This window comes from Achromobacter pulmonis, assembly GCF_902859765.1.
GTDB lineage: Bacteria > Pseudomonadota > Gammaproteobacteria > Burkholderiales > Burkholderiaceae_B > Achromobacter > Achromobacter pulmonis.
Genome location: NZ_CADIJV010000002.1, coordinates 173,015 through 367,557 on the forward strand (window position 1 = coordinate 173,015; position 194,543 = coordinate 367,557).

At 65.8% G+C, this 194,543-nt stretch carries 176 protein-coding genes, 1 tRNA gene and 2 pseudogenes (1 of these 179 cut by a window edge); 51 read left to right on the top strand and 128 right to left on the bottom strand.

Annotated features, from left to right (window positions below; genetic code table 11):
• Positions 1-413 carry the 3' end of a single-stranded-DNA-specific exonuclease RecJ gene (gene recJ, locus HV701_RS02365; RefSeq protein ID WP_175131530.1) on the top strand. Its footprint begins 1,288 nt before the window's first position, so only the last 413 of its 1,701 coding nucleotides appear in the window; the start codon falls outside the window, past its left edge; the stop codon is at positions 411-413.
• 16 nt (positions 414-429) lie between these two features.
• On the opposite strand, the gene HV701_RS02370 is transcribed toward recJ, so the two are convergent.
• Both HV701_RS02370 and HV701_RS02375 read right to left on the bottom strand, forming a co-directional pair.
• On the bottom strand, positions 430-6,195 hold the full coding sequence (locus HV701_RS02370) for an autotransporter outer membrane beta-barrel domain-containing protein (protein WP_175131531.1): 5,766 nt from the start codon (positions 6,193-6,195) through the stop codon (positions 430-432).
• 136 nt (positions 6,196-6,331) lie between these two features.
• The gene (locus tag HV701_RS02375) at positions 6,332-7,642 is read right to left on the bottom strand and encodes an MFS transporter (RefSeq protein WP_175131532.1); all 1,311 of its coding nucleotides are present in this window, start codon (positions 7,640-7,642) and stop codon (positions 6,332-6,334) included.
• 295 nt (positions 7,643-7,937) lie between these two features.
• Between HV701_RS02375 and prfB the strand changes: the two genes are divergently transcribed.
• The 4 genes from prfB (at position 7,938) to HV701_RS02395 (ending at position 11,708) form a co-directional block, all read left to right on the top strand.
• Positions 7,938-9,042, top strand: a protein-coding gene (gene prfB, locus HV701_RS02380) for a peptide chain release factor 2 (RefSeq protein WP_175131533.1) whose coding sequence is annotated in 2 segments (ribosomal slippage) — positions 7,938-8,018 and positions 8,020-9,042 — 1,104 coding nt in all. Because the reading frame shifts where the segments join, the coding sequence is not laid out codon by codon here.
• A gap of 42 nt (positions 9,043-9,084) precedes the next feature.
• Positions 9,085-9,840, top strand: coding sequence for an SDR family oxidoreductase (locus tag HV701_RS02385; protein ID WP_175131534.1), 756 nt, complete (start codon positions 9,085-9,087; stop codon positions 9,838-9,840).
• A gap of 11 nt (positions 9,841-9,851) precedes the next feature.
• Positions 9,852-11,375: a lysine--tRNA ligase gene (gene lysS, locus HV701_RS02390; RefSeq protein ID WP_175131535.1), complete on the top strand. Its 1,524-nt coding sequence runs from the start codon at positions 9,852-9,854 to the stop codon at positions 11,373-11,375.
• Between the two features lie 15 nt (positions 11,376-11,390).
• Positions 11,391-11,708 (top strand): preprotein translocase subunit TatB, encoded by a 318-nt coding sequence (locus HV701_RS02395; RefSeq protein ID WP_175131536.1) that lies wholly within the window; start codon positions 11,391-11,393, stop codon positions 11,706-11,708.
• Positions 11,709-11,757: 49 nt separating this feature from the next.
• Here the strand turns inward: HV701_RS02395 and pdxR are convergent, their stop codons facing one another.
• On the bottom strand, positions 11,758-13,272 hold the full coding sequence (pdxR, locus tag HV701_RS02400) for a MocR-like pyridoxine biosynthesis transcription factor PdxR (protein ID WP_175131537.1): 1,515 nt from the start codon (positions 13,270-13,272) through the stop codon (positions 11,758-11,760).
• Between the two features lie 181 nt (positions 13,273-13,453).
• Here pdxR and HV701_RS02405 point away from each other — a divergent pair, with 181 nt between their 5' ends.
• Both HV701_RS02405 and HV701_RS02410 read left to right on the top strand, forming a co-directional pair.
• Positions 13,454-14,707 (top strand): benzoate/H(+) symporter BenE family transporter, encoded by a 1,254-nt coding sequence (locus HV701_RS02405; protein WP_175131538.1) that lies wholly within the window; start codon positions 13,454-13,456, stop codon positions 14,705-14,707.
• Complete coding sequence (locus tag HV701_RS02410; RefSeq protein ID WP_420867799.1) at positions 14,707-15,531, top strand: YggS family pyridoxal phosphate-dependent enzyme; 825 nt, start codon at positions 14,707-14,709, stop codon at positions 15,529-15,531. Before HV701_RS02405 ends, HV701_RS02410 begins: the two co-directional genes overlap by 1 nt.
• 12 nt (positions 15,532-15,543) lie before the next feature.
• On the opposite strand, the gene HV701_RS02415 is transcribed toward HV701_RS02410, so the two are convergent.
• The 12 genes from HV701_RS02415 to HV701_RS02470 form a co-directional block, all read right to left on the bottom strand.
• Complete coding sequence (locus HV701_RS02415; protein ID WP_175131540.1) at positions 15,544-16,359, bottom strand: penicillin-binding protein activator LpoB; 816 nt, start codon at positions 16,357-16,359, stop codon at positions 15,544-15,546.
• A 26-nt stretch (positions 16,360-16,385) separates the two neighbouring features.
• Positions 16,386-16,994 (bottom strand): penicillin-binding protein activator LpoB, encoded by a 609-nt coding sequence (lpoB, locus tag HV701_RS02420; RefSeq protein WP_175131541.1) that lies wholly within the window; start codon positions 16,992-16,994, stop codon positions 16,386-16,388.
• 64 nt (positions 16,995-17,058) lie between these two features.
• Positions 17,059-17,463: a YcfL family putative periplasmic lipoprotein gene (locus HV701_RS02425; protein ID WP_175131542.1), complete on the bottom strand. Its 405-nt coding sequence runs from the start codon at positions 17,461-17,463 to the stop codon at positions 17,059-17,061.
• Between the two features lie 29 nt (positions 17,464-17,492).
• Positions 17,493-18,908 carry a COG3014 family protein gene (locus HV701_RS02430; protein WP_175131543.1) on the bottom strand — a complete coding sequence of 472 codons (1,416 nt, stop codon included), beginning with the start codon at positions 18,906-18,908 and terminating at the stop codon, positions 17,493-17,495.
• Between the two features lie 108 nt (positions 18,909-19,016).
• Positions 19,017-19,676 carry a TetR/AcrR family transcriptional regulator gene (locus tag HV701_RS02435; RefSeq protein WP_175131544.1) on the bottom strand — a complete coding sequence of 220 codons (660 nt, stop codon included), beginning with the start codon at positions 19,674-19,676 and terminating at the stop codon, positions 19,017-19,019.
• Positions 19,673-20,827 carry a thiolase family protein gene (locus HV701_RS02440; protein WP_175131545.1) on the bottom strand — a complete coding sequence of 385 codons (1,155 nt, stop codon included), beginning with the start codon at positions 20,825-20,827 and terminating at the stop codon, positions 19,673-19,675. Before HV701_RS02440 ends, HV701_RS02435 begins: the two co-directional genes overlap by 4 nt.
• A complete protein-coding gene (locus HV701_RS02445; RefSeq protein ID WP_175131546.1) occupies positions 20,824-22,680 on the bottom strand; it encodes an AMP-dependent synthetase/ligase in 1,857 nt (618 codons plus the stop codon). The genes HV701_RS02440 and HV701_RS02445 overlap by 4 nt, the downstream gene beginning before the upstream one ends.
• Positions 22,677-23,471, bottom strand: a complete 795-nt coding sequence (locus HV701_RS02450; protein WP_175131650.1) for an ABC transporter ATP-binding protein — start codon at positions 23,469-23,471, stop codon at positions 22,677-22,679. Before HV701_RS02450 ends, HV701_RS02445 begins: the two co-directional genes overlap by 4 nt.
• A gap of 40 nt (positions 23,472-23,511) precedes the next feature.
• Positions 23,512-24,633, bottom strand: coding sequence for an ABC transporter substrate-binding protein (locus tag HV701_RS02455; protein ID WP_420867800.1), 1,122 nt, complete (start codon positions 24,631-24,633; stop codon positions 23,512-23,514).
• A 91-nt stretch (positions 24,634-24,724) separates the two neighbouring features.
• Positions 24,725-25,762: a branched-chain amino acid ABC transporter permease gene (locus tag HV701_RS02460; protein WP_175131548.1), complete on the bottom strand. Its 1,038-nt coding sequence runs from the start codon at positions 25,760-25,762 to the stop codon at positions 24,725-24,727.
• A gap of 2 nt (positions 25,763-25,764) precedes the next feature.
• Complete coding sequence (locus HV701_RS02465; RefSeq protein WP_175131549.1) at positions 25,765-26,643, bottom strand: branched-chain amino acid ABC transporter permease; 879 nt, start codon at positions 26,641-26,643, stop codon at positions 25,765-25,767.
• Positions 26,643-27,467 (bottom strand): ABC transporter ATP-binding protein, encoded by an 825-nt coding sequence (locus HV701_RS02470; RefSeq protein ID WP_175131550.1) that lies wholly within the window; start codon positions 27,465-27,467, stop codon positions 26,643-26,645. Before HV701_RS02470 ends, HV701_RS02465 begins: the two co-directional genes overlap by 1 nt.
• Positions 27,468-27,700: 233 nt before the next feature.
• Here HV701_RS02470 and HV701_RS02475 point away from each other — a divergent pair, with 233 nt between their 5' ends.
• Positions 27,701-28,504 (top strand): enoyl-CoA hydratase/isomerase family protein, encoded by an 804-nt coding sequence (locus HV701_RS02475; protein WP_175131551.1) that lies wholly within the window; start codon positions 27,701-27,703, stop codon positions 28,502-28,504.
• Between the two features lie 18 nt (positions 28,505-28,522).
• Here HV701_RS02475 and HV701_RS02480 read toward each other — a convergent pair.
• The 12 genes and pseudogenes from HV701_RS02480 to uvrB form a co-directional block, all read right to left on the bottom strand.
• Positions 28,523-30,641: pseudogene (locus HV701_RS02480) on the bottom strand (TonB-dependent siderophore receptor).
• Between the two features lie 186 nt (positions 30,642-30,827).
• Complete coding sequence (locus HV701_RS02485; protein WP_175131552.1) at positions 30,828-31,718, bottom strand: methylglyoxal synthase; 891 nt, start codon at positions 31,716-31,718, stop codon at positions 30,828-30,830.
• A 102-nt stretch (positions 31,719-31,820) separates the two neighbouring features.
• Entirely contained in the window at positions 31,821-32,015 is a 195-nt protein-coding gene (iscX, locus tag HV701_RS02490) for a Fe-S cluster assembly protein IscX (protein WP_175131553.1), read from the bottom strand.
• Complete coding sequence (gene fdx, locus HV701_RS02495; RefSeq protein WP_175131554.1) at positions 32,015-32,356, bottom strand: ISC system 2Fe-2S type ferredoxin; 342 nt, start codon at positions 32,354-32,356, stop codon at positions 32,015-32,017. Before fdx ends, iscX begins: the two co-directional genes overlap by 1 nt.
• Positions 32,357-32,365: 9 nt before the next feature.
• Positions 32,366-34,228 (bottom strand): Fe-S protein assembly chaperone HscA, encoded by a 1,863-nt coding sequence (gene hscA, locus HV701_RS02500; protein ID WP_175131555.1) that lies wholly within the window; start codon positions 34,226-34,228, stop codon positions 32,366-32,368.
• A 72-nt stretch (positions 34,229-34,300) separates the two neighbouring features.
• On the bottom strand, positions 34,301-34,807 hold the full coding sequence (gene hscB / locus HV701_RS02505) for a Fe-S protein assembly co-chaperone HscB (protein WP_175131556.1): 507 nt from the start codon (positions 34,805-34,807) through the stop codon (positions 34,301-34,303).
• A gap of 3 nt (positions 34,808-34,810) precedes the next feature.
• On the bottom strand, positions 34,811-35,134 hold the full coding sequence (iscA, locus tag HV701_RS02510; protein WP_006386172.1) for an iron-sulfur cluster assembly protein IscA: 324 nt from the start codon (positions 35,132-35,134) through the stop codon (positions 34,811-34,813).
• Positions 35,135-35,136: 2 nt separating this feature from the next.
• Positions 35,137-35,541, bottom strand: coding sequence for a Fe-S cluster assembly scaffold IscU (iscU, locus tag HV701_RS02515; RefSeq protein ID WP_006386173.1), 405 nt, complete (start codon positions 35,539-35,541; stop codon positions 35,137-35,139).
• 33 nt (positions 35,542-35,574) lie between these two features.
• A complete protein-coding gene (locus HV701_RS02520; RefSeq protein WP_175131557.1) occupies positions 35,575-36,786 on the bottom strand; it encodes an IscS subfamily cysteine desulfurase in 1,212 nt (403 codons plus the stop codon).
• Between the two features lie 18 nt (positions 36,787-36,804).
• Positions 36,805-37,350: a Fe-S cluster assembly transcriptional regulator IscR gene (iscR, locus tag HV701_RS02525; protein WP_175131558.1), complete on the bottom strand. Its 546-nt coding sequence runs from the start codon at positions 37,348-37,350 to the stop codon at positions 36,805-36,807.
• A gap of 191 nt (positions 37,351-37,541) precedes the next feature.
• The gene (locus HV701_RS02530; protein WP_175131559.1) at positions 37,542-38,033 is read right to left on the bottom strand and encodes a low molecular weight protein-tyrosine-phosphatase; all 492 of its coding nucleotides are present in this window, start codon (positions 38,031-38,033) and stop codon (positions 37,542-37,544) included.
• A gap of 249 nt (positions 38,034-38,282) precedes the next feature.
• On the bottom strand, positions 38,283-40,406 hold the full coding sequence (uvrB, locus tag HV701_RS02535) for an excinuclease ABC subunit UvrB (protein ID WP_236756334.1): 2,124 nt from the start codon (positions 40,404-40,406) through the stop codon (positions 38,283-38,285).
• 77 nt (positions 40,407-40,483) lie between these two features.
• Here uvrB and HV701_RS02540 point away from each other — a divergent pair, with 77 nt between their 5' ends.
• The gene (locus HV701_RS02540; protein ID WP_175131561.1) at positions 40,484-41,683 is read left to right on the top strand and encodes an amino acid aminotransferase; all 1,200 of its coding nucleotides are present in this window, start codon (positions 40,484-40,486) and stop codon (positions 41,681-41,683) included.
• Between the two features lie 159 nt (positions 41,684-41,842).
• Positions 41,843-42,493 carry a transcriptional repressor LexA gene (gene lexA / locus HV701_RS02545; protein ID WP_175131562.1) on the top strand — a complete coding sequence of 217 codons (651 nt, stop codon included), beginning with the start codon at positions 41,843-41,845 and terminating at the stop codon, positions 42,491-42,493.
• A 114-nt stretch (positions 42,494-42,607) separates the two neighbouring features.
• On the opposite strand, the gene lon is transcribed toward lexA, so the two are convergent.
• The 5 genes from lon to loiP form a co-directional block, all read right to left on the bottom strand.
• On the bottom strand, positions 42,608-45,058 hold the full coding sequence (lon, locus tag HV701_RS02550; protein ID WP_175131563.1) for an endopeptidase La: 2,451 nt from the start codon (positions 45,056-45,058) through the stop codon (positions 42,608-42,610).
• A gap of 247 nt (positions 45,059-45,305) precedes the next feature.
• On the bottom strand, positions 45,306-46,604 hold the full coding sequence (clpX, locus tag HV701_RS02555; protein ID WP_175131564.1) for an ATP-dependent Clp protease ATP-binding subunit ClpX: 1,299 nt from the start codon (positions 46,602-46,604) through the stop codon (positions 45,306-45,308).
• 101 nt (positions 46,605-46,705) lie between these two features.
• Positions 46,706-47,359, bottom strand: a complete 654-nt coding sequence (gene clpP / locus HV701_RS02560) for an ATP-dependent Clp endopeptidase proteolytic subunit ClpP (protein ID WP_175131565.1) — start codon at positions 47,357-47,359, stop codon at positions 46,706-46,708.
• Positions 47,360-47,363: 4 nt separating this feature from the next.
• Entirely contained in the window at positions 47,364-48,674 is a 1,311-nt protein-coding gene (tig, locus tag HV701_RS02565; RefSeq protein ID WP_175131566.1) for a trigger factor, read from the bottom strand.
• 167 nt (positions 48,675-48,841) lie between these two features.
• On the bottom strand, positions 48,842-49,597 hold the full coding sequence (loiP, locus tag HV701_RS02570; protein WP_175131567.1) for a metalloprotease LoiP: 756 nt from the start codon (positions 49,595-49,597) through the stop codon (positions 48,842-48,844).
• Positions 49,598-49,857: 260 nt separating this feature from the next.
• Here loiP and HV701_RS02575 point away from each other — a divergent pair, with 260 nt between their 5' ends.
• Positions 49,858-50,403 carry a TIGR00645 family protein gene (locus HV701_RS02575; protein ID WP_175131568.1) on the top strand — a complete coding sequence of 182 codons (546 nt, stop codon included), beginning with the start codon at positions 49,858-49,860 and terminating at the stop codon, positions 50,401-50,403.
• A gap of 91 nt (positions 50,404-50,494) precedes the next feature.
• On the opposite strand, the gene HV701_RS02580 is transcribed toward HV701_RS02575, so the two are convergent.
• From HV701_RS02580 to HV701_RS02600, 5 genes are all read right to left on the bottom strand, one after another.
• Entirely contained in the window at positions 50,495-50,701 is a 207-nt protein-coding gene (locus HV701_RS02580; protein WP_046805802.1) for a cold-shock protein, read from the bottom strand.
• Positions 50,702-50,968: 267 nt separating this feature from the next.
• On the bottom strand, positions 50,969-51,532 hold the full coding sequence (locus HV701_RS02585) for a DUF924 family protein (protein ID WP_175131569.1): 564 nt from the start codon (positions 51,530-51,532) through the stop codon (positions 50,969-50,971).
• Between the two features lie 204 nt (positions 51,533-51,736).
• Positions 51,737-51,940: a cold-shock protein gene (locus HV701_RS02590; protein WP_006220190.1), complete on the bottom strand. Its 204-nt coding sequence runs from the start codon at positions 51,938-51,940 to the stop codon at positions 51,737-51,739.
• Between the two features lie 374 nt (positions 51,941-52,314).
• A complete protein-coding gene (locus HV701_RS02595) occupies positions 52,315-52,635 on the bottom strand; it encodes a hypothetical protein (RefSeq protein ID WP_175131570.1) in 321 nt (106 codons plus the stop codon).
• Between the two features lie 90 nt (positions 52,636-52,725).
• Complete coding sequence (locus HV701_RS02600; protein WP_175131571.1) at positions 52,726-53,124, bottom strand: hypothetical protein; 399 nt, start codon at positions 53,122-53,124, stop codon at positions 52,726-52,728.
• A gap of 125 nt (positions 53,125-53,249) precedes the next feature.
• Between HV701_RS02600 and HV701_RS02605 the strand changes: the two genes are divergently transcribed.
• Positions 53,250-53,534, top strand: coding sequence for a DUF2513 domain-containing protein (locus tag HV701_RS02605; protein ID WP_175131572.1), 285 nt, complete (start codon positions 53,250-53,252; stop codon positions 53,532-53,534).
• Between the two features lie 77 nt (positions 53,535-53,611).
• Here HV701_RS02605 and HV701_RS02610 read toward each other — a convergent pair whose 3' ends face one another.
• The 3 genes from HV701_RS02610 to HV701_RS02620 all read right to left on the bottom strand — a co-directional run bounded on the left by HV701_RS02610 (position 53,612) and on the right by HV701_RS02620 (position 55,602).
• Positions 53,612-53,884: a hypothetical protein gene (locus HV701_RS02610; protein WP_175131573.1), complete on the bottom strand. Its 273-nt coding sequence runs from the start codon at positions 53,882-53,884 to the stop codon at positions 53,612-53,614.
• Between the two features lie 145 nt (positions 53,885-54,029).
• Entirely contained in the window at positions 54,030-54,425 is a 396-nt protein-coding gene (locus HV701_RS02615) for a RidA family protein (protein ID WP_175131574.1), read from the bottom strand.
• A gap of 28 nt (positions 54,426-54,453) precedes the next feature.
• Positions 54,454-55,602 (bottom strand): DSD1 family PLP-dependent enzyme, encoded by a 1,149-nt coding sequence (locus HV701_RS02620; protein WP_175131575.1) that lies wholly within the window; start codon positions 55,600-55,602, stop codon positions 54,454-54,456.
• A gap of 145 nt (positions 55,603-55,747) precedes the next feature.
• Between HV701_RS02620 and HV701_RS02625 the strand changes: the two genes are divergently transcribed.
• A complete protein-coding gene (locus HV701_RS02625; RefSeq protein ID WP_175131576.1) occupies positions 55,748-56,665 on the top strand; it encodes a LysR family transcriptional regulator in 918 nt (305 codons plus the stop codon).
• A 21-nt stretch (positions 56,666-56,686) separates the two neighbouring features.
• Here the strand turns inward: HV701_RS02625 and HV701_RS02630 are convergent, their stop codons facing one another.
• The gene (locus HV701_RS02630) at positions 56,687-57,085 is read right to left on the bottom strand and encodes a RidA family protein (RefSeq protein ID WP_175131577.1); all 399 of its coding nucleotides are present in this window, start codon (positions 57,083-57,085) and stop codon (positions 56,687-56,689) included.
• A 64-nt stretch (positions 57,086-57,149) separates the two neighbouring features.
• On the bottom strand, positions 57,150-58,340 hold the full coding sequence (locus HV701_RS02635) for an MFS transporter (protein ID WP_175131578.1): 1,191 nt from the start codon (positions 58,338-58,340) through the stop codon (positions 57,150-57,152).
• 131 nt (positions 58,341-58,471) lie between these two features.
• Between HV701_RS02635 and HV701_RS02640 the strand changes: the two genes are divergently transcribed.
• Positions 58,472-59,053, top strand: a complete 582-nt coding sequence (locus HV701_RS02640; RefSeq protein ID WP_175131579.1) for a TetR/AcrR family transcriptional regulator — start codon at positions 58,472-58,474, stop codon at positions 59,051-59,053.
• 93 nt (positions 59,054-59,146) lie between these two features.
• Positions 59,147-59,452 carry a hypothetical protein gene (locus tag HV701_RS02645; RefSeq protein ID WP_175131580.1) on the top strand — a complete coding sequence of 102 codons (306 nt, stop codon included), beginning with the start codon at positions 59,147-59,149 and terminating at the stop codon, positions 59,450-59,452.
• 23 nt (positions 59,453-59,475) lie between these two features.
• Here the strand turns inward: HV701_RS02645 and HV701_RS02650 are convergent, their stop codons facing one another.
• The 3 genes from HV701_RS02650 to kdsA all read right to left on the bottom strand — a co-directional run bounded on the left by HV701_RS02650 (position 59,476) and on the right by kdsA (position 61,106).
• A complete protein-coding gene (locus HV701_RS02650) occupies positions 59,476-59,736 on the bottom strand; it encodes a hypothetical protein (RefSeq protein ID WP_236756331.1) in 261 nt (86 codons plus the stop codon).
• Positions 59,737-59,873: 137 nt separating this feature from the next.
• Positions 59,874-60,182, bottom strand: coding sequence for a carbohydrate isomerase (locus tag HV701_RS02655; protein ID WP_175131581.1), 309 nt, complete (start codon positions 60,180-60,182; stop codon positions 59,874-59,876).
• 66 nt (positions 60,183-60,248) lie between these two features.
• Positions 60,249-61,106, bottom strand: coding sequence for a 3-deoxy-8-phosphooctulonate synthase (gene kdsA / locus HV701_RS02660; protein ID WP_175131582.1), 858 nt, complete (start codon positions 61,104-61,106; stop codon positions 60,249-60,251).
• A gap of 43 nt (positions 61,107-61,149) precedes the next feature.
• Between kdsA and HV701_RS02665 the strand changes: the two genes are divergently transcribed.
• Together HV701_RS02665 and HV701_RS02670 are read left to right on the top strand one after the other, a co-directional pair.
• Positions 61,150-61,380: an HD domain-containing protein gene (locus HV701_RS02665; RefSeq protein ID WP_175131583.1), complete on the top strand. Its 231-nt coding sequence runs from the start codon at positions 61,150-61,152 to the stop codon at positions 61,378-61,380.
• Between the two features lie 59 nt (positions 61,381-61,439).
• A complete protein-coding gene (locus HV701_RS02670) occupies positions 61,440-62,657 on the top strand; it encodes a DUF1444 domain-containing protein (RefSeq protein ID WP_175131584.1) in 1,218 nt (405 codons plus the stop codon).
• A gap of 37 nt (positions 62,658-62,694) precedes the next feature.
• On the opposite strand, the gene aqpZ is transcribed toward HV701_RS02670, so the two are convergent.
• Complete coding sequence (gene aqpZ, locus HV701_RS02675; protein ID WP_175131585.1) at positions 62,695-63,405, bottom strand: aquaporin Z; 711 nt, start codon at positions 63,403-63,405, stop codon at positions 62,695-62,697.
• 200 nt (positions 63,406-63,605) lie between these two features.
• Here aqpZ and HV701_RS02680 point away from each other — a divergent pair, with 200 nt between their 5' ends.
• Positions 63,606-63,968, top strand: coding sequence for a hypothetical protein (locus HV701_RS02680; RefSeq protein ID WP_175131586.1), 363 nt, complete (start codon positions 63,606-63,608; stop codon positions 63,966-63,968).
• Between the two features lie 15 nt (positions 63,969-63,983).
• Positions 63,984-64,493 carry a hypothetical protein gene (locus tag HV701_RS02685; protein WP_175131587.1) on the top strand — a complete coding sequence of 170 codons (510 nt, stop codon included), beginning with the start codon at positions 63,984-63,986 and terminating at the stop codon, positions 64,491-64,493.
• A gap of 9 nt (positions 64,494-64,502) precedes the next feature.
• On the opposite strand, the gene HV701_RS02690 is transcribed toward HV701_RS02685, so the two are convergent.
• Both HV701_RS02690 and HV701_RS02695 read right to left on the bottom strand, forming a co-directional pair.
• Positions 64,503-64,739, bottom strand: coding sequence for a hypothetical protein (locus HV701_RS02690; protein WP_420867801.1), 237 nt, complete (start codon positions 64,737-64,739; stop codon positions 64,503-64,505).
• A gap of 208 nt (positions 64,740-64,947) precedes the next feature.
• Positions 64,948-65,034: transfer RNA gene (locus tag HV701_RS02695), tRNA-Leu, on the bottom strand.
• Between the two features lie 46 nt (positions 65,035-65,080).
• On the opposite strand from HV701_RS02695, the gene dapC reads away from it, so the two are divergent.
• The 11 genes from dapC to HV701_RS02750 all read left to right on the top strand — a co-directional run bounded on the left by dapC (position 65,081) and on the right by HV701_RS02750 (position 82,517).
• Positions 65,081-66,277: a succinyldiaminopimelate transaminase gene (gene dapC, locus HV701_RS02700; protein ID WP_175131589.1), complete on the top strand. Its 1,197-nt coding sequence runs from the start codon at positions 65,081-65,083 to the stop codon at positions 66,275-66,277.
• 29 nt (positions 66,278-66,306) lie between these two features.
• A complete protein-coding gene (dapD, locus tag HV701_RS02705; protein WP_175131590.1) occupies positions 66,307-67,128 on the top strand; it encodes a 2,3,4,5-tetrahydropyridine-2,6-dicarboxylate N-succinyltransferase in 822 nt (273 codons plus the stop codon).
• The gene (gene dapE / locus HV701_RS02710; protein ID WP_175131591.1) at positions 67,129-68,268 is read left to right on the top strand and encodes a succinyl-diaminopimelate desuccinylase; all 1,140 of its coding nucleotides are present in this window, start codon (positions 67,129-67,131) and stop codon (positions 68,266-68,268) included.
• A gap of 10 nt (positions 68,269-68,278) precedes the next feature.
• The gene (prmB, locus tag HV701_RS02715; protein WP_175131592.1) at positions 68,279-69,175 is read left to right on the top strand and encodes a 50S ribosomal protein L3 N(5)-glutamine methyltransferase; all 897 of its coding nucleotides are present in this window, start codon (positions 68,279-68,281) and stop codon (positions 69,173-69,175) included.
• Positions 69,172-71,106, top strand: coding sequence for an ABC-F family ATP-binding cassette domain-containing protein (locus HV701_RS02720; RefSeq protein WP_175131593.1), 1,935 nt, complete (start codon positions 69,172-69,174; stop codon positions 71,104-71,106). Before prmB ends, HV701_RS02720 begins: the two co-directional genes overlap by 4 nt.
• A gap of 130 nt (positions 71,107-71,236) precedes the next feature.
• Positions 71,237-71,725 carry an RNA polymerase sigma factor gene (locus tag HV701_RS02725; protein WP_175131594.1) on the top strand — a complete coding sequence of 163 codons (489 nt, stop codon included), beginning with the start codon at positions 71,237-71,239 and terminating at the stop codon, positions 71,723-71,725.
• Positions 71,722-72,654: a FecR family protein gene (locus tag HV701_RS02730; protein WP_175131595.1), complete on the top strand. Its 933-nt coding sequence runs from the start codon at positions 71,722-71,724 to the stop codon at positions 72,652-72,654. The genes HV701_RS02725 and HV701_RS02730 overlap by 4 nt, the downstream gene beginning before the upstream one ends.
• A 321-nt stretch (positions 72,655-72,975) precedes the next feature.
• A complete protein-coding gene (locus HV701_RS02735) occupies positions 72,976-75,546 on the top strand; it encodes a TonB-dependent receptor plug domain-containing protein (RefSeq protein WP_420867802.1) in 2,571 nt (856 codons plus the stop codon).
• A gap of 139 nt (positions 75,547-75,685) precedes the next feature.
• Positions 75,686-78,328 (top strand): TonB-dependent receptor plug domain-containing protein, encoded by a 2,643-nt coding sequence (locus HV701_RS02740; RefSeq protein WP_175131597.1) that lies wholly within the window; start codon positions 75,686-75,688, stop codon positions 78,326-78,328.
• A gap of 188 nt (positions 78,329-78,516) precedes the next feature.
• Entirely contained in the window at positions 78,517-81,051 is a 2,535-nt protein-coding gene (locus tag HV701_RS02745) for a TonB-dependent receptor (RefSeq protein WP_338077759.1), read from the top strand.
• 209 nt (positions 81,052-81,260) lie between these two features.
• Positions 81,261-82,517 carry a cytochrome-c peroxidase gene (locus tag HV701_RS02750; protein WP_175131599.1) on the top strand — a complete coding sequence of 419 codons (1,257 nt, stop codon included), beginning with the start codon at positions 81,261-81,263 and terminating at the stop codon, positions 82,515-82,517.
• A 117-nt stretch (positions 82,518-82,634) separates the two neighbouring features.
• On the opposite strand, the gene HV701_RS02755 is transcribed toward HV701_RS02750, so the two are convergent.
• The 3 genes from HV701_RS02755 to HV701_RS02765 are packed head-to-tail and all read right to left on the bottom strand — an operon-like array spanning position 82,635 to position 86,442.
• Positions 82,635-82,940: a chorismate mutase gene (locus HV701_RS02755; protein ID WP_054430021.1), complete on the bottom strand. Its 306-nt coding sequence runs from the start codon at positions 82,938-82,940 to the stop codon at positions 82,635-82,637.
• 5 nt (positions 82,941-82,945) lie between these two features.
• A complete protein-coding gene (locus tag HV701_RS02760) occupies positions 82,946-85,237 on the bottom strand; it encodes a UvrD-helicase domain-containing protein (RefSeq protein ID WP_175131600.1) in 2,292 nt (763 codons plus the stop codon).
• Positions 85,234-86,442, bottom strand: a complete 1,209-nt coding sequence (locus HV701_RS02765; protein ID WP_175131601.1) for a DesA family fatty acid desaturase — start codon at positions 86,440-86,442, stop codon at positions 85,234-85,236. Before HV701_RS02765 ends, HV701_RS02760 begins: the two co-directional genes overlap by 4 nt.
• Positions 86,443-86,779: 337 nt before the next feature.
• Here HV701_RS02765 and HV701_RS02770 point away from each other — a divergent pair, with 337 nt between their 5' ends.
• Positions 86,780-87,175: a hypothetical protein gene (locus HV701_RS02770; protein ID WP_175131602.1), complete on the top strand. Its 396-nt coding sequence runs from the start codon at positions 86,780-86,782 to the stop codon at positions 87,173-87,175.
• Between the two features lie 102 nt (positions 87,176-87,277).
• Here the strand turns inward: HV701_RS02770 and HV701_RS02775 are convergent, their stop codons facing one another.
• Together HV701_RS02775 and purN are read right to left on the bottom strand one after the other, a co-directional pair.
• Positions 87,278-88,657 carry an RsmB/NOP family class I SAM-dependent RNA methyltransferase gene (locus HV701_RS02775; RefSeq protein ID WP_175131652.1) on the bottom strand — a complete coding sequence of 460 codons (1,380 nt, stop codon included), beginning with the start codon at positions 88,655-88,657 and terminating at the stop codon, positions 87,278-87,280.
• A gap of 824 nt (positions 88,658-89,481) precedes the next feature.
• Positions 89,482-90,147 (bottom strand): phosphoribosylglycinamide formyltransferase, encoded by a 666-nt coding sequence (gene purN / locus HV701_RS02780; protein ID WP_175131603.1) that lies wholly within the window; start codon positions 90,145-90,147, stop codon positions 89,482-89,484.
• A 63-nt stretch (positions 90,148-90,210) separates the two neighbouring features.
• Here purN and HV701_RS02785 point away from each other — a divergent pair, with 63 nt between their 5' ends.
• The 4 genes from HV701_RS02785 to coaBC all read left to right on the top strand — a co-directional run bounded on the left by HV701_RS02785 (position 90,211) and on the right by coaBC (position 95,906).
• Positions 90,211-91,176: a bifunctional riboflavin kinase/FAD synthetase gene (locus tag HV701_RS02785; protein WP_175131604.1), complete on the top strand. Its 966-nt coding sequence runs from the start codon at positions 90,211-90,213 to the stop codon at positions 91,174-91,176.
• Positions 91,166-94,027 (top strand): isoleucine--tRNA ligase, encoded by a 2,862-nt coding sequence (ileS, locus tag HV701_RS02790; protein ID WP_175131605.1) that lies wholly within the window; start codon positions 91,166-91,168, stop codon positions 94,025-94,027. Before HV701_RS02785 ends, ileS begins: the two co-directional genes overlap by 11 nt.
• A 2-nt stretch (positions 94,028-94,029) precedes the next feature.
• Positions 94,030-94,554: a signal peptidase II gene (lspA, locus tag HV701_RS02795; RefSeq protein WP_175131606.1), complete on the top strand. Its 525-nt coding sequence runs from the start codon at positions 94,030-94,032 to the stop codon at positions 94,552-94,554.
• A 155-nt stretch (positions 94,555-94,709) separates the two neighbouring features.
• Positions 94,710-95,906, top strand: a complete 1,197-nt coding sequence (coaBC, locus tag HV701_RS02800) for a bifunctional phosphopantothenoylcysteine decarboxylase/phosphopantothenate--cysteine ligase CoaBC (protein WP_175131607.1) — start codon at positions 94,710-94,712, stop codon at positions 95,904-95,906.
• Positions 95,907-95,996: 90 nt separating this feature from the next.
• On the opposite strand, the gene HV701_RS02805 is transcribed toward coaBC, so the two are convergent.
• From HV701_RS02805 to HV701_RS02820, 4 genes are all read right to left on the bottom strand, one after another.
• Positions 95,997-96,926 carry a DUF1177 domain-containing protein gene (locus HV701_RS02805; protein WP_175131608.1) on the bottom strand — a complete coding sequence of 310 codons (930 nt, stop codon included), beginning with the start codon at positions 96,924-96,926 and terminating at the stop codon, positions 95,997-95,999.
• Positions 96,923-97,627: a dipeptidase PepE gene (gene pepE, locus HV701_RS02810; protein ID WP_175131609.1), complete on the bottom strand. Its 705-nt coding sequence runs from the start codon at positions 97,625-97,627 to the stop codon at positions 96,923-96,925. The genes HV701_RS02805 and pepE overlap by 4 nt, the downstream gene beginning before the upstream one ends.
• 90 nt (positions 97,628-97,717) lie before the next feature.
• A complete protein-coding gene (locus tag HV701_RS02815) occupies positions 97,718-98,485 on the bottom strand; it encodes an IclR family transcriptional regulator (protein WP_175131610.1) in 768 nt (255 codons plus the stop codon).
• A gap of 187 nt (positions 98,486-98,672) precedes the next feature.
• Positions 98,673-99,713: a metal-dependent hydrolase gene (locus HV701_RS02820; protein ID WP_175131611.1), complete on the bottom strand. Its 1,041-nt coding sequence runs from the start codon at positions 99,711-99,713 to the stop codon at positions 98,673-98,675.
• Between the two features lie 105 nt (positions 99,714-99,818).
• On the opposite strand from HV701_RS02820, the gene HV701_RS02825 reads away from it, so the two are divergent.
• From HV701_RS02825 to HV701_RS02835, 3 genes are all read left to right on the top strand, one after another.
• Positions 99,819-100,457, top strand: coding sequence for a DedA family protein (locus tag HV701_RS02825; RefSeq protein ID WP_175131612.1), 639 nt, complete (start codon positions 99,819-99,821; stop codon positions 100,455-100,457).
• A gap of 11 nt (positions 100,458-100,468) precedes the next feature.
• Positions 100,469-100,990, top strand: coding sequence for a hypothetical protein (locus HV701_RS02830; RefSeq protein ID WP_175131613.1), 522 nt, complete (start codon positions 100,469-100,471; stop codon positions 100,988-100,990).
• Between the two features lie 120 nt (positions 100,991-101,110).
• On the top strand, positions 101,111-101,737 hold the full coding sequence (locus HV701_RS02835) for a dUTPase (RefSeq protein ID WP_175131653.1): 627 nt from the start codon (positions 101,111-101,113) through the stop codon (positions 101,735-101,737).
• Positions 101,738-102,037: 300 nt separating this feature from the next.
• Here the strand turns inward: HV701_RS02835 and HV701_RS02840 are convergent, their stop codons facing one another.
• From HV701_RS02840 to HV701_RS02950, 23 genes are all read right to left on the bottom strand, one after another.
• Positions 102,038-102,283 (bottom strand): DUF2274 domain-containing protein, encoded by a 246-nt coding sequence (locus HV701_RS02840; protein WP_012202365.1) that lies wholly within the window; start codon positions 102,281-102,283, stop codon positions 102,038-102,040.
• Positions 102,280-103,554, bottom strand: a complete 1,275-nt coding sequence (locus tag HV701_RS02845) for a TraB/TrbI/VirB10 family type IV secretion system protein (RefSeq protein WP_012202366.1) — start codon at positions 103,552-103,554, stop codon at positions 102,280-102,282. The genes HV701_RS02840 and HV701_RS02845 overlap by 4 nt, the downstream gene beginning before the upstream one ends.
• 2 nt (positions 103,555-103,556) lie before the next feature.
• Complete coding sequence (gene trbG / locus HV701_RS02850; RefSeq protein ID WP_012202367.1) at positions 103,557-104,546, bottom strand: P-type conjugative transfer protein TrbG; 990 nt, start codon at positions 104,544-104,546, stop codon at positions 103,557-103,559.
• Positions 104,543-105,247, bottom strand: a complete 705-nt coding sequence (gene trbF, locus HV701_RS02855; RefSeq protein WP_012202368.1) for a conjugal transfer protein TrbF — start codon at positions 105,245-105,247, stop codon at positions 104,543-104,545. The genes trbG and trbF overlap by 4 nt, the downstream gene beginning before the upstream one ends.
• A gap of 18 nt (positions 105,248-105,265) precedes the next feature.
• Entirely contained in the window at positions 105,266-106,639 is a 1,374-nt protein-coding gene (gene trbL / locus HV701_RS02860) for a P-type conjugative transfer protein TrbL (RefSeq protein ID WP_012202369.1), read from the bottom strand.
• Entirely contained in the window at positions 106,636-106,935 is a 300-nt protein-coding gene (locus HV701_RS02865; protein ID WP_012202370.1) for an EexN family lipoprotein, read from the bottom strand. Before HV701_RS02865 ends, trbL begins: the two co-directional genes overlap by 4 nt.
• Positions 106,936-106,947: 12 nt before the next feature.
• Positions 106,948-107,673, bottom strand: a complete 726-nt coding sequence (gene trbJ / locus HV701_RS02870; protein ID WP_012202371.1) for a P-type conjugative transfer protein TrbJ — start codon at positions 107,671-107,673, stop codon at positions 106,948-106,950.
• Complete coding sequence (gene trbE / locus HV701_RS02875) at positions 107,670-110,123, bottom strand: conjugal transfer protein TrbE (RefSeq protein WP_012202372.1); 2,454 nt, start codon at positions 110,121-110,123, stop codon at positions 107,670-107,672. Before trbE ends, trbJ begins: the two co-directional genes overlap by 4 nt.
• Positions 110,124-110,138: 15 nt before the next feature.
• Positions 110,139-110,411 (bottom strand): VirB3 family type IV secretion system protein, encoded by a 273-nt coding sequence (locus HV701_RS02880; protein ID WP_003103993.1) that lies wholly within the window; start codon positions 110,409-110,411, stop codon positions 110,139-110,141.
• Positions 110,408-110,791, bottom strand: a complete 384-nt coding sequence (locus HV701_RS02885; protein ID WP_012202373.1) for a TrbC/VirB2 family type IV secretion system protein — start codon at positions 110,789-110,791, stop codon at positions 110,408-110,410. Before HV701_RS02885 ends, HV701_RS02880 begins: the two co-directional genes overlap by 4 nt.
• Positions 110,788-111,849, bottom strand: coding sequence for a P-type conjugative transfer ATPase TrbB (gene trbB / locus HV701_RS02890; RefSeq protein WP_012202374.1), 1,062 nt, complete (start codon positions 111,847-111,849; stop codon positions 110,788-110,790). Before trbB ends, HV701_RS02885 begins: the two co-directional genes overlap by 4 nt.
• A complete protein-coding gene (locus HV701_RS02895) occupies positions 111,846-112,310 on the bottom strand; it encodes a ribbon-helix-helix protein, CopG family (protein ID WP_012202375.1) in 465 nt (154 codons plus the stop codon). The genes trbB and HV701_RS02895 overlap by 4 nt, the downstream gene beginning before the upstream one ends.
• Complete coding sequence (locus HV701_RS02900; protein WP_012202376.1) at positions 112,307-114,328, bottom strand: conjugal transfer protein TraG; 2,022 nt, start codon at positions 114,326-114,328, stop codon at positions 112,307-112,309. The genes HV701_RS02895 and HV701_RS02900 overlap by 4 nt, the downstream gene beginning before the upstream one ends.
• A gap of 217 nt (positions 114,329-114,545) precedes the next feature.
• Positions 114,546-114,773, bottom strand: a complete 228-nt coding sequence (locus HV701_RS02905) for an EexN family lipoprotein (protein WP_016451559.1) — start codon at positions 114,771-114,773, stop codon at positions 114,546-114,548.
• A 13-nt stretch (positions 114,774-114,786) separates the two neighbouring features.
• On the bottom strand, positions 114,787-115,713 hold the full coding sequence (locus tag HV701_RS02910; protein WP_012202378.1) for a LysR family transcriptional regulator: 927 nt from the start codon (positions 115,711-115,713) through the stop codon (positions 114,787-114,789).
• A 147-nt stretch (positions 115,714-115,860) separates the two neighbouring features.
• On the bottom strand, positions 115,861-116,145 hold the full coding sequence (locus HV701_RS02915) for a CopK family periplasmic copper-binding protein (RefSeq protein ID WP_175131614.1): 285 nt from the start codon (positions 116,143-116,145) through the stop codon (positions 115,861-115,863).
• A gap of 128 nt (positions 116,146-116,273) precedes the next feature.
• Positions 116,274-117,200 carry a copper homeostasis membrane protein CopD gene (copD, locus tag HV701_RS02920; RefSeq protein WP_008063304.1) on the bottom strand — a complete coding sequence of 309 codons (927 nt, stop codon included), beginning with the start codon at positions 117,198-117,200 and terminating at the stop codon, positions 116,274-116,276.
• 4 nt (positions 117,201-117,204) lie between these two features.
• Entirely contained in the window at positions 117,205-117,591 is a 387-nt protein-coding gene (copC, locus tag HV701_RS02925; RefSeq protein WP_008063308.1) for a copper homeostasis periplasmic binding protein CopC, read from the bottom strand.
• Between the two features lie 141 nt (positions 117,592-117,732).
• Positions 117,733-120,171 (bottom strand): heavy metal translocating P-type ATPase, encoded by a 2,439-nt coding sequence (locus HV701_RS02930; RefSeq protein WP_079383069.1) that lies wholly within the window; start codon positions 120,169-120,171, stop codon positions 117,733-117,735.
• A gap of 154 nt (positions 120,172-120,325) precedes the next feature.
• The gene (locus tag HV701_RS02935; protein WP_008063316.1) at positions 120,326-120,598 is read right to left on the bottom strand and encodes a DUF2933 domain-containing protein; all 273 of its coding nucleotides are present in this window, start codon (positions 120,596-120,598) and stop codon (positions 120,326-120,328) included.
• A gap of 33 nt (positions 120,599-120,631) precedes the next feature.
• Positions 120,632-121,117 carry a DUF411 domain-containing protein gene (locus tag HV701_RS02940; protein ID WP_003090303.1) on the bottom strand — a complete coding sequence of 162 codons (486 nt, stop codon included), beginning with the start codon at positions 121,115-121,117 and terminating at the stop codon, positions 120,632-120,634.
• A gap of 37 nt (positions 121,118-121,154) precedes the next feature.
• The gene (locus HV701_RS02945; RefSeq protein ID WP_012202381.1) at positions 121,155-122,135 is read right to left on the bottom strand and encodes a copper resistance protein B; all 981 of its coding nucleotides are present in this window, start codon (positions 122,133-122,135) and stop codon (positions 121,155-121,157) included.
• A 25-nt stretch (positions 122,136-122,160) separates the two neighbouring features.
• A complete protein-coding gene (locus HV701_RS02950; RefSeq protein WP_012202382.1) occupies positions 122,161-124,062 on the bottom strand; it encodes a copper resistance system multicopper oxidase in 1,902 nt (633 codons plus the stop codon).
• 255 nt (positions 124,063-124,317) lie between these two features.
• Between HV701_RS02950 and HV701_RS02955 the strand changes: the two genes are divergently transcribed.
• Both HV701_RS02955 and HV701_RS02960 read left to right on the top strand, forming a co-directional pair.
• Positions 124,318-125,010, top strand: a complete 693-nt coding sequence (locus HV701_RS02955) for a heavy metal response regulator transcription factor (protein ID WP_012202383.1) — start codon at positions 124,318-124,320, stop codon at positions 125,008-125,010.
• A pseudogene (locus HV701_RS02960) lies at positions 124,994-126,414 on the top strand (heavy metal sensor histidine kinase). Before HV701_RS02955 ends, HV701_RS02960 begins: the two are co-directional and overlap by 17 nt.
• A 76-nt stretch (positions 126,415-126,490) precedes the next feature.
• Here the strand turns inward: HV701_RS02960 and HV701_RS02965 are convergent.
• The 9 genes from HV701_RS02965 to HV701_RS03005 all read right to left on the bottom strand — a co-directional run bounded on the left by HV701_RS02965 (position 126,491) and on the right by HV701_RS03005 (position 133,875).
• The gene (locus HV701_RS02965; protein ID WP_033945451.1) at positions 126,491-128,473 is read right to left on the bottom strand and encodes a relaxase/mobilization nuclease domain-containing protein; all 1,983 of its coding nucleotides are present in this window, start codon (positions 128,471-128,473) and stop codon (positions 126,491-126,493) included.
• Between the two features lie 448 nt (positions 128,474-128,921).
• Positions 128,922-129,509: a S26 family signal peptidase gene (locus HV701_RS02970; RefSeq protein WP_011517538.1), complete on the bottom strand. Its 588-nt coding sequence runs from the start codon at positions 129,507-129,509 to the stop codon at positions 128,922-128,924.
• Entirely contained in the window at positions 129,506-130,030 is a 525-nt protein-coding gene (locus HV701_RS02975; RefSeq protein WP_003056183.1) for a DUF2840 domain-containing protein, read from the bottom strand. Before HV701_RS02975 ends, HV701_RS02970 begins: the two co-directional genes overlap by 4 nt.
• Entirely contained in the window at positions 130,027-130,290 is a 264-nt protein-coding gene (locus HV701_RS02980) for a hypothetical protein (RefSeq protein WP_003056186.1), read from the bottom strand. The genes HV701_RS02975 and HV701_RS02980 overlap by 4 nt, the downstream gene beginning before the upstream one ends.
• A complete protein-coding gene (parA, locus tag HV701_RS02985; RefSeq protein WP_003056189.1) occupies positions 130,287-130,925 on the bottom strand; it encodes a ParA family partition ATPase in 639 nt (212 codons plus the stop codon). Before parA ends, HV701_RS02980 begins: the two co-directional genes overlap by 4 nt.
• A 253-nt stretch (positions 130,926-131,178) precedes the next feature.
• Positions 131,179-132,036, bottom strand: a complete 858-nt coding sequence (locus tag HV701_RS02990; protein ID WP_011517539.1) for a replication initiator protein A — start codon at positions 132,034-132,036, stop codon at positions 131,179-131,181.
• A 26-nt stretch (positions 132,037-132,062) separates the two neighbouring features.
• Entirely contained in the window at positions 132,063-132,344 is a 282-nt protein-coding gene (locus tag HV701_RS02995; RefSeq protein ID WP_023123353.1) for a helix-turn-helix transcriptional regulator, read from the bottom strand.
• Positions 132,345-132,427: 83 nt separating this feature from the next.
• On the bottom strand, positions 132,428-133,186 hold the full coding sequence (locus tag HV701_RS03000; protein WP_011517541.1) for a DUF2285 domain-containing protein: 759 nt from the start codon (positions 133,184-133,186) through the stop codon (positions 132,428-132,430).
• Positions 133,187-133,527: 341 nt separating this feature from the next.
• Positions 133,528-133,875, bottom strand: a complete 348-nt coding sequence (locus HV701_RS03005) for a DUF2958 domain-containing protein (RefSeq protein WP_003056199.1) — start codon at positions 133,873-133,875, stop codon at positions 133,528-133,530.
• Between the two features lie 223 nt (positions 133,876-134,098).
• Between HV701_RS03005 and HV701_RS03010 the strand changes: the two genes are divergently transcribed.
• Positions 134,099-134,392 (top strand): helix-turn-helix domain-containing protein, encoded by a 294-nt coding sequence (locus tag HV701_RS03010; RefSeq protein ID WP_003056202.1) that lies wholly within the window; start codon positions 134,099-134,101, stop codon positions 134,390-134,392.
• 353 nt (positions 134,393-134,745) lie between these two features.
• Here HV701_RS03010 and HV701_RS03015 read toward each other — a convergent pair whose 3' ends face one another.
• The gene (locus HV701_RS03015) at positions 134,746-135,060 is read right to left on the bottom strand and encodes a DUF736 domain-containing protein (protein WP_012204587.1); all 315 of its coding nucleotides are present in this window, start codon (positions 135,058-135,060) and stop codon (positions 134,746-134,748) included.
• Between the two features lie 821 nt (positions 135,061-135,881).
• Between HV701_RS03015 and HV701_RS03020 the strand changes: the two genes are divergently transcribed.
• Complete coding sequence (locus HV701_RS03020; RefSeq protein WP_011517543.1) at positions 135,882-136,400, top strand: GNAT family N-acetyltransferase; 519 nt, start codon at positions 135,882-135,884, stop codon at positions 136,398-136,400.
• A gap of 130 nt (positions 136,401-136,530) precedes the next feature.
• Here the strand turns inward: HV701_RS03020 and HV701_RS03025 are convergent, their stop codons facing one another.
• From HV701_RS03025 to HV701_RS03035, 3 genes are all read right to left on the bottom strand, one after another.
• The gene (locus tag HV701_RS03025) at positions 136,531-136,740 is read right to left on the bottom strand and encodes a hypothetical protein (RefSeq protein WP_003056207.1); all 210 of its coding nucleotides are present in this window, start codon (positions 136,738-136,740) and stop codon (positions 136,531-136,533) included.
• A 62-nt stretch (positions 136,741-136,802) separates the two neighbouring features.
• Complete coding sequence (locus tag HV701_RS03030) at positions 136,803-138,869, bottom strand: ParB/RepB/Spo0J family partition protein (protein WP_003056209.1); 2,067 nt, start codon at positions 138,867-138,869, stop codon at positions 136,803-136,805.
• 75 nt (positions 138,870-138,944) lie between these two features.
• Positions 138,945-139,772, bottom strand: a complete 828-nt coding sequence (locus HV701_RS03035) for a DUF932 domain-containing protein (protein ID WP_003056211.1) — start codon at positions 139,770-139,772, stop codon at positions 138,945-138,947.
• A 524-nt stretch (positions 139,773-140,296) separates the two neighbouring features.
• On the opposite strand from HV701_RS03035, the gene HV701_RS03040 reads away from it, so the two are divergent.
• Both HV701_RS03040 and HV701_RS03045 read left to right on the top strand, forming a co-directional pair.
• Positions 140,297-140,560, top strand: coding sequence for a hypothetical protein (locus HV701_RS03040; protein WP_012204589.1), 264 nt, complete (start codon positions 140,297-140,299; stop codon positions 140,558-140,560).
• A gap of 147 nt (positions 140,561-140,707) precedes the next feature.
• A complete protein-coding gene (locus tag HV701_RS03045; protein ID WP_012204590.1) occupies positions 140,708-141,007 on the top strand; it encodes a hypothetical protein in 300 nt (99 codons plus the stop codon).
• A 142-nt stretch (positions 141,008-141,149) separates the two neighbouring features.
• Here HV701_RS03045 and HV701_RS03050 read toward each other — a convergent pair whose 3' ends face one another.
• The 5 genes from HV701_RS03050 to HV701_RS03070 all read right to left on the bottom strand — a co-directional run bounded on the left by HV701_RS03050 (position 141,150) and on the right by HV701_RS03070 (position 146,780).
• Complete coding sequence (locus tag HV701_RS03050; RefSeq protein WP_003056215.1) at positions 141,150-141,428, bottom strand: hypothetical protein; 279 nt, start codon at positions 141,426-141,428, stop codon at positions 141,150-141,152.
• Positions 141,429-141,491: 63 nt separating this feature from the next.
• Positions 141,492-141,842 (bottom strand): DUF2958 domain-containing protein, encoded by a 351-nt coding sequence (locus HV701_RS03055; protein WP_012204591.1) that lies wholly within the window; start codon positions 141,840-141,842, stop codon positions 141,492-141,494.
• A 376-nt stretch (positions 141,843-142,218) separates the two neighbouring features.
• On the bottom strand, positions 142,219-143,289 hold the full coding sequence (locus HV701_RS03060) for a ComEC/Rec2 family competence protein (RefSeq protein ID WP_003056219.1): 1,071 nt from the start codon (positions 143,287-143,289) through the stop codon (positions 142,219-142,221).
• Positions 143,290-143,334: 45 nt separating this feature from the next.
• Entirely contained in the window at positions 143,335-145,590 is a 2,256-nt protein-coding gene (locus HV701_RS03065; protein WP_003056220.1) for a Mov34/MPN/PAD-1 family protein, read from the bottom strand.
• Positions 145,587-146,780, bottom strand: coding sequence for a ComEC/Rec2 family competence protein (locus tag HV701_RS03070; RefSeq protein ID WP_003056221.1), 1,194 nt, complete (start codon positions 146,778-146,780; stop codon positions 145,587-145,589). Before HV701_RS03070 ends, HV701_RS03065 begins: the two co-directional genes overlap by 4 nt.
• A gap of 89 nt (positions 146,781-146,869) precedes the next feature.
• Between HV701_RS03070 and HV701_RS03075 the strand changes: the two genes are divergently transcribed.
• Complete coding sequence (locus tag HV701_RS03075; protein ID WP_012204593.1) at positions 146,870-147,772, top strand: WYL domain-containing transcriptional regulator; 903 nt, start codon at positions 146,870-146,872, stop codon at positions 147,770-147,772.
• 6 nt (positions 147,773-147,778) lie between these two features.
• Entirely contained in the window at positions 147,779-148,567 is a 789-nt protein-coding gene (locus HV701_RS03080; RefSeq protein ID WP_003056223.1) for a hypothetical protein, read from the top strand.
• Between the two features lie 45 nt (positions 148,568-148,612).
• Here HV701_RS03080 and HV701_RS03085 read toward each other — a convergent pair whose 3' ends face one another.
• From HV701_RS03085 to lhpI, 9 genes are all read right to left on the bottom strand, one after another.
• Positions 148,613-149,749 carry a PDDEXK nuclease domain-containing protein gene (locus HV701_RS03085; RefSeq protein ID WP_003056224.1) on the bottom strand — a complete coding sequence of 379 codons (1,137 nt, stop codon included), beginning with the start codon at positions 149,747-149,749 and terminating at the stop codon, positions 148,613-148,615.
• Positions 149,746-150,945, bottom strand: coding sequence for a tyrosine-type recombinase/integrase (locus tag HV701_RS03090; protein ID WP_003056225.1), 1,200 nt, complete (start codon positions 150,943-150,945; stop codon positions 149,746-149,748). The genes HV701_RS03085 and HV701_RS03090 overlap by 4 nt, the downstream gene beginning before the upstream one ends.
• A gap of 227 nt (positions 150,946-151,172) precedes the next feature.
• Positions 151,173-152,285 (bottom strand): NADH:flavin oxidoreductase/NADH oxidase, encoded by a 1,113-nt coding sequence (locus tag HV701_RS03095; RefSeq protein WP_175131615.1) that lies wholly within the window; start codon positions 152,283-152,285, stop codon positions 151,173-151,175.
• A gap of 124 nt (positions 152,286-152,409) precedes the next feature.
• On the bottom strand, positions 152,410-153,180 hold the full coding sequence (ehuA, locus tag HV701_RS03100; protein WP_175131616.1) for an ectoine/hydroxyectoine ABC transporter ATP-binding protein EhuA: 771 nt from the start codon (positions 153,178-153,180) through the stop codon (positions 152,410-152,412).
• Positions 153,177-153,848, bottom strand: a complete 672-nt coding sequence (gene ehuD, locus HV701_RS03105; RefSeq protein ID WP_175131617.1) for an ectoine/hydroxyectoine ABC transporter permease subunit EhuD — start codon at positions 153,846-153,848, stop codon at positions 153,177-153,179. The genes ehuA and ehuD overlap by 4 nt, the downstream gene beginning before the upstream one ends.
• On the bottom strand, positions 153,845-154,498 hold the full coding sequence (ehuC, locus tag HV701_RS03110; protein ID WP_175131618.1) for an ectoine/hydroxyectoine ABC transporter permease subunit EhuC: 654 nt from the start codon (positions 154,496-154,498) through the stop codon (positions 153,845-153,847). The genes ehuD and ehuC overlap by 4 nt, the downstream gene beginning before the upstream one ends.
• 9 nt (positions 154,499-154,507) lie before the next feature.
• Positions 154,508-155,422, bottom strand: a complete 915-nt coding sequence (gene ehuB / locus HV701_RS03115) for an ectoine/hydroxyectoine ABC transporter substrate-binding protein EhuB (protein WP_175131619.1) — start codon at positions 155,420-155,422, stop codon at positions 154,508-154,510.
• 175 nt (positions 155,423-155,597) lie between these two features.
• Positions 155,598-156,767 (bottom strand): ABC transporter substrate-binding protein, encoded by a 1,170-nt coding sequence (locus HV701_RS03120; RefSeq protein ID WP_175131620.1) that lies wholly within the window; start codon positions 156,765-156,767, stop codon positions 155,598-155,600.
• Between the two features lie 37 nt (positions 156,768-156,804).
• Entirely contained in the window at positions 156,805-157,749 is a 945-nt protein-coding gene (lhpI, locus tag HV701_RS03125; RefSeq protein WP_175131621.1) for a bifunctional Delta(1)-pyrroline-2-carboxylate/Delta(1)-piperideine-2-carboxylate reductase, read from the bottom strand.
• A gap of 227 nt (positions 157,750-157,976) precedes the next feature.
• Between lhpI and HV701_RS03130 the strand changes: the two genes are divergently transcribed.
• Together HV701_RS03130 and HV701_RS03135 are read left to right on the top strand one after the other, a co-directional pair.
• The gene (locus HV701_RS03130) at positions 157,977-158,402 is read left to right on the top strand and encodes an OsmC family protein (RefSeq protein ID WP_175131622.1); all 426 of its coding nucleotides are present in this window, start codon (positions 157,977-157,979) and stop codon (positions 158,400-158,402) included.
• A 122-nt stretch (positions 158,403-158,524) separates the two neighbouring features.
• On the top strand, positions 158,525-159,814 hold the full coding sequence (locus HV701_RS03135) for an Nramp family divalent metal transporter (RefSeq protein WP_175131623.1): 1,290 nt from the start codon (positions 158,525-158,527) through the stop codon (positions 159,812-159,814).
• A 48-nt stretch (positions 159,815-159,862) separates the two neighbouring features.
• Here the strand turns inward: HV701_RS03135 and HV701_RS03140 are convergent, their stop codons facing one another.
• The 3 genes from HV701_RS03140 to HV701_RS03150 form a co-directional block, all read right to left on the bottom strand.
• Positions 159,863-161,545, bottom strand: coding sequence for an ABC transporter ATP-binding protein/permease (locus HV701_RS03140; protein WP_175131624.1), 1,683 nt, complete (start codon positions 161,543-161,545; stop codon positions 159,863-159,865).
• A gap of 288 nt (positions 161,546-161,833) precedes the next feature.
• Positions 161,834-162,055, bottom strand: a complete 222-nt coding sequence (locus tag HV701_RS03145) for an XRE family transcriptional regulator (RefSeq protein ID WP_175131625.1) — start codon at positions 162,053-162,055, stop codon at positions 161,834-161,836.
• 195 nt (positions 162,056-162,250) lie between these two features.
• Positions 162,251-162,871, bottom strand: a complete 621-nt coding sequence (locus HV701_RS03150) for a TetR/AcrR family transcriptional regulator (protein ID WP_244957829.1) — start codon at positions 162,869-162,871, stop codon at positions 162,251-162,253.
• A gap of 131 nt (positions 162,872-163,002) precedes the next feature.
• Between HV701_RS03150 and HV701_RS03155 the strand changes: the two genes are divergently transcribed.
• The gene (locus tag HV701_RS03155) at positions 163,003-164,286 is read left to right on the top strand and encodes an MFS transporter (protein ID WP_175131626.1); all 1,284 of its coding nucleotides are present in this window, start codon (positions 163,003-163,005) and stop codon (positions 164,284-164,286) included.
• Positions 164,287-164,352: 66 nt separating this feature from the next.
• Here the strand turns inward: HV701_RS03155 and HV701_RS03160 are convergent, their stop codons facing one another.
• The 13 genes from HV701_RS03160 to clpS form a co-directional block, all read right to left on the bottom strand.
• Positions 164,353-165,090, bottom strand: coding sequence for an ABC transporter ATP-binding protein (locus HV701_RS03160; RefSeq protein WP_175131627.1), 738 nt, complete (start codon positions 165,088-165,090; stop codon positions 164,353-164,355).
• On the bottom strand, positions 165,087-165,887 hold the full coding sequence (locus tag HV701_RS03165; RefSeq protein WP_175131628.1) for an ABC transporter ATP-binding protein: 801 nt from the start codon (positions 165,885-165,887) through the stop codon (positions 165,087-165,089). The genes HV701_RS03160 and HV701_RS03165 overlap by 4 nt, the downstream gene beginning before the upstream one ends.
• A complete protein-coding gene (locus HV701_RS03170; RefSeq protein WP_175131629.1) occupies positions 165,884-166,972 on the bottom strand; it encodes an ABC transporter permease subunit in 1,089 nt (362 codons plus the stop codon). Before HV701_RS03170 ends, HV701_RS03165 begins: the two co-directional genes overlap by 4 nt.
• A complete protein-coding gene (locus HV701_RS03175; RefSeq protein ID WP_175131630.1) occupies positions 166,969-167,898 on the bottom strand; it encodes a branched-chain amino acid ABC transporter permease in 930 nt (309 codons plus the stop codon). Before HV701_RS03175 ends, HV701_RS03170 begins: the two co-directional genes overlap by 4 nt.
• A 156-nt stretch (positions 167,899-168,054) precedes the next feature.
• Positions 168,055-169,200 carry a branched-chain amino acid ABC transporter substrate-binding protein gene (locus HV701_RS03180; protein ID WP_175131631.1) on the bottom strand — a complete coding sequence of 382 codons (1,146 nt, stop codon included), beginning with the start codon at positions 169,198-169,200 and terminating at the stop codon, positions 168,055-168,057.
• Positions 169,201-169,393: 193 nt separating this feature from the next.
• Positions 169,394-173,215, bottom strand: coding sequence for a trifunctional transcriptional regulator/proline dehydrogenase/L-glutamate gamma-semialdehyde dehydrogenase (putA, locus tag HV701_RS03185; protein WP_175131632.1), 3,822 nt, complete (start codon positions 173,213-173,215; stop codon positions 169,394-169,396).
• Between the two features lie 170 nt (positions 173,216-173,385).
• Positions 173,386-174,063: a PqiC family protein gene (locus tag HV701_RS03190; RefSeq protein WP_244957828.1), complete on the bottom strand. Its 678-nt coding sequence runs from the start codon at positions 174,061-174,063 to the stop codon at positions 173,386-173,388.
• 4 nt (positions 174,064-174,067) lie between these two features.
• A complete protein-coding gene (locus HV701_RS03195) occupies positions 174,068-175,732 on the bottom strand; it encodes a PqiB family protein (RefSeq protein ID WP_175131633.1) in 1,665 nt (554 codons plus the stop codon).
• A gap of 66 nt (positions 175,733-175,798) precedes the next feature.
• The gene (locus HV701_RS03200) at positions 175,799-177,124 is read right to left on the bottom strand and encodes a paraquat-inducible protein A (RefSeq protein WP_175131634.1); all 1,326 of its coding nucleotides are present in this window, start codon (positions 177,122-177,124) and stop codon (positions 175,799-175,801) included.
• Between the two features lie 10 nt (positions 177,125-177,134).
• Positions 177,135-179,444, bottom strand: a complete 2,310-nt coding sequence (gene clpA, locus HV701_RS03205; protein ID WP_175131635.1) for an ATP-dependent Clp protease ATP-binding subunit ClpA — start codon at positions 179,442-179,444, stop codon at positions 177,135-177,137.
• 55 nt (positions 179,445-179,499) lie between these two features.
• A complete protein-coding gene (pbpC, locus tag HV701_RS03210) occupies positions 179,500-181,722 on the bottom strand; it encodes a penicillin-binding protein 1C (RefSeq protein WP_175131636.1) in 2,223 nt (740 codons plus the stop codon).
• The gene (locus tag HV701_RS03215) at positions 181,719-186,941 is read right to left on the bottom strand and encodes an alpha-2-macroglobulin family protein (RefSeq protein WP_175131637.1); all 5,223 of its coding nucleotides are present in this window, start codon (positions 186,939-186,941) and stop codon (positions 181,719-181,721) included. The genes pbpC and HV701_RS03215 overlap by 4 nt, the downstream gene beginning before the upstream one ends.
• A 149-nt stretch (positions 186,942-187,090) precedes the next feature.
• Positions 187,091-187,405, bottom strand: coding sequence for an ATP-dependent Clp protease adapter ClpS (gene clpS / locus HV701_RS03220; RefSeq protein WP_049073105.1), 315 nt, complete (start codon positions 187,403-187,405; stop codon positions 187,091-187,093).
• A gap of 226 nt (positions 187,406-187,631) precedes the next feature.
• On the opposite strand from clpS, the gene HV701_RS03225 reads away from it, so the two are divergent.
• Together HV701_RS03225 and HV701_RS03230 are read left to right on the top strand one after the other, a co-directional pair.
• Positions 187,632-187,877, top strand: a complete 246-nt coding sequence (locus tag HV701_RS03225) for a cold-shock protein (RefSeq protein WP_006220277.1) — start codon at positions 187,632-187,634, stop codon at positions 187,875-187,877.
• A 101-nt stretch (positions 187,878-187,978) separates the two neighbouring features.
• On the top strand, positions 187,979-188,491 hold the full coding sequence (locus HV701_RS03230; protein WP_175131638.1) for a DUF192 domain-containing protein: 513 nt from the start codon (positions 187,979-187,981) through the stop codon (positions 188,489-188,491).
• Between the two features lie 120 nt (positions 188,492-188,611).
• Here HV701_RS03230 and pcaF read toward each other — a convergent pair whose 3' ends face one another.
• The 5 genes from pcaF to HV701_RS03255 all read right to left on the bottom strand — a co-directional run.
• Positions 188,612-189,817, bottom strand: a complete 1,206-nt coding sequence (gene pcaF / locus HV701_RS03235) for a 3-oxoadipyl-CoA thiolase (RefSeq protein ID WP_175131639.1) — start codon at positions 189,815-189,817, stop codon at positions 188,612-188,614.
• Between the two features lie 141 nt (positions 189,818-189,958).
• A complete protein-coding gene (locus HV701_RS03240; protein ID WP_175131640.1) occupies positions 189,959-191,365 on the bottom strand; it encodes a chloride channel protein in 1,407 nt (468 codons plus the stop codon).
• Positions 191,366-191,454: 89 nt separating this feature from the next.
• Positions 191,455-193,164 carry a methyl-accepting chemotaxis protein gene (locus HV701_RS03245; RefSeq protein WP_175131641.1) on the bottom strand — a complete coding sequence of 570 codons (1,710 nt, stop codon included), beginning with the start codon at positions 193,162-193,164 and terminating at the stop codon, positions 191,455-191,457.
• A gap of 287 nt (positions 193,165-193,451) precedes the next feature.
• Complete coding sequence (gene sodB, locus HV701_RS03250) at positions 193,452-194,030, bottom strand: superoxide dismutase [Fe] (RefSeq protein WP_175131642.1); 579 nt, start codon at positions 194,028-194,030, stop codon at positions 193,452-193,454.
• Positions 194,031-194,266: 236 nt separating this feature from the next.
• The coding region (locus HV701_RS03255) for an exodeoxyribonuclease VII large subunit (RefSeq protein ID WP_276529796.1) at positions 194,267-194,543 on the bottom strand (277 nt) is incomplete at its 5' end.

The window sequence follows — 194,543 nt, forward strand, 5'->3', positions numbered from 1 at the left end:
TGGCGGCCGGGCTGACGCTGGGCCGCGACGATTTCCCGGCCTTCGCCCCCGCCTTCGATGCCGCCGTGCGCGAACTGACGGGCCGCGACAGCTTCGAACCCGTCATCGAAACCGACGGTTCGCTCGAATCCGGCTACGCCAACGCCGAGGTCGCCGGCCTGCTGCAGCAACAGGTATGGGGCGCGGGCTTTGCCGCGCCGCTGTTCCTGGACGAATTCGTGGTGCGCAACCAGCGCCTGGTCGGCGAAAAGCACCTGAAGCTGTCCCTGGAACGCGGCCACCAGCGGTTCGACGCCATCTGGTTCGGCCATGACCAGTCGCTACCCGAACACATCCAGGCAGCCTACCGGCTGGAGCAGAATGTGTGGAACGGCATGGTGTCGGTCCAGTTGGTCATCGAACACGCCGGGTGATGCGGCCCACGCCGGCTTAAAACCGATACTTCAAGCTCAAGCCGCCTTGGGTGTCGTGGTAGCCGTGGTCGCCCTGTTGATGGGTGACATTGGCTGACAGCGCGAGGTTGTCGCTCAGGTTGCCCGAGACGGCGACCTTGGCTTCACCGACGTTATCCGCGCCGAGAATCCAGTTGCGGTTAGCGCCCATCGTGACCCCGTACTTGTTGGTGTTGTGCAGCCAGTTCAGCTCGAGCGCGGTCTCGATCTGTCCGGCAAGGCTGGCGCCGGCGGCGGCCGGTTTACTGACCATGGCCAGGCGCGCCCCAAGGCGGGTTTGGATGTTGCCATCGCCTTCGCCTTTGACCCTGGTCGGGCCCGCATCCTGTTGCACGAAGGTCTTGGCTTTGACGCCGCCATACACGATTTGCGCTTGCGGCCGCACGCTCAAGCGGTGTTCGCGGCCGCCGCCATTGGTGAAGGACGCCACGTCAATGGCATAACCGGCTTCGATCGAGGCGGTCACGCCGGTGGCCTTGTACTTCTCCTTGAGGCCGGTGCCCTGAGCGCTGTTGTCGAAGTCGTTGTAAAGCAGCCAACCATCGACGTAGGCGCCTCGATGGCTTTGGCCGTCTTGGTACCAGGTGCCATACACGCCGGCGCTATAGCCGTCGACTTGACCACGGGCGTCGCCGGTTGCGGCGTTGCGGGTTTTGCTGCGCTGTTGACCATGGCCCGCCATGACACCGAAGCGCCACGCATCGTGGCCGTTCACACTGCCTGCGATGATCGAGCTGCCCAATTGCAGCAGGCTGCGGTCGGCACTGAAGCGGTTTTCGCCGTCGAACATCATGCCGCGCGTGGTTCCCCCCGCGACCCGGGCCCAGACCCGGCCGCGCGCGCCGGTGACCGGGTCCACGGACTCGCCGCTTTCGCGGTCGCTCAAGCTGGTGTTGAACAGCGTGTTCGCCGCAAGCAGGTTGCTGGCATAGGCGCCGAACAAGGGACTGACGTTGTGATTCCGGATGTCGTCGGAGCCCGGTGAGGCTTGCTTGGCGCTGGTCAGATACCAAATACCGTTGGCCTTTTTCTCGCTGTTTTCCTTGCTGTTGAGCGAATAGACATACCCCCCTGCGGTGACGTCGTTGGCAAGCACGAAGGTATCGGTGCCGCTGGCGCCACCGGCGACGGTGATAAGGGTGATGCCGTCCACGGTTTGACCGCCCGCGCCGCCTTCGTTTTCGACGGTCACCAAGGTCTTGCCGCTGGCCATGCCTTGGATGATGAGCTGGTCGGCAGGACTGCTGTCGTCGCCCAGCACCGCGCCCAGAGTCAACGCGCTGCCATCCTTGCCTTCCCAATCGCCGTCGATGGTAAAGGTCTGGATGGCGCAAGTGTCGCAGTTCTTGAGGCTGAGCGTGCCGCTGTTGAGGAACTTGCCCCTGGTGCCGTCGGCGCCGAGTTTGAGGGTGACCGGGGCGGACACCGGCGTCCCGTTGGCTTGAACATCGTTGAATATCAGGGTGCCCTGGTTCTCGATCCCGGCGAAGTTCTGGTTCGTCGCCCCCAGATTGAGCCTGGCGCCCGGCCGGATGGTCACATTGCTGGTATTGGCGATTGCGTTGCCGATCGCGGTTTTGAGCGTGCCCGCCTCGACGGTGGTGGCGCCGGTATAGGTGCTGGCGGCCGCCAACTCCAGCGTGCCCGCGCCTTTCTTGGTCAGAGTTTTGCCGTCCCACTTGAATGCATTGGTAGCGGCATCAACCCCCGTCACATCGGCCAGCGCTGTCGCCAGTTTGAAGGTGCCGTTTTCAGCGATGGTGAAGTTGCCACCCGACTGGGTTTTATCGTCCTCATTCCAACGGAGCTGGTAGCTGAGCTCCAGTTTCTTGGCGTCGCTCGCCGCAACCCTGAGGCGGGGCGTCAGGTAATCGATCTCGCTCGCGCCCGCATCGAAGACCGTGACTCTGGGCCTGCCGTTGATATGGATGCTGTTGGTGTCGTTACCGGCTGGCCCGGTGGCTGGCAAGGTCAGGATGACCTTGGGCGTGCCCAGCGCTTCGCTGGTGGCTGGCGGATGGGCGTCGGTCAGCGTGATGGGGTCGTCGGCGGCGATATTCAGGTTGCCATCTTGATTGATGTAGTCCTTCAAGGTATCGGCGCCAAACGGCTCGCCTGTCGTGATGGAAAGCGGTTTTTGGGGCGGAATCGTCGAGACGAGGGTGTCCGCCAGGCTGCTCAGAACCCAAATCCCCTCGTTGATCTTGCCGGTTGCGTCTTTTCTGCCTTGCCTGAGCTTGTAGACGTAACCGCCCGCGGTGACGGGGCTGTCCAGCACGAAGGCATTGGCCAGGCTGCTACCCGTGGTGATGAGGGTAATGCCGCCATCGGCGGTGGTTTCTCCCCCCGCGCCGCCGACATTGCGGACCTTGACTCGGGTGGTGCCGGTGGCCGCGCCCGTGATCTCGACCTTGTCGGTGTTGCTGTCGTCGCCCGCCAGTGCGGCGGTCAGCGAAATCAAACTGCCGACATCGCCGAACCAGTCGCCTTGGACTTGGAAGGTTTTGCCAACGGTGGCGTCGCCGGTGTCGAGTTCGAGCGTGCCGGCGTTGCTGACGTTGCCGGTCAAGCTCATCGGGCTGGCGCCTTTCTTGCCTTCGCCCACGTCGTTGAACACGATGGTGCCGCGGTTGGTGATGGCGCCGTGAGTGTTGCCGCCCACGGCTTGGGCATAACCGCCCATGTTGAGCATGGCGCCCTGGGCAATCGACAGATTGGCGCTGGCGGCGAACGTATTTTCGGCCCCCGCTTTCAGCACCCCCTGCTTGATGATCGTGTCGCCGGTGTAGGTGTTGCTGGCTGTCAGTACCAGCGTGCCCGCGCCGTCCTTGGTCAGGGTCTTGCCATCCCACGGCATGGTGGCGCTGGTGTTCGCGCCCATGTCGGCCAGCGCCGCGCCAAGCGCGAAGCCGCCGCTGGCAATGGTGAAGGTGCCATGCGATTTATCGGCCGTTTCATTCCAGCTGAGTTTGTACCCGGCTTGCAGTGTCTTGCCATCCTGCGATCTGGAAACGTTGGCCGTCAGATAATCGGGCGGCGCCGCGCCGTTGACGGTGACGTTGGGCAGATCGCCCTCGATGGCGCCGGTGACGCTTGTGATCTCGACGCCGCTTTTCTCCGCCTCGGTGATGCCGGCCATCGTCATGTCAAGCGTGACGTCCGGCGCAAAGATCAGGTCGCCCTCGGCGTTGACGACGTATTTCGCCTTCTCGTCGGCGGTCAGCGCCCTTGAAAAATCGAAAGGCAGCGTGGTGCCTGCCGCGATTGTGGGAGGGGTGACCTTGTCACTGTCCTGCTGCCCACCGGCAGGAGGAATGATCGCCGTCGCGCCCTCATCATTATTCTTCGCGCTGCTCAAGTACCAGATTTTATGGTGGGCCGAATCGGCCTTGTTCAGGAGCGAATAGACCAGGCCATTGGCGGTGAGGGTGTCGGCGCTCAGGGCGAAGGCGCCATTTACGCTAGCGTCGCCAGCGGTGATCAGGGTGATACCGCTTGTGGTGCCGGTCGCCCCCCCGCCGTTGATATTGCGCACCTGGATTTTGGTGGCACCGGTGGCAGCGCCCGTGATTTCGACTTTGTCGGCGACACTGTCGTCGCCATTGCCTAGGACGGCGGCCAATTTAATCAGGCTGCCGGTGCTGCCGGCCCAATCGCCAATGATCTTCAGTGTTTTGCCCACGGCATTGTCGCCGTTGTCGAGATCGAGCGTGCCGGCGTTGGTCAGGTTGCCGGTCAAGCTCGCCGAGTTCGTGCCCGTCTTGCCGGCGTTCATGCTGTTGAACAAGATGGCGCCGTTGTTGGTGATGGCCCCGCCTTCGCGCACGGCCTGGGAGAATCCGCCAAGGTTCAATGCGGCATCCGCGGCAATCGTCAGCGCGCTGCTTTGTGCAAACGCGTCCGCCACCCCGGCCTTCAGCACCCCCGCGTTGATCGTGGTGGGGCCGGTATACAGGTTTGCCGCCGTCAATTGCAACACGCCGGAACCCGCCTTGGTCAGGCTCTTGCCATCCCAAGGCCTGGTGGTGTTGGTGTTCGCGCTCACGTCGGCCAGCACCGCGCCCAAGGTAAAGTCGCCGCCATCCGCAATGGTGAAGGTGCCGTGCGCCTTGGCGGGGTCTTCGAGCCAACTGAGTTTGTAGGTCGCCTGGTAACCGATGGGGTGGGCCGGTATCACAGACAAGTTGAGGCCGAATTTATCAGCATCGACCTCCGCTTGGGTCCGTTCCCCGCCCATTGCAATGCCGGATGCGAACGTCAAGTAGTCCACCGGCGCCTGCTCGGTGACGACAATGCCGCCGACGGCAGTCTTGGCGAAATCGCCATCGATGAAGACTTCCGGGTTGAGTTGATTCTGGGTAACAAAGAGGAACTGATCGGTCGCGCTGCCATCGGTGATCCCGGCCAAGTTGAACGTGGTGCCGGTTTTACTGATAGTGGCTTTGCTGTTATTGAGGGTAAGCCGGAAGCTTTCCGGAGTGCTGGATATCGTGCCGTCGCCTCTAAGCGCACTGCGGGCAATGACGGAGAGGGTGCTGCCATCCTTCAGGACCAAGTCGCCGATCCGGGTTGAGCCCTTTCCCGAAACCATCAGCGTAGCGCCTTCGCCAACGATGAGTTGTGACATGCGCATGCGATTGATCACTTCAGCCGAATCATCGGCGGGAAGCGAGCTGGCCGGTAGCTTCCTGATCAGCGGCCCTTGGTTGATGCTGGCGTAACCTGTTTGGTACGTTCCATTCAAATCAACCCAATCTGCTGCATTATTCAAGATATGCAGCATGCTGCCGGCCGAGCCGGCAGGCGCATCCAGCAGCACGCTGCCGTTGATGACCGATCCCCGCTCAAGCGTGATCAGGTTGTTGCCACCGGTGAAGTGAAGAGCCTCCCCATAACGGCCATGGACCCCGCTTTCTTGGGCCTCGCCTCCTGCCGCGCCAAGGCCTTGCCGTCCAAAACCGGGGGTTCCAGCGCTAATCGATCCTGCGGGCTTATCGGTAAACACAATGTCCAGGTCGCTGCCCACAATAGCGGCACCGCCATTGCCGCCATTGCCGCCCTTCATCGGCGAATCTCCTCCTTCGACAGCGCCGCGCCCATTCATGCCATGGCTGCCGGCGCCGCCCCTGATCGAACCGCCGTCGATAACAATTCGGAGATTGCCGCCATGAATGGCATCCGCGCCGCGGGCGCCATTTTCGCCAATCTTGACGGCCGTGGTCCCCGCCGCGCCACCGATCAGGGGAGTATTCACCTGCACCACGTTGCTGTCGCGCAATGAGCCTGCTTGCGTGGTGAAGACATACGCCGTCTCGCCATCGGTCGCGGACGCATAGGGCAGCCCGGCGCCGCTGCCGTTTTTGCCATTCAGCCCAGGGGGCTGCGTCGCCACAAACGGCGTGTTGTCCTTGGTCAGTGTGATATTTTGGGTGCCGGCGGGGTTCACGGGCGTTTCCCCTCCCCCCTCTGCGGCATACACACCCGCCGCCTGGCCGGAGAGCGCCAGGGCGACGTAGAAGGCCGTGGTGGTTTTGCTGGGAATGAAACGCTTGGAGTGCGTGTGGCGGGCCGACATCCGGGTTGGCCGGTTCGGTCGGCGGAAAGCAGCGCGCGAGGAAGCAAGGGTCATGATGGTTTTGAACTCCGCGGCCGCTGCGGTCAGAATGACCAAGCCCGAGCCGCAAAACTGCCAGGGAAATATGCGATAACGAGAATGATTCGCTATCGCAATACGCCCCAGCATTTTCGGCACAAAACAGGCGGAAAGTTTCGTTGTCGCCGCGAAGCAAGACCAAATGACGCTCGGCGCAAAAAAATGGGCGCATCCGCGAGGATGCGCCCGTGTCGCGTGAGGCCCCCGCCGGGCGGGGCCGTCGCGCCTACTTGTTGACCAGCCTGGCCGGTTGCGCCAGCGCCACCAGCGCGCCGACCACCAGGCACGCCGACAGCAGGTACAGGCCGGCGTTGGTGGTGCCGGTCATGTCCTTGAGCCAGCCCACCAGATAAGGACTGACGAAGCCCGCCAGGTTGCCCACCGAGTTGATCAGCGCGATGCCGGCGGCGGCGGCCGTGCCGCCCAGCAGCGCGGTCGGCAGGCTCCAGAACAGCGGCAGCACCGTGCAGATGCCGATGTTGGCCACCGTCAGCGCCAGGATCGCCAGGACCGTGTTGCCGCTCCAGATGGCCGAGAACATTAGCCCCACCGCCCCGCACAGCGCCGGAATCGCGACGTGCCAGCGGCGCTCGCGGTTGCGGTCGGAGTTGCGCGCGATCAGGATCATGCCGATCACCGCAAACAGGTTGGGCACCGCCGTCAGCAGGCCGATCGCCAGCGGACTCTGCACGCCGGTGCTCTTGATCAGCGTCGGCATCCAGAACCCCACGCCGTACAGTCCCATCACGAACGAGAAATAGATCAGCGCCATCGCCCACACCCGCGGACGCGTCAGGGCGGCACGGATCGGCGGGTCTTCCTTGTGCTGTTCCTCGGCGGCGATGTTGCGGATCAGCAGCGCCTTCTCGCTGGGGCTCAGCCACTTGGCCTTGTTGATGCGGTCATCCAGATACAGCAGCACCAGCACGCCGATGATCACCGACGGAATGCCCTCCAGCAGGAACAGCCATTGCCAGCCCGACAGGCCGTGGTCGCCATGGAACGTGCCCATGATCCAGCCGGAGATCGGACCCCCGATCAGGCCCGACATCGGCACCGCGGTCATGAAGAACGTGGTGATGCGGCCACGGCGGGCGGCCGGGTACCAGTAGGTCAGGTACAGGATGATGCCGGGGAAGAATCCGGCCTCGGCCGCGCCCAGCAGGAAGCGCAGGAAATAGAACATGTGCACGCTGGACACGAACAGCATGCATGACGAGATGATGCCCCAGGTGATCATGATGCGCGCGATCCAGATGCGCGCGCCGACTTTGTGCAGGATGATGTTGCTGGGGATCTCGAACAGGAAATAGCCGATGAAGAAGATGCCCGCGCCCAGCCCGTACACCGTCTCGCTGAACTGGAGTTCCTGCAGCATCTGCAGCTTGGCGAAGCCGACGTTGACGCGGTCCAGATAGGCCACGACATAGCAGACCACCAATAGCGGCAGCAACCGCCATCCGACTTTGCGGTAGATCCGGTCCTCCTCAGCCGCCGGGATCGCCGGCGAGACCCCGGGGGCCATAGTATGTTCCATCAACGTCTCCTCCTCTAACGGGACAGGCCGGCTGTTTGCCGGCAACTGGTCCGGTCCCGCGCCCCCTGGGGGCATATGGGCCGGCTGACCAAGGCTAGAACCCCCGAGATGACAAAAAACTGAACAACTATGCGCTGTGCGCGCAAACCCTTAGCGCCGCGCGGCGGAATCGGGCAAAGGCACGCCCGGACGGCTTTTCTTCCTCATCCGTCCCCCTGTATACGGGCGCGGCCCACGGGCTGGCGTCTTACACGGTAAAATGCCCGGTTTCGCACAAAAGTCACCAGGAATCATCATGGAAGCCGAACGTCAGAACCAGCTCGCAGCCCGCCTCGCCGACTACGCGGAGCGCGAACAGGCTCTACGGAGGTATCTTTGACTACGATGCCAAAGCCGAACGCCTGCAAGTCGTAAACGCCGAGCTCGAAGACCCGGCGGTCTGGAACGACCCCAAGCACGCCCAGGACCTGGGCCGTGAAAAGAAATCCCTCGAAGACGTGGTCGAGACGCTCACCGCCCTCGGCACGGGCCTGGCCGACTCGAACGAATTGTTCGAACTGGCCGCCGCCGACGACGATGACGCCACGCTCGAATCCATCGAACAGGATGCCGACGGCTTCCAGGAAAAACTCGAAGGCCTGGAATTCCGCCGCATGTTCTCCAACCCGGCCGATCCGCTGAACTGCTTCCTGGACATCCAGGCGGGCGCGGGCGGCACGGAAGCGCAGGACTGGGCCTCGATGCTGCTGCGCCAGTACCTCAAGTACGCCGAGCGCAAGGGCTTCAAGGCCGAAGTGCTGGAAGAATCCGAGGGCGAAGTGGCCGGCATCAAGTCCGCCACCATCAAACTCGAGGGCGAATACGCCTTCGGCTACCTGCGCACCGAAACCGGCGTGCACCGCCTGGTGCGCAAGAGCCCGTTCGACTCGTCCGGCGGCCGCCACACCTCGTTCGCCAGCGTGTTCGTCTACCCCGAGGTCGACGACTCCTTCGAAGTCGAAGTGAACCCGGCCGATCTGCGCGTGGACACCTACCGCGCTTCCGGCGCGGGCGGCCAGCACATCAACAAGACCGATTCGGCCGTGCGCCTGACGCACATCCCGACCGGCATCGTGGTGCAGTGCCAGAACGACCGCTCACAGCACCGCAACCGCGCCGAAGCGATGCAGATGCTCAAGTCCAAGCTGTACGAACTGGAAATGCGCAACCGCATGGCCCAGCAGCAGAAGCTGGAAGACTCCAAGACCGACGTGGGCTGGGGCCACCAGATCCGCTCGTACGTGCTGGACCAGAGCCGCATCAAGGACCTGCGCACCAACGTCGAAATCTCCAACACGCAGAAGGTGCTGGACGGCGACCTGGATCCCTTCATCCAGGCCAGCCTCAAGCAAGGCGTCTAAGTTCCGCGATACTTCCGTCCACCGTCCCCAGAGGATTCACGCATGTCCGACACCATCGCAATTCTCACCGGCGCTTCGCGCGGCATCGGCGCCGCCATGGCGCGCGGCCTGGCCAAGCCGGGCACCCGCCTGATCACCCTGGCGCGCCGCGAAGACCCCGAACTGGCGGCCTACGCCCGCTCGCGGGACGTGCAGTTGGAACAGCTGTCCGTGGACCTCTCTGACCTGGCCGCGGCCGAAGCGGCCGCGCGCCGCATCTGCGACACCTTGCCGCGCGATGCCGGCCGCTACCTGCTGATCAACAACGCCGGCACCGTGCACCCCGTGGCCGGCACCGACGCGCTGATCGACGGCCCGGCCATCGCCGCCGCCTTCAACCTGAACGTCTCGGCCGTGATGCTGCTGACCGCGCGCTTCCTGGCCGCCGTCGAAGACCTCAAGGCCGATCGCCGCGTGCTCAACATCTCGTCCGGCGCCGGCCGCAATCCCAACGCGGGCTGGGGCGTGTACTGCGCCACCAAGGCCGCGCTCGACATGTATACGCGCGTGGTCAAGCAGGAACAGGGCGAAGGCGGCGCGCGCGTCGTCTCGCTGGCCCCCGGCATCGTCGACACCGACATGCAGGTGGCCATCCGCGCCAGCGACCCCAAGAGCTTCCCCGCGCTGGCCAAGTTCCAGGACTTCCACGCCAGTGGCAAGCTGTCCGCCCCCGCCGATGTGGCCGCCCGCATCCTCGCCTACCTGGATCGCGACGATTTCGGCACCACCGAAATCGACGACATCCGCAATTACGACTGATCCTCCCGACCATGACCGACCACACGACCGCTCCGGCACCCGCCCAGGATGAAAACCGCTTGATCGCCGAACGGCGCGCCAAGCTGGCCAAACTGCGCGAAACCGGGGTCGCGTATCCCAACGATTTCGTCCCCGACGCCCGCGCCGCGGCCCTGCACGACAAGTACGACGACCAGACGCAGGAAGCCCTGGCCGCCGCGCCCATCACCGTCAAGGTCGCCGGCCGCATGATGCTCAAGCGCGTCATGGGCAAGGCCAGCTTCGCCACCCTGCAGGACAGCACCGGCCGCATCCAGATCTACCTGGACCGCGGCACGCTGGGCGAAGACAGCTACGCCGCGTTCAAGCAATGGGACATCGGCGACATCATCGCGGTCGAAGGGTCGGTTTTCAAGACCAACAAGGGCGAGCTGTCGGTGCACGCCGCCACCGCGCGCCTGCTGTCCAAGTCGCTGCGTCCGCTGCCCGACAAGTTCCACGGCGTAGCCGACCAGGAACTGCGCTACCGCCAGCGCTACGTCGATCTCATCATGACCGACGCCACGCGCCGCACTTTCGAGGCGCGCAGCAAGGCCGTCGGCAGCATCCGCCAATTCATGCTGAACGCCGGCTTCCTTGAAGTCGAGACCCCCATGCTGCACCCGATCCCGGGCGGCGCGGCGGCCAAGCCCTTCGTCACGCACCACAACGCGCTGGACATGGAGATGTTCCTGCGCATCGCGCCCGAGCTCTACCTCAAGCGCCTCATCGTCGGCGGCTTCGAACGCGTATTCGAAGTCAACCGCAACTTCCGCAATGAAGGCGTGAGCCCGCGCCACAATCCGGAATTCACCATGATGGAGTTCTACGCGGCCTATGCGGACTACCGCTGGCTGATGGACTTCACCGAGGAACTGATCCGCCAGGCCGCCATCTCGGCCACCGGCAGCGCCGTGCTGACCTACCAGGAACGCGAGCTGGACCTGGGGAAGCCGTTCGACCGCCTGACCATCTGCGAAGCCATCCTCAAGTACGCCCCCGGCTACACCCAGGCGCAACTGGACGATGCCGCCTTCGTGCGCGCCGAGCTCAAGAAGCTGGGCGCCGACGCCGACGGCCCGGTGCTGGCGCGCGCCGGCCTGGGCGCGCTGCAACTGGCGCTGTTCGAGGAAACGGCCGAAGCCAAGCTGTGGAACCCCACCTACATCATCGACTACCCGGTCGAAGTGTCGCCGCTGGCGCGCGCCTCCGATACCCGCGCGGGCATCACCGAGCGCTTCGAGCTGTTCATGACCGGCCGCGAGATCGCCAACGGCTTCTCCGAGCTTAACGACCCCGAAGACCAGGCCGAGCGTTTCCGCTCGCAGGTCGAGGCCAAGGACGCCGGCGACGAGGAAGCCATGTATTACGACGCCGACTACATCCGCGCGCTGGAATACGGCATGCCCCCGACGGGCGGCTGCGGCATCGGCATCGACCGCCTGGTCATGCTGCTGACCGACAGCCCCAGCATCCGCGACGTCATCCTCTTCCCGCATCTGCGCCGTGAAGACTAAGCCGCAGGCGGCATCATGATCGTCAAGATCCTGATGCTGGCCGCAGTGGTGGCCGCGCTGTTCTACATGGTGATGCAACCGCGCCGCGGCCGCGGCGGCTACGGCGCGCCCCCCGCGCGCCGCACGCCGCTGTTCATCGCCCTGTGCCTGGCCGCCGCCCTGTCCGTGACCGGCGCGCTGGTCACGGCGGTGCTGTGGATGGGCAGCGTTGCCGGCGGCGTGACCGGCGGCGGCTATCGCGGCGAAGCCGATTTCCTGCTGACCATCGCCGGCGCCCTGCTGGCGTTCGCCGTCGCCTGCGGCGTCGGCGCCTTCCTCAAGCGCAAGGGCTAGGGACCTTCGCCCTCTCCATGGCTGCGCGCGGCCACGCGCGCCCTGCCGCCTACTTTCTGCGCAAGACCGCCGCCAGGCGCCGCACGGCCAGGTCGATTTCGTGTGCGCTGAGCGAAGCGTAGCCCAGCAGCCAGCCCTGCAATGCGGGTGTGCCGGCATACAGGCGCTGCAGCCCCGGCAGCACCAGTCCGGCCGCCGCCGCCCGCCGGATGGTGTCCGCTTCTGTCCAGCCCGGCTCCAGCAGGCAAGGCACCTGCAACCCGCCTTGCGGCCGCAGCGCGCGCGCCACGCCGGCCAGGTGCCGGCCCACCGCCTCCAGCATCGCCTCGCGCCGCGCGCCATACAATTTGCGCATGGCGCGCACATGAGCGTTGTAGTGGCCATCATCCATGAACCGCGCCAGGGTCAATTGCAGGATCTGCGGCGTATGCCCGTCGATGATGCTGCGCGCGCGGCTGAAGGCGGCCACCAGCGCGTCCGGCAACGCCATGTAGCCCACGCGCAGACCGGGATAGAGCGTCTTGCTGAAAGTGCCCAGATAGAGGGTCCGGCCGTGCTTGTCCAGCCCCTGCACGCAGGCGGTCGGCAGGCCGTCATAATGGAACTCGCTGTCGTAGTCGTCCTCGATGATCCACTTGCCCGCCTCGCCCGCCCAGCGCGTCAGTTCGAGCCGGCGCTCCAGCGACAACGTGGCGCCGGTCGGATACTGGTGCGACGGCGTCACATAGACGCACGCGGCGCCGCTGCGATCGGCCCGCAGCAGATCGGTGCGGATGCCCTGCGCATCGACATCGATCGGCACCACGCGGGCTTCGGCGAACTCGAATGCCTTGCGCGCGCCGAAATAGCCCGGGTTCTCCAGCAGGATCGGCCTGCCGGCATCCCCCAGCAGTTGCGCGCACAGGAACAGGGCCTGCCGCGTGCTGCTCAGCACCACGATCTGGTCGGCCCGCACCTTGGCGCCGCGCTCCAGGTTCAGGTAGGTGGCGATGGCCTTGCGCAAAGGCTCGGCGCCTTGCGGATCGCCGTGCAGCAAGACATGGCCGCGATGATCCTTGAGCACCTGGCGCTGCAGCCGCTCCCACACCGCGACCGGAAAGGTACGGGTCTCGGGCAGGCCGGTGGCAAAGGCCTGGATCGACTGCTGGTCGGCCACGCCGCCGCTATCATGGATCGCCTGTCCGCGCCGGCTCAGGCCGGGGCCGCCTGCCACCGCGGCGGGCCGCACGCCGGCCGCGTGCCGCGCCGGCGTGCGGCCCCGGCGCCGAGCCGCGCCACGCAGCTCGGCGCCAATGCTCTCGGACACATAGCTACCCGAGCCTTTGCGCCGCGCGATGAAACCGTCGCGCTGCAATTGCACGTAGGCGTTCTCGACCGTGTCGCGCGCCACACCCAGCGATTGCGCCAGCGCGCGGGTCGCCGGCAGCTTCACCCCCGCCGCCAGGCCGCCATCCAGGATCAGCGCGCCCAGCGCGCGCTGGATGCGCAGATGCAGGTCGAGCGCGCGCAAGTCGGCGTCGGCCATGCGGATCTTCAAGGTCTCCAGCGCGAATGTCTTGCTCATGCGGTCGGCCCCGATGGCGCAGGCTATATAGGTTAGAACTCCGCCATTCTAGCCGCGCCCTGGCGGACAGCTCGAAAAAAGTGGTCTGGTCCATGAAGGGAAAGCATACGGTCTAGCCAGTCCAATATGGCGCTACAAAGACCGCTTCCCCCAACCTTCGCCGACTCCATCCGTTCCGCCCATGGCTTCTCCGCACTCCCCCAACACACTGCAAGCGCGCGATCTCCTGCACCCCGTCGTCGCCGGCCTGATCTCGGTCATCGTCAACTATGGCGGCACCTTCGTCCTGGTATTCCAGGCCGCCAAGATCGCCGGCCTGAGCCCGGCGCTGACCGCCTCATGGGTCTGGTCCGTGTCCATCGGCGTGGGCGTGACCGGCATCCTGCTCAGTTGGGCCGCCCGCGAGCCCATCATCACCGCCTGGTCCACCCCCGCCGCGGCCTTTCTGGTCACGGCGCTCGCCACCACGCCCTACCCTGAAGCTGTTGGCGCCTACCTGCTGTCGGCGGCGGCCTTCGTCCTGCTCGGCCTGTCCGGCTGCTTCGACAAGGCGATCCGCCTGATTCCACCTGGCGTGGCCGCCGGCCTGCTGGCCGGCATCCTGCTGCCGTTCGGCATCGGCGCCTTCGGCGGCATGACGCTGGACCCGCTGCTGACGGGCTGGCTGATCCTGGCGTACGTAACGCTCAAGCGTTTTACCGCGCGCTACGCCGTGGTTGGCATCCTGGTGTCGGGGCTGGCCTTGCTGCTGTTGCAGGACCGGATCGATCTGTCCGGCCTGACGCTGGCCTTTGCCGCCCCCGTCTATACCGCCCCGGCCTTCTCGCTCAACAGCTTGCTCAGCGTGGCCCTGCCCCTGTTCCTGATCACACTCACCGGCCAGTACATGCCCGGCATGCTGGTGCTGCGCAACGACGGCTTCAGGACCAGCGCCAATCCGATCGTGACGGTCACCGGCCTGGGTTCGCTGCTGATGGCGCCGTTCGGCTCGCACGCGTTCAACGTGGCGGCGATCACGGCCGCTATCTGCACCGGCAAGGAGGCGCACGACGATCCGGCCAAGCGCTGGGTCGCGGGCATCGCCGCCGGCATTTTCTACATCCTGGTGGGCGTGTTCGGCGTAACCCTGGCCGCCGTGTTCATGGCCCTGCCCGCCAGCTTCATCACCACCCTGGCGGGCCTGGCCCTGCTGGGCACCATCGGCGGCAGTCTGGCCAGCGCCCTGGCCGAGCCCAAAACGCGCGAAGCCGCGCTCATCACCTTCCTGGCGGCGGCCGCCAACATCAAGCTGTTCGGCATCGGCGGCGCCTTCTGGGGCCTGGTGATCGGCCTGGCCGCGCACGCCCTGCTCAATGGCCGCCTGCCGCAACGCCCGCGCCCGTCGCGCTATGCCGGCCTGCCGCGCCCCGCCGCCGGCAAGGAAATGGTGAAATGATGGCATCCCAGCCCGATCCCGGCCCCTTGGTGGCCTGCGCGCCCGATACACCGACCCGTCACGACCGGCACGGCCGCTACCCCCAGGCCCTGAGCGTCGCGGACTTTCGCCGCAACCTGGCCGCCATCCACGCGCGCATGGATGCCGCCTGCCGGCGCGTCGGCCGCGATCCGGCCGGCGTGCGGCTGCTGCCGGTCAGCAAGACCATGGACGAATCGCGTATCCGGCTGGCCCATGCCGCCGGTTGCCGCCTGCTGGGCGAGAACAAGATCCAGGAGGCGCACCGCAAGTGGGCGAGCACCCCCGACCTGGCCGATCTGCGCTGGTCGGTCATCGGCCACCTGCAGACCAACAAGGCCAAGCTGATGGTGCAATTCGCCAGCGAGTTCCAGGCGCTCGACAGCCTGCGCCTGGCCGAAGCGCTGGACCGCCGCCTGCAGGCCGAAGGCCGGGCGCTGGACGTGTATGTGCAAGTCAACACCTCCGGCGAACCCAGCAAATATGGCCTGGCCCCGGACGACGTAGCCGCTTTCCTCCAGGCGCTGCCGGCGTTTTCCTCATTGCGGGTGCGCGGCTTGATGACGCTGGCGCTGTTCTCCAGCGAGGCCGAGCGGGTGCGCCAGTGCTTCGTGCTGCTGCGCGGCCTGCGCGACCGCCTGCGCCAGCGGGCGCCGGTGGGCATCGTCCTGGACGAACTGTCGATGGGTATGTCCGGCGACTTCGAGATCGCCATCGAGGAAGGCGCCACCGTCGTGCGCGTGGGCCAGGCCATCTTCGGCGCGCGGGCGCTGCCGGACAGTCATTACTGGCCCGGCTCCGCGTAGCCCGCCCGGCGTTCAGTAGGTCACGACAGGCTCGTTGCGCGAGACCGGCGGCGCGGCGGATTCACCCGCCGCGCCCGAACCCTGCAAATGCCGGCCGGGCAGCCCGAACTGGCTCATCAGCTCGCCATAGGCCGCTTCCGCCAGGCTCTTGGACGCCTCGGCGATCACCTTGGGCCGGCTGAACGTGGCCCGGTCACCGGGCCGCGACACCACCTTCACGTCCTGCCCCGATCCCAGCGCCGTAAAGGCCGCCTTGATTTCGTGGGTCCGGGTGTTGATAAGACTGAAATCGACGGTGATATCCAGCCCCAGCGTGGCCGACGTGGCCGAGCCGCCGAACGACATTGCGTTCTGGTTGAACTGGATGTCGCTGACGGTTCCGAACAGCACATAGTCGGCGCCGGCGAACTGCCCCTGCCTGATCCGCGCCAGGATGTCGAACACCTTTTCGGTCGGCTTGCCCTGATAGGCCTTGCCCTGCACCAGCCGCACGCCTCCCCCCTTGAGCATGGCACCCTTGAGATCGGCGGTGTACTTGCGCAACTCGCCGTACTCGATATACGAATAGGTGCCCTCCTCCTCGTAGTAGTGGCTCTCCGAGCGGGCGCTCAGGCGCCCGCGCTCGGAGTACGAACGCGGGCCGTCATGCACGCTGCCGCTGGCGTTGACGCTGCGTTTGCTCGACGCGGACACGACGCGAAAGTACTCGCTGACGCGCTCTTCATAGGCAAGGTCGGTGACCGCGATCTTGGGCTCGGCAGCGCGCGCCACGGGAAGCGCCGCGGCGCACAGGGACAGCGCGGCAATCAAACGGTAGGTTTTCAACATTGAAATGCCTCGGCTGGACGATGGGGTCAACGGCGCGTGGTCTTGCGGATTTCCTTTTCTTCCTGCCATTCGATGGTGCCTTCCTGCACGTCGTACAGCTTGAGCGTCATCTTGTAATAAACGTCCTTGACGCCGCCGGCGCGCTTGACGATGGAACCGATCTCACCTTCCAGCGCGTACTTGGCGCCGACCATGTTGCCCATCTTGGCCCTGCCCTGGTTCTTGTACAGGCCGCTCTGATTCTGGCGCTGCAATTCCTCCACGCCGGGCTGCATTTCATCCATGCTGCGAGTGAACCGCACCTTGCCGCTCTTGACCAACCGGGTCTGGATGGTATTCATGATCGACTTGGTATCGATGTATTCGCTGGTCTTGTTGCGCACCGGCGCCAGGGTCAGCGTCGGCCGGCCAGTCAGCACCGGACTTTCCAGCAACGAGCCGGTCATTTTCTCGGCGATCATTTGCAGGTCGGTCGAACCGAACTCATTGCTCACCGTCTCGACCGCCTTGGCATCGCCATAGCTCACGCCGGAAGACGAATCGACCGTCGGTTGCATCGTCTGGCAACCCGCCAGCAACAGCGCCGAGGACACGGACGCGCCGGTCAGCAGCCGGCGGAACAGAATGGAATGCATACAAACTCCGTGAGTACTTTTCTGGAATGTCGAAAACAGGAACCGGGGCCCGCGGCCCATGCCATCAAGGCGCGCCGGCGCTCATCTCGAGGCGGAAATCGGTCGCCTGCGGACCATAGGCCACGCCCTTGATGACGTGGTTCTGCCGATTCAGGAACGTCAACGGCTGCCAGGCCGCGTCGTCGCCGACCTGCATGCCGTCCGCGTCGAGCCAACGGAAGCGGTAATACAGGCGAGTGCTCAGGCCGCTGGTGTTGACGATCTCGGCCTGCACCACCATCACGTCATTGCGGCGCTGCGAACGCAGGCTTTCGACGCGCAGGTCGCGCACCGAATCGCGCACCATCAGCTTGGCGGCAATGCCGGTCGAGGCCGCATACGAAGGCGCGGGATTGGCCTGGGCCGCGGCCTGGCCCGCCAGGGCCAGCCCCAGCACCAACGCCATCGAGCATTGGATGAATTGCTTCATGGGAGTCTTCCGATACGCGCAGGGCGCGCTCAGTTCAGGGAAACGGACTTGGGAGCGGGACGGCGTTTGCCCGGCGCCTTCGGCACGGCCAGTTCGCCAAAACGCCCCGGCACGCCGAAATAGGTCACCGATGCATACGTGCGAAGCGGCACCACCATGTGGCGCCCGCTCACCGAAATGGCGTGTGGCGTGCCCGTCAGGCCCGGCAGCGAGACGTTGTAGTCACCCGGCCGCAGGAACGCACGCGCCACGTAGACGCGCCCCGGCAACGTGCGCCACATGCGATCGTCGGCCGGCGGCTCGATCACCGCGGCCGCGATGTTGCCGAGCAGGCCGGCCAACACGCCGCCCTCCTTGTTCAGCACCACCTGCGCGCCCGCCTTGGCCAGCATGCGCACCGCCGCGCGGGCCTGCATGCCAGGCAGATCATCTTTCAACGCACGGCGCGCCATGACATTGAAATCGGCGACCAATCCGGTCTCCAGCATCGTGTCCCCCACCGCGATCCGTGCCACATCAGGGGCGTCCGACAGCGCATTGATCACGGGATAGGACATGCCCACGGTCACCAGGCCCTGCGGCGTCGGCACCGGCAACATGAACTTCTTCGATTCGCGCGCCGGCGCATTGCCCGACTCGATCACGAACAGCACATCGGTCAACCCGTTCTTGCGCTGCTGACCACGGCGCTCGTCCAGTCCCTTGAGACCGGCTTCGAGCACCGCGCTGCCCGGCCGCAACTGGATCGCCTGGCGGTAGCCCGGCGCCGCTAGGCTGGGTTCGTTCAACGCTTCATAGACGAAACCCGACAGGTAGTGGCTCAGGGCATTCTGATAGCCGTTCTTCAACCCCAGCACTTCGGGGTCATTCAAGGTCTCGATGGGATAGCCCTGGAGCTCCGCGCTCTGGACCTCGGCGCCGTTTTCCTTGGCCTTGGCTTCAGCCGCTTCGGTTTGCTTGGCGCGCACCTGCGCGATAAGGGCTTCGCGCTCGTGGGTACGCTTGATATCGACGCGGGCCGTGTCCAGATCGCCCTGAGACAGGCGATTCATCGCCATGAGCGTGGTCAGCATGACCTTTTCGTAGTCCTGCACTTCGTAATCGCGGATGCCGTCGCCGAGCAACGTCGCCCCCACCTGGGTGGCGACTTCGGTGGTCAGACCGCGCGCCTGCGCTTCCCATTCCTTGACCGCGCCATCGGCGATCTCGAAGGCCGACATGCTTTCGCCGTAGTTCGAGGCGATGCGCAGCAATTCGCCTTTCTCCAGGTTGAGCAGCACATCGTTGGCCTTGTCACCCTGCAACTGTCCATCCACATTGACAATTGCTTCCTGCAACCGTCCCTGGCTGGCGTCAGCCGTGCTCTGTCCCACTTTGCTCTGGTGTGTCGCAGCGCAGCCGGCCAATAGCAACGCCAGGCCCGAAGCCGTAAAGACTCGCAGCATGTTCCTCTATCCCTCCCGGAGTGATCCCGGATTATGTTTCTAAGAGAAACAAGCTTTTAACATTATTTCTACATACTTAACAAATGAACAACAATATTTGCATTTGTTTCAGCAATTTCCCGTACCCAGACCGGCCGCCAGCGGCCAAGGGCCCGCCCCCTGCGGCAAGGCCGGCAGGCTGGCGCGCAGCATTTCATCAATGAAGGCGGCCGGCCGCAGCCGCCCATCCGGCTTGTACCATTGCACCGTCAGATTCATGGCCCCCAGCACGCAGCGCTTGATGACCCGCGCATCGCCGCTCAAGACCCCGGCCTCGACCGCGGCCGCCACGGCGTCCTGCCACATCGCCTCGTAGCGGTCGCTCAATACCTTGACCCTGGCCTGGCTCGGCGCCGACAGGCTGCGCCACTCGTAGACCAGCGCGTTCATCGCGTCGCCGCCGGCGCCGTGCAACATGCTCCACATATGCACACGGAACAGCGCCGCCAGCCGGTCGGCCGGCGTGCGATACCGCGCCAGCGCCTGGCGGCCGGCGTCCAGGACTTCCTGGATGCCATTGTTCATCACCGCCACCAGGATTTCCTCCTTGCTGCGGAAATGATGAAACAGGCTGCCCGATTGCAGGCCCACGGCGCGCGCCAGCTCGCGCACCGTGGTGCGCTCATAGCCATGCTGGCGAAACAGCCGGGCCGCGGTCAGGACAACCTCGGCCCGGCGCAACGATTCGGCGCCGTCCTCGTGGCCATCCGGCGCAGCCGGGCCGCTCATAGCCGTTCGACGATCGTCGCGGTCGCCATGCCGTGCCCGATGCACATGACCAGCAAGCCGAACTGACCGCCGCCGGCGCGCAGGCCCGCCAGCATTTTCGCCATCAACGCCGCGCCGGTGGCCCCCAGTGGATGTCCGTGCGCGATCGCGCCGCCCCACGGATTGACGCGCGCCGGGTCCGCGTCCAGCGTCTTCAGCCAGGCCAGCACCACGCTGGCAAATGCCTCGTTGATCTCGATCCAGTCCAGATCCTGCAACCGCAGCCCGGCACGCTCTAGCGCGCGCTCGGTGGCCGCGATCACGCCGGTCAATTGCAATACCGGGTCCGAGCCGATCGCCACCCGGGCGCGAAAGCGCGCTTGCGGCCGGAGCCCGTCCGCAAGCGCGGCCGCGCGGTCCGCCAGCAACACCGCCGCCGCGCCATCGGCCAGCTGGCTCGACTGCGCCGCCGTCACGTTGCCCTGCCCCGGCGGCCGCAGCGCCGGCAGCAACGCCGCCATCTTGGCCGGATCGGCCCGTTCACGGATCCCCTCGTCGCGCGCGGGCGTGCCAACCGGCCCAGGCAGCAATTCGCTGTGACGGCCGGCGCTGGCCGCGGCCCAGGCGCGCGCATGGCTCTGCATCGACCACGCATCCAGCTCGGCGCGTCCCAGTTGCCACTGCTCGGCAATGCGTTCAGCGCTCTCGATCTGATGGATCAGCGGATAGCGCTGCAACAGGCCTGGGTTGAGCGATTCGAAGCCGCGGAATTCGCGCTGGCCCAAGGTCACGTCCAGGAACATCGGCACGCGGCTCATGCTCTCGACCCCGCCGGCGACCACGTAGCGCATGTCGCCGGCCGCGATGGCCTGCGCCCCCGCATGCACCGCCTGCTGGCTCGAACCGCACATGCGGTTCAGGGCCACGCCCGGCACCGTCTCCGGCAGGCCGGCCAGCAGCGCCGCCAGGCGGCCGATGTTGGCGCCCTGCTCTCCGGCCTGGCTGACGCAGCCGGCGATCACATCGTCTACCTGGCCGCCCGGCAGGCCGGCACGCGCCAGCAGGCCCTGGATTACCTCGGCCAACAGGTCATCGGGGCGCTTGTCAGCCCACCAGCCGCCGCGCCTTCCGAACGGCGTGCGCACCGCTTCCACGATCACCGCTTCATTCATGCTGGCGTCTCCTCGGCGTAGAGCCGTTCGATCTGGTCCGCGTAGCTGCGGTAAATGCTGGCGCGGCGCACCTTCATAGTCGCGGTGACCTCGCCGTCGTCATGGTCCAGCTCTTTGGTCAACAGGTGGAAGCGCTTGATCTGCGCCACCGGCGCCAGCCCCGCGTTGGCGCGCGCCACTTCGGCCGCCACCAGCTCGCGCACCTCGGCGCATTCGGCCAGCGAACGGAAATGGGTAAAGGCGATGCGGCGCGATTCGGCCCACTTGGCCACCGTCTCGAACTCCAGCTGGATCAAGGCCGCGACATAGCGCCGGCCGTCGGCCACGATCACGCACTCCTTCACGTACGGGCTGCTCTTGACCGCGTTCTCGATTTCCGACGGCGTCAGGTTCTTGCCTCCAGCAGTGATCATGATGTCCTTCAGGCGGTCGACGATGCGCAGTTGGCCGTCGCGCACCTCGGCCACGTCGCCCGTATGCAACCAGCCATCGCGCACCGTGTCGGCGGTGGCGGCCGGGTTCTTGTAGTAACCGGCAAACACCATCTCGCCGCGCACCTGCAGTTCGCCCGACGCCCCCAGGCGCCAATCCACGCCCAGGATCGGTTCGCCCACCGTGCCCGCCATCACCCGGTCCGGATGCTGGCCGAAGATCATGCCGGTCGATTCGGTCAGGCCATAGACCTCCACCAGCGGCACGCCCAGGTTGCGGAAGTAGCGCACCACCTCCGGCGCGATCGGCGCCGCCCCCGTCATCGCCACCCGCGCGCGCCGCAGGCCGATGAAGTTCTGCAAGGCGCGCAGCACCAGCCAGTACCACAGCGCATAGGTCAGGCGTTCGCGCGGCCCGCGTTGCCGTGGCGACTTGTGCGCGAACGGCGCGCACGCCGCCAGGGCGCGCCGGTACAACCATTGCTGTAGGCGGCCGGCTTCCTGCATCTTGATCGAGATCGACGCATGCAGCTTTTCCCAGATGCGCGGCACGCCCAGGAAAATCGTCGGCGCCACCTCGCGCAGATCCTCCTGCACCGTGCGGATCGACTCGCCGAAATTGACCTGCGCCCCGAGGTAGATCGGCACGAAGGTCGACAGCATCTGTTCGGCCACGTGGCACAGCGGCAGATACGACAGGTGCACGCTGGCCGCATCCATCCCCAGGCGCTCGGCGATGCCTGGCGCCACACCCCGCATGTTGCGGTAGCTGAGCATCGCGCCCTTGGGCTTGCCGGTAGAGCCTGACGTGTAGATCATCAGTCCCAGGTCGTCCAACTGTTGCGCGTCGAGCCATGTGTTCAGCGCCGCCAGGCCATCAGGCTCGAGCCGCTGGCCATCGGCCTCCAGCTCGGCAAACGCCATGATGCGCGCGCGCTCGGCCGGTGCGTGGGAGCGCAACCCCTTGGTCTCCATCACCACGATCCGCCGCAGCAGCGGCAGCCGGTGTGCCACCTGCAGCACCTTGTCGGTCTGCTCCTGGTCCTCGCACACCACCAGTTCGACATCGGCATGCTCCAGCACATAGCCCATTTCCTCGGCCGGACTGGTCGCGTACACGCCGACCGCCACGCCGCCGACAGCGCCCGCGCCCAACTGGGTCAGCAGCCACTCCAGCCGGTTCTCGGCAACCACCGCCACGCGCCCGCCGCGCGACAGGCCGGCCGCCTGCAGGCCTAGCCCGACGTGGCAGGCGCGGCGCCAATACTCCGCCCATGACACGGGCCGCCAGATGCCGAAGTCCTTCTGCCGGAGCGCAATGGCGGCCGGCTGCCGCCGCGCCTGTTCGCGCAGCATCTGCGGCAACGTCAGTGCCGGCCACTTGTCCGGCGCGGCGCCGGAGGATGCGCGGGCCGGGCTCATGACAGCCAGCGCTTGCGGCGCTTGTAGTGCTTGATATCGCGAAAGCCGCGCGCCTCGCCCGCGCCCCCCACCCCCAGGTAGAACTCGCGCACGTCGGGATCGGCCGCCAACTTCTCTGCCGTGCCGTCGATCGCCACCTTGCCCGTTTCCATGATGTAGCCGTAGTGGGCCACCGCCAGCGCCACCGACGCGTTCTGCTCGACCAGCAGCATCGACACCCCCTGCTCGCGATTGATGCGCGCGATGATGGTGAAGATCGCCTCCACCAGCAGCGGCGACAGTCCCAGCGATGGCTCATCCAGCAACATCAGCTTAGGCTGCGCGATCAGCGCCCGCCCGATCGCCAGCATCTGCTGTTCGCCGCCCGACAGATAGCCCGCCAGGCCGCGGCGCCGCTCGTACAACCGCGGGAAATAGCCATACACCAGATCGAAGTCGGCCTTGGCGCCGGCGCGGCCGCTCAAGGCATAGGTCGCGGCCACCAGGTTTTCCTCCACCGACAGGTCCTCGAATACGCGGCGCCCTTCCATCACATGCGCCAGGCCCGCCCGCACCAGGTTCTGTGGCCGCGCCCCGGCGGTATCAGCGCCGTCGAACAGAATGCGCCCGCGCGCCAGCTCGCCGTCCTCAAGGTCGAGCAGGCGCGACACCGCCTTCAGCGTGGTCGATTTGCCGGCGCCATTGCTGCCCAGCAGCGCCACGATGGCGCCGGCCGGCACCGACAGGGACAGTCCGCGCAGTACCTGCACCGCCTTGTTGTAGACCACCTCGATGTTGTTGATGTCCAGCACCGTCGGCGGCGACGCATCGTGTTCCGGGCTCACGGGCGCCTCACTGCAGCACGATCCAATCGGATGCCGGCACCATCTGCTTCTTCTTGGTGTCGGCCCGGTAGATACGGCCCACCGGGATAGAGTTGCCCTTGATGCTGATGGGCACGCCGATCAGTCCACCGGTGTCGAAGTCCTTGATTCCTTCCAGCGCCGCCTTCATGTTGGCGCTGGTCAATTCCTTGCCTGCCTCCAGCGTGCGCTTGGCCACTTCCGAGAACAGCATCGCCGCCAGGAAGCCCTGCATGTAGCCGGTGCTCTGGTATTGCGGACGCATCTCGCGGATCTTCCTGAGCATCGGCGCATCGGCCGCCTGGTCATAGTAGTAACGATAGGGCATCACGCCCATGAAGCCCTCGGCATCCTCGCCCATCTGCATCACGGTGGAATTGTCCATGGTCCAGAACGTACCCATGTAGCGCGTCTTCAGGCCCATGCGCTTGCCCTGCCCGACGAACTCGGGAATTGGCGCCAGCACGTAGCCGTGGAAGATCGTGAAGTCCGGATCGGCGCGGCGCAGTTTGATGACCTCCGTCGATACGTCCACGCTGCCTGGCGGCGTCATGATCTCGGTGGCCACCGTCAACCCCAGCTTCTGCGCCACCGCGCGCGAACTGGCGATCGGATCGCGGCCGAACTCCGTGTCCGAGTACACGAACGCCACCTTGGCGCCCGGCTTTTCCTTGGCGATGTAGCGCAGCAGGATGCCGAACATTTCCGTGTAGTCCGGCCCCAGCATGAACTGCGCCGGATACTTGGCCGGATCGTTCAATTCGGTGGCGAACGAGGCGCCCGTCATCAGGATCTTGCCCGAGCGATCCAGCTCGGCATTGATGGTCTTGGAAAATCCGGTCGAATCGCCATAGTAGAAGTTCACCTTGTTCTGGCTGGTGATCTTCTTGAAAGCCGCCACCGACGCGTCCACCTTGTAGCCCGTATCCTCCGGCACATAACGCAGCTTGCGGCCCTTGATGCCGCCCTGCTCGTTGATGATCTTGACGTAGTCGGTAATGCCGGCGTGAATGCCCTGCCCGGCAAACGCGAACACGCCGCTCAACGGGATCGAGCCGCCCAGCACCAGGTCCTCCTCTGCCTGGGCCGGCGGCGCCACCGCCAGCGTCATTGCCACGCCCAAGGGCGCCAGCAACTTCGATAAACCGCTGCCTATCCGGATGCGCTTCATGGTTTCGTCTCCTGGTTATCCTGGGGCTGGCCTACGTGCGGAAAGGCCAGAGGTGAAAATAGCGGCGCACGCGGCGCCAGATTTCCGCGAGCCCGTGCGGCTCGAAGATCAGAAAGCCCACGATCAGCAGGCCGAACACGATGGTTCGCACCGGCGAAATCAAACGCAGCGCGTCGCCGCCCACCGGCAGCCAGCCCACCACCAGCTTGAGCAGCTCGGGCACCATGGTCATGAACACGGCGCCCAGGATGGCGCCCAGGATCGACCCCATGCCGCCGACGATAATGGCGGCCAGAAAGAAGATCGACATGATCAGCGGAAAACTCTCCGGCGTGACCACGCGGAAAAAATAGGCCCACAGCCCGCCGGCCACGCCCGCGTAGAACGACGACAGGCCGAACGACAGCAACTTGTAGCGCAGCAGGTGGATGCCCAACACCTCGGCCGAGATGTCGCGGTCGCGGATCGCGATGAAGGCGCGGCCGATGCGGGTACGAAACAGGTTGGCCGCGCCCAGCACCATCAACACCGTCAAGGGCACGATCAGCCAATAGAGCTTGAACGAGGTGTCCAGGTCGATCCCCAGCAGCCGTGCCGGCGGCACCTGCAACCCGCCCGTGCCCCCCGTGAAGGCCCAGTTGGCGAACACGAAGTGCGCAATGAACGACGCCGCGATCGTCGAGATCGCCAGGTACAGGCCCTTGACCCGCAGCGACGGAATCCCCACCAGCAGCCCGCCCAGCATCGCCACCACGCCGCCACCGGCCAGATTCAGCAGCACCGGCGTGCCCAGCCGCAACTCCATCACCGCCACCGTATACGCGCCCAGCCCCATGAAAGCCGCTTGCCCCAGGCTCACCAATCCGGTATAGCCCGTCAGGATGTTGAGTCCGGTCGCGCTGGCCACGTTGATCGCCACCAGGCACGCCAGGTACAGCCAGTAGGCGTCGGCCACGAACGGGAACAGCGCCAGCGACGCCGCCAGCAGCGCCAGCCACAGCCGTTGAGTGTGGGTATCGAACAGCGCCTCGTCGGCGCGGTAGGTCTCTTTCGCGGTCGCGATGCGCATGGCTACAGCCTCTCGATCTCACGCGTGCCGAACAAGCCGTAGGGCCGCATCATCAGCACCGCCACCAGCACCACAAAGGTCGCCAGCAATTTGTATTCGCCGCCCAGGTAGGCGCCGGCCCAGGCCTCCAGCAGGCCGATGAAAATGCCCCCGACAAGCGCCCCCGCCACGCTGTCCAGTCCGCCCACGATCACCACCACCAGCACCGACAGGCCAAACACGCCCATCGACGACGAGATGCCGCCGATCGCGCCCACGATCACGCCCGAGACCGCCGCGATCGCCCCTGCCGCCGCCCATGACAGCGAGAACACCCGCGGCACATTGATGCCCATCGCGTAGGCTGCCCCCTGGTCCGACGCGGTGGCCCGCAAGGCCACGCCGCCGCGCCAATAGCGGAACACCGCCAATACGAACAAGGCCATTGCCAGCGCCACCCAGAACCCGTAGAACACCTTGGGCGCGACGAATGCCTCGCCCAGCATCACCGGCGCGCGCGGCATGAACTCCGGCAGCCGGCGCTGGTCCGCCGTCCAGATCAGTTCCACCACGCCCACCAGGATCGAGGCCAGCCCCACTGTGATCATGAACACCGAAATCGGCGACTCGCCCAGCATCGGCCGGATCGTCACGCGCTCGACCAGCGCGCCCAGCGCGGCCGACAGCGCCACCGCGCCGGCAATCGCCGCCCATATCGGCCAGGCCATGCCGGCGGCAAAGGCATAGAACACATAAGCGCCCATCATCAGGAATTCGCCGATGGCGATGTTCACCACCCGTGTCGCCTTGTAGACAATCACGAACGCCAGCGCCGCCAGCGCATACAGGCCGCCGCTGCCCAGCCCGGCCAGCGTCACCTCCACGAAGAACAGGCCGTCCATCAAGCCGCCTCGCGCAGCCGCCGACGCAGATCGCCGACGTCGCCCGCGCCCAGATAGGCCTTGATGACCTCCGGATCGGCCTGCACCGCCGCGGGCGTGCCGTCGGCGATGACCTGGCCGAAGTTCAGCACCACCACGTGGTCCGACAGATCCATCACCATGCCCATGTCGTGCTCCACCATCAGCACCGTCACGCCCCACTCGGCGCGCGCGTCGAGGATGAAGCGCGCCATGTCGTCGGTCTCCTCGCGGTTCATGCCCGCCACCGGCTCGTCCAGCATCAGCACCTTGGGCTGCATCGCCAGCGCCCGCGCCAGCTCCACCCGCTTGCGCAACCCGTACGACAGCGCCGCCACCGGCGCGTGGCGGATGTGGTCGATCTCCAGGAAGTCGATGATGCGTTCCTCGATATCGGCGCGCAGCGCCATTTCCTCGCGCCGCGCCCGTCCCAGGTACAGCAGCGCGTCCAGCACATTGGTGCGCAGGTGGGCATGGCGCCCCAGCTTGATGTTGTCCAGCACCGTCATGCCGCGAAACAGGGCGATGTTCTGGAAACTGCGCGCCAACCCCAGCCGCGCGCGCTCGGGCGCCGCCACGCGCGTGATGTCGCGGCCCGCGAAGCGGATGGCCCCCGCGGCCGGACGGTAGAAACCCGATATGGTGTTGAACAGCGAGGTCTTGCCCGCGCCATTGGGGCCGATGACCGTGGTGATGGACCCGGGCGCGACACGAAAGCCCACGCCGGTAAGCGCCTTGATCCCGCCGAACGCCAACGTGACCCCATCCACCTCCAGCAAGGGAGGGCTATCGGATTGATCCACCATTTGTCTCCTCGCTGTGATCGCGAAGCTGTTTTTTTTAATGGCGGTGAATCAGCGTAGCCCCGAGGCAGGCGATGCGGCGAACCTGTCTTTTACCTACGCTGTACAGCGCCGGAAAATCGTTCTATGCGTTACGCTTGCGGCTCGGACGGCAACCGAGCAAGCGCTTGGTTGCGACCTTAGCATCGTGGTTTTTGGATCGAAAGTTGGTATTTACCCGATAACGGAGACAAGCCATGACCCCTGCTCTGCCGGTATTTCCCACCCTGCTGCTGGAGGCCGGCGACGGCATCGCCACGCTGACGCTGAACCAGCCCGCCACCTTCAACGCCATCGACATCGCCATGGCCCAGGACCTGCAGCGGGCGGCCCAATGGCTCGATACGCGCGCCGACATCCGGCTGGTGCTGTTGCGCGGCGCGGGCAAGGCCTTCTGCGCGGGTGGCGACATCACGCTGTTCGAAGGCGACGTCAATGCGGTGCGCGCCAGGCTGCTCGAGCTGTTCACGCCGCTCAACGACTTCGTGGCGCACGTCGCGCGCATGGACAAGCTCTGGCTGGCGCAGGTCCACGGCGTCGCGGCCGGCGCCGGCCTGTCTCTCGTCCTGGCCTGCGACCTGGCCATCGCCGATGCCGACACGCGCTTCATGACCGCCTACCTGAAACTCGGCGCCACGCCCGACGCCGGCATGACCCACGGCCTGAACCGCCTGCTCGGCCCGCGCCGCGCGCTCGACCTGCTGCTGCGCCCCGATGCCTTCACCGCCGCGCAGGCACATGCCTGGGGGCTCATCAACCGCGTCGCCGACGCCGGCCAACTGGCGCCGCAAGCACAAGCCTATGCGCAACAGCTGGCCAGCCACGCACCGCACGGCATCGCCGGCGCCAAGCAGCTGCTGCGCAGCGCCGCGCAGGCATCGCTGGAGACACAACTGGCCGAAGAAACCGCCTGCTTCCTGCAGACGGCCCGGCGCGAGGATTTCGCCGAAGGCGTGCGCGCCTTCCGCGAAAAGCGCGCGCCGCGCTTCCAGGGCCGCTGACACGCGCGCAGCCCCGCGTCAGAACTTGTAGGTGACGCTGGCGATTGCGCTGCGGCGCGCGCCATACCAGCAATCGCCGCGCGACAGACACGTGGCCAGATAGGTCTTGTCCGTCAGGTTGTTGACGTTCAAAGCATAACGCCAGTGGCTGGTTTCGTACGCCATCATGGCGTCCACCAGCCACACCGGCGACAGCTTGGGCGCGTCGCCATCGCGGAACGATGACATCCAACGCGTGCCCGCGCCCACCGTGAAACGCCCGTCCAGGTTGTCCAGCGCGAAACGGTACCGGCCCCATGCCGCCGCCTGGTGGCGTGGAATGCCTTCGAGCTGTGGATCCAGGTCGATGTAGTTGTAGTGCGCGATCACGTCGAACGACGACGTCACCTGGCCGCGCCATTCCAGTTCCAGGCCGCGCGTGCGCGTCTTGCCGGTCTGCACGTTGTTCAGCGCCGACGTCGGATCCGGCACCAGGCGGTTCTTCTCCCGCAAGTCGTACACCGAGGCCGTCGCCAGCTGACCGCCATCGGCGGACTGGTACTTCACGCCCGCCTCCCACTGCTTGCCGCGCAGTGGCTGGTACAGTTCGGGCACGTCACCATCCGGTGTGCGGCGCGTGGTGCTGGCCACCGGCGTGAATGATTCGCTGTAACTGATGTAGGGCGACCAGCCATTGCTGGCCGCGTACATCAGGCCGAAGCGCTTGGTGGTGGCCTGGGCCTTGTCCGTATTCCCGCCCTCGAGCTGGCTGCGCGCGCGGTCGTGCCGCAGGCCAGCCGTCACGATCCAGTGCTGGCCGATTTTCATCTGGTCCTGCAGGTAGATGCCCGTCTGGCGCTGCGTGAAACGCGGCTCGCCGGTCAGCTCGGGGATGTAGCCTTTGCCGTACACCGGGTCGTACGCATCGATCGTATCCTTGCCGCTGCCGCTCTCGCGGTCGCGTCGATAGCGCACCCAATCCAGCCCCAGCAGCAACTTGTGCGTCACCCCGCCGGTGCGCACCTCGCCGCTCAGGTGCTGGTCCAGCGTATCCATGCGCACCTTGGTGATGGTGTCATCGGCATAGCGGCCGATGATTCGCTGGTTGACCGGGTCAGCGGCCCAGCCGCCGGGCAGGCTGAACGAATCCGCATAATGCGTGAAGTACGTCACCTTGTTGTTGGCGTGCCGGAACCCCTGGCTGAACGCCCACTTGTCGTTGAACTTGTGCTCGAACAACCAGCCGAACGTACGGCGTTCGGAATCGTAGCGATCATGATCCGGTTCACCGATGAAACGATAGGTCGGAATAGTGCCGTTGGGATTGGGCGTGCGCATGCCGGACCACGGCATGAACTGCGCGGTCGAACCCGACTTGTCCTTCTGATACAGCGCCTGCAAGGTCAACGTCGTCGCCGCACTCGGCCGCCACGTCAGCGATGGCGCCACCAGCGTGCGGTCATCCGGCACATGATGCACCTGGGTATCGGCATCGCGCTGCAACGCCACCAGGCGATACAGCCACTGGCCATCCTCGGTGATGGGCCCCGTCAGGTCGATCTGCGCCTGCTTGCGCCCGTGATTGCCCAGTTGCACCCCAACTTCGCGCTGTGTCTCGGCGAGCGGGCGCTTGCTGACCAGGTTGATGAGGCCGCCCGTGCTGCCCTGGCCGTACATCATGGCCGCCGGCCCGCGCAGCACCTCGATGCGCTCCAGCATGTACGGATCCGGGCGGGTCGTGCTGGTGTAGTAATCGAACGCCTGGCGCATCCCGTCCAGGTAGACATCGACATCGGTCCCCCGCACCCGCACGCTGTCGCTACGCGCATCCAGGCCGTAGGCATCGGAGCGCACCCCAGCCGCATAACCGAGCGCATCCTGCAGGCTGGTGGCGCCCTGGTCCACGATCTGGTCGCGCGGCACTACGGTAATTGACTGCGCGGTCTCGTTCAGCGGCGTGTCGGTCTTCGTGGCGGTGGCCGAGCGGGTGGCGGCGTAGCCCAGGACCGGGCTGGTGGCCGTCTCCGCGCCCCCCCTCCACCCTGACCGACGGCAGTGTGGTCGGTTCCACAGGCGCCGGCTGTGCTGTCAGCGCTGCCGGCAAGACACTCAGCGCCGCCACCAGGCCGGCACGGCGGGACATGGCAGGATGAAACATCGACGTAGCTCCCTTTGACGAATTTTAGAGAGCCAGATGTTAATGTTTCTCGTTATTGAAATGGTTCCTTTTCCCTACAAAGGAAAAGGCTTCTCCTGCCCGAAACGGGGCTCCGCCTTCCGGCGCATCAGGGAAAACGACAAGAAAAAGGCGCCCCGAAGGGCGCCCTGCCGGCAGGCTGGCGGCTCAACCGCGTCCTGCCCGCAACTCCACCGCCTGGGCCCAGCGCCGCGCCACCGACGGCGAGGTCGCGCAGGTCGCCGACTCGGTCACCACGCGCACCGCGCGCTCCAGCAGTTGGATGTCGGCCTCGTGCTGGCGCGCCACATGCGGATCCTCGAAGAAGATGACGCGCTGGCACTGGTGCTCCAGCACCAGTTCCGCAATTTGCGCATCGCCGCCCAGCGGCCCGCTCAGGTAACGATGCACCCACGGCGTGTCCTTGGGCCAGCCGCGCGACCATGCCAGTTCGTTCAGGCGGCCGCCGGTGGTGCCGGTGGCCACGCGCCGCGCGAACTGCGACAACACGTCGAAGTGCTCGGCCGCGAACGCCACCATCTCGTCCTTGAGCGCATCGTGCGCGATCAGCGCCAGTGTCTGGCCGGTGTAGTTGAACAGGCGCGATGCCGACACGTCCGGCGCCAGGCCCGCATGCACGCGCTCGACCTCCATCCATTCGATGGCGCCGGCCAGCGTCGAGATGAACGGCCGGCCGTGCGTGATGCACTGGCGCTTGAGCGCCAGCGCCTCGGGGAAGATCGACGACGGATCGACCGGATCGATCAGGTAGATCGCGCCATCGAACGGCGCCTGGCCATCGCGGCCCTCGGTCACGCGCGCCACCAGCTTCATCAGCCCACCCTCACGGCCATACGGGTAGCGGATCAGGCCGGAATAGCCCTGCAGCATGCCCTCGCGCACAATGGCATCGTGCGTGCGGCCCACGGTATGCAGCTGCACCCCCAACTCGCGGATGGTGGACGAACAGGCCCGCAACCACGTGAACAGGGCAGCGTCGGGCGTTTCATGGTGCAGTCGATTGGCGGCCAGGCCAAAGCGCAATGGGGCAGCGGGCATCGGTAGACTCGAATGACAAGGACAACGAAAAGAGCCTTGATGATACCCCGCGCGCCCCGCCCCAATGAAAAAAACGCCCTTCGGGAGCGTTTCGCAGGCGGATCAGTCGGCCTCGTCGATCCAGGCCATCTGAATGGCCTCCAGGATCTTCTCGCCGCTGCGTTCCGGATCATCATTGAAGCCGGGCAAGGCCAGCACCCATTCGCGCAACTGCGTGAAACGCAGCGTCTTGGGGTCGACGTCCGGATGGGCGTCCACCAGCGCCTCGGCGATCTGGTAAGTATCAGTCCACTTCATCAATGCCCCTCTTTCGCGTGGTTGATGGTGTACTTGGGAATCTCCACCGTCAGGTCGGTATCCGCCACCAACGCTTGGCACGACAGGCGCGAGGTCGGCGTCAAGCCCCAGGCCTTATCCAGCAGATCCTCTTCGTCGTCGGTCGCGTCTTCCAGCGACGAATAGCCCTGCTTGACCACCACGTGACAGGTCGTACACGCGCACGACAGTTCGCAAGCGTGCTCGATGTCGATGTGGTTGTCCAGCAGCACGCGACAGATCGACACGCCCTTGGGCGCGTCCTCTATCACGGCGCCTTCAGGGCAATAGTCGGGATGAGGCAGTACGGTCAGTTTCGGCATAGCTTCCTATCAGGCAATCTCGTCAAGTTTGCGGCCGGCCAGCGCGGCGCGGATGCTGCGGTCCATGCGGCGGGCGGCGAATTCATCGGTCGCGGCCGACAGGGCCTCGACCGCGGCCTTCACCGCGTCCACGTCCTGCGCCTCCTGGGCGCGGGTGGCCGCCTGCAGGCAGTCATCGACCCGTTGGCGTTCCTCGGCATTGAGCAGGTCACCATCGACCGCCAGCGCGGCCTGCACCGATTCGACCAACTGGCGCGCTTGCACCTGCTGCTCGCGCAGCATGCGGGCGCGGGCATCGCTGTCAGCCTGCGCCACGCTGTCGGCCAGCATGCGCGCGACTTCGTCGTCGCTCAGGCCGTACGACGGCTTGACCGACACCGCCGCCTCCACGCCCGTGCTCTGTTCACGTGCGGTCACACTCAACAGGCCATCGGCGTCCACCTGGAACGTCACGCGGATGCGCGCGGCGCCCGCCACCATCGGCGGAATGCCGCGCAGTTCGAAGCGCGCCAGCGAACGGCAATCCGTCACCAGGTCGCGCTCGCCTTGCAGCACATGGATGCTCATGGCCGTCTGGCCATCCTTGAACGTCGTGAATTCCTGCGCGCGCGCCACCGGAATGGTGCTATTGCGCGGAATTACGCGCTCGACCAATCCGCCCATGGTTTCCAGGCCGAGCGACAGCGGCGTCACGTCCAGCAGCAGCCAGTCCTCGCCCGGCGCGCGATTGCCAGCCAGCAGATTGGCCTGCAGCGCGGCGCCCAGCGCCACCACCTGGTCCGGATCCAGATCGGTCAGGGGCTCGGTGCCGAACATCTCGCCGACCGCGGCGCGCACCACCGGCATGCGCGTGGCGCCGCCCACCATCACCACGCCGCGCACATCGACCGGCTTCAGCGCGGCATCGCGCAGCGCCCGGCGCGCGCTGTCCAGCGTGCGCTGCACCAGCGGCTGCGCCAGCGCCTCGAACTGGTCGCGGGTCAACGTGTGGTCGATCACCTGGCCACTGGCCAGCGCCAGTTTCAGATTGGCGTCCTGCGCGTCGGACAGCGCCTCGCGCGCCGCGCGCGCCGCCATCAGCAAGCCGCGCCGGTCGGCGTGCGTCAGGCCGGCCGCGCCCGCGGCCGCCACCACGTGATCGACGATGAGCGAATCGAAGTCGTCGCCGCCCAGCGCCGTATCGCCGCCAGTCGAGATCACCTCGAACACGCCCTGCGTCAATCGCAGGATGGAAATATCGAAGGTGCCGCCGCCCAGGTCATAGACCGCGTACACGCCCTCGGCGGCATTATCCAGACCGTAAGCGATCGCCGCGGCGGTCGGCTCGTTCAGCAGGCGCAGCACGTTCAGGCCGGCCAGGCGCGCCGCGTCACGGGTCGCCTGGCGCTGGGCGTCGTCGAAATACGCCGGCACCGTGATGACGGCGCCCACCAGATCGTCGCCCAGCACGTCCTCGGCGCGCTGGCGCAACACCGCCAGGATCTGCGCCGACACCTCCACCGGGCTCAGGTCGCCCTGCGCGGTGCGGATGCGCACCATGCCGGGCGCCTCCACGAATTCATACGGCGCGCGGGTAGCGCGCGCCTCTTCCAGCGAGCGCCCCATGAAACGCTTGACCGACACCACCGTGTTCAGCGGATCCTCGGCCTGCTGCGCCAGGGGTTCGCCGCCCGTGGTGACCTTGCCGTCGGGGTAATAGCGCACCGCCGACGGCAGCAGCACATGACCCTGCGCATCGGGCAGGACTTCGGCGACGCTGCTGCGCACCGCGGCCACCAGGGAATTGGTCGTGCCCAGGTCGATCCCCACCGCCAGCTTGCGCTGGTGCGGCGCGGGCGATTCACCGGGCTCGGATATCTGCAATAAGGCCATGATTGTTTTTTCTGTTCAGTAGGCGGCGCGGTCCAGGCGCCCGGTGGCCGGGCCCTCCCCTGCCGCCCGGGGCTAGGGATGAGCGTGGGCCAGCTCTTGCGCCAGCTTTTCCACGAACATCCATTCCCGCACCTTGAGGCCCGCGGCGGCGTAGTCGCGCCGTTCATCGAGCAGGCGCGTCAACTCGCCGCGCATCTGCAGGCGGGCTTGCTCCAGCTCGGTCCGCAGTTCGGCCAGGACATTGGCATCGTCACGCGCGTCGTCCATCATTTCGCGCCAGGTCATCTGCTGCATCAGGAAAGCCGTGTCCATCGACGTATTGCTCTCGGTCTGCAGATCCACGCCGGCCTGCTCGCACAGGTAGCGCGCCCGCAACAGCGGATCGCGCAACTGGCGATAGGCCTCGTTGGCGCGCGCCGCCCACTGCATCGCCACGCGGCGTTCCGCGGGGCTGGCGGTGGCAAAGCGGTCGGGATGCACCTGCGCGGCGACGGTGCGCCACGCTGATTCCAGTGCCTGGGCGTCCAGGTCGAAGCGTGCCGGCAAGCCGAACAGGCTGAAGTGATCGTCTCCAGCCAAGACTTACACCGTGAACGACTCGCCGCAGCCGCAGGTCGCCTTCTCGTTGGGGTTGCGGAACTTGAAACCTTCGTTCAGGCCTTCGCGGGCGTAGTCCAGCTCGGTGCCGTCCAGGTAGGCCAGGCTCTTGGGATCGACGAATACCTTCACGCCGAAGCTCTCGAACACCTGGTCCTCGGGCGCCGCGTCGTCCACGTACTCCAACTTGTAGGCCATGCCGGAACAACCCGTCGTCCTAACGCCGAGGCGCAAGCCGATCCCCTTGCCGCGCTTTTGCAAGTAGCGGCCGATGTGGGTGGCAGCCTGTTGGGTCAGGGTAACGGACATGTTCAGCTCGCAACAGCTTCGGCCGGAACCGAATGCTTTTCCTTGTAGTTCTGCACGGCGGCCTTGATCGCGTCTTCGGCCAGGATCGAGCAGTGCACCTTCACGGGCGGCAGGGCCAGTTCCTCGGCGATCTGCGTGTTACGGATGTTCATCGCCTCGTCCAGCGTCTTGCCCTTGACCCATTCGGTCACGAGCGAGCTCGATGCAATGGCCGAGCCACAGCCGTAGGTCTTGAAACGCGCGTCCTCGATGACGCCCGCTTCGTTCACCTTGATCTGCAGCTTCATGACGTCGCCACAGGCCGGCGCGCCGACCATGCCGGTGCCCACCGAGTCGTCCGACTTGTCGAACGAGCCGACGTTGCGGGGGTTTTCGTAGTGATCCAGGACTTTGGTGCTGTAAGACATGTTAGTTCTCCACGTATTCTTTGGCGCGGGCGCTCAGTGCGCGGCCCACTGCACGGTATTCAGATCGATGCCTTCCTTGGCCATTTCCCACAACGGCGACATGTCGCGCAGCTTGCCGACACGGCTCTTGAGCAGTTCGATGGTGTAGTCCACTTCCTGCTCGGTGGTGAACCGGCCCAGCGTGAAGCGGATCGAGCTGTGCGCCAGCTCGTCGTTGCGGCCCAGGGCGCGCAGCACATAGGAAGGCTCCAGGCTGGCCGAGGTGCAGGCCGAGCCGCTGGACACGGCCAGTTCCTTGATCGCCATGATCAGCGACTCGCCTTCGACGTAGTTGAAGCTGACGTTCAGGTTGTGCGGCACGCGGTGGTCCATGTCGCCGTTGAGGTAGACCTCTTCGATCTGCGACAGACCGGCCCAGAGGCGATCGCGCAGCATGCGGACGCGCTCGTTCTCGGTTCCCATTTCCTCGCGGGCCAGGCGGAAGGCCTCGCCCATGCCGACGATCTGGTGCGTGGCCAGCGTGCCCGAGCGGAAACCGCGCTCGTGGCCACCGCCATGCATCTGCGCCTCGATGCGCACACGCGGCTTGCGGCGCACGTACAGCGCGCCGATGCCCTTGGGGCCGTAGGTCTTGTGGGCCGAGAACGACATCAGGTCGACCTTCAGCTTCTGCAGGTCGATCTCGACCTTGCCGGTGGCCTGCGCGGCGTCGACGTGGAAGATGATGCCCTTCTCGCGGCAGATCTCGCCCAGGGTTTCGATGTCCTGGATGACGCCGATTTCGTTGTTCACCATCATCACCGAGACCAGCACGGTGTCGGGGCGCAGCGCCGCCTTGAACACGTCCAGGTCGATCAGGCCGTTGTCCTTGACGTCCAGGTAGGTCACTTCGAAGCCCTGGCGCTCCAGTTCACGACAGGTGTCGAGCACGGCCTTGTGCTCGGTCTTGATGGTGATGATGTGCTTGCCGCGTTCAGCGTAGAAGTTGGCGGCGCCCTTGATGGCCAGGTTGTCCGACTCGGTGGCGCCGGAGGTCCACACGATTTCACGCGGATCGGCGTTCACCAGCTTGGCGACTTCCTCGCGGGCGCGCTCAACGGCATCCTCGGCTTCCCAGCCGAACGAGTGGCTGCGCGAGGCGGGGTTGCCAAAGCTCTCGTACAGCCAGGGAATCATTTTTTCGACGACGCGCGGGTCGACGGGGGTCGTGGCCGAGTAGTCCAGATAGATCGGGCGGTTGGTCATTTCTACAACTCCTACTGCTTATACGGTGGCATTGGCCGCGACGGCGGTGGTCGGGGCGTTGGCGGCGGTATTGTTGGCGCCTCCCACCCGGTTCACGCGCACCGCGCAGGCCTGCGCTTGATTGTTGGCTTCCTGCAATTGGCGCACACGCTGTTGATCGACCAGATCCTGCAGCGACACCGAATCCAGGTAATCGACCATCTTGCGATTCAGCGTGGCCCAGAGTTCATGCGTCATGCACTTGCCGGGCTTGCCGTCGTTGCCGCTCGTACAGTCCCGCTTGCCGCCGCAGCTGGTGGCGTCCAGCGGTTCGTCGACGGCAAAGATGATGTCGGCCACGGTCACATTGCGCGCCAGGCGCGCGAGCGAGTAACCGCCGCCGGGGCCGCGCACGCTGTCCACGAGTTCGTGGCGGCGCAGCTTCCCGAACAGCTGTTCCAGATAGGAAAGCGAAATATTCTGACGCTGGCTGATGGCCGCAAGAGTGACCGGGCCGCTATGTTGCCGCATAGCCAGATCGATCATGGCAGTCACGGCGAAACGCCCTTTGGTAGTTAGCCGCATGGTGAATTCCCTGTGATTCGGCAATGGCCGCCGGCGAATCCGACGACCAATACCCGAGTAATTGGCTCAAGTATAGCAAATTCCCGAGTAATTTGGTATGACTCCCGGCTAGAAAAAACCGCGCAATTGCGCGGTTTTTTCACTGCCTGTTCGCTAGGCGCCCCACAGGGCGTCCCGGCACACCAGGGGCCTCAGGCCGCCTGATATTGGGTAGCGCGCTTGGAGACCAGTTCGAGCACACCTTGACAGGCATCTTCGAGGTAGTCCAGCACCTTGCCAAAGCCGTCGGCGCCGCCGTAGTAGGGATCGGGCACGGTGGCCTCTTCGAACTCATTGGCAAAGCGCATCAGCAGCATCAGTTTGTGCTGGTAGGCCTTGGGGCACTGTTGCTGCATGGCGGACAGGTTGTCCCAGTCCATGGCAAGGATCAGATCGAAATCGCGGAAGTCCTCCGCGGTGACCTGACGGGCCTCACAGTGCGTGATCTCGTAGCCGCGCTTGCGCGCCGCGGCCTGCGCCCGGGCATCAGGCGCCTCGCCGATGTGAAACGCGTGCGTGCCCGCGGAGTCGATGCGAACCACATCGCCCAAACCCGCGTCGTTCACCAAATGGCGAAACACGCCCTCTGCGCTCGGCGAGCGACAGATATTGCCCATGCAAACGAAAAGTACCTTGGTCATCATGGAAGTAAGTGTGCGGGAAAACCCGAGATAAGGCAAGCTTTTTTTGTGTCCCGGGCGCCCGTTTCGGCTCAATACGTCCCCTTGAATATTTCCTAAAAATCAACTAGTTGAAGGCTCTATTTAAGGTTAATCCGAAGATAAGGACGGGATCAGTTACGCAAATTCCGAGCCCACTTCTGCAACACTCCGATTCCGTTCGCTATTCAGCGGCCTGTCAGCGAATGGATACATCCAGATACCGGACTCCCGTCACACGGCGCCATCCAGCAGCACCCGCTGCTTCAGTGCCGTCAGGGCATCGCGGGCAGCGGCGGCCTGCTCGAATTCGAGGTTGCGGGCATGGTCCATCATCAGCTTTTCGAGACGCTTGAGCTCGCGCGCCAGGGCCTTCTCGTCCTTCAGCAATTCGGCCGGCACCGCGGCTTCCAGCGCATCATGCTGCACCGGCGCGACAATGCCGTCGATCAGCTCGCGCACCGCCTTCTGCACACCACGCGCCGTAATGCCATGGTCGATATTGAATTGCAGCTGCCTGGCGCGGCGGCGGCTGGTCTCCTCCATGGCGCGCTGCATCGAATCGGTAATGCGGTCGGCGTACAGGATGGCGTGGCCATTGAGATTGCGCGCCGCCCGGCCGATGGTCTGAATCAGGCTGCGCTCGGAACGCAGGAAGCCTTCCTTGTCGGCATCCAGGATGGCCACCAGAGACACCTCCGGAATATCCAGGCCTTCGCGCAGCAGGTTGATGCCCACCAGCACGTCGAACGTGCCCAGGCGCAGGTCGCGGATGATTTCCACCCGCTCGACCGTATCGATGTCCGAGTGCAGGTAGCGCACCCGCACGCCGTGCTCGGACAGGAAGTCGGTGAGGTCTTCGGCCATGCGTTTGGTCAGGGTCGTGACCAGCACCCGCTCGCCCTGCCCCGTGCGCAGCTTGATCTGGCCCAGCAGGTCGTCAACCTGCGTGCGCGCCGGCAACACCTCGACAATCGGATCGACCAGGCCGGTCGGACGCACCACCTGTTCGACCACATTGTCGGCGTGCTCCTTCTCGTAGGCCGCGGGCGTGGCCGACACGAAAACGCACTGGCGCATGCGGGCCTCGAATTCCTCGAGCTTGAGCGGCCGGTTGTCCAGCGCCGACGGCAGGCGGAAGCCATACTGCACCAGGGTCTCCTTGCGCGAGCGGTCGCCCCGGTACATGGCGCTGAGCTGGCCAATGGTGACGTGACTTTCGTCGATGAACATCAGCGCATCGGCCGGCAGGTAGTCGATCAGGGTTGGCGGCGGTTCGCCCGGCGCGGCGCCCGACAGGTGGCGCGAGTAGTTCTCGATGCCTTTGCAGAAGCCCAGTTCCTGCAGCATTTCCAGGTCGAAACGGGTGCGCTGCTCGAGCCGCTGGGCCTCGACCAGATGGCCGTCGTCGACGAAGCGCTTGGTGCGTTCGCGCAGCTCTTCCTTGATCGTCTCGATGGCACGCAGTACGGTATCGCGCGGCGTCACATAGTGCGAGCCAGGGTAGACCGTGAAGCGCGGCAGCTTCTGGCGAATGCGGCCGGTCAGCGGATCGAACAGCTCGAGGCTTTCGATTTCATCGTCGAACAGCGTCAGGCGCAGCGCCAGCTCGGCGCTTTCGGCCGGAAAGATGTCGATGGTTTCGCCACGCACGCGGAACACGCCTCGCGTGAATTCCGCGTCGTTGCGGGTGTATTGCATGGCCACCAGCCGCGCCAGGATCTCGCGCCGCGAGATCTGGTCGCCGGCGCGCAGGATCAGCACCATGGCGTGGTAGTCACCCGGGTTGCCGATACCGTAGATGCACGACACGGTGCCGACGATGATGGTGTCGCGCCGCTCCAGCAGGCTTTTTGTGGCCGACAGGCGCATCTGCTCGATGTGCTCGTTGATCGACGAGTCCTTCTCGATGAACAGGTCGCGCGTGGGCACGTAGGCTTCCGGCTGGTAGTAATCGTAGTACGAGACGAAGTACTCCACCGCGTTCTTGGGAAAGAACTCGCGCATCTCCGCGTACAACTGCGCCGCCAGGGTCTTGTTGGGCGCCAACACCAGCGCCGGCCGCCCGAGCTGGGCGATGACGTTGGCCATGGTGTAGGTCTTGCCCGAACCGGTCACACCCAGCAGGGTCTGGTACATGAGGCCGTCCTGCACACCCTGGACCAGCCCCGTTATCGCGTTGGGCTGGTCGCCAGCGGGCGGATAGGGCTGGTACAAGTGAAACGGGCTGCCGGGAAAATCGACATAGCCGCCTGTCGCCCCGGCGTTCGCTCCTGCGGTTGCCCCGGCGACGGCAACGGCCGTCGCTTCAGCGGCCGCGGCACCCGCCGCGCTCGGGTCTATCGGGCTCTTAGGCATGCTAGACTGTTCCCAGGGTAAACCCCCCATTATCCACAGCACTTCCGACTGCGTCCACTCACCCTCAGCAGAGTCCCATGAGCACCCTTTTCGATTCCGTCGAACTCGCGCCGCGCGACCCCATCCTTGGCCTGAACGAACAATACAACGCGGACACCCGCCCCGGTAAAGTCAATCTGGGCGTGGGCGTGTATTACGACGACCAGGGCCGCATTCCGCTGCTGGGTGCGGTGCGCAAGGCCGAAATCGCCCGCGTCGAGGCCGCCGCCGCCCGCGGCTACCTGCCGATCGAAGGCATCGCCGGTTACAACCAGGGCGCGCAAGCCTTGCTGCTCGGCAAGGACTCGCCGCTGGCGGCCGCCGGCCGTGTCCTGACCACCCAGGCCCTGGGCGGCACCGGCGCCCTCAAGATCGGCGCCGACTTCCTGCGCCAGCTGCTGCCGACCTCCAAGGTCCTGATCAGCGATCCCAGCTGGGAAAACCACCGCGCGCTGTTCGAACGCGCCGGCTTCGAAGTGGGCACCTACGCCTACTATGACGCTGCCACCCGCGGCCTGAACTTCGACGGCATGCTGGCCGCCCTGAAGGCCGCCCCGGCCCAGACCATCGTCGTGCTGCACGCCTGCTGCCACAACCCCACCGGCGTTGACCCCACCTTCGACCAATGGAAGCAGATCGCCGCGGTCGTCAAGGAAAACAAGCTGGTGCCGTTCCTGGACATCGCCTACCAGGGCTTCGGCGACGGCCTCTATGAAGACGCGGCAGTCGTGCGCCTGTTCGCCGATCTCGACCTGACCATGTTCATCAGCTCGTCGTTCTCGAAGTCGTTCTCGCTGTACGGCGAGCGGGTCGGCGCCCTGACCGTCGTGGCCGGCAGCAAGGACGAAGCCACCCGCGTGCTGAGCCAGCTCAAGCGCGTCATCCGCACCAACTACTCCAACCCGCCCACCCACGGCGGCACCATCGTCTCCACGGTGCTGAACTCGCCCGAGCTGTTCGCCATGTGGGAAGAAGAACTCGGCGCGATGCGCGATCGCATCCGCCTGATGCGCAAGCAGCTGGTCGAGAAGATCAAGGAACACGGCGGCAAGCAGGACTTCAGCTTCGTGCTGCAGCAGCGCGGCATGTTCTCCTATTCGGGCCTGACCTCGGCCCAGGTCGACCGCCTGCGTGAAGAGCACGGCGTCTACGCCGTCTCCAGCGGCCGCATCTGCGTGGCCGCGCTCAACAGCGGCAACATCGATCAGGTGGCCAAGGGCATCGCTGCGGTGCTGTAGGGCATCCAGAAGGCTGGCAGTATCCAAAAACGGGACCCACGGGTCCCGTTTTTCATTGGCGGCCGCCGCCGCGATCTGATCAGCGCTTGCATTTTTGCGTTATGTCCCCCAGAATGCCGCTGTATATATGTACAGTCCGCTTCCAATCGGATCACCGCCATGGCCAGCAAACTCACTGATCGTCAACAGCAAATCCTGGACCTCATCCGGCAAACCGTCGCGCGCACCGGCTTTCCGCCCACCCGCGCCGAGATCGCCCAGGCCCTGGGGTTCCGCTCGCCCAACGCGGCCGAAGACCATCTCAAGGCCCTCGCGCGCAAGGGCGCCATCGAGCTCACCGCCGGCGCCTCGCGCGGCATCCGCCTGAAAGACGCCTCCTCCGCGCCGGCCCAGGCGCCGCTGCCTTTGCCCGGCCTGGCACAACTGCTGCTGCCGCTGGTGGGCCGTGTGGCGGCCGGCAGCCCGATCCTGGCCGCCGAACATGTCGAGCGCGAGATCGGCGTCGATCCCAGCCTGTTCGCCCAGGCTCCCGATTACCTGCTCAAGGTGCGCGGCATGAGCATGCGCGATGCGGGCATCCTCGAAGGCGACCTGCTGGCTGTCAAGAAGGCCTCTGAAGCACGCAACGGCCAGATCGTGGTGGCCCGGTTGGGCGACGACGTCACCGTCAAGCGGCTGCAGCGCCAGAACGGCCGCGTGGAATTGCTGCCCGAGAACCCCGACTTCAACGTCATCGTGGTCGAAGCCGACCAGGAATTCGCCCTGGAAGGCATTGCCGTCGGCCTGATCCGCCCGCACGCCCTGCACTGAGTCCCGCCCCTTCCGGAAACGGACGCCGGCCCAACGGCCGCGCTAAAAAAAGAAACCCCGCACGAGCGGGGTTTCCTTTTTGGGCAGACCCTTGCGGGCCGCCTTGGGACGGGATCAGTGCTTGAGCACCGGGTCCGTCGAGCCAGGTTCGGCCGGCTTGGCGACCAGCGGTTCCTTGACCGCTTCGTCTTCCGCCAGCGGCTCGGGCAGGCGTTCCAGGGCCAGCTCCAGCACCTTGTCGATCCAGCGCACCGGCACGATCTCAAGATGGTTCTTGACGTTGTCCGGAATCTCCGCCAAATCCTTGACGTTTTCTTCCGGAATCAAGACCGTCTTGATGCCGCCACGATGCGCGGCCAGCAGCTTTTCCTTCAAGCCGCCGATCGGCAGGACTTCGCCACGCAGCGTGATCTCGCCGGTCATGGCGACGTCGGCGCGCACCGGGATGCGCGACAACGCCGACACCATGGCGGTGGTGATCGCGATACCAGCGGACGGGCCGTCCTTGGGCGTCGCGCCTTCCGGCACGTGCACGTGCATGTCGTGCTTCTCGAACACACTGTCGGCAAAGCCCAGGCGCCGTGCCCGCGAGCGCACCACCGTACGGGCCGCCTCGACCGATTCCTTCATCACGTCGCCCAGCGAACCGGTGCGTTGGATCACGCCCTTGCCAGGCATGTCCGCCACTTCGATCGTGAGCAGGTCGCCACCGACTTCGGTCCAGGCCAGGCCGGTCACCTGACCGATCTGGTTTTCCTTTTCGGCCATGCCGAAGGTGTAGCGGCGCACGCCGAGGTAATCGCTGAGGTTGTCGCCCGTCACGTTGACCGGCTTGACCTCGAAGGGCTTGCCTTCGGCCTTGGCGCGGTCGCTCTGGGTCAGCAGTTGCTTGATCACCTTGCGGCAGATCTTGCCCACTTCGCGTTCGAGCGCACGCACACCGGCTTCGCGGGTGTAGTAGCGCACGATATCGCGCAGCGCGCTGTCGTCGACCGTCAGCTCGGACTCCTTGACGCCGTTGTTCTTCATCAGCTTGGGCAGCAGATGGTCGCGGGCGATGTGGATCTTTTCTTCCTCGGTGTAGCCGGACAGGCGGATCACTTCCATCCGGTCCAACAGGGCCGGCGGAATGTTCAGCGTGTTGCTGGTGGCCACGAACATGACGTCCGACAGATCGAAGTCGACTTCGATGTAGTGGTCCTGGAACGTATGGTTCTGTTCCGGGTCCAGCACTTCGAGCAGCGCCGACGAAGGATCGCCGCGGAAATCCATGCCCAGCTTGTCGATTTCATCGAGCAGGAACAGGGGATTGCGCACGCCGACCTTAGACATGTTCTGGACGATCTTGCCGGGCATCGAGCCGATGTACGTACGACGATGGCCGCGGATCTCGGCTTCGTCGCGCACGCCGCCCAGCGCCATGCGCACGAACTTGCGGTTCGTGGCCTTGGCGATGGATTGGCCCAACGAGGTCTTGCCGACCCCCGGAGGACCGACCAGGCACAGGATCGGCGCCTTGACCTTGTCCACGCGCTGTTGCACGGCGAGGTATTCGAGGATGCGTTCCTTCACCTTCTCCAGGCCGTAGTGATCGTTGTCGAGCACGGTCTCGGCGTTGGAGATGGAATTGTTGATCTTGCTCTTCTTCCTCCAGGGGAGATTGATGAGCGTATCGATGTAGTTGCGCACCACGGTGGCTTCGGCTGACATGGGCGACATGAGCTTGAGCTTCTTGAGCTCGGCATCGGCCTTCTTGCGCGCCTCCTTGGGCATGTGCGCGGCGATGATCTTCTTTTCGAGCTCCTCGATATCGGCGCCCTCTTCGCCTTCGCCCAACTCCTTTTGAATGGCCTTGACCTGCTCATTCAGATAGTAGTCGCGCTGGCTCTTTTCCATCTGCTTCTTCACGCGGCCGCGGATTCGCTTCTCGACCTGGAGGATGTCGATTTCGGTTTCCAGCTGCGTGAGCAAGCCTTCGAGGCGCTCGGAGGTGCCGACGATCTCGAGCATCTTCTGCTTCTGCTCGAGCTTCAGCGGCAGATGCGCGGCGATCGTGTCGGCCAGGCGACCGGCGTCATCGATCCCGGCGAGCGAGGTCAGGATCTCCGGTGGGATCTTCTTGTTGAGTTTTACGTACTGTTCGAACTGGGCCACGATCGCACGGCGCAGGGCCTCGGTCTCGGAGCCCTGGACGGCGTCCGGCTCGATCGGGGTGACCTGGCAGGTGAAGTGCGAATCGGCGTCTTCGATGCTGTTGATGCGGGCACGCTGGGTACCTTCGACCAGCACCTTGACGGTGCCATCGGGCAGCTTGAGCATCTGCAGGATGCCGGCGACGCAGCCGATCTCGTAGACGTCTTCGGGAGTGGGATCATCCTTGCCGGCGGATTTCTGGGCCACCAGCATGATGCTCTTGCCCGCTTCCATCGCAACCTCGAGCGCGCGGATAGAGCGCGGACGGCCGACGAACAGCGGGATGACCATGTGCGGGAACACTACGACATCGCGCAGTGGCAGCAGGGGGAGGTCGATCGGGTCGGAAGGCAGGGTCTGGCTGGCAGACATAGGAGGTTCCTCGGTATGACTCGGCGTATCGGGGACAGGATGACCGGGAATACCCGGACAGCCCCATCAGTTACGTCTGTTATGGGAACAATAGCCGAAAATTCAAGATCCCGGCGGCCGGATAAACAAAACGGCAAAAAAAACGGCGCCGGTATCTTTTTATTGGACACGCCCCGCCAGTGTGCGTTCAATCGGGGGCCGGAGACAAAAAAACCCGTTTCGGAAACGGGTTTTTCTGAAATATCCGTCAGGCCGCGGCGTCGCGGACTTCCCCGCGCTCGGGCTTTTCGGCGGTGCCTTCTTCGTCGGCGTAGATCAGCAGCGGCTTGCCTTCGCCCTCGATCGCGTTTTCATCGAGCACCACGCGCTTGACGTTGCCTTGCGACGGCAGGTCATACATGGTGTCGAGCAGGGCCTGCTCGATGATGGAACGCAGCCCGCGGGCGCCGGTCTTGCGGCGCAGCGCCTTGCGGGCGATGGCCTTGAGCGCGGCGGGGCGCACGTCCAGCTCGGCGCCTTCCATCGCGAACAGCTTCTGGAATTGCTTGAGCAGGGCGTTCTTGGGCTCGGTGAGGATCTGCACCAAGGCGGCCTCGTCAAGCTCGTCGAGCGTGGCGACCACCGGCAGGCGGCCGACCAGTTCGGGAATCAGGCCGAACTTGATCAAGTCTTCGGGCTCGACCTCGGAGAACAGCTCGCCCACGCCACGTTCGGACTTGGCGCGCACGGAGGCGGAGAAACCGATGCCGGACTTTTCGGTGCGGTCGCGGATGACCTTCTCCAGCCCGTCGAAGGCGCCGCCCACGATGAACAGGATATTGGTCGTGTCGACCTGGACGAAGTCCTGGTTGGGGTGCTTGCGCCCGCCCTGCGGCGGCACCGAGGCCACCGTGCCTTCGATCAGCTTGAGCAAGGCCTGCTGCACCCCCTCGCCCGACACGTCGCGAGTGATCGACGGGTTGTCGGACTTGCGGGAAATCTTGTCGATCTCGTCGATGTAGATGATGGCGCGCTGCGCCTTCTCGACTTCATAGTTGCAGTTCTGCAGCAACTTCTGAATGATGTTCTCGACGTCTTCACCGACGTAACCGGCTTCGGTCAGCGTGGTCGCGTCGGCCATGACGAACGGCACGTTCAGCATGCGCGCCAGGGTCTGCGCCAGCAGCGTCTTGCCCGACCCGGTGGGGCCGATCAGCATGATGTTGCTCTTGGACAGCTCGACTTCGTCGCCCTTGATCTCGCCGTGGCGGATGCGCTTGTAGTGGTTGTAGACCGCCACCGCCAGCATGCGCTTGGGCGAGGTCTGCCCAATCACGTACTGGTCCAGGAACGTCTTGATTTCAGCCGGAGTGGGCAGTTCGGAACGAATCGCCGCGCGCGCGGTGGCCTGCGCTTCCTCGCGGATGATGTCGTTGCACAGGTCGATGCACTCATCGCAGATGAATACCGACGGACCCGCGATCAGCTTGCGGACTTCGTGCTGGCTTTTATTGCAAAACGAGCAATGCAGCACTTTTGCGTCTGCCGATCCCTTTTTATCAGGCATATGTAGTCGTATCTCAGGTAAAGAAGCGCCGGACCGGGTAAAGGACCCGGCGCCTGCGCTTACTCAAACAAGGTGGCAGCCGGTGGGACGCAAGCCGGAAGTCAGCCTTCCGAGCGGGACGTCATCACCTTGTCCACCAGTCCATACGATACCGCATCTTCGGCCGACATGAAGTTGTCACGTTCCGTGTCCACGGCGATGCGCTCGATCGACTGGCCGGTGTTTTCGGCCAGGATGCGATTGAGGCGCTCGCGCAGGTCCAGGATCTCGCGAGCCTGGATCTGGATGTCGGAGGCCTGGCCCTGGGCGCCGCCCGAGGGCTGGTGGATCATGATGCGCGAGTTGGGCAAGGTAAAGCGCTTGCCCTTCTTGCCTGCCGCCAGCAGGAAGGCGCCCATGCTGGCCGCCAGGCCGGTGCACAGGGTCGACACGTCCGGCTTGATGAACTGCATGGTGTCGTAGATGGCCATGCCCGCGTACACCGACCCGCCGGGCGAGTTGATGTACAGGGAAATGTCCTTGTCAGGATTCTCCGATTCCAGGAACAGCAACTGCGCCACGACCAGATTGGCCGTCGCGTCGTTGACCGGGCCCACCAGGAAGATGAGCCGCTCGCGGAGCAGACGCGAATAGATGTCGTAGGCGCGTTCGCCACGCCCCGACTGCTCGATCACCATGGGAATGTAGCCCAGGCCGGTGGGCGTCACCGACGACCCGCCATTCATTGCCGCATAGAAATCGGTGAATCTCTGCATAGTGTTACGCCATCCCCATCAACTGATCGAAAGGCACCTTTTCGTCGGTGACCTTGGCTTTTTCCAGAACGTGCGCGACGACGTTGTCTTCGAGCACGATCGCCTCGATTTCAGCACGACGCTGGCGGTCGGCCAGGTAATAGCTGACAACCTGGGCGGGTTGTTCGTAGTTTTCCGCGAATTCCTCGATGCGGGCGCGGACCTGTTCCGGCTTGGCCTGCAGTTGGGCTTGCTTGACCAGTTCGGACACCAGCAGACCCAGGCGCACGCGGCGCTCGGATTCGGTCGCGAAGGCCTCGGCCGGGATCGGCACCGACTCGGCGTTCGGCACGCCACGCTGCTTGAGCTCTTCGCGGGCGGCGGCGATGCGGCTTTGCACGTCGTTGTCGACCAGCGCCTTCGGCACGTCGAACTTGCCGGCTTCGACCAGGGCGTCCATCACGCTGGACTTGGTGCGGCCTTGCGCGCGCACCTTGACTTCGCGTTCGATGTTGCTGCGGATGTCGGCCTTGAGCTTTTCGACGTCGCCTTCGGCCTGGCCGAGCGACTTGGCGAATTCGGCATTCAGTTCGGGCAGGACGCCTTCAGCCACTTCCTTGACGGTGATGGTGAATTCGGCGGTCTTGCCGGCGACTTCCTTGCCCTGGTAGTCATCGGGGAACTTGAGCGGGAAGACCTTGCTTTCGCCAGCCTTCAGGCCGCGGGCGGCTTCTTCGAATTCCGGCAGCATGCGGCCTTGGCCGAGCACGAACGGGAAGTCTTCAGCCTTGCCGCCGTCGAACGGCACGCCGTCGATGGTGCCGGCGAAGTCCAGCGTGACGCGGTCGCCGTCTTGCGAGGCGCGGCCTTCACGGGCTTCGAACGTGGCGCGCTGCTTGCGCAGGACGTCCAGGGTCTGCTGCACTTCGGCGTCGGTGACGGCGGTTTCATAGCGGGTGACGGCCAGGGCCGACAGATCCGGCACGGTGACTTCGGGGTAGACCTCGAAGGTGGCCGTGAAGGCCAGCGTGTCATCGCTGATGCCTTCGGTCTTGGGTTCCAGGTTCGGGGCGCCAGCGACGCGCAGCTTGGCGCCGTCGACGGCTTGCTCGAATGCACGGCCGACCTGGCTGTTGATCACGTCGTAGCGGATGCCGGGGCCATGGCTGCGCTCGAGCATGGCCAGCGGCGCCTTGCCAGGACGGAAGCCGGGAACCTTGGCGGTGCGGGCCACGCGCTTCAGCTGCGCCTGGACTTCCTTTTCGACGTCGGCCACCGAGACGGCCAGATCAACACGGCGCTCGAGGCCGGAGAGGGTTTCAACCACAGGCTGCATTAAAAGACCTATTTTCCGAGAGATATGAGATGACGGGCGGATAAACGAAGCATTTTACCGGAAACTTCCGGACCCCTGACGCAAAGGGGCGCGAGCACCCGGATAAGCCCGGATGCCCGCACCCCGTTTTCCACCCGGAAAGGGCGGCGAAGCCTCGCCAGGACGCTTTATTTGGCCTTGGCGATGCGATCTTCGATGTGCTGCGCGCGCTTGGCCGAGGACGGGTGCGAGCTCATCATATCGCTCTTGCCGCCGTCCAGCTTGGCGAGCTTCTGGAACGCCGTCACCAGGCCGCGGGTGTTCAGCTTCTTGGCTTGCAACTGGTCGAAGGAGTAGTCGTCGGCGGCGCTTTCCTGCGATTGCGAGAATTGCGCGTTGATGAACTTCTCGGTCAGGTCGCCCAGTTGCGACGCGTTCAGGGCGGCAACCGTGGAGCCACCGGCGGCGCCAGCGGCGTCGCGCGCGGCCGAAACCGTATAGGCGGTCTGCATGGCCTTCTTGCTGTGGCCCAGCGCGACGTGGCCGATTTCGTGGCCCACCACGCCCAGCACTTCGTCGTCGGTCATCATGTCCATCAGGCCGCTATAGACGCGGATGCAGCCGTTGGCCATGGCCCAGGCGTTGACGTCCTTGGTGAGGTAGACCTTGTAGTTGGCCTTCTGGCCATTGACGGTGCCGCCCAGTTGCTTGGCGATCTTCTGCAGGCGAACGTCGTACTTGCTACCCGGAGCGGCGATCTTTTCCTGGGAATCGCTTTGCGCGCAGGCCTTGTCGGACAAGGCCTTGATTTCCGCATCGCTCAGGGTAGCGGCCTGCACCACCTTGCTGCCAGCGCCCACAAGCCCCCCGATGTCGAGAGCATGCGACGCGGAATAAGGGGCGAGCGCGACGGCCAGCGCGGCAACGGTGTAGCGAATCTTCATGAAAAAACTCCTCTTGACTGACTCTGTACGAGTGAGGCGGCAATTCTATATACGCCAAAAGCATTCAAACCGTTTCGCCACAGAGTTTCGCAAATGCGAATTTCGCTTACACAAAAGGCATGCGAATGACTTCTTACCGTGGTAAGTACCTGCGCCACGCCTGGTCCCGACATCAAAGACACAACGCGGCGCAGCCCTGGATTGATAGAATTGCCGCCGCAGTTTTTTCGGCATATTTCCTATAACGGCTCGCACCCATCATGACCTCCCATACCTCTACCCGCCTCGGCCTGCTGCCCAGCCTGATCTTCAGTTCGCGCTGGCTGCAATTGCCGCTCTATCTGGGGCTGATCGTCGCCCAGGGCGTCTACGTGATGCTGTTCCTGAAGGAACTCTGGCATCTGCTGACCCACGCCACCAGTTTCGGAGAAATGGAAATCATGCTGCTGGTGTTGGGCCTGATCGATGTGGTGATGATCTCGAACCTGCTGGTCATGGTGATCGTGGGGGGCTATGAAACCTTCGTGTCGCGCCTGCGACTGCAGGGCCATCCCGATCAGCCCGAATGGCTCAGCCACGTCAACGCCAGCGTCCTGAAGGTCAAGCTGGCCATGGCCATCATCGGCATTTCGTCGATTCACCTGCTGCGCACCTTCATCGAGGCAGGCACGCTGGGCACGCCCGCCGCGCGCTTCTCGGAGGCCGGCGTCATGTGGCAGACCATCATCCATGGCCTGTTCATCCTCTCGGCGCTGGGGATCGCCCTGGTCGACAAGCTGGCGACTCCGCCGCATCCGCGGCACTGACAGCGCGCCGCGCACAAAAGAAAAGCCCCGCACCAGCAGCGGGGCTTTGTCCTTGTGGCGCGCCGTCAGGCGGCACGCCACGGATCCGCGATCAGGAAGCGACCTTGATGTTCTTGGCGCTGGGCCCCTTGGGACCGGTGCCGACCTCGAACGTGACGCGCTGGTTTTCCTGCAGCGACTTATAGCCTTCGCTGCGGATTTCCGAATAATGGGCGAACAGATCCTTGCTGCCGTCGTCGGGCATGATGAATCCATACCCTTTTTCGGCGTTGAACCACTTGACGATGCCGGTTGCCATGGAATTTCCTCGAACCTAAAAAAAGCGATTGCTCGCGGGGCGCCAGATCATCAAGGGATGGGAGAGGAAGCCACTGCAGTACCACTGACCGCGACAAGTTAAACGCAGACCGCGTCGCTTGAGAATCTCGCTGTACCCAGTGTATTGGCGAACCGCGAAAAACGTCAAATACATGGCCGCCCCGGGTGCCGCGATGCGCCGGCGCCGGCGCGGTTTGCAACTGGCCACATGCCGATACAGGCGGATACGGTCGCGCGGCGGCCTGCCTCAGCCGGCGAAGCCGCCTGCGTCGAGGAACTCCTGCTCGGGCTGCGAGGTCTGCCGGCCGAGCGCGGCGTTGCGGTGCGGGAAGCGGCCGAAACGCTTGATGATGTCACGATGCAGGACCGCCCAGCGCACCGCCTCGGCGCCCAGGGGCTCCATCAAGGCCACCGCGCGGTTCTGCGCGGCCAGGGTCTCGGCATGCTCGAAGGGCAGGTAGAAAAACTGGCGCAGGGCCGGATCGACCGCCAGGTCGTGGCCGGCGGCAATGGCGCGCTCGGCGAATACCAGCGCCAGCGGATCCGTGGCGAACATGTGGGCGGTACCGCGGAACGCGTTGCGGGGATACTGGTCCAGCAGGATCAGCAGGGCCAGGGCGCCCTCCGGCACGTCCAGCCAGGCATCGAGCTGGCGCGCGGCGGCGGCCATGTGGGCCTGCCCGCAATACTGGCGAAAGCGCTCGTCGAAGTCGGCGTTCTTGGTGAACCATTGTTGCGGCCCGGCATCGCGCCAGAACGCCACGATATCCCGCGGCTGCGGAGAAACAGGGATGGAACCGGATTGGGTCATGGGAAACGTCCTTGGTCTGTGGCGAGTGCCGCGGCGGTCGGATGGGGCGGCGGGGAACCCGCGGCAAGGATACCGCGTGGGTCCGGGACGTGGCATCCGGCGCGCGCCGGGCCGCCAATCGGACGGCCGGAAACGACAAGGCTCCCCGTAGGGAGCCTTGCATGCAAAAAGCCCCCGAAGGGGCTTTTCAGAAAACGCAGGACCTTACAGGACCTGAATCTTCGTGGCTTGCGGGCCCTTGGGGCCATTGGCCGTCACAAAGCTGACGCGCTGGTTCTCTTCCAGAGACTTGAAGCCCGAGCCCTGAATTTCGGAGAAGTGAGCGAACAGGTCCTTACCACCCGCTTCCGGGGTGATGAAGCCATAGCCTTTTTCCGAGTTGAACCACTTAACGACGCCGGTTTCCATACTGTATTTCCTAGAGATAATGGGCAAATGCCCGGAGGTCACGAATCAATCAAGGAGGGGACAGTAGAACAATAACGCTGAGCCGGAAAAGGCACGGCACTGAACGAAAATCGCAACGCTTGTGATCGTGTGCCGACACTATGGTTATGTTCCCCTCACAAGTCAACATAATCCTAAAAAATGCGTGCCAATAATGCAACAAAGAGAAACTGCGGACAAAATTTACACGTTTTCATAGGCAAAAAGAGGCCCTGCATAGGTGTAAACACCCACGCACAATAAAAAAACAATCAAGGCTTATTTAAATGCCCCGCCGCCAAACGCGTATTGAACCCATACGCCGTTTGGGGGAGCACTTTGGTTTGCCGCCAGGCTTACTCTTCGATAGGTAAACCCAACAGGTCGAGCGCCGCGCCAAAAGCATCGGGGCCCGAGCAAAGAAAAACCGCCACGTCGCCGGGATTGATATTTTCCAGGACCTGGTCGATTTGGTCTTGCGCATTATCAACATTGTCGACACTGGCGGCGTGTATGTCCGCTCCGCCTGCGACTTTTTCGGGGGGCACGATATCGGCGATCGCGTTGAGATCGGTTACGCCCGTCACGACATAGGCGCTGATGCTCTCGCCATCCAGCGTTGTGTGCAGCTCAACGCCGCCCGCCACGTCGGCAACATGCCGACTCAGTATTTCCATGATCACTCTTCCTAGACTTGCGGGCCAGGCCCGCCGGGCAGGCACCACTCGGGTGCGCGTACGCCCAGGCGCGACTATAACAGCCTTATGCTAAGACTTCTTGGCAGTCGGTCCGCGCGACGGCCGGGCCGCGCCGGAAGTGGCGCTGACGCTACGGCTGCGCACGCCGGCCGCGGCCAGGGCCGCCAGCAGCGGCTTCTGGGCGTCCAGGAACGCGGCTTTCTCTTCGCCAGTCAACTTGCACACGAATATCTGCGCCAGCAACTGGGTACGGCGGGCCTTGCGATTGTCGGCTTCCTGGGCGAGCCAGGCGGCGACCCAGTCCGCGGCCGCCTGCGCGTCGCCTTGCTGCTTGACGTGACCCTGCAGGTCGAACACGGTGACGCCGGCGATGGCGCCGTCCTCCGCGCGGGTCAGAAAGAGCTTGGCGGCCTGCCCGGTATAGCCAGGGACCAGGGCGAGGCAATCGCGCTCGGCGGGTTTCTTCATGGGTACTGCCTGTATCGGTTGTCGGTAATCCCGCACTGTAACCCGGGGCAGCGGGCTGTCGCTTGGCCGCCATCGAACTCTGCTATCGTCGGCCTGTTTCTTTCCAACTTCATACGGCGGACATCATGCAACGCGATTTCGATCTGGTCGTCACCATCCTGGGAGCCCTGCGCGACGCGCCCGGCCCCAATCTGAGCACCCACGACATCAAGGAAGCGGCCCTGGCCCACGAACAAGGCCTGCAACTGGTTGCGCACCACCTCGACCTGCTGGCCGACGCCGGCCTGGTCAAGCAGGTCAGCGAAACGACGGCAACCGCCGGCGACACGCGCTGGCGCATCACCTGGAAGGGCTACGACGCCCTGGAGCAGGATGAAGAAGACGACGAGGACTTCGACGCCGAGGAGTAAGGCGCCCTGCCCTCTCCGGCGCAGGTGGCGCGCGTCGCCTACCTGCCAGCACCGCCTTCCGGTCGGACCGGCGGCGCTCAGCGGCGCCGCAGGATGCGGCGCGTCAGCAAGGCGGCGGCCGCGCCGATCACCAGGCTGAACATGAACGCGGCGATGGCCAGCATCGCCGACTGGTCGCCAAATCCGGCCGAGCGCGAGAGCACCACCGCCGCGGCGCAGATTGCCGCCGCCAGCACGGCCACGCCCGCCAGCACGCGGCCAGGCGAACGCAACCGACCGCAGAGCGAGCCGCCCACCAATGCCGCCGCCACCATCGCGGCCATGGACCAGAACAAGTATTCGTAATGCATGCGGACCGACTCCCCGGGGATGATGAGGCGACCGCATTATAGGCCGGCGCGTGCGCTATCCGTCCCCGAGAGCCGCAGCCGAAGCGGCTGCCGGACGCCAATCCGGGTGGGCGACACCCTCCCCGCCCCGGGGCGCATGATCCCTTCAGGCCGGCGGCGCGACCGCAATGGCGCTGATTTCCACCAGCGCGCCGTAATGCAGATCGCGGGTGGGCACCATGGCGCGGGCCGGACGGTGCTCGCCAAAACTGCGCTCGTAGACGCTGTTGACCTCATTCCACAGGCCGACATCGGGGATGTAGACGGTGACATTGACCACCGAGGCCAGGGAGGCGCCCGCCGCCTCCAGGATGGCCGCCAGGCTGCGCAAGGCGGCTTCGGTCTGCGCGGCCGCGCCTTGCGCCAACGGCGGGCGCTCGCCAGGTCGGACGGGCGGCAGGAAACCGAGCTGGCCGGACACGAAAATGAAGCCGTTGGCGCGCACCGCCTGGGAATAATGGCCGGCGGGCGGCGTGGCATGGGGAGTGTATAGGATGTCCATCTCGACTCCTGTTGCGCAAGGCGCCGGGTTACCAGCCACGGAAGCGTTCCCACCGCGCCACGACCGCGCGTTCCCCGCCGCGCACGACCGCGTAGGCATCGTGCTGGGCGCAGGTGGCGCAGGCATGATTGGGCATGATCCGCAGCCGGGTGCCCAGCGGCAGGTCCGGCAAGGCGGCGGTGCTGCCGGCGCGCAGCTTGATAATGCCCTGCTCCTGGTTGGTCTCGGCCAGCAGCAGGTCGGGGTAGACCTTGCCGTCGGCATCGCACACCAGCCCATACAACTGGTCCACCGGCTGCTTGGCGGTACCACGGTCGCGCGACATGGCCATCCAGCCCGCATCCACCAGGATCCAGCCTTTTTCGCGCTGGTGGCCGATCACCGTGGTCAACACAGTGGCGGCGACATCATCCACGGCGCACACGCTGAGGCCGGCCATGACCAGGTCAAAGAATACGTACACCCCGGCGCGCACTTCGGTCACGCCCGCCAGGTTGCGGGCGAAGTGGGCGGTCGGCGTCGAGCCGACGCTCACGACCGGACACGGCAGGCCGGCGGCACGGATCGACTCGGCACAACCGACCGCGGCGGCGCGCTCTTGCTCGGCCATATCGGCAATCGCCGCCACACTGCGGCAGCCATAGGACTCCCCGGCATGGGTCATGACACCGCGCAGGCTTGCCGCCGCCTCCAGCACGCGGGCGATCGCCAGCAGTTGATCGGTGTGGCCGGGCTGCACGCCCGCGCGATGGCCGTCGCAATCGATTTCGATCAGCGCGGGAATGGCAACACCCTCCTGCGTGGCACGCGCGGCCAGGGCGCGGGCGGCGTCGACACTATCGACCACCACCGTCAGGTCGACGCCCTGGCGCCGCAGGGCCAGCACACGGTCGAGCTTGGCCGGGGCCACGCCCACCGCATATAGCAGATCGGTGACACCGGCGGCCGCAAACTGCTCGGCCTCCTGCAGCGTCGAGACCGCCGCGGGCCCCTCCGGACGCGTCATCACGCGGCGCGCGACCTCGATCGACTTGGGCGTCTTCAGATGCGGGCGCAACTGCACTCCGTGGCCGGCCATGAGGCCGTTCAGGCGTTCGATGTTGCGCAGCATGCGGGTTTCGTCCAGCACCAGGCAGGGCGTGTCGAGCAGATCCAGGGTGGCGGGAGCAGAGGTCATGGCGATAACGGCGGGACGATGACGGACGGTGCGGACAGGAATCGATGCGGGCGCCGCCCGGGACGCATCCGCATGCCCGGAGTATGGCGCCGAGCGAGCCTTGCGTGTTTAATAGATTCTTAATCAATCATTAAGGTGATTCTGAATGATCACGACCGACGACCTGCGTTTCTTCCTGAGCCTGGCCGCCACCAGTTCGCTGGCCCAGGCAGCGCGCGCCCTGGACGTGACGCCGCCGGCCGTGACGCAGCGCCTGCATGCGCTGGAAAAGCGCCTGGGCGTGCGGCTGGTCAACCGCTCGGGGCGCGGCACTGCCTTGACCGACGAAGGCCGGCTGCTGGCGCTGCGCGCCGGCCAGATCTGCGGCGAACTGAACGACTTGGCCGATGAGCTGGCCGGCCGCCGCGGCGTGGTGGCCGGCCATCTGCGCGTGGTGGCGCCCCTGGGGTTCGGCCAGCGCCATATCGCGGCACTGGTGGCCGGGTTCCGTCAGCGACAGGCTGACGTGACTGCCAGCCTGACCCTGTCGGACGGGCCGCCGCGCCTGGCCAGCGATGACTGGGACGTGATGATCCATATCGGCGAGCTGCGCGATTCCACCCTGGTGGCCTACCCGCTGGCGCCGAACCGGCGCATCCTGTGCGCCTCGCCCGCCTATCTGGCGCGCCGTGGCGCTCCGGCCAAGCCCGAGGACCTGCGCGAGCATGACTGTATCGCCCTGCGCGAAAATGAAGAGGACGTCACCCTGTGGCGCTTCAAGCGCGGCCGCGGGCCGGCGGTGGGCGTGCGCATCGCGCCGGTGCTATCGAGCAACGCGGGCGCGGCGGCGGTGACCTGGGCCCTGGCCGGCCACGGCATCGTGGCGCGCTCGGAATGGGATGTGGCCGAACACGTGCAAGCACGCACGCTGGTGCCCCTGCTGGCGGGCTGGAACCTGCCCGAGGCCAATGTGGTGGCGCTGGTGAAATCGCGCCAGGAACTGCCAGCGCGCACGGCGGGCTTCCTGGCGCATCTGCGCGAGGCCTTCGCGGTCACGCCGTGGCGTGAAAAGGCCTCCGGCTAGCCTTTGCGCAGCCCAGGCGGGTCAGTCCAGCATCGCCTCGGCCTCGATCTCGACCAGCCATTCGGGCAATGACAGGCCGCTGACGATGATCCATGACGACGGCGGCGGATCCTGCGGGAAACGGTCGCGCAGCGCCTGGGCGATTACTTCCTGGTCCTCGCGCGCCGTTTCGCAGATGTAGATGCGCAGCATGATGACCTGCGCCAGTGTCGCGCCGGCAGCCGCCAGGACGCGCTCGATGTTGTCCAGCGCGGCCTCGGTCTGCACTTGCAGGCCGGGTCCGACGGTGCGCTCGTGGACATCGACGCCGACCTGGCCAGACAGCAGCATGCGGCGCTGCCCGGTCACGATGACAGCCTGGCTGAAGCCGTATTGCACCGTGTTGAAGACAGTGTCGGGGTTGACGACGGTTCGGGTCATGACGATTCTCCTGGTGGGCGCCGAGGCCAGCGCCGGGGCATCATTCTAGAATCTCGCGGCGGGCTCAGGCCGCCGCGGACGCGGGCCGGCGGCCCCGCGCGGCATACAGGGCGGCCAGCCATACCCCCGCGCCGGCCCCGACGGCGGTCCAGAAGCCCGTGCCGACGCCATACCGGTCGACGATCCAGCCGGCCAGCGCCGCGCCCCCCGCCACCCCCGCGCCCAGCCCCGTCACCAGCCAGGTCAGGCCTTCGGTCAGGCGCCTTCCGGGCACGGTGTTCTCCACCAGCGCCATGGCAATGATCATGGTCGGCGCGAACGACAGGCCGGCCAGCAACACCCCCAACGACAGGCTCAGCAGATCGCTCACCAGCAGCAGCGGCAAGGTCGTCAAGGCGGTGATGCTGGCGGCGATGGCCAGCATGCGCGCCAGCGGCATCCGGAACGTCAGCACGCCGAATGCCAGCCCGGCAACGCAGGAACCGAAGGCATAGGCCGACAGCACCACGCCGGCCCCCGCCGGCAGCCCCTGCTGGCGCGCGAACGCCAAGCTCATCACGTCGATGGTGCCCACGATGACGCCCATCGCCGCCATCATCGCGGTCAGTTGGCGCATCAGCGGCATCCCCAGCACCGAGGTCTCGCGTCCGGCCGCCGGCGGCTGCACCCTCGGCGCCGTGGCCCGCTGCAGCACGAAGGCAGTGACGCCCAGGCCCAGCAAAATCGCCGCGCCCAGCGGGCCGGCCTCGGGGAACAGGACGACGCACAGCCCCACCGCCAATGGCGGCCCGATGATGAAGCTGACCTCATCCAGTACCGACTCCAGCGCGTAGGCGGTGCGCAATTGCGGGCGGTCGCGATAGATCTCGGTCCAGCGCGCGCGCGCCATGGCGGGCATGCTCGGCAGGCTGCCCGCGAGCGCCGCAAACACGAACAAGGTCCAGTCCGGCGCCTGCCATCGCACGCACAAGGCCAAGCCTGCCAGCCCGGCAACGCTGGCACCAGCGGCCAGCAGCAGGATGCGGCCCTGGCCATGGCGATCCACCAGGCGGGAAATGTGCGGCGCCAGCAGCGCCGTCGCCAGCGCGAAGGTGGCCGCCACCGCGCCCGCCAGGGAGTAGGAGCCGCGCACCTGGGACAGCATGGTGATGATGCCGATGCCGATCATCGGCAGCGCCAGCCGCGCCACCGCGCAGGCGGCAACGAAGGCGGTGGCGCCGGGCGCCTGGAACAGTTCACGATAGGGGTTGGACACCGGGACCTCAGGCGATGTTGCGGCCCGGCGGGAGCGCCGGACAAATTTACATACGTAACGTATGTGAAATCGTATTCGCTCATGCGGCGACTGTCAATTAACATACGCTCCGTATGCCACTGGAGTCCGCCATGCCGCGCACCCGCGCCGAAATGATCGAAGAAACCCGCGCCAAGCTGCTGGCGACGGCGCGCGAGTCGTTCCGCCGCGCTGGCTATGCCGGTACATCAATGGATGACCTCACCGCCGCCGCCGGGCTGACCCGGGGAGCTTTGTATCACCATTTCGGTGACAAACAAGGCCTGCTGGCGGCGGTCGCGTCGCAGATCGACGACGAAATGGAACAGCGCCTGCAAGCGATTTCGCGCGCCGCGCCCAATGCCTGGACCGCTTTGCGCGAACGCTGCCGCGCCTACCTGGCGATGGCGGCCGAGCCCGAAATCCGGCGGATCGTGCTGCAGGACGCGCGCGCGGTGCTGGGCCCCGCCGATACCCTCGCGCAGGCACAATGCACCGCGTCGCTCGCCGCCCTGTTGCGGACCCTGATGGATCAGGGCGACCTCAAACCGGTCGAGCCCCGCGCGCTGGCGCGGCTGCTGCACGGCGGCCTGGCTGAAAGCGCCTTCTGGATCGCCGGCGACGAGGGTGAGGACCGGCTGGCGCACGCCCTGCAGGCGCTCGACCTGCTGCTGCAAGGCATGCGCCACCCCTGAAACGGCGCCAGGCATGGAATCGCCCAAACGCGGTATGGAATGCCGCGGCCTTCTTTGCTACGCTGGGTCACCCCTTGTGGAGGTCGTCCGACCATGAAGCCCAAGATCCGCGTGCTTTGCGTCCAGCCGTCGTCAGTGTCCGCGCGCTTCGCCTTCCTGGCGATCGCGCTGCGATGGTCCCTGGGCGCGACGCCCCGGCCAGCGCGGTTGCGGATCGGCCCGCACGATCTGGCGCCGATCGGCTCGGAAACCGCCTTCTGGCTATTCGCGCTGCGCCATGCGTTTGCATCGCAATCCATGCTGGTCACGCGCGGCGATCACTGGGACGTCGCCGCCTCGGTCGACGGCGATGAAATCCGCGCCTTCGGCCGCAAGTTCGCGCTGCGGCAGTGCCTCTGAGGCGGCCGCGCAGCGCCCTCTTTTCACAGCTTTGCGGGCGGTTTGCGGTGATAGGCCGCCAGTTGCTCGGCGGTCCAGCGCTGCCGCGCCTCTTCCTGGCAGCAGGTCCTGAATATCCGCGCGCCCACATCCAGGAAGCGATGCAGATCGTCCCCGGTCAGCTTGCCCTGCACCGCCAGCAGACAATCCGCATACGCGGACAGGATGCCGTCCCATTGCTCGGGCCTGCCGGGCGCGACGGTCTTGCTGATCATGCGGGCCATCATCTCGCTGTGGTCCATCATGCTGTTTCCCCCGAAGCCTCGCCGCGACCACGAGGAACGCGGCGACATCACGGGCTTGAAGGCAGCAAGCGCCATGCCCGCCGTGGCGGGCGGGAGACGCACTGGCGGCACGGTGGAGAAATTACCACCGAAGCCGGTCAGAACTCCGGCAGGTCGAACACCGTATGCAGGGTGGAACTGGGCGCCGGCGCCGAGGCCAGGTGTTCGCGTCCGTCGTCGTCGGTCAGCACCCGCACCGGACGCGAGGCCACGGATACGCCATCGACGCTGACCACGGTTTCAACATCGGCGCCGGCCTTGATGGCCTCGATCACTTCGGACGCGGCCGCCGTCACGGGTTCGTTGACCCAGCCGGGCACGCCACGCTCGGCCAAGCCCCACCGCACATAGGCGACGTGGCCGCTGACGGCTTCCTTACGAACGGCGACGATCGCGTAAAACGACATCCGGGCCTCCCTCAAATCTGGTGGCCGGGATCGTATAACAACTTCACGGATCCGCGATGACAGCCGTCAGGGGTCGATATCGATGGGTTCAAAGGATTTCACCAGATCATCCAGTTGCTTCAACTGGGTCAGGAACGGTTCGAGCTTGTCCAGCGGCAAGGCGCTGGGACCGTCGCACTTGGCATGACGGGGGTCGGGATGGGCTTCCAGGAACAGGCCGGCAAGGCCCACGCCCATGCCCGCCCGCGCCAGTTCGGCGACCTGTTCGCGGCGTCCGCCAGAGGCCGCGTCCAGGGCCGAGCGCTGCTGCAGCGCGTGCGTGACGTCGAAGATCACCGGCCGGTTGCCGCTTACCTTCTTCATGACGCCAAAGCCGAGCATGTCCACCACCAGGTTGTCGTAGCCGAAGCTGGTGCCGCGGTCGCACAGGATGATCTGCTGATTGCCGGCCTCGGTGAACTTCTCGACGATGTTGAGCACCTGGGTGGGGCTGAGGAATTGCGGCTTCTTGATGTTGACGATACGGCCGGTCTTGGCCAGCGCCACCACCAGATCGGTCTGGCGGGCCAGGAACGCCGGCAATTGCAGGATGTCGGCCACTTCGGCCACGGGCGCGGCCTGCCATGGCTCATGCACGTCGGTGATCACCGGCACGCCGAAGTTCTGCTTGACCGCCTCGAAGATCTTCATGCCCTCTTCCAGGCCCGGACCGCGAAAGGAGTGGATCGATGACCGGTTGGCCTTGTCGAACGAGGCCTTGAACACATAGGGAATGCCGAGCCGGGTGGTCACGCGCTGGTATTCCTCGCAGGCGCGCAGGGCCAGATCCTTGGATTCCAGCACGTTGATCCCGCCGAACAGCACGAAAGGCTGGTCGTTGGCGCAGGTGATCGAGGGCGAGATGGCGACTTCCGGGGCGGTCATGATGGGGCGATCCTGTAATGGTGAAGCAGGTGACAAGTGCGTAATGTACAACCTGACGGCGTTGTGGGCCGACTACGAAACCGCCCCGTTGCCCGCAACCCGGGCAGTCAAACCGATGGATCGGCAGGAAACCCTGCTACAACATAACCAGGGCGCCAATGCCCCGGATTTCGACGATGAGCTCAACCAGGACTACGGCCGCGAGCAAGCCGGCGGGTGCCCCTGCTCCGGGACATCCGCCAGCCGGCCAAACTTGCACGCCGGGCTGGCGTAGCAGCGCCGGGCCCTGCGGCGGCGGACCATCCGGCGCCGGCTCCACCACGTGAGACAAGCATGGGATTCCTCGACGCGCTGTTCCGGCGCAAACCCACGCAAGACCAGTTCGCCGCGCTGTTCATCGCCGCCGTGCGGCAGCGGGGCTTCACCGGCAACCTGGACTACAAGGCGGATGAATTCCGGTTGCTGCACGGCGAAAGCGCGTACTTCAATCTGCACAACGCATACCGCGCCTATTGCGATGCGCCTGGCGGGCAACGCCAGGGGGCGCTGCAGGGCTATGTCTCGACCCTGCTGACCAGCAGCCAGACGCACCCGGCATCGCTGGCCGAGGCCCGCCCGCTGCTGCGGCCCGTGATCCGCGGCCGCGCCATGCTCGAAGCGGTACGCATGCACCACCTGCGCAACGACGGCAACGACGACGCCCCCCCTCCGGCACTACGCCCTTTCGGCGATGATTGTGTGGTGTTGCTCGCGCTGGACCATCCCGAGTCCATCGCCATGCTCACCACCGGACCCGATGAAGCATGGGGCCTGTCGTTCGACGACGCCCTGGAAATCGCCATCGACAATCTGCGCGAATCCGTCGACCACTTCGTGGAGGTGGCGCCGGGCGTGTACGGCGGCGGCTGGGAAGACGGCTACGACATCAGCCGCGCGCTGCTACCCGACATGCTGGAACGCATCCCGGCGCGCGGCCGCCCGATATTCATGATGCCGACCCGCGACCTGCTGCTGGTCAGCGGCGACAACGACGATGCCGGGCTGTTGAAGATGACCGAACTCTGCCTGCAGGTGGTGGAGCATGGGCGCCCCGTCTCCGCCTGCATGTACCGCTACGGCGATGCCGGGGTCGAACGCTACCTGCCGCGGCAGCAACCTCTCATCGGCCTGCAGGCGCACCTGGCGCGGGTGCTGGCCCAGGGCGACTACGACGCGCAGAAAGAAGCCCTGGACCGCCTGCACGAAGCACGCGGGATCGACGTGTTCGTGGCGTCCTACAACCTGTTCACGCAGAACGATGCCGCAGCCGCCTCGTTCTCACTGGCCACCTGGACGCGTGGCGTGGACACCTTGCTGCCCAAGGTCGATCGCCTGGCATTAGTGCGCCCCGAGGCCAGCGATGAGCTTGGCGAGGTCCGGGTGGTGAGTTGGGAGCAGGCGGCCGCCGAATTGGCGCCGCTGCTCGAACCCGAAGACTGCTATCCGGTGCGCTATCGCACCCGGGGCTTTCCGGACGATACGCAATTGGCGCGGCTGCGCGCCGTGGATTGATCGATATCCCGGCCCGCGACCGCCGCGCCCGGCGCTGCTACGCCTGCGACGCCCGTTCGCTCACCAGGCGGTACGCCAGCGCGCCGATGATCGCGCCGGCGATCGGCGCCACCCAGAACAGCCACAGTTGCTCCAGCGCCCAGCCGCCGACAAACAGCGCGGGGCCGGTGGAACGCGCCGGATTCACCGAGGTATTGGTGACCGGGATGCTGACCAGGTGGATCAGCGTCAGCGCCAGGCCGATCGGGATGGCCGCGAAACCCGCCGGCGCGCGCTTGGACGTCGCGCCCAGGATCACGAACAGGAAACCCGCCGTCATCACGATTTCGGTGACCAGGGCGGCGGCCATCGAATATTTGCCCGGCGAATGGGCGCCAAAGCCGTTGGCGGCAAAGCCGCTGGCCTGCAGGTCGAAGCCCTGCTGGCCATTGGCGATCACCGCCAGCACCGCCGCCGCCGCAACCGCACCCAACACCTGCGCCACCACGTACGGCAGGATCTCACGGGCCGGGAAACGGCCGCCGGCAACCAGCCCGACCGTGACCGCGGGATTGAAATGCCCGCCCGAGATGTGGCCCACGGCGAATGCCATGGTCAGCACCGTCAGGCCGAACGCCAGCGCGACACCGGCAAAGCCGATGCCCAGTTGCGGGAATCCCGCCGCCAGCACCGCCGCGCCGCAACCGCCCAGCACCAGCCAGAACGTGCCGAAGAATTCCGCGCCGCAGCGCTTCGAAAGTGGGTACATGTTTCGCCCTCCGCGATTGAAAACGCGACGGTAGCGCGAGGCGGGCGTTACGACTTCAAAGCAATGTAAATTCCAGGCGATTCTTGACGATGCTTGACGATGTCGATGACCGCATCGACGATCATGCGCTGTCGCTTGCCGTAACGCGACGACGTTGCTACCTTTGGCACGTCTCGATTACCGACAGGAGCGCGACCGCCATGACCATTGTCGTTTACGCCACCAATGCCCGCGCGCTCTGGGAGACCATCCAGGCCGACATCGCCCCCATCGGCGCCAAGGCCACCTCCGGCGGCGGCAATACCTGGCGCAAGGACGACAGCGGCCGCGCCGCCAAGATCTATCGCGCCACGCCCACCGGCCAGCATGACGAGCGCGCCTATTTCGTGGGCACGGTGCGCACCGGCCAGTTGATGCTGTTGGACCTGCTGCCCGGCAGCGAGCCGCTGACCTGGCCGCTGTTCGGCGCCTTGCACGGCCATCTGTCGGGTATGCTGCTGGCCACCTACCCCGATGCCATCCTGTCGCTGAACCTGTTCCCCAACCGCCCTACCGACGCCTGAGCACGCCGCACCGAGATGTTGCTATCGACAAGTACCCTGGCACTGCTGTCACTAGCCGTGCTGGCGTGGCGCATACGCCGCCGCCCGCCCGGCCTGGCCCCCCGCGACATCGGACGCGCGGCCGCTGGCGGCGCCGCGCTCTATCTGTTCATGGGCCCGCCGATCGGCGTCCTGGTGTTATCGCTGATGCTGGCCGTGGCGGCGCGCAGCGCCGAGCACCTGCTGACGTCGATCCTGCTGATCCCCTGGGCATACCTGTTTGGCGGCGTGCCCGCGCTGCTGAGCGGCCTGGTGGCCGGCGCCTGCAAACCCGCGCTCGCGTCGGGGCGCGCGTATTGCCTGGCCGGCCTGGTGGGCGGGTTGTACGGCACGGTGTTCCTGCTGGGTTTATCGAGCCGCGACGGCGCCTGGCACGAACTGCCGGTGCCACTGATCGCCGGCGGCGTGCCCGGACTGGTGGCCGGGGCGCTGTGCGCGCGGGCGCTGTATGGCAGGCGCGGGACTGCGGCCAGCGCGAACGGCTGATGCGCGGGATCAACCGCCGGTGGCTCGGCGCAAGCGTTCCATTTCGGCCCGGTTCAGCCGTTTCGCCTCGTCTTCGGCGTAGTCGCGCTCGCCAGCCTCGTATTTGCCTTCATAGATGCAACTGCTGCGGCTCAAGCGGCACTCCAGGCTGACGCGCGACGAATCGGGGCCAGATGAGGCGGGCGAAGACCAGGGATTGGGCGTGGAAGACGAAGAACAGCCGGCGAGCGCGGCAAGCAGCAGCACCAAGCCACCGCGGCCAAGTAATTGAATCGACACTATTCACCCTCGCTCGACTAGGAATACGACAGGCTTCTTTATAGCAAGCGCGGCAAATGCCGGACAAGCGGCGGCCGGCACGCCCGGCCCGCCAAAGAAAAACCCCGCGACGCGCATGCGCCGCGGGGTGGCTGGACATCGTTGGCGCTGCGCCAGATCGGTGTCCGAATAGGGTTGGTGCGAAGGAGGGGACTCGAACCCCTACACCTGTTACGGCGTCAGGACCTAAACCTGGTGCGTCTACCAATTTCGCCACCTTCGCAAAGGCCAAGCCCGCTATTGTAGCTTGCTTGTTAAAATCTTGCGTTATGAATCCGCGCCTCGATGCCCTGCACCCCTACCCGTTCGAAAAACTGCGCGCCCTGCTGGCCTCGGCCGGCGCGCTGCCGGACGGCCTGACGCCCATCAATCTGTCGATCGGCGAGCCCAAACACGCGGCGCCGGAACGCATCGGGCAGGCCATCCGCGACCATCTTGGCGGCTTGTCGGTGTATCCGTCAACCAAGGGCGATCCCGCACTGCGCCAGGCCATCGCCCAGTGGTTGGCGCGGCGCTACAGCATTCCGGCGCCCGATGCCGATACCCAGGTGCTGCCGGCGCTGGGCTCGCGCGAGGCGCTGTTCGCCTTCACCCAGACGGTGATCGACCCGTCGGCCGGGTCGGTGGTGATCTGTCCCAACCCGTTCTACCAGATCTACGAGGGCGCCGCCGTTCTGGCCGGCGCCACCCCCTACTACGTCAACGCCGACGCGCTGCGCAATTTCGCCTGCGACTGGAACCAGGTGCCGGACGAGGTCTGGAAAAAGACCCGCATGGTGTTCGTGTGCTCGCCCGGCAACCCGGCCGGCAATGTCATGTCGCTGGACGAATGGGAAGACCTGTTCGCCCTGTCCGATCGCCACGGCTTCGTCATCGCCTCCGACGAATGCTATTCCGAGATCTATCTGGACGAAGGCAACCCGCCGTTGGGCGGCCTGCAGGCGGCGCGCCGGCTGGGCCGTGACGGCTACCACAACCTGATGGTGTTCTCCAGCCTGTCCAAGCGCTCCAACGTGCCGGGCCTGCGCTCGGGCTTCGTAGCGGGCGACGCCGCGCTGATCGGCCGTTTCCTGCTGTACCGCACGTATCATGGCAGCGCCATGAGCCCGCTGGTGTCGGCCGCCAGCATCGCCGCCTGGACCGACGAGACCCACGTCAAGGAAAACCGCCGCCTGTACCGCGAGAAGTTCGAGGCCGTGCTGCCGATCCTGCAGAACGTGCTGGACGTGCAACGTCCGCAGGCTTCGTTCTACCTGTGGGCGGCCACCCCGGGCTCGGATACCGCGTTCGTGCGCGACCTTTATGGCCGTACCGGTGTTACCGTGCTGCCGGGCAGTTTCCTGGCGCGCGAAGCCCACGGCGTGAATCCGGGCGAGGGGCGCATCCGCCTGGCCCTGGTGGCGCCCCTGGCCGACTGCGTGCAGGCGGCCGAACGCATCGCCCATTTCGTCCATACTTCTGTTTGATCAACCTTTTTGAAAAAAGCTGAGCCGCTATGACTCTCGACCTGCAGACCACCATCGAAAAAGCCTGGGACGACCGGGCCAACCTGTCGCCCGTCGACGCCAGCGCCGAAGTGCGCGAAGCCGTCGAACACACCATCGACGGGCTGGACCTGGGCCGCCTGCGCGTGGCCGAGAAAATCAACGATGACTGGGTCGTGCACCAGTGGATCAAGAAGGCCGTGCTGCTGTCGTTCCGCCTGTACGACAACGCCATCATGGGCCAGGCCCCGCTGCAGTTCTACGACAAGGTGCCGCTCAAGTTCTCGGAATACGGCGACAACGCCTTCAAGCAAGGCGGCTATCGCGTGGTGCCGCCCGCCGTCGCCCGCCGCGGCGCCTTCATCGGCCGCAACGTGGTGCTGATGCCCTCGTACGTCAATATCGGCGCCTACGTCGATGAGGGCACCATGGTCGACACCTGGGCCACCGTCGGCTCGTGCGCGCAGATCGGCAAGAACGTCCACCTGTCCGGCGGCGTCGGCATCGGCGGCGTGCTCGAGCCGCTGCAGGCCAATCCCACCATCATCGAAGACAACTGCTTCATCGGCGCCCGCTCGGAAGTGGTCGAAGGCGTGATCGTCGAAGAGAACTCGGTGCTGGCCATGGGCGTGTTCCTGTCGCAAAGCACCAAGATCTATGACCGCGCCACGGGCAAGATCACCTACGGCCGCGTGCCGTCCGGTTCGGTGGTGGTGCCGGGCTCGCTGCCCTCGGCCGACGGCTCGCACAGCCTGGCCTGCGCCGTCATCGTCAAGCGTGTCGACGCGCAGACCCGCGCCAAGACCAGCATCAACGATCTGCTGAGGGCGTAAATGTCGGCCCACGTTGTTCTGGATCTGGTCAAGGACCTGATCGCCCGTCCGTCGGTCACCCCGGCGGACGCCGATTGCCAGGCGACGCTGGCCGCGCGCCTGGCGCCGCTTGGCTTCACTTGCGAAACCATCGCCCAGGGCGGTGTCACCAACCTGTGGGCGCGCCGTGGCGACACGGCGCCGCTGGTGGTCTTCGCCGGCCACACTGACGTGGTGCCGCCGGGCCCGCGCGAAAAGTGGGAAAGCGATCCGTTCGTGCCCACCGAGCGCGACGGCTACCTGTATGGCCGCGGCGCCGCCGACATGAAAAGCTCGATCGCCGCCTTCGTGGTGGCGGCCGAGGAATTCGTGGCGGCCAACCCGCGGCACGGCGGCTCGATCGCCCTCTTGATCACGTCCGACGAGGAAGGCCCGTCGATCGACGGCACCGCCATCGTCTGTGACGCGCTCAAGGCGCGTGGCGAGCAGATGGACTATTGCATCGTCGGCGAACCCACTTCCGGTGACGTGCTCGGCGACACCTGCAAGAACGGCCGCCGCGGCTCGCTGTCGGGCAAGCTCACAGTCAAGGGCATCCAGGGCCACGTGGCCTACCCGCACCTGGCGCGCAACCCGGTGCACCAGTTGGCGCCGGCGCTGGCCGAGATCGTCGCGATCGAATGGGACCAGGGCAACGAGTACTTCCCGCCCACCACGTTCCAGGTCTCGAACCTGAACTCGGGCACGGGCGCCACCAACGTGGTGCCGGGCGAGGCGGTGGCGCTGTTCAACTTCCGTTTCTCCACCGCCAGCACGCCGGAAAGCTTGAAGGCACGGGTGCACGACGTGCTGGACCGCCATGGCCTGGAATACACGCTGGACTGGGAACTGGGCGGCGAGCCCTTCCTGACCCCGCGCGGTTCGCTGACCGATGCGCTGGTCAAGGCCATCCACGAGGAAACCGGCGTGACGGCCGAGCTGTCGACCACCGGCGGCACCTCCGATGGCCGCTTCATCGCCAAGATCTGCCCGCAGGTCATCGAGTTCGGCCCGTGCAACGCCACGATCCACAAGGTCAACGAGCGTATCGAGCTGGCCTCGCTGGACCCGCTGAAAAACATCTATCGGCGCACGCTGGAAAACCTCCTGCCCGCCAAGTAACAAAGCCCACATGTATCAATCCGCCCGCCAAGAACTGCTGACCCTGCGTGACCTGATCCGCTACGGTGTATCGCGCCTGAACGCCGCCCAGGTGGCGCTGGGACACGGCAGCGACAACGCCTGGGACGAGACGGTCTACCTGGTCCTGCACGCGCTGCACCTGCCGCTGGACACGCTGGAGCCCTTCCTGGACGCCCGCGTGCTCAGCGAAGAGCGCAACCGCGTGCTGGAGCTGATCGACCGCCGCGTCACCGAGCGCGTGCCGGCCGCCTATCTCACCAATGAGGCCTGGCTGCGCGGGCATCGCTTCTACGTGGACGCGCGCGTCATCGTGCCGCGCTCGCCCATCGCGGAGCTGCTGGACGAAGGCCTGTCGCCCTGGGTGCAGGACCCGCAGGCCGTCGACAGCGTGCTCGACATGTGCACTGGCTCGGGCTGCCTGGCGATCCTGGCGGCCCTGGCGTTCCCCCATGCCCAGGTGGATGCCGTCGACGTGTCGTCCGACGCGCTCGAAGTCGCCCGCCGCAACGTCGACGACTACGGCCTGGGCGACCGGCTGGCGCTGCACCAGAGCAATCTGTTCGACGCCCTGCCCGAACGCCAGTACGACGTGATCGTCTGCAACCCGCCCTACGTCAACAGCGGTTCGATGGACGTGCTGCCGCAGGAATACCGCCACGAGCCGCACCTGGCCCTGGCCGGCGGCGCCGACGGCATGGACCTGGTGCGCCGTATTCTTCAGGCGGCGCCGCGCTACCTGTCGGAGAACGGCGTGCTGGTGCTGGAGATCGGCCACGAGCGCGAGTTCTTCGAAGCCGCCTTCCCTGAACTGTCGCCGGTATGGCTCGACACGGCGGAAGCGTCGGATCAGTTGCTGTTGCTGACCCGCGAGCAGTTGACGACGTGATCCGCGCCTCTGGATTGACCTTGCGGCGCGGCACCAAGGTGCTGCTGGACGACGCCGAATTCGTGGTGCACCCGGGCGAGCGTGTCGGCATCGTCGGCAAGAACGGCGCCGGCAAATCGTCGCTGTTCGCCCTGCTGACGGGCGCGCTGGACCTGGACGCCGGCAATCTGGCGCTGCCGGCCGGCTGGCGCATCGCCAGCGTCGAACAGGAGCTGCGCGCCGACGACCGCCCTGCGCGCGAATTCGTCATCGACGGCGACACGCCGCTGCGCGCGCTGCAGGCGCGCCGCGCCGAACTCACCGACGACCAGGGCACGCAGATCGCCGAAGTCGAGGCGGCGCTGGTCGAGGCCGGCGCCTGGAGCGCGGCCTCGCGCGCCGAGCAGTTGCTGGCCGGCCTGGGCTTCAAGCCGGCCGAATGGACGCAGCCGGTGGCGAGCTTCTCCGGCGGCTGGCGCATGCGCCTGGCGCTGGCGCGCGCGCTGATGGCGCCGTCCGACCTGCTGCTGCTGGACGAGCCCACCAACCACTTGGACCTGGATGCCATGCTGTGGCTGGAGAAATGGCTGGCCGCCTATCCCGGCACCGTCATGCTGATCTCCCACGACACCGAGTTCCTGGACGCGGTGGCCAAGTCCATTCTGCATTTCGACCACGCCAAGCTGGTGCGCTACCGCGGCGGCTACGGCGACTTCCTGACGCAGCGCGCCGAGCGCCTGCGCCAGACCAACATCGCCTACGAGCGCCAGACGCGCGAAGCCGCGCGCCTGCAAGGCTTCATCGACCGCTTCAAGGCCAAAGCCTCCAAGGCCAAGCAGGCCCAGAGCCGGGTCAAGGCCCTGGCGCGCATGCAGGTGCTGGCGCCGCTGCACGCCGAGGCCGGCATCGACATCCGCATCCCCTCGCCCGATCAGGTGCCGGACCCGCTGCTGACGCTGGAGCACCTGTCGGCCGGCTACACCGACGCCGCCGGCCAAGCCGTGCCGATCCTGCGCGACGTGACGCTGATGGTGCGCGCCGGCAGCCGCGTCGGCGTGCTGGGCGCCAACGGCGCCGGCAAGAGCACGCTGATCAAGACCCTGGCGGAAGAACTGCCGGTGCAGGCCGGCGAGCGCCGCGCCTCGCGCGGCCTGGCGATCGGTTACTTCCACCAGCACCAGCTCGACATGCTGGATGTGGACAGCACGCCGCTGGCCCATCTGGCGCGGCTGTCGCCGGACACGCGCGAGCAGGAACTGCGCAACTACCTGGGCGGTTTCGGCTTCTCGGGCGACACGGTCAACAGCAAGGTCGGCCCGATGTCGGGCGGCGAGAAAGCCCGCCTGGCGCTGTCGCTGATCGTGTGGCAGAAGCCCAACCTGCTGCTGCTGGACGAACCCAGCAACCACCTGGACGTCGAAACGCGCGAGGCCTTGGCCGCCGCGCTGGCCGAATTCGGCGGCAGCATGCTGTTGGTGTCGCACGATCGCCACCTGTTGCGCACGACCGTGGACAGCTTCTGGATCGTTGCCGACGGCGCCGTGCGCGAGTTCGACGGCGACCTGGAGGACTACCGCGACTGGTTGGCCGCCCGCAATGCCGGCGAGCGCGCCGAAGCGGCCCGTGAAAACGCCGAGAACGGCGAGGCCGTGGTCGACCGCAAGGCGCAACGGCGCGCCGAGGCCGAACAACGCCAACGCCTGTCGGCGCTACGCAAGCCGCTGGAAGCCAAGCTGGCCAAGGTCGAGGCCGACATGGAAAAGCTGCGGACCAAGCTGCAGGCGCTGGATGCGGTCATCGCCGACCCGGATCTGTATTCCGACGCGCGCCGCGCGGAGCGCCAGAAGGTCATGGCCGAACACGGCGAGTACGGCAAGCGCATGGAGACGCTGGAAGAACAGTGGCTCGAATTGCAGGGTTCGCTGGAAGAAATCGGGCAGACGGAAGTCTGACCCCCTGGGGCGGGCGGCGCCTGCAGCCCGCCCCAGGCATGCCATGCGCTGAAACCGCAGCTAACAACAATAATTATCATTTATAATTCGTCGCAAATCTGACTCTCACCTGGCGCCAGGCGATCGCGACATGTCTTCGCTTACCAACGTATTCCTCCGGCACTACCGCGAAGTGCTGGGCTTTCTTTCCCTGCGCACCGGCTCGCGTGACGTGGCCCAGGATTGCGCCCAGGACACGTGGATCAAGCTGGCCGAATTCCGGGACAAGACGCTGCCGGACAACGAACGCGCCTATGTCTTTCGGGTGGCGGCCAACATCGCCACCGACTGGCATCGGCGCCGGGGCCGCGAAATCACCGCCCTGGCCGATTACGCCGCCGCCCAGCCGCCGGCGTTCGAGGCCGACACGCTGGACGTCGCCTCGGCCAACCAACTGCTGCACCGGCTCGAAGCCGCCCTGCTGCGCCAGCCGCGCCGCAGTCTCGACGTCTTCGTCCTGCATCGCCACGAAGGGCTGACCTACCGCGCCATCGCCGAGCGCCTCGCGATCTCGGTCAGCGCGGTCGAGAAACACATGATGCGCATCCTGCTGGCCTGCGACCAGGCCTTGACCGCGTGAACAAGGCCGCCGCCCAAGGCAACGCCACGGCCGCCGACGAACAGGCCTCGCGCTGGGTCATCCGGCGCAGCGGCCAGCCTCTGGACGCGCAGGCGCAGGCGGAATTCGACGCCTGGTACCACGCCGATCCCCGCCATGCCGCCGCCTTTGACCGGCTGGCGCGGGTATGGCGCCGCATGGGCGAGATCGACCGCGGCAAGCTGACCATCCGCCCTCCTCGCAAACGCCGCGCGGTACTGGCCCTGGCGCTCGCCACGACCGCGGGCGTGGCCGCCTATTCCCTGCGCGACTTCCGGCCGGACGCCGACTACGCCAGCGGCACACAGCCGCTGCGCGTGGCCCTGCCCGACGGCTCCCGCGCCATCCTGGACGCGCATTCGGCCATCGCCGTGGACTTCGGGCCGGGCAAGCGCGAGGTGCGCCTGCTGTCCGGTCGGGCGCTGTTCGAGGCCACGCCCCGCGGCGCCGACGGCCCCGCCTTCACGGTCGTCACCGCGGACGCCAGCGCCACGGCCCTGGGCACGCGCTACACCGTCGCACGTGACACCGACGCGACCCGCATCACCGTCTACCAGCACCAGGTGGCGGTGCAATGCCTGGCCTGCGCCGCCGGGCAGCCGCAGACCCTCGAACCTGGGCAACGCATCACGGTCTCGGCCCGCGGCATGATCCGCGACCCGGCCCCGCGCGAAACCGCGCCCGCCTGGAGTCAGGGCCTGCTGGCCTTCAACGACACCGCGCTGCCCGACGCCGCCGCGCAGTTGGCGCGCTACACCGGCAAGCACATCCTGGTGGTGGGCGAACTGGCGCGCGGCACCCGCGTGTCCGGCACGGCGAGCATCGCCGATCCCAAGCGCGCGCTCGACCTGCTGCTGGCGCAGACCAAGGTCGGCATCACCGACCTGCCCGGCCTGCTGATCCTGCGCTGAGGGCTTGCCCTCGCAGGACTGGCGGGTCCGGCGCGCTCCGCATGGCAGGGGATCTCTGCATCGCGGGCGCATCGACGCTCCGCGACGCCGCGCTTTCACGCCCCCGCCACTCGCGATATCCCGAACTGCGCTCGCCGTCTTTCGCTGGTCTTCTCAATCGGTAAATAAGAATCAATATAAATTATTCATCAATTCTGCAATGAGGGATTGCGCCCTACGCGGCGTCCTACGGCTGACATCAACACAGCGTAGGACGTTTTCATGCCTCTCCCTCTTGACCGCAAACGCCGGCCCAGCGCCTCGGCCGCCCTCCTTTGCGTCATGCTGGCCATTACCGCGCCCGTCGCCGCCCAGCCGCCCGCGCGCACCATCGCGTATGACATTCCGTCGCAGGCATTGGGCGACGCCCTGCTCGCGCTCGGGCGCCAATCGGGCCTGGAGATCTCCTTCCCGCCGGCCGCCGTGGCGGGCAAGGTCTCGCCCGCGCTGCAAGGCGAGTACTCCGCCCTGCTGGCGCTGGACCGCCTGCTGGCCGGTTCCGGCCTGGCGCTGCGCGCCGACGGCCCGGGCCGCTACATTGTCTTCGTCGACAAGACCCATCCGTTCTCGACGTCGCGGCTGGAGCCCGTGCGGGTCTATGGCGAACAGGCCGGCGAGCGCATCTTTGGCCAGCAGGAAATCGCCGAAACGCCGTCGTCCAACCGCGACCTGAGCACACTGGTCGCCAGCCACCCGGCGGTGCGCACCAACCCGGGCGCCAGCGGCTCGCAAAACCGCGGCTCGCTCAACGTCGAGGACATCTCCTTCCACGGCTCGAGCCCCTACCAGAACCTGTTCCAGATCGACGGCATCGACGCCACCAACCGCGTCGATCCGGCCAGCAAGAATCTCAATCTGCAGGTCGGCAACGTCCCCAGCAACCCGCAGTCGTACTTCGTCGATACCAGTCTGCTGGAGGCGGTACGGGTCTACGACAGCTTCGTGCCGGTCGAATACGGCCGCTTCACCGGCGGCGTGGTGGACGCGCGGCTGCGCCGCTTCTCGGGCGAGAATCACCTGAAGTTTGACTACCGCTGGAACACTTCGAAGATGACGCGGCAGCAGGTGTCGGAAGGCGAGGAGAACAGCTGGGCGCAGGGCCAGCCGGGCTATTCCCCCGAATGGAAAAAGCGCTTCTACTCCGTGGTGGGTGACTTCGCCTTCGACGACAAATCCGGCGTGGTGCTGGCCATGTCGCGCCGTGAATCCGACATCACGCGCTGGAACATGGGGGTGGACGACAAGGGCCAGCCGCAGCAGGGTCAGGACACCTACCGCGACCGCGTCGACAACTTCCTGGGCAAGTTCAGCGTGCGCGCCAGCGCCGACACCACCGCCGACCTCACGCTGAAATACAGCGACCGCAGCGAGACGCTATCCAGCTACCTGTTCCGCGATACGCATTGGGACAACAACCACGGCGCCTACGGCCTGAGCGGCAACCTCGACCACCTGTTCCAGGGCGGGCGCTTCACGCTGCAGGCCGGCTGGGACCACGCCACCAGCGACCGCCAATCCGTCGGCGACGAACTGGTGACCTACCAACCCTACAAGCTGCCGCAATACACCGCGGGCGGCTTCGGCAAGGAACAGACGCGGCAGGACACCTGGACCCTCAAGGGCCGCGTCGACCTCGACCCGGTGCGCACCGGCATCTTCACCCACAGCCTGTACGCGGGCGCCGACCTGCAGCAGGTCGACGCGGGCTTCAAGCGCTTCCAGGATTCGTATTCGTTCCGCCGCGCCTACAACAACAAGGGCACCTACCAGGACTTCAGCAAGGTCCACTACCTGCCTGGCACGGTCAACGTGAAATACAACATGGCCAGCGTGTACCTGTCCGACCGCATCGAATGGCAACGGCTGGCACTGGACGCCGGGCTGCGCTACGACCGCGAGACCTTCCTGGGCAACACCAACGTGTCGCCGCGCACCCGCCTGGAATGGGACGTGCTGGGCTCGGGCGATACGCTGCTGAGCGCGGGCTGGTCGCGCTACTACGGCAGCGAAGTGCTGCAGACGGCGCTGGAAGCCGAACGCAGCCGCCTGCGCCGCCAGGTGCTCGACAGCAAGGGCAGGCCCGTGGCCGATGGCGGCAAGGAATACTTTGTCGATTACCGCGGCCTGCGCATGCCCTATGACGATGAATGGGCGGTGTCGCTGCGCCAACGCATGGCGGGCATCGAAGGCCTGCTGAGCTACGTGCATCGTAATGGCCGCGACCAATGGACCAAGCGCGGCACGCAGGCCGCGGGCTACACCTATGGCAACGACGGCTTTTCCACCACCGACGGCGTCAGCCTGACGCTGCGCACGCTGGAGCCCTGGCGCCTGGGGCCGACGCGCTGGAACATGCAGGCATCGTGGAGCTGGCAGAAGCGCAAGACCAACGGCGATCTGGTCACGGGCTACACCGCCGATGCGCGCGATCCGGATGACCGGGTGATCTACAACGGCTCGGAAATCCGCGCCATCGACCTGCCGCCCAGCACCTTCTACCAACCGCAGGTCGCCTCGCTCACGCTGATCGGCGCCTACCCGCGCGCGGGCCTGACCTGGAGCAACAAGCTGAACTGGCGCAGCAAGCGCGACGCCACCATCTACGTCGGCGTCGGCCCGCGGCCGCAATACCTCGACCGCTACGAATCGGGCGAATTGCCGTCGTACTGGACCTGGGACACCAAGCTGGCCTGGCAGCCAACGTTCGCGCGCAACCTGGAATTCACGGTGGAAGTGCTCAACTTGCTGAACCGCATGCCGGCGGTCACGGCCAGCAATCCGAACCTGAAGACCAACCGCAGCACGTTCCAGTCGGGGCGTGAGCTGTGGCTGCAGGTGGGGTATCGGTTCTGAAGCGGCGATGAAGCGGTGCGCAGGCATTCATCCGGTCTGACTTCGAAGCATCCCATCGCCCATTCGCCGGTTTGGCGCTGAGGTTCGCCGCCGTCCGCCGCGTCCTATGGCTGGTTTTCAATCAGCCAAGGACGCTCGCATGCCTCTCTCTTTCAACGGCCGTTTCCGCCCCAACGCGTCGATCGCTATCTTCTGCGCCGCACTGGCCATGGCCGCGCCCGCCCATGCCCAGTCGCCCGGCCGCACTTTCGCCTACGACATGCCAGCGCAACCGCTGGGCGACGCCTTGCTGGCGCTGGGCCGCCAATCGGGCCTGCAGATCTCGTTTCCGCCGGCCGCAGTGGCCGGCAAGGTCGCGCCCGCCCTGCGGGGCGAAAACTCGGCGCTGGCGGCGCTAAACCAGTTGCTGGCCGGTTCCGGCCTGGCGCTGCGCGCCGATGGCCCGGGCCGCTACATCGTCTTCGTGGACAGGACCACGCCGTTCTCGGCATCGCGCCTGGAACCGGTCCGGATCTACGGCGAACAGATCGGCGGGCGTGTCTACAGCCGCGAGGAGATCGAGGAGACGCCATCGTCCAACCGGGATATGAGCACATTGGTGGCCACGCATCCGGCGGTGCGCACCAACCCGGGCGCGGCGGGGTCGCAGAATCGTGGCTCGCTGGATGTCGAGGAAATCTCATTCTACGGCGCCAGCCCCTATCAGAACCTTTACCGCATCGACGGCATGGACGCGACCAACCGGGTGAATCCGGCCAGCAAGAACCTCAACCTGCAGATTGGCAACGTACCGAGCAATTCGCAGTCCTATTTCATCGATACCCGCCTGCTCGAAGAAGTCCACGTCCACGACAGCTTCGTGCCGGCGGCATACGGCCGTTTCACCGGCGGCGTGGTCGACGCGCGGCTACGCAGGTTCTCCGGCAAAAACGGGCTGAAGCTGGATTACCGCTGGAACACGTCCAATATGACCCAGCAGCGGATCGCCCCTGGCGAAGAGAACGCTTGGGCGCAGGGCAAACCCGGCTTTGCGCCCAAATGGAAAAAGCAGTTTTACTCCGCCATCGGTGACATCGCGGTCAACGACAAGGCCGGTATGGTCCTTGCCATGTCGCAGCGGCAATCCCAGATAACCCGCGCGCTCCTGGGCGTGGATGAGACCGGCAAACAAATCGTCTATAACCACAACCACTATCGCGACCACATCGATAACTTCCTGGGCAAGTTCAGCGTGCAGGCCAACGCCGATACGACCGCCGACCTCGTCCTGAAATACAGCGACCGGCGCGAAACACTGGCCAGCGATATTTTTCGCTACACCCATTGGGACCACAATCATCGCGCCTATGGGCTGAGCGGCAACCTGGAGCGCTTCTTCCCGGGCGGACGTGTGACGCTGCAGGCCGGCTGGGATCATGCCCTGAGCAACCGCAAATCGCCCGACAACGAATTGATAACCCACGTTGTCTTGCCGCTACCCCAATACACCAGTGGTGGCTTTGGCCGGGAACAGACCCAACAGGACACCTGGTCGATCAAGAGCCGCGTCGACCTCGACCCGCTCCACACCGGCGCGCTCACTCACAACGCCTATGCGGGCGTCGAACTCCAACAGATCAATGCCGGATTCAAGCGCTTCCAGGATTCGTATTCTCTGAACCGCGTCCACCACGCCGACGGCACCTATACGGATCGCAGCAAGACCCACAATCTCCCCGGCAGCGTCGATGTGAAATACCACACGGAAAGCCTGTATCTGTCCGATCGCATTGCATGGCGCAGACTGGCCCTGGACGCGGGACTGCGCTACGACCACGAGAGCTTCCTGCACACCGGCAACCTTGCGCCGCGCACCCGCCTGGATTGGGATATGTTCGGTTCGGGCGATACGCTCTTGAGCGCGGGCTGGTCCCGCTATTACGGCGCCGAAGTACTGCAGACAGCACTATGGGCCGAACGCCAACGACTGTCGCGCCTGGAGATCGACGGCAAAGGTAACCCTGTCGACCGTGGCCCCAAGCCCTACGTGACGGAGTATGCAGGGCTGCGCATGCCCCATGACGACGAGTGGGCCGTCTCGTTGCGCCAGCGCATCGCCAACGTGGAAGGCAGGATCAATTACGTGCGCCGAAACGGACGGGATCAATGGACCCGGCAGCGCATCGCCAACGACGATCCATACCGCTATCGCTACACCAACGACGGCGGGTCCACCACCGACAGCATCCACATCATGCTCAAGACCCTGGAGCCGTGGCGCGTCGGCAAGACCCGCTGGAACCTGGTGGCCACCTGGGGCTGGCAGAAACGCAAGACCAACAACGATCTGATTGAGGGCTACGACGGCGACGCGCGCGACCCTGACGAACGCGTTCTCTACAACAACGCCGAAATTCGCGCCATCGACCTGCCCCCCACCTCCTTCTACCAGCCCCAGGTCGCCACCTTGACCCTGATCGGCGCCTATCCCAGCGTCGGCGTCACATGGAGCAACATGCTGAACTGGCGCGGCCGGCGCGCGGCAACCGTTTATGACGGACGCGGCCCGGCGCCGGCGCTCCTGGACCGCTACAAATCGGCGGATATGGCGTCGTACTGGACGTGGGACACCAAGCTGACCTGGCAGCCGCCTGTCATCCAGAGGCTGACGTTGACGATTGAGGTCCTGAATCTGTTGAACCGGATGCCGGCGGTCGCACCGAGCAATCCCAGAAGAAGAACCAGCCCCGACACCTATCAATCCGGACGCGAACTCTGGCTGCAGGTCGGCTACCGCTTCTGACCGAATCGGACGATATGACCGATCACACGTCGCTTCGGCACTGAGGTATCCCTCGGCTCGCGGCGTCCCACTGCCGACATCCACGGAGCCAGGACGCCCTCATGCCACGCCATGCCCACCCCGCGCGCACATCGACGCTTCTTTTCTGCGCCTTGCTCGCCCTCGCCGTTCCCGCGGTCGCCCAACCATTGACCGACGCCCTGCGCCTGTGCATCCCCTCCCTGCCGCTGGGCGATGCGCTGGTCGAACTGGGCCGCCAATCCGGCCTGGAGATATCCTTCCCGCCGGAGGCGGTGGCGGGCAAGATGTCCCCGGTGGTGCGCGGCAAGTTTGCCGCCCGATTGGCCCTTGACCGGATGCTGGAAGGCTCGGGGCTGGCGCCGCGTGCGGACGGCGCGAACCGCTACATCATCCAGGTCGACAAGCCCGACGCGGCCAGCACTTCGCAGCTCGATCCCGTGCGAGTCTATGGCGCGCAGGTCGGCGAACGTCTCTACGGCGAGCGGGAAATCGCCTCAACCCCGTCCGCCAACCACGACCTGAGCACGCTGGTGGCGAACCATCCCGCGGTGCGCACCAACCCCGGCGCCGCCAGCTCCCAGAACCGCGGCTCGCTCGCTGTCGAAGACGTTTCCTTCTACGGCGCCAGCCCCTACCAGAACCTGTTCCAGATCGATGGCGTCGATGCCACCAACCGTGTCGACCCGGCCAACAAGAACCTGGCCCAGATCGGCGGCAACGTGCCCAGCAACCCGCAGTCGTACTTCATCGACACCAGCCTTCTGGAAGCCGTGCACGTGCGAGACAGTTTCGTGCCGGTGGAGTATGGACGCTTCAATGGCGGCGTCGTCGATGCGCAGTTGCGCCGTTTTTCCGGCAAGAACCACCTGAAATTCGACTACCGCTGGAACACGTCGAACATGACCCGGCAACGCGTCTCGCCGGGGCAGCAGAAAAAATGGGCGCAGGGGGAACCCGGCTTCACGCCGCGCTGGGAAAAACGCTTCTATTCGGCCGTGGCGGACCTCGCCGTCAATGACAAGGCCGGCATGGTGCTGTCCATGTCGCACCGGCAATCCCGGATCGAGCGCTGGGGCCTGACGGCCGATGACGCCGGCAAGCCGCTGCGCACGCCGAATTCCTATCGCGACCGCATCGACAACTTCCTGGGCAAATTCAGCGTGCGCGCCAGCGCCGACACCCTGGTCGACCTGACGCTGAAATACAGCGATCGCAACGAAAGGCTGGTCAGCAATACCGCCCGCGACACGCAATACGACAACAACCATGGCGCATACGGCCTGACCGGGCGCCTGGAGCACCGGTTGCCGGCAGGACGCCTGATGTTGCAGACGGGCTGGGACCACGCCATGAGCAACCGCCGCTCCGCCAGCCGCGAGTGGGTTACGACACGGCCCTACAACCGGCCCTTGTATTTCAAAGGCGGGTTCGGCCGGGAACAGAAGCAACAGGACACCGCACACCTCAAAGCGCGTATCGACCTGGACCCGCAGCGCGGCCGGGCATTCACACACAATGTGTACGCGGGGATCGACGTGCAACAGATCGACGCGGCGTTCAAGCGGCCGAGGCTGTCGACCGCCTACACGCGCATCTACGACAGTCTGGGCGATTACATTGATACCAATATGTACCTGTGGCGGCCGGGCACCGTGCGGGCGCGCAGCCGCACGGCCGCGCTGTATCTGTCCGATCGCGTCGAGTGGCGGCGGCTGGCGCTGGATGCCGGGCTGCGCTATGACCACGAAAGCCTGTTCGGCAGCAACAACCTCGCGCCGCGCACGCGCCTGGACTGGGACGTGTTCGGATCGGGCGACACCTTGCTGAGCGGCGGCTGGTCGCGTTACTTCGGTGGGACGGTGCTGGAAACCGCGCTGGAAGCCCGGCGCTTGCGGCTGTTGAAACAGTTGACCGACTTCCAGGGCAAGCCCGTGCCCGCCGGCAAACAGGATTTTTCCGTGGACTACAGCGGGCTGCGCATGCCGTATGACGACGAATGGGCGCTGTCGCTGCGCCAGCGCATGGCGGGACTGGAAGGCCTGCTGGGCTACGTGCGTCGCAACGGCCGGCAACAATGGACCAAGAGCGGTAGGATCGACAAGGGGTTCAAGTACCGCAATGGCGGCAGCTCCATCACCGACGCCGTCAGCCTGACGCTGCGCACGCTGGAACCGTGGCACGCCGGCCCTACCCGCTGGACCATGCTGGCGTCGTGGAGTTGGCAGAAGCGCAAGGCCAACGCCGACCTGGCCAAAGGGTATGGCGATGACGCTCACGGTCCCGACGAGCGGGTGATCTACAACGGCACGGAGATCCGCGCCATGGATCTGCCGCCCAGGAGCTACCACCAGCCCCAGACCGCCACGCTTGCCCTCACCGGCGCCTACCCTGCCACGGGGCTGACGTGGAGCAACATGATCAACTGGCGAGGCAGGCACGACGGCATCATGTTCGTGGGCAGGGGTCCCGAGCCGTACCGGCTGGACAGCTACCAGTCGGCTCGCCTGCCCTCATACTGGACCTGGGACACCCGGCTCACCTGGCAACCCACCTTCATGCCTCGGCTGGAGCTGACCGTGGATATCCTCAATCTGCTCAACCGCATGCCCGCGATCGTTGCCAGCAATCCCAACCTGACGACCGACTACAGCACCTATCAATCAGGGCGTGAACTCTGGGTGCAGGTCGGCTACCGCTTCTGAACAACATATCAGACCACGCGCCATGGAGCGCCAGGGCCGCAGTCCCTAACATGCGCCGCGGCCATCCCGGCCACGGCGCGCGGACGATCGGATCTCACGCATCAATCAACAAATCGAAATCCATATAGATTATTCATCGATTGCGCGCTGAGGTATTGCAACTGTCGCTGCGTCCTACGCCTGACACCAACGCGACACGGAACGTATCGATGCCCCTGCGTGGCAAATCCCGGCTCCGGCCGAACGCCCTGGCCGCCGTCCTGCATGCCATTCCGCTGGCCCTCCTGCTGGCGGCCCCGTCCACCGTGTCTGGCCGGCAGCCCGCCTCCATGCCATCCGGCATCGCGTCCAACGCCGCCGCTTGCCACGCCCCGGCGGGTTGGAACATCGCCTGCCTGCGCGCGCGCTATTCCGGACCCGTAGCCGGTTGGCCCGCGCCCACCATCGACGCCGGCGTGCAATGGAATGAATGGGCGCCGGTCCCCGCCGTCGCCAGCCCCCCGCTGCAATGGACCGCCGCCAATCTGGGTCAGGCCGAACTGGCCGCCGACGTGGCGCGGCCGGCAGTCGTGGCGCTGGGCCAGATGCTGTTCTTCGATACCCGCCTGTCGCGCAAGGGGCAGGTGTCCTGTGCTTCCTGCCACCAGCCGCAGCGCGCGTTCACCGACGGCCTGCCGCTGGCGGTGGGCGAGGACAAGCTGATGGGGCGGCGCCGCTCGACGCCGCTGTATGCCGCGCCGTTCGCGCCGAGCCTGTTCTGGGACGGCCGCGCGGCCAGCCTCAAGAAACAGGTGATGGGGCCGCTGCACGACCCGCGGGAGATGAACCACGACGCCGCCGGGGCAGTGGCGCGGCTGCGGGAGACCGACATGTATCCCGCGCGCTTCCTGGAGGCGTTCGGCGGCGCGCCGGCGGCCCAGGCGTCAGTGGCATCGACACCGACATCTGTGATCGACGCCGACCGCCTGGCGCGCGCACTGGCCGCCTACGTGGCCTCGCTGCGCCCCGAGAAGACCCGCTTCGACGATTTCCTGGCCGGCCGCGCCGAGGCGCTGGACGACACCGAATTGCTGGGCCTGCACCTGTTCCGCACCCAGGCGCGCTGCATGAACTGTCACAACGGCCCGCTGCTCACCGACCATCAGTTCCACAACATCGGCCTGTCCTTCTACGGCCGCCGCAACCAGGACCTGGGGCGCTACGAGGCCACGCGCGATCCCGCCGACCTGGGCAAGTTCCGCACGCCGAGCCTGCGCAACGTGGCGCAGGCCGGCCCATGGATGCACAACGGCCTGTTCCCGGACCTGCGGGGGCTGCTGCGGATGTACAACGCCGGCATGGGCCGTGAAGCGCCGCCGGCGGATCCCCCGGACCCGTATGCGCCGCGCAAGTCGGAACACATCAAGCCGCTCGACCTGAGCCCGGCCGAGATCGACGCCCTGCTGGCGTTCCTGAAGACCTTGTAATCCGATCCGACGACAACGCGGCGCGAGAAAAAAGAATGGCCGCGGCAGAGCCGCGGCCATGGACCTTTCTGTGTGCGGACGGCCGCGCCCTGGCGGGCAGCGGCCATCAGGCGCGCATCACGAGTAGGGACGCTCGCGCAGACGCGTGTGATGATCGACGACGGTGTCGATCACTTCGCGCAGGATGGTTTCGGCCAGGGCCGGCGGCACGCCGGCCTCTTCGGCCAGGCGGCGGATGCGCTGGACCTGCTGGTCTTCGCGCACCGGGTCCACCAGGTCCATATCGTTGGCCTGCTTGAGTTCACCGATCATGTCCGTGCAGCGGAAGCGCACGCCGAGCAGCAGGATGATCTGCTGGTCGATTTCATCGATCTCGGCGCGCAGCGATGCCAGTTCGGCTTTCGGGGAATCTTGATTGGCCATGTCTTTCAACCTTGAACGATATCCAGCTTGGCGATGCCCAGCGCCAGCGTCTTGGCGCCGACATCGCGGAAATGGATTTCCGCCTGGGCGTCCTGTCCCGCGCCGCTCAGGCTGACGATGGTGCCGTCGCCGAAGCGCGCGTGGTGCACGCCCTGTCCCACACGATACTGCTTGTCGCCCACCGTGACGCCGGCGGCCGTGCCGCGCGGTTGACGCGGCGCAATGGTGTTGGTCGGCTTGCGACCGAAGGCGTCGCCACGATTGCCGTTCCAGCCGCCGCCCGCGTTCAGGGCAGGCGCCAGGCCGGCCTTGGGCGACAACCATTTCAGGTGCTGCTCGGGGATTTCGTCGAGGAAGCGCGAGCGCATGGCGTAGCGCGTCTGGCCATGCAGCATGCGGCTTTGCGCCAGGCTGATGTACAGGCGCTGGCGCGCGCGGGTGATCGCCACGTACATGAGGCGGCGCTCTTCTTCCAGGCCGGATTGTTCCAGGATGCTGTTCTCGTGCGGGAACAGGCCTTCCTCCAGACCGGTGATGAAAACGGCGTCGAACTCCAGGCCCTTGGCCGCGTGCACGGTCATGAGTTGCACCGCGTCCTGGCCCTGCTGCGCCTGGTTGTCGCCGGCTTCGAGCGCGGCGTGCGACAGGAAGGCGGCCAGCGGCGTCAGGCCGTCGGCCACCACCGGCGCCGCATCGACCACGCCGGGCATCAGCGTGCTGGACGTGTCCTGCGCCGGCACCACGCCCGCCGGCAGGCCGTCGTAGTTTTCCTCGGAGGCGAACACCGCCGCGGCGGTGATCAGTTCGTTCAGGTTTTCAAGGCGTTCGGCGCCTTCGCGCTCGGCCTTGTAGTGCGCGTTCAGGCCGCTGGCTTCGAGCATGTGCTCGACCATTTCGGGCAGCGGCAGGTCGCGCGTTTCCTCGGTCATGCGATGGATCAGCTGGGCGAACTGGGCCAGGTTGGAGCCACCCTTGCCCCCCACCAGCGCCACCGCCGCGTACAGGCTGGAGTCATGGGCGCGGGCCGCGTCGGCCAGTTGTTCCAGCGTGCGCGCGCCGATGCCGCGCGTCGGGAAGTTGACCACCCGCATCCACGAGGTATCGTCGTGCGGATTGGCCATCAGGCGCAGGTAGGCCAGCGCGTGCTTGATTTCCTGGCGCTCGAAGAAGCGCAGGCCGCCATACACCTTGTAGGGAATGCCGGCCGAGAAGATGGCGTGTTCGATCACGCGCGATTGCGCATTGCTGCGGTAGAGCACCGCGATCTCGCGGCGCAGGCTGCCCTCGTGGATCAGCGAGCGGATCTCGTCCACGATCCATTGCGCTTCCATGCCGTCCGAGGGCTGCTCGATGACGCGCACCGGCTCGCCTTCGCCCTGGTCGGTCCAGAGGTTCTTGCCCAGGCGGCCGCTGTTGTGGCCGATGAGCGCGTTGGCGGAGTCCAGGATGTGGCCGTAAGAGCGGTAGTTCTGCTCCAGGCGGATGACCGTGCCGTGCGCGTAGTCGCGCTCGAAGTCGGACATGTTGCCGACGTTGGCGCCGCGGAACGCGTAGATGGACTGGTCGTCGTCGCCCACGGCGAAGATCGCCGCGCCGCCGCCGGCCAGCAGCCGCAGCCACTTGTACTGCAGCGTGTTGGTGTCCTGGAACTCGTCGACCAGAATATGGCGGAAGCGGCGCTGGTAGTGCTCGCGCACCGGCGCGTTGCGCGACAGCAGTTCGTAGGCGCGCAGCAGCAGCTCGGCGAAGTCGACCACGCCTTCGCGCTGGCACTGGGCTTCGTAGAGCTGGTAGATCTCGATCAGGCGGCGGCGGTGCGCGTCATAGGCTTCGACGTCGGCGGGGCGCAGGCCCTCTTCCTTGGCGCCGTTGATGAAGCGCTGCACGTCGCGCGGCGGGTATTTTTCGTCGTCGACGCCGTTGGCCTTCATCAGCCGCTTGATGGCGGCGAGCTGGTCGGTGACGTCGAGGATCTGGAAGGTCTGCGGCAGGCCGGCGTCGCGATGATGCGCGCGCAGCATGCGGTTGCACAGGCCGTGGAAGGTGCCGATCCAGAGGCCGCGCGTATCGATCGGCAGGATGGCCGACATACGCGCCAGCATCTCGCGGGCGGCCTTGTTGGTGAACGTGACGGCCAGCAGCCCAAAAGGCGAGGCCTGGCCGGTTTGAATCAGCCAGGCCATGCGGGTGGTGAGCACCCGGGTCTTGCCGCTGCCCGCCCCGGCCAGGACCAGGGCGTGCTGCGGTTCTAACGTTACTGCGGCGCGTTGTTCAGGATTGAGCTTCTCTAGCATCATGCCGCGTAGCGGCGCAGACGTTGAGCGAATTGCTCGAGCCCGGCGATGCCGCTTTGCTGGGCGCGCTGGCACCAGGCCTGCAGGTCATGGAGGAGCTGTTCGCTGCTGGCGCTGGAGCTTTCCCAGATACGGCCGAGTTCGCGGCGCATCTGCACCAGCGTGGAGAGCGATTTGCTCTGGGCGATGGCGCTATCCACGGCGGCCAGCGTTTCCGGCTGCAGGATGTCCTCGTTGCGGTGGATGGCGCGGCGCACTTGGTGCAGCTTGGTCCAGTCGCATTCCGCGCTGCCCTTGTTGCGCGAACCCTTCAGCTTGGCGAGTTCTTCGCGGGCCGCGCTCTTGATCACGTCCGCATAGCGGGCCATGACTTCGTAGCGGTGCGTGATCACGCCTTGCAGCGTGCGCAGGTCGATGCCGGTCTTGGAATCATCCAGCTTGAGCTTGGGCGCGACCTTCTTGATCTTGGCCAGGCCCAGGAACTTCAGGATGTTGATGTAGCACCAGCCGATGTCGAACTCATACCACTTGGCCGAGAACTTGGCCGACGTGCCGTGGGCGTGGTGGTTGTTGTGCAGCTCTTCGCCGCCGATCACGATGCCCCACGGGAACACGTTGGTGCTGGTGTCCGGGCTGTTGTAGTTGCGGTAGCCCCAGTAGTGGCCGATGCCGTTGACGACGCCGGCCGCCCAGAAGGGGATCCAGGCCATCTGCACCGCCCACACCGTGACGCCGATCGCGCCGAACAGGGCGATGTCGATGGCGAGCATGGTCAGCACGCCCCACAGGCTGTGCTTGCTGTAGACGTTGCGTTCGAGCCAGTCGTCAGGCGTGCCGTGGCCGAACTTGGCCATGGTTTCCTTGTTGTTGGATTCTTCGCGGTAGAGTTCGGCGCCGCGGAACAGCACCTTCCAGATGCCGAACAGGATGGGCGAATGGGGATCGCCTTCCTTTTCGCACTTGGCGTGGTGCTTGCGGTGGATGGCCACCCATTCCTTGGTGACCATGCCGGTCGTCATCCAGAGCCAGAAGCGGAAGAAATGCATGACGGCCGGATGCAGATCCAGGCCCCGGTGCGCCTGGCTGCGGTGCAGGAAGACGGTGACGGACACAATGGTGATGTGCGTCATGACCAGGGTGAAAACGACGACCTGCCACCAAGTGGCTTGGGTCAGACCGCCGGCAATGAAGGAGAGGATGTAATCCATAAAGCTGTAGTGAGCCTCGCTTGAAGAGTGCCTGAAGTTTAGCTTACCTTTGCCGCGTTATGACAATGGAGTTTCAAAATAGTTTTTGAGGGAAATCAAGGACTAAGCCCCACTTTTGACCTGCTTTTGAACTTTTGACGGCAAGCTTGCGGCCGGGTCGGCGCCCTGGCTGCGACGCCGCCGGCGCCTTCCAGGCAGGGAAACGTCGCCGCATGGCCACTGTGATTTGGACAGTCTGGCTGATTAAAGTTCCTGTAAGGCGGACGCGCTGTCTTGCGACCGCCACGCACCTGGCGCACACTTTGGCCCGCAGTCACCCCGCCCACACCGCTACACGATGCTTCCCATAACCATCCGACCCCTTTTTACCGCCGCTTTGGCCGCCGCGATGCTCGCTCTGGCCTCGCCCGCCGGCGCCCAGTCACTCAAAACGGGGGACGTGGCTGTGCTGGCGTCCTATTATGAAATCCGCGGCGCGGATTGCCTGGCGTTGCGCGCGCCACGCGTGACCATCACGCTCCAGCCTCGGCTGGGCAGCGCCAGCGTGGTGCATACGCGAGGCCAGTCCAGCAATTCGGGACGTTGCGCATATAAGACAGTGCCGATCGCGCAAGTGGTGTATCAGGCAAATCAGCCCGGGTCCGATTCGTTGGCCTGGGAAGTGAAATATCAGAACAAGACCGTCGGCATCCGCCGCTACAGCGCCACGCTCGGCATCGCGCCGGCGCCTTGAGCCGGCCCCGGCGAACTCACGTACCGCAGCCTGACCAGGCCCATACCACCGATGGCGGGCCAGCGCATAGACTGACCCGCCATCGGCGCACTCGGCCCGGGCTCAGGCCACGGGCTTGTCCTGGTCCGCGCCGGCCGTGACGGGCGCGATGGCGTCTTCGGCGTCGGCAACCGCCACGTCGGCGGACTGCGCGCCCTCTTCCGGCCGCGCCTCGGCGGCGGCGTCGAGACCGGCCTCAGCCTGCGCCGCGGTTGCGGCGCCCTTCTTGCGGCGCTCGAACACGGCGGCGAAGAAGCCGTCGGTGCCGTGGACGTCCGGACGCAGTTGGACGTAGGGTCCTTGCAGCGTCAGGTTCTCGCAACGGCCGGCCAGGATCTCGGCGGCATCCAGGCGTTCGAAGTCCGGATGGCTGGCCAGGAAGCGCTCGGCCTGCGTCTCGTTTTCCTCGGCCAGCAGGCTGCAGGTGGCATACACCAGCCGTCCGCCGGGCGCGACGCAGCGCGCAGCGCTGTTGAGGATGCGCTCCTGCAACTGCCCCAGTTCGGCCAGCGCCTCGGGATGCTGGCGCCATTTCAGGTCGGGATTGCGGCGCAGCGTGCCGATGCCGCTGCACGGCGCGTCGACCAGCACGCGCTGGGCCTTGCCGGCCAGGCGCTTGACGCGGGCGTCGTTCTCGCTGTCGATGACAACCGGCACTACGTTCGACAGGCCGCTGCGGGCAAAGCGCGGCTTGGCGCGCGCCAGGCGGGCAGCCGAGACGTCGAAGGCGTAGAGGCGGCCGGTCGAGCGCATCAACGCGCCCAGCAACAGCGTCTTGCCCCCCGCGCCGGCGCAGAAGTCGATGATCATTTCACCGCGGCGCGGCGCCACCAGCAAAGCCAGCAGTTGGCTGCCCTCGTCCTGCACTTCGATGCTGCCGTTCTCGAACTGCGGCCAGCGGTTGATGGCGGGGCGGCCTTCCATGCGGATGCCCCAGGGCGAATAAGGCATGGCCACGGGTTCGTAGCGGCCGGCCGTTTGCTGCAGCTCGGCCAGCATGGCATCGCGCTCGACCTTGAGCGGATTGACGCGCAGGTCCAGGCTGGCCTGGCGGTTGAGCGCCTCGATCAACGATTCCGGGCTGTCCATCGCGCCCAGGCGCTCGTCGAGCCAGTCGGGGATGCTGCCGCGCACGGCGCGCGGCAGGGTCGCCAGGTCGATCTGCAGCACGCGTTGCAGCCATTCGGCCTCGGCCGCGTCCAGGCCTTCCTGCAGCGCTTCCTTGCCCAGCGTGGCGGCCAGGCCCAGGATCGCCAGGCGGCGCGAGGCCGGCCCGACGCCGCTTTCGCCGAACTGGCGGTAGCGGCGCAGGTGGCGCAATACGTCATAGACGGCCTCGGCCACCTCGGAACGGTCGCGCGCCCCCAGGCCGGGGTGGCCGCGCAGCCAGTGCGACAGTGCGGCGTCGGCCGGATACGTCCATTGCAGGACCTCGCCCAGCACCCGCTGCACCTGGTCGATGCGGCTGGCGGCGTAGGACAGGCGCGGACGGTTGAACTGCGGCTTGTGCGTGGCGGCATCGCGCTGGCCTTGGCCTTCGCGACGATCCGAGCCGGCGGAACCGCGCTCGCCGCCCCGGCCTTCGCCACGCGGGGCGCCATAGGACGGGCGCGAATCCGGGCGGCCAGCGCCTTCGCGGCGGTCCGCGGCGAAGGAACCCCGGTCACCGCCACGGCCTTCGCCACGCGGCGAACCGTAGGACGGGCGCGAATCCGGACGGCCGGCGCCGTCGCGGCGGTCCGAGGCAAAAGCGCCGCGCTCATTGCCACGGCCCTCGCCACGCGGGGCGCCGTAGGACGGGCGCGAATCCGGGCGGCCCTGGCCTTCGCGGCGATCCGGACTGTACGAGCCGCGTTCGCCGCGCGGCGCGTCATAGGAAGGGCGTGGCGTCGGGCGGCCGGCGCCTTCGCGCCGGTCGCCACCGACGGAACCGCGTTCGCCACGGCCTTCGCCACGCGCCGCATCGTAGGATGGACGCGGCGCCGGACGGCTGTCGCGGCGCTCGTCCGGACGGCCTTCGCCGTCACGGCCGCCGGCGGCGCGCTCGGCGCGCGGCGCGCGTTCCTGGGCGGTGCGGGCCTCGCCCTTGGGGCGCGAGAAAAAGGACCGGCCGTCACGCCCTTCGGCGGAGCGTCCGCCGGTGGCTGCCGGGCGGGAACGCGGAGTTTGAGGTTTGCTCATGGTGTATTCCAGTGGGACGGGCACATGCCGCCCGATAAATGCGATTTCCGGGCCATTGACGGCCCGGCTGCGCGGCTGGCGTCGGCTCAGGCCGCGGCGGTCCAGGTGAACAGGCGGTCGGGATCGCCCTGCACGTCCACCCGATGGTCATTCGTCAGCGTAACCCGGCCTTCGGCCAGCCAGCGCACGGCGGCCGGAAATGCCTGGTGTTCGACTTCCAGCACCCGCTCGGCCAGCAGTTCGGGAGTATCGCCGGCCAGGACCGGCACGCAGCCCTGGGCGATGATGGGCCCATGGTCCAGCACCGGCGTCACGAAATGCACGGTGCAGCCGTGCACGCGCACGCCGGTGGCCAGCGCCTGGGCGTGGGTGTGCAACCCCGGGAACGCCGGCAGCAACGACGGATGGATGTTGACCAGGCGGCCGCTGTAGCGGTTGACGAAGCCGGGGGTCAGCACCCGCATGAAGCCTGCCAGGATGACGTAATCCGGCGCGTGCAGGTCGATTTCGGAGGCCAGCGCGGTGTCGAAGGCTTCGCGGCTGGCGTAGTCCTTGTGGTACAGCGCGGCGGTGGCAATGCCCTGGGCGGCGGCCCATTCGAGGCCGGCGGCGTCGGGCCGGCTGGCGATCACGGCAGCGATGGTGGCCGGCCAGCCTTGTTGGCGACAGGCCTGAACCAGGGCCTGCATGTTGCTGCCTCGTCCCGAGATCAGGATGACGATGCGGCGTGGCGATGAAGAGGTTTCCGGCAAGATGAGCAATCCAAATTGGGGGTGACGAACAATCCCGTAACCCAAAATTGTAAACTCTCGCTCGTGAAACCACCGCTGCGTATCTACCGATCCCTTCCGCCGCCCGCCCAGCGCGCTCCCAGCGCACTGACCATCGGCAATTTCGATGGCGTCCACCGCGGACACCAGGCCATGCTGGCGCGGGTCTGCCAGGTCGCGCGTGACCGGGACCTGACCCCGGCCGTGATGACCTTCGAGCCCCACCCGCGCGAGTACTTCGCCACGCTCAACCAGCGCCCCGAGCTGGCGCCGACGCGCATCTCCGGGCTGCGCGACAAGCTGGCGGCGCTGGCGCGCTACGGCATTTCCCAGGTCGTGGTCGAGCGCTTCAACGCGCGCCTGGCCGAAATGTCGGCCAACGCCTTCATCGAGAACCTGCTGGTGCGCGGCCTGGACACCAAATGGCTGCTGGTGGGCGAGGACTTCCGCTTCGGCCACAAGCGCAGCGGCGACATCGATCTGCTGCGCGAAGCCGGCCTGCGCCATGGTTTCGAGGTGCAGACCCTGGCCGACGTCACCGACCGCCACGGCCACCGCATCTCCAGTTCGGAAGTGCGCACCGCGTTGGCGGTGGGCGACCTGGACCGCGCCCGCCACCTGCTGGGCCACCCGTTCCACATCAGCGGCCACGTGATCCACGGCCAGAAGCTGGGCCGCACCCTGGGCTATCCGACCATGAACCTGCGGGTGGCCGAGCGCTGCGCGGCCCGTTCCGGTATCTATGTGGTGCAGGTCTACGGCCTGGCCGAACGCGCCCTGCCGGCGGTGGCCAGCCTGGGCGTGCGCCCGACCGTCGAGGACCGCGGCCGTGTCCTGCTCGAGGCGCATCTGCTCGGCGAGACCGTCAACGCATACGGTAAACTCGTGCGTGTCGAATTCCTGCAAAAGCTGCGGGACGAAGAAAAATTCCCTGATCTCCCTTCCCTGACTGCCGCCATCGCCGAAGACGCGCGAAACGCGCGCGCCTATTTTGCCGTTCATGGACTATAAAAAAACCCTCAACCTGCCCGATACCCCCTTCCCCATGCGGGGCGACCTCGCCAAGCGCGAGCCCGCCTGGATTGCGCAGTGGGAGGAAAACCACGTCTACCAGGCCATCCGCGCCGCCAGCCGCGGCCGTCCGCGCTTCGTGCTGCATGATGGCCCGCCCTATGCCAACGGTGACATCCACATCGGCCACGCGGTCAACAAGATCCTGAAGGACATCATCGTCAAGAGCCGCAACATGGCCGGCTATGACGCGCATTACGTGCCGGGCTGGGATTGCCACGGCATGCCGATCGAGATCCAGATCGAAAAGAAGTACGGCAAGCACCTGCCGGTGGCCGAAGTGCAGTCCAAGGCGCGCGCCTACGCGCTCGAACAGATCGATCGCCAGCGCAAGGACTTCAAGCGCCTGGGCGTGCTGGGCGAGTGGGATCGTCCCTACATGACGATGAACTTCAGCAATGAAGCCGACGAGATCCGCGCCCTGGGCCGCATCCTGGACAAGGGTTATGTGTTCCGTGGCCTCAAGCCCGTGAACTGGTGTTTCGACTGCGGCTCGGCGCTGGCCGAGGCCGAGGTCGAATACGCCGACCGCGTCGACCCGGCGGTGGACGTGGCCTTCCCGTTCGCCGAGCATGCCAAGCTGGCCCAGGCCTTCGGCCTGGACCAGGTCGATGACGGCGCCATCGTCATCTGGACCACCACGCCCTGGACCATCCCGTCCAACCAGGCGCTGAACCTGCATCCCGAAATCGAATACGCGCTGGTGCGCGTGTCGCCCGCGCCCAAGTTCGGCCCGCTGCTGCTGCTCGCGCGCGAGCGCGTCGAGGCCTGCCTGAAGGCCTGGGACCTGGAAGGCGAAGTCATCGCCACCGCCCCGGGCGCGGCGCTGGCGGGCATCGCGTTCCGCCATCCGCTGGCGCGGTTCGAAGCCGCCTACGACCGCAAGGCGCCGGTGTTCCTGGGCGACTACGTCACGGCCGATTCCGGCACCGGCGTGGTGCACTCGGCTCCGGCCTACGGTATCGAGGACTTCATCTCGTGCAAGGAGCACGGCATGAAGGACACCGACTTCATCAGCCCGGTCATGGGCGACGGCAAGTACGTCGACAGCCTGGCGCTGTTCGGCGGCCTGTCGATCTGGGACGCCAACCCCAAGATCGTCGAGGCCCTGAAAGAAGCCGGCGCGCTGATGCACGTGGAAAAGCACAAGCACAGCTACATGCATTGCTGGCGCCACAAGACGCCGATCATCTACCGCGCCACCAGCCAATGGTTCGCGGGCATGGACGTCAAACCCAAGGACGGCGGCCCGACCCTGCGCGAATCGGCGCTGGCCGGCATCGACGCCACCGCCTTCTATCCGGCCTGGGGCCGCGCCCGCCTGCACGCCATGATCGCCAACCGTCCGGACTGGACCCTGTCGCGCCAGCGCCAGTGGGGCACGCCGATGGCCTTCTTCGTGCACAAGGAAACCGGCGCGCTGCATCCGCGCACCGCCGAACTGCTGGAACAGGTCGCGCAGCGCGTCGAACAAGGCGGCATCGAGGCCTGGCAGACGCTGGACCCGCGCGAGCTGCTGGGCGACGAGGCCGATCAATACGAAAAGAACCGCGACACGCTGGACGTGTGGTTCGACTCGGGCAGCACCCACGCTACCGTGCTGGGCGGCAAGGACCGTGATTTCGCCGGCTCGCACGGCGCCGAACTGGGCTGGCCCGCCGACCTGTACCTGGAAGGTTCCGACCAGCACCGCGGCTGGTTCCACTCGTCGCTGCTGACCGGCTGCATGCTGTACGGCCAGCCGCCCTACAAGGCCCTGCTGACGCACGGCTTCGTGGTGGACGGCCAGGGCCGCAAGATGAGCAAATCGGTCGGCAACGTGATCGCGCCGCAGAAGGTGTCCGATTCGCTGGGCGCGGAAATCCTGCGCCTGTGGGTCGCCTCCACCGACTACTCGGGCGAGCTGTCGATCTCCGATGAAATCCTCAAGCGCGTGGTCGAGGGCTACCGCCGCATCCGCAACACGCTGCGCTTCCTGCTGGCCAACCTGGCCGACTTCGACGCCGTGTCGCAATCGGTGCCCTACGGTGAACTGTTCGAAATCGACCGCTACGCGCTGGCCATGACGGCGCAGATGCAGGCCGAGGTGCAGGGCCACTACGAGCGCTACGACTTCCACCCGGCGGTGTCGCGCCTGCAGACGTTCTGCTCGGAAGACCTGGGCGCGTTCTACCTGGATATCCTGAAGGACCGCCTCTACACCTCCAAGGTGGACAGCGTGGCCCGCCGCTCGGCCCAGACCGCACTGCTGGACATCACCCAGACGCTGCTCAAGCTGATGGCGCCGATCCTGTCGTTCACGGCCGAAGAGGCCTGGAAGGAACTGGTCGGCTCGGCCCTGAAGCACCAGGCCGACGCCGCCCGCGTCACCATCTTCACCGAGGTCTACCACGCGCTGCCGCCGTTCGCGGACGCCGAGGCCCTGTCGGCCAAATGGACGCGCCTGCGCGCCATCCGCGCCGAGGTCCAGCGCAAGCTGGAAGAAGTGCGCACGGCGGGCGACATCGGTTCGTCGCTGCAGGCCGAGGTCGACCTGTACGCCAGCGGCGAAGACCAGCAACTGCTGGCGAGCCTGGGTGACGACCTGCGCTTCGTGCTGATCGTGTCGCGCGCCAGCGTGCACGCCGGCGAGGGCGAGACCCGCATCGAGGTCACGCCGTCCAGGCACAAGAAGTGCGAGCGCTGCTGGCACTGGCGCCTGGACGTGGGCCAGGATCCGGATCACCCCGAGATCTGCGGCCGCTGCGTGTCCAACCTGTTCGGCTCGGGCGAAGCCCGCGACAAGGCCTGAGCATGGCCGGCCCACAAGGCTCCGCCGCCGCTGCGTCCGCCAGCGCGCCCCGCGCGCGGGTGGGGCGCTGGCTGGCCATCGCCCTGGCGATCGTCGTGGTGGACCAACTGACCAAGGTGTACTTCAACACCTCGTACCAGTATGGAGAACGCCTGAACCTGCTGCCGTTCTTCGACTTCACGCTGCTGTACAACCGCGGCGCGGCGTTCAGCTTCCTGGCGTCCGAAGAAGGCTGGCAGCGCTGGTTGTTCACCGGCTTGGGCGTGGTCGCCGCGGGGGTCATCCTGGTGATCCTGCGCCGCACCCGCGGCCAGCCGCGCTTCTGCCTGGCCCTGGCCATGATCCTGGGCGGGGCCATCGGCAACGTGATCGACCGGGTAGTGTATGGCCACGTGGTGGACTTCCTGCTGTTTTATTGGCGCGACTGGTACTACCCGGCCTTCAACGTGGCCGACGTCGGCATCACCTGCGGCGCCGTGCTGCTGGTGCTGGACGAACTGCTGCGGGCCCGCAAGCCACGCGTCTGACCCTGTCACCCGCCCTTTCGAAACCCGGCCCCTGGCCGGGTTTTTGCCTTGTTTGAGCCCCCCTGCACGCATGGCGAACGGCGCGATGCGGCAATGCAGAATAAAATCACTGTCCGTTCCCTGATTTGACGGCGTCCCAACGCCGTCCGAGACCCATGCTCGACCTCGCCCGCAAACGCATCGTCCTCGGCCTGACCGGTGGCATCGCCTGCTACAAAATCGCCGAGCTGGTGCGGCGCATGACCGAACAAGGCGCCATCGTCGACGTGGTGATGACCGAGGCGGCCACGCACTTCATCACGCCCGTGACCATGCAGGCGCTGTCCGGCCGCCCCGTGTTCGTCGATGCCTGGGATCCGCGGGTGCCCAACAACATGGCGCACATCGACCTGACGCGCGGCGCCGACGCGGTGCTGATCGCGCCGGCCAGCACCGATTTCATGGCCAAACTGGCGCACGGCATGGCCGACGACCTGCTGTCGACGCTGTGCGTGGCGCGCGCCTGCCCGCTGCTGGTGGCGCCTGCGATGAACCGCGAAATGTGGGCCAACCCGGCCACCCAGCGCAACGTGGCGCAACTGCGCGCCGACGGCATCAGCATCCTGGGCCCGTCGGCCGGCGAACAGGCCTGTGGCGAAACCGGCGACGGCCGCATGCTGGAAGCCCATGAAATCCTCGCCGATCTGATTGCCTTCTTCCAGCCCAAGCTGCTGGCTGGCCGCCACGTACTGCTGACCGCCGGTCCGACCTCCGAACCGGTCGATCCGGTGCGCGTGCTGAGCAACCGCTCGTCGGGCAAGACCGGCTACGCCCTGGCCCGCGCCGCGCGCGAGGCCGGCGCCCGCGTCACGCTGATCACCGGCGCCACCGCCCTGCCCGTGCCGCGCGGCGTGACCGCCCTGTCGGTCATGACGGCGCGCCAGATGCACGACGCCGTGATGGCCAGCGCCACCGACGCCGACGTGTTCATCGCCGTGGCGGCCGTGGCCGACTGGCGCGTCAAGAATGTCAGCGACCAGAAGCTGAAGAAGACCAGCGAGGGCGGCGGCGCGCCGCAGATGGAATTCGAACCCAACCCCGACATCCTGGCCGAAGTCGCCAAGCTGCCGGACGGCCCGTGGTGCGTGGGCTTTGCCGCCGAGACCGAGAAACTGGCCGAGCACGCCGAAGCCAAGCGCCAGCGCAAGGGCATCCCGCTGCTGGTGGGCAACCTGGCGCACAAGGTCATGGACGCCGACACCACCGAACTGGTGCTGTTCGACGCGCAAGGCGCACACCCGCTGCCGGCCGCCGACAAGCTGGATGCCGCGCGCCGCCTGATCGCCGAGATCGCGGCGCGGCTGCCGGCCTGACGCAATCGCCTATCGGGCCAGGAAAAACGCCAGACACCAGTCTGGCGTTTTTGTTTGTGGCGCCCGCCGCATGCGAGGGCGGGCGTGCACTCATGGCGCCGGCTCCGGTTCGCGGCCGGTGGTCTGCAGATGCGCCATCGAGCCATAGCGGCCTTGCAGCGCATCCCATTCGGCCGCATCGAAGAAGGTCATGGCGCCTTGCCCGAAGCGCTTGGCGATCTCGATGCAGAAGCGCATCGCCACGTCGGCATCGACCGCGTTGGTCACGCCGGTGGCGCAACCGGGCACCGTGGTCTGCGCGGTCAGCGCCACGCCGATCACCGGCGCGCCGGTGGCGATGGCCGGCTGCATCAGAGAATTGAGGTGCCACAGACCGTTTTCGTAGGGCGTGATGTCCTGCGTGGTCAGCGGCAGCGTCACGGGCAGTTCGCCGCTGACCCAACCCATCACGTCCAGCATGGCGTCGGGGATGGGGAGCAGATAGCCCTGCCTGGCCACCGGCGTCAGCGCCACGCCGCGGCGGTTCACCAGACGGTTGCCGCGGGTGGTGTCGACCGACAGGATCGCATCCATGCGCGGATCGACCTCGTGCGACATCATTTCGCGCATCGGGAACGGCGAGCGCATCATCGGCACCGGATGGTGCGGGCGGGTGCCAGCGCGCGGGCAGATGTGGGTGTGGATGCGCACGGTGCCGGGCAATACATCGCCCTGGCGCGCCATGGCCATGATCTTGAGGGCGGCGGCGATGGCGACCACGGCGCCGTCGCTGTCGGACACCAGGCCGGTCACGGCCGGGCGCGCGCCAATGCCACCCAGACGGCCGACGATGCCCAACTGCGGCGCGTTGTCATCGGCGCCCCGGATGACGATGGACAGAAAGTCGGTGGCGGCGCCGTCACGCGCCAGCCGCGTGACCTCGACCTCGCAATCGCCCGCCTCGCGCAGATGCTGCGCCACCGCCTCACCCGTGATGTGGGCACAGGACAGCAGTTCGATGGTATCGATGACCTGCTTCATGCCGGGATCTCAACCGGACCGGGCCTGAACAGGCGCGGTTCGGCGGCGCCGATGAACAGCGGCGCATCGTGCGGGCCGACCAGCGTGATGGCCGCATCGCGCACGCGCAGCGCGGCGCCTTCGGGCAGGCCCAGCACGGGCATGGCCGGGTTCAAGACGCAGAACTCGGCCAGCCGCTGCGCGCGCGTTTCGCCGCGATGGCCGGGCGGATGGGCGTTGGTGTAGTGCGGATTGATCTGGAAGGACAGCAGGCCCAGCGCGTCCAGGCCCTCGGGATCGGTGATCGGCATGTCGTTGGTGGTGCGGATGCTGGGGCACGCCAGGTTGGAGCCGGCGCTCCAGCCCAGGTAGGCGGCGCCTTCGCGCACGCGGCGCGCCACCACGCTCAGCAGCCCCTGGCGGCGCAGCTGGCCGAGCAGGTTGAAGGTGTTGCCGCCGCCGACGATGATGACGGCGGCCTGTTCCAGCGCGGCCACCGGATCGGCGGCGCGGTGCAGCGGCTGGATGTCCAGGCCGGTGTCGGCCAGCGCCGTGGTGACCTGCGTGGCGTAGTCGTCCCAGTTGCGGGTGACCCCCGCGTACGGCACGAACACCGCCGGCGCGCCGGCCGGCAGGCCCGCGATCAGTTCGCGGATGTCGGGCAGCGCGTGCGCCAGGTAACCGGCATCGCTGCTGGAATTGCTGAGAAGCAGAAGATTCATGAAAGGCGTTCCGTGAAATCGGTGGAGTCGGGGTGCCGCGAGCATGCGGCCGGATAGGGCAATACGGTCAATCGGGTGCGCGCCGGCGCGTCAGGCCAGCCAATAGGGATCGTTCAATTCGCGGCCCAGCGCCGCCACCTGGCGCGTCAGCGACTCGCGCAACGCGGCCACGCGGGCTGCGTCGGCCTGGAACGACACGAACGACAGGCACAGGCCGCGCAGTTCGGCGCTGTCGGGGTCGCGCACCGCCGCCGCCACCGCGCCGATACCGGGCATGGCCTGGTCGATGGCGACACCGCAATGGTCGGCGCGGATCTGCGCCACGCGCTGCGCCAGTTCGCCGACGGTGGCCGGGCAATCCTTGCCCTCCACCGGCAGGGGCCGGGCCGGATCACTGCCGTACAGCGCGTCGAACTCTTCCTGGGTCAAGCGCGACAGCAGCGCGCGTCCCATTGCCGTGCCCGAGGCGGCACGGCGCGAGCCTGGCGGCGACAGCACCTGCACCGGCTGCGAGCCGTTCAGGCGTTGCAGCACCACGGTTTCGCGCTGGTTCAGGGTGGACAAGTACGCGGTCAGGCCGCTGTCGTCGGACAGGCGCGCCAGCACCTTGCGGCAGGCCTCGTCCAGCGGCGTCGCGGCCTGCCCGGCCCGCACCGCCTGCGACAACAGGGCGCCGGCGCGATAGCGGCGCGTGGCCGCGTCCTGATCCAGCAGGCCGTAGTGCTGCATCTGGTTCAGCAGGCGCGAGGCGGTACTCTTGGGCATTGCCAGCCGCTGCGCCACATCGGTGAAGCTCAGTTCGACCGCGCCTTCCGCGTAAAGCGCCAGCACGCGCTGGACGCCGTCGAGAATACTCATTGATGTTCCAAAAAACGGAACCCTGGTTCCTTAATATCGAACAAGAATAATGCAACGGCGGTTTTCCGGTCAATCCGGGTGGCCCGGATCGCGGGCACACCAACACAAGCCGCGTTTCATGCCCCCCGTCGGACGAAAAAAAGCCCACCGCAAGGCAGGCCTGCCTGACAGCGCCGGGCAGCCGCGGCTAGCGCGTCGCTGTCTGCGCCCATTGCGCCAGTGGCAGTGGCGGTTGCGCGTGCAGGATACGCGCCAGCATCAGTTTGAATTCGGCCCAGCCGCCGCGTTCGCCCGGCCAGCGCGCTGGCGTTACCGGCCGCCAGCCGCCCTCGGCATCGCGTTCGGCCATCTTGAAGCGAAAGCTGTAGTGCCCCGCCACGCCCATGCGCAGGTCGGTCACCACCAGCGCGTCGCCCAGCGCGTCATAACGCAGCCAATCGTCGGTGAACCAGCGCAGGCGTTGCAGCAGCGGCATGTCCGCCAGCGCCTGTCCGAGCCCAGGGTTGAGCGGCAGGCGCAGCCATTCCGGCGGCTCGCGGTCGAACCAGCCACTGACGGCCTCGTAGTAATGGCCGTCGGGGGTTTTGGCCACGACGCGCCACAACAGCGTATTGAGTGGCATGGGGATACCCCGCAGCTCGGTGATGGCGATGCCCTGCGTCTGCATCGCCTCGCGTACCCGATGTTCGGCGGCGAGGCGGCCGGCCAGCCCGAACCCCAGGTAGGCAGTGCTGAAGATCAGCGCCCCGGCCAGGAAGCGGCGGGCGTTGCGCGTCATGCCCGCGATCACCGCGTACACCGCCGCCAGCAGCAACGGCACGGTGTAGAGCGGATCGATGATGAATATGGCGGACCAGCTTTCCGGGATCGACGGTAGCGGCCAGAACAGCTGCGTGCCGTAAACCGTGAAAGCGTCCAGCAATGGATGCGTCACCAATACCAGCCACAGGGTCAGAAACAGCCGCCCGGCGCTGTACTGCGCTTGCGGCCAGTACTTGCGGATCAGCCAGGTCAGCAGCGCGGCCAGGCCGGTCAGCACGAAAATCGAATGCGAGAAACCCCGGTGGTAGGTCATCAGCGATACCGGGTCCGGGTAGCGCATCAGCACGTCCAGGTCCGGCACCGTCGCCAGCGCCGCGCCGTAGATCAGCGCCCGCCGGCCCTGCATGCGCCCCAACAGCGCCCCCTGTATGCCCGCGCCCAGCACGGCTTGTGTAACCGAATCCATAGCACTCCGACGATCGCCTTCCGTGGAACGCCTGTTTCACACAGGCGCCTCCATGCAGGCGTTAAGATACCCGATTACGTTCAGCTGATTTTCAAGTTCCGCCTCATGGACCAATATATCGACAAGATCGGCATGCTGATCGAGACCAACCAGGCCTGGGCCGGCCCCATCACCTTCCTGCTCACGCTGGGGGAATCGATGGTGCTGCTGGGGCTGTTCATCCCCGCGACGGCGCTGATGCTGCTGACCGGCGGTCTGATCGGCGCCGGCACGCTGGACCCCTGGGGCATCCTGGCCTGGGGCATAGCCGGCGCGATCGTCGGCGACGCGCTGTCCTACGGCCTGGGCCGCTGGGCCGGCCCCGGCGTGCTGCGGCGCTGGCCGCTCAAGCAGCAGCGTACCGCCGTGGCGCGCGCCCGGCTGTTCTTCTACCGCTATGGCTTCGCCTCGGTGCTGATCGGCCGCTTCCTGGGCCCGATCCGCTCCACCATCCCCACTGTCGCGGGCGTGATGGGCATGGCCCATGGCCGTTTCCAGATGGCCAACGTGCTGTCGGCGATCCTGTGGTTGCCGCTGATGCTGGCGCCCGGCTACGTCACCGCGCGCAGCCTGGGCGCGGCCGAAAACGCGCAGCAGATCGCCATGATGATCGGCGCCGGACTCTCGGTACTGCTAGGATGCGGACTCCTGATCGCGATGATGCGCAAACGCCGGCAACCGGCGCGCGTCCGTCGTGGCAACTAGCGGAGAATGGCATGGCCATCGACATGGAGCCCAAGGACGGCGACTTCGCGCGCTACATCGAGAATCTGTCGCGCGCGGGCGGCGTCACGCCCGGAAGGGTACCGAGCAAGGCCGAGGCCAAGCGCCAGGCGACGGCGCCAGCCCCGGTCCCGGTGGCCGTGCCGAGCCAGGATTCCCTGAACGACCTGACCTGGGGCAAGACCGCGCCGCCGCCGCTGCAATCGCGGTCCGCCGACACCATCCCCGACCAGAGCGAGGCCGAGGCGGTTTCGCTGGCCAAGCGCGCGCGCCAGCGCAAGCAGGGCATCTTCCTGACCATCGCCGGCGCCGTGGCCGGGTGGGCGGCGGTCAACATCGCCTTCACGGCGCTGCGCGCGCCGCGCTTCGACCTGGACGACTTCATGCCGGCGGTGTTTCTGGGCTTTTTCGCCCTGATGCTGTTCAAGGCGGCTGGCGGCGCGCGCAACCCGCGCAAGCGCCCGCTGGAAAAGCTGCCGCCGCTCAAGACCTCGTCATACCGCAAGGACGGCTGAAGCGGCCCCGGCCGCGGCGGCAATGGTGCTAACATTTCCGCCGCCGTCGCATAGACCCCATGAATACCCGGAGTAAAAGTGAATAACGTTGTCGGATTGAACCAGGCCCAGGCGGCCACGATGCTGAAGCTGCAAGGCGACCTGAACAGCATGATCAATCCGGACTGGATCAACGGCGGCGCCCGCTTCCTGCGCGCCGCCTTCGTCGAATCGGCCGAGGCCCTGGAGCACTACGGCTGGAAATGGTGGAAGAAGCAGACCATCGACCTGCCGCAGGTGCAGATGGAACTGGTCGACATCCTGCACTTCTACCTGTCGCACACCATCGTGCAGGCCAAGGGCGACGTCAACGCGGCCGCCGCCGCGCTGGTGGCCGACCTGGCCGGCCCCGCCTCGATCACGCTAGACGGCAAGAGCTACGCGCTGGCCAGCCTGAACGTGCCCGAGCTGCTGGAACTGATCGGCGGCCTGGCGGTGTGCGGCCGCGCCAGTTTCAAGCTGCTGGAACAGAGCATGACCGCCTGCGAAATGCGCTGGAACGATGCCTACACCCAGTACGTTTCCAAGAACGTGCTGAACATCTTCCGCCAGCGGCATGGCTACAAGGAAGGCACCTACATCAAGATCTGGAACGGCGAGGAAGACAATGTGGTGCTGGCGCGCCTGCTGTCGCAGCATGACGCCGGCCGCGCCGATTTCGCGGACATCCTGCACCGCGAACTGGAAGCGGCATATTCGCGCCTGTAGGCGCGCGCCGCCCAGCCATGAAAAATGTCCGCTGTCAAGTCTTTTGTGAGGTCATGCAGCGGCGCAAAAGGTCTTATGGGGCAATAGGTTAGCCTAGATTCGGGCTGCGGCGCGCGCTTGCTGCATTTCTGGCTAGGTGCCACATGGGCGCTTTGCGGTGGCAAACGCAGGGGCGCCGCAGCGGGCAAGATCGCATAGCCATCTTATGCCCCGGCCTGTCGCAATCCATCCCCAGAAAGCGAAAGCGCAACCCGAGGGCTGCGCTTTCATCGTGAGTGGGTGGTGGATGCGTCCACATCGTCAACCCGACTTCGGCGGTGCGGCCTTGCCCCTGCTTCCCTTTCTGAATCCCCGATCCCCCGCCATGAACGTCTCCAGCATGTGCGGGATCAACGTCGTTGCATCGACGGCCTCGCCATACGTCTGCGCGTGCAGTGCGGCGTAGGCGTCCAGGTCGGCTTTCAGGCTGGCCGGGCAGGTGAACGTCAGCTTCGTGCTACCGCTGGACGGCAACGGGCCGAGGCGGAGTTTTCGGGCGGTACTCATCGCGCACCTCCAAGCTGATAGAACATGGGTTGGTAAGGACGCAACACGAGGTCGCGCGCCACGATCACCCGAACCGGCAAGCCCGGTCGTGCTGTCAGCGTCGGCTGGATGTTCATGTTGCGCCGAGTGATCTCCTGGCCGACCTGATTGATGCTGTCCTGTGCGCTGTCGCGCCCGGCGATGACGATGCGGTTGCCGTCCTGGCGGTTCTCCGGCGCGGCCAGCTCGGCGCCCACGCCCAGCAGCGTCGTCAACACGGCGCCGGCGAAGACGCGGTTCCAGTGCCAGTCCACGTCGTCTTCCAGGCCGGCGTAGCCGGCCGGGTCGGTGCCCACGAGGTTGTCGAGCGTCAGCGATGACGTGTCGGGCAGGATGACCCGGTTCCATACCACCTGTACGCGGCTCTGCCCGTAGCTGACCTGGCTGTTGTAGCGCCCGAGGATGCGCGATCCCTGCGGGATCAGCAGGAACTTGCCCGTGGCCGTGTCATAGACGGGCTCCGTGACGGTGGCGATCACATCGCCCGGAAGATCGGACTTGATGCCTGTGACCAGCGCCCCGGCGATCACCGTACCGGCCATCACCTGATACGGCGACGCCGGCAGCGCCAGGTTGCCGGAATTGCGGGTTTCCGTAGAGCCGCCTTTCAGGAACGCCTCCTTCTGGTCTTGCCGGTTCTGCGTGGCGGTCGGGTCGGCGGGCTGGGCCGCCGTCGAGGCCGGCCCGGCGGCGAGCGGGTCGAAGGCTGCGAGCGCGCTTGCAGCACCCGGCGCACCCGGCGCCGCCTGCGCCACCGTTGCGGCCTGGCCTTGGCCCTGGCCGCCGGAGCGGAAGAACACCGACGAAGCCGCAGCGGCTTCCGCCTCTTTGCGCAAAGCGTCATTCGGATCGTGGCCGGGGGCCGCGTAAGCGGCTACGGCCGGCTGCTGCGAAGCGACGATGGCGGGGCCAAGATCGCCCGGCAGCGGCGGCCCCAACTCGGGCACCTTCCGCAGCTTCGAGTAGTCGGAAGGCAGGCCATCCAGCCCCTCGGACTTCGATACGCGATCCACGTTGTAAAGCTCGGTCTGTTCGCCAGTGCCGCGCCGATGCGGCTGCAATGACCAGATCGTGGCCCCGAGCACGGCGACCGACAGGCCGCCGACGAGGACGGCCAGCGTGCGCCGGTTCAGGCGCGTGACCGGACACGGCTGGGCGCGTAGCGCCACCGCCTCGGGCGCGACCTTGCCCGCCTGCGGCGTGGTGAGGTCGGGGGTGTCGTCCTGGCTCATGGTCAGTTCCCCCGCGTGCCGTCGGTGCGCTCGATCCGCACCACGTCGCCCTTGTCCCCGCCCAAGCGCAACTCGGCAGCGCCGAACAAGCGATCAACGATGAAATACGGCGAGCGGAAGCGGTAGTTCACCAATTGCCCGTCGCCCTGCGCACCGATCACGAACAGCGGCGGCAACTCGCCCTGGGCGATGCCGGCGGGAAACTGGATATATACCTTCTCGCCGTCATCGAAGGCGCGCAGCGGCTTCCACGGCGGATTGCTGCCACTGATGGCATAGCGGAAACGGATCTTCTCCAGCGACAGCCCGGTCTCGACCGGCGCGGCGGCGCTGGCCGCCTGCGCCTGGCGCTGCAAGGCGAGCATCTTGTCCTTGGGGTACTCCCAGGATATCGACGCCATCCATGTCTTCTCTGTCGAGGTCAGTTCCAGCAGATAGGTGCGTCGGCTGGTGGTTACAACGAGATTCGTCTTGAGGCCCGAGCGGATGGGCTTGACCATCACGTTCACGCGCAGCGCATCCCCGCTGCCGCTCGATGTGTCGCCCACGATCCAGCGCACCGTGTCGCCAGCGGCCACCGTCACCAGTTCCTCACCGGGCTGGAGCGCGATCACGGTCACGCGGCCCACGGCCGCATAGACCTGATACAGCGCGCCGTCCGTGAAAGGCCACACCTGAATCGCGTTGACGTAGCCCTCGCGCGTGGGCGCGACGCGCGCCTCGGTATTGGCCCGTGAGACGCGCACCTTCTCGTCGACCGGCTCCGGCGCCGGCTTGGCTTCTTCGCCCTCGGGCGCTGGCTTCAACTGTGCCGGCATCGGCAGCACCTCGGGCACAGCGACCGCCTCCACAGGTGCAGGCGGCTCCGGCAGCGGCTGCGCCTGCACCGGCTCATCGAGCGAGATGGTCGGCGGCGGCTTGCCCTGGGTGGCGCAGCCCGCCAGGGCCGCGAGCGCCAGCACGGAAACGTAAGTACGGAAAGACGGGTTCATGGCTTGGCTCCTTCGGAAGAATCCAGTTCGCGGCTCCACGACAGGCCGTTGACGTAGATGCCCAACGGGTTCTTGCGCAGGCGCTGTTCGGTGCGCGGGGTCTGCTGCACGATGGAAATCACCGCGTTCCAGCGTTCGGTGCCAGCAGGAGCGCCGTTGACGAAGCGTTGTTCCGTCCAGCGCACGTTGAAAGAGGCGTCGCTGGCGCGGGTCACGCTGGTGATCTGCACCGTCACCGACTCCTTGCCGATGCGCGCGAACGGATCGTTCACGCGGGCGTACTCGTTGAGCACCACGGCGCCCTTGTCGGTGGTGTAGTCGTAGGCGTCCAGCCAGTTCTGCCGCACCACGATCGGGTCGATGGACAGCGAGCGCACCAGGCCGATGAAGCGGCCCAGGTGGTAGGCGATCTGCGCATCGCTGGGCCGGTACGGCGTAGCGGCCTCGCCCACGGCGCGCACTTGGCCCGCGTTGTCCACCTCGATGACATAGGGTGTCACGATGGATTGCGCCGAGCGCCAGACCAGGCCCCCGGCCATCAGCACGGCCAGCGTGAGACAGCCGAAGGCCATGAAACGCCAGTTCTTCGCCTGCACGCGGGCCGAGCCGATGCGCTCGTCCCACACCTGTGCGGCGGATTGGTACGGAGTAGCAGGCTGCGGCGTGTCGGCATAGCGCACCTGCGGTCGTTTGAATCGCATGGGTGTTCTCCTTGAAGATCAGGAATCGGAATCGCGCAGACTCGGCCCCTGGCTGGAACTGCCGCCGTCGCCCCCGCGCAGCGTGTGGGCGGCGGTGGTTGCGGCATGGGTGAGTTGCTGGCGGCGATGCAGGCGTTTGGCCCAGGCGGGTTGCTCCTGCGGCGCGGTGGAGGGCGTATCACCACCAGACGCTGGGCCGCCCGATGCGGCGGCTGTACCGCCTCCCGCCGAAGTCGTGCCTTCCTGGCGGAAAGCTGCGGCGGCACGTTCCTTCATCGAACGCGCGCCATCGGCCACCTTCTGCCCGGCTGCCTGAGCGCCTGTCTTGGCGACATTGCCGAAGCCCGCAGCGGCACCCTTGAGGCCGCCGCCGGCCGAAGCGGAACCGGCCTGGAACGCCGACCGTGCACTGCTGGCAGCCCCAGCGGCAGCCCGCGCGCCGCTGCCGGCCAGCTTGGCGGCAGCGGGCGCCATGCGCGCTCCAGCAGCTACCGCGCCGCCGACGCCCGTGGCTGCGGCGCCGACGGCAACGGCAGCGCCCGCAGCGCCCAGCGCAGCACCGGCCATCGCACCCGCGCCAAGCTGCGGCCCGCCAGACACCAGCCCGGTTGCAATGCCTGGCCCGAAGATGCCCAAGGCCAGCAGGGTCAGCGAGGCCAGCATCACGACCACGGAGTGGTCGATGGATGGCTCGGCGGGATGTACCTGAAACTCGGCGAACAGCCCCGAGCCGATGCCCACAATGACGGCGAGCACCAGCACCTTGATGCCGGACGACACCACGTTGCCCAGCACCTTTTCGGCGAGGAACGCGGTCTTGTTCCACAGCGCGAACGGCACCAGCACGAAGCCGGCGAGCGTGGTCAGCTTGAACTCGATCAGCGTGATGAAAAGCTGGATCGCCAGCACGAAGAAGCACAGGATGACGATCAACCACGCGAGGAACATCACGACGATGGGCGTGATGTTCACGAACACCTCGGGGAAGCCCGCCATGTTGCCGATCTGCTCAAGGATCGGCGCACCGGCGTCGATGCCGACCTTGGCCAGCCGCCCAGGGTGTAGGAAGTTCTCCATGCTCAAGGTCGAGCCGCTGGCCGTTAGGCCCAGCCCGGCGAAGGAGCGGAACAGGATGCCGGCCAGCGTGTTGAAGTTGCCGATGATGTAGGCGAAGGCACCGACGTACAGCACCTTGCGGATCAGCTTGGCGATCACGTCCTCGCCCTGGCCGACGGCATGGCCCATCGCCCAGAACAGCCCGGCGATCGTCATGTCGATGACGATCAGCGTGGCGGTCAGAAACGCCACCTCGCCATGCAGCAGTCCAAAGCCCGAGTCGATGTAGCGCGAGAAGGTATCGAGGAAGCGGTCGATGATCGTTACGTCGTTCATGGTGAGTCCTCCTGCCCAGGCGCATCGGCATCGGCGGGTTCATCGAAGCTGGGCGGAATCGGCGGCAGGTCGGCTAGCGTCTGATACTCGCTCGGCCCGGTCTGGCCGGAGAGAAAGCGCCGCAGGTCGGCCTGGGCCACCTGCGCGCAAAACGCGCCGTCGTGCGCGCCCGTGCGGCACTGCGCGCGCAGCGTGTGCAACCGGGATGGATCGGCGGCCAGTGAAGCCACCGACAGCGGCTGATCGCAGCCGGACAGCAGGAACGCGAGAGCGAACACGACAGGCGCGTACTTCATGGCCGCACCTCGTCAGTGGTTGTAGAAATCGACGGCTTGCGGCGTGTACGGCGTGCCACTGCCCAGGAAGCGGCGCGTCATCTCACGTCCGCGCTCCGTGGCCGCCGCCTGCCGCGCCAGTTCCAGCGCGGCAGCGCGATCCTGCGTGATCTGGAGCCGCTGCGACTGGATCGACTGCTTGGCCTGCAAGGCCAGCAACTGGTTCATGGCCTGCATCGCCTGCAACGCACCTTCGGCTGACTGGCTCTTGCCCACGAGGTCGGCGAGCACGCTTTCGTCTTCGCCCAGGTTCTGCGAAACCTGGGCCTGCATCCGCATCGTGGTCTGCAAGCCGTTGAGCGTGTTCTTCCATCGCTCCTGCGTGTCGCGGTACATCTGGTCGCCGCTCACCGTGGCGGCGTACTGCTCGGGATACAGGCGCTGAAACTCCCGATCCAGATTCGTCACGTCGTAGGCCAGGCCGCGCGCCTGGTCGATCAGCCGCTGCGTGGTCGCCAGATTGGCGCGCAACTGGCCGACCACGCTGGATGGCAGGCTGGCGAGATTGCGCGCCTGGTTCATCAGCATCTGCGCTTCGTTCTGAAGCTGCTGGATCTGGTTGTTGATCTGCTCCAGCGTGCGGATCGCGGTCAGCGTGTTCTGCACGAGGTTGGTGGGATCGACCACGACCCATTGCGCATGGGCGGTGGCGGTGCAAAGCATGGCCGCGATTGCGGCGGCGACAAGACGCTTTTTCATGACAGGTTCTCCAGGGGTTGATCAGCGAGGGAACCCGGCGCAAGGCCGGGGAACGAGGGCAGCAGGTCGGCCGCCCAATCGAGGCCGCGATGGCGCAGCCAGGCGCCCGCGAAGCCGGGTACGCCGGCGTCCAGCAGCACGCGGTCTATGTCGCGCTGGTCTTGCGGCGTGGAAGCGCCCGCAAACGCCAGCGCGGCCGGCCCCAGGTCGAGGTCGAACAGGCGGTTGCCGAGGCGGGATTGGTAGTAGTAGTCGCGCTTGGGCTGCGCGGTGGCGACGATCTCGATCTGCCGGCTGTTGAGGCCGAAGCCTTCGTAGATCGTGCGAATCTGCGGCTCAGTCGCCTGCGGGTTCGGCAGGAAGATGCGGCTGGCGCAGCTTTCGATAATCGCGGGGGCGATGCTCGAATCCTTGATGTCCGCGAGCGACTGCGTGGCGAAGATCACCGACACGTTTTTCTTGCGTAGCGTCTTGAGCCACTGGCGGATACGCGCGGCAAACACCGGGTCATCGAGGAACAACCACGCTTCATCGAGGATCAGCAGCGTGGGCGATCCGTCGAAGCGTTCATCGAAGCGCGCAAAGAGGTAATGCAGCACGGCCATGACGGCGGCCTTGCTGTGCATCAGCTCCTCCATCTCGAAGCACTGCACGTCGGCCATGCCGAGCCGGTCGTGGTCAGCGTCCAGCAGCTTGCCGTGCGCACCACCGAGCACGTAGGGCGCGAGCGCCTGGCGCAGCGCGTTCGATTGCAGCAGCACCGACAGGCCGGTCATCGTGCGCTGCTCCACCGGCGCACCGGCGAGGCTTCCAAGCGCCGACCAGATAGCCGCCTTCTCGTCGGGGCCGACCGCCACGCCTTCGTGCAGCAAGCGGCCTTCGACCCATTCTGCGGCCCAGGTGCGGTAGCCCTCGCGGTCGATGCGTGCCAAGGGCTGGAAGGCGATTTCGCCATCCGTGCCCAGGTCGTAGTGTTCGCCGCCCAAGCCCAGGATCGTGGCCCGCATCGAGCGGCCCATGTCGAAGGCGAAGATGCGCGAACCGCGATAGCGACGGAACTGCATCGCCAGCGTGGCGAGCAAGACCGACTTGCCCATGCCGGTCGGGCCTGCGACCAGCGTGTGGCCCACGTCGCCGATGTGCGTCACCAGCCGGAACGGCGTCGCGCCATCGGTGCGCGTGACGATCAGCGGCGGGCCGTCGAGGTGGTCGTTCTTTTCCGGCCCCGCCCATACTGCGGACACCGGCATCATGTGTGCTAGGTTCAGCGTCGAGACGATGGGCTGGCGCACGTTGGCGTAAGCGTTGCCCGGAATGGATGACAGCCACGCATCCACGGCGTTGAGCGTTTCCGGGATGGTGACGAAGCCGCGCCCCTGGATGACCCGCTCCACCATGCGCAGCTTCTCGTCGGCTACGGCCGGGTCGGCATCGAGCACCGTCACCGTGGCGGTGAGATAGCCGAAGGCGACCTGATCGCTGCCCAGCTCCTGTAAGGCGGCATCGGCGTCGGTCGCCTTGTTGCTGGCGTCAGTATCGACCAACGGGCTTTCCTGCTGGAAGATCGTTTCGCGCAGCAGCGCGATGACGTTCTTCCTTTTTGCAAACCACTGGCGGCGCAGGCGGGTGAGTTCCTTTTCCGCCTCGGATTTGTCGAGACAGAGAAAGCGCGTACTCCAACGATATGCAAAGCCCAAGCGGTTGAGGTCGTCCAGAATCCCCGGCCAGGTCGAGGTCGGAAAACCGCGCACCGACACCACGCGCAGGTGCTGGTCGCCCAGCATGGGCGCCAGGCCACCGACCAGCGGCGAGTCGGTCAGCAGGGCGTCGATGTGGAACGGCACTTCGGGCACACCGACGCGGTAGCGCCGCGTCGAGATGGTCGTGTGCAGGTAGGTCAGCGTCTGGCTGTCATCCAGCCAGACGATTTCCGGCATCACGCCGTCGAGCAGGTCAAAGACGCGATCCGTTTCCGCGACGAAGGCTTGCAGCCGCTCGCGCCAGTCCACGCCATTCGTCGGTGTGTTCTCGTAGAGCATCTTGGCTGCACGGGCGCGGGATTCTTCCGGCGGCAGGTAAAGCAACGTCAGGTGATAGCCGCTCTCGAAGTGATGGCCCGATTCCTCGAAGGCGGCCCGGCGTTCTTCCTCCACCACCCACGAAAGCGGCTCGGGAAACTCCGAGTGCGGATAGTCGGCCGCAGGCCGGCGCTCGGCTTCGATGAACAGCGCCCAGCCCGATCCCATGCGGCGCAGCGCGTTGTTCAACCGCGCCGACGTGGCGATCAGCTCGCCTTGCGTCGCGCTGTCGAGGTCAGGCCCGCGAAACCGGGCCGTGCGCTGGAAACTGCCGTCCTTGTTCAAGACGACGCCCGGTGCGACCAGCCCGGCCCAGGGCAGCCAGTCGGCAAGCAAGGCCGGGCGCTGGCGGTATTCGGCGAGGTTCAGCATCGCGGCGTCCTCCCCTCACACGTCCAGCAGCGGGCGGTGCTTGATGTGCCGGGCGAAGACCTGCATGAACTGCGGATCGACGCGCGCACCCCACACCGCCAGCGAATGGCCGACGATCCAGAGCACGACGCCCGGAATCCACAGTTGCAGGCCCAGGCCGACAGCGGCGGCCAGCGTGCCGTTAGCGATCGCTACGGTGCGCGGCGCACCGCCCAGCAGAATCGGCTCGGTCAGCGAGCGATGCAGCGGCACCTCGAAGCCGTCCGCGAAGGTGTCAGGGGCACTCATACGACCGCCCCGCCGGAGAAGCTGAAGAACGACAGGAAGAAGCTCGAAGCGGCGAACGCGATGGACAGACCGAATACGATCTGGATCAGCTTGCGGAACCCGCCGGACGTGTCGCCGAACGCGAGCGCGAGGCCCGTGGCGATGATGATGATGACCGCGACGATGCGCGCCACCGGCCCCTGGATGGATTCGAGGATGGATTGCAGCGGGCCTTCCCACGGCATCGAGGAACCGGCGGCCTGCGCGGCTCCGGCCAGGAACAACAGCAACGCGGCCAGCAGCAGCCCTTGCCCCGCAGGACGGGCCAGGCAGCGCAGCCGCGCAAGACGCAAAGCCGGATTTGCAGAAAAACGGAAAGCAGGAATGGTCATCTGCGTCATGGCAGTTCTCCAAGTGAGTCAAGGGATGAGGAAGTCGCCGCAGCGGGTACGGCATCGGGGTTTGGCGACAACTCGGGAAACGGCGTGTCCAGCGCGTCCGCCTCCCAATCCGCCAATCGGTAGCCCACGCCGTCAAAGCCGACGACGCGGGCGATGCTCTCGATGCGGCGCTTGCGCCCGCGCCCGGCGATATGGATCACCACGTTGACCGCCTCGGCGATCAGCGCACGCGGCGGGTTCACCGCCACTTCGAGAATCAGTTGCTCCAGGCGCAGCAGCGCGCCGAGCGCGGAGCCGGCGTGGATCGTGGCGATACCGCCCGGATGGCCGGTGCCCCACACCTTGATGAGATCCAGCGCCTCGGCGCCGCGCACCTCGCCGACGACGACGCGATCAGGCCGCAGGCGCATGGACGACCGCACCAGTTCGGTCATGGACACGACGCCGGCGCGCGTGCGCAGCGGCACATGGTCGCGGGCCGCGCATTGCAACTCGATGGTGTCTTCGAGCACCAGTACGCGGTCGCCCGTGGCGGCGATCTCGGCCAGCAGCGCATTGGCGAGCGTGGTCTTGCCGCTGCTCGTGGCTCCTGCGATCAGGACGTTCTGGCGCTCGCGCACGGCGCGAACGAGAAAGCCCGCCTGCTCGGCGGTCATCATTCCGTCCTCGATGTAGCGCGACAGAGGGATGACGCCGATGGCGCGCTTGCGCAGCGCGAAGGCCGGCCCCGGCGCAGCGGGCGGCAAGATGCCCTCGAAGCGTTCGCCGGTTTCGGGCAACTCGGCGGACAGCAGCGGTTGCCCGCGATGGACTTCTGCGCCAACGTGGGCCGCGACCAAGCGGATGATTCGCTCGCCGTCCGTCTCCGGCAACTCCGCGCCCATCGGCGCGCGCCCACTGGAAAGCCGATCCACCCAAAGGGTGCGATCGGGGTTCAGCATCACCTCCACCACGTCCGGGTCTTCGAGCGCGGCGGCGATCAGCGGCCCCATCGCCGTGCGCAGCATCTGGATGCGGCGGTCGAGCGAGGTGGTGAGGGATGAAGGCGCGGCGCTCATGAGGCACGCTCCTGCGCTTGCGCGGCTGCCGCCGCGTCTTCCATCCGCATTGGGTCGGGATGCAGTTCCTCCACCACGTCGCGCACCAGGCTGCGGCCCCGCAGCAGGTGGCGGCCAAGCTGCTCGGTGAACTGCTCGAAGCGCGCCTTGCCTTGCGCGCGTGCCGCGTCTTGGTGCGCCTCGGGAACCGGAGTGCTCACGGTCAGGTAGTAGCGGATGAACAGCGCCAGCGTTTCGATGGCGATGTTCTGGTCGCGCTCCATGCGATCGGCCTGGCGCGAGAGGCGATCCAGCCGCTTGGCAATGGCCGCCTCGCGCTGGTCGGCGGCATCGGGCGACAGCCATGATGCGAGCGCCGCCGCGACGATGGACGACTTGGACACGCCTTTCTTGGCGGCCAGCTCATCGAGCCGCTTGGCGTGCTCCGGCTGGATGAACAGGTTGAGGCGATAGTGGCTCATAGCTCGATTCCGTCGTTGGGGTCGAGGGAAGCCAGCCGGGCGCTGCGCTGCATGGCCGGATCAAGCTGGCGAGGAAGGGGAAGCGGCAGGTCGTCGTCGTCATCGAGCAGCGCGAGGTCGGCCGTGGGAGCGGCCAGCTCGGAGTCGTAGGCGACGGTTTCGGAGAGTTCGGGCTGACGGCGCGGGCCGCCGTCGTCGGCCGAACCCAAGTTCTCCAGGCCATCAGCGGACGCGGCGGCCAGTGCAGCGGGCACGGACGGAATCGCCAACCCGCTCCAGTCGTCGGGCCGCAATGGCGGCGCGTCGGCGTACTGCCCATCCGCCAGCGCGGGCGGTGGCAGCACGCGACGCTTGAAATTGGCGTCCGCGTAGTAGCGCAGCTTCTTCGCCTTGATCGGCGCCACGCTGGACACCATCACCACGGCCTCGTCAGGCGGAAGCTGCATGACTTCGCCCGGCGTCAGCAGCGGGCGCGCGGTTTCCTGGCGCGACACCATCAGGTGGCCCAGCCACGGCGCGAGCCGATGGCCCGCGTAGTTGCGCTGCGCGCGCAGCTCGGTAGCGGTGCCGAGCGTTTCGGAAATGCGCTTGGCCGTGCGCTCGTCGTTCGTGGCGAACGTCACGCGCACATGGCAGTTGTCCAGAATCGAATGGTTCTGGCCATAGGCTTTGTCGATCTGGTTGAGCGACTGCGCGATGAGGAAGCTGCGGATGCCGTAGCCCGCCATGAAGGCCAGGGCCGTCTCGAAGAAGTCGAGCCGCCCCAGCGCCGGGAACTCATCGAGCATCAGCAGCAGCTTGTGGCGGCGCTGAATGCCGTCGGAGCCGTCGAGCGATTCGGTGAGGCGCCGGCCGATCTGGTTGAGGATCAGGCGAATGAGCGGCTTCGTCCGCGAAATGTCCGAAGGCGGCACCACGAGGTACAGCGATACCGGATGCTCGGCAGCGATCAGGTCAGCGATGCGCCAATCGCAACGCGAGGTGACTTCGGCCACCGTGGGATCGCGGTACAGGCCGAGGAACGACATGGCCGTGGACAGCACGCCCGAGCGTTCGTTATCGCTCTTGTTGAGGACTTCGCGCGCAGCGGATGCCACCACGGGATGTGGGCCACCACCTTCCTCGTTCACGAGGTGCGGCGTAGTCATCATCCGATGCAAGGTCAGCTCGAACGGACTGGCCGGGTCGGAGAGGAAGTTGGCGACGCCGCGCAGAGTCTTGTCTTCGCCTGCGTAGAGCACATGCAGGATGGCCCCAACCAGTAGCGCGTGCGAGGTCTTTTCCCAATGGTTGCGCTTCTCCAGCGCACCTTCGGGATCAACCAGAATGTCCGCGATGTTCTGCACGTCGCGCACCTCATGCGCGCCGCGCCGTACCTCCAGCAGCGGGTTGTAGGCCGCTGACTTCGCATCGGTCGGGTTGAACAGCAGGCAATGCGAGAAGCGCGAGCGCCAACCGGCGGTGATCTGCCAGTTCTCGCCCTTGATGTCGTGGATGACGGCCGAGGCTGGCCAGGAAAGCAGCGTCGGCACCACCAGGCCCACACCTTTGCCCGAGCGCGTGGGCGCGAAGGTCAGGACGTGTTCCGGGCCTTCATGCCGCAGGTACTGGCGGTCGTGCTGGCCGAGGAACACGCCGGCCGGCTGCGTGAGGCCAGCCTTGCGAATGTCATCCGCGTTCGCCCAGCGTGCCGAGCCGTAGGTCGTAACCAGCCGCGATTGGCGCGAGCGCCAGATCGACATACCGATGGCGACCACCACCGCCAGCAGGCCACTGCCGCCCGCGATGGCGCCGCCGGTATCGAACACGCGCGGCGCGTAGGCATCGAAGAAGAACCACCACTCGAACAGTTTCCACGGGTGGTAGATCGGTGTGCCGAGAAGATCGAACCAGGGCGAGCCAAGGCGTAGCTGGTAGCCAAGGGCTGCTGCTGTCCATTGCGTGGCGCTCCATACGCCAGCGATCACGATGCCGAATACCACGGCGATCTGACCGAACAGCACGTTCGTCCCTTGCATAACCTCGCCTCCGATCACGGCACACAGAGGTGCCGCAGCACTGAGGATCAAGGCGTTCGCGCAGGTCGGTCAAAGGCCGATGTGGCGGCAATTTAGGCCCAAAAAGTCAGATTTCCTTTAGTGGCGAAAGCAATAAAAACGCCGCAAGCGCGAGCGCATTGCGGCGTAGTGAGGTAACAGCGAGAACTTCGTCGCAGCGAAGCGACCGAGAGATAACCTACTTGGATTTTTGCTCGGGCCGATCACCGAAAAATCGCCGTTTGGCGGCTTCGGCAGCACGCAGACATAGTTCGTCGCCAACCTTCGCGCGGTCTTCCTTGCATTGACGTTGAATCTCTTTGATGCGTTCGGGATTGGCTACGAGCGCATCCACGGTTTCCGAAGGTTGAGAAGGACCGCATGCAGGCAGTGCAGTGACCAATATCAGCAATATCACTTTGTTCATAGCCTTATTCCTACTATCGGTCGCGTGGAAGGTCTTCGGGGATGCCGAGTTCATCAGCCGAATCAATAAAATCTACTCGTTCGATAAATCGAGCCAGCATTTCGGACGGCTCCGTATCGCGGCGCAGCAGATAGGTCATGAGCATAGTCGGCTTGCCCGCCAAGCGCCGGGCCACGACTCCCGGCTCGCGGCTGGAAGCAATGTGCGCCTCGCCCGCCAAGCCCAATGCTAAGCCGGCGGAGACTAAAGTCATCATCACGTCGAAGGTCGCCACGCGCTGCGCGATCAGCGGCTCTTGTCCGCATGTGCGTAGGAACCGATCGACCTGGCGCGCGTGGCCTTCGCACACTGCTGGGTCGCCCAGCGCCAGCGGATGGCGCAACACCTCCTTCAGCGGGATCTGTTTGAAGGCAAGCACCGGATGGCGGGCTGGTACCGCCACCATCAATTCGTCTTCCCATGCAGGAGTGACGATGATGCCATCACCTGCATCCTCTGCCATCGAGAAGCCCGCGTCATACAGGTCGCTATGAAGCCCCTTGATCTGCTGATCCAAAGGCACCTCGAACAATCGGATTTCCACCTCGGGGTCCTCTTCGCGGCTGCGCGCCAGCAATGCCGGCAGGCGCGAAGGCGTGACGCCATCGGACAAGGCAATACGCAACTGGCCGCAAAAGCCGTTGGCGGCGGACTTGACACTATCGCGGGCCTGCTCCAGCACTGTAAAGACTCGCTGAACGTGCTCCAGAAACAGCCGTCCAGCGCGGGTCAGTTGTGTGCTGCGAGTGGTGCGGACAAACAGGCGTGCGCCGAGTTCTTCCTCCAACTCCTTGATGGTGCGAGATAACGGAGATTGGTCGATGTGCAACCGCTCGGCAGCGCGGGCAAAGTGAAGCTCCTCTGCTACAGCGAGGAAACACCGTAGATGACGAAGCTCCACAAATCAATCTCCTATTAAGTGTTATTTGAACCTACACATTGAATCTTCTGTCCGGGGTAGTCACCGAAGGCCATGCGCCTATCCGAATCGGACAGGCGCTGGGACTTCTTTCTGACGCCATTGGGAGGCATCAGCAGATCGCGCGAATTACCCGCCGTACTCCTGTTCAAGCAGCGAGCTGAGGCGAGCAACTTCATTGCTGGTAATGGCAATGTTCCGCCCGTCCTTCGTCGCCACTGAGGCGCCGATGGATTGATACACGGCGCGTCCGAAGCGACTTTCCTGTGCCATCTTTCCATCCTTGAAGACGTACAGCGTTCCCCCGTCAGCCAGCGGAACCATCTCCTTGGCTGCCTGGGCTGCTGCATGACCGGCGAAGGCAGGCACGGAGAGGGCGCTCAACAGGGCGGCAATGACAATTTGCGATTTCATGATCGACTCCTTTGTGAAAACGACGACAACTTGCGCCGCGCCGTTAAATGTAGAAGCGCGCGATCTACAGATCGCTTACCCGTGCATTACATTCAATTCATGTGCTGTCATTTGGTGCCAGTCAAGGATTAGGTGCCGTTGGGAGAAAGGATGCCAAGCCACGCAACGCTCGCCAAAACCAGAACGGCTAATGTCGCCTCCGTGAACAGACTCTGCCGTAGCTTGACGACCGCGTGTGCGTGGTTGCCTGTTCTCAATGCCGCCTCCAGACTTGGGCTCAGTCGAAACCGATTGGCTGCCGCCAGCGCGAGCATTCCTCCGAACAACAGGAGTTTTCCTACGAGCAGGCGGCCATAGAGCGTTGAGAAGAGCGGATCAAGCGATGGCCCAGCGATCAACAGGTAATTCAGGGCTCCGGTCACGACGAGTGCCGCCACGATCACAGTACCTATCCGAGCGAAACCATTGGATGTTCGGCTCAGGATCTCTACTGAGCCTTGCCCGGTATTTGGTTTGTTCGCCGCAAGCACCAAGAACGCGATCAATGCGCCTACCCAGGCACCGGCCGCCCAGAGGTGCGTGATGTCCGAAGCGAGATGAATGTATCCGCGCACGCCGTCATCCATGGCGCCATGTCCCGCCCATGCAAGGGTCGCCAACGCCACACCACTGGAAGCGGCCATCGCTGCAAAACGCAGTGTTGAATTCATGCGCAACACTGCGATGAGCACACACGTCACTAACGCCAGGATGCGAATGCACCAGGCGATGCCCATGTGCGTGCCCGTAATGAGCATGTCGAAAACGTGCGTTGACAGCTCCGCGTAGCTTTGGGCGCCGGACATGGCCTTGGCCATGACCGTCATGCCCCACATCGACAGGACAATGCCGATGGCGGCGGATGCGCCAATGAGTACGCGATAGCGGCGCGAGATCGTCGAGGATCGCTCGTCGTTGCCCAAAGCATAGAGTCCGAACATGGCGACGCCAAACGCCGCCGCCAGGTCCAGATAAAGCGCCAGGCGCAGGACGATGGTCAACCAATCCCCGGCCATGGGCTTACTTCACCTTGAAGGTGACGTTACCCGTGATCGGATGCGTGTCCGAGGAGACGGCACGCCATTCGACGCGATAGTCGCCCGGCTGGAGCGCCTGTGCCGGCGTGATGACCATGGTCTTGCCGTCGCCGGCACCCGCGACGCTGGCGTTGATCTTCATCGGGCCATGGCTCGCCATTCCCGGCATGCCCGTCATGACAAGGCTTGCGGCGGAGAACTGCGGCACCAGCGTTTCGGAGAACTTCAGCTCGATGGTGGCTGGCGCGGAAACCTGCGACTTGTCGGCCGGCGTTGAAGACACCAGCGAAGGATGCGCGAATGCGGCGGTGGCGAACAGGCCAGCAGCGATCGGCGCGACGAGCTTGGCGATGAAATGTGAACGGGTCATAGAAGTTTCTACCTGGATGTGTGAGGTGTGGTTTAAGAACGAAATGCCGAGATAAGGCTTGCACCTTCGCAACGGCGTGGAACGAAAGAAACGGTTCGCTGGGCGATAGCAGACTCCTGTTGGTTCTGAAAGATGTTTCGGTCACAGTCGGCTCGCTCTCAGCCGCAAGGCGTTGCCCACGACCGATGCCGAACTCAGGCTCATCGCCAATGCTGCGATCAGGGGCGACAGCAACCAGCCCGTGAGGGGATAGAGAACCCCGGCGGCGATGGGGATGCCCAGCGCGTTGTAGAGGAAGGCGAACATGAGGTTCTGCTTCATGTTGCCCACGGTACTCACCGAGAGCGTGCGAGCGACAGCAATGCCACGCAGGTCGCCCTTGACCAGCGTGACCTGAGCGCTGTTCATCGCCACGTCGGTTCCCGTTCCCATGGCGATGCCCACGTCTGCCTTCGCCAAGGCCGGCGCGTCGTTGATGCCGTCTCCGGCCATGGCGACGATGCGGCCTTCTTTCTGCAGCCGCTCGATCAACATGAGCTTGTCCGCCGGCTTGACCTCACCATGCACCTCGTCGATGCCTAGGCGTGCACCGACGGCTTTGGCGGTGGTCTGCCCGTCCCCGGTGGCCATGATGACCCGCAGGCCCGCAGCCTTCAACGCGGCCAGGGCCTCGGGGGTGCTGCCCTTGACCGGGTCGGATACGGCGAGCAAACCCGCGAGTTGCCCGTCCACAGCCAAGTACATGACGCTGGCCCCTTCGCCGCGCAGAGTTTCGGCCTGGGGTACGAGCGGTTCCACCGATACGCCAGACTGTTCCATCAGCACTGTGTTGCCCAACGCCAGTTGCCGGTGCTCAACCTTTCCGCGCACGCCGATGCCGGTTCCCGATTCAAAGCTCTGAGGCTTCACGAGTTGGAGGCCCTGGGCACGCGCGGCCTGCACGATGGCGTCGGCCAGGGGGTGTTCACTGCCCTGGTCCAGGCTGGCCGCAAGACGCAGCACCTCATCGTTCGTAAAGCCGCGTGCTGCGACGACCTGATCGAAAGCAGGTCGGCCTTCGGTCAGGGTTCCTGTCTTGTCGATGACGAGGGTATCGACCTTGCGAAGATTCTCGATCGCCGCGGCATCGCGGAACAACACGCCCTGCGTGGCGCCACGGCCCGTTGCGACCATGATCGACATCGGCGTGGCCAGACCCAGCGCGCACGGGCAGGCGATGATCAGGACGGCCACCGCATTGATCAGTCCATAGACCCAGGTGGGCTGTGGCCCGAAGAATCCCCATACAAAGAGCGTCGTGACCGCAATGGCGACGACGGCCATCACGAAGTAGCCGGCAACGACATCGGCCATGCGTTGCATCGGTGCCTTGGAACGCTGCGCCTGGGCGACCATCTGGACGATCTGCGATAGAACGGTGTCCGAGCCGATCCGCTCCGAACGCATGACCAGCGCGCCGTTGGTGTTGAGTGTGGCCCCGATGACCTTGTCGCCCGCGCGCTTGCTGACGGGCAGCGGTTCGCCGGTCAGCATGGATTCGTCAATCGAGCTGCTGCCCTCGTGCACGATGCCATCCACCGGCACCTTCTCGCCGGGTCGGATGCGCAGCAGGTCGCCGACGTGCACATGGCTGAGCGGCACGTCTTCCTCGCTGCCGTCCGCATTGATGCGCCGCGCGGTCTTGGGCGCCAGCCCCAGCAGCGACTTGATAGCCGCCGAAGTCTGGGAGCGGGCCTTGAGTTCCAGCACCTGGCCGAGCAGTGTCAGCGAGATGATGACGGCGGCGGCCTCGAAATACACGCCGACCCGTCCCATGGACATGAAGGAGGCTGGAAACACTTCCGGCGCAACGGTTGCCACGACGCTGTAGATGAATGCCGCACCCGTTCCCAGGCCGATCAGTGTCCACATGTTCGGGCTGCGGTTGACCACGGACAGCCAGCCGCGGGAGAAGAAGGGCCAGCCGGCCCACAGCACGATCGGCAACGACAGCACCAACTCGACCCAGCTCTGCGTAGCCATGTCCATCAGGTGCAGCCGCTCGCCCAGCATCGCCAGCGCCAGGACCACGAGCGTCAACGGCAAGGTCCACCAGAAGCGACGCGAGAAGTCACGCAACTCCGGGTTGTCGTCGTCGAGGTCGGGCAGCAGGGGCTCCAGCGTCATCCCGCACTTGGGGCAGGTTCCCGGATGATCCTGGCGGATCTCCGGGTGCATCGGGCAGGTGTAGATCGTTCCGGGTGCGGTTGGCGATGCCGCCGGGGCCGGTGAAACTGCGGTGCTGGCATGGTGATGCGGCGCATGGCCGCTGCCTGTGCCTATGCCCGCGCCACCGCTGGCATATCGCGCCGGATCGGTGTCGAATTTGGCCTTGCATCCGGTGCTGCAAAACAAGTACGTGTTCCCCAAGTGCGTGGAGCGGTGCTCCGACGCCGCCGTGACCGCCATGCCACACACCGGATCGCGCGTCGCGGCATCGGGCTGCGAGTGGCTTGAGGACCCGCCCGCGTCGTCACTGCCGGCATGGCTGGCGTGATGGTGGTGCGTATGCGGGCCGGACGTTGTGGCACCCGCCGCCATGCCTGCGTGCTCATGTCCTGAAGACTTGCTGGGTGAATTCATAGTGACAAGTGCCCTCCGCCGTTAACCGTTGGTGTCTGGTGATCGCAGCAGGCCGCAGGCGCGCAAGGAGACAAGCGCGGCGTCGCGTGCTCGCACGGTGCGAGCACGCGACTCATTGCTTCTGCTCCTTGGCGGGTGCGGCACCTTCCTCACCCTGACGCGCGGCATGATCGTGTCCGCCGTGGCCGTGACCACGGTGCATGAACAGGTGCATCAGCGGACAAGCCGCCAGCAGCAGGAAGGGGAGATAGCCGGCAACATGTGCCGTGTGCTCCTTGAGCAGGAAATACGCGGCGACAGCGGCGATGATGAGGAACGCCACGCCGTAGCGCGATCGCCAGAACCGGGGACGATCGCTGGGGGTCTGTGTGTGCTGATGCTGCATGGCATATCTCCACGGAAAAGGGTTGATGGATGGTCAGCGATGCGACTGATAGACCGTGCTACTACCGTTTTTCCCGATCAGCAGCACGTCGTAGGCGTCCTTGCGTCCACCATAGGCCGGACCATCCATGCCGGGCGAACCGACCGGCATGCCCGGCGCCGCGAGGCCGATGGCCTGCGGGGCTTCGCGCAGCAAGCGTTGAATGTCCGAGGCAGGCACATGACCCTCGATGGCATAGCCGCCGATCTGCGCCGTGTGGCACGAACCGTACTTCTGCGGGATGCCCAGCCGCGTGCGCGCTGCCGTGTTCCCGGTGTCAAGAACCTGCACATCGAAGCCTGCGCCTTGCAGGTGTGAGACCCAGTCCTTGCAGCAACCGCAGCTCGGGTCCTTCCACACCTTGGCGATCGGTCGGCTCTGCGCCAGGCTCGGTCCTGCGAGTGCCATCACCAACAAGCCAGCGATCAATGCTTGGCGTCTCGGCACTTTGCCCTGGCTTCTGTCGTAGTGCATGTTCATAGATTGCCTCTCATCAGATGATCAAACCCACAAGGTTCTAGAACCAGAATCGCACGCCAGCCACCCAGCGCGTCTGCTGCGCGCGGCCACCTTCGGCGCGCACATAGTCCGCGGTGCGTCCGAAGCTGCCCGCCCGTTCCACGCCGATGTAGGGGGCGAACTGGCGACTGAATTCATAGCGCAGGCGCAAGCCAGCAGACGCTTCGGCCAAGCCCTTGCCGATACCGCGTTCCGGGTCGTCCTTGCCATAGAACTGCAATTCGGCACGAGGCTCCAGAATCAGTCGCTGGGTCAGCAGCAGCTCGTAGCTGCCTTCGACACGCAGCGCCGTACGTCCGCCACTTCCCACGTAGCCCGTCGCCTTCAGCTCGAACCAGTAGGGGGCGAGGCCCTGGATGCCGAAAGCCAACCATTGACGGCTCGGGCCTTTTCCGTTATCCACCCGAACGCCGAGCTGGGTGTCCCAGTACGGTGCGACGGCGTGCCCCCAGAGAAGCTCGGTACGCGATTTTTCGAGCTTTCCTTTGGCGATATCGCCTTCGGCCTTCACGACGGCCTTGTTGTAGGTCGTCCCATACCAAGCCTGGAGGTTGTAGGCCGTGGAATCGTCCCCTTTGCGCGTGAAGCGGCGTTCCAGGGTTTCGCCGCGCAACGAGAAGAACCTGTGTTCGTCGGCCAGCATCAGCCGCGGCACACCGGGTACGGCGTAGTCGCCCGATCCCAATGTCAGGCCATTGGAGTAGCCATGCGGATCGCGGGCGTCAGGAGGCGCCGACCCGCCCTGCATCTGCATGTTGCCGTGATCCATGGCCGGGGCCGCGGTCGAGCCGCTCGCCGACGTCGCGTGACCCGCGTGCGGGTCGGCGGCAGGAGCCACGGTCTGAGTGGATGGCGCGGCCGTTTGAGCGTCGGCCTGGCCGTGCGCTGCATGGTCGTTCTGTGCTTGTGCCTGGGCGGCGACGCTTACCAGGGCCAGAAGCGTCGTGGCCAGTGCGCGAGTGGGGAGTGCTTTGGACATTCTTGGTCTTCCTTGTGCGCTGGGTTCAAGACACCACGACTTCGCGGAACATGCCGGCATCCATGTGGAACATCAGGTGGCAGTGCCACGCCCAGCGGCCGAGCGCGTCGGCTGTCACCAGGAAGCTGATGCGTTGTGCCGGCTGCACCGGCAGGGTGTGGCGGCGCGCAAGGAAGCGACCGTCGGGGCTTTCCAGCTCGCTCCACATGCCGTGCAGGTGCATGGGATGGGTCATCATGGTGTCGTTGTGCAGAATGACCCGCAGCCGCTCGCCGTGTTTGAAGTGCACCGGCGTGGACTTTCCGAACTCCAGCCCGTCCAGGGACCATGCGTAGCGTTCCATGTTGCCCGTGAGGTGCAGTTCGACCTCCCGGCCAGGGCCTCTCTTGTCCAGCGGCCCCGACGGGGTATGCAGATCCGCGAGGGTCAACACTCGCCGACCGTTGTTGCGCAGTCCGATGCCGGGGTCATCGAGGTTGGTGCGCGCCATGTCAACGCGCATGTCCGTGCTGGCACCATACTCGGTGCGAGCGTGGCGAGCAGTAGTGCTGGGCACGGCCAGTCCCCCCGCCGCCGCGGCGTGTTGGCTGTGATCCATCGCCATGCCACCGTGGTTCATGGCGCCGTGATTCATGCCAGCCATCGCCCCATGATCCATCCCGGACATCGAACCCGAGCCCATCCCGGTCATCCCGGTCATGCCCGTCATGCCCGTCATGCCCGTCATCTCCATGGCTTGGCCGGACCCGCCGTGGTCCATGCCCCCCATCATGCTGCCCATCATGTCGTTCATGGTCAGCCATTCGACCGGATCGAGGGCAGGCACGGGAGCTTGAAGACCTTCACGCACGGCCAGCGTGGCCCGCGCGTAGCCTGTCCGGTCCATCGCCTGGGCGAAGATCGTGTAAGCGTCATCCCGTGGCTGGACGATCACATCGACGGTTTCGCCCGGACCGAATCGGAACTCATCGACCGTCACCGGCTCCATGTCAACACCATCGACGTGCACCACCGTGAGTTTCAGTCCGGGAATGCGTACGTCGTAGAAGGTGTTGCCCGCACCGTTGACCATGCGCAGCCGCACGCGCTCACCCGGTCGGAACAGCGCCGTCCAATTGCCGGCGGGGGTGACGCCGTTGGCCAGATAGGTCAGCGTGGCGGCAGACAGATCGGCGAGATCCGTCGGATTCATCCGCATCTCGTTCCACATCTTGCGCTTGTCGATCGCAGCGGCCATGCCGTCGCGCGAGGCGTCCCGGAAGAAGTCGAAGACGGTAGGTTGGTTGTAGTTGTAGTAGCCGCTTTGGGACTTGAGCTTGGTGAACACCCGCATCGGGTCTTCGTCGGTCCAATCCGAGAACAGCAGCACGTGGTCACGGTCGGCGCGGATGGTCTCGGCACCAGCGGGGTCGATGATGATCGCCCCGTACATGCCCGTGAGTTCCTGGAAGCCGGAGTGCGAGTGGTACCAGTAGGAGCCGCTTTGCTGAACCTTGAAGCGGTACGTGAAGGTCTCGCCGGGAGCGATGCCATTGAAGCTGATGCCCGGCACGCCATCCATCTGATACGGCAGGATGATCCCGTGCCAGTGGATGGATGTGGCTTCACGCAGCTTGTTGGTCACACGGATTGTGACGGTGTCACCCTCACGCCAACGCAATGTCGGTGCCGGCAGCGAGCCGTTGATGGTCGTAGCCACGCCTGGCTTGCCCGTGAAGTTCACGGGCGATTCGGCGATCACCAAGTCGAACTCGGTGCCCTTCAGCACAGGGGCGGCACCGCGCGTCGCGGAGCCTTGTTGGGCAAATGCCCTGAGCGCCGGGGTGGACAGCCCGGCCAGGACGCCGCCAGCGGCCAGCCCCTGAACAAAACGCCGACGAGACAGGCCCAGTGGGGGCGCGATTACAAAGGGCGAACGAGGCGGCATGGCCTGAAATCCTCCATAGATAACTTGAAAGTCGTCTTTAGAGCCGCCTTTGGTCTTGGGCGGCACGGTTCGACGCATGGAGGTCATGCTATGGAGTGACCACTTTCGGATGAATGACCCTTGGATTACATTCATGTAATGGTCGCGTCATCTTCGTGGCAGGAAGCGACTATTACATTGCCCCTAAGAAGCAGATGAATGGGGCATCGTGGGCGGCAAAATTCCTTACGCCGCAGCGATTTCATGGGGCATGCGATGAAGCTGTTGGTCGTTGAAGACGAGAACAAGACGGCGGATTACGTCCGCCAAGGTCTCATGGAGGCAGGGTTCGTCGTGGATCTGGCGCGTAACGGATTGGACGGACACCACTTGGCCATGAGCGAGACCTACGATTTGGTGGTCTTGGATGTCATGCTGCCGGATGTCGATGGCTGGCGCATCGTGCGTTCGCTGCGAGATGCTGGCAAACAAGTCCCTGTGCTATTTCTAACCGCACGTGGCAGCGTAGATGACCGCGTCAAGGGGTTGGAACTGGGGGCAGACGACTATCTCGTCAAGCCGTTCGCGTTCTCGGAATTGCTGGCGCGGGTGCGGACGCTGCTGCGACGCGGAAGCGCTCCGAGCCAGCCTGATCGCATCCAAGTTGCCGATTTGGTGCTGGACTTGCCGCGCCGACGTGCAACGCGCGCTGGTCAGCGCATCAATCTCACCAGCAAGGAGTTCGCGTTGCTCGAACTGCTGGCACGCCGACAGGGTGAAGTTCTGCCGCGTTCGTTGATTGCGTCTCAGGTATGGGACATGAATTTCGACAGCGACAGCAACGTCATTGATGTGGCCATCCGTCGTCTGCGCGCAAAGATCGACGATGCGTTCAATCCAAAGCTCATCCACACTGTACGTGGCATGGGATACACGCTCGATGCGCCTGATGATGACCTCGCGCCATAAGCCACGGCGAAGCCGTCCCGCGTCGCTTGCATTGAGGGTCACGGCCCTGGTTGGCATTGCCACTACCTTGGTATTTCTAGCGTTCAACTGGGTTGTCGTTAGATCCCTGGAGCACCACTTTGCCCAACAGGACGCCCATGAACTGGACGCAGTGGTCACGGCCTTGGCAGAGCCGTTGCGACAGATCGCTAATGACATGGACAAAGATGAGTTGCGGCAGCATTTAGCCAATGCAGTGGCAGGACATCATGGGATGACCTATGGTGTCTATGATCGGCCGGGCAATACCATCTATGCCACGCCGGGTCCTGACCTGTCGAAACTTGCCAGCAGCAAAAAGTTGGTCAACCGCATCACCGCCGACGATTTGACGGTGTGGCAAGAGAATCAGAGGTCTTATCGAGGTGTGGCGCTACAACTGCCTGCCGACGATTCGGCGGCACCTGGCTACCGCATCGTCGCTGCCATGGACATCGGCTTTCATCTCGATTTCTTGGCAGAGTTCAAGCGCATGCTCTGGTGGGCGACCTGCCTTGTTCTCTGCATTGCGCTCGGGGTGGCTTGGCTGGCCGTGCAATGGGGCCACCTTCCAATCCGCAAGGTCAACGAGGAGATTCGCACGATCCGCTCTTCAAAGCTAGATGTGAGACTTGATCCTCTGGACGTACCTATAGAACTGGCTGAACTTGTGGTCGCCTTCAACGACATGCTGGCCAGAATCGAGGAAGGGTTTGTCCGCCTGTCGCACTTTTCCGCCGACATTGCGCACGAGTTGCGTACACCCGTTACCAACCTGATTACGCAGTCCCATGTGGCGCTCGGGCAACCCCGCAGTGCAGAGGAATATCGGGAGATCCTCTACTCCAACTTGGAGGAGTTTGATCGCATGAGTCGCATGATCGGCGACATGTTGTTTCTAGCTCAAACGGAAAATGACCCTCGAAATCTCCGCCTCGGCGAAATCGACTTGGCTGAGTTGATCCGAGGTTTGTTTGACTACTTCGAGGCATTAGCTGAAGACCGCAACATCACACTTTACGCAAAGGGTGCTGCCGAACCAATACGAGCGGATCGTGAGATGTTGCTGCGGGCGCTCAACAATCTTCTTTCCAACGCAATCCGTCATACTCCCTATGGGTCGCGTATTACAGTCGCTTTGGCGCAAGATGAGCGATGGACAACGATAAGTGTCGAAAATCCGGGCGAGCGAATTTCGGAGGCTGATCTGCCGAAGTTATTCGATCGCTTTTCCGAGTAGATCCTGCCCGCCAACGAAAGAACGCAGGTGCAGGGCTAGGGCTGGCCATCGTCAAATCAATTGCCGAAGCTCATGGTGGACATGTGCAGGCAACGTCCAGCGATACAGCGACTAAATTTGATCTAACGCTGCCTCGCATCGCTTAAGTTGGCCTCTCGCCATTGCGGGAGAATGCAGATCGTGGATGGGCGCAGTTTCGACTCGTCGGAAGCAGGTTGCTCGTCAGATGATGGACATGCCTTTCTGCCGTCCAATCTCCCATGACACGCCACCGCCGCGTACAGTGGCAGCAAGTTGCTGACCTAGCCGTTGCTCGATCACTGGTTTCCACGGCACTAGGCTGAATCCCATGCCGTCATCGAGCATCGCGTAGCGCCCGCTGGCGAGCATGACGCTGCGCCGGTAGATGCCGGCCACGCGCTGCCCATCGGCCACCGGGCGATGCTCCAGGCCGGTTTCGCCGGCAATGTCCTTCGCGGCCTGTGCCAGTTCCCGGTTGCGCAGCGTGCCCAGCAGGTTGCGCGCCAGGATCACGCGCTGCCCGCGCCGCTCGGCCAGTCCCTGTTCGGCCAGGAAGTCGGCGCGCTGCTGCATCGCCTGCTTGGCCTCGCCGCCAAAGCCCAGGTCGCCCAGACCCGAGCCGCCGCCGATCAACTGCTGGTCGAGCCAGGTGGCCCCGATCACTCGGGCCTGCCGCTCGATGGGCAGGTGCGATTTCAGCTCCACGGCCACGCCGCCCAGGCGCTGCGCGTCGTAGCGGCGGCCCTGCTCGGGCAGATCGTCCGGCACCTTCCATAGACCTTCGGCCACGCGCTCCACAATGCCGGCGCGGCGCAAGGCTTCCAGCCGACGGACATGGGCTGCGACGACTTCCTGTGGATCGCGGCCGGGCATGGCCTGACCCTGCGCGATGGCGAGGTGGTGGTCGGTGCGGTACAGGCCATCGCTCGCCAGCGCGGCGATGTTCTTGTCGGCCGCGCGCACATCGGCCGATCCCTTCACCTCCACCACCGCGCCGGCCGGATAGTTCGCCAGTTCGTCGCGGGTGTTGAGCGCGACGTAGTGGGCCTTGCCGTCCACGCCGTCGATGACCAGATAGCCCCGGTCGCGCAGCTCGTCGGCCAGCCCCTTCGCGGCCACGCGGCCGAGGATGGTTCGGCCATCGTCGCCCGCCTCGAACACCGCCAGCTCGCGCGGCTCGCCGCGCATGGCCCGCTGCATGGTGCGGATGATGTCGCCACGCTCGCCCAGGGCGCGCAGCGTCTTTTCGGCATCGGCGTGGACGGCCCAGGTGCCCGGCTGCATCTCGTCGGCCAGGCCCAGGCGCTGCAAGCGTTGCAGGCGGCCGATCAGCAGCAGGCGCTGGCGTTGCAGCCGCGGTTCGTTGAACCGTTCGACATGCACCAAGCCATCGTCGCCCAGTTCGCGTTTGAGCGTGCGATCCAGGCTCGTCCATCGCTCCTGATCCACTTCACGCTGCAAGGTCTGCTGGATCTCCAGCTCGGTGCGTGGCCCCAGCCATTCGGTCGCCAGCTCGGACGCGCGATGCCGGAAGCCATCGGCGATGTAGTCGCCCGCGATGATGAGGTCTTTGCCGGTGTCGTCGCGTCCGCGCACGATCAAGTGGGTGTGCGGGTTGTCGGTGTTCCAGTGATCGACCGCCACCCATTCCAGCCGTGTGCCCAGGTCGGCTTCCATGCGGCCCATGAGATGCCGCGTGTAGGTGCGCAGGTCGTCCAGTTCCGCGCCATCCTCCGGCAAGAGGATGAAGCGGAAATGGTGCCGGTCGTCGGCGCAGCGTTCCTTGAAGGCGTCGAGGCCGGCAGCATCGGTCTGCGGCCCATAGGCTTGGCCTGGCTCGCCGTCGCGGCCGGCGCCGTCGCGCTCGATGTAGCGCAGGTGCTTGGCGAGCGACTGCGGACTGGCCCGCTGCTGATTGACCAGCAGCGTCTTGATGGTCACGCGCCGCGACATGGGCGTGAGCTTCGCGCCCGCGAAGCGCGCCGCCGTGTGGCCGCGTCCCAGCCGCGAGCCGGGCCGCTGGCCGATGCCGGCGCCCTTGCCACTGCCGCCAGGACGGCGCACCGCCGACTTGCCGCTGCTGGCCTTTCCTGCCTGCTTGAGCACCTTGGAAACGAAGCCCTGGCCCCGGTTCTTCGGGGCGCTGGGGCGGATGCGGAAATCGTCATCGCGGCGGTTGGTCATGGCTGGGCTCCCTGCAAGCTCTGGCGTGTCCGGGCGTGCGAAGCACGTGGACATGACTGCATCGGCGCGGGCTTCGCGCCCCAAGCGGCACGGCGGCAAAGCCGCTCCGTGCCGCGCCACCCCCACGTGCAGACAGGCTTTCGACGCGGCCCGGTGCCGCGTCCTTTTGTCTTGCCTTCCGCATTTGCCTCCCCCTGTCCCCCAGGTTCTCGATCCCGGCAACTGCGGCCCGGTGGCAAGGCTGCACCAGCAGCCAGCGCACCGGCGAACACGGCAATGGCCGCAGGCCAGCCGTGTTCGAGGCAAGACGCCTGCACGTGGGACGGCTGCGCCGGAGGCAGCGCGAAGTGCAGCGCGGATGCGCTCGCACTGCACGCGCGACGACATGACAACGGCCAGCAGAACGACACGCCCGATAGCACGATGATGCGCAGCGAATCGGTGGCCATCATGGGCGCGACTCCAGCCAGACGGGGCGCGCAACGCCGATCACGGAAGCTGCGCTGACCGGCCCGAAATACCGGCTATCGAACGACGCCGGATTGGTCACACTGAGGAGGAACAGCTCGCCATGCCGCAAGCGGTGGCATTGCTGCCGGGATGGCAGCGGCCGGCCCCAGCGATCGGCAGACAGCACGGCGGCTGAAGGCACGCCGTCGATGCGGACTTTGCCGTCAGCGATGCACACCTCTTGCGGCGCCACCGCGCCCACGCGCTTGAGCAGAGGAATGCGCGTCGGCAGGTAGCCGCGCTGCGCAGCGAGCGCGGCAGCCTCGGCAGGCAGCGGCACCAGCACGATGCTGCCTACCGACAACGGACGTGGTGGCGAGCTGGTGCGATGGTCGAGCGGATCGATGCGATACCAGCCGACCTCCACGCTGTCGGACGGGTTGTAGGTCAGGCGTGGCAGCGGATGCACGAAGGACGCCCAGGCCAGCGCAGCGAGGCCGCAGGCGGACAGGCCCGCCAGCACGAGGCGAGCGCGCACGCGCAAGCGAGGGTGCGGCGCGGTGCCGGAAGTGGAAACTGCGGTCATGGCAGCGCCCTCCCGGCCAGCCAGGCGGCGTGCCGCTCGGCGGTGTATTCGGGCAGCGGCAAGTGCGCTGCGAGCCGGTTGGCGAGCGTGCGCCAGTACGCGGGCGAGACGCCGACAGGCGTGATGCCCAGCGCCTCGATGGCGTCGATGCGCGCCAGCACGGCACGCACCGATTGCTCACCCTCGGCGTGCAGCAAGAGGCGCGCGCCAGGTTGCACGCCGGAGATGCGCTGCGCGCCATCCATCGGCATGCACGCCTGCATCACCATGAGCTGCCAGCGGATCGTGCCGTAGTCGTTGGCCTGCCAGCGGATGCGGCAGAGAACCGCATTCGGCGTGAACACCGCGCAGCGGCGCCAGCGGTCGAACCGGATGATGCGGGCAGGATCACCGAAGCGCAGGTAGAGGTCGAAGCGTTGGTCGATGTATGCGAGCGCAACGCGCGTCAGCGGTACGCCGTCGGCCACGCCGACAGGCGGGATGGACGGCGGTGCCGAAGCCGTCGAGGCGGGTGTGTTCATGAGGACTTCTCCGGGAATTCCCGCTCCAGCAGCGCGCGCAACAGATCGGCCACCGTCACGCCTTGCGTGAAGGCCGATACCTTGATGCGCGCCCGCATGGCGGGCGTGATGTCGAGGGTCAGGCGGGCCGTGTAGAGGTCGCCTTTCTGGAGGTCATCGGCACTGCCCTGGCGAATCCACGCCTCGGCGTGCGGATTCGCGGGCGGGCGAGCGCCGATGCCGATGCGCTTGCCCGTGCGCTTGCTGGCAGGAGTGCTCATGACGGCCACCGCAGCAGTTCATCGACCAGCGCGGTGATTTCGCGCGCGGCGGCGCTGTCTGGCGCCGTCTCGCGTGCAAGCCGGCCGGCGGCCACGCTGTCGGCAAACACGATGCGCTGATGCACTTCCGCGCGCAGCGCAGGAAGCGGCTGCTCGGCCAGCGCGCCGCGGGCCTCGCGTCCGATCACGGTGGTGCTCACGCGCCGGTTGATGACGAAGGCCGCGCGCAGCGCAGGCCGGAACACCTGCGCCTCACGGATCAGCGCCACCATCTCGGCGCTGGCCCACAGGTCGTAGGGGCTGGGCTGCACCGGGATCAGCACCCGCTCGGCCGCCAGCAGCGCGGAGCGCGCCAAGGCAGCGATCCTGGGTGGCCCGTCGATGACGACGTGATCGGCCCGCCTGGCGAGTTCTGGCGCTTCCTGGTGCAGCGTTTCGCGTGCGAGGCCCACGGCGCTAAATAGCCTTGGCAAACCTTGCTGGCTGCGGCGCTGTGTCCAGTCCAGGGCGGAGCCCTGTGGATCGGCATCCAGCAGGATGACCGACTGCCCGCGCATCGCCAGCTCGCCGGCGATGTGGGTGGCGAGCGTGGTCTTGCCCACGCCGCCTTTCTGGTTGAGCAGCGCGACGATCATGACCGGACCCTCCGTGTCGGAAAGCCCGCCTGTTGCCGCTGCGCTTCGCGTCCTGTGGCGGTTGTCCACCGAGGCGCGGCGCTGCTACTACCAGTTAGAGTATTTAAGTTAGGGAAGTTAGGAGAGGCCGAAACCCGCGCCAGTATTAGCTTTGCGGCCGGTTTTGTTGCCTGATAGCACGAGGATTCGTTGCCTGATAGCACGATACCTCTGTTGCCTGATAGCACGAGTCCGTCCACAGGCTGCGCAGCAGTTATCCCCGTGCCGTGGACGGCACGGGCCGGAACGTCAGCAGCGGCGAGGCAATGCCCGAGACGTACTCGATGCCCAACTGGTAGCCAGGCAAGGCTTGCCGCACCACCAGTGCGCGCAGGTCGGCGGCGAAGTCGTAGTACCGCGCCACGCTGCCCGACTTGCGGTACAGGTGCTGGAAGTCGAACTGCCAGCCGCCAGGCTGTCGCCCGCCGTGCTTGCGCACCAGGCGGTACAGCCATCGCTCGATCCCGCCCGTCAGCCGGAAATACGCCGGGTCGATGGTCAACACGAGGGCAGCATCGAGCACGCCCGCATAGAACCAGTCCGGCAGGATCAGTTCCAGCCCCAAGGGGGTGCCCTTGGCATCGGCCAGTTCCTTCCACTCGTTGATCCATGAGAAGCGATGCAGGCGCCGCCCGGTCGTCTCGCGGATCGACGTGGCCACGGTCGTGGACTGCAGCCGATCCAAGGCCGCCTTGAGGCGCTGGTAGTCGCGCAGCGACGTACCGCGCCCGATGAAGCGCAGGATCTCGTAGGGCGTGGCCTGCATCAGCCGCGACGGGCGCAAGCCCGCATCGCGGGCTTCCACAATCTGGCTTGCAGCCCAGATCAGGATGTCCGCATCCCAAATCGTGGCGATGCCATGCTCCTGCGTGCCCTCCACGCGGATCGTGATGCCGCTGGCGCGGAAGTCGATCGGCGCCGTGCGCCGCGACTTCGCCAGCGAGAAGAACGGAAAGGCCATCAAGTCCTGGCTGTCGCGCGGCGCCATGTCGCCCGGCAAGGCGCGGAACAGATCGAGCTGTTCGCGCTCTTGCATCGGTCGCTGCCGCATGGGCAGCGCGGGGCTGGACATGGCGAAGGCCACCCGCGCGCCAGCGATCAGCGCGCACGGCTGTCCGCCGAATGCTGCTCGGCGTACTCGGGCTCGGACGTGCTCTCGAAGCTGCGCTCGGCGGCCCAGGCATCGAGGTCGACCACGGCGTACATCACGCGGCGGCCGAACTTGCGGAACTTGGGACCGCCTCCCAGCACGCGCTGCTTTTCCAGCGTGCGCGGCGACAGGCGCAGGTACTCGGCGGCTTCGTCGTTGGTGAGATAGCGTTGGGGCTGCGCGGCAGCGGTCGAGACAGTAGCGGCAGGCCGCAAGGGAGCAGGACGCATGGTGAGAACCTCCATCGGTTGCAGGGCTCCGGCCACACAGCGCAACCGGATGAAGGCAGTCTCAGAAAACGAAGCCCTCCTGCTCAGGGTCGTTTTGCGCTCTCTTCAAAACGACCCTTCTCAAGCGGCGGCAGTTGTGCTAGGCGGCGATAGCCGCCGCGCATCAACGCATCGCCGCGCCGCACCAGGCGGCGCACCTTGGAGCGCAGGCCGCCGTCGCTGTACCAGCCGGCTGCGGCGTCCGCACCGAACAAGCCCTCGGCGACGTCGCGCAAGGACGCGCCCGCCAGGGTGGCGTCGAGCGCCTGCAGGGTGTGTAGCTCCAGCAGCGCCGCAGGCGGTGGCCTGGGCCGAGCCATTGACGCAGGCGTACCAGGCATAGGGGCCGCAGGGGCGGCGTGACGGCCACGATAGGCATGGGCCACGGCCATGCCGTCCTCCAGGCCAGGCGCCAGCGCATAGCGCTGGCAAAGGCTGGGGCTGCGCGCGATCAGCGCCAGACCCTTGCCGTCGTGCAGCAACTGCTTGTGGCCGGGGATGCGCCAGAACGCGAAGGCGGTGGCATCCGGAGGCGGATCGGCATCGGGGTGAAGCTGCACCACGGCCCCATGGCCGGGAAGCCAGGCCGGATGCGCGTCACGCGCATCCACGTCCGGGTCTTCCAGCAGACGCAAGCCCCAGCGATGCGCGGCATCGGGGCAGCGCGCACGGCGCAGCCAGTCGATCCGGTAGTCGGGATGGCGGCGCAGGTACTCCCAGGCCAGTGCGAGCGTGTCCAGACACAGGACGTAGAGGTAGGCGGCGGTCGGATACCAGTGCGCGAGGTGGTGCGGTTCGGCCATGACGCAAGCTCCCGTAGAGCAGGACGGCCGTCACTGGTTTCACACGCCAACGTCACCGCATCGAACTAGCATCCAATCGTGAATAAGCTGGTAGATTAGTAACTTGCGTGTCAAGACGAAAAGCATCCGATGGATTGCGCGGATCGTCTGAATGCGACGGTGGCGCGCGAGGAAATGCGGCCTCCTGCGCTATCCACCGTGCCCGATGGCACGGCTGGCGTCATGACCGTTTGCGTCAGGGTGGCACTGGTTTGGTGCAACAGTGCGGATTAAGACCTGACGGGTCTGGAGCAAGACCGAAATAGCCTCAATGCGCCCGGCTTGGCCGTGGCGCGAACGGCTCAATCGAGGACGGAACCGTTCTCCTGGGCCAGCCGCAGGTACTCCGACAACGGGCGCACCGCCCGGAAATACCGATCTCGCATCACGGGCTGTTTGCTCGGCCCGACGATGGATGCGAGGTCGGACAGCTTGATCTCGCCCAGCTCAGGCATGCTGATCCCCAAGTCGATCAGGCCATGGGCCGTATCGCCGTCAGCGGGGTCAAGCGACACCAGCAGCCAAGTGGCGTGTGCGTCCGGCGTGAACAACCGCACCACGGGCAGCGGGTCGATGGCCCGGCCAGCGGCCCGGACCCGGCCGTGTTCCAGCAGTTGCTTGCGCTCGTCCTCGGTCATGAGTTGGTTCATGGGCGTTACCTCATTCGCACAAAACCGCCGAAGCGTGAAAGCGCAAAACCGCATCGGCGGGTTTGTGGAAAGGCACGGATGCGGTTTTGTGCTTCTGTGAGAAGCTGCAGATACGGATTTCCGTAAAAGCACGAAAGCGGCAGGCGGGCATAGTTGAACACTATAGATTGTAGCCCTATAGGGCTCAATCGGATGTCATCTTGGATTTTGCGGAGATCCAGGGTTGGCAGCGAAACATACATTGTCGGAGGCACTAAAGACCATCAGGAAAGCACGTGGTTTGAGCCAGGAAGCGTTCTCGGACGTGTCCAGCCGCACCTACATGAGCACGCTGGAACGCGACCTCAAAAGCCCCACCTTGAACAAGCTGGCCGAGCTGTGCGAGGTCATGGAGGTGCACCCGCTCACGCTGCTGACGCTGGCCTATGCCGGCGACGACCTGCAGCAGGTCGATCAGCTGCTGGCGCAGGTGCGCCAGGAGTTGGAGACTGTGGCGAAGAAGAGTGACACGCCATAGCGTGCGACCGCGCTGGCGTGGCCGATCCGGTGCAGCCGGTTCGGGGACTTCAGGGGCGCCAAGCATCGCGCGGCGGGGAGAGGCCGCAGGGTTTTCCCCCGGAGGCAAGCGAAGCGCGCAGCTGCGATAGGGATTGAAGCCGAATGGCCATGACGGCGAAGTCGGCATGGGGCGCAGCCCGCAAAGCCCGGTCGGCGCAGTGCGCCGAATCGCCCTGCATTCGCCCTGGCAACACGAAGTCATGGTGATGCTGCCCGACCACCACCATCACGAAGCTGGGAGAGCCAAGCCTTCCAGTCTGCTGATCCAAGCAGTACAGCGCCCCGCCGCAGTGGGCGGGGCGCTGGCGGCCGTCAGGCCGCCTGGGGCTTGCTGCGCGACCAGATCAGGTCGTGCGTGCCGTTCTCTCCTTCGATCAGGCGGGCATAGACCGTGGCCGGGAACGAAGGATCGTCGAGGGTCACGGAGATGTACTCCCGCCCGGCCTCGCTGGTCTTCTTCCACGCCGCGCCGATGTCGTGGCTGGCGGCCTGCAGGCGGAAGTCCGGGGCCTTCTCGTTGTCCCCCTTGTCGTTGGGCACCAGCTTGACCTTGACTTTGAGCGTCAGGGTGCGAAGCGTGCCGGTGAAGCCGTCTTTGTCTGCGGTGAAGGTGCCGATGTTGGCCATGATGAAACTCCTTTTGGTGGAACAAGGTTCGCGCCCATCGCGTCCTTGTTGTGATCCGGCCGGCGGGGGACGGGCGGGCTGCACCGCTTGCGGTCGCAACGCAGTGGAGAGCCGGGAGGCGAAAAGAATTTGTCCCGCGAGGAATGCGCCGAACGCAGTGACAAAGCAGGGGAAATTGTTTTCGCCGGACGGTTGCAGCCATGAAGCCCGAGGCGCAGCCGCGCCACCGCTAGGATTCACAACAACACAAGGACGCCTTGGGCCGAACCGCATCGAAAGGAGGCAGGGCCGGCTCGGCATCCCCGCACGAAGGCAGCACCGGCTCGCCCACTGACGCGGGCCAGGTCAACCATCCGACGACAAGCGAGAACGCCCCGGCCGCACCTTGCGGCGCCGGTCTTGAGGCGTGGCGTGGAAGCTCCATAGCGATGCCGGGCGGGATGTCCGTGAACCGTCCTTCGTGACGTGATGGGCGAGAACCGCCAGCGTTGAGGACGGCACGCATTCGCACAACCTGCCGCAGCAAGCACCAGCGTGTTCGCCAGCTCCGTCCATTGCGGCGGGGCGCTGGCCGGGCCGATCCGGCATCGACGGTTCGGCGGCATCGAGGGGCGCCAAGCTCGCGCGGCGGGGATGGGCCTTGCGCCGATCCCCCGGAGGCAAGCGCAGCGCGCAGCGCCGCAGGCGCGAAGGCGTGAGTGGATTGAAGCCGAATGGCCGTGACAGCGAAGTCGGCACGGGGCGCAGCCCGAAAGCCCGGCGGCGCTACGCGCCGACACGCCCAGGCCGTTCTATATTTTGAGCAGGGAACGCAGAACACCATGACCATCCAGCTACGACACGAAACCACGAACGACATTGCCGCTATCGAGGCCGTGACCATTGCCGCCTTCGCCGATGCGCCGCACACCAGCCACACGGAGCAATTCATCGTGCGTGCATTGCGCGACGCTAGCGAACTGACGCTTTCCATCGTGGCCGAAGAACACGGCCAGGTCGTCGGCCATGTGGCTCTGTCGCCGGTGACTATCACCAACGACCACGGCCACAAGGCCAAAGGCTGGTGCGGCCTGGGGCCGATCTCCGTCCTGCCGCAGAGGCAGGGGCACGGCATCGGCTCGCGCCTGATGGAACAGGCGCTGTCTGAACTGCGGGCCATGCAGGCCGAAGGCTGTGTGCTGCTCGGAGAGCCCGCGTACTACGGGCGCTTTGGCTTCCAGGCCCATGCGGGCCTGCAACTGCCGGGCGTGCCGCCCGGCTATTTTCTCGCACTGGCCTTCCATGGGCCAGTGCCCGAAGGCATCGCGCAGTACAGCGATGCCTTCAACGCCGCCGCCTGAGTGCCAGTGAAGGCGGCGGCGTAATGCCCCGGCTATTCGGCTTCAACACCGGGCGCGGCCACCGCCGCGCCCGGATTATGCGTTTCACCGCGCCCAGGGCGGAACGGCCTGGGCGCGGTGCTGACGATGATCATTCCTTCGTTTCGATGATCCACCACACGGCACGCGGCAAGGCGCGGCCCGTGATGGGATGTATGTCGGTGAGGTCAGCGCGGGCCGACCAGCCCGAGGGCGGTCGGTAGCCGCGCACGTCGCCATCGCCGTGCCAGCGGCGGGCGCGCACCGTGCCGGGTGCATAGACCGCCGCCATGCGCGGGCGGTTGGTGGTGGTGCGGGTCATGGGGGCTTCTCCTTGCAGCGAAGCGCCCCGGTCGAAGCCGGGGCGCTTGCCTTCGGCGTGGGTCAAGCGGCCAGCGCCTCGGCGGGTTCATCCGCCATTGCCTCGGCATCCTCCGGGGCGTCCTGCTCCGGGCCTGCCTCCTGCGCGCTTTCCTTCACTGCCTGCTGCGGGCCTTCGACCTTAAAGATGGCAGGCATCCAACCCGCGCCATCGGCCAGCCGCTCGGCTTCGCTGGCAATGTCGGCCTTCTTCAGCTTCGCCAGCCGGGAAACCTGATCGGGCGCGTACTCGCCCACGGCTTGCAGAACTGCCGCCTTCGGAACGTGCTTGAAATACCCCTCGGCGGTCGGCTGCCACCATGCGGCCATGTCGAGGCCCACGGCCTGCGCCAGTTCCTCGCCGGGCTGGTGCGGTGTGGCGCGAGGCGTCACCACGTCCACCGTGGAAGCCACGCACACGGCCAGCAGCTTGACCAGTTCGCCTTGCTCCATCGCCAGCAGCGCGGCAAACAGTTCGGCGCTGTCCTCGGGCAGCTTGCCGCTCCACGCCTGCTGCAATTCACGCAGCGCCACAGCGGCGGGTGACTCGGGCCAGTCCGGGGCCATGCCGTCCAGCCGGTCTTGGACTTTCAGGCTCACGCCCAGCGGCAGGTCGCGCCCGTAGTAGCGGCCCTGCAAGACGGTCTGCACCATGCCATGCACCAGCGCGGCCACCGCCACCTGCGGATGCCGGGCCACCTCGATTTGCAGCGCGGCGGTGCGATGGGCGCTCAGGCGCTGGGCCAGTCGGTCGGAAATCGCTGCTGCCTTGGGCGGCTCGTCGTCCTCGCCTTCGTCATCGTTCGCGGCATCTGGGTCGCTGAACCCTTGGCGCAGCTTCTCCAGTGTGCGCAGTGCCTTGGCCTCGGCCTCGCGCAGCAGTCCGCGATGAATCACCACCTCGCCGTTGCGGCCGATGGTGACGATGGCCCCGGCTGCGGCCTTCACGTTCGCGCCGTACCCCTGCAAGCCGTCTTCCAGCGCCTGCAACTGCTCGCCCAGCCGCTCGCCTTCCTCTTGCAGCGCATCGGCCTTGTCCTCGTCGTCGGCGTCCGTCGCGGCATCAATGGCTTCGGCCACCTCCTGCATCTTGGCTTGCAGCCTCTCGATGCGCTGTGCTTCGCGCTTGTTCGGCTCGCGGCGCTCCCTCGGCGCACGCTGGAAGGCGTGCAGATCGGCATGGGTCACGCCCGGCGTGGCATCAGCCCAAGCCCAGCCCTCGGCCTTCACCTCTGCGGCGATGCCCGCCAGCTTGTCTTGCGCCAGTCGTTCCAGCAGCGCGGCGTCGGTCAGGTACACGCCTGCATCGCCCTCCGCGAACAGGTCGCGGCGGATGCCGCCGCCCGCCTGCTCGTAGGTGTCCAGCCCGACGAAGCGCACCAGCGGATGCCGGTAGGCGTCAATCTCGCGCTCCGTCAGACGTTCGCGCAAGTGCGAGGGTTGGCGCTGCCATTGCGGCGCATCGTAGAACGCGCATTCCTGCGCGGCGTGGTCGTCGGTGATGGAGAGCGCCATCAGCTGATCGAGGCTCACGGCATCGGCCCGGTAGTCCTCCATCAAACGCGGCGAGACATTGGCGAGCTTCAAGCGGCGCTGCACCACCAGCGGCGTAACGGAGAAATCCGCCGCAATGTCCTCAATCGGTCGGCCTTCGGCCACCAGCGCGGCGAAGGCTTCAAACTGGTCTGCTGGGTGCATGGCTTCGCGCTGCACGTTCTCGGTCAGGCTGGCGGTGCGGGCCGTGCCATCGGCCACCTGCAGGCAAGGCACGTCCCAATCCTTGGCGATACGGTGCTTCTTTGCCAGCAGCTTGAGGGCCGCAAAGCGTCGGCCACCTGCCACCACCTCGTAATGCAGGTCATCGGCGGCGGGAATCACGATCAGGTTTTGCAGCAGGCCCACGCGCTGAATGCTCGCGGCCAGCTCGGGGATGGACATGCGCGGGACGGTCTTGCGCACGTTGCGGCCCGTGGGGCGCAGCACCAGCCGCGACAGCGGAACCAGAATCATGTGCTTGCTCGGGTCGGCGGCTTGCAGCACGTTTGCGCGGCTGTCGAGGGCTTGAGCTTCGGTGTAAGTAACGGCGTTCATGGTGAATCTCCAATCAAGTGAAACAAGGGAATGGAGGGGAAACCGCCCCTCCGGCGGGGAACACGTCAGAGGGGGTCAGGCCTTGAGGGCGCGCATGCCATCGGCCAGCAGCCACAGGGCGCGGTTCAGGCGAATGTCCGAATCAATGCCCTGCACGGGGCGGGTCTGCTGTCTGCGGCCATTGGCGGCGCGGCCATGCAATCCGCCCTTGGTCAGGTTCTCCTGCGTGCGGTTGAACACGCTCCACAGGTCGGGGCGGCGGTCGTCGAAGCGGCGCGGCATCAGGATTTGCGATTCCGTGACGGGCGCGGGCTTGGTTGGGTCGTCGTACTTGAGGGCCAGCGCGGCGCGGGCGAACACTTCCGATTCCCCGGCATCCAGCGTGATGGCCTGCATGGATTCGCGCGATTCCTGCGCATGCTCGAAGCCGCTCAGCACCTGATAGGCGCCCTCGATGACATGGCCCGCCACGTCGCCCTTGTGGGGCACGCGCACATCGCCCACGGTGTCGCCGCAGACAAGGCCATTGCTGCAAACGAAGCGGAACATGCCACCCAGTAATTGATAGCTGCTCGTGCCGTCGTGCGAGTTCAGCAGGATGATTTCATTGGCTTCGCGGGCGTTGATCTGGTTGGCGTGGCGCAGGCGCAGCATGTGTTTCGTGTGCTCGCGCCGGCCCTCGTTGCGAACGCGGGTCTGGCACACCATGAAGGGCTGAAACCCCTCTTTGCGAAGCTCGGTCAGCACGGCGGCGGTGGGGATGTAGCTGTACCGCTCGGAACGGCTTTCATGGGGGGCATCCGCGAAGATGGACGGGGCCACGCGGCGGATCTGGTCATCGGACAGCGGGGAGTCGCTGCGCAATGCGGGGGAATGGGAAGCGAAGCGGGATGCGAGTTGCATGGTCTTTCTCCTGAACAAAAAGGCTGTTGAAGAAAACCGCACACCGGATTCCAAGATTCGAAGCCCAGCCTTTCGGCTGTTCGGTGCGGTCGGCGCGAGGAACCCGGTTGGCCCTGTTGCCACCGTCTTTCCTGAGTTCATCGCCCGCGACGAAAGGGAGCGCGCGGACGGGGGCCGTCAAGGAAACAAGCGCAGGGTGGGGCGGCCCGCAGGCGCAGCCGAGGACACGGCCCTGCGCGCCTTGACGGCACACGGCCGCGGGCTACAGTCGCGGACAAGGTGATGAAGTCAGGGAAGAGGACTGGACATGGCAACGGCCATCCCACAAGCCGACCGCACGGCAAGCGAAGCGCGCAGGCTCGAAGCTGGAAGCCGGGCCGGAGGCGTCAGCCGAACGGAGTGAGGGAACGATCGAAGCCCGAAGGGGGCGAGACGCCGCAGGCGGCTCGATGCGCTAGCACGAGAGCGCGACCGGCCATCTCCCAGGTGGCCGGGGACGCCCACATGACTTCAATGAAATCCCCGTGGACAGCTACCCACCCAGCCATCGGCAAAATGGCAATGGCATGGACATACGAGCCCTACAAGACGATGAACTGATGGCCCAGGCCCGAGACTGGCGGCAACGGGCACTGCGCGGCGAGAAGGACGCACGCGGCCTCGCGCACGAACTGGAATGCGAAGTGCGCCGGCGCTTCCCCAGGAACAATGCGCCCCATGCACTGCCGCCGATCCAATTGCTCGGCGCCGTGCCGCAAACACCCCAGCGGCGCTGGAAGCCCTGGTAAGCACCGGCTCAAAGGCAGCCCGCCCGCATGACTGCGCCACGGCCGATCGGCGCTGATCCCGAAATCCCCCCGAAATAGCGCGAATTTCGAGTGGCCCGGTCACGGGCCAATGCCTACCGTGGAATCTCCACCTTCTGGAGAACCACCATGAGCGATCCCATGCAACCCGGAACGCCTGCGCCTGGAGCAGAAGGGCCTGGCATCTTTCTGCCGGCCCTCATCTGGACCACCGACCGCAAGACGGTAGGCAACGAGATGCAGCGCCTGCTGGGACGGCGCGCACAGCTCAACGTCCTGCTGTCCGCCTCCGAAGAAACGGACGACGGCACCACCTGGTACGCAATGGCCCAGGCCACGCTGAACCAGCTGGACTGCGATATCGAACGTCTCTTCGAGTGGCTGGGCGACTACGAACCCGACACACCCACGCCCGAAGTGCCATCGTAATGTCCGGCATGAAGGGAGCGATCCGGCACCAGCCGGTTCGCTGCGCGAGAGGGGCGCCAAGCCTGCGCGGCGGGGATAGCCCGCAGGGCTTTCCCCTGGAGGCAAGCGCAGCGCGTAGCGCCCCGCCAGGGGCGCGAAGGCATCAGGCCGGGTCGTCGGGGCGCAGGCTGGCTTCCGACACCGGCATCCACGGCGATGACGAGTCCAGCAGGTAGCGCGCACCGCGCGCGTACAGGCCCGAAAGTCCGCTGGGACGATAAAACCCGGTGACGCGGCACCGGAACTGTGCGCCAAACTCGTTGGTATAGATCACCGCGTCGCCGAGCGCAAAGCGCAAGGGCTGGCCGTTCTCCGGTGGGAACGGCTTGAACGCATCATGCTCTGCCGTGATTTCGAGGATGTAGTCGTGGTGGCTGCTCATGGCCTTGACCTCCTGAAATGATTGAGAACGCTCAGGAGCGCCTTGCGGCGCCCCAGAACCAGGTCAGACAACGACACGCCCCGCCAGCCGCGCATCGCGCGCATAGGCGCTCAGCCGCTTCTCGGCACGAAAGTGCAGATCCCGCTCTACCGGCAAGCCCAGCCGCCCGCGCACGGTCGCCAGTTCGGAAAAACTGACCCAGCCGATTTCCGGCATCCCTAGGCCCAGGTCGCAAAGACCGAAGGCGTGATCGTGGTCATCGGGATCAATCTCGGTCAGCAGCCAGGTCGCGCCGGCATCCGGCGTGAACAGCTTGACCACTGGGGCCGGATCGAAGTCCGGGTTCTCCAAGGATTCGCGGCCGTTGGCCAGCAGCACGATGCGCTGCTCGTCCGTGATGAATGCGTGGTTCATGGTGAACTCCTGTAAGGTTACCGGGCGGAATTGCCCAGCCCTTGCAGGGCACGGCGCAGCGCAAGCAGTCAAAGATCGAAGACGGCCGCCAGGCCGCAAGCGCCGAAGGTGCGCAGTCATTGACGGCGGGCACGCCGTGGCACGATGAAGGGAACAGCAAGCCGCCACACCTCACCACGCAGCCACCCCGGTATTGACAAGCGTAGCGCGCAGGTCCGAAGCGTCAGTCCAGATCAGAGCGTCCGGGCTTGAAGCCGGATGACTGCGATTCGGCACGAAGCTCGGGGCGCAGCCCATGAGCCCGACGAAGGAACGTCGGGATGCAGGCCAAGTTGCCAGCAGGCAGTTGAAAAGTGGTGCTGGCCTTCAGGCGCTGTCAATTTTCTTGATCTTCCGGATACGCCGCCTGGGGAATCGGCACCCAGCCATCGCGGGTGATGCCTGCCCCGATGCGTATGTTCTGGCTTTCAGTTGCCGCCCAGTGCCCACCCCGGTGCAATACGGCGCGAATCACCGACTTCCGCGGATGATCCTCATCCGCCTTGGCAGAACTGCATATGGCATTCCAATGGTGCTTGTCCGGCATACTGTTCAACCGTGGGCCGAGCAGTTGATCCAAGACTTCGGTCGAAACGTTGTGTCGCCCGCCGTGATGGGGCACTTGGAAATACCGAATACCTGGCAGCGCGAGTCCCACGAAAGGTGCGTAGTCGATCACCTCCTGCAGTGCTTCACGCCCGGCATCGCCAGTAAGCATGACGCGATGACCGTTCAAGACAGCCGACTGCACCACACTCATTTCATTCTCACGACTGGTCGGCTCAGGCGGGAAATATTCCTCGCCCCACAGGGACTTGATGTAGGCGGTCGCGGCCTTCACTGCCCGGAATATGCTGCTCAGCGCGCTATCAAAAGCACTTTCTTCGACAGCTTCCGGTGTCTTCGCGGAGTCCACGATCAGGTCCAAGTAGCGCCCCAGGGTAGGTGCCATGACCGCGAACGGACCGATGCTCTGCCCCTGAAGGGGGGCATGGATTGGAATTCCCTTCTCCACCGCAATATCCTCAAGAATTGCCGTGGCATCGTAGATTGAGCGCAACTTCCGTCGCAGGGCTTCAACCGATTCATAGGTCTCAAAGCGATCGATCAACTGGTCCGCGTATATCCACGGCCGGTTGATCCAAAGATTCCTGACCGTGCATTGCTCCAGGACTTTTCGTAGTCCGTTGGCGTGATCGCGATCTGGGTGCGTGAGGATCACATGGTCGATGACTGTTGTTCCATAGTACGTCTTCAGATGCTCGACTATCTGATCACCCGTATCCAGATACCCACCGTCAACAACGTGCACGCCCTCGGTGCCATTCACCGAGTAGCGCAGCGTGATCGCGTCCCCGCTTTTCGCTGTTTCGACGCCAAGAAAGTCGATCTCGAAGTAGTCAGCCATACATCCCTCTTGTTTTATGCCAACAAAGTGCCGGTGGCTTTGCACCTACCAGCGATCCACCGCACACGTGAGTCCTGTCGGAGTCCATACCAACGACACGGCCGGAAGGCCGCCAGCATCCTCGGCGATGCCGCGCAATGTATTTCGGTCGATACCCGAATGTGCGCCGCCTTTCGGGTGGCTGTGCCACGTTCCTATAAAGGCGAGATACCCCAAAGAGGCCGCGTTTGCGGCGCGCAAATTTTGAACAAGCCCGTTGGTTCCGAGGACGAAGCGGGCGGCCTCTCGAACACTGTCAGGCGGTGCCTCAACAAGGCCTGCAATGGTGATGGTTCGATTTTCAAACGAGATGCGGCCGATCAAGGCGCCGCCTGTTTCCAGAGCACCCCAGCGCAGCGCATCAGCATGGATTGCTTGCGCAACTGGGGACAGGACCCGAATGTTCCAGCCACCATCGTCTGCGACTTCAAGCGCAGTGGTCGGGCCAAGGCTGGCGCGGGTCCATGCCATTCCAAGGCCTTCGGCATCTGAGATTCCGGCGCAAAGCGTCGCTTCCTTCGGAAGCCCATCAACGAGCCATCGTTCCAGTTGCAGGCCGGCCAGTGACGTCGACCGCGAAACAACGGCGTCAGACATAGGCATCGTCAGCGAACGACAGTTGTCACCCACGAAAATCCGAGTCGGCTCAGACGTCTCGCCGGCAATCGACGCACGCAGTTCCGGTGCAAACCGGCAGCACTCGAACAAGAACGCCGTGAGGTCGTCAACTCGGCCGGCACGGCCAGCTCCTTCGAGCAATACCGCCACACAGCGCCCCTGACCATACATCGCGATCCGTGCCAATCGGGCTGGGGATTGATCCAACGCTGCCGATTGTGTTTCTGCAGCCAGCACCTGAAGTGACGCCGTCGCATCCACGATGAGGGCCGCATCCTGCGGAACGGTTGCCGCAAACTGTTCCGGATCGACCAAAAGAGTCACTGCGTCGGTGTCGAACGCTCGCGATTGAAGATGCGACAGCGATTCAAAGGCTGTCTTCATCAGCGCCGACTTCCGAGGCGGAACCAGAACTGATGCCCGCTCAATGAGTGCATGCCGCGCGGCGTTGTGAGGCGACATGGGTTCGTTGTCGACGAAAGTCATCGAACCAAAGCCCGCTCGCCCCAGTTGCATCGCGACTTTCGATCCCACGCTTCCGCAGCCGAGCACGACCAGCGGCTGTGATGTGGCTGCGTATGGAATGCCGGACGTCCTTGCCAGCAGTTCAGGAGACAACGCATGCGCGTGAAAGGCCGGGTGAACCGTGGCGTTACGCTCCAGGAGCGATTGAGCGTTGAGTTCATAGCGCACCACATAGGGCAATACCTCGACACTCCTCCCTGGCGAGCCCACAAGCGACGCTGGCCTTTGCACAGCCAGAATCACAATCGCGTACAAACCATGCACCCAGCCATGCGAGTCCTGTCGCATATCCAGGATTGAGCGTCCGAAATAACCGTCCACTTCCTGGGCCAAAGCGTCGCGATCAATACCAAGCTCCGCTGCTCGATCGAGCAGCGTCGCGAGATCGACAACTGTCTCTGGTTGATAGCGTCCGATCACATGCGGGAGGCCGTCGGTCATCGGAGCGCGCGCGATGAAGGCCGCGGCATGGCCGTTCCCCCATTTGCCCAGCTTGTCGTTGTGAACATCCTGATAAAACACAGGATCGACTTGTGCGGTCAGTTCGGCGTTGATGATGGCGTACAGACCGCCATCGATCGTCACGTAGCCTGCGGGAACCACCAGAATCGTGCCGTCAGCGGGAGCGGCGGCCGCGACCTTCTCGGCACTGAATACAACGGTCGAAGGACAGCTGTCTCGGCGCGTTGGTTCCCACCCCTGCTCCAGGTCCAGGAGTGTTCCGGCCGCGGCCTTGTGCAGCCAGTCGATCAACTGATCGACAACGGCGTCCAGGCCAAACCGATGCAGCAGCTCGTTCAACGACCCTTCGAATAGGCACGGCGAGACTAACTCGCCTTGGCGATGGGGGTTGATGTGCGGCAAGTTGAGCGGGAAGTCCGCACGTAAGAAGGGCTCGGGTGCAGACAGGGGCCAGTCACTACCGAATACCAGCACGCACGTCTCGACGGTGCGCACTCCGGTCTCAGAGATACCATTGCGCCGAGACCTGTTCGGCAGTTGGACCGCAACATCGACTTCAATCTCCGTCGATGCACCAGTTGTCCTTGGCTCGCCAACGCGGATAAGGCCTCGATGCCGCTGAAGTTGATGCAGTGCGTCTGCGATGGTGCCCGTCATGATGCTCCGTGCGGCATGGGGGTGCGCGCAGAGGTCACCACGGCAGCGGCCTTCGATCCGGACTCCTTCTTCGAGGGAGGTTGCACACCCTGAGCGGTTACGGTGAAAACGAGCGGTTCCACGGACTTTTCGCTGGGGTACTCGCCTGTGCAGTAGAACTCGCCTTTTGCTTCGTCCACGATCGTCACGTACTCACGCTTCGCACGGATGCAGGGCGGATCGCTGTCATCATCTGCAATCGGCTTGCAGCTGGCGACGATGACGGCGCCGTCACGGGTCTGCGAAAGCGCCTTGCGAGCATCAGCATCGAGCTTGGCTTTTTCACGGTAGTCGGACCAGCTGTCATAGGACAGCGAATGCCAGGAACAATGATGAGGCGCCTGCATGATGTCGTACTCAAGCACATCTGCTTCAGCCTTGTGGCGTTGCCACTGGCGGTTCCAGATGAACACCTCAGCATCGCCACCAGTAAGGAATTTCGCACCATCCGGCGTCTGCGCGTCAGCCGCCAACGTGATGTTCAGAATAACGCTGGACTGGTTCTTGACCAGGCACTCTTCCTCTTCCTCGTCATCCTGGGCGTCCAGTGGAGCCAAAAGAAACGCAGAAAAGAATGCGGAACTCTTGCCATTGATCGTTGAAAAGCGCGTGTCCACCTTCCGCACAATCGAAGTGAGATCATCGGTTTTTCCGTCGATGTCCTCGCCCATGATCTGAATGCGGTCACCGTTCCCGACGGCGAAATTCTTGTCACGGTTCAGTTGCACGCGCCGACGCGCCTCCGTGTTGAATGCCTTGGCGTCGTCGCTCAAGGTGTGCGTCTTGCTGGCGCGTCGAAACACGATCGGGGACGACCACATCTCGCGGATCACGATTTTCTTGTCCTTGTCGTCCTTCTTGTCGTCCGGGTACTTGTCGAGTGGCCCTAGGTAGAAGTGTCGCTTCAACCCTCGGCAATGGTCTTGATCCGGGTGGCTCAGCAGGAACGCATCGACATACGGCCTGCCGTTCTCATCCTTCTTCAGTCGTTCGCGCAAATCCTTGGCGACATCGCGCGCCTCCCCGTCAGGGTCGTCGGCGTCTTGCCTGATGTTTACGTCGATCAGCAGAGTCGTCGCGTCGAGATCGCCGAACTTGATGAGGGTCATGTCCCCGTTGTCGACGGGAAAAAACGTGATGGTTGTAGGCACTGGGGTCTCCGGGTAGACGACCGAAGGATGATCGCGTATAGTTAATGTACGACGATTTTTTATATCCGTCTACTTTTTAGGCGTGACTGATGCAAAAACCTTCCTTTCCTGCCGCCGAACCTGCTGAGCCTAAGGGGCTAAGTTGGGGGCTGGAGAGCAGACTTCAATTCATCGATTTCCGTCTGCGCTGGGAGCGGCGCATCAACCGGATGGATCTCACCGAGCACTTTGGTATTTCGGTCCCGCAGGCATCGCTGGACATTTCCAAGTACATGGAGTTGGCGCCGAGCAACCTGACTTACGACCGCAGCTCCAAGACCTACACGGCAGCGCAGAGTTTTCACCCGCTTTACCAACGAAGCTCGGCGCAACGCTATCTAGCAGAACTGCTAGCGACAAAGATGGGAATTGTCGAGCCGACGGCCAGCTTCATCGGCTCCGCGCCGGAGACAGATTGGGCCCCGTCCCCTTGGCGCACGATCAATGAGCAGACCGTCGAAGCAGTGGTGCGCGCAATCCGCCAGCAGGAATCCATTCTGGTGAGCTACCAGTCCATGACGTCGTTGGATGAATCGGTTCGCTTGCTGTCTCCCCACGCCCTTGGCAATGACGGTTTTCGCTGGCACATGCGCGCGTTTTGCCACAAGCGCCAGCGCTTCAGCGATTTCGTCCTTGCTCGAATCCTGCGCATCGATGGCTTCGAGGCGACCCAAGTGGACTCCAACCAAGATTCGCATTGGCAAACTGTATTGACGCTGGTACTTGCACCGCATCCCGATTTGCCTGCAGCCAAGAAACGAGTCTTAGAGTTGGACTACGGCATGGAAGATGGAGAGGTCAAACTTCCATGCCGCCAAGCGTTTCTGTACTACACGCTGAGACGTTTGGGTTTGCATACCAAGGAAGCACCAGACCCCCTCGCACAGCAGATCACGCTGAAAAACCGCGATGAAATCCAACCCTATATCGACGCCTTGGCGGCACAGGCCTGACTTCACATGACAACAATTTTTGAACTGGTCAAAGACCCCTACGAGCGCAAGGCACGTGTTATCCCTGGCCTTCTTGTGGCCTTACCCGTGCTGGTGCCGCTGTTGTGCGTCTACGGGGCTCGGCACCCTGTGCTTACAGGTGTGATCGGCCTGCTGGGCGGCTGCGGCGCTATCTATGCACTCGCGAGCGTAGCGCGCGGACGTGGTAAAAAACTTGAAGAGATGCTGGTCTCAAAATGGGGTGGCATGCCCACGACCATCGCACTACGCCACCGCGACAAGTTCCTTGATGGTGTCAGCAAGCAGCGTTATCACACGGCGATCACTGCCAAGTTGGGTATCGCCATGCCAACGGCAGAAGAAGAATCAGCAAACCCAGACAAGGCAGACGACATCTACATCGGTGCCACTAAGCGGCTTCGCGAACTCACGCGTTCCAACAAGCAGCTCTTGCTGAAAGAGAACATCGCCTATGGATTTCATCGCAACATGCTGGCGATGAAGCCTGTCGGTATCCTGTCGTGCCTCATGGGCGTCGTCTACGGATTGTTGATTGCAAAGATTTTGCAGGTAGCACCTCTCCAATTTGACTTGGTGCACCTTGCCGATCCAGGGCTTGCCGCAGGCTTGACATTGCTCATTTCGCTGGCGCTACTTGCCGCATGGCTACTGTATTTCGATCAGGACGCAGTAAGGCGGATGGGATTCGTCTATGCGGAACGTTTGTTTGAATGTTTGCCGTCGTTGCCTTCTTCCTCCTCACGGAAGAAAGCCGTAAAACCGACTACAGACTGAGGTTCTGCCCAATCTCCAAACAGGCGTATAGCTCCGCAGGTGTGTCTACCGCTTCCACGTCTTGGGACGAATCGTTCCGCGAGACTCTAGCAAGAGCCGCGTGCTTTCCAGTTCCTTTTGCAGCACATCGGTATCCGGCAGAACCATCCGGTAGTTCGCCGCCATGACCTTGGTGGGTAAGCCCTCCAGCGCATACCGCGCCAGGGCGAGCCCCTTGTCGGCACAAAGAATCAGCCCCACCGGCGGGTTCTCCTCGGGATAGGCCCAGTGTTCCTTGGCATAGTTGCAGTACATGTGCATCTGGCCTACGTCCGCATGCGTCAGACTCCCCAGCTTCAGGTCGATGATGACCAGGCAGCGTAACTTGCGATGGAACAGCAGCAAGTCCACCCGATACCAGGTCTGGTCGATGCGCAAGCGCCGCTGCCGTCCAATGAAGGTGAACCCTTCACCCAATTCGAGCAGGAAGTCTTCCAGCCGCCGGATCAAGGCGGCCTCCAGATCGGACTCCGAATACTCGTCCTTGAGGTCGAGGAACTCCAGCACATAGGGGTCTTTGATGGCATCGCCGGGCGCGACGGCATCTTCGGGCTTGGCCACCGCGCCCTTGGCCAGCATCGCCGCCTTGTTTTTCGACAGCGCCGTGCGCTCGTAGAACTGGCTGCCGATCTGCCGATCCAACTGGCGCACGCTCCAGCCGCCGCGCAAGGCCTCGGCTTCATAGAACTGGCGCGCATGCTCGTCCTTGACCGACAACAGCCGCACATAGGCCGACCACGGCAGCGTGAAGACCTGCGCCAGCTCGTCCAGCCGCCAAGGCCGCACTGGCTCCGGGGAAGATTCGCCAGACACTGTCTGGCGAATTGGCCGGGTCAGAAAAAACGACCGCATCTGCTGCAGGTTCTGACGGCTGAAGCCACGGCCGAACTGCTGGGTGAGGTCGCTTGCCAGCCGCTCGATCAACTGCTCGCCATAACCCGCGCGCCGCTTGCCCTGTTGCTCGGCCTCCACGATGCGGCGGCCAATCTCCCAGTAGCTGGCCGTCATCAGCGCATTGACGCTGCGCGCTGCCGTCTGGCGCGCGGCATCGAGCAGATCCACGATGCCGCCGTGGATGCCGGCGTAGCCGGCAGGCACGGCGGCGGGTGCGACTCCCGCCATCGCAGGCGCCTTCTTGGTCATGCAGCCACCTCCGCAGGCCGCTGCGCCTCGGTGATCGTCTTGCGCCGGTTCGCCACCAGCTCGGCCGCCTTGCGCACCGGATCGTCCTCGGTGTGGACGTAGCGCATGAACATCGCCACGGTCTTGTGCGCCGTCAGCGCCATGCCGACCTTGACCGGGATGCCCGAGTTGGCAATGTCGGTCGCGGAGCGGTGGCGGATGCCATGCGTGCCGACGTGCGTGGCGCCCGCCGCCTTGAGGGCGCGGCTCCAGCCGCCGTAATACTCGCCCGTGGTCAGGTGCTTGCCGGGATGGCTTGGAGACGGCAGCACATAGGGAGTGCCTTCCTGCCGTGGCGCCGTCGAGAGCAGTCGATAGGCTTCCTCGCTCATGGGCTTGGACATGCCGCCCGTCTTGCTGTCCGGCCAGACCACGCGGCGGTTGTCCAGGTCCACCCAATCCCATCGGAGCGTCACGATTTCGGAGCGGCGGCCGGCGAACTCGAATTGAAGGCGGATCGCCAGCGGGATGACGTAGTTCTCCAGACCCTCGGCTTCGATGTGCTCCAGTCGCCGAAACAGCTTGCCCATGTCCTCGTCGCTGATGAGGTGGGTGGCCTTGCCGTTGGGGTACATCGGGACGTGGCGGCAGGGGTTGGTGCCGTCAGGCCGGTGGCCCCACACCTCGGCCAGGTTGAACATCTTGCGCATCACGCTGAAAGCACGGTTGGCCTCGGCCGGCTTGTGCGCCATCTTCTTCATCGCCGTGGCCACGTCCGGGCGCTTCACGTCCTGGACCTTCAAACGGCCCAGCATCGGAACGATGCAGCGGTCGATGACGGCCTGATACCCGCGCTGGGTGCTGGGCTTGTTGCGCTGCTTGGAGTAATCCTCCATGAACTTGGTACACAGCTCCTTGACCGTGGGGGCTGAACGGGCGGCGGCCTTGGCCGCGCTGGGGTCGCCGCCCCGGCGCACCTCGGCCAGCCATTCCTGGGCCAGCGAGCGGGCCTGCTCGACGGTCAGTTCCCCGTACAGGCCCAGGGCGGGCTTGCGCCGCTCGCCAGCGTTCGTGCGGTACTGGAGCATGAACACCTTGCGGCCCGCTGGTGTAACCTTGCACAGGAAGCCGGGCACCAGCGTGTCCCGGAGTTCGACGGCCTGCGCCTGGGGTTGTGCCGCATCGACTGCGGACTTGGTGAGCTTGAGTTTTGCCACGATGACTCCTCGGAAAGACCCGATTCCCAAGAGCCATGTAGGGGCCATCAGAGGGGAAGCCGGGTCAGGTTTCGGAAAGCACCGGCATATGTTGGACTCGCCTAAGTTATTGATAAACCTGCTGTATCGGGCTTCGGCGTAGTCCAGCAAAGTTCGGTGCTGGAGTCATGGTGAAATGAAAAACGCCGCGTCATGCGGCGTTTTTCATTGGACGACGGCTGCGGCCGCTAGCGCTGGCCGAAGCGGGTCTCCCCGAACAGTTCTTTCAGGTCGCGCGGCTGCGAGCGCCAGTACTGGCGCGGCGCATTGACCTGGCCGCCCAACTGCGCGGCGGCATGCCAGGGCCAACGCGGGTCATACAGCATGCCGCGCGCCAGCGCCACCATATCGGCCTGGCCCTGCGCCAGAATGTCCTCGGCCTGCTGCGCCTCGGTGATCAGGCCGACGGTGATGGTGGGCAGACCCACCGAGCGCTTGATCGCCTCGGCGAACGGCACCTGATAGTTCGGCCCCACCGGGATTTTCTGCAACGGCGACACCCCGCCGCTGGAGACATCGATGAACTCACAGCCGGCTTCCTTCAAGCACGCCGCGAACGCCTCGGTCTGCGCCAGATCCCAGCCGCCCTCGACCCAATCGGTGGCCGACACCCGCACGCCCAGCGCCACCGACGCCGGCGTCACCTCGCGCACCGCGCGGAATACTTCCAGCGGGAAGCGCATGCGGTTCTCCAGCGAGCCGCCATACGCATCGTCGCGCTGGTTGGCCAGCGGCGACAGGAACTGGTGCAGCAGGTAGCCATGGGCCGCATGCAGTTCGATGGCATCGAAACCCAGGCCGATGGCGCGGCGGGCGCTGCCGACGAAAGCATCGCGCACCCGCGCCAGACCGACCGCGTCGAGCGCGCGCGGCGCCGGTTCGGCGGCATTGTGCGGCAGCGCCGAAGGCGCCCAGCCCTGCCAGCCGCCCTGCTCCGGCGGCACCAGTTGGCCCCCTTCCCAGGGCGCATGGCTCGACGCCTTGCGGCCGGCGTGGCCCAACTGGATACCGAGCTTGATCGGCGAATAACGCCGTATCGCCTGGACCACGCGGCCCAGCGCGGCCTCGGTCTGATCGGACCACAGGCCCAGGTCGCCCGGCGAAATGCGGCCATCGGCCTCGACCGCGGTCGCTTCGGTGAACAGCAGGGCCGCCCCCGACAGGGCCAGATGCCCCAGGTGGATCATGTGCCAGTCGGTGGCGCAGCCTTCCTCCGCCGAATACTCGCACATGGGCGCGATGACGATACGGTTGGCCAGCGCGACGTTGCCGACTGACGTGGGACTGAAAAGATGACTCATGCGTAAGGCTCCAGGCGATGGACGCGGATGCACAGCATAGCGCCGACCTTCGCGCACGCGCCGCCAATCCCGACGCCCGCGTGGGGGCTTAGGGCGCGGCGGCGCCGGCCTTGTCACGCCTGGCTCATTGCCCTTCGATCACGCAGTCCAGGAACTGCTGGGTGCGCGCCTCCCGCGGATTGCTGAACAGTGTCTGCGACGCCGCGTCCTCAACGATGTTGCCCTGGTCGAAGAACAGCGTGCGGTCCGAACTGCGCTCGGCAAACTTCATCTGGTGAGTGACGATGATCATGGTCATGCTCTTGCGCGACGACAGGTCGCGCAGAATCTGCAGGATGCCGCCCACCAGCTCCGGATCGAGCGCCGAAGTGACCTCGTCGAACAGCATGATCTCCGGGCGCATCGCCAACGCGCGGGCGATGCCGACGCGCTGCTTCTGGCCGCCCGAGAGCTGCGCCGGATAGACGTCGAGCTTGTCGCCCAGCCCCACCATCTCCAGGTATTCCGCTGCGCGCTCGCGGGCCTGATTGCGCGAAAGCCCCAGCACGTGCACCGGCGCTTCCATCGTATTGCCGAGCGCCGTCATGTGCGGGAACAGGTTGAAGTGCTGGAACACCATGCCGATCTTGCCGCGCACCTTGCGCAGGTGCTCGGAGTTGGGGCCGGCCGGACGGCCCTGGGCGTCGGTCCACATCGACTCGCCGTCGATCTCGATGTCCCCGCTGGTCGGCTGGTCCAGCGTCATCAAGACGCGCAGCAAGGTCGACTTGCCCGAGCCCGACGGCCCGATCACGGCCACAGTCTGGCCGGCGGGGATATCCAGATTGATGCCCTTGAGCACCTCCAGCTCGCCATAGCGCTTGTGCAGGTCCTTGATGGTGATGCTGGAACTCATCGTTTTCCTCCATATCGTTGCAGGCGGGCCTCCAGGCCGCGCACGCCCCAGGCCGCGACCAGGCTGAGCGCCAGGAACAGCGCGCCGACCAGGGTCAGGGGTTCGGTGTAGCGGAAGGTGGTGGAGCCGATTATCTTGCTCTGCTGCAACAACTCGACCACCGTGATCGCCGACAGCAGCGGCGTGTCCTTGAACATGGCCACCAGGTAATTGCCGAGAGCCGGCACCACCGGCGGAATTGCCTGCGGCAGCACCACGCCGACGGCGGTGCGCCAGGGCGACATGTTCAGGGCCCGCGCCGCTTCCAGCTGGCCGCGCGGCACCGCCTCGATGCCGGCGCGGTAGACCTCGGCGCAATAGGTGGCGTAGTGCAGGCCGAGCGCCACGATGCCGGTCGCCAACGGCGACATCCGCAGCCCGGTCAAGGGCAGCACGTAGAACAGGAAGTACATCTGCACCAGCAGCGGCGTGCTGCGCACGAACTCGATGACGAAGGCCGTAGGCAGCGACAGCAGCGCCACGCGCGAACGCCGCAGCAGCGCCAGCGCCAGGCCCAGCGTCACGGCCACCAGCATGCCCAGCACCGTGGCCTGGATGGTGATGACCAGCGCCGAGCCCAGCGTGGGCAGGATTTCCAGCGCGAAGGACCAGTCGAATATCGGTTTCATCGGATCCGGACCCTCCGTTCAAGCAGGCGCACGCCAGCGGTGATCAGCAGCGCCACCGCGAAGTACAGCAGCAGCATGAGCGTGAAGATCTCGGTGGTGCGCAGCGTTTCGCTGCGCAGCAGCTGGCCACGGAAGGTCAGGTCGGTGATGGTGATGAGCGACACCAGCGCGGTGTTCTTGAGCAGTTCGATCAGCAGGTTGCCGGCCGGCGGCAACATCGCCGGGATGGCCTGCGGCAGCACGACGCGGCGCATGATCTGGCCGCGCGTCAGGTTCAGAGCGATGCCGGCCTCGCGCTGGCCGGGCGGCACCGCGCGGATCGCGCCGCGCACCACCTCCGCGCCGTAGGCGCCGGCGTTGAGCGCCAGCACCACGATGCCCACCAGCATGGCAGGCAGTTGCACGCCGAACAGCGGCAGCACGAAATAGAACCAGAACAACTGCACCAGCGCCGACGTGCCGCGGAACACTTCGATGTAGATCGACGCCAGCCAGCGCGCCGGCCGCAGCGTCGACAAGCGCCCGATGCCGGCCACCAGCGCCAGCGGCACCGCCAGGACCACGGCGCCCGCCATGATCTCCAGCGTCACCACCAAGCCTTCCAGCAGCGGCGGCGCCAGCTCGGCGATATGTTCGGAAAGGAGCTGCATCCGCGCCCCCTACTGACCGGCGCAGAGCTGGGCCGCCGTGACCCCCTTGGGCAATTCATCCGGCGTGAAGCCGAACGGCGCGACCAATTTCTTGTGCTCGTCGGTGCCGATGAACTTGGCCAGTTCGGCGTTGAAGGCGTCGGCGAAGGCCTTGTCCTCGGTGCGGAAGGCATAGGCGCCATACCCGCGTACGCCCTTGCCGTCGATCACCGGGTCGGTGAACGGTTCGGCCTTCTGCAGGCCGCTGCCGGCATCGGTCTTGCCCATCAGGTCGTTGACCGTCAAGGCGGTGGCGGCATAGGCATCGGCGCGGCCGGCCTGGACCCCGGAGAGCGCGCTGACCGCGTCCGGAAACACCACGATCTGGCCCTGCGGCACCTTGACCTTGGCGGCGTATTCGGCCTCGATGGCCCCCACCACCACGCCCAGCTTGGCGTCGGGGTTCTTGACCACGTCTTCGTAGCTGTGCAGGTTCTTCGGATTGCCCTGCTTGACCAGGAATGCCTGACCCACGCCATAGGTCGGATTCGAGAACGCCACCTGGCCGCAGCGTTCAGGCGTGACATACATGCCGGCCGCGATGATGTCGAAGCGCTTGGCCTGCAGGCCCGGAATCAGCGAACCGAACTCGGTCAACACGCCTTCGACCTCGTTGATCCCCATGCGCTTGAGCACCACCCGGGCGATCTCCACCGACTCGCCCGTGACCTTGGCCTCTTTGCTGTCCATGTAAGCGAACGGCGCCTCGTTGGCGTAGCCGATGCGGATCTTGCCGGCGGCCTTGGCGGCCTCCAACGTGCTGGCGCCGGCGGCGGGCGCGCTATCGCCGCTGGCGGCGGTCTTGTCCGAACCGGAGTCGGAGCAGGCGGCCAACAGGCCCAGGCTCAGGGCCAGCACGACGCGGCGGGTGCGTTGGACGATCATGGTCTTTTCTCCCAAATTTATTTCTAGGTACATGGCTTCGCTAAAAATGATACGACATTAAATCATTTCACCTCTAACGATATGAACAAAAAAAGCAGGCCGAAGCCTGCTTTTCCTCGACCCGGCCCTATGGCGGGTGAGTACTCGTTACGAACCGTAGGGGACTATTTCGTCCCTATTTTTGTGCCGCCCCCGCATAGGAGAACTTGCCGTTGCGGACCACGCCCATCACACGGGCGCGCTCGTCGAAGCCTTGGTGATCGTCCTTGGAAATATTGAGCACCCCATTGGGCACGACCAGGTCGCGCGTGTTCTCCAGGGCGTCGCGCAGCGCCGCGCGGAATTCCGGGGTGCCGGGCTTGGCGCCGCCCTTGAGCGCGCGCGCCACCGCCGAATCCAGCAGCATCCAGGCGCCATAGGCATCGCCGGCGAACTGCGTCAGGGTGTGGGCGCCGTACTGGCGCTCGTACTTGTCGGCAAACGCCACCGCCACCTGCTTCACCGGATTCGAATCGGGCAATTCGCGCGCCACCACGCCCGGGCCGGTCGGGAACAGCGTGCCTTCGACATCCTTGCCGCCAACCTGCAGGAATTCCAGCGTCCCGATACCGTGGGTCTGGTAGATCGTGCCGGTGTAGCCGCGCTCGAGCAGCGTCTTCTGCGGCAGCGCCGACGGCGTGCCGGCACCGGCGATCAGCACCGCATCAGGCTTGGCCGCGATCACCTTCAGCACCTGCCCCACCACCGACGCATCGGTGCGCTGGAAGCGTTCCTGGGCAACGACCTTCAGGTCCTTGCCGGCGGCCGCGGAGAATTCCTTCCACCAGCTGTCGCCGTAGGAATCGGCAAAACCGATGAAGGCCACGTTCTTGAAGCCCTTCTTCTTCATGTCCTCGACCAGCACGGTCGCCATCAGCGAATCGTTCTGCGGCATCTTGAAGGCCCAGGCACGCTTGGGATCGGACAGCGGCTCGACGATCACGCTGGAGGCCGCCAGCGCGATCATCGGCGTGCGCGTCTCGGCCAGCACGTCGAGCGCGGCCAGCGCGGCGGCGGTGGTGTTGGGGCCGACGATGGCATCGACCTTGTCTTCCGAGGTCAGCTTGCGCAGGTTCTTGACCGCGCGGCTGACATCCGTACCGTCATCCAGCACGACATAGCGCGCCGGTTCGCCGCCCAGGGTGCTGGGCCACAGGCGGATGGCATTGTTGGTCTGGATGCCAATCGCCGCGGCCGGACCGGTGGTGGAGACATCCACGCCGATCACGATCTCGGCGTGGGCGGCGGACAGGGCGGGAAGTGCCAGTGCAACGGCGCAGGCATAGCGAAGAAAGAAGCGGGACATGACGACGGCTCGAAGAAGGGAAAAACAGCGGATGGCGCTATTTTGCCTGACCGCCGCAGGTCTCGTAGACCAGCGCCGCCAGCGTCAGGTCTTCCAGGGCGCTGCCGACCGCCTTGAACACCGTGATTTCCGCCGCGCCAACGCGGCCCGGCGCGCGTCCCAGCACCAGGTCCGTCAAATTGCCGCGAATATCCTCGCGCGCCAGCACGCCGGCCTCGAACGCGGCCAGCAGGTCGCCCGCCTTGGTCGGTGCCTCGTCGGTGTCCACATAGACCGTGGCGCCGTCGAAGCAGGCCGTGTCGGTCTCGATCATGTCGGGCTTGAAGCTGCCGATCAGGTCCAGGTGGGTGCCTGGCCGCAACCAATCGCCACGCACCAGCGGCACGGTCGACAGCGTCGCGCAACTGACGATGTCGGCCTGGCGCACGGCCTGCTCCAGGTCGACGGTAGCGCTGGCGTCGAAGCCCTGTTCGCGCAGCGTGGCCGCCAGCGCCTCGGCGCCGGCCGGACGCACGTTCCAGACCCATATCTTGTCGATCGGCCGCACCGTGCGCATGGCCTGCGCCACCAGCCCGGCGATGCGACCCGAGCCCACGATGGCCAGCACCCGCGCATCCTCGCGCGCCAGGTAGGACGCGCCCAGGGCCGCCGCGCCGGCGGTGCGGAACACGGTCACAAGGTCGCCGTCCACCTGAGCCAGCGGCACGCCGGTGCGGGCGCTGTACAGGTTGTAGGTGGCATGCAGGCCGGGCAGCGACTGGCGCGTGTTCTCGGGAAAGATGTTGATGACCTTGACGCCGAAATAGCCCTGCTCGTTCCAGGCCGGCATGATCAGCGAGGTGCCGTGCGCGCCGCCCGACTCGATGGCATGGACGTGGCGCGCGGGCACGTGGGCGCCCTGGCGGAAGGCCTCGCGCAGCGCCGGGATCGCCGTGTCGAACGACAATGCGCGGCGGGTTTGTTCAGTGTCGATCACTACCATCTGTATCCAGTGCCTGTTCGGGTTGAGCCAGGGAGGAAGTGTGACGGCGCCGCGTGACGCTGGCAAGGCGCCCCCGCCGCGGTTACATCGGCTTGCCGGATGCCGGCCGCCGCCACCGTATCATGGTCCATGCCCCTTCCGGCAACGCGCACCGCCCTCGGGCGGGCCGCGCGCTCCCCCAACCGGACGCGCCCGTCGCGGGCGCGTTCCCTCAACAGGAGTCACGCATGAAGAAAACCGCAACCGCCGCCTGGTCGGGCGATCTGAAGACGGGCAAGGGTACGATTTCGACGCAGAGCGGCGCGCTCAAGGACCAGCCATATGGCTTCAATACGCGCTTTGGCGACACCCCCGGCACCAATCCCGAAGAACTGCTGGGCGCCGCGCACGCCGGCTGCTTCACCATGGCGCTGTCCAACATCCTGGGCGAAGCCGGCCTGACGGCGCAAAGCCTGGACACCAAGGCCGAGGTCACGCTCGACAAGGCCGACGACGGTTTCGCCATCACCGCGGTGCATTTGACGGTGGAGGCGGTGATCCCCGGCGCCAGCGCCCAGGCCTTCGAGGAAGCCGCGCGCAAGGCCGAAAAGGGCTGCCCGGTCTCCAAGGTGCTCAACGCCAGGATCACCATGGACGCCAAGCTCAAGTCCTGAGCGGTCGCGGCGGGCCCGTCCGCGGGCGGCGCCATTGGCCCGCCCTATCCGGGCCTTGCCGAAAATCAATTTGACGGTCATGCCAGAGACATGGAAAATGAGAACCATTCTCAGGAAATGACATGACCCGATTCATCTACGCGATTTCAGGCGGCAAGGCGGCGTACTCCCAGGACGCCCAGGTCACGGCCAATCTGCGCCGGGTGGTCGGTTCCGGCATCCTGGTGGCGGTAGGCTACATCGACCCGGGCAACTGGGCCACCGACATCGCTGGCGGCAGCGGCTTCGGCTACGGCCTGCTAGTGGTCGTGATCGCCTCGGCGCTGCTGGCGCTGGGCTTCCAGGTGCTGGTATCGCGCCTGGCGCTGGCCACCGGCGAAGACCTCGCCACCCTCACCGCCCGCCATCTGTCACCGCACACCGCCAAGGCCGCCTGGCTGGCCGGTGAGGCCGCCATCCTGGCCACCGCGCTGGCCGAGCTCATCGGCGGCGCCATCGCGCTGCGCCTGCTGTTCAACCTGCCGCTGCTGGGCGGCGTGGCCGTCACCGGCGTCGGCACCTTCGCGGTGCTGGCCCTGACGCGCGGCAATGCCGATCGCCACGAGCGCGTCATCGCCGTGCTGCTGTCGGTGGTGGCGGCATCTTTCGTGTTCCTGCTGTTCAAGGCCAATCCAGCCTGGACCGACGTGGCTCATGGCATGACGCAGACCGGCCACGCGCTGCGCAACCCGCAGGGCTTCCTGATCGCGCTGGGCATCCTGGGCGCGACCCTGATGCCGCACAACCTCTACCTGCACTCTGGTTCGCTGGCGCAGCGTGCCCGGGCTCTGCCGGCCGACGCCCGCGATCTGGCCATGCGCGTGGCGCGCAACGACACCGTGGTGTCGTTGGGCCTGGCCATGCTGATCAACTCGGCCATCATGATCGTCGCCGCGGCCTCGCTGTCCGGCTCCGGCCTCATCGTCTCCAGCCTGGACGACGCCCACGCCGTGATCGGCCATACCCTCGGCATCGGCGCCGCCATCGTGTTCGCGGTGGCCCTGTATGCGGCCGGGCAAAGCTCCACCATCACCGGCGTGCTGGCCGGCCGCATCCTGTCGCAAGGCTTCCAGATCAACAGCGGCTGGTCCGACCGCCGCCGCGCGCTGGCCACGCGGCTGATCGCCGGCACCGTGGCCGCCGCCCTGCTGGCCTTCACCGGCGGCCAGGACCCCGACCAGTTGCTGGTGCTGAGCCAGGTCATCCTGAGTCTGGCCCTGCCCTTCGCGCTGGGTCCGCTGGTGGTGCTGGCCCGCCGCAAGCAGGTGATGGGCCGCCACGCATTGCGCGGCGCCTGGGCCTGGGCCGCGGCGGTCGCCACCATCGGCATCATCCTGCTGGATGGCTATCTGCTGGTGGACATGGTGGCGTGATCCCCGCAGCGCCCGTGGCGGCTTGCAAAGGCGGCGCCGAGCATCGGGCTATCGGAAATCGATCGTCCTGTGAATGGGAATACCCGTGGGCATGTGATGCGCGACGATGACAAACGTCGTTCCCGGCAACTTCCGATGAAGCAATCGCAGCATCTGCCGGGCGGTGGATTCGTCCAGCGCGCTGCAGGGTTCATCGAGGAAAGCCCAGGCAGGGTTATTGGCGATGACACTGAGGAGGCCAAGCCGCTGCATCTCGCCACCGGACAACCCGGCCGCCGCCGCATGTCCGTATGACTCGGCGGGGTGCCCGGGTTTCCGTGCCATTGCCGTGCGGCGCGCCAGCGCTGCCCATTCTTGTGCGGAGATTGCCGTCAACGGTATCGGATAAGCGCCGGCCGCAGGCAAGTCCGCCAGCGGAAAATGCGGTTGCTGCGGTAAGAAAAACAGCTTCCCGCCGGGCAGGCGTATGCTGCCCTCGCCATAAGGCCAAAGCTCGGCCAGTGCTTTGAAAAATGTACTTTTGCCGACGCCCGATGCGCCTTTTATCCATACATTCTCGCCACAGCGCAAGGTCAAGTCGGGAATCGTAAGGATGTGTTCGCCTTCCGGAGCGTTGAGCACGACGCCGCGCAGCGACAAGGCTCGATTGCCCGCCCCCCGCCTGACGGTGATGCCGGACGCCATCTTGCAGGCCTGATCGCACCCAGCGAGAAACTTCGCCAGCCGCCCGGTCGTGGCGGCCAGTTCGGCCAGATCTTTGTAGGAGAAGATGAACCAGGACAACGTGGTAACAACGTTGGAAAATGCCGATGCGGTCTGCATCAAGCCACCCAGCGTGACTTTCCCCGCAATAAAGGCGGGCAACGCGAGAAACATCGGAATGCGCAATACCGTTTGCATGTACGGGCGTGTGAAGCATCCCAATATCAACTCGCGCTTGATCAGCAACCTCCAGTTCTGCACGACTTGGGCGTAGAAGCGGTCAAGAATGTGCCGTTCGGTGCGCTCGCCCCGCTGCAAGGCAATGGATTCAGACGATCTGCGGACGTGTCCGAGACAAAAGCGGAAGTCGGCCTCGCGTTTCTGCTGCGCAAAGTTCAGCTGTTGCAATGGCCTTCCCAGCACGTGGGTCAATAAGCTCGCCAACAGGACGTAAAGCGGCGCGGTCCAGACCATGTACTTGGGGATCTGGATGCTTGCTCCGAATAGCGGGATGGAGAGCACGAAGGTCGACAGGTTCCACAACACGGAAAAATACGAAACCGCCGCGACCAGCTCGTTGATGAAGCCCAATCCTTGCGCGATGAAACGCTCGGAAAATATGCGGCAGTCGTCGGCAATGCGCTGGTCGGGATTGTCGACCTCATTGCCCGCCATCCTCAACTTCCAGTGGGTCTGGTGCCGCAGCCAGCGGGACATCAATTCATTGGTCAACGCGGTGCGCCACCTGATCTGCAGCACTTGCTGCAAGTACCTGCCGAGCAGATGGAGCGCGGCACTGCTCGCCGTGAGCACGGCGAACACACCGGCCTGCTTCAGGATTTGTCTGCCGTCGAACTGCTGCAGGGCATCGTAAAACCTCGCGCTCCAGCTGATCATGCGTAGCGAGACCGCGATGCCGCAAAAGCCAAGAATGAGAATGGCGATGAGGTACAGGATGCCAATGCGTCCTGCACGGCCGCGGATGCATATTCGTATCAGGCCAGCCATCTGGCTGGACAGGGATTTCATCTGGGAAAGCACGTTATGCGGCGAAAAGGTACGCCGCGGATCCGGTCAGGGATATTTCCAAAAGATTGAATCTACCCAGACCGCATTCAGCAGGCGACGGAAATCCGTCTGAAAACCCAAAGGCGTCCGACACGCTCACCCAGATGCACGATCGAATAACGCCGGTTTCTTATGGACAGCCCCACGTGCTCACACCGCCGGCCGGCCGGCAGGCAGGCCGGCGGCATACCGTGCCGGAATGAAAAACGCCAGCGATTGCTGGCGTTTTCTCTGGTGCGGACCCGCGGCTCAATGGCGGGCGGAGATCACCGGGTGCTGGCGACGGCCAGCGTCCATGTCGTGCAGCACTTCGCCGACGGCCCCGCCCAAGCGGCGCAGGCGCAGCTTGAGCCGGCGCCAGCCCATGCGCGAGAACGGGCCGGACAGGGTTTCCGCTTTGATGGCCTCGCGGATCAGGGACCGCTCCAGCGCATCCGACATGCGGGCATTTTTCAACGCGGTATCGCTCATGATTCTCTCCTTGAGAAAGCGCGATGGGGAACAACACGAATTCATGTTAGATCCGTGTTTGCTGCGTTGCAATAAAAATGCCTAGCATTATTTTTGCCGTTGCGAAATGGGTACAAACACCACCATAACGGTGCATGAGGCACCAAGTCTGGCACCATTATTGTGCAGTGCAAAATGGCACGCCGGCGCCCACGCTCAGCGTGCCAGATGAACCGCGATCAACTTGTCGGCCATCTCGGCCACCCGGCCCGCCGGCCCGCCCTCGCGGAACAGCTGGCTCGACACGAACGCGCCCTCGATCAGCAGCAGCAGGCCATCGCCCAGCGCCTCGGGATCGGGCGCCCCCATTTCGGCCGCCATGGCCGCCAGGCGCCGCCGCAGCTCGACCTTGTGCTCGACCGCGACCACGCGCGCCGGATGGCTATCCTCGGGATATTCCACCGCCGCGTTGGTCAGGCCGCAACCGCGATAGCCGTTCTGCACCGCCCGCACACCCAGGCCCGACAGATAGGCATGCAACTGCGCCCGCGGATCGCCCGGATGCGCATCGCAGGCGGCGTTGAAGCGCCCCCAGAACTCGGCGTCGTAGTCGCGCAGATAGGTCGCGGCCAGTTCGTCCTTGGACGAAAAGCTGCGATACAGGCTGGGCTTGGTGACGCCAGCCTGGTTGACGATGGCGTCCACCCCCACCGCCCGGATGCCGTCGCGGTAGAACATCTCGCGCGCGGTCTTGCGGATGCGATCGGCCGCCAGGAGCGGTTTCGCGGAGGTTTGGTCGGTGGCGGCCTTGCCACCGGCCGCGGATTTGCTGGCCATAACGGAGACTCCTCACTGAGACCGGCCGGCGAGGCCGGCCGCCCTGAAAACAGGGTCGCCAAAATGTCACTTGACGATGTTACTGACCGGTACGTACTATTCGCAAACCAAATTACGTACCGGTCAGTAACATGAGTATAGCCCACCCCCCTGCCCCCTTCCGCCGCGCCGGCCAGAAGTATGCGTTCGTCGTGGTCGCGGTCGTGTTCCTGGCCCTGCTGGTCTCGGCCGGCCTGCGCTCCTCGCCCAGTGTGCTGCTGGTGCCGCTGGAGCAGAACTTCGGCTGGAACCGCGGCACCACCTCGTTCGCCGCCGCCGTCGGCATCTTCCTGTACGGTCTGGTCGGACCGTTCGCCGCGGCCGCCATGGAACGCTTCGGCCTGCGCCGCGTGCTGATCGCTGCCCTGTCGCTGATGGCCGCCTCCAGCGCCCTCAGCGCCTACATGACCCAGCCATGGCACCTGTTGATGACCTGGGGGGTGTTCTCGGGCATCGGTTCGGGCGCGGTCGCCGTGGTCATGGGCGCTACCGTGGTCAACCGCTGGTTCGCCAGGCATCGCGGCCTGATGATGGGCCTGCTGACCGCCAGCACGGCCACCGGCACGCTGATCTTCCTGCCGCTGCTGGCCGCGCTGGCCTCGTCGGGCGACTGGACCCGGGTGGTGTGGACCGTAGCCGGCGCGGCCGCCGCGCTGGTGCCGCTGGCCTGGTGGCTGGTGCCGGACCGCCCGGCCAGCGTCGGCCTGGTGCCGTTCGGCAGCGATCCGCACGCGCCGTCCGCGCCCGCGGCGCCACGCACCGGCATGATCGCCGCCACCTTCGGCGCCCTGGGCCGCGCCGCCAGGACCCGCACCTTCTGGTTCCTGTTCGCCACCTTCTTCATCTGCGGTTTCACCACCAACGGCCTGGTCGGCACGCACCTGATCGCGCTCTGCGGCGATCACGGCATGCCCGAAGTGCAGGCGGCCGGCCTGCTGGCGATCATGGGCATCTTCGACCTGTTCGGCACCACCGCCTCGGGCTGGCTGACCGACCGCTACGATCCGCGCAAGCTGCTGTTCGTCTATTACGGGCTGCGCGGCCTGGCGCTGATCTACCTGCCCTATTCCGACTTTTCGTTCTACAGCCTGGCCATCTTCGCCGTGTTCTTCGGCCTGGACTGGATCGCCACCGTGCCGCCCACGCTGCGTCTGGCCACCGAGGCCTTCGGCGACCGCGAGGCGCCCATCGTGTTCGGCTGGATCGTGGCCGGCCACCAGCTGGGCGCGGCCAGCGCCGCCTGGATGGCAGGCGTGGTGCGCCAGTCGCAAGGCAGCTACCTGATGGCCTTTGTCGCGGCTGGCGCCACCGGCCTGATCGCCGCGATCATCGCATTGCTGATCGGGCGTGAACGGGCCGTGGCGCAAGCTGCGTAATGTTCGACGCCATGCAAAAGAAAAGCCCGGCATGCCGGGCTTTTCCGTGTCGCCCGCGGAGCGGGCCTAGGCTTCTTCCACTTCCCCCAGGTACGCCGCGCGCACCTTGGGATCGTGCAGCATGTCGCGGGCCGGGCCCGACAAGGTGATCTCGCCGGACTCCATCACGTAGCCGCGGTGGCTGTTTTCCAGCGCCAGGCGCGCGTTCTGCTCGATCAGCAGGATCGTGACGCCCTCGCTGGCGATGGTGCGCACCACCTCGAAGACCTTCTCGACCATCAGCGGCGCCAGACCCATCGAGGGCTCATCCAGCAGCAGCAGCTTCGGACGCGCGATCATCGCGCGGCCCATGGCCACCATCTGCTGCTCGCCGCCCGACAGCGTGCCTGCCGCCTGCTTGCGGCGTTCGGCCAGGCGCGGGAACAGCGTGAACACGCGGTCGGTGTCCTGCCGCACCTGCGCGGCGTCACGCCGGATATACGCGCCCATCGCCAGGTTTTCCTCGATGGTTAGCTGACCGAAGATGCCGCGCCCCTCGGGCACCATCACCAGCCCCTGGCGCACCAGCTCGTGCGACTTCTGGCCGCCGATGGACTGGCCGCCGTAGACCACTTCGCCGCCGGCCATCGGCACCAGGCCGCAGATGGCACGCAGGGTGGTGCTCTTGCCAGCGCCGTTGGCGCCGATCAGGCACACCAGTTCGCCTTCATCCACGCGCAGGTCGATGCCGCGCACCGCGCGGATGCCGCCGTACGCGACCTGCAGGCCGCGCAGTTCCAGTAGGGGTTTGCTTGCCGTCGTCATGCCGGGCGCTCCTGATGAATCAGCGGATCCTGGGCGGCGCCCGCGCCCAGATACGCTTCGATGACCTTGGGGTCGCGCTGCACCTGGGCCGGTTTGCCCATGGCCAGCACCTTGCCGTATTCCAGCACCAGCACGCGATCGCACAGGCCCATGACCAGCTTCATGTCATGCTCGATCAGCAGCACGGTGACGCCATCGCCGCGGATCTTCTCGATCAGCTTGCGCAGCACCACGGTTTCCGACGCGTTCATGCCGGCGGCCGGCTCGTCCAGCGCCAGCAGCTTGGGATCGGTGGCCAGCGCGCGCGCGATCTCCAGGCGGCGCTGGTCGCCATAAGGCAGCGAGCGCGCCACATCGTTGGCGCGGTGACCTATGCCGACGTAGTCCAGCAGCTCCTGGGCGCGGGCCTCGATGGCGGCTTCCTCGGCGCGCGTGGCGCGGGTACGGAACACGGCGCCCAGCACGCCGGCGCGGGTGCGCAGGTGGCGGCCGATCATGACATTCTCGATCGCGCTGAGGTTGGCGAACAGGCGGATGTTCTGGAACGTGCGCGCCAGTCCGGCATGCGCCACCTCGTGCGGCTTCTTGCCCGACATGGACGCGCCATTGAAGGTGCAGCTGCCGTCTTCCGGGATGTACAGGCCGGTGAGCACATTGAACAGCGTGGTCTTGCCGGCGCCGTTGGGACCGATCAGGCCGTAGATCTCGCCCTGCTCGATGTCGAAACTGACGTCCGACAGGGCCTGCAGGCCGCCGAAGCGTTTGCCCAGTCCCTGGGCTTGCAGCAGTTTGTTCATGCCGCACCTCCCTGGGCCTTGGTCGCCAGCTCACGCCGGCGCACGGCCGATGGCCACAGGCCGGCAGGGCGGAACAGCATCACGCACACCATCGCCAGGCCGAACAGCAACATGCGGATGCCCTCGGGGTCCAGCACCACGGCGCCGAAGAGCATCTGCTGCACCGGCTCGACCACCGCGCGCAGGAACTCCGGCAGCGCGGCCAGGATCAATGCCCCCAGGATCACGCCCGGGATGTGGCCCATGCCGCCCAGCACCACCATGCACAGAATGGAGATGGATTCCATCAGCGAGAAGCTCTCGGGGCTGACGAAGCCCTGCATCGACGCGAACAGCGCGCCCGCCACGCCGCCGAACGAGGCGCCCATGGCGAAGGCCAGCAGCTTGATGTTGCGGGTGTTGATGCCCATCGCCTTGGCGGCGATCTCGTCTTCGCGGATGGCTTCCCAGGCGCGGCCGATGCGCGAGTTCTGCAGCCGCACGCACACCAGAATGATGATCAGCGTCAGCGCCAGCAGCAGGTAGTAGTACTTCTCCGGCCCGGTCACGCGGATGCCCAGCAGGCTCTCGGTGCGGCCGAAGGCGAACTCGCCCACCTTGAAGGTGTCGATGCGGTTGATGCCCTGCGGGCCGTTGGTGATGTTGACCGGCGCGTTCAGGTTGTTCAGGAAGATGCGGATGATCTCGCCGAAACCGAGCGTCACGATGGCCAGGTAGTCGCCGCGCAACTTGAGCGTCGGCGCCCCCAGCAGCACGCCGAACAGGCACGCCACCGCCAGCGCGATCGGCAGGATCGCCCAGAACGGCAGATGCAGGCCGAAGTGCGGCGAGGCCAGCAGCGCCCAGGTGTAGGCGCCCACCGCGTAGAACGCGATATAGCCCAGGTCGAGCAGCCCGGCAAAGCCCACCACGATGTTCAGGCCCAGCGACAGCATCACATACAGCAACGCGAAGTTGAGGATGCGGACCCAGCTCTGGCCGGCCATGCCCAGCACGAACGGCAGTACCGCCAGCACGATGCCGATCAGCGCGATGCCGATCAGGTTGCGGGCCGAGAACCCGCTGTTTTTCAATGTGGTACTCATGCGCGGTCTCCCACACGTTCGCCCAGCAGGCCGGAGGGACGGAAAATCAGCACCAGCACCAGCACGAAGAACGCGAACACGTCCTGGTAGTGGCTGCCCAGGAAGCCGCCGGTCAGGTCGCCGATGTAACCCGCGCCCAGCGATTCGATGATGCCCAGCAGCAGGCCGCCGGCCATGGCGCCGACCAGGTTGCCGATGCCGCCCAGCACCGCGGCCGTGAAGGCTTTCAGGCCCAGCATGAAGCCCATGGTGTATTGCGACACGCCGTAATAGGTGGCGACCATCATGCCGGCCACGGCGGCCAGCGCCGAACCGATCAGGAACGCCGCCGAGATCACCGTGTTGATGTTCACGCCCATCAGGCCCGCCACTTCGCGGTTCTGCGCGGTGGCGCGCATGGCGGTACCCAGGCGCGTCTTGTGCACCACCGCCAGCAACCCGCCCATGATGAGCGCGGCGATCGCGACAATGGCGATCTGCAGCGTGCTCATGCGGGCGCCGAAGATCTCGAACACGCGCGGCGACAGCACCTGCGGGAAGTTCAGGTAGTTGCGGCCCCAGCCCATCATCGCCAGGTTCTGCAGGATGATCGATACGCCGATGGCGGTGATCAGGGCAGCCAGGCGCGGCGCGCGGCGCAGCGGCCGGTAGGCCACGCGCTCGGCGGTCCAGCCGACCGCCATGCACAGCGGCACCGACACCAGCAGGCCCAGGCCCAGCACCATGAAGGCGGAGGCGGACGGGTCGCCGCCGACCAGCGAAATGGCGATCGTGGTCGCCGCCATCGCGCCGATCATGACGACGTCGCCATGCGCGAAGTTGATCAGCCCGATGATGCCGTACACCATGGTGTAGCCGAGGGCGACCAGGGCATAGACGCTGCCGAGCGTGATGCCGTTAATCAGTTGTTGAATGAAGATATCCATAGGGGCCGCAAAAAAGCCTGGAAAAAATCGCGCGAAGTTCGGATGCGGCGCGGCCCGGGGGCCGCCTTCGCGCCAATCGCCGCCGCGCCGGGCGGCGCGCGCGGGGTCAAGGTGGCCAGGCGCGGCGACGCCGCGTCCTGGCCGGGTCAGGCAGCCTTAATTGGCCTGGCTGACCATCGTTTCGACCATCTCCCACTTGCCGTTCTTGACTTCGTAGATGGTGACCGAGATTTCCTTCAGATCGCCGTTCTTGTCGTAGGCGATGTGCTCGCTGGTCGCGCCCTTGCGGTTCAGCTTGGCCAGTTCCGGCAGGTACTTCTCGGGCTTGGCCGAGCCGGCCGCTTCGATGGCGCTGATCATGTTCCAGGCGCCGTCATAGGCATACGGCGCATACACGCCCGGGGCCTTCTTGAAGCGGGCCTGGTAGCGTTGCTCGAAGTCCTTGCCTGCGGCCATCTTGTCCAGCGGCACGCCGGCCAGCGAAGCGTAGGTGCCGTCGGCGGCATCGCCGGCCAGCTTGATGAAGGTGTCGCTGCGGGTCATTTCACCCGAGACCAGCGGCGCCTTCAGACCGAGCGTGGCCAGCTGGCGCTTCATCGGGCCGGATTGGGCATCCAGGCCGCCGTAGAAGATGGCATCGGGCGCCGCACCCTTGATGTTGGTCAGGATGGCCGTGAAGTCGTTGGCCTTGTCGGTCGTGTACTCGCGGCGCACCACCTGGCCGCCGGCGGCCTTGACCGCCTTCTCGACCTCGTCGGCCAGGCCCTGGCCGTAGGCGGTGCGGTCGTCGATGATGGCGACCTTCTTGGCCTTCAGGCTCTGCACCATGAACTTGCCGACCGCGGCGCCCTGCTGGGTGTCGCTGGTCATCATGCGGAAGGTGGTGTCGTAGCCCTGCTTGGTGTACTCGGGCGAAGTGGCCATGGCGATCTGCGGCAGGCCGGCTTCGTGATAGACGCGCGAAGCGGGGATCGTGGTGCCCGAGTTGAAGTGGCCCAGGATGCCGACAACGTTCTCGTCGACCAACTGCTGCGCGACCTGCACACCCACGCGCGGATCGGCCTGGTCGTCGCGCGACACCAGCACGAACTTGGCGGGCTGGCCGTCGACCTTGATGCCCTTCTTGTTGGCTTCTTCCAGGGCCAGGTTCAAGCCGTTCTGCATGTCCTCGCCGTAGTGCGACTGCGGACCGGTCAGCGGCGCGGCAAAGCCGAATTTGACGTCGGCCGCGTGCGCGGCGGTGGCCATGCCGACGGCGGCAATGCTGGCGGCGACAAGCTTCAAAGTGGTGCGAAACTTCATGGGAATCCTCCGGTATGTCGGATGTGGCTTTGTTTTATATATACCTGGGCTTTTGGGCCAGATGGTCTATTTGAGTGCGATTGCCGGGTTGCCACAATCGAACTTCAGGTGCGACCGGATTTTGCTTTGAGTGCAACCCGGCTCGATATTGGAGATAACCCTTGGTTGCCCTAGGGTTACCCCTCGGTCACGCTCAGCCGATGGTCATGAGACTGGCGTTGCCGCCGGCCGCGGCCGTATTCACGCTGATGGAACGCTCGGTCAGCAGGCGTTCCGGCACATAAGCGGCGCCGGCCGCCAGGGCATCCGAAGTCAGCCCGTGCACCGCCAGGATAGCGCCAGGACGCTGCGCAATGCGCTGGTTCAGCGCGCGCAGCGCATCGCCATCGCCCTCGAACAGCACCGCCTGGTAATCGGCCTGGTCAACCTCGGCATCGGCCAGGATGCCGGCCTGCCCCTGCTGCTCGGCGTCCAGCCCGGCCAGCAGCGCCTGCGCCGCGGGCGTATCCGCGAACCAGGCATGGTTGCCGGTCAGCCGCGCCGCCGCCCATTGCGCCCGCGCGCCGGCGTCGGTAGCCGCCACGCAATAGACCGCGCCGCGCGGCTCGACCATGTAGGTATTGGTCTCGCCCGTGGGCCCCGGCAGCGCAATGCGCTGCGGCAATGGCGCCGCCGCGTCCAGCGCCGGCGGCAGGCCCTCGGGACGCGTGCCCAGCAAGCGGTACATGTACAACGGCCCGCCCGCCTTGGGTCCGGTCCCCGACAGGCATTCGCCGCCGAACGGTTGCACGCCGACCACGGCGCCGACGATGTTGCGGTTGACGTAGACGTTGCCGGCATGGACCTGGCCGGTCACATGCGCGATGGTTTCGTCGATGCGGGTGTGGACGCCGAAGGTCAGGCCGTAGCCGGTGCCATTGATGGCGTCCAGCAGGGCGTCCAGCTCGTCGCGGGCATAGCGCACCACGTGCAGCACCGGACCGAAGACTTCGCGCGTCAGCTCGCTGATGTGATCGATCTCGATGATGGTCGGCGCCACGAAAGTGCCATGGCGGCATTCACCATTCAGTTCCACCTGGTCCACGCGGTGCCCCGCCGTGCGCATCGCGTCGATATGGCGCTGGATGTTGTTGCGCGCCTCGGTGTCGATGACCGGGCCGACGTCGACCGACAGGCGGTCGGGGTTGCCCACGCTCAACTCGCGCATGGCGCCACGCAGCATGGTCAGCACATGATCGGCATTGTCCTGCTGCACGCACAGCACGCGCAGCGCGGAACAGCGCTGCCCGGCCGAATCGAAAGCCGAGCTGAGCACGTCGAACACCACTTGCTCGGCCAGCGCCGAGGAATCCACCACCATGGCGTTCTGGCCGCCGGTTTCGGCGATCAGCGGAATGGTGTGGCCGTCGTCGTCCAGGCGATCGGACAGCGTGCGCGCGATGATGCGCGCCACGTCGGTCGAGCCGGTGAACATGACGCCGCGCACGCCGGCGCTGGCCACCAGTTGGGCGCCCACGGTCTCGCCGCGGCCCGGCAGCAACTGGACGGCGCCGGCCGGCACGCCGGCGGCGCGCAGGATGGTCACCGCCTGCGCCGCGATCAGCGGCGTCTGCTCGGCCGGCTTGGCCAGCACGGTATTGCCCGCGGCCAACGCCGCCGCGACCTGGCCGGTGAAGATGGCCAGCGGGAAGTTCCACGGGCTGATGCACAGCACCGTGCCCAGCGGGCGGTGCGTGTCGTTGCCGAATTCGCGGTCGGCCTGGTCGGCGTAATAGCGCAGGAAGTCCACCGCTTCGCGCACTTCGGCAATCGCGTTGGGCAGCGATTTGCCGGCTTCGCGCACGATCAGGCCCAGCAGGGTCTGCATCTGCTCTTCCAGGAGCTGCGCCGCGCGCCGCAGGCACTGCGCGCGCTCGGCCACCGGCGTCGATTGCCAGATGGGCGCGGCATTGGCGGCGGCGCGCAGGGCGGCCTCGGCTTCCTCGGCATTGGCCTCGATCACCTGGCCAACCACGTCACGCAGGTTGGCGGGATTGCGCACGTCGACGGCACGGGCCGGATCCCAGGCGCCCTCGCCGTCACCCAGCATGGGCCCGGCGCGCCAGGGCGTAGCGGCACTGGCCAGCAGCGCGGCCGCCAGCGAACCCAGGCGGTGTTCATTGCTCAGGTCCAGGCCGGCCGAATTGGCCCGCGCGCCCTGCCGGACGCTGCCATAGAGTTCGCGCGGCAGCGGGATCTTCTCGTGCGGCGCGCCCAACGGCACGATGCGCGTCGCGGCTTCGACCGGATCGGCCACCAGCGTCTCGACCGGGATGGTCTCGTCACCGATCAGATTGACGAACGACGTATTGGCGCCGTTCTCCAACAGCCGCCGCACCAGATACGCCAGCAGCGTTTCGTGCGTGCCGACCGGCGCGTAGATGCGGCAGGGACGGTTCAGCTTGCCCTGCGCCAGCGGCCCGACCACTTCGTCGTAGAGCGGCTCGCCCATGCCGTGCAGGCACTGGAATTCATACTGGCCCGGATAATAGTTCTGCCCGGCCAGATGGTAGATCGCCGACAGGGTGTAAGCGTTGTGGGTGGCAAATTGCGGATACACGGCTTCCGGCGCGCCCAGCAGCTTGCGGGCGCAGGCCAGGTAAGCCACGTCGGTGTAGACCTTGCGCGTGTACACCGGGTACCCCTCCAGGCCGTCGACCTGGGCGCGCTTGATCTCGCTGTCCCAATATGCGCCCTTGACCAGCCGCACCATCACGCGATGGCGGCTGCGGCGGGCCAGGTCGATGACGTAGTCGATCACGAACGGCGCGCGCTTCTGATAGGCCTGGATGACGAAGCCGATGCCGTTCCAGCCCTCCAGCTCGGGGGTGAAACACAGCGCCTCCAGCAGGTCCAGCGAGATCTCCAGGCGGTCGGCTTCTTCGGCGTCGATGTTCAGGCCGATGTCGTAGCTGCGCGCCAGGATCGTCAAGGCTTTCATGCGCGGCAGCAGTTCGGCCATGACCCGTTCGCGCTGGGCGCGCGAATAGCGCGGGTGCAGCGCCGACAGCTTGATGGAGATGCCGGGACCTTCATAGATGCCGCGGCCGGCGGCGGCCTTGCCGATGGCGTGGATGGCCTGTTCGTACGATGCGTAATAGCGCTCGGCGTCCTCGGCCGTGGTGGCCGCCTCGCCCAGCATGTCGTAGGAATAGCGGAAGCCGCGGCTTTCCATCTTGCGGTTGTTGGCCAGCGCTTCGGAGATGGTCTGGCCCGACACGAACTGCTCGCCCATCATGCGCATGGCCATGTTCACGCCCTTGCGCACCAGCGGCTCGCCGCCCTTGCCGATCAGGCGCGTCAGCGCCTTGGACAAGGACTGCTCGCTGCTCACGGCCACCAGTTTGCCCGTGATCATCAGGCCCCAGGTCGCGGCGTTGACGAACAGCGATTGCGAACCGCCCATGTGCGATTTCCAGTCGCCGCGCGCGACCTTGTCGCGGATCAGCGCATCGCGCGTGGCGCGGTCGGGAATGCGCAGCAGCGCCTCGGCCAGGCACATGAGCGCCACGCCTTCCTGGCTCGACAGCGAGAATTCCTGGATCAGGCCTTCCACCCCGCCGCCACTGCGCTTGCCGCGCAGCTTCTTGACCAGGTCGGCGGCCATTGCGTGCACTTTTTCCAGATTGGGCATGCGGGCCTGCCCCAGCAGCAAAGGCACGCATTCCGGCTCGGGACGGCGGTAGGCGGCGGTGATGGCCGCGCGCAGCACCGATTGCGGTTGCACGTCCTGGCCGAACTCGTAGAACGGCGGCGTGGCGGCAACCTGTTGCTCGCCGCCCTCGTCATCGCCCCCCTCGTCGCCGCCCAGATGCGACATCTCGGCCGGCAGGTGGCCGCGTTCGATCCTGTCCAGGTAGGCGACGATCGCCTGCTTGTGCAGCCAGTGCGGCGTGCAATTGAGTTTTTGCGCGGCGGCCTTCAGGCGGTCGCGTAGCGCGTCATCGACCTTGACGCCTAGGGTGGTGCTGGCCATAAGAGATTGCTTCCTGTCGCATGGCAAAGGTCACACCGGACCCGCGAAGGGGCCCGGCATCGGTAGGACCGTATGCTAGTCAGGTTGCAACCGGCTTTGTATTAAGGTTAACCCTATGGTTAACCGCCTGAGATCACGGCAGCTTTCCCCGCGTCTGCCGCTCCCTGGAATCAGGCGCCGGCGGCCTCGGCCAAGGGCGAGCAGCCCAGCATCCGCACCGCGCCGCCGCTATCCGGCGTCTGGCCGCGGATGGCCGATGCCATCGCCCCCGCCAGGGCCGCCACCGCGCGCTGCTGCGCCGCGACCAGCGGTGGCACACCGGTCTCGCTCACGGCTTCGGTGACGACACTGCGGCACAGCAACCCGCTGCCCTGGAGATTGACCGGCCGCACCCGCCAGGTGACATCCAGTTGCGCCATGCGGCCCGACACCAGGTCAAACCGTTGCACATCCGTCTGCACCCGCCACACAGGCGCGTCCGCGCCGGGCTTGACGACCTGCACGTCCAGCGCCCCAAGATCATGCTTGAGCGCGTCGGACAGGGCGCCACGGATCTCGTCGCCCAGCGGCGAACTCCAGCGTTCGGAATACAGCGCCGCCACACTGCCATCGCCGGTTCGCACCATCAATTGCGGCTGGTCGGCCTGCGCGGCGACATTGACGCCCTGCACTTCCAGCAGGAATGGCGCGGACGCGCGCGGCACGGCCGGCGCCTGGGCCGCGGGCCCCTGCAGCGTGTAGTACCGCACCGGCGGCGACGATGCGCAGGCGGCCAGCAGCAAGGGCAAGGCCAGCGCCGCCAAGCCACGGCGGCAGGCGGCAAAAGGAGAGGAAGGGAGTCGATTCATGGGTTCAGTTCCTGACCGGGCCGGCGCCGGGGATCGGGTCATCGCCGCGCCCGCGCAGCAGCGACTCGGGGTTCGCCTGCAGGAAGTCGGCCAGCGCGCGCAACGAACGGGCGGCACGGCTCAATTCCTGCATGGCCTTCTCGGTGTTGACGGGCAATGACGCATCCGACGCCAGCAGCGCATTCAAGTTGGCCAGGGAGTCGCGCGCCTGCTTGAGCACGCCTTGGGCCTGTGGCGCCACCTGCTTGTCCAGGCGAGTCATCAACTTGGAGGTGCTCGAGAGCGTCGCGCGCAAATCCTCGCCGATTTTGTCGAACGGAATCTTGTCGATCTTGGCCACGATATTGCTGACCTGCTGCTGCAACTGGTCAAGTTGCCCGGGCACGGTCGGAATGATGGCCGGATTGGACATCTTGAATTCCGCCGGCTTGGCATTGGGGAAATCGTCCAGCACCACATACAACTGGCCGGTCAGCAGGTTGGCGGTGCGCAACTGGGCGCGCAGGCCATGCTTGATCATGATGCCCAGCAGGCGCCCGCCAGCCTCGTCGCCATCCTTGATGGCATGCTCGCGCATTTCGTCGTAGACCCGGCCCAGGCGTTCGGGATACAGCGTGGCGTCCACCAACGCGAAGAAACGCTTGCTGACGGGATCGAAATCCATGGTGATCTGCGTGACGTTGCCAAGCGTGATGCCGGAGAAATCGATGGCGGCGCCCACCGCCAGCCCCCGGATCGACTGGTCGAAACGCATGCGGATCGGGAACGCTTCGCCGTCGGGGTTGGCCTTGGCCGCCGTCTCGGTCGGATACAGCTCGAAGTGCGTGTCGGCCGGCGCCGGCGTGTTGGCATCGCGCGCGCTGTAAACCGGTTCGAACGCCACGCCCCCCACCGCCATCGAGACCAGCGACTGGGTGCGCACTTTCAGGCCTTCGGCGTTGACGCTGAAATCCACGCCGCTGGCGTTCCAGAAACGGGTGCCGTGGGTGACGAACTTGTCGTTGGGCGCATCCACGAAAACCTCGACGTTGACCGCGTTGCCGGTCTTGTCGAGCGCATAACCGATCACCCGGCCCACATTGATGCGGCGAAAATACACCGGCGACCCGATATCCAGCGACCCCAGGTCCGAGGCCTTGAGCATGAAACGCTTGCCGGCGCGGTCATGCGTGACGGCCGGCGGCGTCTCCAGGCCGACGAAATGGAGCTTGGTGGCCTTCTTGGCGTGATCCTTGCCCTCGACCGCGTCCACGCCGATATAGGCCCCCGACAACAGGGTGCCCAGCCCCGAGACGCCGCTGACGTCCAGGCGCGGACGCACCACCCAGAAATTGGTGCCCTCGCGCGCCAGGTCGGCCACGTCCTTGGAGAGTTCGGCCTGCACCACCACCTTGCTGCGGTCGGCGTTGAAACCGATCGACTTGACCGTGCCGACGTTCACGTCTTTGTAGCGCAGCTGGGTCTTGCCGACCTCCAGCCCTTCGGCGGTATTGAATTCGATCGACAGGTCGGGGCCGGCCTGCATCCAGGTCCGCACCACCAGCGACAGGCCCATCAGCGCCGCGACGACGGGCACCAGCCAGATCCATGAAATCCGGCTCTTGCGCTTGCGCGAGATCGTCGGTGACGCGAACTTCTCTTCACCAGATCCAGGGGCTTGGTCGGACATCGGTTTTTCCTCTTCTTCTTGAAACGGCACGCGACAGGTCGCCCGCGCCCCGCAATCGTGCCGGCGTCAACCCGCCCGCGCGCCAGCGGCGGACGCGCTTGGCCGGCCATCGGCCGCGGCCAAGGTGGCATCGTCCAGCTCGCTGGTATTTTCCAGATCCCAGCTGCGACGCAGGTCGAAGCTCATGGCCGCCAGCATGGTCAGGATGACGACCACGCCGAACGCCGCGGCGCCGGCTCCGGCGCTGATTTCCATCAGCCCCTGGAAATCGGCCAGTGCCGCCAGCAGGATCACCACGAACACGTCCAGCATCGACCATTGGCCGATGAACTCGACCATCTGGTACAGCCGGGTGCGCGGGCGCAGGTTGGTGGTACTGCGCCACTGCTCGGTCAACAATAACAGGATCAGCGCCAGCAACTTGGTCAGCGGCACCGCCACGCTGGCAATGAAAACGATCAGCGCGATGTCCCAGGACCCCATGTCCCACAATTCCACCACGCCGCCCAGGATGGTGTGGGCGCTGTCGCCCAGCACCGAACTGACCTTCATCACCGGCAGCACATTGGCGGGAATATAGAACACCACGGCCGCCAGCAACAGCGCCCAGGTACGGCTGAGGTGATCCGGCTTGCGGTAATGCACCACCGCGTGGCAGCGCACGCAATGGTGTTCTTCCTCGGGGTCGCCGCCACGCGGCACCGCCTGCACCTGGCCGCAGACATGGCAACCGGTCAGCACCTGATCGGGACCGGCCTCGGGCACATGCACCGGCACCACGCCCTCGCTTTCGGCATAGCGCCACAGCACGTGCGGCGTCAGGCGGCCCAGCATGGTCAGGAAGATAGTCAGCACGCCGAAGGCGAACAAGCCGACGCCCGGCGATACCGCCGCCATGCCGGCCAGCTTGACCACCGCCACCAGCACGCCCAGCAGGAACACCGGCACCATGCACCAGGGACGCAGCAAGCCCAGCAGGCGCATCGCGCCGCGAAAGCCCGCCGGCTCGGCCCCACGCGACAAGGGCCCCAACACCCACAGCAGCACCCCCAGCTGGAACAACGGCAGCACGAAGCCCGCCAGGCCGGTCATGATCGCCACGGTGTAATGCCCCTGGCGCCAGGTGATGCCGACCGCGTCCAGCAGCGAGGCCTGCTGCACCATGCCCTGCACCGACATCGAGGCGACCGGATAGGCGTTGGCCACGCCGAAGACGATCAGCGCGGCGATGGCGAGCGCCAGCCAATTGGACAAAGTAAGCCCGCTGTAGCGCCACAGGATGGCGCCGCAGCGGGCGCAATTGGCGGTCTCGCCAGGTTCGAGCCGATGTCGGCGATAGATGCTCGCGCAGTGTTCGCACTCGATCAGCGGCTGGCTCTCCGCGCTACTCACAGGCAGGGCCTTATTCGACGAGTTCGACTTCCTGCTTGTCCGGCTTCGCCGACGGCGGCTTGCCGTGTTCGTCGAAATCCAGCGTGACCTTGCCGGCCTCGTCCAGGTCCACCGTGACGGTGCCGCCATCGACCAGCTTGCCGAACAGCAGCTCGTCGGCCAGCGCGCGCCGGATGGTGTCCTGGATCAGGCGCTGCATCGGCCGCGCCCCCATGAGCGGATCGAAGCCTTCCTTGGCCAGGTGCTCGCGCAGGGCCGTGGTGAAGACGGCCTCGACGCGGCGCTCGTGCAGTTGGTCTTCGAGCTGCATCAGGAACTTGTCGACCACGCGCAGGATGATCTCGCGGTCCAGCGGCGCGAACGGGATGATGGCATCCAGCCGGTTGCGGAACTCGGGCGTGAACATGCGGCGGATTTCGGCCATTTCATCGCCCACCACGCGCGAATTGGCGAAGCCGATGGACGGCCGGTTCAGGGTCTCGGCGCCGGCGTTGGTCGTCATGATGAGGATGACGTTGCGGAAGTCCGCCTTGCGGCCGTTGTTGTCCGTCAGCGTGCCGTGGTCCATGACCTGCAGCAGGATGTTGAAGACGTCCGGATGGGCCTTTTCGATTTCATCGAGCAGCAACACGCAGTGCGGCTGCTTGGTGATGGCCTCGGTCAACAGGCCGCCCTGGTCGAACCCGACGTATCCGGGCGGCGCGCCGATCAGGCGCGAGACCGCGTGGCGTTCCATGTACTCGGACATGTCGAAGCGCAGCAGTTCGACGCCCAGCGTGAACGCCAGCTGGCGCGCGACTTCGGTCTTGCCGACGCCGGTGGGGCCGGAGAACAGGAAAGCGCCGATCGGCTTTTCCGGCTTGCCCAGGCCCGAACGCGCCATCTTGATGGCGGCGGACAGCGCCTCGATGGCGTTGTCCTGGCCGAACACCACGGTCTTGAGATCGCGGTCGAGCGTGGCGAGCTTGCTGCGGTCGTCGTTGGAGACCGACTGCGGCGGAATGCGCGCGATCTTGGAAACGATGTTCTCGATGTCGATCTTGCCGATCACCTTCTTCTGGCGCGAACGCGGCAGCAGGCGCTGCGCGGCGCCGGCCTCGTCGATCACGTCGATGGCCTTGTCCGGCAGGTGGCGGTCGTTGATGAAACGCGCCGACAGTTCGGCGGCGGCCGACAGCGCGGCGGCCGAGTAGCGCACGTTGTGATGCTCTTCGAAGCGGCTCTTCAGGCCGCGCAGGATCTGCACGGTCTGCTCGACGCTCGGTTCGGGCACGTCGATTTTCTGGAAACGGCGCGACAGCGCGTGGTCTTTTTCGAAGACGCCGCGATATTCGGTGTACGTGGTCGCGCCGATGCACTTGAGCTGGCCCGAGGACAGGGCCGGCTTGAGCAGGTTGGAGGCATCCAGCGTGCCGCCGGAGGCGGAGCCGGCGCCGATCAGCGTGTGGATTTCGTCGATGAACAGGATCGCGTCGGGATTGCCGCGGATCTGCTTGAGCACGCCCTTCAGGCGCTGCTCGAAATCACCGCGGTACTTGGTGCCGGCCAGCAGCGCGCCCATGTCCAGCGCGAACACTTGCGCGGCCTGCAGGATCTCGGGCACTTCGCCGCGCGTGATGCGCCAAGCCAGGCCCTCGGCGATGGCGGTCTTGCCCACGCCTGCCTCGCCCACCAACAGCGGGTTGTTCTTGCGCCGACGGCACAGCACCTGGATCACGCGCTCGACTTCGTGCTCGCGCCCGATCAGCGGATCGATGCGGCCGGCCAACGCCGCGGCGTTCAGGTCGGTTGCATACTGGTCCAGCGGCGACTGGCGCGATTCGCCCTGCTCTTCACCATTGGTCTGCTGCTCTTTCTGCACGGCGGCGGACTCCACCTGTGGCTGTTTGGTAATGCCATGCGACAGGAAATTCACCACGTCCAGCCGCGTCACGCCCTGCTGTTGCAGGTAGTACACGGCGTGCGAATCCTTTTCGCCGAAAATGGCCACGAGCACGTTCGCGCCGGTGACCGGCTTCTTGCCGGTGCCGCCCGCGGACACGTGCATGATCGCGCGCTGGATGACGCGCTGGAAACCCAGCGTGGGCTGGGTATCGACTTCCGCGCCGCTGGGGATCACCGGCGTGTTTTCCGAAACGAACTGACGCAGGTTGCGGCGCAGGTCATCCAGGTTGGCGGCGCAGGCGCGCAACACTTCAACCGCGGAAGCGTTATCGAGCAGCGCGAGCAACAGGTGCTCGACGGTAATAAATTCGTGCCGGGCCGAACGGGCCTCGACGAAAGCCATATGCAGGCTGACTTCAAGCTCTTGGGAAATCACGCTTCCTCCGTAACGCATCGAAGCGGGCAAATACACGATTCATATTCTATGCCGATCAGGGCGTAACGCCAGCGATTTCAAAAACCACGCTGTCATGACGGCCTTGCGCGTCCATGACGGTAAGCGTATACCGTCCGTCCCGCGTCAGCACCAGATTAAACGGACGACCCGACGCGGCATGACCCACCACGCGGCTGTCGAGCATCCACCAAACTTCTCCTTCGGCGCCCTGCACATCCACATCCACCGCCACCTGGTCGCTGCCAGGCACGGGCCGCAATACCGAACCGCTGGCCACCCCGCCCAGGCGCAGCGGCCCCTGGGTGGCATCGGCATAGCCGGCGAACGACGGCGGCACCGTGTCATTCAAGGCCCAGGCCGCGCGCTGTTCGGGACACTCTCCCGACGGCACGCTGCCCAGCCGGTAGCCCAGCGGCCAGCAGGTCACGACCGGCTGCACCGTGGCGGGCCGCACGCGCACGTGCTGGACGCCTTCGGGCAGGGCCGCGACGATATCCTGCAGTAGCGGCGCCGCCACATTCGCCCCAAAAAACCCGGGATTGGGGGTGCCGTCCGGCCGGCCCACCCACACGCCGATGGTCCAGCTGTCGGTCACGCCGACCGCCCAGGCGTCCCGGAATCCGAAACTCGTCCCGGTTTTCCAGGCCAGCCGCCGCGCCGGGCTGCCCGACTGGTAAAAGGGCCGGTCCGGGTGGCCGCCCCCCTCCAGGATGTCGCGGACAATCCAGGCCGCGCCTGCGCTCATCATACGGGACTCGACCCGGGGCTGCTCCGGCCGCAGGCGCGGACGCCCGGAGATGCCGCCACGGGCCAGGGCCCGATAAGCCCCCACCAGTTCTTCCAATGTGGTGCCGCCCCCGCCCAAAATCAAGCTCAGGTTCGGCTCGGCGCCCGCAGGCAGACGCAGCCAGACCCCGCCCGTCAGCATAACCGAGGCGAAGCGGTTCGGTCCGACCCGGTCCAGCAGGTCCACCGCCGGCACATTGAGCGAGCGCTGCAGCGCCTGCGCCACACTGACCGGCCCCGAGAAGGACGCCTGGAAGTTGCCCGGGGCGTAGCCACCGAACGACAGCGGCGCGTCGATCAGCAGGCTTTCCGAATGGATCAGGCCATCATCGAGGGCCTGCGCATACAGGAATGGCTTGAGGGTCGAGCCGGGCGAACGCACGCCGCGCACCATATCCACATGGGCGTAACGGGTATCGTCGGAAAAATCCGCGGAACCGGCGTAGGCCTTGACCGCCAGCGTGTCGTTGTCCATCACCAGCACCGCCATCGAGACCTTGGGCGGCAGATTGTCGACACGATCCAGCAGCATGCGCTCGACCGCCGCCTGCATGTCGGCATCCAGGGTCGAGGTCAGGACCGGCGGCCGGTTGCCCGGACGGTGCGAGCCGGCCCGGGGCCGTCCGGCCTCCTGCAGCAGGCGTTGCGCGGCCAGCGGCGCCAGCCAGCGGGCGCGCAGTGGCGGTGCCACCACCTGTTCGATCTTGGCATCGGCGACTTCGGCCGGCGTCCAGCGGCCCAGTTCGACCATGCGGTCCAACACCTTGTCGCGCGCCGCCTGCGCGGCCTGCGGATGGCGGTCCGGCCGCAGCCGCGACGGCGCCTGCGGCAAGGCGGTCAACATCGCCGCCTCGGCCGGGCTGAGGTCGCGCGCGGGCTTGCCCAGCCACAGGCGCGCGCCCATCTCCACCCCTTCGACAATGCCGCCCATCGGGGCATGCGTCAGGTACAGCGACAGGATCTCATCCTTGCTGTAGTGCATTTCCAGCTGCACGGCGCGCCAGGCCTGGCGCAGCTTGGCCGCTATCGTGCGCGACGGCTTGCCGGCCAGTTGCGGATCGATCAGGCGCGCCACCTGCATGGTCAGGGTCGAGCCTCCCGAGACGATGCGGCGATTGGTGGCCCATTGCCAGCCCGCGCGCGCCAGCGACACCGGATTGACCCCGGGATGCCAGTAGAACCAGCGGTCCTCATAGGTCAGCAAGGTGTCCAGATAGTGCGGCGACACCTGTTCCGGTTTGACCGGATAGCGCCAGATGCCATCGCGGCTGGGGTAATTGCGCAATGGCGTGCCGTCGGCGGCGACCACCACCGCCGCGCCGCCGGAATCGATGGGGGGCAAGGGATAGAGGCGGTCGAACACGAATAACAACGCGGCCAGCGCTACACACACGCTGGCCGCGTAGAGTCCGCGCCGCCGCCAGCGGCGGGCGCGCGAGGCGCCCGCCGGCGGGGTGGCGGCGGGGTTCAAGGACGCTGCTTGGCGCTGCGATCGCGGATTTCGACCGTGCTCCATTGCTCGCCTACGCCACGGATCTCGGGCCGGTACATATCTTCGGCCACGGTCGACGGCACCGCGTAGCGGCCCGGCGTCACGACCCGCACCAGGTAGAACACATCGACCTTGCCACGGCCCAGCGCGACCGCCGCGACATAGCGGTCATCGCGGAACTCGCGGTGCTTGATGTTGGGATCGGACATCGCGTCGGCCACGCGGCGGCCGCCAATGCTCCAGTCCTGCATCTCGGGACTCTGCGACAGGTTCAGGTTCTCGACCTCGAAGCCGGCGGGCACGCGGTCCACCAGCAGGCCGTCGGGAATGTTCTGGTTGGCGCTGGCCTGGACCCACACCACCAGCATGTCGCCCGTCTGCAGCGTGCCGCCATCCCAGGGCTTGCCGTCCGGACGATACCAGCCGCGCTTGAGCTTGATCACATCGCTGCGCGGCGCCGGCGCGGTGGTCGGGCTGCCCTGGATGTCGTACTCGACGAAGAGCGACTGGCTGCCGGTATTGACGAGCTGGGTGCCGGCCAGATCGGCCGCGCTCAGCGAAACGCTGCGGTCGGCCCTGCCGCCTTCGAGCGCCTTGCGCGCGCCGTTGATGGTCAACGTGGCCTGCCAGGGAGTGGACTTGTCGCCCCCGGCGGCACGCGCCGCCAGCAACAGGGCCATCTGTTCCTGGGTCGACAGGTACGAACGGTTGCCCATGCGCGCGGCCAATTGCGTCATCAGGTTCTCGACACGGTCGTGATGCAGCCCGTACTGATTGGCCAGCGCATACGACAGCGCGTAGTCGCGCACGGCGCTGCCGTAGTCGCCGAGCCAGTCATCGTAATAGCTGTTGGCGCGGCGGGTGATGCCGTACTCGCGCGTCATGGCCTGGTCGAGCGCGCTCTTCATGCGCCCTTCGTCGCCCATCAGCTTGAACGCCGCGGCCAGCTGGATCAGGGGCAGCGGCGAACGCGCGCGGTCCTGGTAGTTGTCGAACAGCTGGCGCACCGTCGACAGCGGCGCCTTCTTGTCGCGCGCCAGCGCCAGGGCGGCCGTGGCCAGGCCGGCGAAGCGGCGATGGTCTTCACGCAGCACACTCATGCCGCTGCTGTCCAGGCGGCCCGACTCGAAGTCGCGCTTCAGATTGGCCGACCAGGTGCCGAACGAACCGCTGCTCTGCTGCACCTGCTCCAGCAGCCACTGGCGCGAACGATCCAGCGAGGCTTCGGGAATCGCGAAGCCCTTGTCGCGCGCATCCTGCATGAAGCCCACGGCGTAGGCCGTCAGCCACACATCGCGCGCCGACGAACTGCTCCACAGGTTGTAGGAGCCGGCCGCGTTGCGCATGCCCGACAGCCGGCCGAGGGCGCCCGCGACCTTGGCCTCGCGCTCGGCCTGGGTGCGCGGCTTCAGACCAAACTGCTTGGCCGCTTCCTCGTCGATCAGCACCCACGGCAGCGTCGCGCTGATGGTCTGCTCGGTGCAGCCGTAGGGGTAGTTGAGCAGGCCTTCGACCACGCGGTTGACGTTGATCGGCGGACGGTTCGAAACCGTCATGCTGACCGTGGTCGAGTCCGGGTAGTACGACGCCACCCACGACGCCTGCGGCGTGTTGGACTCGCCCGGGTTCAGGCGCAGGCGGCGCACCTGGCGCTCGGCCGCGTAGGCCGGCTGCACCTGCAGCACCGATTCACGCACGATATGGATCGGCTTGGCGCCGCCCTGCCCGTCCACGGTCAGGCGCATCAGGCCCAGGCCATACGAGCCGGTGGTGCTGGCGGTAAAGCGCAGCGTAGTGCGCTGCTTGTCCTTGAGCGTTACGGTGCGGGTGCCGTCGACGATGCCGACCGGATCCAGCGCTTCCAGCTTGACCGTCACCTTCTGGTCGGCGCCGCTCAGGTTGGTCACGTCCAGCGCGATCGCGGCCTGGTCGCCCGGAGTGATGAAGCGCGGCGTGTTCAGCTCGGCCACGATCGGCGCCGCCACCACCATTTCGGCGTCGGTGCTGCCGAAGTTGTCGGCGGTGAACGCGACCGCCATCAGGCGCAGCGTGCCGTTGAAGTCCGGCAGGTCCAGCGGGATGTCGGCCTCGCCCTTGTCATTGAGCTTGACCGGCCCCGAGAACAGGTCGACCAGCTTGACCTTCTTGGGCAGGCTCTTGCTGTCGCCGCGCATGGCGGCATCGCCGCCCCACTTCAGCTTGCCCTTGGTGCCGTCCATCTTCTCGATCAGCTTGCCGTACATGTCCAGCAATTCGGGCGCGTAGCGGTGCTTGCCGAAGAAGAAGTCGAGCGGATCGGGCGTGCGGTACTGGTTGATGTTGAGAATGCCGACGTCGACCGCCGACAGCGTCACCATGGCCTGCTTGCCCTGGGCGCCGTCGACCTTCACGCGAACGGTGGTCTTGGTCTCGGGTTCGGTCTTGGCGGCGGCCGTCAGCTTGACGTCGAGCTTGCGGTCGACGCTGGCGATCGGCAGGAACGTCAGGCCCAGCGCGCGCGCCGGGGTCACGCGATCACCTTCGCTGCCAGGGCGGAATACCGCCGCGGCCACGTACAGGTCATGGCGCTTCCAGCTCTTGTCGATCGGAATTTCGACTTGCGTGCCGGTCGCCTTCACGGCCACCCAGGTCGACCACAGCATGCGGTCGCCCTCGACGGTGATCAGGGCCTGGCCGTCGTGCGGCGGCGTCAGGGTCAGCTTGACGCTGTCGCCCGGCTTGGCCGGCACGCCTTCGAGCTTCATCTGCACGCGGTCGGGGCGGTTGCCCATGGCGTCGGCATCCTGGGCATCCCAGCCCGCGTAGAAACGGTAGCGCAGGGTCTCGCCCGTCTCGGGATCGGCGATTTCCAGGCGGTAGCGGCCCCACTTGACCGGCACCGTGAACTGGCCGCGGTCCTTCAGCGCGATCTCGCGCGAGTCGAGCAGTTCCTCGGTTTCGGTGTAGCCGCTGTTCCAGCCGCGCTGGTCGTCGAAGCGCCAGTAATATTGGCGTTCCTCGCGATACAGGCGCATCTGCGCCTGCGCCAGCGGCGCGATCTTGCCCTGCGCATCCACGCGCAGCACTTCGAATGCGGCCGGGGAGCCTTCGCGCGCCACATCGCCGTCGAACTGCGGACGCACGGCGATCAGTTTGTCAGCGGGCCAGACGCTGCGCTCGATCGAACGCACCACCGGGCGGCCGCCCGATTCCAGCAGACTGGCCGATACCCGCACTTTCATGGGCGAGTGGGTGCCCTCGGTGCGCGGTTCGACCTCCAACTGCGCGGCGCCGGTCGAATCCAGCGCGGCTTCCGGCAGCTCTTCGAAATGGCGGCGCGAATCGTCGGCCACGTCGCCGAAGATGAAACCGGGCCATTGCTGCGGCAATGCATAGCGGTCGCGCTTGACCTGGAAACTGGACAGCAGGCGGTTGCCGGCGGCCGGCGCGCCATACAGGTAGTCGCCCTGCACATCGATCGTCAGGGTCTCGTTCGGCGACAGCACTTCCTGGTCGGACGTCAGCGCCATCTTCATGCGCTCGGGCAGGAATTCCTCGACCTGGAACTTCCACGAGGCGTCCGGCGCGCGCGATGCCGGGTCAACGCGCAGTTCCAGCATCCAGGCGCCGGTCTGGGCGTCGGGCGGCAGGTCGATGGCGCGCTCGACATAGCCTTGCATGTCCTTGGCCGGCTGCCACAGGTTGGTCGAAACCACGCGGCCGTCGGGACGCTTGATGGTGGCAGTCAACGGCGAAGCCGGCATCACGCGGCCGTCGAGGTCGCGCGGCAATACCGACACATGGAAGGTTTCGCCGGGGCGGTAGAGGTTGCGGCCGGCGTAGACGAACAGATTGTTGGGGCGGGAGATATGGCCGCCGATATCGAATTCGGACAGGTCCAGCGCCGGTTCGGCCAGCGCCAGCACGGTCATTTCCTTGTCGCGCGAGGCGCGGATGACACGGGCGTTGGTGAAACTGCCGTCGAAGCGCACGTGGCCCTGGGCATCCGCCTGGGCCTTGGCCAGCGTCTTACCGGCGCCGTCCACCAGCTCGAACAGCGCGCCGGAAATCGCCTGGCCGCTCTTGAGCGACACCGAGTAGGCCTCGATGCGGTCGCTGTAGCGGCGGGCGTGCAGACCGATATCGCTGACATAGAAATAAGTAACCTGGTACTCATAGCGGAAACGGCCGGGCTGGCTCATCACCGCGACGTAGATGCCGGGTTCCTGCAGTTCCTTGATGCCTTCGACCGGCAGGAAAGTGACGTGGCGGCGGTTGGGCTTGTCGTCCGTCAGGAAACGGCCCTGGTAGACGCTGGTGGTCAGCGTGTTCAGGCGATCCAGGTCCCAGTTGCTGACCGAGCCCTTCAGGCTGCGATTGCCGGAATAGCGCCAGCTGTCTTCGTCGTAGCCGCCGGACTCGTCATCCTCCGATGTGGCGCTGTTGCGGCCGATCCCCAGCACCGTTTCGAACAGTTCCGGCACGCGCTCGGGAGCCACGCGCAGGAACTGCACGTCGACTTCGGGCATGTTGACGGTCGCCACCGGCAGGCCGCCATTCTGCCCGGCCGGCAGCACCACGCCGCGGCTGGCGAAATAGAACGAGGGCGGCATGGCGTCGGTGGTCACGGCACAATGCGAAGCGGTGGCCAGCACCCCCTTGTCGCCGGCGCCGGGCAAGCCCGCGCGTACCGCAATGGCGTACGAGCGCTGCGGCTGGACATAAGGGAAATACACCATGCGCGGATTCGATCCGACCACCCAGCTTCCCTGGATGACCTTGCCTTTGGGCGCGGCATCGCCCGGCTTGACCGATGCCGGCTGGTCGCCATTTTGGGCGGCCTGCTCGTTGTCACGGTCGGGTTTTCCCGAGGCCGCACCGGTGTCGATCACCTGCAGGAATTTGTTCAGGTCGGCCTTGGCATCGACCGGCTGGGTGAAAGTGACCGCGAGCGACAGCGCGTCGTTGTACTGGCGCGGCTGGCAATTGAGCGCGGCGAACGGATCGGCCGACCCGACCGTGGCCGTGGCGGGCAAGGCCTGCGGCTTGGCATCGCCCGCCGCGGCAGCGGGCGCCGCTGCCGGCGCGCTGGCCACCGGTGGCGCACCAGGCGCGGCCGACTCGCCGCCCTTGCCCATCCACCACCCCACGCCCAGGGCGCCGGCCACCACGATTGCGCCGGCGACCGCCAGCCAGGTCTTGCTGTTCTTTCCACTCACGGCAAACCTCCCCGCCTACTCGAATGCGATGCTCCTTTGCGGCGGAGCTGCCGACCTGATTTTTCCGCGCGCTTCCCGGTGCGCGGTTCCTGCTTTGTGACCCGGTGCGGCAGCGCCCCGCCTGTCGCGGCGGCGCGGGGCCTGCGGGTTCAGACTGGTTCCATCACGCATTGCAGCGGATGCTGGCGCGCCCGCGCATACTGCGCCACCTGGGCAATCCGGGTGGCGGCCAGGTCGCGCGGATAAACGCCGCAGACACCACGGCCTTCGTGATGCACCTGCAACATGATGCGCGTGGCTTCTTCGTGATTCTTGTTGAAGAACTTCTGCAGCACCTTCACGACAAACTCCATCGGGGTGTAGTCGTCATTGAGCAGCAAAACCTGGTACATCGGCGGCGGCGCAACGCGGGCCGGCGCCTTTTCGACGACCAAATCATGCTGGGTATCCAAGGTAGAACTCATAGGGCGGCTATTCTATTTAATCAGGGGACGACCTGCATGTAACTTACGCAAAATTACACGTAGAAATGCGTAGTTTCCATACTTGACTCCGCAAAGAAAAGCGGCGCATTATCCACGCATTCTGGGGTTTTCAATTCACCGAAAACCTGCCAGGAAGCCGGAGGGGGGACAGGGGTCTAGGCCGCGATGCCCTTCTGTCAACATACGATTCAATGAGGCAGTCCGCATGTCTGATACGACCGCAACCGCCGTCCAAGGGGACAATCCCAAATCGACGGGCACCGTCAAATGGTTCAACGATGCAAAGGGGTTCGGCTTCATTACGCCCGACGATGGCGGTGAAGATCTGTTCGCCCACTTCTCGTCCATCCAGATGAATGGTTTTAAAACCCTGAAGGAAGGCCAGAAAGTGGCTTTCGAGATTATTCAGGGGCCCAAAGGCAAACAGGCGCTCAATATCACTGCTGCCTGAGTTACCCTTTACAGCGCAACGGTAAGGTTGCGCCATTATCAGGCGGGGCTTTCGAGCCCCGCCTTGTTATTTTCTTATTACTGCGATTATCGCGTGTGGTTATGCTGAAGAATGCTGTGTTGTTTCGGGTAGGTCGTGCGTTGTCCAAGACGGCGTTCATTCAGGCGGCAACGCGCAAGGCGGCCGTGGCACTGCTGGGCGCGGCCACATTGGCCCTGCCGCTGGCCGCCCACGCGCAGAGCGGTCCGCAGCCTCCCCTGCCCACCACGCAACTGGCTGCCGGCATCCATATTATCCGCGCAGAGGTGGCCAATACGGAAGCCACCCGCCGCGTCGGCCTCATGTTCCGCAAGGAACTGAGCGGCAACGACGGCATGCTGTTCGTGTTCGAACAGCCCGACCTGCAGTGCTTCTGGATGCATAACACCCTGCTGCCGCTGTCGATCGCCTTTATCGCCGACGACGGCACCATCGTCAACATCGAGGACATGGCGCCGCAGAGCGACGACACTCATTGCTCCAAGAAACCGGTGCGCTACGCGCTGGAAATGGCGCAAGGTTGGTACGAAGACCACGGCATGAAGGCCGGGCGCAAGATCGACGGCTTGCCCTGAAACCGCCGGCCGCGCTGGCGGCGCCATGAGAAAGGGAGCCTGCGGGCTCCCTTTTGCTTGGCCATCCGGCAGGCCGGCCTGGCGCCGCGCGTCGCGGCCCCGGCCGGAGCCGCGTGAAAATCAGACGCGCTCGATGATCAGGGCAATGCCCTGGCCCACGCCGATGCACATGGTGCACAGGGCGTAGCGGCCGCCGGTGCGATGCAACTGGTTGATCGCGGTGGTCGCCAGGCGCGCGCCGCTGGCGCCCAGCGGATGGCCCAGGGCGATGGCGCCGCCATTGGGGTTGACGCGCGGATCGTTGTCGGCAATGCCCAGCTGGCGCAGCACGGCCAGGCCCTGGGCGGCGAACGCCTCGTTCAGCTCGATCACGTCCATCTGCTCCAGCGTCAGGCCGGTCTGGGCCAGCACCTTGCGGGTGGCGGGCGCCGGCCCGATGCCCATGATGCGCGGCGCAACGCCGGCAGTGGCCATGCCGACCACGCGGGCGCGCGGCGTCAGGCCATGGCGGGCGGCGCCCTTTTCGTCGGCCAGCAGCAACGCGGCGGCGCCGTCGTTGACGCCCGAGGCGTTGCCGGCCGTGACCGTACCGCCTTCACGCACCACGCCCTTGAGCTTGGCCAGCGCTTCGATGCTGGTTTCGCGCGGATGTTCGTCCTTGGACACGATGACCGGATCGCCCTTTTTCTGGGCGATGGAGACCGGCACGATCTCGGCATCGAAGAAGCCTTCCTTCTGGGCGCGCGCGGTCTTTTGCTGGCTGGCCAGGGCGAACAGGTCCTGGTCTTCGCGGTTGATCTTGAAATCGTCGGCGACGTTCTCGGCGGTTTCCGGCATGGAATCGACGCCGTACTGGGCCTTCATGAGCTTGTTGATGAAGCGCCAGCCGATGGTGGTGTCGTAGATGGCGGCGCTGCGCGAGAAGGCGCTGTCGGCCTTGCCCATGACGAACGGCGCGCGGCTCATGCTTTCAACGCCGCCGGCCAGCATCAGGCCGGCTTCACCCGCGCGGATGGCGCGGGCGGCGCTGCCGATGGCGTCCAGGCCGGAACCGCACAGGCGGTTGACGGTGGCGCCGGGCACTTCGACCGGCAGGCCGGCCAGCAGCGTGGCCATGCGCGCAACGTTGCGGTTGTCTTCGCCGGCCTGGTTGGCGCAGCCCATGATGGCATCGTCCAGCTCTTCCCAGCGCACGCCGGGATTGCGCGCGACCAGCGCCTTGATGGCAACGGCCGCGAGGTCGTCGGGACGCACAGGAGCCAGCGCGCCGCCGTAGCGGCCGAAGGGGGTGCGGATCGCGTCACAGATAAAGGCATGCACGGTCATGGGATGCTCGGATCGAAGTGGGAAAAATGGGATGCGGTCGATCTTAACGCACCGGATTTCGCGCCAAGTTGGTGCATCCCCAGGATGTCCGCAGCACGGACGCTGTCCAGCAGCTGTTCACTCACCGTACGCCATCCGCCCTTATGGCGCCGGCGTGCCGGCGCGGGCGGCCCGCCCGGCGCCGACGATGGCCTGGCGCCGGAAACGGCCGGCCGCCAGGTGATAGAACGGCTGCGGGCAGAACTGGCGCGACACGCCGGAGGACAGCAGCGAACCGACCAGCAGCCAGAACAGCATCGGCTGGCTGCCCGTCATTTCCATGACCACCACGCTGGCCGTCAGCGGCGCCTGGGTGGCGGCGGCCAGAAACGCCGCCATCGACACCAGCACCAGCACGCGCTGGTCCACGCCTTCGCCGGCCAGCTCCCAGATGTGGTGGCCGATGCCGGCACCAGTGGTCAGCGCTGGCGTGAAGATCCCGCCAGGAATGCCGGCCCAGTAGGAGGCGACGGTCGCGGCCAGCTTGGCCAGGCCGAAGCCGGCGGGCAGCACGTGCTGGGTTTCGCCCGACAGCAGGTCGGCGGCCGCGCCGTAGCCCGTGCCATACACACTGCCGGCGGTGGCCAGGCCGATCACGGCCAGCACCAGGCCCATCGCGAACGCTGTCCAGATGGGATGCGCGCGCACCCAGGCGCGCCAGGACGCCGGCGCCATCGCTGCCGGCCCCTTGCCCAGCAGGCGCGCGAAGATGCCGCCCAGCGCGCCGTTGAGCGCGGCGCAGATCAGCACCCACCACAACATGCCGTGGGCCAGCGGCGCGCCGGCAAAGGCGCCGAAATAGGGATTGTTGCCCTGCACCGCAACCACCAGGAAGCCGGCCGCCAGCACGCCGATCAGCACCAGCCGCTGCCAGCGCAGCGCCGTGCCGCGCCCCAGTTCCTCGATGGCGAAGATGACGCCCGCCAGCGGCGCGTTGAAGGCCGCGGCCAGGCCGCCGGCGGCGCCAGCGGCGATCAGTTCATTGGCATGGAAGCCACGCAGTTGCAACCCGCGGCGTTTCCAGAAATCGCCCCAGGCCAGCATGACGGCGGCGCCGACCTGGACCGATGGCCCTTCGCGCCCGATCGAGGCGCCAGCCAGCATGCCGAAGAATGCCAGGGGGATCTTCCACAGCACCTGGACCAGTGACACCAGGCTGCGCTGGCTTGGCCCAGGCGGCAGCGACAAGGCGCCGATGACCTGCGGGATGCCGCTGCCCGCGGCATTGGGCGCGAATCGCAAGGTGGCCCAGCGCAAGGCCGCCAGCGCGCAAGGCAACACCAGCAACGCCAGCCAACCGGCGCGGCCGACCCACTCCCGATTCCATTCCAGCGCCAGGTCCGCCAGATAGGCGAATCCGAGCGAGACCAGCGCCACCAGCGCTGCGCCGCCCAGCAGCAGGGCCACGGGCAGGCTCTTGCGAGACAGGCGATTGGTTTGACGCGCCTTGCGGCGCAACAGATGACGGGAGCCGGTGGCGACACGGCGCAACGGAGTGGACAGGGGCATGGGCGAGGTCGGGCGACAAGGGACGGAACCAGACGAGGCTACACCTTACCATCGCCGCCTGACGCGCAGCCCACAAACTGCCGTCGTCCTCAGAATGACGACCAGTCATCTTCCCCGGCATGGCTGAGCGCCGGGCGCGTCACGACCGGGTCCTGGCGCGGCGCCGCGACCGCGGGATGCGGCGTGGCGCGGCCGGCCTCGATCAGGCGGGCCTGCGGCGCCCCACCGGCGTCGACCTTGAAGCGGCGCACCTGCTGCGACAGGCGGCTGGCTTGATCCTGCATGCTGCCGGCCGCGGCGGCGGCCTGCTCCACCAGCGCGGCGTTCTGCTGGGTCACCGTGTCCATTTGCGCCACGGCCTGGTTGACCTGGCCGATGCCGGTGGATTGTTCGGCCGAGGCGCTGGCGATTTCATGCACCAGGATCGCGGCCTGACGCACGCTGTCGACGACCTCGCGCATGGTGTTGCCGGCTTCGTCGGCCTGGCGCGTGCCGCCTTCGACGCGATGGACCGATTCGTCGATCAGGGCCTTGATTTCCTTGGCCGCCACCGCGGAACGCTGCGCCAGGGTGCGGACCTCGCCCGCCACCACCGCGAAACCGCGGCCCTGCTCGCCGGCGCGCGCGGCCTCGACCGCCGCGTTCAGCGCCAGGATGTTGGTCTGGAAGGCAATGCCGTCGATCACGCTGGTGATGTCGGCGATGCGGCGCGAGCTTTCGGAAATCGCGCCCATGGTCTGGACCACCACATTGACCACCTCGCCGCCGCGCGCCGCCACCGCCGACGCCTGGGTCACCAGCTTTTCGGCCTCGCCGGCATTGCTGGCGTTCTGCTGCACGGTGCTGGTGAGCTGCTCCATCGAGGCTGCGGTCTGCTCCAGCGATGCCGCCTGCTCCTCGGTGCGCTGCGACAGGTCGGCATTACCTTGCGCGATCTGCGAGGAAGCCGAGGCGATGCTCTCGCAGCCGTCGCGCACATCGCGCACGATGCGCGCCAGGTTTTCGTTCATGGCCTTGAGCGCGGCCATCAGGTCGCCGGTCTCATCGCGCGAGGTGACCTGGATGTCGCCGCTCAGGTCGCCGTTGGCGACCCGGCGCGCCGCTTCCACCGCCCGCCCCAGCGGCCGGGTGATACCGCGCGTCACCAGCCAGCCGAGCAACAGGCCCAGGGCCACGCCGGCCAGCGACAGCCCGATCATGATGAGCCGGGTGCTGCGGTAGAGATCGGTGACTTCCTGCACCGCGCGGTCGGCCGCATTTTCCTTGGCCTGGACCAGTTCGGTGATCAGCGCCTCGGCCTTGCCCGAAGACGCGGCGGCGCGCTTCGTGATGTTGACGATGGCGTCATCGGTCCGCGCCAGCGGCAGCGCCTGGGCCGCGTCGAAGAACTCGATGGCCTCGCGCTTCCAGACCTCTTCGGCTTCGATGAATTGCGCCAGCAGGCGCTTGCCGCCCTCGCGGATGAAGCTTTGCGCTGCCTTGGCGCGCAGACGCTCCAGGCTGGCGACATCGCGGTCGAACTCGGCACGCAGCGCCTGCCTTTCTTCCTGGGTAGTGGCGCCCAGGAAACTCTTGCGCGCGCGGCCGGCGGCGATCAGGCTGATGTTGGCTTCCTTGATGTCGGACAGCCCCCGGAATTCGACCCCGGCGATCTGGTCGTTCATGTCGTTGATGCGGCCCAGCCCCCACACCCCGAACGCGCCGATGCAGCCGCCCAGCAGCGCCACCATCAGGAACGCGCCCGACAGACGCACGCCGATGCGCGCGCCGATATTCAACCCCGAAAACAAACGCAACATGCTTCCCTTCCCGTCAAGCACCACGGTGTTGTGGCGGGCATGCCGCGATCCTTGGCCCCATGGCTCGGCCGCAGACTGCCTTTAACAATAGCGGGAGCTCTCCCGCGCGGTAGGCGAGAAGAAAGGGAGATTTATTCTCATTTTCGACAGAATAGATTCGACAATATACAAAATAGAATCATGCAATGCCGTATTTCAGTGGCACTTCCCGCGGGACGCCAAACGAAAAAGCCCCTCGCGATGCGAGGGGCTTCGGCCTTGCGGTGCGCGCCGGGCGCGCAGCGGAATCAGGCGAAATTCTTGGCCGCGAACTCCCAGTTCACCAGCGCCCAGAAGTTCTCCAGGTACTTGGGACGGGCATTGCGGTAGTCGATGTAGTACGCGTGTTCCCAGACATCACAGGTGAGCAGCGGCTTGTCGGCCGTGGTCAGCGGGGTGGCGGCGTTGCTGGTGTTGACGATGTCGACCGAGCCGTCGGCCTTTTTGACCAGCCAGGTCCAGCCCGAACCGAAGTTGCCGGCGGCCGACTTGTTGAAGGCTTCCTTGAAGGCGTCGAAGCTGCCCCACTTGGCGTTGATGGCGTCGGCCAGCTTGCCGGTCGGCGCGCCGCCGGCCTTGGGAGCCAGGCTGTTCCAGTAGAAGGTGTGGTTCCAGATCTGCGCGGCGTTGTTGAAGATGCCACCCGAGGACTTCTTGACGATGTCTTCCAGCGACAGGTTCTCGAACTCGGTGCCCGGGATCAGGTTGTTCAGGTTCGTGACGTAGGTCTGGTGGTGCTTGCCGTAGTGGTACTCCAGCGTCTCTTTCGAGATGTGCGGAGCCAGCGCGTCCATATCGTAAGGCAGGGGGGGAAGAGTATGTGCCATGTGTCGGTTCCTTCTGTTGAGTGCACGATCAAGCCGTTCAATTGTATCGGCAACTCAACGAGGATACCGCGTTAACCCCGCGGCAGCGCGGGGTTAACGGGGATGGGCACATGCCTCGCGCCGCCGCGCGGCCCCGTTCGTGACGAAGCTCCTTCCGGTGACGCGGCACCCCGGCCCCTGGCCGCGATATCGAACTCCCTCACCCTCGCAGGGCGCGGGCATCGAGGCCCTGCGCGTCAGAGATCGCGCGTCTCGCGCACCTGCGTGATCTCGACGCGGGCGCCCCCCTGGGCGAAGCTCAGGTCCAGGCCCTGCCCTGCCGCCAGGGTAGCGGCATCGCGCACGATGCGGCCCTCGGCGTCGCGGGCGATCGCATAGCCGCGCGCCAGCGTATTGCCGGGATCGAGGGCGCGCAGCTGCGCGCTGACGGCCGCCAGCCGGTCGCGGCGCCGCGCCAGCAGGCGCGCATGCGCCTGGCCCAGTTGCCGCGTGGCCGCCGCCAGGCGCTCGGCG

What these genes read in the sequence shown, in the direction of transcription:
- hscA (WP_175131555.1), bottom strand. Translation starts at nt 34,228, where the DNA reads ATGGCCTTATTGCAGATATCCGAGCCCGGTGAATCGCCCGCGCCGCAC.
- HV701_RS03080 (WP_003056223.1), top strand. Translation starts at nt 147,779, where the DNA reads ATGACAACAATTTTTGAACTGGTCAAAGACCCCTACGAGCGCAAGGCA.
- HV701_RS02970 (WP_011517538.1), bottom strand. Translation starts at nt 129,509, where the DNA reads ATGACCGCAGTTTCCACTTCCGGCACCGCGCCGCACCCTCGCTTGCGC.
- trbJ (WP_012202371.1), bottom strand. Translation starts at nt 107,673, where the DNA reads ATGAAAAAGCGTCTTGTCGCCGCCGCAATCGCGGCCATGCTTTGCACC.
- lhpI (WP_175131621.1), bottom strand. Translation starts at nt 157,749, where the DNA reads ATGGTAGTGATCGACACTGAACAAACCCGCCGCGCATTGTCGTTCGAC.
- loiP (WP_175131567.1), bottom strand. Translation starts at nt 49,597, where the DNA reads ATGAAGATTCGCTACACCGTTGCCGCGCTGGCCGTCGCGCTCGCCCCT.
- ileS (WP_175131605.1), top strand. Translation starts at nt 91,166, where the DNA reads ATGGACTATAAAAAAACCCTCAACCTGCCCGATACCCCCTTCCCCATG.
- aqpZ (WP_175131585.1), bottom strand. Translation starts at nt 63,405, where the DNA reads ATGTACCCACTTTCGAAGCGCTGCGGCGCGGAATTCTTCGGCACGTTC.
- HV701_RS02435 (WP_175131544.1), bottom strand. Translation starts at nt 19,676, where the DNA reads ATGAGCGGCCCGGCTGCGCCGGATGGCCACGAGGACGGCGCCGAATCG.
- HV701_RS02395 (WP_175131536.1), top strand. Translation starts at nt 11,391, where the DNA reads ATGATCGTCAAGATCCTGATGCTGGCCGCAGTGGTGGCCGCGCTGTTC.
- HV701_RS02880 (WP_003103993.1), bottom strand. Translation starts at nt 110,411, where the DNA reads ATGAGTGCCCCTGACACCTTCGCGGACGGCTTCGAGGTGCCGCTGCAT.
- dapD (WP_175131590.1), top strand. Translation starts at nt 66,307, where the DNA reads ATGACTCTCGACCTGCAGACCACCATCGAAAAAGCCTGGGACGACCGG.
- HV701_RS03175 (WP_175131630.1), bottom strand. Translation starts at nt 167,898, where the DNA reads ATGGATATCTTCATTCAACAACTGATTAACGGCATCACGCTCGGCAGC.
- HV701_RS03225 (WP_006220277.1), top strand. Translation starts at nt 187,632, where the DNA reads ATGTCTGATACGACCGCAACCGCCGTCCAAGGGGACAATCCCAAATCG.
- HV701_RS02940 (WP_003090303.1), bottom strand. Translation starts at nt 121,117, where the DNA reads ATGAACATGCACTACGACAGAAGCCAGGGCAAAGTGCCGAGACGCCAA.
- HV701_RS03065 (WP_003056220.1), bottom strand. Translation starts at nt 145,590, where the DNA reads ATGACGGGCACCATCGCAGACGCACTGCATCAACTTCAGCGGCATCGA.
- HV701_RS02370 (WP_175131531.1), bottom strand. Translation starts at nt 6,195, where the DNA reads ATGCTGGGGCGTATTGCGATAGCGAATCATTCTCGTTATCGCATATTT.
- HV701_RS03120 (WP_175131620.1), bottom strand. Translation starts at nt 156,767, where the DNA reads ATGTCCCGCTTCTTTCTTCGCTATGCCTGCGCCGTTGCACTGGCACTT.
- HV701_RS03005 (WP_003056199.1), bottom strand. Translation starts at nt 133,875, where the DNA reads ATGAACCAACTCATGACCGAGGACGAGCGCAAGCAACTGCTGGAACAC.
- HV701_RS02590 (WP_006220190.1), bottom strand. Translation starts at nt 51,940, where the DNA reads ATGGAAACCGGCGTCGTTAAGTGGTTCAACTCGGAAAAAGGCTATGGC.
- HV701_RS03165 (WP_175131628.1), bottom strand. Translation starts at nt 165,887, where the DNA reads ATGAACAAACTGCTGCAAGCCCAGGGACTGGGCAAACGCTTCGGCGGC.
- HV701_RS02440 (WP_175131545.1), bottom strand. Translation starts at nt 20,827, where the DNA reads ATGAATGAAGCGGTGATCGTGGAAGCGGTGCGCACGCCGTTCGGAAGG.
- HV701_RS02935 (WP_008063316.1), bottom strand. Translation starts at nt 120,598, where the DNA reads ATGCAGCATCAGCACACACAGACCCCCAGCGATCGTCCCCGGTTCTGG.
- trbG (WP_012202367.1), bottom strand. Translation starts at nt 104,546, where the DNA reads ATGAACCCGTCTTTCCGTACTTACGTTTCCGTGCTGGCGCTCGCGGCC.
- HV701_RS02945 (WP_012202381.1), bottom strand. Translation starts at nt 122,135, where the DNA reads ATGTCCAAAGCACTCCCCACTCGCGCACTGGCCACGACGCTTCTGGCC.
- coaBC (WP_175131607.1), top strand. Translation starts at nt 94,710, where the DNA reads ATGCTCGACCTCGCCCGCAAACGCATCGTCCTCGGCCTGACCGGTGGC.
- HV701_RS02485 (WP_175131552.1), bottom strand. Translation starts at nt 31,718, where the DNA reads ATGCCCGCTGCCCCATTGCGCTTTGGCCTGGCCGCCAATCGACTGCAC.
- HV701_RS02445 (WP_175131546.1), bottom strand. Translation starts at nt 22,680, where the DNA reads ATGAGCCCGGCCCGCGCATCCTCCGGCGCCGCGCCGGACAAGTGGCCG.
- HV701_RS02665 (WP_175131583.1), top strand. Translation starts at nt 61,150, where the DNA reads ATGTACAACCTGACGGCGTTGTGGGCCGACTACGAAACCGCCCCGTTG.
- HV701_RS02630 (WP_175131577.1), bottom strand. Translation starts at nt 57,085, where the DNA reads ATGACCCGAACCGTCGTCAACCCCGACACTGTCTTCAACACGGTGCAA.
- HV701_RS02465 (WP_175131549.1), bottom strand. Translation starts at nt 26,643, where the DNA reads ATGGACGGCCTGTTCTTCGTGGAGGTGACGCTGGCCGGGCTGGGCAGC.
- HV701_RS03135 (WP_175131623.1), top strand. Translation starts at nt 158,525, where the DNA reads ATGACCCGATTCATCTACGCGATTTCAGGCGGCAAGGCGGCGTACTCC.
- HV701_RS03245 (WP_175131641.1), bottom strand. Translation starts at nt 193,164, where the DNA reads ATGTTGCGTTTGTTTTCGGGGTTGAATATCGGCGCGCGCATCGGCGTG.
- HV701_RS02685 (WP_175131587.1), top strand. Translation starts at nt 63,984, where the DNA reads ATGTTGCTATCGACAAGTACCCTGGCACTGCTGTCACTAGCCGTGCTG.
- HV701_RS02575 (WP_175131568.1), top strand. Translation starts at nt 49,858, where the DNA reads ATGACCTCCCATACCTCTACCCGCCTCGGCCTGCTGCCCAGCCTGATC.
- HV701_RS02805 (WP_175131608.1), bottom strand. Translation starts at nt 96,926, where the DNA reads ATGAAGCAGGTCATCGATACCATCGAACTGCTGTCCTGTGCCCACATC.
- HV701_RS02605 (WP_175131572.1), top strand. Translation starts at nt 53,250, where the DNA reads ATGCAACGCGATTTCGATCTGGTCGTCACCATCCTGGGAGCCCTGCGC.
- HV701_RS02895 (WP_012202375.1), bottom strand. Translation starts at nt 112,310, where the DNA reads ATGAGCCACTATCGCCTCAACCTGTTCATCCAGCCGGAGCACGCCAAG.
- HV701_RS03030 (WP_003056209.1), bottom strand. Translation starts at nt 138,869, where the DNA reads ATGAACGCCGTTACTTACACCGAAGCTCAAGCCCTCGACAGCCGCGCA.
- HV701_RS02830 (WP_175131613.1), top strand. Translation starts at nt 100,469, where the DNA reads ATGGCCATCGACATGGAGCCCAAGGACGGCGACTTCGCGCGCTACATC.
- HV701_RS03085 (WP_003056224.1), bottom strand. Translation starts at nt 149,749, where the DNA reads ATGACCAAGAAGGCGCCTGCGATGGCGGGAGTCGCACCCGCCGCCGTG.
- HV701_RS02915 (WP_175131614.1), bottom strand. Translation starts at nt 116,145, where the DNA reads ATGAAATCGCAAATTGTCATTGCCGCCCTGTTGAGCGCCCTCTCCGTG.
- HV701_RS02475 (WP_175131551.1), top strand. Translation starts at nt 27,701, where the DNA reads ATGACCCCTGCTCTGCCGGTATTTCCCACCCTGCTGCTGGAGGCCGGC.
- HV701_RS02655 (WP_175131581.1), bottom strand. Translation starts at nt 60,182, where the DNA reads ATGTCGTTTTACGCGATCGTCGCCGTTCGTAAGGAAGCCGTCAGCGGC.
- copC (WP_008063308.1), bottom strand. Translation starts at nt 117,591, where the DNA reads ATGACCCGTTCACATTTCATCGCCAAGCTCGTCGCGCCGATCGCTGCT.
- lexA (WP_175131562.1), top strand. Translation starts at nt 41,843, where the DNA reads ATGGCCAGCAAACTCACTGATCGTCAACAGCAAATCCTGGACCTCATC.
- ehuB (WP_175131619.1), bottom strand. Translation starts at nt 155,422, where the DNA reads ATGATCGTCCAACGCACCCGCCGCGTCGTGCTGGCCCTGAGCCTGGGC.
- HV701_RS02670 (WP_175131584.1), top strand. Translation starts at nt 61,440, where the DNA reads ATGGGATTCCTCGACGCGCTGTTCCGGCGCAAACCCACGCAAGACCAG.
- HV701_RS02905 (WP_016451559.1), bottom strand. Translation starts at nt 114,773, where the DNA reads ATGAACAAAGTGATATTGCTGATATTGGTCACTGCACTGCCTGCATGC.
- HV701_RS02900 (WP_012202376.1), bottom strand. Translation starts at nt 114,328, where the DNA reads ATGCAAGGGACGAACGTGCTGTTCGGTCAGATCGCCGTGGTATTCGGC.
- HV701_RS02840 (WP_012202365.1), bottom strand. Translation starts at nt 102,283, where the DNA reads ATGAGTACCGCCCGAAAACTCCGCCTCGGCCCGTTGCCGTCCAGCGGT.
- HV701_RS03095 (WP_175131615.1), bottom strand. Translation starts at nt 152,285, where the DNA reads ATGAGTCATCTTTTCAGTCCCACGTCAGTCGGCAACGTCGCGCTGGCC.
- HV701_RS02750 (WP_175131599.1), top strand. Translation starts at nt 81,261, where the DNA reads ATGCCCCTGCGTGGCAAATCCCGGCTCCGGCCGAACGCCCTGGCCGCC.
- HV701_RS02600 (WP_175131571.1), bottom strand. Translation starts at nt 53,124, where the DNA reads ATGAAGAAACCCGCCGAGCGCGATTGCCTCGCCCTGGTCCCTGGCTAT.
- HV701_RS02615 (WP_175131574.1), bottom strand. Translation starts at nt 54,425, where the DNA reads ATGGACATCCTATACACTCCCCATGCCACGCCGCCCGCCGGCCATTAT.
- HV701_RS02990 (WP_011517539.1), bottom strand. Translation starts at nt 132,036, where the DNA reads ATGTCCAGCCCCGCGCTGCCCATGCGGCAGCGACCGATGCAAGAGCGC.
- HV701_RS02455 (WP_420867800.1), bottom strand. Translation starts at nt 24,633, where the DNA reads ATGACGCTGGCGGTGGCGCCGCCGGCCCAGGCAGAGGAGGACCTGGTG.
- fdx (WP_175131554.1), bottom strand. Translation starts at nt 32,356, where the DNA reads ATGCCGAAACTGACCGTACTGCCTCATCCCGACTATTGCCCTGAAGGC.
- HV701_RS02385 (WP_175131534.1), top strand. Translation starts at nt 9,085, where the DNA reads ATGTCCGACACCATCGCAATTCTCACCGGCGCTTCGCGCGGCATCGGC.
- lysS (WP_175131535.1), top strand. Translation starts at nt 9,852, where the DNA reads ATGACCGACCACACGACCGCTCCGGCACCCGCCCAGGATGAAAACCGC.
- HV701_RS02415 (WP_175131540.1), bottom strand. Translation starts at nt 16,359, where the DNA reads ATGTTGAAAACCTACCGTTTGATTGCCGCGCTGTCCCTGTGCGCCGCG.
- HV701_RS02770 (WP_175131602.1), top strand. Translation starts at nt 86,780, where the DNA reads ATGCTTCCCATAACCATCCGACCCCTTTTTACCGCCGCTTTGGCCGCC.
- HV701_RS03015 (WP_012204587.1), bottom strand. Translation starts at nt 135,060, where the DNA reads ATGGCCAACATCGGCACCTTCACCGCAGACAAAGACGGCTTCACCGGC.
- trbF (WP_012202368.1), bottom strand. Translation starts at nt 105,247, where the DNA reads ATGCGATTCAAACGACCGCAGGTGCGCTATGCCGACACGCCGCAGCCT.
- HV701_RS03155 (WP_175131626.1), top strand. Translation starts at nt 163,003, where the DNA reads ATGAGTATAGCCCACCCCCCTGCCCCCTTCCGCCGCGCCGGCCAGAAG.
- HV701_RS03230 (WP_175131638.1), top strand. Translation starts at nt 187,979, where the DNA reads ATGCTGAAGAATGCTGTGTTGTTTCGGGTAGGTCGTGCGTTGTCCAAG.
- sodB (WP_175131642.1), bottom strand. Translation starts at nt 194,030, where the DNA reads ATGGCACATACTCTTCCCCCCCTGCCTTACGATATGGACGCGCTGGCT.
- HV701_RS02885 (WP_012202373.1), bottom strand. Translation starts at nt 110,791, where the DNA reads ATGACGCAGATGACCATTCCTGCTTTCCGTTTTTCTGCAAATCCGGCT.
- HV701_RS03045 (WP_012204590.1), top strand. Translation starts at nt 140,708, where the DNA reads ATGAGCGATCCCATGCAACCCGGAACGCCTGCGCCTGGAGCAGAAGGG.
- HV701_RS03195 (WP_175131633.1), bottom strand. Translation starts at nt 175,732, where the DNA reads ATGTCCGACCAAGCCCCTGGATCTGGTGAAGAGAAGTTCGCGTCACCG.
- dapC (WP_175131589.1), top strand. Translation starts at nt 65,081, where the DNA reads ATGAATCCGCGCCTCGATGCCCTGCACCCCTACCCGTTCGAAAAACTG.
- clpP (WP_175131565.1), bottom strand. Translation starts at nt 47,359, where the DNA reads ATGCAGAGATTCACCGATTTCTATGCGGCAATGAATGGCGGGTCGTCG.
- lon (WP_175131563.1), bottom strand. Translation starts at nt 45,058, where the DNA reads ATGTCTGCCAGCCAGACCCTGCCTTCCGACCCGATCGACCTCCCCCTG.
- trbB (WP_012202374.1), bottom strand. Translation starts at nt 111,849, where the DNA reads ATGAGCGCCGCGCCTTCATCCCTCACCACCTCGCTCGACCGCCGCATC.
- HV701_RS02405 (WP_175131538.1), top strand. Translation starts at nt 13,454, where the DNA reads ATGGCTTCTCCGCACTCCCCCAACACACTGCAAGCGCGCGATCTCCTG.
- HV701_RS02595 (WP_175131570.1), bottom strand. Translation starts at nt 52,635, where the DNA reads ATGGAAATACTGAGTCGGCATGTTGCCGACGTGGCGGGCGGCGTTGAG.
- iscU (WP_006386173.1), bottom strand. Translation starts at nt 35,541, where the DNA reads ATGTCTTACAGCACCAAAGTCCTGGATCACTACGAAAACCCCCGCAAC.
- HV701_RS02540 (WP_175131561.1), top strand. Translation starts at nt 40,484, where the DNA reads ATGAGCACCCTTTTCGATTCCGTCGAACTCGCGCCGCGCGACCCCATC.
- lpoB (WP_175131541.1), bottom strand. Translation starts at nt 16,994, where the DNA reads ATGCATTCCATTCTGTTCCGCCGGCTGCTGACCGGCGCGTCCGTGTCC.
- HV701_RS02530 (WP_175131559.1), bottom strand. Translation starts at nt 38,033, where the DNA reads ATGATGACCAAGGTACTTTTCGTTTGCATGGGCAATATCTGTCGCTCG.
- HV701_RS03170 (WP_175131629.1), bottom strand. Translation starts at nt 166,972, where the DNA reads ATGAGTACCACATTGAAAAACAGCGGGTTCTCGGCCCGCAACCTGATC.
- ehuC (WP_175131618.1), bottom strand. Translation starts at nt 154,498, where the DNA reads ATGCAGCTCCTTTCCGAACATATCGCCGAGCTGGCGCCGCCGCTGCTG.
- HV701_RS02585 (WP_175131569.1), bottom strand. Translation starts at nt 51,532, where the DNA reads ATGACCCAATCCGGTTCCATCCCTGTTTCTCCGCAGCCGCGGGATATC.
- HV701_RS03055 (WP_012204591.1), bottom strand. Translation starts at nt 141,842, where the DNA reads ATGAACCACGCATTCATCACGGACGAGCAGCGCATCGTGCTGCTGGCC.
- HV701_RS03050 (WP_003056215.1), bottom strand. Translation starts at nt 141,428, where the DNA reads ATGAGCAGCCACCACGACTACATCCTCGAAATCACGGCAGAGCATGAT.
- lspA (WP_175131606.1), top strand. Translation starts at nt 94,030, where the DNA reads ATGGCCGGCCCACAAGGCTCCGCCGCCGCTGCGTCCGCCAGCGCGCCC.
- HV701_RS02735 (WP_420867802.1), top strand. Translation starts at nt 72,976, where the DNA reads ATGCTGGCCATTACCGCGCCCGTCGCCGCCCAGCCGCCCGCGCGCACC.
- trbL (WP_012202369.1), bottom strand. Translation starts at nt 106,639, where the DNA reads ATGAACGACGTAACGATCATCGACCGCTTCCTCGATACCTTCTCGCGC.
- ehuD (WP_175131617.1), bottom strand. Translation starts at nt 153,848, where the DNA reads ATGAAACCGATATTCGACTGGTCCTTCGCGCTGGAAATCCTGCCCACG.
- HV701_RS02995 (WP_023123353.1), bottom strand. Translation starts at nt 132,344, where the DNA reads ATGCGTCCTGCTCCCTTGCGGCCTGCCGCTACTGTCTCGACCGCTGCC.
- pcaF (WP_175131639.1), bottom strand. Translation starts at nt 189,817, where the DNA reads ATGACCGTGCATGCCTTTATCTGTGACGCGATCCGCACCCCCTTCGGC.
- copD (WP_008063304.1), bottom strand. Translation starts at nt 117,200, where the DNA reads ATGGCCGGGGATTGGTTGACCATCGTCCTGCGCCTGGCGCTTTATCTG.
- HV701_RS02640 (WP_175131579.1), top strand. Translation starts at nt 58,472, where the DNA reads ATGCCGCGCACCCGCGCCGAAATGATCGAAGAAACCCGCGCCAAGCTG.
- pepE (WP_175131609.1), bottom strand. Translation starts at nt 97,627, where the DNA reads ATGAATCTTCTGCTTCTCAGCAATTCCAGCAGCGATGCCGGTTACCTG.
- HV701_RS03000 (WP_011517541.1), bottom strand. Translation starts at nt 133,186, where the DNA reads ATGGCCGAACCGCACCACCTCGCGCACTGGTATCCGACCGCCGCCTAC.
- pdxR (WP_175131537.1), bottom strand. Translation starts at nt 13,272, where the DNA reads ATGAGCAAGACATTCGCGCTGGAGACCTTGAAGATCCGCATGGCCGAC.
- HV701_RS03140 (WP_175131624.1), bottom strand. Translation starts at nt 161,545, where the DNA reads ATGAAATCCCTGTCCAGCCAGATGGCTGGCCTGATACGAATATGCATC.
- HV701_RS02725 (WP_175131594.1), top strand. Translation starts at nt 71,237, where the DNA reads ATGTCTTCGCTTACCAACGTATTCCTCCGGCACTACCGCGAAGTGCTG.
- HV701_RS02755 (WP_054430021.1), bottom strand. Translation starts at nt 82,940, where the DNA reads ATGGCCAATCAAGATTCCCCGAAAGCCGAACTGGCATCGCTGCGCGCC.
- HV701_RS02825 (WP_175131612.1), top strand. Translation starts at nt 99,819, where the DNA reads ATGGACCAATATATCGACAAGATCGGCATGCTGATCGAGACCAACCAG.
- HV701_RS03160 (WP_175131627.1), bottom strand. Translation starts at nt 165,090, where the DNA reads ATGACGACGGCAAGCAAACCCCTACTGGAACTGCGCGGCCTGCAGGTC.
- HV701_RS03180 (WP_175131631.1), bottom strand. Translation starts at nt 169,200, where the DNA reads ATGAAGTTTCGCACCACTTTGAAGCTTGTCGCCGCCAGCATTGCCGCC.
- HV701_RS03020 (WP_011517543.1), top strand. Translation starts at nt 135,882, where the DNA reads ATGACCATCCAGCTACGACACGAAACCACGAACGACATTGCCGCTATC.
- iscX (WP_175131553.1), bottom strand. Translation starts at nt 32,015, where the DNA reads ATGAAGTGGACTGATACTTACCAGATCGCCGAGGCGCTGGTGGACGCC.
- HV701_RS02965 (WP_033945451.1), bottom strand. Translation starts at nt 128,473, where the DNA reads ATGACCAACCGCCGCGATGACGATTTCCGCATCCGCCCCAGCGCCCCG.
- HV701_RS02955 (WP_012202383.1), top strand. Translation starts at nt 124,318, where the DNA reads ATGAAGCTGTTGGTCGTTGAAGACGAGAACAAGACGGCGGATTACGTC.
- tig (WP_175131566.1), bottom strand. Translation starts at nt 48,674, where the DNA reads ATGCAGCCTGTGGTTGAAACCCTCTCCGGCCTCGAGCGCCGTGTTGAT.
- kdsA (WP_175131582.1), bottom strand. Translation starts at nt 61,106, where the DNA reads ATGACCGCCCCGGAAGTCGCCATCTCGCCCTCGATCACCTGCGCCAAC.
- HV701_RS02930 (WP_079383069.1), bottom strand. Translation starts at nt 120,171, where the DNA reads ATGGCGGCGGGTGCCACAACGTCCGGCCCGCATACGCACCACCATCAC.
- HV701_RS02470 (WP_175131550.1), bottom strand. Translation starts at nt 27,467, where the DNA reads ATGGTGGATCAATCCGATAGCCCTCCCTTGCTGGAGGTGGATGGGGTC.
- HV701_RS03145 (WP_175131625.1), bottom strand. Translation starts at nt 162,055, where the DNA reads ATGAGCGATACCGCGTTGAAAAATGCCCGCATGTCGGATGCGCTGGAG.
- HV701_RS02835 (WP_175131653.1), top strand. Translation starts at nt 101,111, where the DNA reads ATGCTGAAGCTGCAAGGCGACCTGAACAGCATGATCAATCCGGACTGG.
- HV701_RS02375 (WP_175131532.1), bottom strand. Translation starts at nt 7,642, where the DNA reads ATGGAACATACTATGGCCCCCGGGGTCTCGCCGGCGATCCCGGCGGCT.
- HV701_RS02740 (WP_175131597.1), top strand. Translation starts at nt 75,686, where the DNA reads ATGCCTCTCTCTTTCAACGGCCGTTTCCGCCCCAACGCGTCGATCGCT.
- HV701_RS02765 (WP_175131601.1), bottom strand. Translation starts at nt 86,442, where the DNA reads ATGGATTACATCCTCTCCTTCATTGCCGGCGGTCTGACCCAAGCCACT.
- HV701_RS02760 (WP_175131600.1), bottom strand. Translation starts at nt 85,237, where the DNA reads ATGATGCTAGAGAAGCTCAATCCTGAACAACGCGCCGCAGTAACGTTA.
- HV701_RS02975 (WP_003056183.1), bottom strand. Translation starts at nt 130,030, where the DNA reads ATGAACACACCCGCCTCGACGGCTTCGGCACCGCCGTCCATCCCGCCT.
- HV701_RS02680 (WP_175131586.1), top strand. Translation starts at nt 63,606, where the DNA reads ATGACCATTGTCGTTTACGCCACCAATGCCCGCGCGCTCTGGGAGACC.
- clpX (WP_175131564.1), bottom strand. Translation starts at nt 46,604, where the DNA reads ATGCCTGATAAAAAGGGATCGGCAGACGCAAAAGTGCTGCATTGCTCG.
- HV701_RS02865 (WP_012202370.1), bottom strand. Translation starts at nt 106,935, where the DNA reads ATGAAGTACGCGCCTGTCGTGTTCGCTCTCGCGTTCCTGCTGTCCGGC.
- ehuA (WP_175131616.1), bottom strand. Translation starts at nt 153,180, where the DNA reads ATGAGTTCCAGCATCACCATCAAGGACCTGCACAAGCGCTATGGCGAG.
- HV701_RS02430 (WP_175131543.1), bottom strand. Translation starts at nt 18,908, where the DNA reads ATGCTGCGAGTCTTTACGGCTTCGGGCCTGGCGTTGCTATTGGCCGGC.
- HV701_RS02815 (WP_175131610.1), bottom strand. Translation starts at nt 98,485, where the DNA reads ATGAGTATTCTCGACGGCGTCCAGCGCGTGCTGGCGCTTTACGCGGAA.
- HV701_RS02620 (WP_175131575.1), bottom strand. Translation starts at nt 55,602, where the DNA reads ATGACCTCTGCTCCCGCCACCCTGGATCTGCTCGACACGCCCTGCCTG.
- HV701_RS03150 (WP_244957829.1), bottom strand. Translation starts at nt 162,871, where the DNA reads ATGGCCAGCAAATCCGCGGCCGGTGGCAAGGCCGCCACCGACCAAACC.
- HV701_RS03025 (WP_003056207.1), bottom strand. Translation starts at nt 136,740, where the DNA reads ATGACCCGCACCACCACCAACCGCCCGCGCATGGCGGCGGTCTATGCA.
- clpS (WP_049073105.1), bottom strand. Translation starts at nt 187,405, where the DNA reads ATGAGTTCTACCTTGGATACCCAGCATGATTTGGTCGTCGAAAAGGCG.
- HV701_RS03075 (WP_012204593.1), top strand. Translation starts at nt 146,870, where the DNA reads ATGCAAAAACCTTCCTTTCCTGCCGCCGAACCTGCTGAGCCTAAGGGG.
- HV701_RS02610 (WP_175131573.1), bottom strand. Translation starts at nt 53,884, where the DNA reads ATGCATTACGAATACTTGTTCTGGTCCATGGCCGCGATGGTGGCGGCG.
- HV701_RS02650 (WP_236756331.1), bottom strand. Translation starts at nt 59,736, where the DNA reads ATGATGGACCACAGCGAGATGATGGCCCGCATGATCAGCAAGACCGTC.
- HV701_RS02820 (WP_175131611.1), bottom strand. Translation starts at nt 99,713, where the DNA reads ATGGATTCGGTTACACAAGCCGTGCTGGGCGCGGGCATACAGGGGGCG.
- HV701_RS02845 (WP_012202366.1), bottom strand. Translation starts at nt 103,554, where the DNA reads ATGAGCCAGGACGACACCCCCGACCTCACCACGCCGCAGGCGGGCAAG.
- HV701_RS02625 (WP_175131576.1), top strand. Translation starts at nt 55,748, where the DNA reads ATGATCACGACCGACGACCTGCGTTTCTTCCTGAGCCTGGCCGCCACC.
- HV701_RS03190 (WP_244957828.1), bottom strand. Translation starts at nt 174,063, where the DNA reads ATGAATCGACTCCCTTCCTCTCCTTTTGCCGCCTGCCGCCGTGGCTTG.
- HV701_RS02950 (WP_012202382.1), bottom strand. Translation starts at nt 124,062, where the DNA reads ATGCCGCCTCGTTCGCCCTTTGTAATCGCGCCCCCACTGGGCCTGTCT.
- HV701_RS02520 (WP_175131557.1), bottom strand. Translation starts at nt 36,786, where the DNA reads ATGACCAACCGCCCGATCTATCTGGACTACTCGGCCACGACCCCCGTC.
- HV701_RS03035 (WP_003056211.1), bottom strand. Translation starts at nt 139,772, where the DNA reads ATGCAACTCGCATCCCGCTTCGCTTCCCATTCCCCCGCATTGCGCAGC.
- putA (WP_175131632.1), bottom strand. Translation starts at nt 173,215, where the DNA reads ATGGCCAGCACCACCCTAGGCGTCAAGGTCGATGACGCGCTACGCGAC.
- HV701_RS02645 (WP_175131580.1), top strand. Translation starts at nt 59,147, where the DNA reads ATGAAGCCCAAGATCCGCGTGCTTTGCGTCCAGCCGTCGTCAGTGTCC.
- uvrB (WP_236756334.1), bottom strand. Translation starts at nt 40,406, where the DNA reads ATGCCTAAGAGCCCGATAGACCCGAGCGCGGCGGGTGCCGCGGCCGCT.
- parA (WP_003056189.1), bottom strand. Translation starts at nt 130,925, where the DNA reads ATGATCGTCGCGCTGCTCAACCAGAAAGGCGGCGTGGGCAAGACCACG.
- HV701_RS02580 (WP_046805802.1), bottom strand. Translation starts at nt 50,701, where the DNA reads ATGGCAACCGGCATCGTCAAGTGGTTCAACGCCGAAAAAGGGTATGGA.
- HV701_RS03060 (WP_003056219.1), bottom strand. Translation starts at nt 143,289, where the DNA reads ATGGCTGACTACTTCGAGATCGACTTTCTTGGCGTCGAAACAGCGAAA.
- HV701_RS02425 (WP_175131542.1), bottom strand. Translation starts at nt 17,463, where the DNA reads ATGAAGCAATTCATCCAATGCTCGATGGCGTTGGTGCTGGGGCTGGCC.
- dapE (WP_175131591.1), top strand. Translation starts at nt 67,129, where the DNA reads ATGTCGGCCCACGTTGTTCTGGATCTGGTCAAGGACCTGATCGCCCGT.
- HV701_RS02460 (WP_175131548.1), bottom strand. Translation starts at nt 25,762, where the DNA reads ATGCGCATCGCGACCGCGAAAGAGACCTACCGCGCCGACGAGGCGCTG.
- prmB (WP_175131592.1), top strand. Translation starts at nt 68,279, where the DNA reads ATGTATCAATCCGCCCGCCAAGAACTGCTGACCCTGCGTGACCTGATC.
- iscR (WP_175131558.1), bottom strand. Translation starts at nt 37,350, where the DNA reads ATGCGGCTAACTACCAAAGGGCGTTTCGCCGTGACTGCCATGATCGAT.
- trbE (WP_012202372.1), bottom strand. Translation starts at nt 110,123, where the DNA reads ATGCTGAACCTCGCCGAATACCGCCAGCGCCCGGCCTTGCTTGCCGAC.
- HV701_RS02410 (WP_420867799.1), top strand. Translation starts at nt 14,707, where the DNA reads ATGGCATCCCAGCCCGATCCCGGCCCCTTGGTGGCCTGCGCGCCCGAT.
- HV701_RS03130 (WP_175131622.1), top strand. Translation starts at nt 157,977, where the DNA reads ATGAAGAAAACCGCAACCGCCGCCTGGTCGGGCGATCTGAAGACGGGC.
- HV701_RS02980 (WP_003056186.1), bottom strand. Translation starts at nt 130,290, where the DNA reads ATGAGCACTCCTGCCAGCAAGCGCACGGGCAAGCGCATCGGCATCGGC.
- HV701_RS03240 (WP_175131640.1), bottom strand. Translation starts at nt 191,365, where the DNA reads ATGCCCCTGTCCACTCCGTTGCGCCGTGTCGCCACCGGCTCCCGTCAT.
- iscA (WP_006386172.1), bottom strand. Translation starts at nt 35,134, where the DNA reads ATGTCCGTTACCCTGACCCAACAGGCTGCCACCCACATCGGCCGCTAC.